This window comes from Bradyrhizobium sp. SMVTL-02, from assembly GCF_051853005.1.
Classification (GTDB): Bacteria; Pseudomonadota; Alphaproteobacteria; order Rhizobiales; family Xanthobacteraceae; genus Bradyrhizobium.
On record NZ_CP182469.1, the window covers coordinates 6,220,290 to 6,447,748 of the forward strand.

A 227,459-nucleotide genomic window follows, 5' to 3' on the forward strand; every position below is an offset into this window, starting at 1 on the left:
TAGCGCGCGCGGTGCGGATGTAGTCCTGGTTGATGACCTCGAGCATCGAGGAGCGCATGAAGCGCCCCCACATCGCGGTCTCGACCAGCGCCAGCACCATGGCCGGCGCAATCAGATGATGCAGCAGGTCGAGGAAGGAGCCGTCGCCGATGGTCTGCCGGTTGCCGGCCGGGAGCCAGCCGAGCTTCACCGAGAACACGTAGATGGTGACGAGGCCGAACCAGAAGGTCGGAATCGACAGCGCGATCATGGCGCCGACGGTGGCGAGCGTATCGAACACCGAGTAGCGGCGCAGCGCGCCAAGGATGCCGATCCAGCAGCCGAGCAGCACCGCGATGATGGTTGCCGTCGCCATCAGCTCCAGCGTCGCGCCGAGATGCGAGGAGATCACCGCCAGCACGGCCTCGCCGTCGCGATAGGACTTGCCCCAATCGCCTTTCAGCATGCGGCCGAACCAGTCGAGGTACTGGATCGGCAGCGGACGGTCGAGGCCAAGCTGCTTCGTGACGCGGTCGAGGTCCTCCTGCGTCATCTGGCCGGAGACGGCAAACTGCGAGAGCGGGCCGCCCGGTGCGAGATGCAGAATGGCAAAGCCGATCGCCGAAACGATCACGAGCAGCATGATCGCCTGCGCCAGGCGATTGGCGACATAGCGGGCCATCTCAGGCGATCCAGCCGGCCTGAGACATCAGGCCCAATACCATTCGCGCATGTTCCAGCTGTTGATCGACATGTTGATGTTGGGACGGAAGCCTTGCAGCCCCTCTTTGATGCCCTCGGCGATGAAGCTCTGGAACAGCGGCAGGATCGCAAGGTCGTTGCGGATGAGCTTTTGCAGCTCGCCATAGGTCGCCTTGCGCTGCGCCAGGTCGAATTGCTTGGCGCCTTCGGAGAGCAGCCGGTCGGCCTCCGCGTTCTGGTATTGATAGGTGTTGTAGCCGCGGCCGCCCTTGGCGGGAATGGCACCGGAGCCGAACCGCGGCGTCACGTCGGGGTCAGAGCCCAGCATGAAGTTCACGCCGACGATCACCGAATTGAACTTCGATTGCTGCCAGAAGTCGCCCCAGATCACGGCCGCCGGCATGTTGTTGACGCGCATCGTGGCGCCGATCGCCCGCCAGTCCTGGATCAGGAGTTGCTGGCACTGCTCGCGCACGGCACTGCCCGCGGTCGTCGAGTTGGTGAATTCGAGCTTGACGCCGCCCTTCTCGCGAATGCCGCTGGAGCCGCGCAACCAGCCGGCGGCGTCGAGCAGCGCGTTGGCCTTGGCAGGATCGTATTTGTGCTGCGGCAGCCCTTGCTGGAACGACCACGCCTGCTGCGGCACAAAACTCTCGGTCTGCGTCGGCAGGCCGTAATAGAGCGCATCGATGATCGCCTGCTTGTTGATGCCGAGATAGAGCGCCTCGCGCACGGCGCGATCGGCGAAGGGACCGAACTCCAAATTGGGCGCGATATGCTCCACCGAGGAGGTCGAGGAGACGAAGATCTTGCGGCCTTTGAGCGTCTTCGCCTCCTGCACGAAGTTCGGCAGGATGCCCGCAAGGCCCGTATAGTCGATCTGTCCGGTGCGGAACTGGGTGTAGAGCACGGTGAGATCGGGAATGTACTTGAAGACCACGCGTTCGACGTACGGCCCCTTGCCGTGATAGCCGGTGTGGGCATTCAACTGGATATGATCGCCGGGCACGCGCTCACCCCAGCGGAACGGGCCGGTCCCAACCGGCGCGTTGTGGAATGGCGAAGCGTTCGGATCGGACGCCTTCTCGAGGATGTGCTTGGGCACGATGAAGGTGAACGACGCCAGGATCGACATGTAGGGCGAATAGGGCGCTTCCATCCGCCAATGGATCTCGTCGGGCGCCACGACGGTGATGTCCTTGACCAGGCTATGGCCGACCCGGCTCCGCGCGCGGAAAGCGGGATTGTTGATCAGCTCGATGGAGAATTTGACGTCCTCCGCCGTGAACGGCGTGCCGTCGTGCCACTTCACGTCGCTGCGGAGCTTGATCTTCCAGGTCAGGCCGTCGGCCGACAGGCCGCCATTCTCGAGGGTCGGGACTTCGCGGGCGAGGTCGGGAACGAAATTGCCGTCGGGATCGATGTACCAGAGGGGCGAAAACACCTGCCACCAGATGCCCTGATCGACCTCGATGCCCGGCATCAAGGGATGGAAGACGGTCGGCTCTTGCGACAGCGCCGCGATCACCTGGCCGCGTGGTTTGTCCGGCGGGCTGGTCGGGCGCTCGGTCTGCGCGAAAGCGCTGCGTGCGAGACTCCATCCCGCCGCGGCACCGGCGCCCAGCTGGAAGAACTGACGGCGATTCGGAACACCGAGATGCACTGCCCCAACGCCGAACTTGCCGGTGTCGTCTGCCATGACCCACTCTCCTTGTCGCACGCGGCACCGTCTCCCGCGCCCCCGAGACCCCGGCAAGGGACAAGGAGTGGGCTTTAGTGCTTCTAAATTTTTCAATCAAAAGTTCATCATGACTAAATACAGCTGTCAATCACATTGCTAGGATGCGCGACCTTTTCACTGTGACTGAACCTCGGATCGATGCGATCGCGAGGTGAGACGATGCATGGGAGAGCGACATGGGCGGTCGCGGCGATACGAACGGCAGCAAGGACGCTCCGGCAGTGGAGGGCGACGACGCGGTCGACCAACGCCTCGGCGAGACCGTGCGGCTGCTGCGCCAGCGCGCCGGGCTCTCGATCCAGGACGTCGCCAATAAGACTGGCCTCTCCAACGGCATGATCAGCCAGCTCGAACGCGCGCGCGCCATGCCGTCGATCCGCACCCTGCGCCTGCTCAGCATCGCGCTCGACGTGCCGATCTCCTACTTCTTCGAGGCCAGCGATCCCGGCGACGTGCAGCGCTACATCGTGCGCAAGAACGCCAGGCGCCTGCTGCGGCTCACCGCCAGCGGCGTCGTCAAGGAAGCGCTCACCCCGGACGGCAAGGGCCAGCTCGAGCTCTACGAACTCACGCTCAATCCCGGGGCGTCCTCGGGCACCGACTTCCTGCAGCACACCGGGGAGAAGGCCGGCTACATCCTGTCGGGCAGCCTGCGGCTGTGGCTCGACAACCAGGCCCATCTGCTCGAGGTCGGCGACAGTTTCCGCTTCCCGAGCACCGTGCCGCACATGTTCGACAACCCGACCCATCAGGTGGCGCGCGCAATCTGGGTGACGACGCTGCTTCAAACCGATTCGCCGGCAGGTTGAGGCAGGCGCACTGTTCCCGGCGCCCCCGGGGGCGCAAATTGACCCTCGACGGAGAGTTGGGCAGTCTGTAGCTCACATGAGGCGGGGCTCGTTGACGACGCGGCGGGCGGTCCGCGGCTGACGTCTTTGGTGTGAGACATGAAACTCAGGGGGCTTCTGACACTCGCGATGGCCGTGCAGGTCGTCGTGACCGCCGCAGCCCTCCTCGCCTCCTATGCCGTGACCGGAAAAGCTAGCGGCTTCGGCACGCCCGAGATCATTGCCCTCTTCGCAAGTGCCTCCATTGCTGCGCTGATCGCGCGACTGTGCGTGCGTTCGATCGAGACGACGCAGCACACGCAGACTGCCGCAGCCCTGGCGGATCAGACCAAAGCCATCGCCGAGAGTGCGCAGATGACGCAAGCCATCATCAAGACTGCGCTCGACGCCTTCATCCAGACCGATGAGCGCGGCATCGTCCTGGAGTGGAGCTTTCAGGCCGAGGCCCTGACCGGTTGGTCGCGACAGGAAGCGCTCGGCGGGGACGTCGTCGACCTCCTCGTCGCCGAGCCGCTCCGCGACGGCTTCCGGCAACGCATGATGCGGTTGCTGCCCGAACTGGCGCATGCGCCGATCGGCATCCGCTTCGAGACGAGCCTGCTGCACAGGAACGGCGACGCGATCCTGATCGAGGCATCCAGCACGGCGCTGCGTCTCGGCGGACGCCAGATCATCAACACCTTCGTCAAGGACGTCACGCAGAAACGGGCCGCCGAGGAGCAGCTGATCCAGGCCCAGAAGATGGAGGCGGTCGGACAGCTCACCGGCGGCATCGCGCACGAATTCAACAACATGCTCACGGTGATCACCGGCACGATCGAGATCCTCGCCGATGCCGTGAAGGACAACCCGCCGCTTGCGACCATCACCAAGCTGATCAGCGAGGCCGCCGATCGCGGCGCCACGCTGACATCGAGCCTGTTGTCCTTTGCCCGAAAGCAGGCGCTCCAGCCGGCCGAGATCGACGTCAACGAGCTGCTCGAGGAGCTGTCCAAGCTGCTGCTGGCGACCTTCGACAAGAAGATCGAGATCGTGACGAAGCTGGACACCAATGTCTGGCTGGCTTTCGCCGATCGCGGTCAATTGAGCTCGGCGCTGCTCAACCTCGCCATCAACGCCCGCGACGCCATGCTGGGCGGCGGCAGGCTGACGCTGACGGCGCGCAACGTGGTGTTCGGCGTGCGCGAGGCCTTCGCGGTCGGCGCCGGCTATGCCGGCGACTATGTCCAGATCGAGATCGCCGACAACGGAACGGGCATTCCGCGGGCCATTCTCGAACGCATCTTCGATCCGTTCTTCTCGACCAAGGAGGTCGGCAAGGGCACGGGGCTTGGGCTCAGCATGGTGTTCGGCTTCGTCAAGCAGTCGGGCGGCGGCATCAAGGTCGCCTCCGAGGAAGGCCGCGGCACGACATTCACGATCTGCCTGCCGAAGGCCGAGACCAGCACGCTTCGCCCGGCCGGCTACGACGAGCGCAAGATCGTGGGAGGACACGAAACCATCCTCTGCGTCGAGGACGACCGCGACGTCCGCCACTACGTCACGGTGCAGCTCGAGAGCCTCGGCTACAAGGTCATCCCCGCCGCCAACGCCACCGAAGCGCTCGCCGTCGCCGCGGAGGGCAAGGCGTTCGACCTGCTGTTCACCGACATCGTGATGGCCGGCGGCATCAACGGGCGCGAGCTCGCCAAGCAGATGGTGGCCGCGCGGCCGTCGCTGAGGGTGCTGTTCACCTCGGGCTACGCCCATGACTCGCACACGCAGGCCCGCGCCACGATGGGCGCACCGCTGCTGACGAAGCCGTACCGGAGGGCCGAGCTCGCCCGCATGCTGCGCCGCTCGCTCGACACCGCCGTCGATTCCGCGGGCGACGCGATCCCGACGCCCTATTCGGTGCAGGCGGACGTCGAGGCCTTTTTGCGCCGGCAGGCGGCTGAAGACGGCGGCACCGCGCGATCGCGAAAGTAGCCGGGCCTAGCTCATCCTCCGCCGCAGCGTCGCCGACGGCGTCTCGCCGAATTTTTCGCGGTAGGCACCGGCCATGCGACCGAGGTGCGTGAAGCCGAGATCGAAGGCGATCTCAGTGATCGAGGTATCGGGCGCGGCTTGCGCGAGGCGCGCGTGCAGGCCGGCAAGGCGCATGTCGAGCAGCATTTGTGAGATCGACACGCCGAAGTGACGGCGGAAGCCGAGCTGGAGCGCGCGGATGCCGATGCCGGAGGCGCGGGCAAGCTGCACGAGGTCGAGCGGCTCGCGGGCATTGCCAGCAAGATGGTCGCGCGCGGCGCGAAGCGCGCGCGGCAGACGCTCGGCTTGGCCTGAGAACGTCCGGATCGCATCCGACAGGCCATGCCTCTGCCCGTTGAGGAGCCGATCGAGCAGCGCCTCGCGGCAGTCGGCCATCGCAACCGGCGACAGCCTGCCGGACGGCCCGAGACGCTCGGCAGTCAGCATCAGCTCGGCAAGACTGGCCTGCAGGCAGCGCCCGGACGGTGTGTCCAGGTCGATCGCAGCATCGAACTCGACCGCGCCAGCCGCCCTGCCCGACAGCGCCGCGGCGCGCTGCTCGACCAAACGACGGTCGAGCAACAGGATCGCCTGCGCGCACTCGCTCCATATCATCCGGGTCGGGATGGTCGGCGAGAGAAGCGACGCCGTCCGGCCCGGGCTGGCATCGAAGTCGCCCACGCCGGCACGAATGCGCGCCGAGCCCGTGAGCGGGACCTGCACCAGGAAGAAGCGTTCGAGGCAGCCGGGATCGATACTGACCGACCCGCCATAAGCGACGTAGTTGATGGAAAAGCCATCGAAGGCCGCGCAATTGTGCCGGGCGGAGAAGCCGGAGGCGAGCGGCCGCGACGGCGTGAGATCGTGCCGGCAGAAGATGCGCCCGATCTGCTCGGCCGCTTCATCCACATCGTCGGTGGTGACGCGGGCGAAATCCACAAGCCGTTCGGCTGCAGACGCCCTTGCGCTCATTTCCAGCACGGCTGCGGACATCGTCGACCACGCTTCGCGTCACGGAATTGCTTTAAGCCTATAATAGTTTCCCCAACGCGGAAAGGGCCGCCCGCACAATTGGCCTGCTGCATGGCAATAGCTGCCTCCGGATTCGTTTAGCGGATAGACAGGCGGCCCGTCGCTGGCCGAAGCTCCTCCCCGCCGGAATCCATGAGGAGCGAGCCATGACTGCACTCGAAAAGGGCATTACCGCCACCGGCACGGGCTATGGCGGCAAGAGCTGGAACATCCTTGGCCAGGTCTACTTCCCCAAGGCCGTCACCGATTCCACCTTCGCGTTCGAGACCAACAGTGATCCCGGCCAGTTCGTGCCGGTGCACATCCATCCCACCCAGGACGAGTTCATCCTGGTGCAGGAAGGCACACTCGACCTCAAGCTCGACGGGGTCTGGGTCAAGGCCCACGCCGGCGACATCGTGCGCATGCCGCGCGGCATCCCGCACGGCTATTTCAACAAGTCCGACAAGCCGTGCCGCGCGCTGTTCTGGGTGTCGCCGATGCAGAAGCTGGAGGCGCTGTTCAACCAGCTGCACAATCTGACCGATCCTGCCGAAGTCGTGCGCATCTCGGCGCTGCACGAGGTCGACTTCCTGCCGCCCGAGGCCAACGACTAGCCGTCGCGGCTTCGTCCACTTTCATCTGCTTGCAGGTCCTGCCGGCCGCGCCTTGCGGCCGAACGTGGCCGCGTGCGCGAAACACATCGAGCAATCCCATGATCAGTCCCAAGCATGTGTGCGTGATCGGCGCCGGCGTCTCAGGCCTTGCCGCCGCAAAGGCCTTCGCCGCCCGCGGCCACCGCGTCACCATCGTCGAGCGCAGCGGCGATCTCGGCGGCGTCTGGGAGCCGGCGCGCTCCTACCCTGAGGTGCAGACCCAGAGCCCGAAGGAACTCTACCGTTACACCGATCGCGCCATGCCGGACGCCTATCCGGAATGGCCGACCGGGCCGCAGGTCCACGCCTATCTCGTCGAGTATGCCAGGAGTTTTGGCCTCGACCGCATGCTTCGCCTCAACACCGAAGTCGCCGGCATGGGGCGCCGCGCCGACGGCCGACCGGGCTGGACCCTCACCCTGACGAGCCGGGACGGCACGACGAACGAAGATTTCGATTTCGTCGCGGTCTGCACCGGGCAATTCAACGAGCCGCGCGAGCTGCATTGTCCCGGCGAAGACGGCTTCCTGGCGCAGGGCGGACAGATCCTGCACTCGTCGAAATACGGCGACCCCACGCTGGCGAAAGGCCGCCGCGTCGTCGTGCTCGGCGGCTCGAAATCGGCGACCGACATCGCGGTGAACGCAGTGAGGTCAGGCGCGCGCGAGGTCACGATCGTGATGCGCGAGCCGGTCTGGCGCATCCCCTATTTCATCGGCGGGCTCGTGAACTTCAAACGCATCCTCTACATCCGCGCGCAGGAGGAGATGTTTCCGGGTTGGGGGGCGAGCGCGATGGCACGACTTGCGCATCGCATCGCCGCGCCGCTGGTCTGGGCCAATTGGCGCGGGCTGGAGAGCCTGCTCAAAGCACAGCTCAAGCTCAAGCAATGCAAGATGGTGCCGACGGAGCGGATCGAGGACGGCGTCAACTGCTCGGTGCCGATCGCAACGCCGGGCTTCTATCCGATGGTGGCCGACGGCTGCATCAAGGCGGTGTTCGGCACGTTCGACCATTACGAAGGCGACAGCATCGTGATGAGCGGCGGCGAGCGCGTCAGTGCCGATGTCGCGGTACTAGCGATCGGCTACAAGCTCGGCGTGCCGTTCCTGCCCGAGGCTTACAGGCAGAAGCTGGTCGATGCCGACGGCCAGTACCGGCTCTATCGCCTGATCGCCAACCCCGATTTGCCGGAGATGGGCTTCGTCGGCTTCAACTCCTCGTTCTGCACCGTGCTCTGCGCCGACCTCGCGGCCAACTGGCTGGTGCGCTACGCCGACGGCCAGCTCGCCAACCAGCCGACGGCGCAGGCGATGCGCCACAACATCGAGATGATGCTGCATTTCAAGCGCGTCGAGCGGCCGGCGGCAGGCGTCTATGGCGGCCTCTGCGTCGCGCCCTATCACTACCGCCATTTCGACGAGCTGATGGCCGATATCGGCGCGAAAGAGCAGAAGCGCGGCGGGCTCAAAGGACGCTTCCAGCCGCCGGACGCGGATGCCTATGCCAAGTTCCTGGCGACGGCGCCGGACTACCGGGCGGCGTGAGAGGAGAATTGCGGCGTCTCGTATCTGATGCTTACGATCTCCCTGGTCATCGAATCGACGGGAACCAGCCATGGGATCGAGACGACTTGCCGCCGCCGCCCTTGCGATGGTTGCCTGCTTCGTCGCGGCGCCCGCCGTTGCACAGAGCGGCGCACCGACGCCAAGGCAATCCGAGGCGCCCGCCGCCTATGACCGCGCGCTCGACGAGTTCAAGTCGATCCTCGCGGAGCGGCGGCGCCAGATCGAGGCGAAGGAGGCGCTGCCGAACCTGCCGGGTCAGGCGCTGTATCTCGCGCGCGTCGCCGTCATCAGCAGCTACAAGGACCTTACGGACGCCATGCCGTCGCGGATCGGCAAGCCTAACAAGTTCGAGATCCCCCCGGCCTATTTCGACGCCGCCATCGAGCCCCTGATCGACGAATATGCGCGGCTGTTCGACATCATGGAGGCGCCGCCTGCCAGCGCGCAGAACTCGGCGACGCCTTTCAAGGATGTCGTCGATCTTGCCGTTGCGATCGCGCGCGCCAAGGGGCTTGCGCCTGTTCACGCCGAAGCTGCGGGACGCATCAGCCTGGGACTGTTCTTTGCCGAGACCAATGGCAAGCAGAATGTCCGCAACGCGCGCTCGAACACCTATATGGGCAGCTTCCAGACTGGCCCCTCCGAGGACCGCAACGGCCGCAGGAAATGGGAAGCGATCAAGAGCGAGATCGCTACGATCGATCCCGAGCTGAACGCGCGTGACGACAAGGAAGAGGCGCGCGCCCGCGGCACCGATCACCGCTTCAATCACTGGACCAATGTGCGCGACGGCCTGATGAACGCACATGCGGACGTCTTCCGGGAGATCCCGGCAATCGTGAAGACGCTCCCCGACCCGATCGACCAGATGAAGCTGTTCGAGCTGATCCAGATCGTGCCGACTCCGACGAGGTCCGCGCTGAAGTCCGGCGACCTCCTGAACTATCGGGTGTCCAGCCCTATGGTCATGAAGCATTTGCGCAACAACAGCATTTTCGCCTTCGGACAGGCCGACCGGGCGAGAACCTCAGCCAGCTTCCGCGAGATCCTGGCGGCGATGTGGCTGTTCAATCGGAAGTTCGAGAAGGCGATGGCGAAATATGCGGAGATCAAGCCACGCTGAGGAACCCGGCCAGGCAAAAATGATCGCAGTCAAGTTGTTGCATCCAGCGCCCGATTGCATCTAGCTTTGCCGGACAAGAACAAATCCCAGGGGGAAACATGAGAACCACTTCTCGCATACGCGCGCGCCATGCCGCGTCAGCTCTGGTCGCAACGTCCCTGGCCAGCCTTGCCAGTTTCACCACTCATGCCGAGATCGTCGTCAGCGCCAATGACGGCAAGATGGTGCTGGAGAACGGCAGCGCCGTGGTGCGCAGGCAGCCACTGCCGGATACGGTCAGCGTCATCGACTTCACCGACGGCGCCCTGAAACTGCTGGGCGAGGTCCCCGCACCTGCCAGCGTCGTCGGCCCGCCGCCGAGCGTGGCGATCGCCCCGGATGGTTCGTTTGCGCTGGTGACGGGCGCGATGAAGATCGATCCGGCGGACCCCACCAAGACGGTGCCGGACGACAAGCTTTCGGTCATCGACCTGAAGTCCTCGCCGCCAAAAGTGCTCGCGACCCACCAGGCCGGCGCGGGCGCGGCCGGTGTCTCGATCAATCGCGCGGGCACGCTGGCGCTGGTTGCGAACCGCAGCGAGGGCACGGTCTCGGTCTTTGCGATCAGCGGCAACGCGCTGGCGCCGGCGGGGAAGATCCAGCTCGGTGACGCCAAGTCAGGACCGAGCCATGCCGTGTTCTCGCACGACGGCGCGACCGCGCTGGTCACGCGCGACGGGGACAACAAGATCTCGCTTCTGACCGTGGACGGCACCAAGGTGGAGTACGCCAGGCGCGACCTCTCCGCGGGCATTCGCCCCTACGACATCGATCTCACCGGTAGCGCCGCCGCCGTCGTCGGCAATGTCGGCGCCGGCAGCGGCGACAACGACACGATCAGCCTGATCGACATGACCGCAAAGCCGATCCGCGTCGTCTCGACTGTGACCGTCGGTCAGACACCCGAAGCGGTGAAGATGTCACCGGACGGCAGCCATGTCGCGGTGACCGTCATGAACGGCTCGAACAAGCCGCCCGCCGCGCCGTTCTTCAACGATTTCGGCCTGCTCAAGGTCTACCGGATCTCGGGCACTGACCTTACACCGGTGGCGGAGGCCAGGATCGGCCATTGGTGCCAGGGCATGGTGTGGTCGAAGGACTCCAGGCATGTCGTGGCGCAGTGCATGGTCGAGAACGAGCTGATCGCGTTCGCCTTCGACGGCAAGGCGCTGACCAGGACGTCGACGCTCAAGCTGCAGGTGAGCCCCGCGGGCATTCGCACCGCGGAGCCGTGAGGTTCGTGGGCGGCGCAGCCTCGCTGCGCCGGGTGCCCTATTCGGTGCGGATCGGCGAGTCCTTGAGGCCGTTGTTGTCATAGGCCTTGCGCAAGGTGCCGTTCGTCACCGCTTCGTTCATGAATTTGGACACGAAGGTCAGGGCCTGGTTGTGGCCGAGCGGAACGGCGACGGCCGTTACAGTCTTCTTGAAGGTCTCGTCGAGCACCCTCGTCCCCGGAATCTTTTGCGCCATCTTGTTGAGCTGGTCGCGCGACAGCGCGAAGGCGTCGATCTCGCCGCTCTTCAGCAGGCCGAAGATTTCATCATATGTCTGATAGCCGGTCACCGTCGCATTCCTCAGATGCGTGACGGCCCCGCGCATGGTGGTGGTGGCGTTGACGGCCGCGACCTTGATGCCAGGTTGGTCCAGCGTGGCGAAATTGGTGATGCTCGATCCCGGCCTGACGATGTAGGTGGCGTCCGCGACCTCGTAAATCGGGCCGAACAGCATCCTGGTCTCGCGCTCGGGATCCTTGGGCAGCCATGTGACGTCCCAGGTACCCTTGCCGGCCGCGTCGGTGATCTGTCCGGAATTCTGGTGCACGACATATTCCACGGGCACACCGAGCTGTGCAGCCATCTCCTTGCCGAGGTCGACCGGCACGCCGGCAAAGCCGGCTTCCGTCCTGGTCGACCAGAACGCGCCGCCTGCCGGGCTGATCGCGATCGCAACCCGGAGCTTGCCGGTCGGCGCGATCTCGTCCTTCAGGCCTTCGGCTAGCGCCGGCATGGCGACCGCCACTGCGAGAGCGAGACCGGCAAGCACCGCGTGGAGCATTGGGGGCATGTCATGTTCTCCTCACCTTTTCTCTTTTTCTTCTTTCAACTGCTCCGCCTCTGGCACGGCGTCTGACGCAATTCTGGTCGATCGTGCGCGCGGTGAAAAGCGGTTTGTGATGACGAACCTGCCAAGGGCCGCGGCGCGGGTTGCAGTGCAAGGTCCGTGACTGCCATGGCTATGGTGTTCCACGGCCGGGCGTTTATTGGTAGCCTCCGGCACCGACAGACAGAGATCGGGGGCCACCGAATGACCTCAGCGAATCCCGCATCGCTCGCCCATCGCAATGGCGCGTGGGGACATGTCGGACGGGCGCTCGCCGCCGCAAGCGCCGTGGTCGCGCTCGCCGGCTGCGAGGACAAGAACGCCTATGTCGCCCCGCCGCCGCCGAAGGTGGATGTGGCAACGCCGGTGCAGCGTCCGGTGACGCGTTATGTCGAGGCCACCGGCAACACCGCCCCGATCAAGAGCGTCGATCTGGTCGCGCGCGTGCAGGGTTTCCTGCAATCGATCGACTATCAGGACGGCAGCTTCGTCAAGCAGGGCACCCAGCTGTTCACGATCGAGCCGGAGACGTACAAGCTCAAGGTCGAGCAGGCGAAGGCCGCGGAGGTCGGCGCACAAGCCACGCTCAAGCAGGCCGAAGCCGATTACAAGCGGCAGGTCGAGCTCGTGCAGCGCCAGGCGGTCTCGCAGTCCACCCTGGACACGTCGACATCGACCCGCGACAACGCTCAGGCCAACCTCCAGCAGGCCCAGGTCAATACCAGGCTCGCCGAGGTCAATTACGGCTACACCAACGTGACCGCGCCGTTCGACGGCATCGTCAGCGCGCATCTGGTTTCGGTCGGCGAGCTCGTCGGCGTCTCCTCCCCGACCCAGCTCGCGACCATCGTCGCCATGGATCCGATCTGGGTGAACTTCACGGTCAACGAGCAGGACGTCCTTCGCATTCGCGCCGAAGCGATCCGCCGCGGGCTGACCGTCGCCGAACTCAAACAGTTGCCGGTCCAGGTGGGCCTCCAGACCGAGACCGGATATCCGCATGAAGGCCACCTCGACTACGTCTCGCCGACCCTGAACACATCGACGGGCACGCTCGCGGTGCGCGGCGTCATACCCAATGACAAGCGGGCGCTGCTGCCCGGCTATTTCGTCCGCGTCCGCGCGCCCTTCGACCAGGAGAAGAGCGCCCTGCTCGTGCCCGACACCGCGCTCGGCAGCGACCAAGGCGGCCGCTATCTCCTCGTCGTCAACAACGACAACGTCGTCGAGCAGCGCCAGGTGCAGATCGGGCCGACCGACAACGGCCTGCGCGTGATCGAGAGCGGGCTGAAGCCTGACGACCGCGTCGTGATCGCGGGCCTTCTGCGCGTGATCCCGGGCCAGAAGATCGACCCGCAGGTGACGAAGATCGAACAGTCCCAGGCCTCCACCAGGTAGGAGCCGCCGGCCATGATCTCAAAATTCTTCATCGAGCGGCCGGTCCTCTCGAACGTCATCGCGCTCTTGATGATCCTGATCGGCGGCGTCGCGCTGTTCAATCTTGCGATCGCGCAGTATCCCGACGTGGTGCCGCCCACGGTACAGGTCACCACGCGCTATCCCGGCGCCAGCGCCAAGACCGTGATCGACACGGTCGCCTTGCCGATCGAGCAACAGGTCAACGGCGTCGAGGACATGCTCTACATGCAGTCCTACAGCGGCTCCGACGGTACCTACACGCTGACCGTGACCTTCAAGATCGGCACCGACCTGAACTTCGCGCAGGTGCTGGTCCAGAACCGCGTCTCCAGCGCGTTGTCGCAGCTGCCGCAATCGGTGCAGAACCAGGGCGTCACCGTCCAGAAGAAATCGACCTCGATCCTGCTGTTCGTGACGCTGACCTCCCCGGATGCGAAGTACGACAGTCTCTACCTGAGCAACTACGCCACCATCAACATCCGCGACGAGCTCTCGCGCCTGCCCGGCGTCGGCAACGTCACTGTGTTCGGTGCCGGCCAGTATTCGATGCGGGTCTGGCTCGATCCGAACAAGCTGCAGGTCCGTGGCCTCGTGCCGCAGGACGTCATCAACGCAATCCAGCAGCAGAGTCAGCAGGTCTCCGCCGGCCAGGTCGGCGCGCCGCCGACGCCGCCGGGCCAGGCGTTCCAGTACACGCTCAACGTCAACGGACGGCTCGACGACGCCACCCAGTTCGAGAACATCATCGTCAAGACGGGGACCAGCGGCGACGTCACGCGGGTGCGCGACGTCGGCTGGGTCGAGCTCGGCGCGCAGACCTACAGCCAGATCTTCTCGCTCAACAAGCAGCCCGCCACCGGCATCGGCGTGTTCCAGTCGCCCGGCGCCAACGCGCTCCAGGTCGAGCAGGCGGTCGAGAAGAAGATGGCGGAGCTCGCCAAGCGCTTCCCGGAAGGCATCAAGTACGACACGCCGTTCGACACCACCAAATTCGTCGAGGCCTCGGTGCACGAGGTCTACATGACCCTGATCGAGGCCGGCCTCCTGGTGCTGGTCGTGATCCTCGTTTTCCTGCAGGACTGGCGCGCGATGCTGGTGCCTGCGACGACCGTGCCGGTCACCATCATCGGCGCCTTTGCCGCGATGGCAGCGCTCGGCTTCACCATCAACATGTCGACGCTGTTCGCGATCGTGCTCGCGATCGGCATCGTCGTCGACGATGCCATCGTCGTGGTGGAAGGCGCCGCGCACAACATCGAGCAGGGCATGAACGGCCACGACGCCGCGATCAGGGCGATGGACCAGCTGTTCGCGCCGATCGTCGGCATCACCCTGGTGCTGATCTCGGTGTTTTTGCCGGCCTCGTTCCTCGCCGGCCTGACCGGCCGCATCTATTCGCAGTTCGCGCTGGTGATCGCGGCGACCGCACTGCTGTCCGCCATCAACGCGGCGACCTTGAAGCCGACGCAATGCGCGCTGTGGCTGCGGCCGGCGGTGCCGCCGGAGCAGCGCAACTTCTTCTATCGCGGCTTCAACAACGTCTATAACCGGGTCGAGCGGGGCTATACGCGGCTGATCACCTTCCTGGTCAGGCACGCCACGGTGTCGGTCGCGGTCGCGCTGGTGCTGATCGGGATCGGCGGCTACGGCCTGTCGCGGGTGCCGACCGGCTTCCTGCCGATCGAGGACCAGGGCTACCTGATCGCCGCCATCCAGCTGCCCGACGGCGCCTCGCTGGAGCGGACCCAGAAGGTGCTCGACCGTGCCAGCGAGATCGTCAAGGACGCGCCGGGCGTGGCGCAGGTCATCACCATCGCCGGCATCTCCGCGCTCGACAGCAGCGCCAGCCTTGCCAATGCCGGCGTTGCCTACATCATCCTGAAGGACTGGGATGCGCGCAAAGGCCCCGGCGAGGATTTGCGCTCGCTGGTCTTTGGCCTCAACGACAAGCTCGCCGTGATCATGGAGGCGCGCACCATCGTGCTGCCGCCGCCGCCGATCCAGGGCATCGGCAACGCCGCCGGCTTCTCGATGCAGGTCGAGCTGCGCGACGGCAACAGCGATTTCGCCAAGCTGCAGGCGATCACCGGCGCGATGGTCAGTAACGGCCAGAGCCAGACCGCGCTGCAGCGCGTGCAGTCCTCGTTCCGTTCCTCGGTGCCGCAGTTCAACGTCGAGATCGACCGCATCAAGACCCAGACGCTGCACGTCACCACCGACCAGGTGTTCTCGGCGCTGTCGACCTATCTCGGCTCGTCCTATGTCAACCAGTTCAACAAGTTCGGCCGCGTGTTCCAGGTCTACACGCAGGCCGATCCCGCCTTCCGCGTCACCGAGCGCGACATCGCCAACATGCAGGTGCGCAACTCGAACGGCGACATGATTCCGATCGGCACCGTCGCCACGATCACGCCTGCGACGGGACCATCGCTGATCAGCCTCTACAATCTCTATCCCTCCTCGACCATCATCGGCCTGCCGGCGCAGGGCTACTCCTCCGGCCAGTCGCTGAAGCTGATGGAGGAGATCGCGGACAAGACGCTGCCGCCGGGCACCGGCTATGAGTGGACCGCGATGTCGTACCAGGAGAAGGCGGTGTCCAACCAGATCTACTGGGTGTTCGGGCTTGCCATGCTGCTGGTCTATCTCGTGCTCGCCGGCCAGTACGAGAGCTGGTACGCGCCGATCTCCGTGATCCTCGCCGTGCCGCTGTCGCTGATCGGGCCGATGCTGATCCTCAATGGCCTGAAGATCGACAACAACCTCTACTGCCAGATCGGCCTGATCCTGCTGATCGCGCTGTCGGCGAAGAACGCCATCCTGATCGTCGAGGTCGGGCTCGAGCTGCACGTCCGCGACGGCAAGCCGCTCCTGGAATCGGCGATCGAGGCGGCGCGCGCCCGCTTCCGCCCGATCCTGATGACGTCGTTCGCCTTCATCCTCGGCGTCGTGCCGCTGGTGCTCGCGACCGGCGCCGGCGCCAGCGCCCGCAAATCGATCGGCATCACGGTGTTCTCGGGCATGCTGGCATCGACCTGTCTCGCGGTGCTGTTCGTGCCGGCGTTCTTCGTGGTGGTGCAGCGCTTCGAGAACTGGCGCGCGGCGAAGAAGGCGCCGAAGCCGCAGGCCGCTGCCGAGGTGAAACCTTAGGCGCCGAGCATCCACATCGTCATTGCGGGCGCAGCGGTCGCGGTAGGGACGCTCATTGCTGGGCGCCCCCCGCACAGATCCGTACGTGCGGCTTTCCCGCATACGGCTCCCACCTCGGGTGAGTAGCGGTGAAGCGTGTTCGGGGCCAAGGATGGAGGATTTGTGGCTTGGGGAGCAAGTCGGAGGCAAGCCGCGCGACCCGCTGCCACGTGGTCCCGTCAATCTGGCTGCGGCGCCGAAGCATCCGCCTCCATTGTTCGGTGACGAAGTAGCGGAAGGCGCTGAGCGCTCGGCTGTTGGTCGGTACCGCGTGGTAGTTGAAGTACCCGGTAACGACCTGCCGCAGCCATTTGCCCTGTTCGAGCACCGACTGGTGCATACGCCGTCGCATTCCCTGCTTCACGGCTTGCAGTTTCGCCCGCATGCGGTCTTTGCGAGACTTGCGCCTGATCTGGAACTTGCCTTGCTTGGATCGGCTGCAGATGAAGGTGAAGCCGAGGAAGTTGAAGGTCTCCGGCTTGCCGAGCCCGCGCCGCCTGCGGTTGTCCTCCGCATGACGTCCGAACTCGATCAGCCGGGTTTTCTCAGGGTGCAGTGACAGCGCGAACTCCTGCAGCCGTTTGCGCAATTCTTCGAGGAAGTGCCGGGCCTCATTCTCATGCTCGAAGCCGACGATGAAGTCGTCAGCGTAGCGCACGATGATCATGTCACCCGCGGCCTCGCGCCGTCTGAAGCGTTCGGCCCACAGATCGAGGGCATAGTGCAGGTAGATGTTGGCAAGCAGCGGCGAGATCACCGCCCCTTGTGCCGTCCCCTGTTCGCTGACCCTGACCGTTCCTTCTTCGAGAACACCCGCCTTGAGCCATTTGCGGATCAGACGGATGATACGCTGGTCGCCGGTCCGATGTTCGACGAAGCGGATGAGCCATTCCTGGTCCACCATGTCGAAGAACGAGCGGATATCGGCGTCAACAATGAAGTTCACCCGCCGGCTCTCGATTCCGACCAGCAGCGCATCCATCGCATCGTGCGCGCTGCGCCCGGGCCGGAACCCATACGAGAACCCGAGGAAGTCCTCCTCGTAGATCGCGTTGAGCACCGTAGCGGTTGCCCGCTGAACGATCTTGTCCTCGAGGGACGCAATCGCCAGCGGTCGCTGCCGCCCATCCTGCTTCGGGATATGGACCCGCCGCGACGGCTGCGGCCGGTACGCTCCCCGGTGAACACGAGCATGCAGGTCCTCAAGATTGGCCTTGAGGTCTTGCTCGTAGTTCCGCCACATCATTCCGTCCACACCCGGCGCGGCATGCTTCTTCAGCGCGAAGAACTCCGCCTCGAGCAGTTCAGGCGTGATGTGGTGAAGCAGCGCAGTGAACCTCTCCTTCTTCCTTTCCCTTGCAGTTCGCCGTATGCGTTCCAACGCCTGTGTCACGCTTGTCCGGCTCGGCGTCCGGGGCGTGCTTTGCTGGTCCGCATTCCCCTTGGTCGCGGCCCTTCGCTCCACCAACTCCTCCGCGGATCGCTCCGCTTCGTTCGCAGGCTTCGACGCTACTACGGCCGCGTCCGACTTCCCGCATCCGTTCGTCATCGGCTTTGGCTCCTCGCCTTCCCGATGCGGACCTTGGGGGCATGTTGCCATCGGTCAGATGCGGGACCTCCCAGGTTCCGACGCGGTCCTTTGCTGCGTGATGGGGTCTTCGACCACGGCAGAGCGTCAGCGCCTCGCATAACGGCGCCGCACATGTTGCCTTCGACGTTGCTTACCGGCTCGGCCTCTGCGAGTTTCTGTCTTTCGCGGCTCAATAGCCCACCCCACAGCATCGTTGTGTACGCTTCGCAGCCGCCGTTGCCGACGGCCACGCAACACTCACTACCGGGCGCTCGCTACCGCTTACCCGGACCGGACTTCCACCGGTTGGACCACGCCAGCTTGCCTGGCGCACAAGCAATCCAGAATCCCCCCGCGGAAAGATCCTGGATTGCTTCGTCGCAAGGGGCTCCTCGCAAAGACGCCTGGAGAGAGTTGCGGAAGGGCCGCCACGTCCCCCGTCATTGCGAGCGCAGCGAAGCAATCCAGAATCCCCCCGCGGAAAGATCCTGGATTGCTTCGTCGCAAGGGCTCCTCGCAATGACGGGTGGAGAGAGTTGCGGAAGGGCCGCCACGTCCCCCGTCATTGCGAGCGCAGCGAAGCAATCCAGAATCCCCCCGCGGAAAGATCCTGGATTGCTTCGTCGCAAGGGCTCCTCGCAAAGACGCCTGGAGAGAGTTGCGGAAGGGCCGCCACGTCCCCCGTCATTGCGAGCGCAGCGAAGCAATCCAGAATGCCTCCGCGGAAAGATCCTGGATTGCTTCGTCGCAAGGGGCTCCTCGAAAAGACGCCTGGAGAGAGTTGCGGAAGGGCCGCCACGTCCCCCGTCATTGCGAGCGCAGCGAAGCAATCCAGAATCTCTCCGCGGAAAGATCCTGGATTGCTTCGTCGCAAGGGCTCCTCGCAAAGACGCCTGGAGAGAGTTGCGGAAGGGCCGCCACGTCCTCGGTCATTGCGAGCGCAGCGAAGCAATCCAGAATGCCTCCGCGGAAAGATCCTGGATTGCTTCGTCGCAAGGGCTCCTCGCAAAGACGCCTGGAGAGAGTTGCGGAAGGGCCGCCACGTCCCCCGTCATTGCGAGCGCAGCGAAGCAATCCAGAATCCCCCCGCGGAAAGATCCTGGATTGCTTCGTCGCAAGGGCTCCTCGCAAAGACGCCTGGAGAGAGTTGCGGAAGGGCCGCCACGTCCTCGGTCATTGCGAGCGCAGCGAAGCAATCCAGAATGCCCCCGCGGAAAGATTCTGGATTGCTTCGTCGCAAGGGCTCCTCGCAAAGACGCCTGGAGAGAGTTGCGGAAGGGCCGCCACGTCCCCCGTCATTGCGAGCGCAGCGAAGCAATCCAGAATCCCCCCGCGGAAAGATCCTGGATTGCTTCGTCGCAAGGGCTCCTCGCAAAGACGCCTGGAGAGAGTTGCGGAAGGGCCGCCACGTCCTCGGTCATTGCGAGCGCAGCGGTCGCGGTAGGGACGCTCATTGCTGGGCGCCCCCCGCACAGATCCGTACGTGCGGCTTTCCCGCATACGGCTCCCACCTCGGGTGAGTAGCGGTGAAGCGTGTTCGGGGCCAAGGATGGAGGATTTGTGGCTTGGGGAGCAAGTCGGAGGCAAGCCGCGCGACCCGCTGCCACGTGGTCCCGTCAATCTGGCTGCGGCGCCGAAGCATCCGCCTCCATTGTTCGGTGACGAAGTAGCGGAAGGCGCTGAGCGCTCGGCTGTTGGTCGGTACCGCGTGGTAGTTGAAGTACCCGGTAACGACCTGCCGCAGCCATTTGCCCTGTTCGAGCACCGACTGGTGCATACGCCGTCGCATTCCCTGCTTCACGGCTTGCAGTTTCGCCCGCATGCGGTCTTTGCGAGACTTGCGCCTGATCTGGAACTTGCCTTGCTTGGATCGGCTGCAGATGAAGGTGAAGCCGAGGAAGTTGAAGGTCTCCGGCTTGCCGAGCCCGCGCCGCCTGCGGTTGTCCTCCGCATGACGTCCGAACTCGATCAGCCGGGTTTTCTCAGGGTGCAGTGACAGCGCGAACTCCTGCAGCCGTTTGCGCAATTCTTCGAGGAAGTGCCGGGCCTCATTCTCATGCTCGAAGCCGACGATGAAGTCGTCAGCGTAGCGCACGATGATCATGTCACCCGCGGCCTCGCGCCGTCTGAAGCGTTCGGCCCACAGATCGAGGGCATAGTGCAGGTAGATGTTGGCAAGCAGCGGCGAGATCACCGCCCCTTGTGCCGTCCCCTGTTCGCTGACCCTGACCGTTCCTTCTTCGAGAACACCCGCCTTGAGCCATTTGCGGATCAGACGGATGATACGCTGGTCGCCGGTCCGATGTTCGACGAAGCGGATGAGCCATTCCTGGTCCACCATGTCGAAGAACGAGCGGATATCGGCGTCAACAATGAAGTTCACCCGCCGGCTCTCGATTCCGACCAGCAGCGCATCCATCGCATCGTGCGCGCTGCGCCCGGGCCGGAACCCATACGAGAACCCGAGGAAGTCCTCCTCGTAGATCGCGTTGAGCACCGTAGCGGTTGCCCGCTGAACGATCTTGTCCTCGAGGGACGCAATCGCCAGCGGTCGCTGCCGCCCATCCTGCTTCGGGATATGGACCCGCCGCGACGGCTGCGGCCGGTACGCTCCCCGGTGAACACGAGCATGCAGGTCCTCAAGATTGGCCTTGAGGTCTTGCTCGTAGTTCCGCCACATCATTCCGTCCACACCCGGCGCGGCATGCTTCTTCAGCGCGAAGAACTCCGCCTCGAGCAGTTCAGGCGTGATGTGGTGAAGCAGCGCAGTGAACCTCTCCTTCTTCCTTTCCCTTGCAGTTCGCCGTATGCGTTCCAACGCCTGTGTCACGCTTGTCCGGCTCGGCGTCCGGGGCGTGCTTTGCTGGTCCGCATTCCCCTTGGTCGCGGCCCTTCGCTCCACCAACTCCTCCGCGGATCGCTCCGCTTCGTTCGCAGGCTTCGACGCTACTACGGCCGCGTCCGACTTCCCGCATCCGTTCGTCATCGGCTTTGGCTCCTCGCCTTCCCGATGCGGACCTTGGGGGCATGTTGCCATCGGTCAGATGCGGGACCTCCCAGGTTCCGACGCGGTCCTTTGCTGCGTGATGGGGTCTTCGACCACGGCAGAGCGTCAGCGCCTCGCATAACGGCGCCGCACATGTTGCCTTCGACGTTGCTTACCGGCTCGGCCTCTGCGAGTTTCTGTCTTTCGCGGCTCAATAGCCCACCCCACAGCATCGTTGTGTACGCTTCGCAGCCGCCGTTGCCGACGGCCACGCAACACTCACTACCGGGCGCTCGCTACCGCTTACCCGGACCGGACTTCCACCGGTTGGACCACGCCAGCTTGCCTGGCGCACAAGCAATCCAGAATGCCTCCGCGGAAAGATCCTGGATTGCTTCGTCGCAAGGGGCTCCTCGCAAAGACGCCTGGAGAGAGTTGCGGAAGGGCCGCCACGTCCTCGGTCATTGCGAGCGCAGCGAAGCAATCCAGAATGCCTCCGCGGAAAGATCCTGGATTGCTTCGTCGCAAGGGCTCCTCGCAATGACGGGTGGAGAGAGTTGCGCAACTGCGCTCGCAGTGACGGTGTGGCGCGAGCCGCCTGCCTCACTTCCTCACGCCGCCTGCGGCGTCCGGATCTCGCGCGGCAGGATCAGCGCGGCGGCGATTGCGAGCAGGCAGAGTGCGGCGAAGGCGTGCAGCATGGTGACGAAGCCGCCCTGCTCGTAGAGCCAGGCGACGAGCCCGACGGACGCCCCGGCGGCGGTGAAGCCGACGAAATAGCGCACGGCATAGGCGCGCGAGCGCCACTCTTCCGTGGTGTATTTGCCGACCATGGCGTCGTTCACCGTGACCTGACCGAATGCGCCCATGACGATGCCGATCGAGACCAGGATCAGCGGCAGATTGTTCAGGCTGGCGGCGAGATAGAGGAACGGCGCCAGCATGAAGGACAGCGGCAGCGCCACGGTCTTCAGCGAGTAGCGGTCGAGCAGCCGGCCGATCGTGTACTGCGTCATCGCGCCGAACACGTAGACGCAGGCCGCGATGCCCCCGAGCAGCGCCGGGCTTTTGGTGAGATCGGCGAGACGTTCGGCAAACAGCTTCGGCAGCGCCACGGTGACGGCGTTGAAGGTCGTGGAGATCGCGATGACCACGATCAGCAGCGCCAGGATCACGCGCCACATGTCCTGTTTGGCCACCCGCGCCTGGGCCGCCGCCTGCTTCGAGCCCTTGCGGTCCTCGTGCACGACGCTCATCGCAAACGCGATGCCGACCAGGATCGTCACGACGCCCGGGATGATGAAGGCAAAGCGCCAGCCGAGATACTGGCCGATCACACCGGTCACCAGCGCCGAGGAGGCCACGCCGAGATTGCCCTAGACGCCGTTGATGCCCATCTCGCGGCCGAGCCTGTCGGCGTAGGACACGATCAACGGGATGGTAGATCGAGGCGAAGATGCCGATCGCGAGCAGCGCGGCGCCGAGCTCGACCTGTGTCTGGACGAAGCCGACCGAGATCATGGAGGCCCCGATGCCGACGAAGAAGATCAGCATCATGTGGCGGCGGCTCCAGCGGTCGCCGAGCCAGCCGGTGAGCAGCGAGCCGGCACCGAAGGCGATGAAGCCGGGCGTCGCGTAAGGCAGCAGCTCCGAATAGGCCATGCCGAGCGCCGGCCCCATGATGATCACGGCGGCGGCGAAGATCAGCATCGAATAATGGTCGATGAAATGGCCTGCATTGACGAAACCGATGACCCGGCTTGGGCTGTTCATTACGAATCCTCTCCTGCTCCGAAATGAGTTATATGTCGGACCCATGACGGGATGCTGCCAATGAATGTCTTGGAAACGCCAATCTCGGAAACGCCAATCCTGCGCGAGGTCCGGAGCAACCACCGCTCGCCCGCGGGCGTGCACCTGGTCGCCCGCGACTATCCCAAGGGCATGCGGATCGACCTGCACATGCATCGCGAGGCGCAGCTGATCTATGCGGCACGCGGCACCATGCAGGTGACGACACCCGGCGGACGCTGGCTGGTGCCGCCGGACCGCGCCGTCTGGGTGCCGGCCGGGATGGAGCATGCCATCGACCTGCTGGCCGACATCGAGATGCGCACGCTGTATTTCGACCTGTCCTGGCTCAAGCGCGAAAAGCGCTACGAGGGATTGACCAGGGAATTCGTGGTGCGGGTATCGCCGCTGCTCAACCAGGCCATCCTGGCGCTGTTCGACGCACGCAACACGGAAGAGCGCACCGAGCTGCTGGTCCGCCTGGTGATGCTGGAACTGCACCAGGCCGAGGATTCCGCGACCTTCGTGCCGCTGCCGCGCGAGCCGCGCTGCCGCCGCGCCGCGATGATCGTGCTCGACGATCCCACCGGCCTGCACGACATCGACACCCTGGCGCGCGAGGTCGGAACCTCCGCGCGCACGCTGTCCCGGTTGTTCTCGAGCGAGACGCAGCTGAGCTTCAAGAGCTGGTGCCAGCGCGCCAGGATTGCGGCGGCGATCCAGCGGATATCGACCGATGCGAGCGTAGCGGTGAAGCAGCTCGCTACCCAGCTCGGCTATGCCAGCGTGCCGGCATTCTCGGCGGCGTTCCGCCAGGTGACGGGGCGGACGCCGACGGAGTTTGCGGGGAAGGGGTGAGGTGGCCGTGCCCTCCCGAACCGTCATTGCGAGCGCCGCGAAGCAATCCAGAATTGTTTCCGAGGTGGCAGTCTGGATTGCTTCGTCGCAAGGGCTCCTCGCAATGACGGGGAAAGAGCGCTGGCATATTCCCAGGCGCCTTGGCCCGCGACGGACCTCGGCGTGGACGTTGCGCGAAATGCCGCCACATTCTCCGTCATTGCGGACGCAGCGAAGCAATCCAGAATCCTGCCGCGGCGACAGTCTGGATTGCTTCGCTGCGCTCGCAATGACGGTGTTTGAGGCAGCTTCCCCCTTCTCCAAATGTCACCGGATGCCCGCCCTCGCCGGGATGACAGCATTCTCCAAACGCACGGCCCAACTAAAGTTGCCAAATCCGCCTGCTTGATTGTGATCGGCTTTCGGCTAAATCCCGTGTAAGCTTCGCGCACCGCACAAACCGGATTCGAAAAGCCCAGATGGCCAACGCCTTCTTCTCCGACCTGCTCGCCACCATCTCCGAGCGTGGCCGCACGCTGCTTCGCCGCGGCGATGGTGCTGACACCAAACAGGATGCCGACGGGCTGATCGAGCTCTGCGGCGCGCTGCTGTCGGGCCGGGGCGAGGCCTCCGGCACGGCAATGGCACGCGAGGTGCTCGACCTCTACCGGGCTCTGGATGCGGCGGGACGCCGCGCCTTCTTCGAGGCACTGGTGCGCGATTTCGGGCCGGACCGGGAACGGCTGTCCGCGGCGATCGAGAAGTGGCGCGCCAAGCCGACGGACGAGGACGCCAGCTCGCTGCATTTCGCCTCGGAGCCGCGGCGGCAGGAGCTGATCCGCCGCCTCAACCGCGCGCCCGGCGGCACCGGCGATCTCGTCGCCATGCGCGCCGACCTGCTCGGCATGATGAACGGGCACACCGATCTCGCCGCGCTCGATCGCGACGTCTCGCATCTCCTCTCTTCGTGGTTCAACAGGGGGTTTCTCGTGCTGCGCAGGATCGACTGGTCGACCCCGGCCAACATCCTCGAAAAGATCATCCGTTACGAAGCCGTGCACGAGATCAGCGACTGGGACGATCTGCGCCGCCGCATCGATCCGGTGGACCGCCGCTGCTACGCCTTCTTCCATCCGGCGATGGTCGACGAGCCCTTGATCTTCGTCGAGGTGGCGCTGACCGAAACCATCCCCGGCGCGATCGCGCCGCTGCTTGCCGTCGATCGCCAGCACCTTCCCATCGAGAAGGCGCGCACCGCCGTATTCTACTCGATCTCCAACACCCAGCGCGGCCTTGGCGGCATCTCCTTCGGCAGCTTCCTGATCAAGCAGGTGGTGGAGGAGCTGCGCCGCGAGCTGCCGAAGCTCGACACCTTCGTGACGCTGTCGCCGGTGCCGGGCTTCATGCCATGGGTGAAGCAGGACAAGGACCTGCCGCTGTCGGACGAGGACCGCGAGGTGCTGAAGCGCCTCGACGATCCCAAATGGTTCGAGAGCCCCGAGACCACGACGCTGCTCCGCGGCGTGCTGGAGCCGCTCGCGGCCTATTATTTCCTGAAGGCGCGCACGCCGAAGGGCCGGCTGATCGATTCCGTCGCCCGCTTCCATCTCGGCAACGGCGCGCGTCTGGAGCGCATCAACTGGCTGGGCGACCTCTCGCCGAAGGGCGTGCGCGAGTCCGCCGGCGTGATGGTCAACTACCTCTACCGCCTCGACGACATCGAAAAGAACCACGAGGCCTACGCCAACGACGGCGAGGTGGTGGCCTCCAGCGCGGTGAAGAAGCTGCTCAAGGGCGAAGGACGGCGTCTGCTGGATATGCGGCTCTCGTAAGGGGCGGACGCTTGCCACGCCGTCATTGCGATGAGCCCTTGCGACGAAGCAATCCAGACTGCCGCCGCGGAGAGATCTGGATTGCTTCGCTGCGCTCGCAATGACGGCGTGCGGGGCGGCGGCTCGCGCAACCCAACGACCGCCCGCCGCGGGCTCGGACGACCACGGAACACTTCCGCTCTCTCCCCCGTCATTGCGAGGAGCCCTTGCGACGAGGCAATCCAGACTGCCGCCGCGGAAAGATTCTGGATTGCTTCGCTGCGCTCGCAATGACGGAGTTTGAGGCAACGGCTCGCGTAACCCAACGACCGCCCGCCGCAGGCTCGGATCCACGGATGACTTCCGCTCTCTCCACCGTCATTGCGAGGAGCCCTTGCGACGAGGCAATCCAGACTGCTTCCGCGGAAAGATTCTGGATTGCTTCGCTGCGCTCGCAATGACGGCGTGCGGGGCGGCGGCTCGCGAAACAACGACCGCCCGCCGCGGGCTCGGACGACCACGGATGACTTCCGCTCTCTCCCCCGTCATTGCGAGGAGCCCTTGCGACGAAGCAATCCAGACTGCCGCCGCAGAGAGATTCTGGATTGCTTCGCTGCGCTCGCAATGACGGCGTGCGGGGCGGCGGCTCGCGACTTGCTACTGCCGGTCAGATCAGCGTCTGGTACAAATCTTTCCAGTCGGGATTGAGGCTCTCGATCAGCGCGAGTTTCCTTGCCCGACTGCCGCCCTTGATTTGCTTCTCGCGCGCAATCGCATCGGGCATGGTGGCGTGCAACTCGTACCAGACGAGGAGCTTGCAGCCGTACTTCGACGAAAAGCCCTTGACCAATCCCTCGCGATGCTCGAACGCGCGGCGCGGCGGATTGGAGGTGACGCCCGTGTAGATCGTCCCATTGCGGCGATTGGCGAACATGTACACGCAGGGCTGCTTCATGATAGTACTCGGCTGAGAACTGCCATTATAATAGCACAGGAGATGATTGCGAGGTTCTTTGCTACTTCGTCATTGCGAGGAGCCCTTGCGACGAAGCAATCCAGACTGCCGCCGCGGAAAGATTCTGGATTGCTTCGCTGCGCTCGCAATGACGGAGTTTGAGGCAACGGCTCGCGAAACAACGACCGCCCGCGGCGGGCTCGGACGACCACGGAACACTTCCGCTCTCTCCCCGTCATTGCGAGGAGCCCTTGCGACGAGGCAATCCAGACTGCCGCCGCGGAAAGATTCTGGATTGCTTCGCTGCGCTCGCAATGACGGAGTTTGAGGCAACGGCTCGCGTAACCCAACGACCGCCCGCCGCAGGCTCGGATCCACGGATGACTTCCGCTCTCTCCACCGTCATTGCGAGGAGCCCTTGCGACGAGGCAATCCAGACTGCTTCCGCGGAAAGATTCTGGATTGCTTCGCTGCGCTCGCAATGACGGCGTGCGGGGCGGCGGCTCGCGAAACAACGACCGCCCGCCGCGGGCTCGGACGACCACGGATGACTTCCGCTCTCTCCACCGTCATTGCGAGGAGACAGATTGCGCTTCTCGCAATGACGAGGGGAGAGCGGCGCTCTGCTCGAACTATTTCTTGTCGCGAAAATACGGCTCGACCGGACCGTGCACCTTGATGGTCAGCGGGTTGCCGTAGCGGTCCTTGGCGTTGCCGGCGGTGACGCGGACCCAGCCTTCGCTGATGCAGTACTCCTCGACATTGGTCTTCTCGATGCCTTTGAAGCGGATGCCGACGTCGCGCGACAGGATGTCCGCGTTGTAGTAGGGGCTGTTCGGGTCGACCGACAGGCGGTCGGGAAATTCGTCGCTCATGATTGTCTCGCTCACAACAGTGTTTCGATTTGCTGCCGCAATCCTTCCGGCTTTGCGGTCGGCGCGTAGCGCGCGATCACCTTGCCGGCCCGGTCCACCAGGAATTTGGTGAAATTCCATTTGATGGAGGCGCCCAACAGGCCGGATTGCTGACGTTTCAGATACTCATACAACGGATGCGCCTTCGGCCCGTTGACGTCGATCTTCTCGAACAGGGGAAAAGTGACGTCGTAACGGGTCGAGCAGAATTCCCGGATCTCGCTCGCCTGCCCCGGCTCCTGCGCGCCGAACTGATTGCAGGGAAAGCCGAGCACGGAGAAGCCGCGCGGCGACAGATCGCGATAGAGATCCTCGAGGCCGCGATATTGCGGCGTGAAGCCGCATTTGCTCGCGGTGTTGACGATCAGGAGCACCTGTCCCTCGAATCGGCGCATGGGCACCTCCTCGCCCGCAAGCGAGTTGGCCTTGAAGTCGTAGATCACGGCCATCGCTTAAGCCACGGGGTCGATCGGCGACGGCGGCACGCCGCCGGCCTCGATCGCCTCGCCCGCGCGCAGGCAGAGGTCCTCGCGATAGCGACCGGAGACGATGTGCACGCCGACCGGCGCCTTGCCGACGAGGCCGGTGGAGACCACGAGGCCCGGCAGGCCCATGAAGGGAATCGCGATCTGCGGCAGCTGCGCTTCCCAGACGCGCTTGAAGGACGCCTCGTCCTTGCGGTCGAGATGATCGGGGAACGGCAATTCGCCGGAGACCGGCGTCAGCAGCACGGCGTATTTTTCGAAGAACAGCATCCAGTCGCGCGTCAGCGTGGCTCTTCGGGTCAGCGCCTTGGCGTAATTGGCCTGGTCCATCGGCGTCACCCTGCCGCGGTTGCCGCGCAGGCAGGCCAGCGCGCCGGGATCGCCCTCGCGCTCGGCCATCTCGAGCTGCGCCTCATAGCCGTCGCCGAGCCACAGCTTGATCTGCCACTCGACCGCTTCACGCATCGGCGGGGTGTCCCCGATCACGTCGACGGTCCAGCCCGCGCGCTCCAGGCGCTTGCCGGCATCGCTGACCGCCGCCTTCACCTCCGGTGTCGTGGCAAGGCCGTTCGGGTTGAGGCAAAGCGCAGCGCGTTTCGGCCGCGCCGGACCTTCGAGCGGCGCAGGGACATACCAGGGATCGCGGATGTCGCGGGCCGACATCGCTTCGAGCGAGATGCGCAGATCATTCACGGTGCGGGCCAGCGGGCCCGAGACCGCCATGATCTGAGGCCCGATCGGGCGCTCAGGCAGCGCCGGATTGAAGGCGGGAATGCGGCCCAGCGTCGGGCGCAGGCCGTGCACGCCGCAGGCATAGGCGGGATAGCGGATCGACCCGGCAATGTCGGTGCCATGGGCGATGTGGCCGATGCCGGCCGCGACCGCCGAGCCGGCGCCGCCGGAGGAGCCGCCCGGGGTCAGCGAGGCGTCGCGCGGGTTCTTGGTGTCGCCATGGACCAGGTTGGTGGTGAACCAGCGATAGGAGAAGGCCGGGCAGTTGGTGCGGCCGAGCAGGACGGCGCCGGCTTTGCGGAAATTGCCGACGACCGGATTGTCCTCGCGCGCGATCAGGTCGCGCTGCAGCTTGAGGCCGTTGGTGGTGGCAAAGCCCTCCTGGTCGACATTGGCCTTGATGGTGACGGGCACGCCGGCCAGCACACCGGGGTCCTCGCCCCTGGCAATGACGGCGTCGACGGCGTCAGCCTGCTTGAGCACGTCCTCCGGCCGGTGGTCGATCACGGCATTGAGGGCCGGGTTGACCGCGTCCAGGCGGTCGAGGCCGGCCTTGGCGGCCTCCCGGGCGGACACTTTTTTGGACCTGACGAGGGTGGCGAGGTCGGCGGCCGACAGGCGCCAGAGATCTTGCATGGCTTGCTCCGTATGACCCGCGTCTTTTAGCGCCGGGAACGCGGCAAAGCCATGCGGATTTCGCAGGGGCAAAGGGGGGTTGGTGCCGGATGGTGCCTCATTCGCCGCCATTGCGAGGAGCCTTTGCGACGAAAACAATCCAGACTGCCTCCGCGGAGGGATTCCGGATTGCTTCGCTACGCTCGCAATGACGGTGGAGAGAGTGGCGCGCTCCTTACCCGAGCATGGGCCTCTAATGCCGCGTCACCGACGGGTCCGGCATGTCCAGCAGCGCCTCGGTGAAGGGAAACTCCAGCACGATATCGCCGTCGGAATCGGTGACCTCGATGACCGCCTCCAGCAGCGCCGGCTGGGTTCCTTCCGATTTCAGGACCTCCAGGATCATCTGGCGGGCGACCTCCCAGGCGCGATCGGGATTGCGCAGGTCCTCGCCGTCAGGATCCACGATCAATTCGTCGCCGATACGGGTGTTGAAGAAATATCTGGGCATGCCTGATCCAATGGGGTCGCCTGTAGCCGATTGAAAGCCGTTCCATACTCACAACTGGGTTATCCCGACAGGGATCACGACCTATCGGCTATTTTGCGGATGTCATTCGCTCATCTTTACGGCCGCAATACGCTCTCTTTGCAACGCAACAATCCCGCCGGTCTACTACCTAGGTCGGGAAAATTTCACTGGCGAACTTTTCGGCCCGCATTAATTTATCTGCGGGCGGATACGTCCGAATTCGCGAAAATGGAGAGCCAAATGGCCTGGAAAGCCCCGAAGATCGTCGAAGTGCCCTGCGGCATGGAAATCAACATGTATGTGAGCGCCACCCGCAAGTAAGCGGATGGTGTGTACGCGTTCTGCGCAGGTGGTTCTTGCGGTCGAGCACTTTCGGTCACGACGCGTTGCCGGAAGGTAGATTTGGTGTCGGCCTGAGTTCCACCTCGCGACGTTGCCTCCAGGAGACGGATCATGCTTCGCGTCGTCGTCCTGGGCGCAGGGGCCGGCGGCGGAGTGCCGCAATGGAATTGCGGTTGCGAGGGCTGCCGCGCGGCCCGTGCGAATGGACAAGGGCTCCAACGAACCCAGGCCTCGGTTGCCTTCAGTGGCGACGGCGAGCACTGGTTCCTGATCAACGCCTCGCCCGATCTCCGCCAGCAATTGAACGCCACGCCGCAGCTGCATCCGAAGGCCGGCGCGCTGCGCCATACGCCGGTTGCGGGCGTGATCCTGACCAACGGCGAAGTCGATGCCGTGGCCGGCCTGCTGTCGATGCGCGAAGGCTCGCCCTTCACGGTCTATGCCCATGAGAAGGTGCTGGCGATCCTGAAGAGCAACAGTATCTTCAACGTGCTGAACGAGAAGAACGTCAAGCGCCAAGCGATCGGAATAGGCGAGCCGTTCGAGCCGCGGCTGCCTGACGGCGCCCGCACAGGGCTCGAGGTGCTGCCCTTCGCCGTGCCCGGCAAATCGGCCTGGTATCTCGAAGGCAAGGCCCATCCCGGCGGCGAGACCGGCGACGGCGATACGCTGGGGCTGAAGATCACCGACAAGGCCACCGGCAAGTGCTTCTACTTCATTGCCGCCTGCGCCGAGGTCACCGACGCGCTGAGGGCCGAGATCGATGGCGCCGCTCTGGTGTTCTTCGACGGCACGGTCTGGCAGGACGACGAGATGATCAAGGCCGGGCTCGGCCACAAGACCGGCAAGAGCATGGGCCATGTCGCGATGTCCGGCGCGGACGGTGCGATCGCGCGGCTCGCCGATCTCGATATCGACCGGAAGATATTTCTGCATATCAATAACTCGAACCCGGCGCTGCTGCCCGGCTCAAGCGAGCGAGAAGCGGTCGAACAGGCGGGCTGGCAGATACCTGGGGATGGAACGGAGATCGTGCTGTGAATGCCGCGTCAATAACTGGAATGACCGCGCTCTCGATCGGCAAGGACATCAGGCTCGCGAGCGCCGAGGAACTGGAGGCGATGCTGCGCCACATCGGAGCTACGCGCTATCACAGCCTGCATCCGTTCCATAAGCTGTTGCACGGCGGCAAGCTGAATAAGGGCCAGGTGCAGGCCTGGGCCCTCAACCGCTACTATTACCAGAGCACGATCCCGATCAAGGACGCGGTGGTGATCTCGCGCTTCCGCGACCGCGCCACGCGCGTGGAATGGCGCCACCGCATCGAGGACCATGACGGCGACGTCGGCTCCGAGGGCGGCATCGAGCGCTGGCTGAAGCTGACCGAAGGGCTCGGCCTCGACACCGCGTACGTGGAATCCACCGAAGGCATCCTGCCCGCGACGCGTTTCGCGGTGGAAGCCTACGTGCACTACTGCCGCGAAAAAAGCCCACTGGAGGCGATCGCCTCGTCGCTCACCGAGCTGTTCGCGCCGAACCTGCATGAAGAGCGCATCTCCGGCATGCTGGCGCATTACGACTTCGTCAATCCTGATATCATGAGCTACTTCAAGCGGCGGCTGACCCAGGCGCCGCGCGACGCCAATTTCGCGCTCGACTACGTCAAGGCGCACGCCACGACGCCGGAGCAGCGCGCGCTCGTGTGCAACGCGCTGATCTTCAAGACCAACGTGCTGTGGGTGCAGTTAGATGCGCTCCAGCACGCCTATGTCGAGGGCCACATTCCGCCGGGCGCGTTCGTGCCCGAAGCGAGCTGAGGGATTAGAGTTATGGCCGGGCCGCGAAACATCAGCGTCAGCGAGGCAAGCCGCCCGTTGCTGCCGCGGCATGCCAGGCTGAAATATGACGAGACGCGGAAGGTCTGGGTCATTCTCGCGCCCGAACGCGTGCTGGCGCCCGACGAGATCGCGGTCGAGGTCTTGCAGCTCTGCAATGGCGAGCGCAATGTCGGCGACGTCGCGGATCAACTGGCGGCGAAGTACGCCGCACCGCGCGAGGCGATCCTGGCCGACGTCATCGTCATGCTGCAGGATCTCGCCGACAAGGGCTTCCTCACCGAGGCCCGGGAGAAGACGTCATGAGCGACGTGCTCGGCAACATCCCGCCCGGGACCAGCGACGGCCTCGCCGTGCTGGAGAAGCAGCGCTCGACGGCGGAGACTTTCGGCATTCCGCTCGCCGTGCTGCTGGAGATCACCCATCGCTGCCCGCTGCAATGCCCCTACTGCTCCAACCCGGTCGAGCTCGACCGTTCGGGCAAGGAGCTGACCACGGAGGAATGGAAGAAGGTGCTGAGCGAGCTCGCCGAGATCGGCGTGCTGCAGGTGCATTTCTCCGGTGGCGAGCCCACCGCACGCAAGGACCTCGTCGAGCTGGTCAAGCATGCGAGCGACGCCGGCCTCTACACCAATCTCATCACCTCGGCCGTGTTGCTGACACGCGAGAAGCTCAGCGATCTCGCCGACGCCGGGCTCTGCCACGTCCAGATCTCTTTCCAGGGCGTCGAGGAAGGCCTCGCCGATCGTGTCGCCGGCTACAAGAACGGCCATCGCAAGAAGCTCGAGGTCGCGAAATGGACGCGCGAGCTCGACCTGCCGCTCACCGTGAACGCGGTGATGCATCGGCAGAACCTGCACCAGCTTCCCGAGATCATCCAGATGGCGCTGGATCTCGATGCCGACCGGCTCGAGGTCGCCAATGTGCAATATTACGGCTGGGCGCTGAAGAACCGCGCCGCCTTGATGCCGACCGTGGCGCAACTCGATGAGTGCACCCGCCTCGTCGAGGAAGCGCGCGAACGGCTGATGGGCCGGCTGACCATCGACTACGTCGTGCCCGACTATTACGCGCTGCGGCCGAAGAAATGCATGGGCGGCTGGGGCCGGCAGTTCTTCAACATCTCGCCCGCCGGCAAGGTGCTGCCGTGCCACGCCGCCGAGAGCATCACGGGGCTCGATTTCGAATCCGTCCGCTCCAACCATTCGATCGCCTGGATCTGGCAGAACTCGGACGCCTTCAACCGCTATCGCGGCACCGGCTGGATGAAGGAGCCGTGCAAGTCTTGCGAATTCCGCGAGATCGATTTCGGCGGCTGCCGCTGCCAGGCCTTCGCGCTGACCGGCGATGCCACCAACACCGATCCGGCCTGCGCGCTGTCGCCGCTGCACGAGACCATCTTCAAGCAGGCCGAGCGCGAGGCCGAGGGCGAGACCAACCGCTTCCTGTATCGCAACTTTGCCGGCGGCACCCTGGAATCCGAGAATGACGCCTGACGCCGACGCAGGCACAGCGGTCAGGCGTGCCGATCCCTTTGCGCCGCTGACCTCCGACATGCTCGACGTCGGCGGGGGCCATGAGCTCTATGTCGAGAGCATCGGCCGCGCGGACGGAATCCCTGCGGTCTATCTGCATGGCGGGCCCGGCAGCGGCTGCCAGCCCGATCATCGCCGGCTGTTCGACCCCGACCGGTTCTGCGCGGTGCTGTTCGACCAGCGCGGCTGCGGCCGCAGCCGTCCCAAGGGATCACGCGAGCACAACACCACGGCGCATCTGATTGCCGACATGGAGAAGATCCGCGAGAAGTTCGGCTTCGAGCGCTGGATGGTGGTCGGCGGCTCCTGGGGCGCGACGCTGGCGCTGGCGTATGCAGAAGCGCATCCCGAGCGCGTGTCGGGCATCGCGCTCCGTGCAACCTTCCTGGGCACGCGGGCCGAGGTCGTGACGGCCTTCACGACGCGCCTGTCGCAATTCTATCCCGCGCTTTACGAGGACTTTCTCAGCGTTCTGCCACCAGAGGAGCGGGACCAGCCGGTAGACGCCTGTTGGCGCCGCATCCTCGATGCCGACCCGGCCGTGCACGGCCCGGCGGCGAAGGCCTGGCACGACACCGAGCGCATCTTGTCCGAGCACAAGCCCGCGAGGACGCGGCTCGACCTCGCCTCGCTGAACGTCTGGCGCACATTGCCCGCGACACCGTTCATGGAAGCGCATTATTTCGTCAACGACGGCTTCATGACCGCAGAGCAGCTGCTGCAGAATGCGGGCAGGCTCGAAGGCATTCCCGGCATCATCGTCCAGGGCCGCTATGACCTGTTGTGCCCGCCTGAGACATCGCATGCCCTTGCGAAAGTCTGGCCCGGTTCCGAGATTCGGATCGTGGAAGAAGCCGGCCATTCGCTCTATGATGGCGGCGTGAGGGACGCGGTCATGAAGTCGATCGCGGATCTTGCTTCGAAGGCCGCGCGCTGAGGCGCGATAACAGGACAACAAGAACAATGCCGCTCGCCGGGAAAGGCATGCTGCTGACGTCGATGAACATCGACGCCGCCGATGAAGCCGAGCTCAATCGCTGGTACGATCGCGAGCATCTGGAAGAGCGGGTCGCGATCGAGGGTTTCCTGGAAGCGCGGCGCTATGTCGCGCATGCCGCCAATCCAAAGTATCTCTGCCTCTATTCGACAGCGACGCTCGACGTGCTCGACAGCCCCGACTACAAGGCGCGGCTCGCCAACCCGACCGACTGGTCGCGGCAGACCATGGCGCGTTTCAAGGACATGCTGCGCGTCGTGGCCCGCATCACAATCAGCAACGGCACCGGGCGCGGGGCGGCGCTCGGGGTGGTGCGGCTGCGGCCGACGCCCGAGAATGCCGCAGTATGGCGTGACGCACTGCAAGAAAGGCTGGCGCCGGAAAATCACGCCGGCATCATCTCGATGCATCTGCTCGAGAGCGAGCCGGAATTGTCGGGCGCAACGCCTGAGATTCCGGCCGTGCGCCACGAAGGTGCACGCGACTGGTTCGTCCTGATCGACGGCACGCATGTCGGTGCGGTCTCGGCAGTCATCGCCGAGCGCTTCACCGGTCCCGCAGCGGCGCCGTTCCTACTTCCCGTCTCGGTCGGCACCTACTGTCTGATGTGGGACCTCGCAAAGAGCGACATCGCGCGCTGAAGCAGCCATCTGCATCGCAACATATTGCACCGCACCCACACGTCGCGCGGCGCGTTAATGCTGTGCACGCGCAGCTCCCATGAAAGCAGGTCATCACCCAAATTTGCCGTTGTGCTTCGGACTGGTTCTAATAAGCTAACCCAATGACGTCATTCAGAAACCAGATCGACGCACAATAAGCGTCCGACAAGCTCAGAAGAGGCCGCCGGGTCTTTGAGCCTGCGCGGACAGGGTAGGAATGAAACCGACCGATATCGCGGCCCCCGACTACTTTCACAAAGTGGTCGATTGCCAGTGGGCCTGTCCTGCGCACACCCCGGTTCCCGAATACATCCGACTGATCGCACAAGGCCGCTACAGCGACGCCTACATGATCAATTGGAAATCGAACGTGTTTCCCGGAATTCTGGGACGCACCTGCGATCGTCCCTGCGAGCCGGCGTGCCGCCGCGGACGCGTAGAGGAAAATCCGGTGGCGATCTGCCGCCTCAAGCGCGTCGCTGCCGACTTCAAGGACGACATCAAGCAGCGTCTGCCGCGCCCCTCGCCGAAGAACGGCAAGCGTGTTGCCCTTGTAGGCGGCGGTCCGGCGTCGTTGACCGTTGCACGCGATCTCGCGCCGCTCGGCTACCATTGCACCGTGTTCGACGGCGATCCCGAAGCCGGCGGCATGATGCGCTCGCAGATCCCGAAATTCCGCCTGCCCAATTCTGTGATCGACGAGGAGACCGGCTACATCCTCAACCTTGGTGTCGACTTCAAGGGCGGCCATCGCATCGAAAGCATGAAGTCGCTGCTGGCAGAGAAATACGACGCGATCTTCGTCGGCTCCGGCGCGCCGCGCGGCCGCGAGCTCGAAATTCCCGGCCGGAAAGAGGCCGCCGCGAACATCCATATCGGCATCGAATGGCTGGCCAACGTGTCGTTCGGCCATGTCGACAAGATCGGAAAGCGCGTCATCGTGCTCGGCGGCGGCAACACCGCGATGGATTGCTGCCGAACCGCGCGCCGGCTCGGCGGCGAGAAAGTCACGGTGGTCGTGCGTTCCGGCTTCGACGAAATGAAGGCCTCGCCCTGGGAGAAGGAAGACGCGATCCACGAGGACATCCCGATCCTCAACTACATGGTGCCGGTGGCATTCAAGCATGTCGCCGGCAAGCTGATCGGCGTCACTTTCGAGCACGTCAAAGCCGAATACGACGCCAAAGGCCGCCGTAATCTGGTGCCTTCGGGCGATCCCGATCAGACCATTCCCTGCGACGACGTGCTGGTCGCGGTCGGCCAGGAGAATGCCTTCCCCTGGATCGAGCAGGATTGCGGCATCGAATTCGACAAATGGCACATGCCCAAGGTCGACCCGAGGACGTTCGCTTCGACCAATCCAAAGGTTTTCTTCGGCGGCGACGCCGCATTCGGGCCGAAGAACATCATCTGGGCGGTCGCACACGGCCATGACGCCGCGCTGTCGATCCACAAGATGCTCTCGGGCGAAGACATCACCGAACGTCCGCTGCCAGAGGTGCAAATCTCCTCGCAGAAGATGGGCATCCACGAATGGAGCTATGACAACGACATTTCCAACGACAAGCGCTTCAAGGTGCCACATCGCGACAAGGTCGTCGCGCTGAAGGACATCCGCGCCGAAGTCGAACTCGGCTACGACGTCAAGCTGGCGCTCGGCGAGGCGCATCGCTGCCTGAACTGCGACGTCCAGACGGTGTTCTCGACCTCGCTCTGCATCGAGTGCGATGCCTGCGCCGACATCTGCCCGATGGACTGCATCACCTTCACCAACAATGGTGAGGAAGACGATCTGCGCCAGCGCCTGAAAGCGCCCTCGCCGCACCCGGAGCAGGACCTCTACGTCTCCAGCGACCTCAAAACCGGGCGGGTGATGGTGAAGGACGAGGATGTCTGCCTGCATTGCGGGCTGTGCGCCGAGCGCTGTCCCACCGGAGCCTGGGACATGCAGAAATATTTCATCGATATGACTCACGCAGGTTCGACATGTCCGACAAAAAGCCGATCAGCAGCGTAAACGACTTCGTCGTCCGCTTCGCCAACGTCAACGGCTCGGGCTCGGCCAGCGCCAACGAGATGTTCGCGCGCGCCATCCTGCGCCACGGCGTGCCGGTGTCCCCGCGCAACATCTTCCCCTCCAACATCCAGGGCCTGCCGACCTGGTACGAGGTGCGGGTGACGGAAGCGGGTCATCTCGGCGCCCGCGGCGGCGTCGACCTGATGGTGGCGATGAATCCGCAGACCTGGGACAAGGACGTCGCCGGCATCGAGCCGGGCGGCTACCTGTTCTACGATTCCACCAAGCCGATGCCGTCGACGAAATTCCGCGACGACATCACCGTGATCGGCGTGCCGCTCACCGCGATCACCAACTCGACCTACACCGATCCGCGCCAGCGCCAGCTGTTCAAGAACATCATCTATCTGGGCAGCCTCTCGGCGCTGCTCGACATGGACCCGAAGCTGATCGAGCAGCTGATCGGCGAGCAGTACAAGGGCAAGGAGAAGCTGCTCTCCTCCAACGTCCACGCGCTGCATCTCGGCCGCGACTGGGCGCTGCAGAATCTGAAATGCCCGATCGGGCTCAGGGTGAAGAAGTCCGACAAGGTCGGCGACCGCATCTTCATCGAGGGCAACAGCGCCGCCGCGCTCGGCGCCGTCTATGGCGGCGCCACCGTGTGCGCCTGGTATCCGATCACACCGTCATCGTCGGTGGCGGAGGCCTTCACGGCCCACTGCAAGAAGTACCGGCACGATCCGGAGACCGGCAAGGCGAAATACGCGATCGTGCAGGGCGAGGACGAGCTGGCCTCGATCGGCATCGTCATCGGCGCCTCCTGGAACGGCGCCCGCGCCTTCACCGCGACCTCGGGCCCCGGCATCTCGCTGATGACGGAGTTCATCGGCCTCTCCTACTTCGCCGAGATTCCCGCGGTGATCATGAACATCCAGCGCGCCGGCCCCTCCACGGGCATGCCGACCCGCACCCAGCAATGCGACATCATCGCCTGCGCCTATGCTTCGCATGGCGACACCAAGCATGTGCTGCTGTTCCCGGAAGACCCGGCCGAAGCGTTCGAGTTCGCGGCGGCTTCCTTCGATCTCGCCGAGCGTCTCCAGACCACGATCTTCCTGATGCTCGACCTCGACATCGGCATGAATCATCGGCTCTGCCGGCCGCTGAAGTGGGATGACGCAAGGCAATACGACCGCGGCAAGATCATGACCGCGGAGATGCTCGAGGAAGGCCGCGACTTCGGCCGCTATCTCGACGTCGACGGCGACGGCATTCCCTATCGCACCTATCCCGGCACCCATCCGACCAAGGGCTCCTATTTCACCCGGGGCACCTCGCGCGACCGTTATGCGCGTTACTCGGAGGAAGGCACGGTGTACGCGGACAACATGCAGCGGCTGGTGCGCAAGTTCGAGACCGCGCAGGACCTGGTGCCGCGGCCGCTGCAGGCCAATGCGGAACGGCCGACCAAATATGGCGTGATCTATTTCGGTTCGACCTCGCCGGCGATGGACGAGGCGATCGGCCTACTGGAGGCGCGCGGGCATCAGCTCGATCGCCTGCGCATCCGCGCGTTCCCGTTCCATTCGAGCGTGGCGAGCTTCCTCGCCGAGCACGACTTCGTTTATGTCGTCGAGCAGAACCGCGACAGTCAGCTGCGCCAGCTCATCGTGAACGAGAATGGCATCGACCCCGTCCGGCTCGTTCCGATCGTGCATTACGACGGCACGCCGATCACCGCCCGTTTCATCGCAAAAGCCATTGGCGACCACCAGGATCACCTCAAGGTGACCCCCCTCCGCAAGGCCGTGTCATGATGGCAAACTGGATCCACATCGTCATTGCGAGCGCAGCGAAGCAATCCAGACTGCCTCCGTGGAAAGACTCTGGATTGCTTCGCTGCGCTCGCAATGACCGAGTGTGGTTGCGACAGCCCGGCCGCGTGCAAAGAGACGTCGGATTGCGGCAAGGGAGCAGAGAGAAACGGTCATGACCTACATCGCAAAGCCGAAATTCCATCACCCCGGCCTGAAGAAGAACACGCTCGGCTACACGCATCGCGACTACGAGGGCAAGATCTCGACGCTGTGCGCCGGCTGCGGCCACGATTCGATCACAGCCTCGATCATCGAGGCCTGCTACGAGCTCTCGATCGAGCCGCATCGGGTGGCAAAAATCTCCGGCATCGGCTGCTCGTCGAAGACGCCGGACTATTTCCTCGGCAATTCGCACGGCTTCAACTCCGTGCACGGCCGCATGCCCAGCGTGCTGACCGGCGCCAACCTCGCCAACCGCGACCTGATCTATCTCGGGGTCTCCGGCGACGGCGATTCCGCCTCGATCGGCTTCGGCCAGTTCGCGCATTCGATCCGGCGCGGCGTCAACATGACCTATATCGTCGAGAACAACGGCGTCTACGGCCTGACCAAGGGCCAGTTCTCGGCCACCGCCGACCGCGGCTCGAAGAGCAAGAAGGGCGTCACCAACACCGACAACGCCATCGACCTCGTCGCGATCGCGCTGCAACTCGGCGCAACCTTCGTGGCGCGCTCGTTCTCCGGCGACAAGGCCCAGCTGGTGCCGCTGATCGCGGCCGCGATCGGCCACAAGGGCGCGTCCTTCATCGACGTCATCAGCCCCTGCATCGCCTTCAACAACCACGCCGGCTCGACCAAGAGCTTCGACTATGTGCGAGAGCACAATGATGCCGTGAACCGGCTCGACGTGCTGGTCGGCCGCGATCCGATCGCGGTGGACTACGCGCCAGGCACGGTGCAAGTGGTCGAGCAGCATGACGGCAGCAAGATCGCGCTGCGCAAGATCGATGCCGACTACGATCCGCATGACCGGTTAGGGGCTCAGACCTTCCTCGCGAAGCACGCCGCCAAGGGCCAGATCGTCACCGGCCTGCTCTATGTCGACCCCGACGCCGATGACCTGCACGAGCACCTCAATACGGTCGAGACCCCGCTCAACACGCTGGAAGCGGACACCCTGTGCCCGGGCTCGGCGGTGCTGGACAAGATCAACGCCAGCCTGCGCTGATCAGTTACCAGCAACTGGGAGGAGAGAACCCCACCCGGCGCTTTGCGCCGACCTCCCCCGCAAGCGGGAGAGGTAAGGCGGAGCGCGTGGACGCCCTTCCCGACCCATCTCCGGTCCCACTTGACTTACCCATAACCCAACGGTTATGAATTAAACCCATAACCTTCGAGTTATGGATTCTCGATGTCCGCCGCCCACGACCTCCTGTTCAGGACTCTGGCCGATCCGACCCGGCGGGCGATCTTCGAGCGGCTGTGCCGAGAGGGCGAGCAGACGGTCGGGGCCCTGACGCTGCGATCCGGCGTTTCCCAGCCGGCGGTGTCGAAACATCTCGGCGCGCTGAAGCAGGCGGGCCTCGTGCGCGACCGCCATGAGGGACGCCAGACCCATTACAGCGCGCACCCCGGCGCGCTCGATCCGCTGGTCGACTGGACCAGCCAGATGACCGGCTTCTGGCAGAACCGGCTCGATGCACTCGATGATCTCCTGAAGAGGATGGACCAATGACCGAGACCAGATCCGTCGTCATCGAGCGCGAATTTGCCTTTCCGCCGGAGCGGCTGTGGCGCGCGCTGACGCAGCCGCACCTGATCGAGGAGTGGCTGATGAAGAACGACTTCAAGCCCAAGATCGGCCATCGCTTCAACCTGCGCGGCGAATGGGGCGGCGTGCTGGACTGCGAGGTGCTCACCATAGAGCCGCAGAAGACGCTCGCCTATACCTGGAATTTCTCGCACGAGGACGCGGCGTTCGACCTCAGAAGCGTCGTGACCTTCACGCTGACGCCGACCGGCGCGGGCACACATCTACGCGTCGAGCAGGCAGGCTTCAGGGCGACGCAGAAGCAGGCCTATGGCGGCGCGCATGCCGGCTGGAAGCAGTTCTTCAACAAGCTCGACGAGCTGCTGGCGCGGGCTGACTAGCTCGCCGGCGTCTTCCATAGATTTTCCAAAGGAGATCCCAATGAGCACGAACATGTGGATTCGGCAGATCCATCGCTGGCTGTCGATGGCATTCACGGTCGCAATCATCGCCAACGTCGTCGCCATGACGATCCAGGTGCAGGCCATAGGGATCGGCCTGCTCGCGCTCGTTCCGCTGCTCCCGCTGCTCGCGACCGGGCTCTATCTGTTCGCGCTGCCGTATCTTGGCCGCCGCGACGGCGCGCGGCAAGAGGCGTGATCATGAAGAAGGCCGTGACCGCAAAGAAGAGCGCGAATGACGCGAGCAGCGCGTCACCATCAAAACTGATCGACGGCAGGATCAGGGAGCTCGGCGACTGGCGCGGCGAGATGCTGGCGCGGGTCCGCGGCCTGATCAGGGAAGCGGACCCTGACGTCGCCGAGGAATGGAAATGGCGCGGCGTTCCCGTGTGGGAGCACGACGGCATCATCTGTACCGGTGAGACCTACAAGGACGTGGTGAAGCTGACTTTCGCCAAGGGCGCGGCGCTGGATGATCCCGGGCCTGTTCAATTCAAGCCTCGAGGGCAATGTGCGCCGCGCGATCGATATTCGCGAGGGCGAGAAGATCAACGAAAAGGCGTTGAAGGCGCTGATCCGGGCGGCGGTGGCGCTGAATGCGTCCAGGAAGAAGCCGGCCAAGGAGCGGCGGGCGTAGAGCAACCGTTATGCAGCTCGAATGCCTTCCTTCTCCTCTTGGAGAAGGTGGCGCGAAGCACCGGATGAGGGGTCTGCATCGGCACGGGAAAGTGCGGAGAGATTCCCCTCACTCCAGTGAGTTTGTATCTGCCGGCGTCGCTGCCCTCTCCCGCAAGGAGAGAGGGCACATCGACGCGCATCTCGCTGTATTGTTCCGCCGTCAGGCCACCGCCGCCGGGATCGGACGCGGGCTCACGACGTACTCGCGCAGGACCTTGTCGTTGGCATCGACTTCGATCAGCGCGACGTCATAGGTCCAGAGATCGGCCAGGTGCTGGAGCACGCGCTTGGTGTCGGTCTCGTTGAGCTGGGAGCCCTTGATGACGTGGTGATGCAGGATCAGGCGGCGGTCGCCGGAGAGATCGACGTCGACCACCTCGATATTGGCGTCGATGTAGCCGACATCATGCTGCCGGGCCAATTCCCGCCGGACGCGGCGGAAGCCGCGCTCGTCGTGGATGGCGTCGACGCGGATGCCGGCGCGCTCCTCGGGGTCGTCGTGGAGATGGAACATGCGGAAGTGCCGCATCAGCCTGGGGCTCAGGAACTGGCCGATGAAGCTCTCATCGCGGTAATTGGCCCAGACGTCCCGCAGCACGCCCATGACGTCGTTCTTGCCGGCGATGTCGGGAAACCACTCGCGGTCCTCGTCTTCCGGACTGGTGACGATGCGCTCGATGTCCTGCATCACGGCGAAGCCGAGCGCATAGGGGTTGAAGCCCGAGAAGCGCGGATCGTCGAATTCGGGCTGGAACACCACGTTGGTGTGCGAGCCCAGGAATTCGAGGAAGTTGCCGTCGCTGATGCGGCCCTGCTGATGCAGCTGGGTCATGATGCGATAGTGGACGTAGGTCGCCGTCCCCTCGTTCATCACCTTGGTCTGGCTCTGCGGATAGAAATATTGGGCGATGTGGCGGACGATGCGCAAGAGCTCGCGCTGCCAGGGCGCCAGGCGCGGCGCGCTCTTCTCCAGGAAATAGAGCAGGTTCTCCTGCGGCAGGCCGAGCAGCTTGCGGCGCCGCTCGATGCTGAGCGTCGAACGGCTCTTGCTCTTGCCGGCCGGCACGGTGCGCCAGAGATCGTTGAAGACCTCTTCCTCGTGCTGGCGCCTGCGCCCTGCCCGCTTCTCCTCGGCGCGCAGATCCAGCTTCTTCTTGCCGGGATAGCGGTCGATGCCGTGCGACATCAGCGCATGCGCGGCGTCGAGCGTGCGCTCGACCTCGGTGCGGCCGTAGCGCTCCTCGCATTGCATGACGTAGTTCTTGGCGAAATCGAGATAGTCCAGGATGCCTTCGGCATCGGTCCACTGCTTGAACAGGTAGTTGTTCTTGAAGAAGTGGTTGTGGCCGAATGCGGCGTGCGCGATCACCAGCGTCTGCATCGTCGCCGTGTTCTCCTCCATGAGATAGGAGATGCAGGGCGAGGAGTTGATCACGATCTCATAGGCAAGCCCCATCAGGCCCTTGCGGTAGGAGGCCTCGTGGAAGGCGAAATGCTTGCCGAAGGACCAGTGCTTGTAGAACAAGGGCATGCCGACCGACGAGTAGGCATCCAGCATCTGCTCGGCGGTGATGACCTCGATCTGGTTCGGATAGACGTCGAGCCCGAGATCCTTCAACGCCACCTCTTCGCAGGCATCGGTGATACGCTGCAAGGTGCGAAAATCCCAATCCGCGCCTTCGAACAAACGTTCCGTCATGGAGTGGCTTTCTCCTGAGCAGTTTCGCGGCGCTGGAACAGGTCGTGGAATACCGGGAAGATCTCGCTACGCTCGGAGACCTTGCGCATCGAGAGCGGTGCGCCGCTGTTGCGCAGGCGCTCGTAGAGAGTCCAGAGCGAGGAGTCGGACAGATCGAAGGCGCTGCCGCCGGATTCCCCGACCTCGAGGTAGGCGAAGAACTGGCAGACCGGCAGGATCTTGTCGGTCAGCAGGAGCCCAGTGAGCTCGCCGTCGGAATAGGAATTGTCGCCGTCGGAGGCCTGCGCGGCGTAGATGTTCCAGTCCGAGGGATTGAAACGCTCGCGCACGATCTCGTGCATCGCCTGCAGCGCGCTGGAGACCAGCGTGCCGCCCGAGGCCGGGCCGTAGAAGAAGGTCTGCTCGTCGACCTCCTCGGCGCGGTCGGTGTGGCGGATGAAGACGATCTCGACATGCTTGTAGCGGCGCTTCAGGAACACGTAGAGCAGCATGTAGAAGCGTTTTGCCAGATCCTTCATGTGCTCGGACATCGAGCCGGAGACGTCCATCAGGCAGAACATCACGGCCTGCGCGACCGGCTTCGGCACCGTCTCGAAGCGGCGGTAGCGGATGTCGAGCGGATCGATGAAGGGAATGCGCTTGGACCTCGCCTGCAGCTTTTCAAGCTCGGCGACCAGCTCAGCCCGCTCTTCCTCGTCCGTGCAGCCGGCAATCGCGGCTTCCAACTCGTCGATCTCCTCCTTCCGGGGGCGCTTGAGCGCGATACGCCGCGCAAGCGCGAGCTTCACCGTGCGGCTCACCGAGATGTTGGCGGGCGAGCCCGACGTGGTGTAGCCGGCGCGCTGGATGCCCTCGCTCTCGGTCTGAGCGATCTTGCGCTTGGCGAGATCCGGCAGTTCGAGGTCGTCGAGGAAGAGATCGACGAATTCGTCTCGGCTGAGCACGAAGCGGAAGGCGTCCTCGCTGTCGCCTTCGCCGGGACCGGAGTCCTTGGCGCCGCCCTGACCGGAGCGCTGCAGATAGTCGCCCTCGATGAACTTCTTGTTCCCGGGCAGCACCATATCCCGCGTTCCACCCTCACGGCGGAAACGCGGCTCATGCATCCCGTCGAGCGGGATCGTGACCTCACCCCCCTCCAGGACGTCCTTGATGTCGCGTTCCTGCGAGGTCTTCTTGACGGCGCCCTGCACCAGGGATTTGGCCCGACGCAAGAACCGCTGCCGGTTCTCAAGACTCTTGCCGCCTGGATTCAGGCGCCTGTCAATGATGTGAATGGCCACTTTCCATCCGCCTCAACCGGCCTGCTTCACGCGCATGTACCATTCGACGAGCCGGCGAACCTGACGCTCGGTGTAGCCGCGCTCCACCATGCGTGCCACGAATTCGCCGTGCTTCTTCTCCGTCTCGCCGTCCTTCTTCGACCCGAAGGAGATGACCGGAAGCAGATCCTCGACCTGGGAGAATATCCGCTTTTCGATCACGTCGCGAATCTTCTCGTAGGAGGTCCAGGTCGGATTCTTGCCGCCGTTCTGGGCCCGCGACCGTAACGAGAATTTGACGACCTCGTTGCGGAAGTCCTTGGGGTTGGCGATGCCCGCCGGCTTCTCGATTTTGGTCAGTTCCTGGTTCAAAAGCTCGCGATCCAGAAGCTGGCCCGTGTCGGGATCCTTGAAGTCCTGATCCTCGATCCAGGCGTCGGCGTAGTCGACGTAGCGGTCGAACAGGTTCTGGCCATAATCCGAGTAGGATTCGAGATAAGCCTTCTGGATCTCGTTACCGATGAACTCGGCGTAGCGCGGCGCCAGCTCGGCCTTGATGAATTCGAGGTAGCGCTTCTCGACTTCCTCGGGCAGTTGCTCCCTGCGGATCGACTGCTCCAGCGCGTACATAAGATGCACGGCGTCGGCGGCGACCTCCTGCGGATCGTGGTTGAAGGTCGCAGCCAGGATCTTGAAGGCAAAGCGCGTGGAGACGCCGTCCATGCCCTCGTCGACGCCGGCGGCATCGCGGTACTCCTGGACGCTGCGCGCCTTGGGATCGGATTCCTTCAGGCTTTCGCCGTCGTAAACCCGCATCTTGGCGAACACCGTGGAATTCTCGTGCTTGCGCAGGCGCGACATCACCGAGAACCGCGCCAGCGTCTCCAGCGTCGAGGGCGCGCACGGCGCGGACGCGAGTTCGGAGCCCTGGATCAGCTTCTCGTAGATCTTCTGCTCTTCGGTGACCCGCAGGCAGTAAGGCACCTTGATCACGCAGATGCGGTCGATGAAGGCTTCGTTGTTCTTGTTGGCCTTGAAGCTCGCCCACTCCGCCTCGTTGGAGTGCGCGAGGATCACGCCGGTGAACGGGATCGCGCCGATGTTCTCGGTGCCGATGTAGTTGCCCTCCTGCGTCGCGGTGAGCAGCGGGTGCAGCATCTTGATCGGCGCCTTGAACATCTCGACGAATTCAAGGATGCCCTGGTTGGCGCGATTGAGGCCGCCCGAATAGCTGTAGGCGTCGGGATCGTTCTGCGCGTAGGTCTCGAGCTTGCGGATGTCGACCTTGCCGACCAGCGACGAGATGTCCTGGTTGTTCTCGTCGCCCGGCTCGGTCTTGGAGACTGCGATCTGGCGCAGCCGCGACGGCTGGATCTTGGCGACGCGGAATTGCGAGATATCGCCGCCAAAGGCTTCCAGCCGCTTGTAGCACCATGGGCTCATCAGGCCAGTGAGACGCCGGCGCGGAATGCCGTATTTCTCTTCCAGCATCGGCCCGAGGTGATCGGGATCGAACAGGCTGAGCGGGCTTTCGAACACCGGCGAGAGTTCATCGCCGGCCTTGAGCACGTAGATCGGCTGCACTTCCATCAGCGACTTGAGCCGCTCGGCGAGCGAGGATTTGCCGCCGCCGACCGGACCGAGCAGATAGAGGATCTGCTTGCGCTCTTCGAGGCCCTGCGCCGCGTGCCGGAAGAAACCGACGATACGCTCGATGGTTTCTTCCATGCCGTAGAAGCCGGCGAAGGCCGGATAGGTGCGGATGGTGCGGTTCAAAAAAATACGGCCAAGGCGTGGGTCCTTGGCCGTGTCAATCGTCTGCGGATCGCCGATCGCTGCTAGCAGTCGCTCGGCCGCGTTTGCGTATTTCATGGGATCGCTTCGACACGATTCCAGATATTCCGCCATCGACATGTCGTGCTGGCTTCTCGCCTCGAACGACCGAGCGAAAGCGTTGAATAGAGAATCGTTGTACATGATCCCTCTCCGCGTGAGTTCCGCTACAAGCTGAAACGAAAGCAGTTGCCGGACCGTTCCTCAGGCCGTTTCGAATCAGCGTGAGCACATGACGATCATTGGACACCCGGGAGCCGACTGGACGCAACGCACAACGTAGGCAACCGGGTGAGTTACGAACAGGCACCTGCCTGTTATTTATGCGAATCTATGCATATCTTCGCTCATTTCCAGAAAATGTCACTCGGCCGCCACATCCGGGCCTTACCGGGGATCGGCTCATCCGGCGGTGCAACATAGCCGTCTGCCGGCGGCAGCTTTATGACGCCGGTACGGCCAAGCCTTGTGCACCCGAGCCTTGTGCACCCGAGCCTTGCGTGCCTTGATCGCGGTCTCGCCGCAATGCGGTGCATGCATCGCTGGCGGCATGGCACTCACGGCAAGCGCGCAGCAATGTCTCAAAATCGGTCGCCAGTCCCTCGGCGGAAATGGCGATTCGATGGTCCTGCGCGCCGCGCGATGTCGCCGGCCGCCTGCCGCGAACAGAGGAGAGCTGCCGCTGCAACGCCGGCGTCGGCGTCAGCCAGATCATCCTGCGCCCGCGGCGCTCCTCGGTCGAAATCTCCGCGATCGATTCCCACAGCAGAAATTCATTGCCGATGCGGAGATCGCGGATGCCGTAGGGGGTGACGATCACCACCGGGCCACGTTGGCCGGGGAGCCGCCAGATCAGCCAGCCGGTGATCAGGCCGAACACCGCAACGCCGGCATAACCGACCGTCGTGTCGTAGTCGCCGAGGCTGTCCCACCAGAAGGCAAGGCTGGTGCTGAACAGCATCATCGCAAAAGCCGCCGCGACCAGCAGTCGCAAGCGTGTGGTGCATCGGTTGATCTCGAGATCGTGGGGCGCATCGACGCGCACGGTCGGCGCGACCGATTGCGGGCTGTCGGAGACGGCGGGCGGAGGGCCGTCAGGATGTGCTTGCATGCCTTCCCCCAGCATGGCCATTCGCGACCGGGTCACCAGCCGGCGAACCGGAACCTGCTGACGACACGCTGTGCAGCGGCCGACAGCCGTTACGCAACGAGACCTCGGCCGCACCTTTGCCGGCCAACGACTTTTTACGCAACATAGCCACTGCCGCCGGGATCATCATGATCGCGACGGAGTTACACCGAGAGGTATGACGCTCAGATCCTTGATTGGTTCCCTCCCGGTTGCATGTAAGCTAGAGGATACCGCGTCAGGACCGGCGCGGAAACCCCTCGCCCGCAGGCTTGGAGATAAATAAGCATCATGAATCCCGTCAAAGAACTGGAAAAGCACGGACAGGCCGTCTGGCTGGACTTCCTGGCTCGCGGCTTCATCGCCAATGGCGACCTGAAGCGGCTGATCGACACCGATGGCGTCAAGGGCGTCACTTCGAATCCGTCGATCTTCGAGAAGGCGATCGGCAGTTCGGACGAATATGACGCCCCGATCGGCAAGGCGCTGAAGCGCGGCGACCGGACCGTGGCCGACCTGTTCGAGGCCGTCGCGGTCGAGGACATCCAGAATGCCGCCGACGTGCTGCGCCCGGTCTACGACCGCCTCAAGGGCGGCGACGGCTATGTCAGCCTGGAAGTGTCACCATATCTGGCGATGGACACGGCCGGCACCGTCACTGAAGCACGGCGGCTGTGGAAGGACGTCGGTCGCAAGAACCTGATGGTGAAGGTGCCGGCGACGACCGAGGGCCTGCCGGCGATCGAGACGCTGATCGGCGACGGCATCAGCATCAACATCACGCTGCTGTTCTCCAAGGCCGTCTATCTCGAGGTGGCGGAGGCCTATCTGTCGGGTCTGGAGAAATACGTCGCCGGCGGCGGCGATCCGTCGCACGTGGCCAGCGTGGCAAGCTTCTTCGTCAGCCGCATCGACTCCGTGGTCGACAAGCAGCTCGACGAGAAGATCGCGCGCGCCAACGATCCGTCCGAGAAGGAGCGGCTCGCCGCGCTGAAGGGCAAGGTCGCGATCGCCAACGCCAAGCTCGCCTATCAGGACTACAAGCGCCTGTTCTCGGGTCCGCGCTGGGAGAAGCTCGCCGCCAAGGGGGCAAAGCCGCAGCGCATGCTGTGGGCGTCGACCGGCACCAAGAACAAGGACTACAGCGACGTCCTTTATGTCGAGGAGCTGATCGGCCCCGACACCATCAACACCGTGCCGCCGGCAACGCTGGATGCGTTCCGCGATCACGGCAAGCCGCGCGACAGCCTGGAGGAGAATGTCGAGGACGCAAGGCGCGTGCTGGAGGAGCTGGAGCGTTCCGGCATCTCGCTGGATGCGATCACCGAGGAACTGGTCAGGGACGGCGTCAAGCTGTTCGCGGACGCGGCCGACAAGCTCTATGGCGCCGTCGCGCACAAGCGGGCCACCGTGCTCGGGCCGGCGCTCGACCGGCAGCAGCTTTCGCTCGGCGACGGCCTCGGCAAGGCCGTGGCCAAGAGCACCGAGGAATGGCGTGCCTCGGCCAAGATCCGCAGGCTCTGGCAGCGCGACAAATCGGTCTGGACCGGCACCGACGAGGACAAATGGCTCGGCTGGCTCGACAGCGCTTCCAAGGCCGACATCGCCGACTATGAAGATTATGCAGGCCGCGTGAAGGGCCAGAAATTCTCCGACGCCGTCGTGCTCGGCATGGGCGGATCGAGCCTCGGACCCGAGGTGCTGGCCGCGACGTTCGGGAAAAAGGTGGGCTTCCCCAAGCTGCATGTGCTCGACTCCACCGACCCCGCGCAGGTGCGGGCGATGGAAGACAAGATCGACATCGCCAACACGGTCTTCATCGTCTCCAGCAAGTCCGGCGGCACCACCGAGCCGAACGCGATGAAGGACTATTTCCACGAGCGCGTGGCGAAGGCGGTCGGGCCAAAGGTGAAGACCGGCCATCGCTTCATCGCGGTGACCGACCCCGGCTCGTCGCTGGAGAAGGCTGCCAAGCAGCTGAACTACGCACGCATCTTCCATGGCGAGCCCTCGATCGGCGGACGCTATTCGGTGCTGTCGCCGTTCGGGCTGGTGCCGGCGGCAACCGCCGGCATCGACCTCAAGACCTTCATCAAGCATGCGCTGTCCATGGCCCGCTCCTGCGGGCCGGACGTGCCGCCGTCCGAAAACCCGGGCACGCAGCTCGGCCTTGCCATGGGATTGGCCGCGCTCGAAGGCCGCGACAAGGTGACGATCCTGTCGTCGAAGAAGATCGCCGATTTCGGCGCCTGGGCCGAGCAGCTGATCGCGGAATCCACCGGCAAGGAGGGCAAGGGCCTGATCCCGATCGACGGCGAGCCGCTGGGCGATCCTTCGGTCTATGGCAACGATCGCTTCTTCATCGACATCCGCGTCGACGGCGAAGCAGACGCCGCACACGACTCCAAGCTTGCCGCGATCGAAGCGGCCGGCCATCCCGTGGTGCGCATCGTCATGAAGTCGATCGAGCACCTCGGCCAGGAGTTCTTCCGCTTCGAGATGGCCACGGCCGTGGCGGGCTCGATCCTCGGCATCAACCCGTTCGACCAGCCCGACGTGGAAGCCGCCAAGATCAAGACCCGCGAGCTCACCGCGTCGTTCGAGAAGACCGGCGCGCTGCCCGCGGAGCAGCCGGTGGTCAGCACGGACGAGGCCGATCTCTACACCGACGAGGCCAACGCCACCGCGCTGCGCGCCGCCGGCGCCAATGGCGACCTCACATCCTGGCTGAAGGCCCATCTGTCGCGCTCCAGCGAGGGCGACTATGTCGCCCTGCTCGGCTACATCGCGCGCGACAAGGCCACCATCGATGCCCTCCAGGCGATGCGGCTAGAGGTGCGCGAGAAGCGGCATGTCGCGACCTGTGCCGAGTTCGGACCGCGCTTCCTGCACTCGACAGGCCAGGCCTACAAGGGCGGTCCCGACAGCGGCGTGTTCCTCCAGATCACCGCCGACGACGCCAAGGACCTGGCCGTGCCGGGCCAGAAGGCGAGCTTCGGCGTGATCAAGGCGGCGCAGGCGCGCGGCGATTTCGACGTGCTTACCGAGCGTGGCCGGCGCGCGCTGCGTGTTCACCTGAAGGGCGGGCTCCAGAAGGGTCTCGCGACGCTCAATGCCGCGCTCAACGACGCACTGAATTAAGGGAATCTCTCACATGCAACTCGGCATGATCGGCCTCGGCCGGATGGGCGGCAACATCGTTCGCCGCCTGATGCGCCAGGGACATTCGACCGTGGTCTACGACAAGGACGCCAAGGCCGTCGCCGGCCTTGCCGCGGACGGCGCAGTCGGCTCGGCGACACTCGAGGAATTCATCTCGAAGCTGGAGCGGCCGCGCACGGCCTGGGTGATGCTGCCGGCAGGACACATCACCGAGACGACGATCGATACGATCGCAAAGGTGATGCAGGAAGGCGATGTCATCATCGACGGAGGCAACACCTTCTGGCAGGACGACGTTCGCCGCGGCAAGGCGCTGAAGGCGCGCGGCATTCACTATGTCGATGTCGGCACATCGGGCGGCGTCTGGGGTCTCGACCGCGGCTATTGCATGATGATCGGCGGCGAGAAGGCCGTGGTCGACCGGCTCGATCCGATCTTTGCCGCGCTCGCGCCCGGCGCCGGCGACATTCCGCGCACCGAAGGACGCGAGGGCCGCGATCCCCGCATCGAGCAGGGCTACATCCATGCCGGCCCCATCGGCGCCGGGCACTTCGTCAAGATGATCCACAACGGCATCGAATACGGCCTGATGCAGGCCTATGCCGAAGGTTTCGACATTCTCAAGAATGCCAACATCGAGGCGCTGCCGGCGGATCACCGCTACGATTTCGATCTCGCCGACATCGCCGAAGTGTGGCGGCGCGGCAGCGTGATTCCGTCCTGGCTGCTCGACCTCACCTCGACCGCGCTCGCCGACAGCCCGCAACTCGCGGAATATTCCGGCTTCGTGCAGGATTCCGGCGAAGGACGCTGGACCGTAAATGCCGCGATCGACGAGGCCGTGCCGGCCGAAGTCTTGACCGCCGCGCTCTACGCACGTTTCCGTTCCCGCAACGAACACACCTTTGCCGAAAAAATTCTGTCCGCGATGCGCGCGGGTTTCGGCGGCCACAAGGAGCCGAAGCAGCCGGGCGCTTCGAAACCAAAGTAACAAGTAGACAAGCGAAGGCCGACAATTCGTGACCAAAGATCCGCAAGCCAAGCGCAAGCCGGAAAATTGCGCCTTCGTCATCTTCGGTGTCACCGGCGACCTCACCCATCGTCTTGTGATGCCCTCGCTCTACAATCTGGCGGCCGAGCACCTGCTGCCGGAAAAATTCTGCGTCGTCGGCGTGGCGCGCAGGGGCCAGTCGGATGACGAGCTGCGCGACGGCCTGATGAAGGGACTGCGGCAATTCGCGACCCGTCCCGTGGACGACGACGTCGCCACGAGGCTGCTGGAATGCCTGACCTTCGTCGAGGCCGATCCGAAGGATCCGTCCTCCTTCGATCGCCTGCGCGAGCATCTGGATTCGCTGGAATGCGCGCAGGAGACCGGCGGCAACCGGCTGTTCTATCTGGCAACGCCGCCCGCCGCGTTCGCGCCGACCGCGCGCGAGCTCGGCCGCACCGGCATGATGAAGGAGAACGGCGCCTGGCGACGTCTCGTGATCGAAAAGCCGTTCGGCACCGATCTCGCCTCAGCCAAGGCTCTGAACGCCGAGCTGCTGAAGATCATGGACGAGCACCAGATCTACCGGATCGATCATTATCTCGGCAAGGAGACCGTGCAGAACATCCTGGTGCTGCGCTTTGCCAACGGCATGTTCGAGCCGATCTGGAATCGCAACCACATCGACCACATCCAGATCACGGTGGAGGAGAAGCTCGGCGTCGGCCATCGCGGCGGCTTCTACGACGCCACCGGCGCGCTGCGCGACATGGTGCCGAACCACCTGTTCCAGCTGATGTCGCTGGTTGCCATGGAGCCGCCCGCGCGGTTCGACGCACATTCGGTGCGCTCCGAGAAGGCCGACGTGCTGACCTCGATCCAGCAGCCGAGCCGGGAAGAGGCGCTGAGAAATTCGGTGCGTGCGCAATACCTCGCCGGCCGCATCGGTGACGACGAGATCACGGACTATCGCAAGACCGAGGACGTCAAGCCCGACAGCACCACCGAGACGTTTGTCGCGCTGAAGCTGATGATCGACAATTGGCGCTGGGCCGGCGTCCCCTTCTACTTGCGCACCGGCAAGGCGCTGGGTCACAAGCGCACCGAGGTTGCGATCAAGTTCAAGCAGGCGCCGCTGTCGATGTTTTCGGGTACGGACGTCGACCGCCTGTCGCAGAATTTCCTCACCATCGGCATCGCGCCGACCGAGACCATCGAGCTGCAGTTCAACGCCAAGATCCCGGGGCCGAGCATCACCATCGATGGCGTCGAGATGAAGTTCCGCTATGGCGACTATTTCCAGGCCGATCCCTCCACCGGCTACGAGACGCTGATCTACGACTGCATGATCGGCGACAACATCCTGTTCCAGCGCGCCGACGGCATCGAGGCCGGATGGCAGGCGGTGCAACCGTTCCTGGATGCCTGGAAGAGCGCGGGCAACAACGGCATCGAGACCTATGAAGCCGGCAGCGACGGCCCCGCCTGCGCCGACGAGCTGCTCCGGCGCGACGGGCGAAGCTGGCGGAAATTTTCGTGATTGCGGCCGGACAACCGAAGCTGATCGTCGCGGCCGATGCCGAGGCGCTGGCGCAGGCCGCGGCCGACCGGGTGATGGCGCGGATCGGCGCCAATCCCGGGCGTATCGCGATCTGCCTGACCGGCGGCTCGAGCCCGAAGAAGCTCTATCAATTGCTCGGCAGCGATTCCTGGCGTGGAAAAATCCCGTGGGACCGCGTGCACTGGTTCATCGGCGACGAGCGGTTCGTGCCTGAAAGCGATCCTCTCAACAACATGGCGGTGGCGCGGGCGGCATTTCTCGATCGCAATGCGCCTGCCGGCCATGTCCATCCGATCCCGACGGCGACCGGAGATCCGGATCGCAGCGCCGAGGCCTATGCACGCGAGCTGCAGGCCTTCTACGGCGCAGACCAACTCGATCCGGCGCGGCCGCTGTTCGACCTCGTCCTGATGGGCGCAGGCCCAGACGGCCACACCGCCTCGCTGTTTCCCGGCTATCCCGAGATCGAGGAGGTCAGGCGCTGGGTCATCGGCGTCCCCAAGGCCAATGTCGCGCCCTTCGTGCCGCGGGTCTCGCTCACCCTGCCCGCCCTGGCCTCCTGCCGCGAAATGCTGTTCGAGATTGCCGGGCACGACAAGCAGGCGATCTTGACGCGCCTCCTCAATGGCGAGAATCTGCCGGCCTTACGCGCGCGCTCGAATGGTGAGACCGTCTGGCTGGTCGACGGGGCCGCGCTTCCGGAGGAAATTCGTGGGCCGCGTTGAAGCACCTTGTGCGTTGATCGTGATGGGCGTGTCGGGTTCGGGCAAGAGCACGGTTGCAGGGGCACTCGGTGAGCGGCTCGGCTGGCGCTTCGAGGACGGCGACAGCTTCCATCCCGCCAGCAATGTCGAGAAAATGCGGGCCGGCCATCCCCTCACCGACGAGGACCGCTGGCCCTGGCTCAACGCCATCGCCGACGAGATCGAGCGGGTGTGCGGACGCGGCGAGCATGTCATCATCGCCTGCTCGGCGCTGAAGCACGCCTATCGTGACGTGCTGCTGCGCGGGCGCAGTGATGTCCGCTTCGTGTTCCTGAAGGGGACGAAAGAGCTGATCGCCCAGCGGCTCGCGCAGCGCAAGGGCCATTTCATGCCGCCCGGGCTGCTGACCAGCCAGTTCGACACGCTGGAGCCGCCGGAGCCAGGCGAGCACGTCATCACCGTGTCGATCGACGAGACCGTCGAGGCGATCGTGGACGGCGTCGTGCGGCAATTGAAACTAGGCGGGGCAATATCCAAGGTTCTGCCATGACTCCCATCTCACTCGTGGTCTCCGACGTCGACGGCACGCTGCTGACCAAGGACAAGACCCTGACCGAGCGTGCGCGGAGCACAGTGCACCGGCTGCACCAGGCCGGCATCGGCTTCACCATCACCTCCAGCCGGCCCGCGATCGGCATGCGCTTCCTGATCGAGCCGCTGGCGCTGTGGCTGCCGGTCGGCCCGTTCAACGGCTCCTCGATCGTCGATCCCGAGATGCGGCCGGTCGAGCAGCACCTGATTCCGCCGGCTGCGGCCGAGCGTTCCTTGAAGATCCTCCGCGACTACGGCGCCGACATCTGGCTGTTCACCACCGACGAATGGCTGATCGATAATCCAAACGGTCAATACGTCGCGCATGAGCGGCACACGATCCGCTCCGACCCGACCATCGTGACGGATTTCTCGCCGTATCTTGCGAGCGCCTGCAAGATCGTCGGCGCCAGCGCCGACGCGGCCAGGCTCGCCGCTTGCGAGAAGGCGATGCAGGAGGCGGTCGGCAGCGAGGCCACCGCGGTGCGCTCGCAGACCTACTATCTCGACGTCACGCCGCCCGGTTTCAACAAGGGCACGTTCGTCGAGTTTATGGCCAAGCGCCTGGGCATCTCGACCGACGCGGTCGCCACCATCGGCGACATGCAGAACGACCTCGCGATGTTCCGCGTCAGCGGCACCTCGATTGCCATGGGCAACGCCGCCGACGACGTCAAGGACGAGGCGACCCATGTCACCGGGAGCAACGAGCAGGACGGTTTTGCCGAGGCGATGGAGATGATCCTGAAGCGGAACGGGGTGGGTTAGGGCTTGATCGCCTCGCCTATCGCCTGCCGCCGGATGTCTACCTCTCCCCAGCGGGGAGAGGTGAAGAACCTGCCGCGCCGATCTACTGCGACCGCTGCATCGCCGGCTTCTCACTCTTCCGTCTTGCCGCCGACAGATTGTGCGCGGTGTTGATCAGCGCGATGTGGGTCAGCGCCTGCGGGAAGTTGCCGCTCTGGCGGCGGGCCGCGGAGTCGTATTCTTCGGCGAGGAGCCCGACATCGTTCGCGACCCCGACCACGCGATCGAACAATTCCTGCGCCTTGTCGAGATTGCCTGACAGCACATGGGCGTCAGCCAGCCACAGGCTGCACGCCAGGAACGCGCCCTCGAGCGGCGGCTGTCCTGCAGCCAGCTCGCGCGGATCGTGCCGCAGCACGAAACCGTCGCGCATCAAGCATGTCTCGACGGCGGCGATGGTGCCACGGATGCGCGGGTCCTCCGCCGGCAGAAAGCCGACCGCCGGCAGCAGCAGCACGCTGGCATCGAGCAGTTTCGAGCCGTAGGACTCGATGAAGGCGTTCTCCTCCGCGTCAAAACCGTTGTTGCAAACGTCGCGATGAATGGCTTCGCGCAACGCACGCCAATGCAGCAGCGGCGCCTTGAAGCCAAAGGTCTCGGCGCTCTTGATGCCGCGGTCGAAGGCGACCCAGGTCATCACCTTTGAGAACACGTAGTGCCGGGGCTGCCCACGCCGCTCCCAGATGCCGTGATCGGGCCGATCCCAGACCTCGGCGAGATGGTTGAGCACCGCGCATTCCAGCGCCCAGCTTTCCTCGTCGAGCTTCAGTCTCGCCATGCGCGACTGGTGGAAGGCGTCGATCAGTTCGCCGTAGACGTCGAGCTGGAGCTGCGCATGCGCGGCGTTGCCGACACGCACCGGCCGCGCGCCCTCGTAGCCGTCAAGCCAGCCCGCCTCCCATTCGAGCAGCCGGCGCTGGCCCCAGATGCCGTACATGATTTGCATGTTGGACGGCGAGCCGGCGGCCGCACGCAGCAGCCAATTGTGCCAGGCCGAGGCCTCCTCGGTGTAGCCCGAGTTCATCAGCGCCAGCAGCGTGAAGGTGGCATCGCGCAGCCAGCAGAAGCGGTAGTCCCAATTCCTGCTGCCGCCGAGCTTTTCCGGCAGCGAGGTGGTGGGCGCCGCGACGATGCCGCCGGTGGGGCCGAAGGTCAGCGCCTTCAGCGTGATCAGCGAGCGCAGGATGAGATCGTGGTAATCGCCGTCGCGGGTGTAACGGCGGCACCAGTCCTGCCAGAAATTCTCGGTCTCCTTGAGCGCGACCTCAGGATCGATCGGCCCGGGCGGCTCAAGATGCGAGGGGCCGTAGGTCATCACGAAGGGAATGGTCTCGCCTGCCCTCACCTCGAAGTCCGACACCGTGGTCAGATCCTCGCCGCGGGTCTCGACCGGCGTACGGAGCACCGTCATGTCTTGCCCTGCGACCGCCAGCAGGGCGTGGTCGATGCGCCGCACCCAGGGAATGTCCACGCCGAAACCGAAGCGGATGACGAGCTCCATCCGCATCTTCACGCTGCCGCTGATGCCGCGAACCAGACGCACGATGTCGGACGCCCTGCCGCGCGGCGGCATGAAGTCGATCAACGCGACGGTGCCGCTCTTCGTCTCAAAGCGAGTTTCAAGGATGAGGGTATTGCCGAGATAGCGGCGCGAGATCGCGGTGACGTCCTCGCTTGGCGCGATCAGCCAGCGGCCATTCCTGTGGTTGCCGAGGATCGCGGCAAAGCAGGCGTCGGAATCGAAGGCGGGCCAGCACAGCCAGTCGATCGAGCCGTTGCGCCCGACCAGCGCCGCGGTCTCGCAATCGCCGATCAGCGCATAGTCCTCGATCCTTTGCGTCAATGTCGTGCGAGCCTGAAAAATCCCCGCCCGATCAACCCCCGCCGGTCAGCGAACGTTCCCGCGTCGCCGCTCGCAAGGCCGTGAGATCGATCTTCGAGGCGATCCTGTCGAGCGCGACGGGAAGGCGCTGGCGCCAGTTCGGATGCTCGTCGATCGTGCCCGGAATGTTGGGCTGGTCGACCACGCCGAGCAGATCTTCCATGGACACCGCGAGCAGGCGCGAGGGCGTGCGCGACAGGAAGGCGAGCACCGAATAGAGGTCGTTGGCATTGATGCCGTTCTGCCGCAAGATCTCGTCGAGCCTGCCCAGCGCATCCCAGCGGGCCTGGTCGTTCTCCCCGGGATCGAGCCCGAGCGAGCGCTTCATCTTGAGGTCACCGAAGGAGCGCCAGCCCGCATAGGTCGACAAATCATGCGTGTTCAGCGCGACGAGCGCATTGGGCCGGTAATGCTCGACGTTGCGAAAGCGGCCGGTCTCGTCGCGCTCGAACATCATGACGAGATAGGACCAGATGCCGAAATCCTGCATGGTCTCGCGAAAGCCTTCCGGCACAGTGCCGAGGTCCTCACCGATCACGATGCATTTGTGGGCCGCGCTCTCGCGCACCACCGCGGCGAGCAGCGCCTCGAAGGGCATCTGCACGTAGGCGCCGTTGTCCGGCTTGAAGCCGCGCGGCACCAGATAGAGCCGCTTCAAGCCGAGCACGTGATCGAGCCTGATGGCGCCGGCATGGCGCATCGAGGCCGCCAGCATGTCGGCGAACGGCACGAAGGATTGCGCCTCCAGGCCGCCGGCGTTGAAGCCGGCAAGGCCCCAGTCCTGGCCGACAGTGTTGAGCACGTCGGGCGGCGCGCCGACCGCGAGGTGGCGGGAAATCGCGGTCTGCTCGTTCCAGGCATCGAAGCCGTTGGACTGCACGCCGACGGCGACGTCGAGATAGAGACCGACGCGCATGCCGAGCTGGCCGGCCAGCTCCTTGGCGGCATGCAACTGGCTGTCGGCCGTCCATTGCACGAATTCGACGAACTCGACCGCGCGCTTATCAGGCCCGTTGCGCAGCTCGGCGCATTTGGCTTCGTCCGGCCGTTGCCATTCGGTCGGCCATTCCCACCATGGCCGGTTGAAGCGATGGCGCAGCACCTCGAAACAGGCAAAGCGGGACAACAGCGGCGCGCGAGCGGCGCGGAAGGCATCAAAGTCCTTGCGGCGCGCCGCGCTCGCGCCGGTCACGAAGCTGTTGAAGGCCGCGCGCAAAGCCAGCCATTTCAGCGCCGCCATGTCGGCATAGGGCACGCGGTCGCCTTCGCGCAGCCGCGCGGCGGTCGCGGCCACATCGGGGACGAGATCGGCGGAAAATTCCGGGATCGCCTCGACGTCGATATAGAGCGGATTGAGAAACAGCCGGCTATTCGGCGAATAGGGGCTGCAATCGGCGGGCTGATCGTCGAACAACACGTGCAGCGGATTGAGGCCGACACCGTCGGCACCGAGTTGCTTGGCCAGCCGGAGGAGACCGGCGAGGTCGGTGAAATCGCCGATGCCCCAATTGCGGTCCGAGCGGACGCTGTAGAGCTGCACGGCGAGCAGCCAGCCGCGATCGAAATCGCCGCCGAAGGCGCGCTCGGGCGCCACGATCATCGGCACATCTTCGCTCACGCCTCCGGCATCGGTCAGCATCAGGCGGTGATAGCCGAGCGGCAGGGCGGCTGGCCAGGCAATGACCGGCTCGCGCGCTTCACCTTGCGCGATCACATTGCCGTTGCCGACGATCTTCCATTGCAAGGGCGGCGTCCCGGTTGCCGCTAGTTCAGTGCGCGGATGCCCCAGGGCGCGCACCACGACAGGCCCGCTGACGAAACGGTAGACCCGCTTCTCCGGCAGCGCGTCGAGGATGGATTTGAGCGCCTCGGGCGCGGTGACCCGCAGCTTGCCGAGGGCGTCGACGAATTCGGACTGAACGCCCTTGATCCGGGCTTGAGCTAAAAGATCCATACGGCACGCAGCTTGCAGGCCATGATTTGGCCGGGGGCAGGGATTTTAACGAGGTCACGGAAGAGGTTAGTCAGGGGTAACTCGCAAACTGCGCTTGCCGTTCCGCAGGGAACCAATGACACACAAGCGGCTTTCTATAGTGGTACCAAGCGTGGGTTCCCGACAAGGGAAACGGGCTCCTGCTTTCTTGTCAATGGCATCACCGTGAACAAGACAATTCAAACTGTCGAGAGTGCCGCAGCCGGCAGCGCTTTCCTCATTGAAGACGTCTATCCCCTGGTCGACGGCGGCCGCTTCGCCGTGAAGCGGATCGCGGGCGAGCGGGTCGAGGTCTGGGCCGACATCTACCGCGACGGCGACGCGGTGATCGCCGCTGCGCTGATCTGGCGCCGCGAGCAGGACCGCGAATGGCAGAGCGACCCTATGACCCATCACGGCAATGACCGCTGGTCCGGCGCGTTCACGCCCGCTGAGCCCGGCCAATATGTCTATGCGATCGAAGCCTGGACCGACGAGTTCGCGACCTGGTCGCACGCGATCGCGCGCAAGCGGCGTACAGGGGCCGATGTCAGCCTCGATGCGATCGAGGGGGCCGGCCTCCTGACCAAGGCGCATGTCGCGCGTCAGGACGCCGCAGCGATCATCATCAGGCGATGCGAAGACTACCTCCAGAGCGGCGACGTCACCCCGCTGCTGGCGGCCGAGCTTGGTGAAGCCATGGCCGAGAGCCAGTCGCGGCCCGACCTGACGCGCTCGCCGCTCTTCCCGCTGATCGTCGACCGCAACAAGGCACGCTTCGGCGCCTGGTACCAGATGATGCCGCGCAGCCAGAGCGAGGTCCCGGGCCAGCACGGCACACTGCGCGACTGCATTGCGCGCGTCCCCGATATCGCCGCCATGGGCTTTGACGTGCTCTACTTCACGCCGATCCACCCCGTTGGACGCACTCGCCGCAAGGGCCGTAACGACGCGCCGGTGGCGAGCGAGGGCGATCCCGGCTCGCCCTATGCGATCGGCACCGCCGAGGGCGGGCACGATGCGCTGCATCCCGAGCTCGGCACGATCGAGGACTTTCGCGCGCTGGTCGCCACATGCCTCGAGTACGGGCTCGAGCTCGCGCTCGACTTCGCAGTGCAGTGCTCGCCGGACCATCCCTGGCTGACGCAGCATCCGGAATGGTTCAAATGGCGGCCGGACCGCTCGGTGCGGACCGCGGACCGCCCCTATTCGGACATCGTCATCCCCGATTTCGGCTCCGTCGATCGCGCCGGGCTGTGGAACGCCTTTCGCGACGCCATGCTGTTCTGGATCGACCATGGTGTCACCATCTTCGCGATCGACAATCACGACACCGCACCGCTTCCGTTCTGGGAGTGGCTGATCGGCGACATCCGCCGCCGGCATCCCGAGGTGATCCTGTTCTCCAAGACATTTGCGCGGCCGAAGCTGATGAAGGGCCTCGCCAAGCTCGGCTTCGCGCAGTCCTTCAGCTATTTCCCCTGGCGCACGACGAAGGGAGAGTTGGAACAGTATCTCGGCGAGCTGACCGGTTATCCCGAGCGGGACCTCCATCGGGCGAACCTGTTCGTCAACACCGCAGACCTCTTGCCTTATCATCTGCAGAGTGGCGAGCCCTGGATGTTCAAATCGCGGCTCGCGCTGGCCGCGACGTTGTCGGGCAATTACGGCATCTACAGCGGATTCGAGCTGCTGGAGCACGAGGCGGTTCCCGGCCGCGAGGAATATCTCGATTCCGAAAAATACCGGATCAAGCAGCGCAACTGGGACGCGCCCGGCAACATCAAGCCGTCCATCGCAGCGCTCAACCGCATCCGCAACGACAATGCGGCACTCCAGCAGACGGAGAACTTGCGCTTCCTCAATATCGAGGACGGCGAGACGATCGCCTTCGCCAAGAAGGCGGCCGATTCAGCCAACACCGTCGTGGTCGTGATTGCGCTCTCGCGCCATGCGCGCGAATTCTGGCTGCCGCTCGGCGACGTCACCGTTGACGCCGGCGGAGAACGACACCATGTGACGGCACTCGAAAACCTCCTCACCGGCGAACAGTCGCGCATCATGTGGGGCGGGATCAGGTTGCGTATCGATCCCGACCGCGATCCGGCGCTTTTGTTCCGCTGCCTGGCGTAAGGGGTCACGCCATGAATGTTCTGTCTTCCGTCGACACCAAGAAGGCTGAGGCTGCCGAGGTCGTGGATGAGCTCTGGTACAAGGACGCGATCATCTACCAGCTCCACGTCAAGGCCTTTGCCGACAGCAACAATGACGGCATCGGCGACTTCGCCGGCCTGACCGAGAAGTTGCCCTATCTCCAGGAGCTCGGCGTCACCGCGTTGTGGCTGCTGCCGTTCTATCCCTCGCCTGGCCGCGACGACGGCTACGACATCGCCGACTACGGCGCGGTCAATCCCGATTTCGGGACGATGAAGGACTTCAAGCGCTTCATCCAGGAGGCGCAGAAGCGCGGTCTGCGGGTCATCACCGAGCTGGTCGTCAACCACACCTCCGATCAGCACAAATGGTTCAAGCGTGCGCGCCGCAGCCATCCGGGCTCGAGCGCCCGCAACTGGTATGTCTGGAGCGACACCGACCAGAAATACCAGGGCACCCGCATCATCTTCACCGACACCGAGAAGTCGAACTGGACCTGGGATCCGGAGGCCGGCGCCTTCTACTGGCACCGCTTCTTCTCGCATCAGCCCGACCTCAATTTCGACAATCCGCGCGTGGTCAGCGCCATCATCCAGGTGATGAAGCGCTGGCTCGACGCCGGCGTCGACGGCTTCCGGCTGGACGCAATTCCCTATCTCTGCGAGCGCGAGGGCACCTCGAACGAGAACCTTCCCGAGACGCATGCCATCATCAAGCGCCTGCGCCAGGAATTGGATGCGTACTCCAAGGGCAAGCTGCTGCTCGCCGAAGCCAATCAATGGCCGGAGGACGTGCAGGAATATTTCGGCCGCGGCGACGAATGCCACATGGCCTATCACTTCCCGCTGATGCCGCGCATCTACATGGCGATCGCGCAGGAGGACCGCTTCCCGATCACCGACATCCTGCGCCAGACGCCGGACATCCCGGCGAGCTGCCAATGGGCGCTGTTCCTGCGCAATCATGACGAGCTGACGCTGGAGATGGTCACCGACGTCGAGCGCGACTATCTCTGGACCACCTACGCCAACGATCCGCGCGCCCGCATCAATGTCGGCATCCGGCGGCGGCTCGCGCCGCTGATGGACAACGACCGCCGCAAGATCGAGCTGATGAACTCGCTGCTGCTGTCCTTCCCGGGCACGCCGATCATCTACTACGGCGACGAGATCGGGATGGGCGACAACATCTATCTCGGCGACCGCAACGGCGTGCGCACGCCGATGCAATGGAGCCCGGACCGCAACGGCGGCTTCTCGCGCTGCGACCCCGCCCGGCTCTACGCGCCGCTGATCATGGATCCCGTCTACGGCTATGAATCAGTGAACGTCGAGGCGCAGTCGCGCAGCCTGTCCTCGCTGCTCAGCGCCACCAAGCGGCTGATCTCGGTGCGCAAGTCGACGCTGGCCTTCGGCCGCGGCTCCATGACCTTCATCCGCCCGGCCAATCGCGCCGTGCTGGCCTATGTCCGGCAGTATCGCGACGAAGTCATCCTCTGCGTCGCCAATCTCTCGCGCGCCGCGCAGGCGACCGAGCTCGATCTGTCGCCCTGGAAGGACCGCATCCCGCAGGAGATGCTCGGCCGGACCCGATTCCCGGCGATCGGCGAATTGCCCTACATGATCACGCTGGGACCCTACGGTTTCTACTGGTTCCACCTCACCGAGCGCGACAAGTCCGAGCCGGTGACGCCGCGCGCGGTGCCGGAGTTCGAGACCCTGGTCGTGCCGGTCAATTCGAACTGGGTGTCGCTGGCACGCGAGCGCGGCGTGTTCGAGCGCGACGTGCTGCCGGGATTCTTGGCAAGGACACGCTGGTATCCGGAGCACAATCCCAAGCACATCCAGACAGCGCTGACCTCGGCCGTGCCTTTCAGCGATATCGGCGACAACAGGCCCTGGATCGCGTTCTTCGAGACCACGCGGGACGACGTCACGACGCGCTACGTGCTGCCGCTGCAGATCGAATGGGTACGCTTCGACCGCGAACGCTTCAACCCGAAGGCGCTCGCCGCCGTGCGCCAGGGTGCGCGCGAGGGCACGCTGCTCGACGTCGCGACCGAGCCGATCTTCATCGGCCTGTTCCTGCGGGGTCTGTCGCAAAACCTGGTGGTAGACGAGAACAATCTGCGGCTGGAGTTCAAGGCGACCAGCCGGTTCGCCGACTACACCATCAAGGAGCCTGAACGCATCCGCGCGATCGAGCAGTCCAACAGCACCGCGCTCGTGGACAACCAGTATGTCGTCAAGATCCATCGGCAGCTTGAAACCGGCACCAGTCCCGAGATCGAGATCGGCCACTACCTCACGGAAGTGGTCCGCTTCGCCAATACGCCGGCGTTGCTCGGCAGCGTCGAGCTGGTCGAGGGCGATCACCGCAGCGCGCTCGGCGTGCTGCATGCCTTTGTCGAGAACCAGGGCGACGGCTGGGCCGTGACCACCGGTTATCTCGATCGCTATATCGACGAACAGCGGCTCTTGTCCGCGGGCGAAAGGCCGCGCGAGACCCAGGAGCAGGCGCCCTACCTGCACTTCATCGCGCAGATCGGCCGGCGGCTCGCCGAGCTGCATGTCGCCCTGGCCGCGGCAAAGCCGGACAACCTCGCTCCAGAGCCGATCGGCTCCGAACACGCCAGGCGCTGGATCTCCGACCTCAAGGCGCGCGCCGAGCGGGTGTTCGAACGCCTTGCTGAGAGCCGCGACAGCCTGCGGGAGACGGACCGGCCGCTGATCGACCAGCTCGGCGCAGCGCGCGCGGCCCTGCCGGACCACCTCAATGCACTATTGCCTTCCGCCATCGGCGGGTTGAACATCCGTCATCATGGCGACTTCCGCCTGGGGCAAACTCTGATCGTGAAGGACGACATCTTCATCATCGACTTCGACGGCAATCCGCGCCGGCCGCTGGCCGACAAGCGGCGCAAGCTGCCGGCCGCACGCGACGTCGCCGGCCTGATCCGCTCGATTGATCTTTCGGTTAACGTCGCCCTCAACCGGGTGCTCGCGGGCGGCGGGACCGACGAACAGGACCGGCTTGCAGCCGCGCTCGGTGAATGGCGCGAACGCGCCACCGCGACGTTCCTGCACGCCTATCGCGAGGCCATGACCGACCGGCGGCTATGGCCGAAAGATCCGCGGGCAGCGCAAGGCCTGTTAAGGTTTTTCCTGCTTGATCAAGCGTTCGACGACGTAGAGTACGAACTGTCCCACCGGCCCGAGGGGCTCCATGCGCCGCTGACCGGACTGCTTCGCATTCTGTCCAGTGCCGGGAGCGAAGCCCATGCCTAAACTGCCAGCCGAAGCCTACGCGATCATCGAGGGCCGCCACTCCGACCCCTTCCACTATCTCGGGCTGCATCCCGAGGGCGGCAAGAGCGTGGTGCGCGCCTTCGTGCCCGAGGCCTCCAATGTCGAGGCGGTCGGCGAGCATGGCGAGGTCGCACCGCTCGACCGCGTTCATGACTCCGGCCTGTTCATCGGAGCTCTGCCCAACGGCTCGAAGCACTACCAGCTACGCGCGACATTCGGCAACAACGTCGTCGAATTCGAGGATGCCTACCGCTTCCCGCCGATCCTGACCGATTTCGACCTCTATCTGCTCGGCGAAGGCACCCACCAGCGCCTCTACGACAAGCTCGGGGCGCACCCGATGCGGCTCGACGGCGTCGACGGCATCGGCTTCGTCGTGCTGGCGCCAAATGCGCGGCGCGTATCCGTGGTCGGCGACTTCAACTTCTGGGACGGGCGGCGTCATCCGATGCGGGTGCGCGGCAGCGGGTATTGGGAGCTCTTCATCCCGCATGCGAAGATCGGCGATCATTACAAGTTCGAGATCATCGGCCCGCACGGCCATCTGCTCCCGCTGAAATCCGATCCGCTGGCCTTTGCAACCGAAGTACGGCCGAAGACGGCCTCGATCGTGTTCGACGAGGCGCATCTGCCGCGGCCGCGTCCTGCGCCCGACGGCATCAACGCACTGTCGGCGCCGATGTCGATCTACGAGGTCCATCTCGGCTCGTGGCGGCGCAAGGGCAACAATGAATGGCTCACCTATCGCGAGCTGGCCGAGCAGCTGCCGGCCTATGCCCGCGACATGGGATTCACGCATCTCGAATTCCTGCCGGTGAGCGAGCATCCGTTCGACGGCTCGTGGGGCTATCAGCCGACCGGGCTCTATGCGCCGACCAGCCGGTTCGGAAGCCCCGAGGATTTCGCCGCCCTCGTCGATGCCTGCCACCGCGAAGGCATCGGCGTGCTGCTCGACTGGGTGCCCGGCCATTTTCCCGACGATCCGCACGGGCTCGGCAGCTTTGACGGCACGGCGCTCTATGAGCACGCCAACCCGCTCCAGGGCCGCCACCTCGACTGGGGCACGCTGATCTACAATTACGGGCGCACCGAAGTGACGAACTTCCTGGTGTCGAACGCGCTGTTCTGGATGGAGCGCTACGGTATCGACGGCCTGCGCGTCGATGCGGTGGCCTCGATGCTCTATCTCGACTACAGCCGGCCTGCCGGGGCGTGGATTCCGAACCAGTATGGCGGCCGCGAGAACATCGAGGCGATCAACTTCCTGCGCCGTTTCAACACGGAGGTCTTTGCCCGCTTCCCGCAGGCGACCACGGCCGCGGAAGAATCCACCGCATGGCCGCAAGTCTCGCGTCCGGTCGAATTCGGCGGGCTCGGCTTCGGCTACAAGTGGAACATGGGCTGGATGCACGACACGCTGAACTACATCAGCAAGGATCCGATCTACCGCAAGCATCATCACGGCGAGATCCTGTTCGGCCTGCACTACGCGTTCTCGGAAAACTTCATCCTGCCGCTCTCGCACGACGAGGTCGTGCACGGCAAACGTTCGATCCTGGGGCGCATGCCCGGCGACGAATGGCAGCGCTTTGCGAATTTGCGGGCCTATTACAGCTTCATGTTCGGCCACCCCGGCAAGAAGCTGCTGTTCATGGGCGCCGAGATCGGGCAGAGCAGCGAATGGAATCACGACCAGTCGCTCGACTGGCACCTGCTCGAATACAAGGGCCATTCCGGCCTCCAGGCGCTGATCCGCGACCTCAACCGGCTCTACCGCGCGGTGCCGGCGCTGCATCAGATGGACTGCGACCAGGCCGGCTTCGAATGGCTGATCACGGACGATGCCAACCGCAACGTGTTCGCCTGGCTGCGCAAGGGCTTTGACGAGCACGCGCGGTGCCTCGTGATCGTCAACTTCTCCCCCAATGTCTACCCCAACTATCGCGTTCCCGTGCCCCTGGCCGGCAAGTGGAAAGAGGTGTTCAATTCCGACTCCGCCCATTACGGCGGCAGCAATGTCGGGAACATCGGCGAGGTCCAGACCGTTGACGGCAAGACGCCCGAGCTCCGCCTCACCATTCCGCCGCTCGCCGCGATCTTCCTCGTTCCGGAAAGCTGACATATGCGCCTGACCGCCGGATCGCCCGCACGCCTCGGCGCAAGCTGGGACGGACGTGGCACCAATTTTGCGCTGTTCTCCGCCAACGCGCAGAAGGTCGAGCTTTGCCTGTTCGACGCGCAAGGCCGCCGCGAGCTCGAGCGCGTCGAACTGCCTGAAAGGACCGAGGACGTCTGGCACGGCTATCTCAACGATGTCTCGCCCGGGCAGCTCTACGGCTACCGGGTGCACGGTCCCTACGAGCCCGAGCACGGCCACCGCTTCAACGCCAACAAGCTGCTGCTCGACCCCTATGCGAAGCGGCTCGCCGGACGGCTGGTCTGGAGCGATGCGCATTTCGCCTACCGCACCGGCTCGCCGCGCGAGGATCTGTCGTTCGACCGGCGCGACAATGCACGCGGCATGCCCAAGGCCGTCGTGGTCGACGAGACCTTCAACTGGGGCCGCCGCGAGATCCGGCCGAACATCCCCTGGGAGGACACCATCATCTACGAGGCCCACGTCAAGGGCCTGACGCAGAAGCGGGACGACGTGCCGCCGAACCTCCGCGGCACCTATGGCGGCCTGTCCTCGCCGGCGATGATCGAGCACCTGAAGAAGCTAGGCGTCACCACGATCGAGCTGCTGCCGATCCACAGCTTCGTCGACGATCGCATCCTGGTCGAAAAGAAACTCGCCAATTACTGGGGCTACAACACGCTGTCCTTCTTCGCGCCGGAGCCGCGCTACGCCCAGGACAATGCGCTCGATTCCTTCCGCACCACGGTCGCGCGCCTGCACGATGCCGGCATCGAGGTGATGCTCGACGTCGTCTACAACCACACCGCCGAAGGCAACCACCTCGGCCCGACGCTGTGCTATCGCGGCATCGACAATGCCTCCTATTACTGGCTCAACCGCGAGAACCCGCGCTACTATGACGACTTCACCGGCTGCGGCTCGTCCGTGAACCTCACCCATCCGCGCGTGCTGCAGATGGTGATGGACTCCCTGCGCTACTGGGTCGAGGTCTGCCATGTCGACGGCTTCCGCTTCGATCTCGCCACTACGCTCGCGCGCGGGCCGAACGGTTTTGATCGCGGCAGCTCGTTCTTGACTGCAGTTCGCCAGGATCCGGTGCTGGCGACCGTCAAGCTCGTCGCCGAACCCTGGGACCTGGGCCTCGGCGGCTACCAGGTCGGCGCATTCCCCTCGCAATGGTCGGAATGGAACGACCGCTATCGCAGCGCCATGCGCCGCTACTGGAGTGGCGAAGGCAGCCTGATCGGCGATATCTCCAGCCGCATGACGGCGTCCTCCGACCTGTTCAACCACGACGGACGGCGGCCGCGCGCCAGCATCAACCACATCACCGTGCATGACGGCTTCACGCTCGCCGACCTCTTCAGCTACAACGAGAAGCACAACGAAGCCAATGGCGAGGACAATCGCGACGGCTCCAACGACAACCACAGCAACAATTGCGGAGTCGAGGGCCCGACCGACGATCCGAAAATCCTGGAGCTGCGCCGGCAGCTTCGCAGGAACGTGCTGGCCTGCCTGATGTTGGCGCAGGGCGTCCCGCTGATCCTGGCGGGCGACGAGGTCGGCAATTCGCAGTCCGGCAACAACAACGCGTATTGCCAGGACAACGAGGTCGGCTGGGTCGGCTGGGACAATCTCGGCAAAGATGATGAGGACATGGTCGACTTCGTCTCAGGCCTCGCCGACATCCGCCGCCGCTTCTCGCAGCTTCGCAGCCATCGCTGGCTCGACGGCCGTCCCAAGGACGGTGTCTCCTACGGCGCACTTTGGCTGACGCCTGAAGGTAACGAGATGACGGAGAGCGACTGGACATTCCCGGATGGGCGGTTTCTCTCCTATGTGATGGGGCCGATGGAACCCGGCAGCGCCGCGATCTTTATCGTCCTGAACGCCGCCCCCGAAGAGATCGCATTCAAATTGCCCAAAATGTCCGAATACAAGAGCTGGCAGCAGATCCTGAACACGACCGATGCCAAGCTGAACACCATCGACTTCCCGTCCGGAAGCGACAGCAAGGCGCCGCCGCGCTCCGTGCTCGCCTTCGCGGGGGCGTCATGAGGCCATCCTTCGGGGCGCGGCCAACGAAAGACGGCGTGTCGTTCCGGTTGTGGGCGCCCGCTGCGCGCCGCGTCGATCTCCTGCTCGACCGCAGACACGCGATGCAGCGCCGCCAGGATGGCTGGTATGTGGCCGATATTGCCGGTCTCCCCGCTGGCAGCCCCTACAAATTCAGGATCGACGACGAGATCGACGTGCCCGATCCGGCCTCGGCCTTCCAGCCTGAAGACGTGTTCGGCCCGAGCGAGGTGATCGATCACGACGCCTTCGCCTGGCGCGCACAGGATTGGCGCGGCCGGCCCTGGGAAGAGACGGTACTTATCGAGACCCATGTCGGCACCTTCACGCGCGAAGGCACCTACCGCGCCATGATCGACAAGCTCGATCATCTCGCCGCGACCGGCATCACTGCGCTGGAATTGATGCCGCTGGCCGATTTCGCGGGACGCCGCGGCTGGGGTTATGACGGCGTGCTGTGGTATGCGCCCGACAGCGCCTATGGCCGTCCCGAAGATCTGAAGACGCTGATCGACGAGGCCCATCTGCGCGGGCTGATGGTGTTCCTCGACGTCGTCTACAATCATTTCGGCCCCGAGGGGAATTATCTCGGCCGCTATGCACCGAGCTTCTTCACCGATGCGCATACGCCCTGGGGCAGCACGATCGACTACCGCGTGCCGCAGGTGCGCGCCTTTGCGGTCGAGAACGCGCTGTCCTGGCTGACCGACTATCGCTTCGACGGACTGAGGCTCGATGCCGCCAACCACATCATGGCCGTCCCGGGCGAGCAATCGATGCTGCAGGACCTCAGCGTCGCCGCCGGCGAGCTCGCCAAGGCCACGGGCCGGCACATCCATCTCGTGCTGGAGAACGGCGACAACCGCGCCAGCCTGCTCGACGCCGCACAGGAGCCGCCGAACGGGAAATATCGGGGACAGTGGAACGACGATTATCACCACGTCTGGCACGTGATGCTGACCGGCGAGCTCGCCGGCTATTACGCCGACTACCAGACGCCGCGCATGGACCTCGCCCGCGCGCTGGCCTCGGGCTTCGTCTACCAGGGCGAGATCTCGGAGTTCTGGGGCAAGAAGCCACGCGGCGAGCCGAGCGGCCAGTTGCCGCCCGCAACCTTCGTCAACTTCCTGCAGAACCACGACCAGATCGGCAATCGCCCGCTGGGCGACCGGCTCGAGAGCCTGGCATCGCCGCAGCAGATCGAGGCGGCGCTCGCCGTGACCCTGCTCGCGCCGATGGTGCCGATGCTGTTTCAGGGCGAGGAATGGGGCTCGAGGGTCCCCTTCCCGTTCTTCTGCGATTTCCAGGGCGGATTGGCCGATGCCGTCCGCAAGGGCCGCAAGCAGGAATATGCCTGGGCCTATGAGAAATACGGCGACGAGGTGCCCGACCCGCTCGATCCGGCAACACTGCAATCGGCGGTGCTCGACTGGACCGGCCGCACGCCGGAGCAGAATGCGCGGCTCGCGTTGGTGCGTGACCTGCTCGCGCTCCGCCACAAGGAGATCGTACCGCGGCTGAAGGGCGCAAGCTTCGGTGATGCCGAGGCGGCCGACAATGGTCTGCTCAGCGCACATTGGCGCATGGGCGACGGCACGACGCTGCACCTCGCCGCCAATCTGTCGGACCACGAGATCACCCCCAATGCCAGCACGGGCACGCCGATCTGGGGCGGCGTGATCGGCGATCTCATTCCGCCCTGGTCGGTGGTCTGGCGCCTCGGAGGTTGACATGCCTCCCGCCATTCCCGTTGCGACCTACCGGCTTCAGCTCACCGCGGATTTCGGCTTCGACAAGGCCGCCGAAGTCATTCCGTACCTGAAGGCGCTCGGGATTACGCATCTCTATGCCTCGCCGGTGATGAAGGCGCGCAAGGGGTCGACCCATGGCTACGATACCGTTGACCATGGCCAGCTCAATCCGGAGCTCGGCGGCGAAGCCGGCTTTGCGCGACTGAGCGAAGCCCTGGCCAAGCACGATCTCGGCCTCATCATCGACTTCGTACCCAACCATGTCGGCGTGCACTTCGCCGACAATCCCTGGTGGCTCGACGTGCTCGAATGGGGCCAGGCCTCGCCGCACGCGGTCGCCTTCGATATCGACTGGGACCTCTTGCCCCATCGCGCCCGCGGCGGCGTGCTGCTGCCGATCCTCGGCTCCTCCTATGGCGAGGCGCTGGAGCACGGCGAGATCGAGCTGCGCTACGATGCCGATGAGGGCAGTCTTTCCGCCTGGTATTTCGAGCATCGCCTGCCGATTGCGCCGGAGCGTTATGGCGAAATCCTGCGCGTGATCGTGAAGGAGGCGGACGCCGCCGAGACAGACGCAGGCAAGCACCTGCTCGCGCTTGCGGCGCGCTACACGGGATTACGCCGCCCCAATCGCAAGGAGGCGCCGGGTTTCAAGTCGGAGCTCAAGGAGATCGCGGGCGCCGCCGACATCATCAATCGCGGTCTTGCCGCCTATCGTGCCGCCAAGGACCGTCCCGCGCAGACGCTGGCGCTGCACCATCTGCTCGAGCGCCAGCACTACAAGCTCGGACACTGGCGGCTTGCCTCCAGCGACATCAACTATCGCCGCTTCTTCGACGTCAACGGGCTCGCCGGCCTGCGAGTCGAGGACCCCGACACCTTCGCCGCAACGCATCGGCTGGTGAAGCAGCTGGTCGCCGACGGCAAATTGCAGGGCATCCGTCTCGATCACATCGACGGGCTGCGCGATCCCGCGCAATATTGCCAGCGGCTCCGCCGGCTGGTGCGCGATGCGCAGGGCAAGACAGAACCGTTCTATACTGTGATCGAAAAGATCCTCTGCGAGCACGAGCGTCTGCCGCATTTCGCCGGCGTCCAGGGCACCACCGGCTACGAGTGGATGAACGTCATCACGCAAGTGCTGGTCGACGCCAAGGGGCTGGAGGCGCTGGACGAGACGTGGCGGCAGATCAGCAACCGGCCGCCGCGCCTTGCGCCTTACGTCAAGGATGCCAAGCGGCGCGTGCTGGAGACGCTGCTGACCAGCGAGTTCACCGTGCTGACGCGCCTGCTCGCGCGCATCGCCAACGGACATTATTCGACGCGCGACTTCTCGGCCGACAGCCTGCGGCAGGCGCTCGAGCTCTATGTGCTGCATTTCCCGGTCTATCGCACCTATCTGACCACCGCCGGCGCGACCGCGCATGACCGCAAGCTGATCGACGACACCATCGCGCGCGCCCGCGCCGAATGGTTCGCCGCGGACGAAGGCATCTTCGACTTCCTGCGCGATGCCCTGACCATGGATCTGCTGAAGCCGGGCCGGCCCCCTCACAGCACCCCGCGGGTGCGCCGCTTCGCGCTCAAGGTGCAGCAGTTCACCGGGCCGATGATGGCGAAGTCGCTGGAGGACACCGCATTCTACCAGTTCCACCGCCTGCTGGCGCTGAACGAGGTCGGCGGCGATCCCGCGAGCACCGGCCTCACCGTTCCCGCCTTCCACGAGGCGATGCGGGCGCGGGCCAGGGAGTGGCCGCAAGGCATGACGGCGACCGCCACCCACGACACCAAGCGCGGCGAGGACGCCCGCGCCCGGATCGCGGCGCTGAGCGAAATTCCCGGCGAATGGACCAGCGCGGTATCGCGCTGGAAGGTGTTGAATGCGCCGCATCTTGCGCTCCACGGCCATCTGCGGGCGCCCTCGGCAACGTTCGAATACATGCTGTACCAGACCCTGCTCGGCGCATGGCCGCCGCGGGAACCGCCTGATGCAAGCTTCGTCGAGCGCATCCAGGCCTATGCGCTCAAGGCCGCGCGCGAGGGCAAGGAGGAGACGAGCTGGCTCAACCCGCACGAGGCCTATGAGAGCGGCATCAAGAGCTTCATCGGAAAGATCCTAGATCCCGCGCTGTCTGGCGAATTCCTGGAGGCATTGCAAGCGCTGGCGCACCGCGTCGCGCTGCTCGGCGCGCTGAACTCGCTGAGCCAGCTCACCCTCAAGGCGACGCTGCCGGGCGTGCCCGACTTCTACCAGGGCAGCGAATTCTGGGACCTGTCGCTGGTCGATCCCGACAATCGCCGCCCCGTGGATTTTTCCGCACGCCACGCCGCGCTGACGGTGCTCGACGCGCCGGACTGGACCGGACTGCTCAAGACCTGGCCGGACGGCCGGCTCAAGCTTGCCTGGACGCGGCACCTCTTCAAGCTACGCAACGAGCTCGCCGACGTTTTCGCACGAGGCGACTACCAGAAGCTGGAGGTGCGCGGCACGCACGCCGGGCACGTCATCGCCTTCGCCCGTCGCCGCGGCCGCGCCGCCGCGATCGTCGTGGTCGGACGCCAGTTTGCGCCGTTCACGCAAGCGGGCCGGGAATGGCCGGCAATCGAAAGGTTCGACGCGACGGTCGATATCACGGGCTATGCCGCGGCGGGACTTGCGGGCAATGCACTGCCGATCGCTCGGGCCTTCCGGGGTCTTCCGGCGGCTGTCATTCCGGCCCGTGCGGCAAGCGCCATCAGGCCTGCGCGGCAGCGCGTGAGCGCCTGAAACTCACTTTCCGTCGTCCTTGGTCAGCAGCAACTGCCCGCGCTTCCTGATCGTTGCCTGCGCCATCTCGGCAAAGCGCTGCAACAGCCACGGCAAGACCACCTGAACCTTGACGTGATCGTCGGCGACGTCGACCTGACCGGTCGCGATCTGCCCGAGCGCGCGGATGCGGAAATTCATGCTGTCGCCGCTCCAGCGCTCCTCCTCGACCTGCATCACGGGAAGGCTGGCGGCCGCGCGGCCAAGCCCGGCCTTGAGCCGGCGTACCGCCTCCTCGCGGCCGAGACGATGCGGAATGGAAACGACAAGCGGTGCTGACATGGTCCTGCCCCGTGCTGGTTGATCCTCACTTAGTGATGCCGGCTGCGACCATAAAGGTTCCATGCAACTTGCACGTCTCGCCCCGTTTCAAAACCGGAACTTTAAAACCTGCGGCAAGTTGCCCCCGCACACGGGACAGGTGCAAACGACCCTTTCCACAAGGGCTGGAGGAGACTCGCATGTCAATCGGCACGATCATTCTGATCATTCTGGTCATCGCCCTGCTCGGCGGCTTCAGCGGCATTGGCGGCGGCCCGTTCTACGGCACCGGCTACTACGGCGGCGGCGGCCTCGGGCTCGTCATCGTCATCCTGCTGATCCTGCTGCTGATGGGACGAATCTAGTTGCAGACGTCGTAGGGTGGGTTGGCAAGCGGTCGCGCGAAGCGCAGTCCGCGAGCGTAACCCACCCTATTTCTTCCCCGCCAGCTTCTTGATCGCGGCCTTGATCGACACCGCCGCATCGTCATAGCCCTCCCAGGCCTTGGACCGCCCTAACAAGCCAGGCACGGTCCGCAGCGTGTATTTCTTCGGATCGAGATCGCTCTTCACCTGCGCCCACGTCACGGGCATCGACACGGTCGCGCCGTCACGCGCGCGAGGCGACAGCGGCGCCACGGCCGTCGACATGCGGTCGTTGCGCAGATAGTCCAGAAAGATCTTCCCCTTGCGCAGCTTCTTCGACATGTTGAGCAGATAGCGTTCGGGATCGTCGTCGGCCATCCACTGGCAGATTCCTTGCGCAAACGCCTTGGCCTCCTTCCAGCTCACCTTGTCGCGCGCGCCGTACAGCAGCGGCACCACCACGTGCAGGCCCTTGCCCCCGGTGGTCTTGCAAAAGCTTTCCATACCGACATCGGCAAGCCGCTGCCGCATCTCCTTGGCCGCCTCGACGACCTCGGCAAAGTCCACATCCGGCGCCGGATCGAGATCGAACACCAGCCGCCCCGGCGTATCGTAGGCATAGGGCGCGCAATTCCAGGGATGCAGCTCGACGCCGCCGATCTGCGCCACCGCAGCGAGCCCCTCGATCCGATCGATCTGAAGATATGGCTTGCGGTCGCCGGAGACCCGCGCGAGCTCCAGAAGATTGGACGTTCCCTGCATGGCATGACGCTGGAAGAAGCATTCGCCCTTGATGCCGTCAGGGGCGCGGATCAGCGAGCATGGCCGCCCCTTGAGGTGCACGATCATCCATTCGCCGACCGCCTCGAGATAGCGTGCGAGGTCATGCTTGGTGACCGGGTTGCCATCGCCGTCATCAGGCCACAGCTCCTTGTCCGGTTTGGAGATGACGACGCCCATCACTTCGGCGGAGCCGGTGTCCCTGGATCGCTTCACGGTCTTCGCGGCGCGCTTCCTCGGCGAGGGTTCGGCGAGCGCGGTGTCGACGGGCGTCTCGGCCTCGACCTCGTCGGCGGGCTTGTCCTGCCGCAAGCCCTTGAACGCTGCCTGGCGGATGTTGCCGTCGGCGGTGAAGCCGGCGAATTCGATCTCGGCGACGAGTTCGGGCTTCAGCCAGTGCACGTCGCGCGTCTTCTTCGGCGCATTCTTGCCGCCAAAGGGACTCTCCTTGCTCTCCATCGCCTTCAGCGACGGCATGATGCGCTTGACCTTGTCGGCGCCAAAGCCGGTGCCGACCATGCCGACGAAGGCGAGATGATCGCCGCGATGCACGCCCGCCATCAGCGAGCGGAATTTGCCGTTGGTGGTCTTGTAGCCCCCGATCACCACCTCATGGCCGGCGCGGCATTTGGCCTTGGTCCAACTCTCGGTGCGGCCGGAGCGATAGGGCGCATCGAGCTTCTTCGACACCACGCCTTCCAGCTCAAGCTTGCAGGCAGATTGCAGCACGGCGTCGCCGCCGCTCTCGAAATGCTCGACATAGCGGATCTGCGCCGACTTGCGCTTGCGCGACTCCAGCAGCTCCTTGAGCCGCGCCTTGCGCTCGCCGAGCGGCAGCCGGCGGCAGTCCTGATTTTCCGCGAAGAGGAGGTCGAAGGCGAAGAAGATGAGGTCCTCGGTCTTGCCGTCGGACAGCGCAGCCTGGAGCGAGGAGAAGTTCGGCGCACCATTGTGATCGAGCGCGACGATCTCGCCGTCGATCATGACGTCCGGCAGCGAAGCCGCCTCCTTCGCGATCGCCGAGAACTTGTCGGTCCAGTCCAGCCCCTTCCGCGTCTTCAACGTGGCCTCGCCGTCCTCGACCCGGAGCTGCACGCGGTAACCATCGAACTTGATCTCGTGACACCAGCCCGCACCGGCCGGCGGCCGCTCGACCGACGTGCAGAGCTGCGGCGCGACGAAATCAGGCATCGCCGAGACCTTCCTGGCATTCGTCGCCGTCGTCGTCTTCCTTCCCGCCTTCCTGGCCTTCAACGCCGTGCGCGGCGCCGGCTGGACGGTCCTGCCTTTCGTCTCCTCGGTTCGATTGGACTGCCACACCGCGTCGGCCTTGCCTTTGGTGCCCTTCGCCAGCATGAACGGCTTTGGCGCGCGGCCCTTGCCCTCGGCGATCTGCTCCATCGCGCGGCCTGAGGCGACCGACTTGTCCTCCTCGAGAATGTCGTTGTCCGCACCCTCGCGGGCATATTCGTCGCGGTGCTTGATCAGGAGCCAGTTGGTGCGCTTTTCGCCGCCGCGGTTGCGCATGCGCACCAGGACCCAGCTGCCATGCAGCTTGTCGCCATGAAGGGTGAACTTGAGGTCGCCCTTTCGATAGCCGGCTTCCGGATTTTCCGCCTCCCAGGTGCCACGGTCCCACAGCATCACCGTGCCGCCGCCATACTGACCTTCCGGGATCGTGCCTTCGAAATCGCCATAATCGAGCGGGTGGTCCTCGACCTCGACCGCGAGGCGCTTGTCGCGCGGGTCGAGCGAGGGCCCTTTCGTCACGGCCCAGGACTTGAACACGCCGTCGAATTCGAGCCGGAGATCGTAGTGCAGGCGCGTCGCGTCATGCTTCTGGATCACGAAGCGGCGCTGTTGCGATGGCGCCACCGCGCTCTTGCCGGATGGCTCGGGCGTCTTCTCGAAGTCACGCTTCTGTCGGTAAGTGGAGAGTTTTTGCAGCACGACCGGTCCCGCTTCGCTTCTGGCTTTCGAGCCTATCACGACAAAAGCCCCACCCGGAACCAAAACCCCATCGCGAGGTTGGAGTTCCAAAACGTCTTGAAAACGTTGGAGAATGGAATGGCCCCCCGCGCCTATTGGAAGGGAACGCTGAAGCTGTCGCTGGTCAGTTGCCCCGTCGTGCTCTATCCCGCGACGACGGCCGCCGAGAAGACCCGGTTTCACATGATCAACCGCGAGACCGGCAATCGTCTCAAGCAACAGATGGTCGATGCCGAGACCGGCGACGTCGTCGAGAGCGATCAGAAGGGGCGCGGCTACGAGCTGCGCAAGGGCAAATATGTCGAGATCGAACCCGAGGAACTGGAGGCGGTGCAGATCGAGAGCAACCACACCATCGACATCGAGAGCTTTGTGCCGAGCGAGGAGATCGACCAGCGCTATCTCAACCATCCCTATTACATCGCGCCCGACGGCAAGGCCGCGGTCGACGCGTTCGCGGTGATCCGCGATGCCATGAAGGACCAGGATCGCGTGGCGCTGGCCAAGATCGTGCTCACCAACCGCGAGCACATCATCGCGATCAAGCCGCTCGGCAAGGGCCTGCTCGGCACCACGCTGCGATTTCCTTACGAGCTGCGCGACGAGGACCAGTTCTTCGACGACATCATGAGCCCGAAGATCACCAAGGACATGGTCGAGCTCGCCGGTCACATCCTGCACACCAAGGCCGCGCATTTCGATCCCGGCGAATTCAAGGACGAGTATGAGAACGCGCTGAAGGCGCTGGTGAAACGCAAGGCCAGCGGCAAGAAGATCGAATTGCCGGAGCCCGAGGAGCGTCCGAGCAACGTCGTCAGCCTGATGGATGCCTTGAAGCAGAGCCTGAAGGGGCGCGGCGGGAAAACGTCGGCGAAGTCGCATGCGCGCCGCGCGACGGGGCGGCCGCGCAGTGCGCGGAAGACGCACCGGGCAGCCGCGAGGCATCGGAAGGCGGGGTGATTTCCTGCGTCATTGCGAGCGCCGCGAAGCAAATCCAGGATCCTTCCACGGAGAGCCTCTGGATTGCTTCGCTGCGCTCGCAATGACGATGTGGGTACGACCTCCGGCCACAGCTCCAGTCGTGGGGACGAACGAGCCTAATCCCCCGCCTTCAGCCGGTAGCCGATCCCCGTCTCGGTCAGGACATATTGCGGACGCTCCGGATCGGCTTCGATCTTCTGCCGGAGCTGGCGGACATAGACGCGCAAATATTGCGCATCGGTCAGCTCGTCCCAGAGCTCCTTGAGCAGGAATCTGTGTGTCAGCACCTTGCCGGCGTGCTGCACCAGCACGCGCAGCAGGTCATATTCCTTCGGCGACAGCTTCACGTCGCGCTCGCCGACCTTGACGATGCGACGCACGAGATCGACCGAGAGGTCGCCGGTGCGGAACACCGGCCTCTCGCCCTGGACCTGGAGCTGGTGCCGCAGCGCGGCGCGCAGGCGCGCCAGCAGCTCGTCCATGCCGAACGGCTTGGTCAGGTAGTCGTCGGCGCCGAGATCGAGCGCCTGCACTTTGCCGGCCTGGTCGCCCCGGCTCGACAGCACCACGATCGGCACGGCCTCGTTGCGGGCCCGGATGGTGCGGAGCAGCTCATGGCCCTGGATGTCGGGCAGGCCGAGATCGAGAATGATCAGCGCTGGCCCTTCAGCGAGCTTCTCGAGCGCGGTCTTGCCGTTCGGTGCTTCCAGGATCTCATAGCCCTGCGTGGTCAGCCCCATCCGCAGCAATTTGCGGATCGGCGGCTCGTCGTCGATGACCAGGACCTTGATCGCGGCGGCACTCATGCGGCGGTATCCAATGCGTGGGTCTGCGCCGGAACCGGCAGACGGATAGTGAGGATCGCGCCGCTCCGGTCGTTGCGGTTGGCGGCCGAAATCGTGCCGCGCATGGCCTCGACGAAGCCGCGAGAGATCGCGAGCCCGAGGCCAGTGCCGGGACGGACATGGTCGCCCTTCTGCACCCGATAGAACTTGTCGAACACGCTTTCGAGCTCGTCAGGCGGAATGCCGTCACCTTCGTCGACAACCTCCAGCACTACCTGATCGCGCTCGCGCCGGCTCCGGATCGAGACGGTGGTGTCGGGCGACGAATATTTCGCCGCATTGTCGAGCAGGTTGAACAGCACCTGCTCGAACAGCACGGCGTCCAGCTGCAGCATCGGCAGATCGGCGGCCAGCACCAGCTCGACCTTGTGCGCGGTCAGGATCTTGCTGGCACGGCGCAGCGCGCTGCCGATGATCTCGCCGAGGTCGTGCAATGCGGTGTTGGGCACGATGGCGCCGGACTCGAGCTTGGTCATGTCGAGGAGGTTGGCAATGAAGCGGTTGAGCCGCTCGGACTCGTCGATCACGGTGGCGAGCAGATCGCGCTTCTCGGTGTCGGACAAGGCTCCGGCGAGATCGCGCATGGTCGAGGCCGCGCCCAGCACGGAGGCGAGCGGCGTTTTCAAATCATGCGAGATCGAGGTCAAGAGCGCCGAGCGCAGCCGCTCGGATTCGACGGTGCGCTTGACGCGATCCATGTCCTCGACCAGCAGCACGCGCTCGATCGCGAGCGCGCCCTGGTCCACCAGCGCGTCCAGCAGGCGGCGCTGGTCCGGCGTCAGCAGCGGGCCGGTGCGGTCGTTGTCGATGCCGATGACGCCGATCGGGCCGCGCCCGGTGCGCATCGGCAGGAACAACCGTTTTGCGCCGGGCAGCGTGTCCGAGCCGCGGCCGGCCGAGCGATCGTTGCTCCAGGCCCAGTTGGCGGCGGCGAGGTCGGCCTGGTCGAGCTGGTCCTCCGGCGGATAGCCGGATTTGACCGTGAGCAGGCCGTCCTCCGGCAGCAGCAGCACCACACGGACCTTCAGCATCAGCGCGATCTGGTAGGCGCTCGCCCACAACACGTCGTCGAGGGTGGCGGTACCGGCGAGCTTGCGGCTAAAGGCATAGAGCTGTTCGGTGGTCCTGATGCGGCCGATCGCGGTATCGGCTTGCGTGCGCACGCGTCCCGCGACGTTCGACACCACGAACGCAATCAGCATGAAGAAGAAGAACGCCGCAACATTGGTCGGATCGGTGATGGTGAACGTGTAGACCGGCGGCAGGAAGAAGAAGTTGTAGGCCAGCGACGCCGCGATGCTCGCCAGCAGCGACGGCCACAGCCCGTAGCGCACGGCAACGGCCACCACCGCGGTGAGGAACATCAGGTCGACGTTCTCGACGCCGAAATACGGCTTGATCAGCATCGCTGCCGCAAGGCCAAGCGTCGTGATCCCGAGCGCCTTGAGATAGGGACGTGCATCGAACGGCTCGGATCGCGCCGCGGTCTGCACCGCCGTCTTGGGCGCCTCTCCGGCGAGCTCATCGCCCGGAATGACGTGGACGCTGATATTGCCCGCGCGGCGCACCAGATCATGCACGACAGACCCGCGCGTCATCTCGAACCAGCGCGAGCGGGTTGACTTGCCGATCACGATCTGGGTGACATTGTTGGCTTGCGCGAAGTTGACGAGGTCGTCGGCGATGCGGCGGCCGACGGCTGGAATGGTCAGGGCTTCGCCGCCGAGCGATTCGGCGAGCCGCAGCGTATCGGCAAGGCGATCGCGCTCCTCGTCGGACAACTGCAGCGAGCGCCGGGTTTCGATCGAGATCGCGGTAAAAGGCGCATGCAGCCGATCAGCCAGCCGCCTGGTGTAGCGCACGAGGCCAGCCGCGCGTGGATCCTCGCTGACGCAGACGAGGATGCGCTCGCCGGCGGCCCAGGGGCCGGCGATCGCATTCGCCTGCATGTGGTTGAGCAGCTGCTCGTCGACCCGTTCGGCGGTCCGCCGCAACGCGAGCTCGCGCAGCGCGGTCAGATTGCCGGGCGAGAAATAATGCTCCAGAGCCCGCTCGGCCTGCTTGGGGACATAAACCTTGCCCTCCTTAAGACGCTGGATCAGATCGTCGGGCGTGAGGTCGATCAGCTCGATGGCGTCGGCGCGGTCGAAGATCGAGTCCGGCACGGTCTCACGCACACGGACATGGGTGATCTGGGCGACGACGTCGTTCAGGCTCTCGATGTGCTGGATGTTGACGGCGGTGTAGACGTCAATGCCGTGGGACAGCAGCTCCTCGACGTCGAGATAACGCTTGGGATGGCGGCTGCCCGCCGCATTGGTGTGCGCGAGCTCGTCGACCAGTGCGATTTGCGGCCGCCGCGCGATCACGGCATCGAGGTCCATCTCCTCGACGGTCTGGCCGCGGTAATCCAGCCGCTTGCGCGGGATCACTTCCAGCCCCCGCAGCAGCGCCTCGGTCTCGGCGCGGCCGTGGGTCTCGACGAAGCCGACCACCACATCGATGCCGGCCTTGTGCCTGGCGTGGGCGCTCTGCAGCATCTCGTAGGTCTTGCCGACGCCGGGCGCGGCGCCGACGAAGATCTTCAGCTTGCCGCTCGCGCCTTCCTCCCGGCGCGCAGCTTCCAGCAGCGCCTCGGGAGACGGACGTTGTTCGGGATCGCGGCGCTCTCGGACCATCACGGCAATATAATCATCCCGATGCCAAGAGCATAGACCGCTACTTCGCCGACGCGCGATCGAGCGCGAGGTTCAGCGCCAACACGTTAACGCGGGGTTCGCCGAGCAAGCCGAACAGACGGCCCTGAACGTTGTCAGACACGAGCTGCTTCACTGCATCCTCCGGCAGATTCCGCGCCTTCGCGACCCGCGGCACCTGGAATTGTGCCGCCTCCGGCGAAATATCCGGATCGAGGCCGCTGGCCGAGGTGGTGACCAGGTCGACCGGCACGGAAGCATTCGGATTTTCGCCCTTGAGCTTGTCCACATCCTCCTTCAGCCGGTCAGCCAGCGCCTTGCTGGTCGGGCCGAGGTTGGAGCCGCCCGAATTGGCGGCGTTGTAGGGCGATGAAACCGTCCTGGTCGAATCATTCGGGTCCGGCGCCAGCGTCGCCGAGGGACGGCCGTGGAAGTATTTGTCGTCCTTGAACTCCTGCCCGATCAGGGCGGAGCCGATCACCTTGCCGTCCTTCTGGATCAGGCTGCCTTGCGCCTGGGCGGGGAAGATCGCGCCGGCAATGCCGGTCATCGCGAGCGGATAGGCGAGGCCCGTGATGGCGGTGAGCACCAGCAGGAGGACGATGGCTGGACGGATTTCTCTGAGCATGTTGGGTCTCCAATTATTTCGTCATTGCGAGCGAAGCGGTCGCGGTAGGGACGCTCATTGCTGGGCGCCCCCCGCACAGATCCGTACGTGCGGCTTTCCCGCATACGGCTCCCACCTCGGGTGAGTAGCGGTGAAGCGTGTTCGGGGCCAAGGATGGAGGATTTGTGGCTTGGGGAGCAAGTCGGAGGCAAGCCGCGCGACCCGCTGCCACGTGGTCCCGTCAATCTGGCTGCGGCGCCGAAGCATCCGCCTCCATTGTTCGGTGACGAAGTAGCGGAAGGCGCTGAGCGCTCGGCTGTTGGTCGGTACCGCGTGGTAGTTGAAGTACCCGGTAACGACCTGCCGCAGCCATTTGCCCTGTTCGAGCACCGACTGGTGCATACGCCGTCGCATTCCCTGCTTCACGGCTTGCAGTTTCGCCCGCATGCGGTCTTTGCGAGACTTGCGCCTGATCTGGAACTTGCCTTGCTTGGATCGGCTGCAGATGAAGGTGAAGCCGAGGAAGTTGAAGGTCTCCGGCTTGCCGAGCCCGCGCCGCCTGCGGTTGTCCTCCGCATGACGTCCGAACTCGATCAGCCGGGTTTTCTCAGGGTGCAGTGACAGCGCGAACTCCTGCAGCCGTTTGCGCAATTCTTCGAGGAAGTGCCGGGCCTCATTCTCATGCTCGAAGCCGACGATGAAGTCGTCAGCGTAGCGCACGATGATCATGTCACCCGCGGCCTCGCGCCGTCTGAAGCGTTCGGCCCACAGATCGAGGGCATAGTGCAGGTAGATGTTGGCAAGCAGCGGCGAGATCACCGCCCCTTGTGCCGTCCCCTGTTCGCTGACCCTGACCGTTCCTTCTTCGAGAACACCCGCCTTGAGCCATTTGCGGATCAGACGGATGATACGCTGGTCGCCGGTCCGATGTTCGACGAAGCGGATGAGCCATTCCTGGTCCACCATGTCGAAGAACGAGCGGATATCGGCGTCAACAATGAAGTTCACCCGCCGGCTCTCGATTCCGACCAGCAGCGCATCCATCGCATCGTGCGCGCTGCGCCCGGGCCGGAACCCATACGAGAACCCGAGGAAGTCCTCCTCGTAGATCGCGTTGAGCACCGTAGCGGTTGCCCGCTGAACGATCTTGTCCTCAAGGGACGCAATCGCCAGCGGTCGCTGCCGCCCATCCTGCTTCGGGATATGGACCCGCCGCGACGGCTGCGGCCGGTACGCTCCCCGGTGAACACGAGCATGCAGGTCCTCAAGATTGGCCTTGAGGTCTTGCTCGTAGTCCCGCCACATCATTCCGTCCACACCCGGCGCGGCATGCTTCTTCAGCGCGAAGAACTCCGCCTCGAGCAGTTCAGGCGTGATGTGGTGAAGCAGCGCAGTGAACCTCTCCTTCTTCCTTTCCCTTGCAGTTCGCCGTATGCGTTCCAACGCCTGTGTCACGCTTGTCCGGCTCGGCGTCCGGGGCGTGCTTTGCTGGTCCGCATTCCCCTTGGTCGCGGCCCTTCGCTCCACCAACTCCTCCGCGGATCGCTCCGCTTCGTTCGCAGGCTTCGACGCTACTACGGCCGCCTCCGACTTCCCGCATCCGTTCGTCATCGGCTTTGGCTCCTCGCCTTCCCGATGCGGACCTTGGGGGCATGTTGCCATCGGTCAGATGCGGGACCTCCCAGGTTCCGACGCGGTCCTTTGCTGCGTGATGGGGTCTTCGACCACGGCAGAGCGTCAGCGCCTCGCATAACGGCGCCGCACATGTTGCCTTCGACGTTGCTTACCGGCTCGGCCTCTGCGAGTTTCTGTCTTTCGCGGCTCAATAGCCCACCCCACAGCATCGTTGTGTACGCTTCGCAGCCGCCGTTGCCGACGGCCACGCAACACTCACTACCGGGCGCTCGCTACCGCTTACCCGGACCGGACTTCCACCGGTTGGACCACGCCAGCTTGCCTGGCGCACAAGCAATCCAGGGTCTTTGACGCAGAGGCAGTCTGGATTGCTTCGTCGCTCCGCTCCTCGCAATGACGGGTTCAAGCCAGGTGCAAGGCGGTCACGACGAGATCGATCGCCTTGATGCCTATGAAGGGAATGACGATGCCGCCGAGGCCGTAGATCAAGAGGTTGCGGCGGAGCAGCGCGCCCGCGCCGACGGCGCGATAGGCGACGCCCTTCAGTGCGAGCGGGATCAGCGCGATGATGATGAGTGCGTTGAAGATGATCGCCGACAGGATGGCGCTCTGCGGGCTCGACAGGTTCATGACGTTGAGCACGTTGAGCTGCGGGTAGAACGCCAGGAACATCGCCGGAATGATCGCAAAGTACTTGGCGACGTCATTGGCGATCGAGAACGTGGTCAGCGCACCGCGCGTCATGAGGAGCTGCTTGCCGATCTCGACCACCTCGATCAGCTTGGTCGGGTTGGAGTCGAGATCGACCATGTTGCCAGCCTCGCGGGCGGCTTGCGTGCCGGTGTTCATGGCGACGCCGACATCGGCCTGGGCGAGCGCGGGGGCGTCATTGGTGCCGTCGCCGCACATCGCGACCAGCTTGCCCTTGGCCTGCTCGTCGCGGATCAGCTTGAGCTTGTCCTCAGGGGTGGCCTGCGCCAGGAAGTCGTCGACACCGGCCTCGGCCGCAATCGCGGCCGCCGTCATCGGGTTGTCGCCGGTGATCATGATGGTGCGGATGCCCATGCGGCGCAGCTCGGCGAAGCGCTCACGAATGCCGCCCTTGACGATGTCCTTGAGCTGGATGACGCCGAGCAGGCGGCCATCCTTGGCAACGGCAAGCGGCGTGCCGCCGGCCTTGGCGATCTCGTCGGAAATCGTCTGGATCTCCCGCGCGGTGTCCGAGTTTAGCGAAGGCTGAATGGCGCGAACGGCATTACCCGTTGCAACGGCCTGCGCTGCTCCGCCACCGATGTAGTTCAGGATTGCATCGACCGCGCCCTTGCGTACCGACGAACCGCCGGCATCGACGCCGCTCGTGCGGGTCTGCGCCGTGAACGGAACGAAGGTTGCGCCGAGCTCGGCCATGTCGCGGCCACGAATGCCGTATTTTTCCTTCGCCAGCACGACGATGGAGCGGCCTTCCGGGGTCTCGTCGGCGAGCGAGGCGAGCTGGGCGGCATCCGCCAGCTCCTGCTCGGTGACGCCGCGCACGGGACGGAACGCCGTCGCCTGCCGATTGCCGAGCGTGATGGTGCCGGTCTTGTCGAGCAGCAGCGTGTCGACGTCGCCGGCGGCTTCGACCGCGCGGCCCGACATCGCCAGCACGTTGAAGCGCACCAGGCGGTCCATGCCGGCGATGCCGATCGCCGACAGCAGCGCGCCGATGGTGGTCGGGATCAGCGTCACGAACAGCGCGACCAGCACGATCACCGAGATCGAGCCGCCGGCATAGGCCGCGTAGCTCGGAATGGTGACGGTGGCGAACACGAAGATGATGGTGAGGCCGGCGAGCAGGATGTTGAGTGCGATCTCGTTCGGCGTCTTCTGCCGCTCGGCGCCTTCGACCAGCTTGATCATGCGGTCGATGAAGGTCGAGCCTTGCGCCGCGGTGATGCGGACGCGGATCCAGTCGGACAGCACCTGCGTGCCGCCTGTCACGGCCGAGCGGTCGCCGCCGGATTCACGGATGACCGGCGCGGATTCACCGGTGATGGCGGCCTCGTTGACGGAGGCGACGCCCTCGATCACCTCGCCGTCGGAGGGAATGGTATCTCCAGCCTCGACCAGCACGACATCGCCGACCTTCAGGCTGGTGCCCGGGACCAGCTTGAAGCCCTGGCCGGCGCCGGTCAGGAGCTTGGCCTGGCTCTCGGTGCGCGTCTTGCGCAGCGATTCAGCCTGGGCCTTGCCGCGGCCTTCGGCCACCGCCTCAGCGAAATTGGCGAACAGCACCGTGAACCAGAGCCAGAGGATGATCTGGAAAGTGAAGCCGAGACCCACTCCACCCGTGACGAGGTCGCGCAGGAAGATCACGGTGGTGAGCGCGGCGACGATCTCGACCACGAACATCACGGGGTTCTTCACCATCAGCCGCGGGTCGAGCTTGGTGAAGGACGCGCGGATCGCGGGGAACACGATCCTGGGATCGAGCATCGCCGACATCGGAGCGCGTTTTTGCAGTTTCATCGTTTCCATGGAGGTCACTCCAAACAATCAGATTCAGAACACTTGGCCGGCGTTCATCGCGAGGTGCTCGACAATCGGGCCGAGCGCGAGCGCAGGGAAGAAGGTGAGGCCGCCGATGATCAGGATCACGCCGACGACGAGGCCCACGAACAGCCCGCCGGTGGTCGGGAACGTGCCGGCCGACGGCGGAATCGACTTCTTGGCCGCGAGCGAGCCCGCAATAGCCATCGCCGGAACGATCATGAAGAAGCGGCCGACGAACATCGCGGATGCGAGCGTGAGGTTGTAGAACAAGGTGTTGCCGGTGAGGCCTGCGAAAGCCGAGCCGTTGTTGCCGGTCGCCGAGGTGAAGGCGTAGAGCACCTCGGTGAAGCCGTGCGGGCCGGCATTCGCCATCGAGGCCACCGCCGCCGGATAGACCACGCCGACCGCGGTCCAGCCGAGATACATCAGCGGCAGCACCAGGATCGCGAGCATCGCCATCTTGACCTCGCGCGCCTCGATCTTCTTGCCGACATATTCCGGCGTGCGACCGACCATCAGGCCGGCGACGAAGATCGCGAGCACGACGAACAGCAGCATGCCGTAGAGACCGGCGCCGACGCCGCCGATGATGATCTCCCCGAGCTGCATGTTGATCAGCGGGATCATGCCGCCGAGCGCGGTGAAGCTGTCATGCATGGCGTTGACCGCACCGCAGGACGCCGCCGTCGTGATCACGGCGAACAGCGAGGACGCCACGATGCCGAAACGGACCTCCTTGCCTTCCATGTTGCCGCCGGTCAGGCCCAGAGCGTGGAGCGTCGAGGTGCCGTTCGCTTCCGCCCAATAGGTGACGGCGACGCCCGCGACGAACAGCACGCCCATCACGGCGAGGATGGCCCAGCCCTGGCGCTGGTTGCCGACCATGCGGCCGAACACGTTGGTGAGTGCGGCGCCGATCGTAAAGATCGACAACATCTGGATGAAATTCGACAGCGCGGTCGGGTTCTCGAAGGGATGCGCGGCGTTGGCGTTGAAGAAGCCGCCGCCATTGGTCCCTAACATCTTGATCGCAACCTGCGAGGCGACCGGGCCGACCGCGATGGTCTGCTTGGCGCCTTCGAGCGTTGTGGCTTCGACATAGTCGCCGAGTGTCTGCGGCATGCCTTGGGAGACCAGGAACAGCGTGTAGACCACGCAGATCGGCAGCAGTACGTAGAGCGTAGTGCGGGTGACGTCGACCCAGAAATTGCCGACCGTGCGCACCGAAGCGCGCGAGAAGCCGCGGATCAGGGCGACCGCGAGCGCGATGCCGGTCGCCGCCGACAGGAAGTTCTGATGCGTGAGCCCGACCATCTGCACGAGATAGGACAGCGTGCTTTCGCCGCCGTAGTTCTGCCAGTTGGTGTTGGTGATGAAGGAGATCGCGGTGTTGAAGGATAGGTCCTCCGCGACCGCGGACTGGCCGGCCGGGTTGAACGGCAGCATCGCCTGCAGGCGCATCAACCCGTAAATGATCAGAAAGCCGCCGACATGGAATAGCAGCATGGCGACCGTATAGGTCAGCCAGTGCTGCTCGCGCTTCTCGTCGACGCCCGAGATCCGGTAGACGCCGATCTCGATCGGACGCAGCACCGGCGACAGGAATGTCCGCTCGCCGTTGAAGACACGCGTCATGTAGCCGCCGAGCGGCTTTGTCAGCGCGATGATGATGGCACAGTATAGAATGATCTGGAGCCAACCGATCACAGTCATGGCATTAACCCTTCAGGCATTGTGTCCGGCGCAACAGCGGCAGGAGCAGCGCAAGCAGGCCGGCGACGAGCACGGCATCGGCCAGCAGCAATTCGAGAAGCAGCAGCACGGGTCAGAACCGCTCGGGCCGCAGCAGCGCGTAGGTGAGGTAGACAAGGAGGCCGAACGAGACGGCGCCGGCGAGCGCATAATCGAAGATCATGGTCCGCTCCGTCACAGCCGTTCGCAGGCGTAGGTGTAGCCGATCGCGAGCGCGAAGAAGACGAAGCCCAGCCCCAGCATCAAAATGTCCATCATGGCGAGTTCTCCTCGTTGCGCAACGATATCCGGCATAACTGCTTCTGGAGTCCGGCCGATCGCTCCGCGCCAATGCAATGCATGTCACCGGCCATCGACCGGAACTTTCACTGCGCTGAGGTGCCATCGCGCGCATAGGTTTTCGAGATGAGCCCTATGGCGACATTATAGGAATCCCATAAAGATCGGCCCCTCGAGACGGTGCATTTATGGAATCCCTATATCTCTCGCCCGATCCCCATCTCGTTTTCAAACACCCTTCCAGCCATCTTGGTGAGGCCGGCCGACTGACCGACGCCAACTCCAGGAGGCCTGACATGACCGCCGCTCTCCGTCACAACGATCCAGCATCGCTCAGCGCGCGCCTTCGTCACGCGCAGGCAATGACGCGGCCGTTGATGCTCGACATCATGCATGGCTGCCGGCGCTACCCCTCGCTCGGCCAGAGCGAGCGCACTGCGCGCGTCATGCGCCTGATCGATGCGGAGGCCTGGACCGACGCCGCATTGGCGCTGACAGCGCTCGAGCTGCCGCTGTGGCAGGTTCGCCGCATCGCCTATGACGAGGGCGAATGGCACTGCGCGCTCTCGCGGGAACGCGAATTGCCGGACTGGCTGGACGCGGCGGTCGAGGCGCACCATGCCGACCTCCCCCTCGCTTTGCTGTCGGCGTTCATCGAGGTGCAGGCGTTGGCCACGGAGAGATCGCGACCGAGCGTTCCCTCTGTGCGCCCTGCCCCGGATTTGCTCTACGAGCCGGTTGCCTGCGAGAACTTCAGCTAAGCCGGCCGGACAGGTTCGCGCCTTGCCGCAATCGTCGAACACATCGCAGGCTTTGAGCCCGGCGCGGGTGATCGCGCGCTTTGCCGTGCGCGTCGTCGTGCTCGGAGCCTTTGCAGCGTTCGGCAGCATCGGCTTCGTCCGCGGCCTCGCCACCCTGCTCTGGATGTCGATCATCCTCTGCGCCGCCGTCGCGGTTCTCAGGCGTGAGGAGCTGCTTGGTGCCGTCCTCAATCATTGGGACGAATGCGCGGCATTCGGCGCGCTGTTCGCGCTGGTTCAGCTTGTCGACGAACAGAGCTGAACGGGAAGCTTTATGAGCTTCCTATGAGATCGCCGCAGCGCCTCACTCGAAATCATATTCGCCTCAACAGATATTGATCGGACGGTTGCGGGCTCGCCGCCCGCCACCGCTGTCAATCGGAAGGAATACGTCAATGAAGCTCGTCGAACCTCTCTCGTGCAGCTCCCCCTCGACCATCGTCTTCGTCGGCCGCAACCGCCAGGGACAATGGGTCGCGCAGGAGCAGAACGGCCTCTATGGCGGCCTGTTCGTCAGCCGCGCCCAGGCCGTCAAATACGCGCTGTTCGAGAACGGGCAACATCCGGAGACCATCGTCGAGCTGCCGCGCGAGATCGAGCTCGACATGGGCAGGCGCCCCGACATCATCGTCTCGCAGCGCGCCGCCTGAGCCGGCGGCAACAGGCGAAAGACCATGTTCATCCCTCCCTCAGCCTGGTTCACCGGCTTCATTCCGGACCTGCCGACGCCGTTCGACGCGGCTGACGCGATCGATCTCAAGGCGTTCGCCGCGCTCTGCGAGCGCCAGGTCGCAGCCGGCGTGCCCGCAATCGTGGTTTGCGAGACCGCCGGGGAGGCGCCGACGCTCTCGCCCGCCGAGCAGGAGCTCGTCATCCGCACCGCGGTGGACGTCGCCCGCGGCCGCGTGCGGATCATCGCCGGCGCGGTGACGAATGCCACCGGCCACGCCATCGAGCTTGCGCGGCGCGCGGAAGCCGCCGGCGCCGACGCCGTCATGGCGGTGGTGCCCGCCTACAACAAGCCGATGCAGGAGGGCATGCTCGCGCATTTCCGCGCCATTGCCGGCGCGATCGGCCTGCCCGTGATCCTGCACGACGTTCCCTCGCGGACGCTGCGTCCGCTTGCCGACGAAACTCTTCTGCGGCTCGTCGAATTCCGCCAGTTCGTGGGCCTGTGCGACGCCAGCGCCGACATCGCCCGCCCGATGCGCTTGAGCCGGCTGCTGCCGGCCGGCTTCCGCCTGCTCTCCGGCGACGACGTCACCGCCTTCGGCACTATCGCGAGTGGTGGCGACGGCGCGATCTCGGAAGTCGCCAACATCGCCCCCGACCTCTGCCGCATGATCTTCTCGCAGGTCAGGCAAGGCCGCCTGCAATCGGCGCGTTACCTGCACAGGCGCCTCATGCCTCTCATCACCTGTCTCTGCAAGGATAGCCCTGCCGCGCTCAAGAGCGCCTTGAGTGTGCTGGGGCTGATGTCGCCGGCGACGAGGCTTCCAATCGTGCCGCTGGGCGCCGCCGCGCAGAGGGAGGTGGTGCGCGCCTTCGCTGCGATCGCCGAGGAGGAGCTGATCGACGGCGTCGGCGCCTGAACCCTCGCGCAGTCGTCGGATCTCGCATGCCGCCATCGGTCGAAGACCATCGCAGGCTGCTCTGCGCCTGGCAGCTCGCGGTGCTGCGCTTCGCCGTGACGCGAAGCGAGTCCGACCGGGGGAATGTTGCCGCGCTCGCCGCCGAGCTCGATCGTCTCGGCGGCCGGCGCAGCGGCGAGGACTCGCTGCACTTCTTCCGGCGTACGTCCCATCTCTGCGCGGCGATCTGCGGCCAGCGGCAGGACGCGGAAGTGACCCTGGACTGTTTCTGCAAGCAGATCGAGGAGCCGCGGCTGCAACTCGCCTTCGCCGCCGCCGTCGGGCTCGCGCGTTCGAAGCCGGCACGATCCAAGCCGCAACCGAGACGTGACCCGAACCTTTTCAGAGGACTGACGGCGCGGCCGCCCGCGCCCTTATGACTTTCCTATACCGCAGCTGTGGCAGTCACCTCGCAATCCTACGCAGCGATGGCCATCATACGAGACAGATCGGAGCGGCCGTCTCGCCGCGCCGGATAAGGACTGAGAAAATGTCGATCCTGACCCATGGCCTTGACCGCCCCTTCGGACCTGAACGCTCGGCGCGCATCTCCGAAGCGCGCAAGACTGAGCTCAGAGATTTCGCCCTCGGCGCACTGACGCTGCTCTCGATGGGGAGCGTGCTCACCGCGCTGATCGCGCTGAGAACCGCAATCTATGTCTGGCCCATGCACGGCTGAGCCGCGGGGAGGCCCCATGACCTTGCAAATGTGTGAAGAGGCCGCCATGGCCGCAATTGCCCTTCAGGCCTCGCGTCGCCGCCCCGACGCCAACATCGCGCTGGCCGAGGCAGCCAAGCGGCTCCTCGCGCGCATGATCACTGGGCATTCGACATGATCGAGCTCAAGATCGCCATCCTGGTTGCGTTGATGGGCGCATTGCTGCTTGGCATGCGCATCGGCGCGCCAGCTGCGTCGGACAAGTAGCGTGCAGTTCCTCAAGGGAAATCTCGAGCACGCGGTCACCACGACGATCTTGACCATGACGCTGAGCCTGGTCTGGGGCGCGATCCTGATGATCGTGATCACGCTCATGGCGCGCGGGCTCGGGGTATAACCCCCACCGTTTCGCTTCCGCCTCGATCAGCCCGCCAACCCGTCGCCGTGAAAGCAGCGCCTGCGTCAGGGACCAGGGATGCCATGCGAGCCGCGATCGACCGTGAATTGACCATGGCTGCCTATGAGGCAAGCAACGGAGGCGCGGTCGCGTGCCGGCCTGAGGCCGCCTATCCCGCGGAAAAAGGCCCGCCGATCTGGCGCAATTTCACGGAACCGTGTAGAGCGGTTTCATGAGCACAAGCAGCGTCAATGTCGTCGCCCACCCCCTGGTCCAGCACAAGCTCTCCCTGATGCGGGAGAAGGACCGCTCGACCAAGAGCTTTCGCGAGATCCTGAACGAGATCGGGATGCTGCTCGGCTACGAGGTGACGCGCGACCTTCCGCTGGAGCTGGTCGAGATCGAGACGCCGATCGCGGCGATGCGGGCGCCGAAGATCGCCGGCAAGAAGCTCACGCTGGCGCCGATCCTGCGCGCCGGCGTCGGCTTCCTCGACGGCATGCTGGCGCTGATGCCCTCGGCGCGCATCGCCCATATCGGGCTCTACCGCGACCCCGAGACCTTGCAGGCCGTGGAGTATTACTTCAAGGCGCCGCAGGACCTGTCCGACCGCACCGTGATCCTGATGGACCCGATGCTGGCAACCGGCAATTCGGCCTGCGCCGGCGCGTCCCTGCTCAAGGACCGCGGTGCCCGCGATATCCGCTTCGTGTGCCTGCTGGCCGCGCCCGAGGGCATCGCCCGGTTCCAGAGCGAGCATCCTGACGTGCCGGTCTGGACGGCCGCGATCGACGAGCGTCTCAACGACCACGGCTATATCGTGCCGGGGCTGGGCGATGCCGGCGACCGGATGTTCGGCACCAAGTAGACAGGCATCAAGTAGACAGGTTTGCCCGATCGGGTTACTCCGGTTGCCATGGGCGCCGACGACTCTTCGCTGCAATCGCTGGTCCGGATCGAGGCGGCCGCCGATCCCGCCTTCGTGTTCGACGGCCTGCCGGTCTCGCGCGCGGATTTCTCACAGAAGATCGAGCAGACCGCGGCCTGGCTGGCCGCGCAGGGCATCGGCAAGGGCGACGTCGTCGCGGTCTGGCTGGTCAACCGGATCGAGTGGATCGCGCTGCTGTTCGCGGCTGCCCGCCTCGGCGCCGTCGTCGCCGCCGTCAACACTCGCTACCGCAGCGCGGAAGTCGCGCATCTGCTCAAGGTGTCGGGCGCCAGACTGATGCTGGTCGAGGCCGCATTCCGGTCGATCGATTTTGCCGCCATTCTCGCTGATGTTGCCAAGGGCGAGGTGCCGGCGCTGCAAAGTCTGGCGGTGGTCGGCGCGGATGCGATGCCGGCGCACTGGCCCTGCGTGCGGTTCGATGCGTTCGAGAAGCCCTACCCGCCGGCTCCGCCGTCCGAGGATGACGTCGACCTGCCCGTACTGCTCTACACGACGTCGGGCACGACCAAGGGGCCGAAGCTCGTGGCGCATTCGCAGCGGACGCTCGCGAGCCACGCCGCCTCTGTCGCGACGGCGCTCGAGCTTTCGCCGCAGCGTCATTCGCTACTGGCGATGCTGCCGTTCTGCGGCACCTTCGGCATGACAAGCCTGCTCGGCTTCATTGCGGCGGGTGCGACAGTTCATGTGCTCGACGCTTTCGAGGCCGCGCCGGCCCTCAAAATCCTGAGTGAGCAGGAGATCACCCACTCGTTCGGCTCGGACGAGATGTTCCGGCGCATCCTCGCCCTCACCGATGCGCCGCGGCCGTTTCCGCATCTCCAGGTCTGCGGCTTCGCCGCGTTCCAGCCCGGCTGGCGCGAACTCGCCGCAGAGGCCGAGGCTCGCGGCCTGCCGCTGTGCGGCCTCTACGGCTCGAGCGAGGTGCAGGCGCTGTTCTCGATTGGCCGCGCCAGCGACGCCTTTGCCGACCGCATCGAGGGCGGCGGCTGGCCGATGTCTTCGCATGCCAAGGTCCGCGTCCGCGACACGGACACCGGCGAACTCGCGGCCCACGGCGTCTCCGGCGAGATCGAGATCAGCGCGCCCTCGCGTTTCCTCGGCTACTTCAACAACCCGGATGCGACACGCGATGCGATCACCGCCGACGGCTTCTTCCGGACCGGCGACATCGGCCGGCTGCGCGGCGACGGATCCTTCGTCTACGAGACCCGCGCCGGCGATGCGATGCGCCTCGGCGGCTTCCTGGTGGCGCCCGAGGAGATCGAGGACGAGCTCAAATCCTGTGCGGGCGTGGCCGACGCCCAGGTCGTCGCGGTCGACCTCGAGGGCCAGGCGCGCTGCGTCGCCTTCGTGATCCCGACAGCGGAGCCGCCAACGCATGAGACGCTGACCGCGCGTCTGCGCGAGCGGCTCGCGGGCTACAAGGTGCCGGCGCGGATCTATGTGGTGGACGCCTTCCCCGTCACCGACAGTGCCAACGGTGTAAAGATCCAGCGCGCCAGGCTTCGCGCCATGGCGATGGAGCGGATCGCCGCTGAATAGGCGCGCCTATTTGGCTTGGGCCACCAGAGTCGTTCAGTACGACTTCGCCAGCCCCAGCACCTTTTCCGCGATGAAGCTGAGCGCAAGCTGCGGGCTGACCGGCGCGATGCGCGGGATCAGCACCTCGCGCAAATAACGCTCGACGTGGAATTCCTTGGCGTAGCCGAAGCCGCCATGGGTCATCACCGCCTGCTCGCAGGCCGAGAAACCCGCTTCGCCCGCCAGATACTTCGCCGCATTGGCGGCGGCGCCGCAGGGCATGCCCTTATCGTATTGCCAGGCGGCCGACATCACCATCAGCCATGCCGCCTCGAGCTCGACCCAATTCACCGCGAGCGGATGCTGGATGCCCTGGTTCTTGCCGATCGGCCGATTGAACACGACGCGCGTCTTGGCGTATTCGGTCGCGCGCGACAGCGCGAGCTTGCCGAGACCGACCGCCTCGGCCGCGATGAGAATGCGCTCCGGATTCATGCCTTCGAGGATGTACTCGAAGCCTTTGCCCTCCTCGCCGATGCGATCTTCCATCGGGATTTCGAAGTCCTCGAAGAACAGCTCGTTGGAATCGACGATCTTGCGGCCCATCTTCTCGATCTCGTGGACCTTGATCCTGTTGCGGTCGAAATCGGTGTAGAACAGGCTGAGGCCGTGGGTGGGTGAGCGCACCTCCTCCAGCGGCGTGGTGCGCGCCAGCAGCAGGATCTTGTGCGCGACCTGCGCGGTCGAGATCCACACTTTCTGGCCATTGACGATGTAGCGGTCGTTCTTGGCGACCGCGCGGGTCTTGAGCTGCGTGGTGTTGAGGCCGGTGTTCGGCTCCGTGACCGCGAAGCACGCCTTCTCGCGGCCCTCGACCATCGGCGGCAGCATGCGCCTGCGCTGCTCCTCGGTGCCGAACACGACGACGGGGTTCAGTCCGAACACGTTGATGTGCACCGCGGAGGCACCGGACATGCCGGCACCCGACTCGGCGATGGTGCGCATCATGATCGCCGCTTCGGTGATGCCGAGCCCGGAGCCGCCATACTCTTCCGGCACGCAGATGCCGAGCCAGCCCGCATCCGCCAGCGCCTTGTGGAAGTCGTGCGGGAAGCCGCCGTCGTGGTCCTTCTTCAGCCAATAGGCGTCGGGAAAGCCTTCGCAGATCTTGGCGATGGCGTCGCGAATGGCTTCCTGCTGATCGGTGAGCGCGAAATCCATGGTCGTGATCTCCTCCTCGGGAGCCGCGACCGCGCCATCTCCCGTCTCTTTCCGCGTTCCCCACGCAAAAGCCGTGGCCGCTTGCTGCGCCCGGACGTGCCTTCGCGTTGCGTTCTTTAGCCCGAAAAACCGCATGCAGATACGTGAATTTGCCCGCGAAGTGTGTCTACCATGCATGGGGTCATGCGGCGCGACGTGCGAGCGCGCCGTTATTTCGCAGGGAGGAAACCGCGATGGCCGGACTTTATTTCGAGGACTTTTCCGTCGGCCAGGAGTTCAGGCATCCGCTGACCCGGACGGTCACGGAAATGGACAACACCATGTTCAGCCTGCTGACGCTCAACCCGCAGCCGCTGCACATCGATGCGCATTTCGCCGAAAAGACCGAGTTCGGCCAGCGCATTTTCAACAGCCTTTACACCCTCGGCATCATGATCGGCATGACGGTCTATGATACGACCTTGGGGACAACCGTCGCCAATCTCGGCATGACCGACGTGACCTTTCCGAAACCGGTCTTCCATGGCGACACCTTGCGGGCGACGACGAAAGTGCTTTCGGTGAGGGAATCCAAATCGCGCCCGAGGGCGGGCATCGTCGAGTTCGAGCACCACGCCCTGAACCAGAACGACGAGATCGTCGGAAAATGCCGCCGCATGGCGATGATGCACAGGAGGCCGGTCTGATGCGCTCGATGCTGTTCGTGCCGGGCGACTCCCCGCGCAAATTCGAGAAGGCGAGCGAAGGCAAGGCCGACGCACTGATCATCGACCTCGAGGACTCCGTCGTCACCGAGAAGAAGCCGGAGGCGCGCGGGCTGACGCTGGCGATGCTGAAGAGCCGTCCTGGTCCGCACCAGCTCTATGTCCGCGTCAACGCGCTCGACACCGGCATGACGCTGGCCGATCTCGCCGCGGTGATGCCGGGCAGGCCCGACGGCGTCGTGCTGCCGAAATCGCAAGGCGGTGACGACGTGTGGCAGGTCGCAACCTGGCTCGAAGCGCTCGAAGCGGCAGCCGGTATCACGATCGGCGCCACCCGCATCGTCTGCGTCGCGACGGAGACCGCGAGTTCGATCTTCGGGCTCGGCAGCTACAAGGGCTGCTCGCCTCGCCTCGCCGGCCTGATGTGGGGCGCAGAAGATCTCTCCGCCTCGCTCGGCGCCATCGAGAAGGCGAGCGGTGGCGTGTTCCACAGCCCCTATCGCCTCGCCCGCGATCTCTGCCTGATGGCGGCGGCTGCGGCCGAGGTTGCGCCGATCGACACGGTCTATACCGACATCGACAATCTCGCGGGCCTCGAAGCCGAGACGCGTGCGGCGCGGCGCGACGGTTTTTCGGCGAAGGCGCTGATCCATCCCAAGCATGTCGACGTGGTCAATGCGGCGTTCGCGCCGACGGACGCCGAACGCACATGGGCTGAGAAGGTCATCGCGGCGTTCGCGAGCAATCCCAATTCGGGCACGCTGCGGCTCGACGGCCAGATGATCGACAAGCCGCATCTTCGCGCCGCCAAGAAGATCCTCGGCGAGCCCTAGACCGGAACGCAAAGCCCGCCATGATCGTTCGCCAAGCTGCAAGCCGGGAGAGGTGAAGGCGGGCCTGGCCCTAATCGAACCCCTGAACGGGCGGCGGCGTGGTCTCGGCAGGCGCAGCAGGAGCCTCAGGAGCTGCTTGAACGGGCTGCACCACGGGCGCGGCTTGCACCGGCGAATTGCTGGCGGCTCGCGTCTGACCGCTGGCGTTCATCGCCTGGCGCGTGCGCGGCGGAGCGCCGGCTGCGCCATTGGCTTCGCGACGCGGCGGCTGCCGATGTCGTGCCGAGCGCGAATCTCTCGCGCCCCATGACCGGGCAATTGCAGGTCCGGCGGTGTAACCGACCAGCGCGCCGGCGACGGCGCCGATCGGCCCCAGCACCACGGCGCCTGACACGGCTCCGATTGCCGCAGCGCCGGCACGCTCCTGTGCGGCGGCGCCCGCAGGCACGCCAGCTAACAGAACGACGGCAGTGATCAGAGCTTTCTTCATCGGAGCGCCTCCCTCGAGGGGAGATCACTCTTACTCAAATATGGCCAGAGGACGTTTGTCCGTTGCCCAACACGGGGCAATCGCCGATGGAACTCCGGCAATTCGAGGGCCGCAGCCGAAGCGATCAGCGCAACCACGGCGCGACGCCGGCAGTGAGTTACCTCGCACAGCTTGTGGGGCCGCGGAGCTTCGCTCACGCCGTGAGGGCCGGGAGTAAGCCTCTCTCCACACGCGAGATCGTCGATAGACCTGTACCCCCTCATCCGGATCGCGCCGGAGGATGTTTCGCATCGCCGGGGGCGATCCGCCCTCTCCCCCATCCGGTTCGCTTTAGCTTCGGCGGACAAGCGCAGGGAGAGGTGAAGAAAGAGCCTCAGCGGCCGCGGCGCCCCGATTGAGCTTTCCTGGCGTGTATCGCGGAGGTGGTCAAAAATATCCGAAGCCCGACTGCGTCCAGCCATCGCGCGGCGGGTCCGACATTGCTTCGTTTTTGATCCATTTCATAAGTACGGCCTAGTCCGGCACCGGCCCGGTATGCTTTGATGTGTCGAGCAGGAACCGAGACGCAAGGGTGGCCTGATGTTCATACTCATTCGAAAGTACACCAAGGTTCGTTCGGTCGCGGATGCTGCCCGCCGCGCGAAGAGCGGCGTCGGTCAGATCCTGAGGGAGTCGCCCGGCTTCAAGTCATATTATGTGTTGGACGGGGGCGAAGGCGTTGGTGTCGCGGTGACCATATTTGAGGACCGCGAAAGCGCGAATGCGGCGAACGCCAAAGTGATGGGGTTCATTCAAGCAAGCTTGCATGACCTCGATCTTGGCGATCCAGAAATCATGGCCGGAGAAGTTTTGGTGAATATAGAGTCTGCTGCATAGATACGCGCATGGCTCCTTGTCAGCTCGCTGCGCAAGCGCCGCGATTTCGCCCGCGGCGCACCGATCGAGCTGTCGTGACTCCTGCGACAGGTGGTCGACGACGCGCCGCAATCCTCTTGACACGGAATTCCGGCTGCATATTTTTTCGCACCGAGAAGCTCTTTCTCGGCCTCAAAAATCGAAGGACTCAACGCGACCGTCTGGAGAGACGACGATGCTCGATGAGAATTTGGCCCGCATTCGTGCACACCGTAACAACATCCAGCGCTACCGGCGTCTCCTGAAGACCAGGCTGTCGGAGCTTGAGCGCCAGTTCATCGAAAGACGTGTCGCAGAAGAACGCAGCGCGCTCGATAGCCTGACCGCGGCGACCTTCCCGGTTTCCTTCGGCTGCGCGAATACGCCGGCCGAGATCAGGGCGGGGCAATGAACGGCTACCGGGAGCTGCTCATTCGGGGCAGCGAGAAGGTGATCGGTCACTACGAACTGCTCCTTGCAAGCGCCAGGACCGAGCACGAGCGCGAGTTCTACCGCCAGCGCATCGAGCGCGAGCGGCGATTGATCAGGGACTTGCAGGGCGAGTTGGACGACCGCGCGGCGTGAGCCGGAAAGCCACGCGGCCATAACCTTCGCAGGCGACTGAACCACCGATGTTTCGGCAGCCCCTGCGTGCGGTTTAGCGGACCAGGCGATTCGGGCCCGCAAGCGCACTGCTGGATTCACTCGCGGGCGCGATTCTCACGCTGACGCTGAGCGGCGCACCGTTGCGCAGGACCGAGAGCCTCACATCCTCGCCGACCCGGGCAAGACCAATCGTGTTGCGGAGCTGGGCGGCGGTGCGGATCGGGCGGTCGTCGGCTCCGGTGACGACATCGCCCTTGCGCAAGCCCGCCCTTTCTGCGGGCGAATCCGCGGCGACATCGGCGACGAGGGCGCCCTGGATCAACCCCTTGTTGACCGACGGATGCGGGTCCTTCAGCGAGATGCCGACACGGCCCCGCTCGACGCGGCCGCTCACGATGATCTGCTCCATCACCTTGCGCGCCATGTTGACCGGAATAGCAAAGCCGATGCCGACGTTCCCGCCAGCGGGCGAGATGATGGCCGAGTTGATGCCGATCAGCTCGCCGCGCAGGCTGACCAGCGCGCCGCCGGAATTGCCGGGATTGATCGCGGCATCCGTCTGGATGAAATCCTCATAACCCTGCTTGCCGATGCCGGTGCGGCCGAGCGCACTGACGAGGCCCGATGTCACGGTCTGGCCGAGGCCGAAGGGATTTCCGATCGCAAGCACGAAATCGCCGACTTCGAGCGCGTCGCTGTCGCCGAAGGGAAGCGCCCTGAGGCCGGCCGGGTTCTGGATCTGGAGCACGGCAACATCGGTCGGCGGATCACGCCCGACCACCTTGGCGGAAAACTGCCGGCCGTCCTTGGTCGTGATCTGAACGGCGGCGGTGCCTTCGACCACGTGATTGTTGGTCAGCACGTAGCCGCGCTGGGCATCGACAATCACGCCGGAGCCGGTCGCGTTGACCTCCTTCTCGATCTGCCGGGGAACGTCGAAGAATTCGCGGAAGAGCGGATCGCGATAGAGTGGATTGTCCTCACGCACGCGGCCGTGCACGGAGATGTTGACCACCGCCGGCGTCACCTGGCGCACCAGCGGCGCCAGGGTCGCCACCGAGCCGCCGGTCTTCAGATCGGGGATTTGGCCTGCGGCAGGCTGTGATGCCGGGAGGGTCAGCAGCAGCAGCGCCAGCAAGAGCAGACGCACAGCATTCATGTTCGTTACCTGCCGCTATGTCTTGGATGGGAAATCGGACAAGTCGGGGCTTCACTCTACGTCGCGTGCCGCGACGATCCGGCCCTGCAGGGCCAGGAACGGAACGGTGCAGGCCGCCGCGGCCTGACCGAGCAGCACGAGCCCCAAGACGGTCTGCGTGAACATCATGCACCTCGCCCCTCTGCGGCGGCCCAGGGCCGCCGCAGCCGCATCGGGACGCCGCCACCCCGCGGCGGGTCGTCATTGTCATTGTCGCCGTCGAGCTTGCGCAAGGAGGCCAAGATATCGGCGAGCCGAACCGTGTGGCTCATGCCGGGGATTTCGCGCAAGGCTGGATAAGACTCGACCGCGTACATGTCGGACGCCCAGGACGACAGAATAATCCGCTTCTCCGGCGCAGAGAGTTCTGTCGCATTCAGGACGTCGGCAGGCGAGTCGTAGTGGGCGGCGGGATGAAACAGTGGATCGAGAGTAACGGCATTGGCATTCACATTGGTCATTGATGGTACCTCCCCTCATGCTCCTTTCCAAGGGACGGGCTTGTTGACGATGAGACGGCGGCGGCATTCGCCGCCGTCGCGCTCGACGCTAATGGGTGTTGATCGCGATGCGCTTGACGCCCTCGCGCGCCTTTTCGGATTTCGGCAGCGACACCGTCAGCACGCCGTTGGCGAACGACGCCTCGGCCTTGTCCTCTTCAACGCCCTCCAGCGGGATCTGCCGCTCGAAGGCGCCGTAGTAGCGCTCGGTGAAGTACCTGCCTTCGCCGTTGCGCTCCGCCTTCTTCTCACCGCGGACGGTCAGGACGCCATTGGCGATCTCGACCTGCACGTCCTTCTCCGTCAGGCCGGGAAGCTCCGCCGAGACGGTCAGCGTCTTGTCGGTCTCGCTGAGCTCGACCTTCGGCCAGCCGAAACGGCCCTCCATCAGCGGCGACAGGCTGGTCCCGCCGAAGCCGCGGAAGACATCGTCGAACAGACGGTTCATCTCGCGGTGAAGCGTCAGGAACGGATCAAAATTCTCGCGCGCCGGCGCAAGATCCTGGTTTCTCGACCAGGGAATGAGATCACGAAAAGCCATGATTCCCTCCTACATGCATCGGGAGCGCGGCCCGCGCATCCGCGCGCCGCGTTCCGCATTGGATCGATCGAGCGCTCAGGCCGCTTTCTTCTGCTCGATCTGCGATGCCGCAGGAGCGCCGTTCGTGATTGCGATCCGGCGCGGCTTCATGGCTTCCGGGACCTCGCGGACCAGATCGATGATCAGCAGCCCGTCCTGGAACGAGGCCTGCTTCACCTGGACATAGTCGGCGAGATTGAACACGCGCCGGAACGGACGCGCGGCGATGCCCTGGTACAGATATTCATGCGCAGCAGTCTCGGGCTTCCGGCCCTCGATGGTGAGCGCGTTCTGCTCGGCCGTCACCGTGATGTCGCTGGCGCCGAAGCCCGCCACCGCAAGGCTGATGCGGTAGTGGTCCTCGCCGGAACGCTCGATGTTGTAGGGGGGATAGTTGTCCTCGGTCGCCTGGCGCAGCGTGCTGTCGACGAGGTCGGCCAGATGATCGAAGCCGATGGTGGAGCGCCACAGGGGCGCGAAGTCGAAACTGGTCCTCATAACCAAGTCCTCCAAAGAGCAAGATGGATACGAAGGAGCGCGGACAGGGTATCAGACAGATCCGACGACCAGTCCGGCGCCCGCGCCGGACCCGATCTGGCGCCCGGCACACCGCTCTCGCGGCGAAAAACGACTTAGAACAACCGATATCGATTTCAAGGGGGCGGCCCGAAAAAAAATTTCGCCGCGGGACGAGGCCGTCCGGTTCCGGCCCCCTAAGCTTTTGCCCGTGCTCGATCAAGGCCATCGACGGCCGGAACTTCGCCCAGGGCTGCGCCTGCTCGAACGCTGCCGCGATGCGGAAGATCGCGGGCTCGTCCAGCCATGGCGCGACGATGTGCAGGCCGATCGGCATGCCGTCGCGGTCGAAGCCGCATGGCAGCGTCGCGGCCGGAAGCCCGGCGAGATTGATCGGCCAGGTGAAGGGCGACCAGCCGAGATGCGCGGCCGTCGATTATGCCGACGCCGATCTGGCGCGCCTCGAAGGCAGTCACCGCGATATAAACGCGGCCAATGGATCAGACCGCTGCATTTGGTTTTGGCCGCGCGCATAAGAAGGTGTCAGGACGTGCATACAAGGCTGGCGTTTGGACGATGCGGCAACGTCCGCATCGTCAGCATGATCGGTGTCGCAGTGCTCGTCGCAGCGACAGGTCGCGCAGCGCGGGCGAGCGAAGCCGCGATCGCGCCGCCGCGCATGACGGCGATCGGCACGATCGACGCGCGCTTCCAGTCCTACAATGTCGAGATGGTGGAGGTGACGGGCGGGCGCTTCTGGAGACCTTACGCGCAAGGCGGAATGCAGCGCGATCGCTACAGCGACAGGCCTCCGATCGATCTCGCCACCCCTCGCCTGCGCAAGCTCGCGGCGGCGCTGTCGCCGGCCTATATCCGCATCAGCGGCACCTGGGCAAACGCGACCTATGTCGCGGACACCGAGACCGCGCCGTCCGCAGCGCCTCCTGGCTTCAACACCGCGCTCGGCCGCGCGCAATGGCGCGGCGTCGTCGATTTCGCCCGGGCGGCCGATGCGGAGATCGTGACGTCCTTTGCCGTCAGTCCCGGCAGCCGCGACACAAATGGCGTGTGGATGCCGGACCAGGCGCAGCGCCTCATCGATGCCACGCGCGCATTCGGCGGCCGCATCGCCGCCGCCGAGTTCATGAACGAGCCGACGCTGGCGAACAACGGCGCGCCGCCGGGATATGACGCGGACGCGTATGGCCGCGACTTCAGGATCTTCCGCGACTGGATGCGGCGTTCGTCCCCGGAGACGTTGATCCTCGGCCCAGGCTCCGTCGGCGATTCTCCGTCTCCGGCAATGGGCGGCATCCGCACGCGCGATCTGCTCGCAGCAATGGGACCAGGCCTCGATCGCTTCTCCTATCATCACTACAACACACTCTCGCCCCGCTGCGGCGTCCATGACGATCCGATGCAAGCGCTGTCGGACGGCTGGCTGGCCCGCACCGGTGCGGCACTCGCCATCTATCGCGCGGTGCGCGACGCGTTCGAGCCGGGCAAGCCGATCTGGCTGACGGAGACGGCGGATGCCGCCTGCGGCGGCAATCCTTGGGATGCGACCTTCCTCGACACTTTCCGCTATCTCGACCAGCTCGGCCGCCTGGCAAAAGCCGGCGTGCAGGTGGTGATGCACAACACGCTCGCGGCCAGCGACTACGGCCTGCTCGACGAGCGGTCGTTTCGTCCACGGCCCAACTATTGGGCCGCCCTGCTGTGGCGGCGCCTGATGGGCACGACCGTTCTCGAGGCAGCAACGACCTCGATGCCCGGCCTGCGCACCTATGCGCATTGTCACCCCGCGACAAAAGGCACAGTCACCGTGCTCCTCATCAACAATTCGCGAAACGCACCGCATGTCGTGACCTTGGCGGGCCCTGCCGAGCGCTACACGCTGCAAGCCGATCGCCTGCAAAGCGCGACCGTCCGGCTGAATGGCAAGCCCCTGCAATTGGCCGCCGACGACGATCTGCCGCGCCTCGTGGCGCGTAACGCGCCGGCAGGCCGGCTCCAGCTGCCGCCGGCCAGCATCACCTTCCTGGTGATGCCGGACGCCGCTGCCTGCGGCTGAAGCAACCCCCGCTATTTCAGGCCGTCGCGCGCCGTCTCCGGCGCCAGCAAGGTCGCGATGATCGTGATGATCGAGAGCGCGATGATGTAGACCGACACCGCCCAGTACGATCCGGCCCATGCCAGCAGCGCGGTTGCGATCAACGGCGAGAAGCCGCCGCTCAGCGCGGCCGCGACGTTGGCGCCGAGCGATGCGCCGCTGTAGCGTACCTGGGTGCGGAACAGTTCCGGCATGAAGGCGGCCTTCGGCCCGAACAGCAGCGCATGGGTCAGCGTCATCGTGACGACGAGCGCGAGCGTGATCAGCGCCGGCTCCCTGGTGTCGAGGAACCAGAACAGCGGAAACGCCAGCGCCACCGAGAACACGCCGCCGGCGAGGTACAGCGCCCTGCGGCCGAAGATGTCGGACAGCCAGCCGGCGAGCGGCAGCGTCGCGAACTCGACGATCGCGGCATAGACCACCGCGTTCAGGATCACCTGGCGCGGCAGGCCGAGTTTCGTGGTGGCATAAACCACCGTGAAGACGGTGAGGAGATAAGCAAGGCCCACCTCCGAGACCGTGATGCCGATCGCCAGCAGAAAGCTGCGCCAGTCGCGCCGCAGCACCTCCAGCACCGGCTGCGCCAGCACTTCCTTGCGCTCCACCACGTCCTTGAAGTGCGGCGTCTCCGCAAGCTTGAGCCGCACGATGAAGCCGACACCGACCAGCAGAATGCTGAGCCAGAACGGCACGCGCCAGCCCCAGCTCAGGAAGTCGGCCTCGGGTAGCTGCGTCATCAGCGCAAAGATGCCGGTGGAGGCGGCGACGCCGACGGGAAAGCCGATCTGCACCAGGCTGCCGTAGAAGCCGCGGCGGTTACCGGCATGCTCGATCACCATGACGACCGCCCCGCTCCATTCGCCGCCGAGCCCGATGCCCTGGACGAAGCGCAAGGCGATCAGCAGGATCGGCGCCCAGGCGCCGATCTGGCTGTAGCTCGGCAGGCAGCCGATCAGGAAGGTGCCGAGCCCCATCGCGATCATGGTTGCAACCAGCATGGTCTTGCGGCCGAGCCGGTCGCCGTAATGCCCGATGATCGCGCCGCCGATCGGCCGTGCCACGAAACCGACCGCATAGGTCGAGAACGCGACCAGCGTGCCGACGAACGGATCGAAGCTCGGAAAGAACAGCTTGTTGAAGACCAGCGCGGCGGCCGTGCCGTAGATCAGGAAATCGTACCACTCGATCGCGGTGCCGAGCGCGCTCGCCCACACCACATGCGCCGTCGTCGATCTCTCCGTCGCCGCGGAGACGCCCGTTGCTGCCGTCATGCCATGCCCCAAGATTCCAGGCGGCATCATGGCCAAGAAGGATGAGGCTTGCAACCTGCGGACGTGGAAGCTCTCACAGGACAACGACGCGAACTTCGCGCGCTGCTCTATCAACACCGTCATCGCGAGGAGCCCTTGCGACGAAGCAATCCAATCTGCCTCTGCGGAGAAAGTCTGGATTGCTTCGCTTCGCTCGCAATGACGGCGTTGAGGCAGTTGTTTGCGACTCTGCGCGACGGCGCCTCGGCGATCACGGAACTCGTCCATCTGGCCTCATTCGCTATTGACAAACTCGTTTGCTAATATCTAACTTATGTCCGAACAGCCCGCCGCACCTAGCGGCCCATAAAAGCGAGGGAACGACGATGAGAGGGTTTCTGGCCCGCGCCATGCTCGCGGCCATGACTTCGGCCGCCATGACCACAATTGCCGCCGCTCAAGTCTCCGACGATGCCGTGCGGATCGGCGTACTGACGGATCTGTCGAGCTGGGGCCGCGACAACAGCGGACCGGGATCGGTCGAGGCCGCGAAGATGGCGGTGGAGGAATTCGGACCGACGGTGCTCGGCAAGCCCATCGAGATCATCAGCGCCGATCACCAGATGAAGACCGATGTCGGCGTGCAGATCGTGCGAGGCTGGTTCGACAACGGCAAGGTCGACGCGGTCGTCGACATCCCCAATTCCGGCATCGCGATCGCCGTGCACAACATGGTGCGCGAGCGCAACAAGATCGCCCTGCTTTCCGGCCCCGGCGCGAGCTCGCTGACCGACGAGCTGTGCAGCCCGAACACCGTGCACTTCACGTACGATACCTATGCGCTGTCGAAGGTGACGGCTTCCGCCGTGATCAAGGAAGGCGGCAAGTCCTGGTACTTCATCACGGCGGACTACGCCTTCGGCCAGCAGCTCGAGAAGGACGCCACGCGCTTCATCAACGAGATGGGCGGCAACGTGCTCGGCGGCGTCAAGCATCCGACCAACACCGCCGACTTCTCCTCCTTCGCGCTGCAGGCCCAGAGCTCGAAATCCGACGTCGTTGCTTTCGCCAATGCCGGCCAGGACACCGACAACGCCATCAAGCAATCCGGCGAGTTCGGCCTCGTCCAGGGCGGCCAGAAGCTGGTGGGCCTGTTGATGTTCGACACCGACGTGCATGCGATCGGCCTCAAGGCCGCGCAGGGCACCTACATGACCACGGCCTCCTACTGGAACATGGACGAGGCGACGCGCGCCTGGTCGAAGAAGTTCTACGAGCGCACCAAGGTGATGCCGACCATGATCCAGACCGGCGTCTATGGCTCGGTGCTGCATTATCTGAAGGGCATCAAGGCGGCTGGCACCGACGATCCGGCCAAGGTGATGGCCAAGATGCGCGAGCTGCCGATCGAGGATATCTTCGTCCACGGCGGCAAGTTGCGCGAGGACGGCCGCGTCATTCGCGACATGTATCTGGCCAAGGTGAAGACGCCCGAGCAGTCGAAGGAGCCGTGGGATTATCTGGATATCGTCAAGACCGTGAAGGGCGAGGACGCCTTCCGCCCGGTCTCCGAGTCCAAATGTCCACTCCTGAAGAAGTGAGGTGAACGATGACGGGCAACGAGCACAGCACGATTGAGACCTACGAGTGCGACGTGCTCGTGGCCGGATCGGGTTGCTCCGGCATGTCGGCCGCGATCACCGCGCGCTATCGCGGCCTCGACGTCCTGATCGTCGAGAAGGAGCCGCGCTTCGGCGGCACCACCGCCCGCTCCGGCGGCTGGCTGTGGATTCCCGGCACCTCGCTGGCGAAGGCCTATGGCATCGAAGAAACGCCGGAGCAGGCGCGCACTTACTTGCGGCACGAGGCGGGCAACAACTACGACGCCGCGCGGGTCGACGCCTTCCTCAGCGCCGGCCCCGAGGCGGTGGATTTCTTCACCACCAGGACGGCACTGCGCTTCGACATGCCGCTGGTGTTCCCGGACTATCATGCCGAAGCGCCCGGCGGCGCGCAGGGCGGCCGCTCCATGGTGACGCGCCCGTTCGACGGCCGCGAGCTTGGCGAGCAGATCAAGACGCTCGGCATGCCCCTGCCCGAGCTCACCGTGTTCGGCATGATGCTCGGAAGCGGCAAGGAGATCATCCACTTCATGCGGGTGACGAAGTCGCTGACGTCGGCGGTTTACGTCGTCAAGCGCCTGTCGCGTCACTTGATGGACGTGCTGCGCTACGGCCGCGGCATGACCTTGACCAACGGCAATGCGCTGGCCGGGCGTCTCGCGAAGTCCGCGCTCGATCTCAAGATTCCGATGTGGCTGTCCTCGCCGGTTCGCGAGCTGACGGTCGAGAGCGGCACTGTCACCGGCGCCATCGTCTCGCGCGAAGGGCGCAATGTGCGCGTCCGCGCGCGACAAGGCGTCGTGCTCGCCTGCGGCGGATTCCCGCATGATGTCGAACGTCGCAGGAAGATGTTCCCGCACGCACCGACCGGCAACGAGCACTTTTCGCCGGGACCGACCGGCAACACCGGCGACGGCCTGCGCCTTGCGGAAAGCGCCGGCGGACGCATCGAGGATCGCCTGCCGAATGCGGCGGCGTGGGTGCCGGTGTCGCTGACCACGCGCAAGGACGGCTCGAAGGGCGTGATGCCGCACTTCATCGACCGCGCCAAGCCCGGCGTGATCGCGGTGATGCGCGACGGCAGGCGCTTTGCAAACGAGGGCAATTCCTATCACGACTTCGTCCAGGCCATGATCAAGGCCGCCAGGCCCGGCGAGGAGATCGCAGCGTATCTCGTTTGCGATCACCGGACGCTGCGCAAGTACGGCCTCGGCTGCGTGCCGCCCTTCCCGATGCCGCTGGGTCATCACCTCGGTACCGGCTACCTCTTGCGTGGCGACACGCTCGAGGCGCTGGCGGCGAAAGCCGGCATCGACGCAAAGGCATTCGTCGAGACGGTCAAGCAGTTCAACGCGACCGCGCCGCAGGGCCAGGACGCCGCCTTCGGCAAAGGTTCGAAAGCCTATAACCGCTACCAGGGCGATGCGCTGCATGGCCCGAACCCCTGCATCGCGCCGATCGAGAACGGCCCGTTCTACGCCATCAAGATGGTGGTCGGCGATCTCGGCACCTATGCCGGCATCGTCACCGACGAGAACGCGCGGGCGCTCGACGGCGAAGGCCGGGTGATTCCCGGGCTCTATGCCGCCGGCAACGACATGGCGAGCATCATGGGCGGCAATTATCCCGGTGCAGGCATCACGCTTGGGCCGGCGCTGACCTTCGGCTACATTGCGGGCCGTCATCTCGCCGACAGCGCCGCGAGGCGCAACGCGGCGTAAGCCAAGCGCATCGGAGGCGCATGAAGAGAGAAAGCCGCGGCATCCAGTCGATCGAGGTCGGCGGAGAATTGCTCCGCGCGCTTGCCCGCAGCGGCGAGCCGATGATGCTGCGCGATCTCGCGCGCGAGGCCGGCATGACGCCGGCCAAGGCGCATCCCTATCTCGCCAGCTTCTCCCGCATCGGCCTGATCGAGCAGGACGAGATCACCGGCCGCTACGAGATCGGCGCACTCGCGCTGGAGCTCGGCCTGATCAGCCTGCGCCGTCTCTCCGGCGTGCGTATCGCGGGACCGAAGATCGCTGGCCTCGCGAGCCAGATCGGCCACGCCGTGTCGCTCGCGGTGTGGGGCACGCATGGCCCGACCGTCGTGCAGCTCGAAGAGCCGGGCCAGCCCGTACACATCGTGATGCGTGCGGGCTCAGTGATGGCGCTGCTGGAGACCGCCACGGGGCGCGCCTTCGCGGCCTTCCTGCCCGAGAAGACCATCAATGCCGCACTCGAAAGCGGCCTTGACCGCCATGGCGTCGGCTACAATCCGAAGCGGGCGATAAAGGGCCCGAAGGTCGCCGACATGCTCGCCGAGGTCCGCAAGCACGGCCTCGCCCGTGCGCTCGGCGATCCCCTGCCCGGCGTCAACGCGTTCTCGGCGCCGGTGTTCGACCATTCCGGCCACGTCGCGCTGGTCATCACCGCGATGGGGCCGGAAGGCACTTTCGATGTGCGCTGGGACAGCCCGATCGCACATGCGCTGCGCGACTGCGCCGGCGGTATTTCGAAGCGGCTGGGCTACGGGATGACGGTCGCCGCGGAGTGAGTTCGCAGCCCAATACAAACACCGCTGTCATCCCCCGCGCAGGCGGGGCATCCAGTACGCCGCGGCGAATGTGGCGAGAGCGAGCTCTCCAACGCCTGCCGCTGGAATACTGTCGAATTCCGCTTCGGTAATCTCAAGGATGTCCCGGTTGCGAGCGACGCCGGCGTTGTTGACCCTGATGTCGAGCCGGCCGAATTCCCTCACCACGGTGCGGGCTCACCTGGGTGAGGGTCTGTCTCGGCGCATTTCATAGGCATCTTTGCACGCGGACGGAGGCCCCTCATCCGGCGCTTCGCGCCACCTTCTCCCACAAGGGGAGAGGAAGAAGAGAGCGTCAATTCGCCGCCGTTCGCGCCGCCGCCGGCATGTAGATCTGCGCGTAGCCTTCCTTGATCGCGGCGGTGATGCGGTCGAGGCGGCGGTCGATGTGCTTTTCCAGCACCGACACGCAGGTCTCCTCATTGCGCGCCTTCAGGCCCTCGACCACGGCGCGGTGCTCGGCCTGCGTGTTGGAGCGGTTGATGCGGTCCATGTCGATCCAGCGCACGAAGCGGATGCGGGCGTTGACGTTGCGCAGCACGCGCAGCATCTCGGCATTGTTCGACATGCCCATCAGCCGCTCGTGAAAGGTCTCGTCCAGCTCGACCAGCTCCACCGAGGTGCGCTCGCCGGGATCGGGGCCGGTGGCTTCGAGGAATTTCAGCAGCGCGTCGATGTCCTCGTCCCTGGCGCGCCTGATGGCGAGGCGGATTGCGGCGACCTCGATCGACTTGCGCAGCTCGTAGAGGTCGAAGATCTCGTGCGCGTCGAGCTCGCGGCAGAAGAAGCCCTTGCCCGGCGTGAAGCGCAGGAAACCTTCGGTGTTGAGGCGGTTGAGCGCCTCGCGCAGCGGCGTGCGGCTGACGCCGAGGCGCTTGGCCAGCTCGCCTTCGTTGAGCCGCTCGCCCGGCTTGAACTCGTAGCTCACGGCCATCGCCTTGAGCTGCTCATAGACGCGATCGACAATACTGTCGGAAGCCAGTTCCACGTTGCTCATCATCAGCTGCATTCATGCCCGAACACAGCTCAATATACCGGGGCGGCTTGGCCGATGGCAATGTAAACCACGGTCTGGCCGAGCTTGTTCAGAGCTTTGCGACCGCCGGAATCAGGCGAACACGCGCGGGCGCAGTCCAGCATGAAACCATGTGATCATGGAATAGATGTCGTAGACCGGCAAGCCGACCTCGGCCTGCAAGGCCGCCGCGTAAGGCGGCATGTTGGTGCATTCGAGCACGATGGCGCCGACGTCAGGGTTTTTCGCGACAAGCTCCTTGCCGGCCTCGACCACGTCGCGCTCGGCCTGCGCGACGTCCATGTCGTCCTTCTCGGCCTTGATCAGGACGCGGAAAAATTCCTTGCCGTGCTCGGTGCCAACCAGCGGCGTATCGAGCGGCACGCCGGCGCCCTCGAGATGGGCCGGCGTCAGGGTCGAGCCCGAGACCGTGACGAGGCCGACGCGTTTGCCGGGAGGCAGCGTCGCTTGCACCCACGGCACCTGCATCAGTGACGAGGTCGCGACGGGCACGCCGACGGCGGCGGCGATCTCCTTCTGGAACAGCGAGAGGAAGCCGCAATTGGTGGTGATGGCCTCCGCCCCCAGCCGCACCAGATCCTTCGCGGCATCGATGAAGTCGGGCAAGAGGCCGGCCGCGCCCTTCAGCACAACCTTCTCCGGCGAGGCGCCGCTCACGACGCGATAGAGCACCGGGAACGGCCAGGTCGTGCCATTGCCCATATCGCCGGGAATGCGGGGAAAGCGCGCCTCCAGCATCAAGATGCCGAGCGGCGCGCCGTAGATGGCCTTGCCGCCGCGGGCAATACGAGAAGGCGAGTTGGCAGGATAGGTCATGGGTGCGATCTCAGAGGAAACGATCAGGAGAGAACGGCGCGAGCGGGATTTCGGGCGGCTTGCCGCTCAGGAGCTGGGCGACGAGACGGCCGGTGCGGGCCGAGCCGACCAGGCCGACATGACCGTGGCCGAAGGCATAGACGATGTCGCGCGAGGCGCGCGCATGGCCGATGCAGGGAAGTCCATCAGGCATGCTCGGACGATGGCCGAACCAGGTCTTGATGCGCGAGGCCGGAATGTCCTTGGGCAGTTTCGGGAACATGCCGAGCAGGTGGTTGCGCAGGATCTCGGCGCGTTTCCAGTTCGGCGCGGCCTCTAGGCCGGCGATCTCGACCGTGCCGGCGGCGCGCAGGCCCTTGTTGGTCCAATTCACCACCATCTTGGCGTCGGACGCCATCATCGAGCTGCGCGGACCTGATTCCGGATTCTCGATCATGACGTGATAGCCGCGCTCGGTCTCGAGCGGCAGGGGATCGCCGACCGATGCGGTGAGCTGCTTCGATCTAGCACCAGCTGCGACCACAGCAGCATCGCAAGCGATCTCACCGGTTTCGGTGAGCACGGCCACGAGCTTGTTGCCGGACAGTTTTAGGCCGGTCGCCTTGGCTCGCACGTGCTTCGCCCCGTTCGCCAGCGCATGATTGGCGAGGGCCGCAACGTAAGCGCCGGGATCGCGGCAGCGGCCGGCCTCCTCCACCACGACACCAAAGGTGTAGCGCGGATGCAGCTCCGGCTCGCGCTGCCGAATCTCGTCGGCATTGAGTTCCAGCCACTCGGCGCCGACCTTCCTGCGCAGGCGCCAGCCGAGATCGCTGTCGAAATTGCCGCGCGACGGGAACACATGCATCACACCGTTGCGCTCGATCAACTCAGGCACGCCCGCTTCTTCCGCGAGCTTTCGATGCAGCAGCGGCGCGTCCTTGAGGAGATCGCGCAGCGCAAAGGCCGTCTTCTCCACGCGCGCCGCGGTCCAGCCCGAGAGCAGATACTTGATCAGCCACGGCAAGGCCTTAGGCAGATAAGACCAGCGGATCGCGAGCGGGCCGAGCGGGTCCATCAGATAGCCCGGCACCTTCTTCCAGACGCCGGGCTCGGCCGGCGGGATTACCGAATGCGAGGACAGCCAGCCGGCATTGCCATAGCTCGCCGCCTGTTCGCCGCCTGGCTCGCCCGGATCGATCAGCGTGACGCGATGCCCCTCCCGCAGCGCCTCGATGGCGCTGATCACGCCGACCGCGCCGGCTCCGATGATGGCGACGTGGCGGCCTTCGGGCATCGCTTACGCCTTCACCGCTGGCGTGAAATCCTTGCCGACCGAGATCGCGCGCGGATCGATGATGCAGTGGAGGATCGACGGCTTGCCCGAGGCCAGCGCGCGCTCGAAGGCCGGCGCGAACTCTTCGGTGCGCTCGACGCGCTCGCCATGGCCGCCGAACGCCTTGGCGTACATCGCAAAGTCCGGGTTCTTGAGCTGGGTGCCGACGACGCGGCCGGGATAGTCGCGCTCCTGGTGCATGCGGATGGTGCCGTATTGCGAATTGTCGACGACGATGACGACCAGCGGCGCGTCGTATTGCACGGCGGTCGCGAATTCCTGGCCGTTCATCAGGAAACAGCCGTCGCCGGCAAAGGCGACGACGACGCGATCCGGATATTGCCGCTTGGCCAGCACGCCTGCCGGCACGCCATAGCCCATCGAGCCCGAGGTCGGCGCGAGCTGCGACGCAAAGCTGTGGAAGCGGTGATGGCGATGGATCCAGCCGGCATAATTGCCGGCGCCGTTGCAGACGATGGCGTCCTTCGGCAGGCGGTCACGCAGCCAGGTCATGACCTGGCCATACTGGAACGTGCCCGGCAGCTCGCGCGCCTTGTCGGTCCAGGCGAGGTAATCGGCATGCGCCTTTGCTGCCTCGCCCTTCCAGGCAACGGCACCGGGAGGCTTGAGCGTCGCGACGGCGGCCGCGAAGGCGGCGGGCGTCGCCTGGATCGCCAGCGCCGGCTGATAGACCCGGCCGAGCTCTTCCGAGCCCGGATGGACATGGATCAGCTTCTGCTTCGGCGATGGAATGTCGAGCAGCGTGTAGGACGAGGACGGCATCTCCGACATGCGGCCGCCGATGAGCAGGATGACATCCGCATCGTCGACGCGCGCCTTGAGGCCCGGGCTCGGCCCGATGCCGAGATCGCCGGCATAGTGCGAATGATCGGCGTCGATCAGCGAGGCCCGGCGGAACGAGGTCGCGACCGGCAGATCGAAGCGTTCGGCAAAGCGCGCGATGCTCTTGGTGGCCTCGTCGGTCCAGCGCGAGCCGCCGAGGATGACGAGCGGCGCCTTGGCGCTCGCGAGCATCGCGCCGACGCGCTCGATGTCGGATGGTGCCGGCCAGCTCACCGCCGGCTCGATGCGCATCGCGTCGGCAACGGCAGCGGTCTCGGTCAGCATGTTCTCCGGCAGTGCGATCACGACGGGACCGGGACGGCCCTGCATGGCGACGCGGAAGGCGCGCGCGACCAGTTCCGGAATGCGGTCGGGACGATCGATCTCGACCGCCCATTTCGCCATGGAGCCGAACACCGCCTTGTAGTCGAGCTCCTGGAACGCCTCGCGCTCGCGCATGCCGGTGTCGACCTGGCCGACGAACAGGATCATCGGCGTCGAGTCCTGCATCGCGATGTGAACGCCGTGGCTGGCATTGGTGGCGCCGGGTCCGCGGGTGACGAAGCAGACGCCGGGCCGGCCCGTGAGCTTGCCATAGGCCTCCGCCATCATCGCCGCGCCGCCCTCGGCGCGGCAGATCACGACGTCGATCGGGCTGTCATGCAGCGCGTCGAGTGCCGCGAGATAGCTCTCGCCCGGCACGCAGGTGACGCGCTCGACGCCTTGGGCGACGAGCTGATCGATCAGGATCTGGCCCCCGGTGCGGGTGTTGCGAACGGTCATGACGGCTCCCTGCAGGCTTTGGCGATGCGCTTCAAGGCCTCGCGCAAGTTTTGTTCCGGGGTGGCGTAGGACAGGCGGACATAAGGTGCAAGGCCGATGCAAACAGTGCAGCCGGCATCGGCACGCATGTCAGCCGCGCGCGGCAATCGCGATCACCTCGATGCGATAGGCGGGATCGGCGAGCTCGACCTTGCCGCAGGCGCGCGTCGGTGCGTTGCCCGGCACGACCCAGGCGTCATGGACCGCGTTCATGGCGTCGAAATCGTCCATCGTCTTGAGCCAGACCTGCACGCTCAGCAGGCGCGACTTGTCGGTGCCGGCGCGCGCCAGCATGTCGTCGACCTTGGCCAGCGCTTCCTTTGTCTGCTGGGTGATGTCGGCGGTCTTGGTATCCGCGACCTGGCCTGCGAGGAAGACGAGATCGCCGAACACGGAAGCGCGGCTGCGGCGGGCGTTCTGGTCGATGCGGGTGATATCAGACATCGGGCTTCCTTCAAGTCTCAGGCGGAGTCTCGTTCACCTCTCCCGTAGGGAGAGTTCGGATAGCTGCGCGCCATAGCAATCCGACCTCTCCCCGCTGGGGGGAGGTGAACCTGCGTCGAACCTGGTGCATCGGTTTCATCTTCACTTGCCGGTGGCGATGATGCGGCGGCAGTGATCGAGCGCCGCGCCAATGAGGTTGTCGCTCGCCTCGGGCGTGCGGAACGCCGAATGCGCCGACAACGTCACGTTCGGAAGCTTTGTCAGCGGATGCCCGGCCGGCAGCGGCTCGATGGTGAAGACGTCGAGGCCGGCGTGGGCGATGTGGCCCGAGCGCAGCGCGTCCAGCATCGCGTCCTCGTCGACCACGGCGCCACGCGCGGTGTTGATCAAAATGCTGCCCTTGCGCATCTGCGCGATGCGCTCGCGCGACAGGAAGCCCCTGCTCTCGTCGTTGAGCAGGAGATGCAGCGAGACGACATGGCTCTCGGCGAGCAGCTTGTCCAGCGAAACGAACGCGACGCCGGGATGCGTCTTCGGCGTCCTGTTCCAGGCGATCACCTTCATGCCGCAGCCCGCCGCCATGCGTGCGGTTTCCGCGGCGATGCCGCCGAAGCCGATCAAGCCGAGCGTCTTGCCGGTGAGCTGCATCGCGTCACGGCGCAGCCAGTTGCCCTCGCGCATGCCGCGATCCATCTCGCCAAAATTTCGCGCGGAGGCCCACATCAGCGCGATCGCGCATTCGGCAACGGCCGTGTCGCCATAGCCCTTGATGGTGTGGACGGAGATGCCGCGCTGGCCAAGCTCCTCCGGATTCATGTAGCTGCGCGCGCCGGTGCCCAGGAAAACGACATGCTTCAGCGCCTTGCACGTTCCGGCGATCGGCGTCGGCACGGCCGTATGATCCACGATCATGATCTCGGCATCGCCGAGCAGGCCGGGCAGATCGTCGGGCTCGATGGAGGGATTGCGGTTGATGCTGACAGGCAGTTTCGCCGCGCCCAGCAACTTCTCGGTGACCGCGGCCAGCGTGTCGTTGGCGTCGACGAAAACAGCACGCACAGACTTTCTCCTCTCATCCCGGATCGCAGACCGGACCGCGGCCCGGCCGGTATCACCCAGTTTTCTCTCGCGGTGCCAACGCACCAGGCTCCGAACTGCCTCGTCGCTCCATCGCCGGCAAGGGCGCAATACCATATTGCATTACGATCTGAATACAGAAATAGTCCGCGAGCCGGAGCTGTTGATCATTCCCGAGGGGAGCACTGACCATGAACCGCAGGGACGCATTCACCACCGTCGCGCTGGCGGGCGCCGCCATGGCCGCAACCGTCTCGGCCAAGGCCGACACCGCGCCGACCTCCACGCTCGATCGCATCAGGAAGACCGGCGTGCTGCGGATCGCGGTCATTGCCGGTCAGGACCCCTACTTCCACAAGGACCTCGCGACCAATCAATGGTCGGGCGCCTGTATCGACATGGCGAACGACATCGCGGGCAAGCTCGGCGCCAAGCTCGAGCCGCTGGAATCGACCTGGGGCAACCAGATCCTGGATCTGCAGGCGGACAAGATCGACCTGGCCTTTGCCGTGAACCCGACGCCCGAGCGTTCGCTCGTCATCGACTTCTCCACCCCGATCCTGGTGCACTCCTTCACGGTGATCACCAAGAAGGGCTTTGCCAAGCCTGCGACCTGGGCCGAGCTCAACAAGCCCGAGGTCAAGATTGCGGTCGACATCGGCTCGACGCACGAGACGATCGCGCGCCGCTACTGCCCGAAGGCGGACATCCTCGGCTTCAAGACCCGCGACGAGGCGATCCTCGCGGTCTCGACGGGCCGCGCCGACTGCAATGTCTCGTTGGCGGTGCTATCCATCTTCACGCTGAAGAAGAATCCGACGCTTGGCGAGCTCGCGATCCCGCGGCCGCTGCTGACGCTGCCGACCAATCTCGGCATCCGCGCCGAATCCGATCGCCGCTACAAGGATTTCCTCAGTGCCTGGGCCGATTACAACCGGTCGATGGGCCAGACCCGCGAATGGCTGCTGAAGGCCTATGAAACCGTCGGGCTCAGCGCCGACGACATTCCGGGCGAAGTGCAGTTCTGACGCGACCCGCATTCAGGGGTTGCGCGGGTTCTCGCCGAGCCGGCGCCAGCGAGAATAATCGTGCGCGCCGTCCCATCTATGGACCGGCCAATAGCATACAGTGCAACGAAAGATCCCCTTCGCCGCCACGAGGACCTGCACCGCCTCGTAGGCGGCATTGCAGGCCTCGCAGGTGAACGCCACCATGATCCTGGAGCGTACCGCCGTCCGACGCACGACCTCCGGGTGGCTTTGCGTTTCTGGCGCAGGCGAGGCCCGTTCTTCTCTCGACGCGTGGTGCTTGAGCGCCCGGTCTATCTTCATCTTGACGCGGCGCGCTCCCAGCAGCCCCAGAATCGCCTGCACCCTGCCCGACAAGTTGCGATTGCCGATCGCGAAACAGTAGTCCCAGAGCCCGGAATTCGCGGCCTCGGTGATCTCGAAATTAACTGACCGATGAATGCCGGCGTGCCGAGCGGGCCGCTTACCAGCCATGACCTAGCTTGTCCGGGCGTCCGCCGTAGCGGCGATCGGCCGCTCCGCCTCTCCGGCCAATGTGCCGGGGTGTTGATCCGGCTGCGTCAGCTGAAATTCGTTCCGATGCGCAATCATGTCCCCCCATTGACTCACCCTCGTGCGTCCAGTTTGGAAACGTCCATCGTCGGTTCGAAATGCAAAATTGCCGTGGCCGCAAAACAATCAGCTAGACGAATGCTTCCGTCACGTCTTGTGGTTCTGGGCCACTCAATTGCGAGTTGAGGTCACACTGTCCGTCTCAGACACATCGGTCTTGACATAGGTCAAGCTACGACCCGTGCAGCTCCCGAGGTTTGCCGAGACCACAACTCGGTGCCGAATGAGAACCGCCAAACACCCGTCGAGCGCCTTGCCATTGATCCCAACCTCGACCGGAGGGATAGCTCGCCTCGCATGCGCCAGACTTCGCGATGCGAGGATCGACCTGGCTCCGATCCTCTCGGCGGCAGGCCTGTTGATAGAGGACATCGAGAATCCCAAGCGCCGCATCGACGCGAGCGCGCAAATCAAGCTCCTTGAACTCGCCGCGAAGGAACTGCAGGACGACAGCTTCGGATTTCACCTGGCTCAAGGCTTCGAGCTGGGGGAGATTGGGCTGCTGTACTACGTCATGGCCTCATCAGAGCGACTCGTCGACGCACTACGCACTGGCGAACGCTACTGCGCGATCAACAACGAAGGAGTACGGCTGCGGACGTCCCTGGAGCAGGGATTCGCGATCGGTTTCGAGCATGTCAACATCGCTCGACGAGCGGATCGACACCACACGGAATTCTGGCTCGTTGCGCTTGTCCGTATCTGCCGCGCATTGACCGGCGCCAGGCTCGCGCCAAGGCAGATCAAATTGACGCACCACAGACACGAAACTCCTTCGGATGTCCGATCCCAGTTGGGATGCGGCATCACATTTTCGGCCGACAGGGACGAGGTGCTGTTTGCCGCGCAGATCGGCGCGTTACCCCTCTTAGGAGCTGATCCTCACCTCAACAAGCTGCTGCTTCGATATGCCGATGAAGCCTTGGCCAACCGGCCCTCGAGGCGGGGCAACTTACGGTCTCGCGTCGAGGATCAGATCGCACAATTGCTCCCGCACGGAAAGGCCAACGCTGCGGAGGTCGCGCGCCGTCTCGGCATGAGCCGGAGAACGCTCGCTCGGGCGCTATCGTCCGAAGGCGTGGGCTTCTCGAACATTCTCGAAGAGTTTCGAGATGCAATTGCCCGCCGTTATCTCCGAGAAGCGGAATTGCCAATTTCCGAGATCGCATGGTTGTTGGGCTACAGCGAGGTCAGTTCCTTCACACACGCTTTCGTTCGTTGGACCGGTGTCAGCCCAAGGATGTATCGCGATTCGAACGGTACTCGCATATACGCCGGCACAAGGCCTCAAAACCCTGGCACAGACTAGCAAGACCCGGCGGATCGTATTCCGCTAGACCTGCGCCATGCCTTCAAAGCTCCTGGCCAAGCTCACATCTCGCTGTTCCGAAGCCTGGGACGCGGCTTTCGGCCCCATGACCGGGCTCGACTGGTTTTTCCTGTTTTGCGTTGCCTGGCTCGCCAGTCTTTTGGCGTCGCTGGCCTGGGTCCTGTTCGCGACCTGAGCCTCACCCCATTGCGACCAGGGCGTCGCCGAGTTCGCCTCGACAGACGTCGAGGTTGCGCCAATTGCGGACAGCCTGATCGCGGTACAGTGAACCAGCAGGTTGATTTATCTCAAGACTGCATTCGGAACGCGAGCTAGCTTATCTTTGCAAGGCAGCGATACGTCCGGGCAATCGGGAGATAGAGCATGTACCGGCACATTCTCATTCCGACAGATGGGTCTCAGCTAGCGGAGCGCGGGGTGGCGCACGGATTGGCGCTGGCGAAATCCCTTGGAGCCACCGTATCCTTCATCTTCGTCGTGGAAGCCTTTTCCGAAGTGTCGGGCCGCTTCCTCGAAGCAGTCGCAACATATGCCGAATTGCGCAAGGACCAGGCCGCGAGCGTATTGGAGGGGGCGGCAAATGCAGCCAGAACGGCCGGCGTTTCCTGCGAGACGATCCAAACGGAGAGCGGGCAACCCCATCAGGCCATCATCGCAGCAGCCACGGACAAGGGCTGCGATCTCATCGTGATGTCATCGCATGGGCGCAGCGGACTTGCCGCGCTGATCATCGGGAGCGTGACGAACAAGGTGCTGACGCATGCAAAGACGCCCGTCCTGGTCTGTCCATGAATGCGAGGACCCTGTTGAAGTCAAACCATCACACCGGAAGACGGCGACAGGGTCGTCGAGAAAGGGAGCCGCCAAATGTACACCCGGACTCTCCTGAGCACGGACGGCTCGGACGTCGCGAGAACCGGCATTAAGCATGGGATTGCTTTGGCAAAGGCGTTGATGGCCAAGGTGACGGTCATCGCCGGGACGGAATCACTGCCAATTGACTACGGGAGCGGCCACGCCTCGGGATGGATACCGCCGCAGCAGGAAATCGATGGCTTCGATGGGGCCTGCAAGGAACGTGCGGGCAAAGTCCTCGAACTGCGACTTGATTGTCATGGGCTCCCCATGAGATATCCAGCTGTGTCCCGACCATCCTTCCGCTGGACCGCCGAAACCGCTGGCGATCGAGAATGCGAGCGAGCGCGTGATCCTTACTGCGGCCTTGCAGGAAAGCTCAGGCCCATGGCGATGGCGGACTGAGCTTCGGCGACATCTGAGCTGAAGTCGGCATCAGGGCTGCGAGACTCTATCACCACTTCCTAGTACGTTTGTGCAATACGTGGATTGACCGTCGGGACGGACCAAATTTGCCTTCACCCTCAAGGCGATCCATGGAAACTGGCGGGACAAACAGCAATGCTCGAGCGCATGCCGCCCCCATCGAAGCGCATCAACGATCCCGAGCGCACCAAGCGCGACATCCTCGAAGTGGCGATGGCCGAATTCGCCTCGGAAGGCTATTCCGGCGCCCGCGTCGATGCGATCGCGGCGCGGACGCGCACGTCCAAGCGCATGATCTATTACTATTTCGGCGGCAAGGAGCAGCTCTACCTCGCGGTGCTGGAGGAGGCCTATCGCAGCATCCGCGCGCTGGAGGACCAGCTCGACATCGAAAGCTGCGACGCCCGCGAGGGCCTGCGCCGGCTGATCGAGGCGACATTCGACCACGACGAGCGCAACCCGAACTTCATCCGCCTCGTCTCAATCGAGAACATCCACCATGGCAAGCACCTGAAGCAGAACCTGCAGCTGCGCCAGCTCAACGCCAGCGTGATTGCGACCCTTGACGGCATCCTCGAGCGCGGCCGCACGGAAGGCGTCTTCCGCGACGACGTCGACGCGATCGACCTGCACCTTGCCATCTCCTCCTACTGCTTCTTCCGCGTCGCCAACCGCCATACGTTTGGGGCGCTGTTCGATCGTGACCTCAGCGAGCCCAGGGTGCTGGCGAAGAGCCGGACGCAGATCGTGGAGATGATCCTGGCGTGGCTGGGGGCGAGGAAATAACGGCTTTCGCCGGGGTGACGGTGGGAGACATTTGCACGCAACTGCCTCAACATCGTCATTGCGAGCGAAGCGAAGGAATCCAGAGTCTTTCCGCGGAGACAGTCTGGATTGCTTCGCTACGCTCGCAATGACGGAGGACGGGGCGCCCCCTCATCCAGCCTTCTTCTGCCGCGTGCCCGCCAGCAGCACCAGCATGAAGGACGCCGCCGTCATCAGCGTCGAGATCGCGGCAATCGTCGGATCGATCTCGTCGCGGAGCGCGGTGAACATGCGCTTGGTCAGCGGCTGATACTGGCCGCCGGAGATGAACAGTGCGACGATGGTTTCGTCCATCGCCGAGATGAAGGCGAAGATGCCGCCGGCAACCACGCTGGATTTGATCTGTGGCAGCGTCACCGCGAAGAAGCTGCGCAGGCGGTTCATGCCGAGGCTGCGCGCCACCATCTCCTGCGCGGGATCGAAGCTCTGCAGGCCCGCCAGCACGGAGATGACGACATAGGGCAGGCCCAGCATCACGTTCGCCAGCACGAGGCCGGGCATGGTCGCGACCAGGCCGACCCTGGCATAGACGAAGAAGATGCCGACCGCGGTGATGATGATCGGCACCACCAGCGGCAGCAGCAGCGCCATGTGGATCAGCCGCATGATCCGCAGCTTCGACTGGCTGATCGCGTAGGCAGCGGCCACGCCGAACGGTGTCGCGATCACCACGGTGAGGAGCGCGACCGTCAGCGTCACCCGCGTCGCCTGCATCCAGGCGGGGTTGGCGAAATATTGCTGGTACCAGCGCAGCGAGAAGGACGGCGGCGGGAAGGTCAGGAAGCGCGCGCTGGAGAACGAGATCGGTGCGATGATCAGAACGGGAAGGATCAGATAGACCAGCACCAGCGCGCTGATCGCGTAGAGGGCCATTCGGGCGGGCGAGGCGCGCATCATTTCTGCCCCAGCACACGATCGAGCGAGATGAAGCGGCTGACGACGAAGAAGATCGCGAGCACGCCGAGGAGCAGCACCACGGCAACCGCGCTCGCCGCGCCGAACTGGTTGTAGAGCTCGACATTGCGACTCACCAGCATCGACACCATCACCGTGCGTCCGCCCCCGAGCAACTCCGGCGTGATGTAGAAGCCGAGGCAGAGCACGAACACCATGGTGCAGCCGGCGAGCACGCCCGGCAGCGACAGCGGGAGGAACACGCGCATGAAGGTCAGTGACGGGCTCGCGCCCAGGCTGGCTCCGGCCTGCATCAGATCGTTCGGGATCTTCTGCATGGTGGCATAGAGCGGCAGGACCATGAACGGCAGCAGGATGTGCACGGTCGCGACCACCGTGCCGAAGGTGTTGTGGACCAGTGCGAGCGGCTCGCTGATGACGTCGAGATAGCGCAGGAATTGGTTGATCACGCCGGTGCGCTGCAGCAGCGCGAGCCAGGCATAGGCGCGCACCAGCACGCTGGTCCAGAACGGCAGCACCACCAGCGACAGGATCAGGATGCTCCATCCCTTCGGCACCGAATTGGCGAGATAGGCCACGGGATAGCCGAGCAGCAACGCGATCACCGTGACCGCGAGGCTGATCTCGAAGGTCAGCGCAAAGCTGCGCCAGTAGACGTCTTCGGTGAAGACGCGGCGATAGTTCTCCAGCGTGAAGCCGTCGTGGTAGATCGACTGCCAGGCGAGCCAGCCGACCGGCAGCACGACCAGGGCCAGAATCACCAGCAGCGCCGGCGACACCAGTGCCAGCATCAGGCCGTGCTCGCGGCGCTGATGCTTCTGGGAAGGATCTGGCACGGATGTCGTCAACGCTGACCTCGCCTTACTTCTGCATGAACGATGCCCAGCGCTTCTCGGCGGCTTCGCCAGCCGGCGAGGACCACCAGGCGTAGGACATCAGCGCCTGCTTCGCCGCATTGGCCGGCTCGCTCGGCAGCTGCGCGGCGCGCTCGGGCTTGATCACGCCCGTCTCGAACGCCTTGGGGTTGCCCGGACCGTAGTCGATGTGCAGCGGCAGATTGGCCTGGTGCACGGGATCGACGGCCTCGTTGAGGAATTTCACCGCCGTTTCCAGGTTCGGCGCGCCCTTGAGGATGCAGAGCGAGGTGCTCTGCAAAATGCCCTCGTTATAGGTGAAGGCGACCTTGGCGCCTTCCTTCGCGACGGCGCTGACGCGACCGTTCCAGGCCATCTCCATGTCGACCTCGCCGTCGTTGAGCAGCTGCGCCGATTGCGCGCCCGAGGTCCACCACACCGTGATGTGCGGCTTGATCTCCTCCAGCTTCTTGAACGCGCGATCGACGTCGAGCGGGTAGAGCCTGTCGGGTGCGACGCCGTCCGCCATCAGCGCCGCCTCGAGCGTCGCGAACGGATGATTGCGCAGCGCGCGGCGGCCGGGGAATTTCTTGACGTCCCAGAAATCGGCCCAGCTGTTCGGCGCGTCCTTCGGGAAGGTCTTCTGGCTGTAGGACAGCACGCTGGAATAGAACTCGTAGGACACCGAGTATGGGCTGCGATAAGCCTCCGGCATCGCCGCGCCGTTGGGTATCTTCGAAAAGTCGAGCTTCTCGATCAGCCCCTGCTCGCCGCCGCGCAGGCAGTTGCCGGTCGGGGTGTCGACGACATCCCAGATCGGCTTGCCGCTGCCGACCTGGGTCTTGATCGCGGGCCAGGCGTCGGGAATGGAGTCCTGGTTGATGGTGATGCCGAGCTTCTTGGCGGAGGGATCGAGGATCGCCACCGTCTGCGCCTGCTGATAGGCCCCGCCCTGCGAGACGAAGGTGATCTGCTCGGCGGCATCGGCCGCACTGGTCGGTCCGATTGCGCCCAGCAGCGCGCAGCCCAATCCAAAGCTTCGTTTCAACGTCATCCTCACCTCCTCCAAATGATCTCACTGACCGATCGCATCGAGAAACTGGTACCAGCCGGCGACCATGCGCACGGCGGGCTCGCGCAGCGGATAGAACGGAATGGCCTTCATCGGCCGTGCATCGAGCAGGCCCAGGTCGGGCGTCTCGCCGCGCACGAAGGCGGCGAGATAACGGCCCATCAGGCTCGACATCGCGACGCCGGCGCCGTTGTAGCCGACCGAGAACAGCGTGCGATCGTCGAGCCGGCCGATATGCGGCACCGAATCCAGCGTCATCGCCACGAGGCCCGACCATTTGTATGCGAGCGGGACGTCGGCGAGATCGGGGAAGATGCCGACCATCGCCTCGCTCAAGGCATCGAACGCGGCTTGCGAATCCTGCTTGCCGAAGGCGCCGCGGCCGCCGAAGATCACGCGGTTGTCGACCATGCGGAACCAGCGCATCATGCGCTTGGTCTCGGTGTAAGTGCGCCCCGTCGGCATCAGCTTCCCCGCGAGATTGCGCGGCAGCCGCTCCGTCGCGATGATGGCGCTGCGGAACGGGATCAGCGTGCGCTGCAGACGTGCGGTGGCGCCGGTCAGATCCGAATAGCTGTTGGTGGCGATGATCGCCTGCCTGGCGCGCACCGCCCCTCGCGGCGTCTCGGCGACGACGCCGTCCTTGTCGCGCCGAAGCGTGACGACCGGCGACTGCTGGAAGATGGCGACGCCGCGGCGCGCCACACCGTCGGCGAGGCCGCGCAGATAGTTCAGCGGATGGATGCCGCCCGAGCCGGGATTGAGCACGCCGCCGACGAAGATGTCGGAGCCGGTCTCCTCGCGCACGCCGTTTTTGTCGAGGATGCGGACTTCGGCAGAGCCCATCTCGCGCGTCATCCAGTTGGCTTCGTCGATCGCGGCCCTCAGCGTCGTCTCGTTGTGGGCAGCCTTGACCTGGCCGGTACGCGTGAGGTTCGCGCTGGTGATGCCGAATTCGGAGACGAGCTCCTCGACCATGTCGGTCGATTCATGCGCGATCTCGTACATGCGCCGCGCCATGGCGCGGCCATGCGCGGCGTCGATCTCGCGGAACGAGAGGCGGAATTTTGCGGTGATCACGCCGCCATTGCGCCCGCTCGCGCCCCAGCCGGGGTGGTTGGCCTCGAGCACGACGGGGCTGAGCCCGCTCTTGGCGATGTGGTGCGCGGCGGAGAGGCCCGTATAGCCCGCGCCGATGATCACCACATCGGCCTGTTGCTCGTTCGACAGCACGGGATAGTCGCGCGCCGGCGCCGCCGTGGCTTCCCACAGCGAATTGACCGACGGCAGCGCGCTCCAGTCCCGTGTCATGCCACAGCTCTCCGTTATGCCGCCGGACCGATCGCAGCGTCCGCGAGCGCCTTCAGCGTCGGGAAATGGAAGTCCGGCTTGGTCAGCGTCTCCACCGCCGGCGTGCCGCCAAAGCCGGCCATGCCCTGGCGCCGCTCGATCCAGCACACTTGGTAACCGAGCTTCCGCGCGATCCCGATGTCGTGATACTGGCTCTGCGCGACGTGCAGGATGTCGGACTGCTTGTAGCCGAAGGCGGACTGGCGGCCCTTGTTGTAGGCGAAGAACTCCGGATTGGGTTTCGCAACGCCGGTATCGTCGGCGCAGACGGTGTCGTCGAAGGGATTGCCGAGCGCATGCGCGTAGCACGACAGCGCGACCCGGTCGGCATTGGTCATCGCCACCAGGCGGAACTTCGTGCGCAGGCGCTTGAGCGCCTCGACGGAATCGGCGAACGGCCCCCAGCGCAGCACGGCGAGCTGGAACACGTCGCATGAGGCGTCATCGGCCGGCAGCCCGAGCTCTTGCGCGAGGTGGCGGTAAACGTAAAACATCACCTCGCTCGAGCGCTCGTGATGCTTGTCGCGGCCACGCTTGTAGGATTCGAAGATCTTGTCGTCGCTGAGCTCGGCCGGCGTCTTGCCGGAGATCTTGCGCACCGCGGACAGCACGCCGGTCTCGAAATCGATCAAGGTACCGACGACGTCGAAGGTGAGGACCTTGAAATTGCTGAACGCGGCTTGGGTCGACATTTTGGCTTCTCTCGGGTTGGATGAGGCTGAAGTTCAGTCCCCCACCCTGGGGACGACAATGGTGTCCTCGGGGTGGAGCGTGACGGTGAGGCTGCCGCCGAGCGGCGGAATGCGGGTGTAGGCCTGGTGGTAGCTCGGCTGGCGCAGGCTGAGCGCGATGCCGTCGGCGAGCGCGAGGAATATGCGCAGGCTCTCGCCCTGGTAGACGATGTCGGTGACCGTCCCGGTCAGCCGGTTGCAGGCGGCGTCCTGCGCGCCGTCGTCGATCAAGAGCTTCTCGCTGTGTACGGCCAGCATCAGGGCATCGCCGTCGGGGATGGCGCGGGCGCTGCGCAGCAAGGCATTGCCGAGCGCGACGCTGGACCCGTCGACGCGGCGGACCGGCAGCATCGTGGCTTCGCCGATGAAGCTGGCGACGAAGGAATCGGCGGGATGATCGTGCAGCCGCGCCGGCTCGTCGATCTGGACCAGCCGGCCGTCCTTCATGACGGCGACGCGGTCGCTCATGGTCAGCGCCTCGCGCTGGTCGTGAGTGACGTAGATGATGGTGGCGCCGATGCGCTTGTGCAGCGCGCGCAGCTCGATCTGCATGGATTCGCGCAGCTGCTTGTCGAGCGCGGAGAGCGGCTCGTCCATCAGGATCAGCCGCGGCTCGAAGATCATCGCGCGTGCGAGCGCGACGCGCTGGCGCTGGCCGCCGGAAAGCTGCGCGATGCCGCGCTCCTCGTAGCCGGCAAGGCCGACCATGCTGAGCGCCGCGCGCACCTTGTCCGGCCAGGAGGATTTCGGCAGGCGGCGCGCACGCAGGGGAAAGGCGACGTTCTCGCCGACGCTCATATGCGGAAACAGCGCGTAGTTCTGGAACACCACGCCGATGTCGCGCTTGTGCGGCGGCATGTAAGTGACGTCGCGGCCGCCGAAGAGAATGGTGCCCGACGTCGGCAGGATGAAGCCGCCGAGGATGCCGAGCAGCGTGGTCTTGCCGGAGCCGGAGGGGCCGAGCAGCGAGACGAATTCACCGGCGCCGACATTGAGCGAAACGTTGTCGAGGGCGCGAACGGCGCCATAGGCCTTACTGGCGGACTTGATCTCGACGCTTTCCGCTCGCTTGTCCAACGACCGACCTCGCCATGTCCCTGCGCTGGGGTGCCTCGCTGCACGCCATAAGCCTGCTTTATAGACAGGGGTTTGGAGCACTCGCGGCCGAAGCGTGCGCTGCACCAAATCTCCGCTCGAAGGCCCTGTCTTTCGGCTGTCATCCCAATGACACCAGACTTGCGAAAACTCGGCAATTGCCAAATTCTCACCGCGCACATAACATGACGTTATGCCTGAGCTTCGCCGCATGCTGCCGTCCAGCAACGCCCTGTTCGTCTTCGACGCAGCAGCGCGCAATGGCAGCTTCACGGCGGCGGCCGCGGAATTGAACGTGACGCAGCCGGCGGTGAGCCGGATGCTCGGCCAGTTCGAGGAGCATCTCGGGGTTCGCCTGTTCGACCGCAAGGCGGGCCGCGCGGTGCTCACCGAGGAAGGCGAACTCTTGTATCGCCGCGTCCTCGAAGGCTTCCGCAGCATCGAGAGCGGGCTCGTCGAGATCGAGCGGCGACGCAAGGGCACCGAGACGGTGACGTTGTCGGTCTCCTCCGCCTTCACCACGCATTGGCTGATGCCGCGCATCGACAAGCTGCAGAAGCAGTTCCCGCAGGTCGATCTGCGCTTCCAGCTCATCTCAGGCGCGCTGCGCGGGCCGGTGGAGAATGTCGATCTCGGCATGCGCTTCCGCGATCGCGACGAGCCCTCGTCCGGCGGCACGCTGATCATGAAGGAAGTGATGCTGCCGATGTGCAGCCCCGGCTATCTCGGCGAGAGCGATCCCGCCGAGGGCAACACCATCATCCGCCTCGCCGAGACGCCGGGCGACTGGGCCGCCGATTACGCCTCGCTGCTCACCGGGCGCTGCGGCGCGGCCAAGGCGCTCAGCTTCACCGACTATGCCGTCGTGGTGCAGGCCGCGCTGCTCGGCCAGGGCATCGCGCTCGGCTGGCTGACGGTCGCCTCGCACTGGCTGCTGACCGGCGCGCTGGTGCCGGCCTCCGACACGCTCACCACCACCCGCCGCGTCTGCGAATTCCTGCCGCCGCGTAGCCGCCCGATGCGCCCGATCGCCGCCGAGATCCGCGACTGGATCATCGCGCAGATGAAGAGCGAGATCGCCGCCATCGACCGGCTCTATCCGAAGCTCGGCGCGATGGAGGCGTGTTACTAGGCAGGCGGTGTCGAGGTGAGGCGCCTCTCTCCACGTCATTGCGAGCGCAGCGAAGCAATCCAGAGTCTTTCCGCGGAGGGATTCTGGATTGCTTCGCTGCGCTCGCAGTGACGATGTGGATGGGGCTTTCGTATAGCAGGCTCACTCGCGGAGAGTCCCCCTCACCCGGAATTTGCTCCGCAAATTCCGGCCCCTCCCCGCAGGCGGGGAGAGGCGAAGAGCCTCACCGATGCTCGATCGCGCGGATTGCGCCGCGCAGCTCCGCGAGGCCGCGCAGGCGGCCGATCGCGGTGTAGCCGGGATTGGTGCGCTTGGTCGCGGCGAGATCGTCGAGCATGCGGTGGCCGTGGTCGGGCCGGAACACGATTCGCCTGTCCGGCGAGCGCCGCGCGTTCTCCTTCAAGAGCGCCTTGAGCACCGCGATCATGTCGACGTCGCCGTCGAGATGGTCGGACTCGTAGAACGACAAGCCGTCCGCCTCGCGCTTGGTCGCGCGCAGATGGGCGAAGGCGATGCGCGGCCCGAAGCGTTCGGCCATTTCGGGCAGGTTGTTCTCCGCGCGCACGCCGAGCGAGCCCGTACACAGGCAGATGCCGTTCGCCTTCGACGGCACGGCGTCGAACAGCGCCTGATAGTCTTCGGCGCTGGACGCGACGCGCGGCAGGCCAAACAACGGCCGCGGCGGATCGTCGGGATGCAAGGTCAGGGAGACGCCAAGCTGCTCGGCGACCGGCGCGACACGCGCGAGGAATTCCGCGAGATGCTGCCTCAGGATTTTTGGCGTGATGTCGCGATAGGTCTCCAGCCTGTCGCGGAATTGCGGGATCGTCATCGGTTCCGTCGTCGAGCCCGGCAGCGCGCTGGCGATGACCATGACGAGGTAGTCGATGTCGGCCTGGCTCATCTGGTCGAACAGTTTTTTCGCGCGTGCCTGCTGCTGGGGCGAATACTCCTGCACCGCCGCCGGACGCTTGAGGATATGCAGCTCGAAGGCGGCAAAGCGATCCTGGTCGAAGCGCATGGCGCGGGCGCCGTTCGGCAGCTCCCATTCGAGGTCGGTGCGGCACCAGTCGACCACCGGCATGAAGTTGTAGCAGATGATCTTGATGCCGGAAGCGGCCACCGCCTCCAGGCTCGCGATCCACGCCTCGATCGACTTGGTCGCCTTAGCCCCGAGACGCTTGACGTCGTCAGGGATTGGAATCGATTCCACCACCGACCAGGTCAGCTTTGAGCGGCCAGGCTGGCCGTGCTCGATGAAGTTCTTGCGCTCCTCCACCGCCTTGCGCGTCCAGGCCTCCCCGATCGGCACCTGATGCAGCGCCGAGACGATATCGCTCGCCCCGGCCTGCCTGACGTCATCCAGCGAGACCGGATCATCGGGCCCGTACCAGCGCCATCCCTCGAGCATCATGAGACTCTCCTAAAGCGTTTTCGAGCGAAGCGGGTACCGGTCGCGTGAAGAAAACGCGTCAAAACAAAAAGTCAGTTCGCGGTCAGCACCACCTTGACGCTCTGCGAGCGGTCGAGCGCCAGCCGCAGCGCGTCCGGCGCGGCCGACAGCGGCCGCTCGGCGGTCACGAGCGACAGCACGTCGACGCTGCCGGCGGAAATCAGTTCCACCGCGGTCATGAACTCGAAGCCGAAGCGGAACGATCCGCGCAGGTCGATTTCCTTGGCCATCACGGCGTTCGACGGCGTCGGAATCTGGCCGCCCGGCAGATTGCCGATCTGCACCACGACGCCGCCGCGCCTGACGATGCCGATCGCGCTGGCAAGGCCCGCAGCCGTGCCCGAAACCTCGAAGGCGACGTCATAGGGGCGTGCAGCGGCCTGCGGCTTCAGGCCCTCCTCGCCGGCTGCGACGTTCTCGACATGCGAGGCGCCGAGCTTGGTCGCAAAAGTCAGGGGCGCCGGCGCGATGTCGGCGACCGTGACGTCGGCCATGCCGGCGCGGTGCGCGGCGAGCATGGTCAGAAGCCCGATCGGGCCGGCACCAAAGATGATGCCGCGCTTGCCTTCGATGTTGCCGGCGCGCGCAACCGCGTGCAGGCAGACCGCGAGCGGCTCGGCGAGCGCCGCGGCCTGGTAGGAGACGTGATCCGGGATCTTGACGCACTGCGCCGGGACCGCATCGAAGTAATTGGCGAAGCCGCCCTGCATGTGCGGCGTCTTCGACGCCGAGCCCATGAAATAGATGTTCTCGCACAGGTTCGGCCGGCCCTCGCGGCAGGCGACGCAATGGCCGCACCAGCGCGACGGGTTGACCGCAACGCGGTCGCCTACCTTCAGGTTGGCGGCGGCGCCGGAGATCTCCACCACCTCGCCGGAGATCTCATGTCCCAGCACCAGCGGCGACTTCACCACGAAGTCGCCCGTGCGCGCATGGCGGAAATAGTGCATGTCGGAGCCGCAGATGCCGCCGGCGCCGAAGCGGATACGCACCATGCCGGAGGCGAGCTTCTCGAGCGGATACTCGATCATGCGCAGGTCTTCGGGGCCGAACAGGGTTGCGGCGAAAGCAGTCGAGGTCATTTGGAGAGTCCCATGTATTTAGGCAGCCAGAGGGTCAGTTCGGGAATGTAGGTGATCGCGATCAACGCGAGCATCAGCGGCACCAGCCAGGGCAGGATCGCGACCGTCGTGCGCTCGACCGAGAGTTTTGCGACGCGGGCGAGCACGAACAGCACCATGCCGAGCGGCGGATGCAACAGGCCGATCATCAGATTCAGCGTCATGATCAGGCCGAAGTGGATCGGATCGATGCCGAGCTTGAGCACGATCGGCAGCAGGATCGGCACCAGGATGGTGATCGCCGCCGTGGTGTCGATGAAGCAGCCGACGAACAGGATCAGCACGTTGGCGAGCGCCAAAAACACCCATTTGTTGTGGGTGATGCTGAGCATCCAGTCCGACAGCATCTGGGCGGCCTGCGACACCGTCAGCAGCCAGGCGAAGATCGAGGCTGCGGTGACGATGAACAGCACCGAGGCCGTGGTCTCGATGGTGTCGAAGGTCGCCTTCGCCACCGTCTTCAGCGTCATGGTGCGGTAACGGATGAGGCCCAGGAACAGCGACCAGATCACGGCTGCGACGGCCGCTTCCGTCGGCGTGAACCAGCCGAGCGTCATGCCGCCGATCAGGATCACGGGCGCCATCAGCGCCATCACCGCCGAGAAGTCGAAATACCAGTCGATCAGGAGCAGCGTGCCGAGGCCGATGACGACCGCCATGTTCACCGACATGCCGGCAACCACCATCAGCCAGATCGCGAGCGGGAAAGCGAGCACGATGGCGATCTCGAGCCCGGCCGAGCCGAGCTGCGGCCAGGAGAACGGCGTGTCGCTGCCCCACTTGTTCTTGTGAGCGAAATAGGTGACGGTCGCCATCATCAGCAGCGTCATGACGATGCCGGGAATGACGCCGCCCAGGAACAGCGCGCCGATCGAGACATTGGCCATCATGCCGTAGATCACGAAGGGCAGAGACGGCGGAATGATCGGCCCGAGCGTTGCCGACGCGGCGGTGACGCCAACCGAGAATTCGGTGGAGTAGCCGTGATCCTTCATCGCCTTGATCTCGATGGTGCCGAGACCGGCAGCGTCCGCGATCGCGGTGCCCGACATGCCGGAAAAGATTACCGAGCCGATGATGTTGACGTGGCCTAGACCGCCGCGCATCCAGCCGACCAGCGCGACCGCGAACTTGTAGATGCGGCCGGTCACGCCGGCGATGTTCATGAGGTTGCCGGCCAGGATGAAGAAGGGCACGGCGAGCAGCGGAAAGCTCTCGACGCCGGCGATCATGCGCTGGGCCAGCGTGACGTCAGGGGTCACGCCGCTGACCAGGATGTAGAGCAGCGACGACGCGGCCATGGCTATCGCCACGGGAACGCCGAGCAGCATCAGGACGAGGAAGCCTCCAAGCAACAGCAACATGGCATTACCCTTCAAAACCGTCGTAGGCGCCGGGACGCTCAAGGATCGAATAACCCTGGCGCAGATGCTGCAACGCGACCTGCACCGAGCGCACGAACATCAGCACGAAGCCGGCCAGCACGGCGTAATAGACGTAGTCCTTGGGAAGATTGATCGTGGTCATCGATTCATCACCGATGATCTGGATGTAGACCCAGACCAGCTTGATGGCGTAGCCGAAGAAGGCGATCCGGATCAGATCGATGATCGTCGACAGCACACGCGCCACGAGGCGGGGCAGATAGCGGTAGACGAGATCGACCTGGATATGGCGGGACAGCCGCACGCACATCGAGGCGCCGATGAACACCACGCCGATCAGGCAGTAGGTCGCGATCTCCTCGGTCCAGGCATAGCTGTCGTTGAGCACGTAGCGGGTGAAGAACTGGAGGAAGACGGCAAGCGCCATCACCCAGAAGATCGCCAGCGCCACCCAGTCGTCGAAAGCGTAGACGCCGAGATCGACCTTGGGCGTCGCCTCCTCCTCGAAGGTATGCGCGATCTCGTCCGCGGTGATCTGCCGGTGTATTTCGGCGGTCGACATGGCTGTGCTCCTCAAACCTCGCTCACGTGGTTCGTCAGCGTCGAACCCGGAATGACGTCTTTGTTCCACCAACTCCGCTCCTCATTCTGAGGAGCTTGCGAAGCAAGCAACTCGAAGGATGGCCCCGGGCGAGATCGGGGCCTTCATGGTTCGAGACGCGCGTTCCGCGCCCGGCTTGCTTATTTCACGTCCTGGATCCGCTCCCAGTCAGCCTTGCGGTAACCGAACGTCTCGAACGGAACGTTCTTCAGAACGATGTCGCGGAACTCGTTCTTGTCGACCTCGGTCACGGTCAGGCCCTTCTCCTTGAAGAAGGCGACCAGCTTGGCCTCGTTCTGCTTGATCTCGGCGGTCGCCTTGGCAGCGGCCTCCTGCGCGACCTCGGTGAAGATCTTCTTGTCTTCGTCGGAGAGCTTCTTCCAGAGCGCGCCCGCGACCACCGTGTTGAGGTGGTCGACGATGTGGCCGGTCAGCACGATGTGCTTCTGCACCTCGTAGAACTTCTTGGCCTCGATCGTGGTCAGCGGGTTCTCCTGGGCCTCGACGGTGCCGTTCTGGAGTGCGAGATAGACTTCAGCGAAGGCGATCGGGGCAGTGTTGGCGCCGCAGGCGCGCGGCATCGCGAGGTAGGCCGGAACGTCGGGCACGCGCATCTTCAGGCCCTTGAGGTCGGCGCAGCTCTTGATCGGCTTGTTCGACGAGGTCTGGCGCACGCCGTAATAGGTCACCGCGACGATGTGGTGGCCGCTCTTGTCCTCATAACCCTTGGCGAGCTCCTTGAAGATGTCGCTCTTGGTGTAGGCGAGGAGATGGTCCGAGTCGCGGAAGGTGTAGGGATAGTAGGTCACGCCGATCGGCGCAAAGCTCTTGGCCGCGAAGCTCGAGCCGGAGATGATGATGTCGACCGAGCCGAGCGAGAGGCCCTGGTTGATGTCGGCTTCCTTGCCGAGCTGCGAGGCCGGATAGACGTCGACCGTGTAGCGTCCGTTGGTGCGCTTGCCGATCTCCTGCGCGGCCCAGACCGAAGCGGTGTGGAACGGCTCCGAGGTCTCGTAGACATGGGCCCATTTGAGCTTGGTCTGCGCCAGGCCGGCATGGGTCGTGGCAAGCATCGCCGCGGCGGACACCGCGAGCATCATCGTCATCTTCTTCAACACTGACTTTTCCTCCATCGTTCAAGTCTGCTTCGTGTTCGCCCGCTCCTTAGGCGGATGCGGGCCGCCCAATTTCATCGCCGTCGCCCGCTGCCGCTTTTGGCGCGTTCCTTGGCCTGCTTCTTCGGTGGCCGCTCTGGCTTTGCCGGCGCCGTCCGACTGCGGGCCGGCGATCCGGCCGCGGTCTCGGCGCCAAAGTTCTGCGCAAAGCGCTCCTGCGAGCGCACCAGATGCTTTCGCATGGCCTCGCGGGCGGCGTCGGGATTGTGTGCCGCAATCGCATCGCGCACGGCGCGATGCTCGTCGAGCGCGGTGCGCCACGTGCCGGGGCTCTCGAAATAATGCGCGAGGTGCGCGAAATAGGGATTGAGACGCTGGTCGTACAGCTCACCGACCACGCGCACCAGCACGGCATTGCCGAGGCTTCCGGCGATCGCGACGTGGAACGCGCGGTCGTGGACCATCGAGGCCTCGCCGGGATGCTCGACATTCTCCATCGCGACAAGCGACGCATCGATGCGGGCGACATCGTCCTTCGTCGCGACGCGCGCGGCCTGTTCGGCGATGGCACTTTCCAGGAATTCGCGGGCGCGCAGCAGCTCGAACGGACCCTCGATGACGGCGGCAGCCGGCGCGGGCGCGGCGTCCGCAGCTTCGATCACATAGATGCCGGACCCGACGCGGATGCGGACGCGGCCTTCGACCTCGAGCGCGATCAGCGCTTCGCGCACCGTCGGCCGCGATACCTTGAGCTGCTCGGCGAGCTCGCGCTCGGTCGGCAGGCGGCTGCCGACCGCGTACTCGCCGCTGTCGATCAGGCTTCGCAATTGATCGGCGACCTGGCGATAAAGCCGTCTCGCCTCCACAGCTTCCAGCGGCACGCTGGTCCTCCCGGAAGGGTCGCGCGAGGTCGTCGTAACCCGCTGCCCGCCAATTTTGGAAAATTGGTCTTACCAATTGACCGGAGCATTGACCGAGGACTGGCACCATGTCAAGCAGCGGCAAAGCAAAGGGAGACGTCCATGCGCCTTGGCAGCGCCAATCTCGACCGCTTGCCGCCGGCCATCCGCCGCCCGGCCTATGACCGCTCGCGCGTTACGCCGGGTGTCGTGCATCTCGGCCTCGGCGCCTTTCACCGCGCGCATCAGGCCATCCTCATCGACGATTGCATTGCTGGCGGCAGCATGTCCTGGGGTATCGTCGGCGCCAGCCTGCGCAGCCCGGATACGCGCGACGCCCTCGCCCCGCAGGATCATCTCTATACGGCTGCCGTACGCGCCGCCGAAGGCACCGAGCACCGCGTCGTCGGCGCCCTGCTCGACAGCGTCGTCGCGCGCGAGAAGCCGGCTGCGCTGGTCGAGCGGATGGCCGATCCCGCCATCCGCATCGTCTCGCTCACGGTCACCGAGAAGGGCTATTGCCACACGCCGCAGACCGGCGATCTCGACGAGCGGCATCCCGATGTCGTGCACGACCTCAACAATTTTGACGCGCCGCGCTCGGCACCCGGCTTCATCGTGGCTGCGCTGGCGCGCCGGCGCGCACAGGGCCTAGCGCCTTTCACAGTGCTGTGCTGCGACAACCTCGCCGCCAACGGCCACACCGTGCAGCGGATCGTAGCGCAGTTCGCCGCGCTTCGCTCCAAGGATCTCGGCAAGTGGATCGCGGACAACGCCGCCTTCCCTTCGACCATGGTCGACCGCATCGTGCCGGAGACAACGGATGCCGACCGCGATGCGGTGTCATCCGCGCTCGGCATGCGCGACGCCTGGCCCGTGATGACCGAGCCGTTCACGCAATGGGTGGTCGAGGATCGCTTCACCGCGGGCCGGCCCGACCTCGCCGCTGCCGGGGTCGAACTCGTCACCGACGTCAAGCCGTTCGAGCTGATGAAGCTGCGGCTGCTCAACGCCAGCCATTCGGCGCTGGCCTATCTCGGCTATCTCGGCGGCTACGAGACTATCGCCGACACGATGCGGGATCCGCACTTCGCGCGCCTCGCCGCGCGCGTGATGGAGGAGGCCGCGGTGACGCTGACGATGCCAGCAGGAACGGACCTCGCCGCCTATCGCGCCTCGCTGCTCAAGCGCTTCGCCAACCCGGCGCTGTACCATCGAACCTGGCAGATCGCGATGGACGGCTCGCAAAAGCTGCCGCAGCGCCTGCTCGGCGCGATGCACGATCGTCTCGCGAGGGGCCTGCCGATCGCAACCCACGCGCTCGCGGTCGCCGGCTGGATGCGCTACGTCACCGCAACCGACGAGCACGGCCGCGCCATCGACGTGCGTGATCCCCTCGCCGCCGAGTTCGCGGGCCTCGCGCGCGATGCTGGTCCCGTGGCCGAACGGCTCGCGCCGGCCCTGCTCGGAGTCAAGAAGGTGTTCGGACCCTTGGGTAACGAGCCGCGCCTGCGTGAGGCCGTCACAGCCGCGCTCGGCCGTCTCTATCAGGATGGCGCGCGGCGGGCGGTGGAGACACTCCTTTCCGCCTGATCACAAAGCAGGCAGCGGCCTCCTCAATGCTGCACTGCGGTCAAAATCGAGTGCAAAATCAAACGCAAGTCGCGCTTGATTTTTACCTGTCATTGCCGCACCCGAGAGGCATGGCAAAGGACAGCAAGGTCATCGCCGCGAACGCGGCCTTCTATGCCGCCTTCTCCACCGGTGACGTCGCCGGCATGGAGCGGATGTGGGCGGACGACGACGGCATTTCCTGCATCCATCCCGGCTGGCCGGCCATCATCGGCCGTGCCACGGTGATCGGAAGCTGGCGCGACATCCTGCGAAACCCGCAGCGGCCGCAGATCGCCTGCGCCGAACCGCAGGCCATCATCGACGGCGACAGCGCCCGCGTGCTCTGCATCGAGATCGTCGACGGCACTGCCTTGGCGGCTGCGAACCATTTCCGACGCGTCGGCGACGGCTGGCGCCTGGTGCATCACCAGTCGAGCCCGATCGCCCAGATTGTCGAGCAGGCTGAGGACGATAGAACGAGCCGCCGCGTCCACTGAACGGGGCGAACACGCAAGCGTGATCTACTGTGCATGGGGTTGTTTTCCGACTTTCTTGTTGGCGGCATCCAAGCCCGGACAGATCGTCCAGCACGACCCGCGTCTCGGCCAGCGTGCCGTCGACATCGAAGATCAGCGCGGCCGCGCGCCGGATCAGAGCCGTGGGCGCCAGAGCGACCGCATCTGCCGGCATGATCGACGCCTCCCTTGACGATGACGTCTGACCATCGCCTGCACTGGAGGCCGGGACAAATCGCAATATCTTTTGCCGGACTCAGAAATCTCTTATGAGCGACTGGCGCGCATCTGGCGCGACGGGAACTCCGGACCTGCACGGGAGACGCATGCGGCTCTTCATCCTCGGCCTCGGCTACAGTGCCCGGCATTTCGTCCGCAAGTTCGGCGGGGCCTTCGCGCACGTCGCCGGCACCGTGCGCGATCCGGGAGCGCGAAACGACCTGCCGGATATCGAGGTGCACGCCTTTTCCGGCAGCCGTCCAGCTGACGCGACGCTCGAACGGATCAGCGACGCCGATGTCCTCCTGGTATCGATCCCGCCCGGCAGTGGCGGCGATCCCGCGCTGGCGGCCTTCGCAGACGTGCTGGCGGAGCGCCACCGCAAGATCATCTATCTCTCGACCATCGGCGTGTATGGCGATCACGCAGGCAGCTGGGTGGACGAGAGCACGCCGCCCCAGGCCGCCTTCGAGCGCACGCGCCTGCGGCTCGCGGCCGAGCAGGCCTGGACCAATGGCGGGTCCGGCCATGTCGTGATCCTGCGGCTTGCCGGCATCTACGGTCCCGGCCGCAACGCGCTGGTGACGCTGCGAACCGGCACGGCGCGGCGGATCATCAAGCCGGGGCAGGTCTTCAACCGCATCCATGTCGACGACATCGCGAGCACGATCATGGCCGCCATCCAGCACGGGCGCGGCGGCACCTTCAACGTCTGCGACGACGAGCCCGCGCCGCCGCAGGACGTGATCGCCTATGCCGCGCAGCTCATGGGCGTTGCGCCGCCGCCGGAAGAGTCGTTCGAGATTGCCGAGATGTCGCCGATGGCGCGCAGCTTCTATGCCAGCAGCGCCCGCGTCTCCAATGCGAAATTGAAGCACGAACTCGGCGTCACGCTGGCTTATCCGAGCTATCGCCAGGCCCTGGATGCGCTGTGGCGCGCAGGCGAAGGCCGATAGGTTCCGCTACGCCCGGCGCCTCCCTGACATGCCCTGCCCGCGCTTGACTTCGCTCCAGCGCGGTCGTGATCTAGGGCTTGAGCGAGCCATTCGCATAACGCGCTCGCCTGGGAGGATCAAATGAACAAGACGATCACCATGATCGCGGCGGCGGCTGCCGCGATCACGCTCGGTGCCGCGCACGCCGCACCGCTGCCCGAAGCCAATCCCGATGACGCCGGTTTCTCGAAGCAGGGTCTTGCGCGGCTCGACAGCTTCTTCGCGCGCGAGATCGCCGCCAAGCGCGTCCCCGGCGCGGTGGTCGCGATCGCGCGGGACGGCAAGCTCGTGCACTACAAGGCCTACGGCATGCTCGATCCCGACAAAGGCACGCCGATGCCGGTCGATGCGATCTTCGCACTCGCTTCGATGACCAAGCCGATGGCAGCGGTCGCCGCCCTGACACTGATGGAGAAGGGGCAGCTACCGCTCCAGGCCAAGCTGTCCGATTACTATCCCGGCTTTGCCGACATGAAGGTCGGCGTGCCCCAGAGCGACGGCTCGCTCAAGCTCGAGCCGCAGGCCTCGCCGATCTTCATCCACGATCTCTACCGGCACACGTCCGGATTGATGTATGGCGGCCGGCCGGACTCATCGAGCCCGGTGGCGCGGCAATATCCTGACGGCGTCGCGCCGGCGATCGAGGGCGACACCCAGGCCTTCATCGACCGCATGACGAAACTGCCGCTGGCGCATCAACCCTCGACCGAGTTCGAATACGGCTTTTCGATCGACGTGCTCGGCGCCGTCGTCGAGAAGGTGAGCGAGCAGAAGCTCGGCGACTATCTCGCCACCAACGTCTGGCAGCCGCTCGGCATGAAGGACGCGACCTTCTACCCGACCGACGCGCAACGCCCTCGTCTCGCCCGCCCGTTCGCCAACGATCCGCTGACCGGCAAGCCGCAGGCCATCAAGCTGCTCGACACGCCGACGAAGTTTGATTGCGGCGGCGCCTGCTCGTTCGCGACCATCGGCGATTACGTCCGCTTCGGGCAGATGCTGCTCAACGGCGGCGAGCTCGAGGGACAGCGCATCCTCGGTCCGAAGACCGTCCATCACATGACGAGCAATCATCTCGGCCCCGAGATCAAGAACAACGTGGCGAATGTCGAGCCGCATCGCGGTGGATTCGGCTTCGGCCTCTCGGTCGCGGTCCGCACCAGCGAGGGCCTGTCGTCGGTGCCCGGCAATCCCGGCGAGTTCACCTGGAATGGCGCCTACGGGACGCAGTTCTTCTGCGATCCGAAGGAGCGTCTCGTCGTCGTCGTGGGCACGGCGGCGCCTGGCGAGCTCCGGAAATATTATCGCGAGCAGGTCCAGGACATCGTCTATGGCGCGCTGGTGAAGTGACCGCGCCTCGGTCAGGAAGGGCGGCCGCTCGGGCCGCCCTTGTAAAGTGCAGCGTCAGGCGGGCAATTTGCGGGCGACTCGCTTGATCATCGTCGTTGCGAGCGCAGCGAAGCAAGGCCGGAGTCTGTCCGCGGCGGGATTCTGGATTGCTTCGCTACGCTCGCAATGACGGAGCATGCGGCAGCAGCGTCGCTCGTTCGGCTCGCGTTTCGAATCGCAGACATGCCTTCGCATCCTCGCGGCTGATTTCACCCGAGCTTTGCTTGATCGTTCCGCCCTCTCGATCCAAGAGCAACTGTGCTGGAAGTAGCCCGGTGACCGGCCGGCCTCAAGGCTGGCGCTGGCGCGCCCCCGCCTGCGGCGGCTGACGGCCTTGCCCCCGTCCGCTCACCGGTCTTTTGGCTTTGCAAGCGCTCGGTCGAGGACCGAGCGCGGTGGGCACGCTCGCTCAGCTCAGCGCGTAGCGGCCAGGATCCCATTTTTGGCGTCGTGCGATCATGGTGTTGAGGATGCTGATCAGCTTGCGCATGCAGGCGATGATGGCAACCTTCGGCTCTTTTCCCTTGGCAATCAGGCGCTGATAGTAGGCCTTCAGGACGGGATTGTTGAGCGTGGGCTGCGCCAACACAGGGCATGTAGATGGCGTTACGGACCCAGCGGCGGCGGTAAAGCGGAATGTTTTTGACGCAGCAGATTGACAGCGGGCAACACAGGCCCGGTGCCGTAGCCCGGATGGAGCGGAAGCGAACTCCGGGACGGCCGTTCGGCGAGACGACTTTCCCGGATGATACTGCGCTTCATCCGGGCTACGGGGCTTCGCTGCCCCAGCCTCAAATCATCGGCCTCACACAACAAAAAACACCCGGCGGTTTCCCGCCGGGTGCTCTCCTGGATCTTTCGACAGATTTTACCAGTTGCGCTGAGCGCGGAGGATCATGGCGATCGAGTCCTGATCCTTCAGCTGGTAGGTCGCGGTCGGCTTGGCAGTCACGACGTTCGGAGAGAAGGTCACCGTACCGTCGTACTTCTGGTCGAGGTGGGTCCAGGACACGTCAGCCGAGAACGTCAGGTTCTTGACCGGGGTCCAGCGGGTGACGAGACCGAGCTGACCGATCGCGAAGTCCGGGTTGCACGAGGTGACGCCAGCCAGGCCGCCGAACACGCCGCCAGCACCACCGGCGCCGCAGATCGTGGTCTTGGCCAGCGTGCCGAACTGGGCCTGAGCGTAGGCACCGTAGATCGCGGTGTTCCAGTAGGGATCCCAGTTGTGCGTGTAGGCGCCACGGAAGCCCCAGGTCTTGACGGTTTCCTGCGAGCTGCCGGTCACGTACACCGTGTCCGGAGCGTTGGCGAAGCCGACGCTGCCATAAGCACCAGCAAGACCCGAGCTGCCGTACAGCGCGTAGCTGCTGCCCGACAGGTTCTGGAAGTTGTAGCGGGTCGCACCGTCGGTGTAGACGCCCTGGATGTTGATCGTGTCACCCGCGCCGGTCGGGATGTTCTTGATCGACAGAGCGAGCTGAACCGCCCAGCCCCACTTGTCGTCGGGGTGGCCGGTGACTTCGGTCGCGCCGTAGTAGCCGACGTGGTTGTCATGCGCAGCGACCGACGCCTGGAACAGGCCCCAGGCCTGGTCGACACGGACCTGACCGACGAGGTTCGGCGAACGCGAGCCGCCGAGAGCGTTGGTGCCGTACGAGCCACCGGCGATGCCAGCGACGGACGCGCCGGTCATGTTGAGGTTGCCGGCCTGATAGTACTGGGTCGCATCCTCAGCCGAGAACGAGGCCGTCACGCCCTGGCCGAAATCGGCCGTGTAGGTGAACTGGGTGACGCCGGTCACGGTGCCGCTGCCGCCGACGAGGTTGTCGGTGATGTTGCCGGGATAGTTGGTCCAGGGCGCGTCGAACTGCGACACGGCCTTACCCATCGTGAAGCCGGCGAACTGGATGAAGGCGTAGTACACGCCGAGCCCACCACCCCCGGTGTTGCCGTCGGTGCCGTTCACCGCGCCAGAGCCGTTCGAACCGACGAGGCCGGTGCCCGCAGCGTTGAGACCGAGCGTACCGCTGTACTGGGTCCCACCCGTTGCCGAACCGGTGGGCGTATAGTTGCCGGTCGTCCAGGTGAACACGCCGTCGAAGAAGGTGCGGACCACGCCGTACTCGGTCGCGGTGCGCGTGTCGATGTTCAGGTCTTCACGAGCGCGGAAGGTGTAGTAGTTCATCAGGCGGTTGCGAGCACCCGCAGTACCGCCCTGGTTCGGATTGAAGTCCGAGTTAGTGTTCAGGTTTGCGTCGGCGCGCAGGTAACCACCGAGCTTGATGCAGGTGTCGGTGCCCGGGATGTAGTAGAAGCCGGCGCCGTAGAGCGAGCAGATCTTCACGTATTCGACCGCCTTGGCCTTCACGGGAAGATCGGCTGCGAACGCACCGGAGACGGCCATCAGGCCGGCTGCCGAGCCGAGAAAGAGCGTCTTCGTCAACTTCATTAGATAAACCTCCAGGTCGGTTCAGGGGGCTCGGCTCCTCGATGGAGGCCGCTTGACCCTCTCAATTTCCGTTCAATTCAGGTCGGCACTGACGTTCCGGACTGCAACGACAGCGAGGTGCCCCCCTCCGTCGTGGATTCACATATAGTTTATAAAAACAATGGCCTCAATTCATTGATTTGCTGAAGCGCAACTTCGGAAAAGGCTGTTGCCTGCGCGCAACAGGAGACAAATGCCGCAAGCCAACCGATTGAAACCAAAGAAAAAGCCCTCAGGGGGCATCCCGAGGGCTTTCTTGGAGGTCTCACATCGCTGGTCATTGACATTGGGTCAAGAGCAGCAAATTCTGAGTAGGTAGAGGCGTAACTTAATCAATTGCTTTCTGCAAGCATTAAATGACGACACGTTTTTCCAAATGAAGCGATCTGTGCGAGACGGCCTGCCAATATCCCGGTAAAAGGCTGATCAGAGCCAAAACAAAAATGGCCAACGGGGGAAGCCACATGATCGAGAAGAAGCTCGACCGGGCGATTACGGACTTCATCTGGAATATCGTTGAAATCCACTCGCAGCTCGAGGACATCCACAGCAGCTGGGCTGGACTGCTCGGTATTACCGAGCCGCAATGGCTGATCCTGATGGCTATCACCGAGCTGGACGAGGGACGAGGCGTCGCCGGAATCGACATTGCGAACAAGCTGCGGATCCACCCCGCCTTCGTAACCAACCAGACCAAGAGTCTCGAGAAGGGTGGCTTCCTGTCGCGACGGCCGGCGGCCGACGACGCCCGCTTCGTTCTGATGTCGCTGACTGAAAAGGCGACAACGGACATCGAAAAACTGTCCAAGCGGAAGCTCGCCCTGAACTCGACCATGTTCAACGACCTCGACGAGAAGACCCTCGCCGATCTGAATGCCGCGCTCGGGACCATTGCCAAGAATGCCCGGCTCGCTGCACGGCTGCTGGCCATCGACGTTTCATGATCCTCGGCCCTTGGCGACGCGGCCAAAGCGCGACGGGAAGAGAGAACGACTTCCAGGTCCGTCCAGCGTTGTCTCGGGATGACTGCGCCGCGCTCGTCGCGAGAACGGCGCGGCGTCCCGTCGAGGATCCTGTGCTAGAGATAGGTTACGGGGTCGAGGCGACGGACAGCTCCAAGCCTGGCGTCGAGCCACTCGAAAATGAAGTCGTCTACCGCGATGAAATTCTCGACCTCGCCCTGAGGATATGGGATGAGGTTCGGCACGACGACCGAGCAGTCGGCTCCGGCCTGGCGATAGCCGGCTTGCAGTTCGAGAGCCTCCTGTTCGCGCACCATCGAGCGGCTCCCGACCACCATGAGAAGCGGGCAGTCCATTCGGCGCGACGACGGCAACGGACACATCGAGGCTACGCCCTCGACGCCTGTGATCCAGTCAACCGATGCTTGGCGCGTAATCGACCGCAAAAGACCGCCGTCACACACGGCGGCGGCGACCCTGCAATCCGAAAGCACGAGGCGCGAGGCATGGCTGGCGCCCGCGCCTTCGCCGTAGATCCCGATCCGCTGCGCGTCGACATCCGGGCGCGCCTCCAGATAGTCCAGCCAGCATTGGAGGATATGCTCCTGTCTGAGCGGAGGACGAGCAGGCGAACTGCCGGGATCGATCAGCAGAAGAGACATGTTCCGGCGCAGCGACGCGGGCAAAAGCCTGCTCATCATCGAGGCCAGGGTGATGTCCTCGTCGGCGATGCAGATGACCGCGGGCGCGGAAGGCCCGTGACGGAGCGCCGGCAGGAAGAAGCCGGTCAACGTCCCCTGACCGTAGCCGTCGGTTTCGACGCGCTCTATCGCTTGAGCCGCATCGTCCGCGAAGCTTCGCAGGCTGAAACCGACCCTCTCGGCGAAGTCGGTACTCGCGAGATCGTCCGGACAAGACAAGCTTCGCGCGACCTCGAACGCCATCAGCGCGCACATCCACGCCTCGTGCGCAATCCGGCCGGCACCATCTGCGCGCGCGGATTCGGCGGAGCTCCGATAGTCTTCCGCGAGCCTCAACCAGTCTGAGACCCACAGATGCCTGTGCGCCTCACGCGCAAGCTCCGCGACAGACAGACTTTCAAAAAATTCAGACGCGCGCTTTCGCAAGCGTACCAGGCTTCCACCGGCGCCATCGCTGGCGCCGTGAGGCCAATGATCACCTTCCATTTTTTTCCCCGAACGGCGCGTCAGCGATTGGCCAGGTTTGCCGGCTGCGCTCTCAGCGCAACGCCGTGCACGCCTGCTCGATGCCATCCCAGGCGTACCTGGTCGCATGCATCGCGCTTGCGTCTGCTGAGGCCGTCCGTCTCGTCGATCTGTCTCGCGGCGATCTCGACTCCGCGCAGGGACGAGACACCGTGCCCCGCGAAGGATCGGGGCTTTGCTGCAGCGAGACCCCATCCGATTTTCGTTTCGTCTTCGCTTCGTGCGGGCGGGGGCACTTGGCCAAGCGGTGTGCAGCCCCCATCGGCCGGTCTCAACACAAGTTGCACGCCGGCTCCAACTCAATCGTCACGTCTCAGCTCCGTTGCTGATCTACAGTTACGGCCCCGCGCCATTTTGCCATTTTTTCGGTCTCGCGTTTGCAGTTTTTTGTTGCGGCTGACGACTAAAATTTGGCTCCCATTTGCTCACAGAAGAGGCATGACTGGTATCGACCTTTCATGAAGGTCTTATGGGCGCATCCGCCGCGCTGCCAATCACCGCAGCAATGACGGTGCGGGCCGCTTCATCGACGAGACGACCACCCCGCCCCGCACGTTTGCGCACCGCGCGACGGGCGCACGATCGCCTCTCCCCGACGAGCCGGATGCATTCGGGATTTCGGGACATAACGGGACATAATTTGACTTGGGCAACGAACCGGATCTGCAGAGCCCTGGCCGGATGGGATTCGTCGCATTTCGGTCGTCAGGGCACGACCCGCCGCCCCCGACCTTCCGCATCTTGTATGCATTATCCCAGTTGCCATTGCCGGCCGGTTCGCTTTACATGCCGACCAATCGCTCCTCGGACCAAAGCCAGGGCGCAAAAATCACACGACATCTCCAAGGGACGAAACATGGCGCGTAACATTCTGATTCTCGGGGCTTCCTACGGCTCCCTGCTGGGCACGAAGCTGCTGATGGCGGGGCACAATGTGACCCTGGTCTGCCGCGCCAAGACCGCAGAGCTCATCAATCGCGACGGTACCGAGGTGCGCATCAAACTGCGCGACGAGGCGGTGCACCGGGCGATCTTCTCGCGCCACCTGCCCGGCAAGCTCGACGCCGTGACGCCGGCCAACGTCGACCTCTCGCGTTACGATCTGGTTGGGCTGGCGATGAAGGAGCCGCAATACACCAACCACACGGTGCGCGTCCTGATGGTCAAGATCGCGGCGGCGAAGCTGCCATGCCTGTCGATCATGAACATGCCGCCGCTGCCCTATCTGAAGCGGATTCCGGCGCTCGCCGACATGGACCTCGAGGAGGCCTACACCAATGCGCAGGTGTGGGAACGGTTCGAGCCGGGGCTGGTGACGCTGTGCTCGCCCGACCCGCAAGCGTTCCGCCCGCCGGAGGAAGCCGCGAACGTGCTTCACGTCGGCCTGCCCACCAACTTCAAGGCCTCGGTGTTCGCCGACGAGAAGCACAACAAGCTGCTGCGCGAGTTGGAGGCCGACATCGACGGGGTGACGCTCGACGGCCACGAGGTGCCGGTGAAGCTGAAGGTGTTCGATTCGCTGTTCGTGCCTCTGGCGAAATGGTCGATGCTGCTCACCGGCAATTACCGCTGCATCACCCCGAACGAGCCGCAATCGATCCGCGACGCCGTGCATGGCGACCTCGCACGCTCGCAGACGATCTACGACCATGTCGATGCCCTCGCCCGCCGCCTCGGCGCCGATCCGCAGGACCAGGTGCCGTTCGCGAAATACGCCAAGGCCGCCGAAAGCCTGCTCAAGCCGTCGTCGGCCGCGCGCGCGGTCGCAAGCGGCGCGCCCTTCATCGAGCGCGTCGATCTCCTGGTGAAGCTGATCTCGCATCAGCTAGGCGTGCCCAATGCCGAGATCGACCGCACGGTCGACACCGTCGATCAGAAGCTGAACGAGAAGATCGTGCAGGGCGGATCGGGCGCACAGTAAACGCGCCGCGTCCGTCGCACGCGCCGAGGTCGGCCTGATCCGTGTCATTTCACGCGGGAGACGCGGTTCGCGCAGCACCGACCCGTCGCATCCCCTCAATCGCGCAAAAGAGCTTACGGTTCCCGGTGCCGCGCCAACGCAACGAAGGCATCGCGCGGCCCTGATCACGCGATCGTGTCGCCGCGCGCGTCCCGTCATCTTGCTTCGCACATGGGCGTCAGCAACATAGTTTTTCAAATCAGCTTTCCGGCATTGGTTTGCACGACCTGCGTTGGGTATCCACACAAGAACAGAAGATGTCATGGACCAGGCGATGCTGAGCGTCGTCCGCGCGGTGGAGGCGGGCGCGACGACGATGAAGGGCGTGATCGATGCCACCGGGCTCTCCCGTCTCAAGATCGAACGTGCGCTGACCGCGCTGGAGAAACAGAAGCTGCTGGTCCGCGATGGCCAGGGCTTTCGCGCGACCGGCCTGCCCAAGAGCGCCGCTCCCACGCGGCAATGCGGATCGTGCAATGCCTGCTGCGACATCCTCGAAGTGGCCGGGGTCGACAAGCCGGTCAACCAGCTCTGCCGGCATTGGCAGGCCGGCACGGGATGCACGATCTACGAACGCCGTCCGCAGATGTGCCGGTCATTCGTCTGCGCCTGGCTGCAGGGCCATCTCGACGACGACTGGTTTCCGGCGAAGTCGGGCATCGTGGTGCATTTCAGTCAGGACGCCGTCAACGTCACGGTCGATGACGATTGTCCCGACCGCTGGCGCGAGGAGCCGTATTTCAGCAAGCTCGCCGAATGGTCGCTGAACGGGATCAGGCGGATCGGAAATCGCGGCTACGCGACCCTTGTCGTCTCCGGCGCCGAGAGGTTCCTGCTGCTCGGACGCACCGTCGTGCCCGAGCCGACATTGTTCGGCACGGCCTTCCTGCCGCTCACGGCCGACACCTTCCGGTTCTGGCGGGCGAGGTCGCCCGAGCATCTGCAGCGGCTGCACGCGCGCATCGCCGAGATCGAGCGGATCCGGCAGGAATTCGGCTCCTGCGCGATTCCGGAGAACGAGGACGACGATCCGCAGGCGCCCTACCGGCCCGCACTTCTGCGGCTGTCGAATCACGCCTGAACGACGCCGTGGGCAACGCGGCCTGATTTGCGCTGCAGCGCTCGACGCGCCGCGGCGGGATTGATAAGCCCCTGTCCGCAGATGATGGGGACTTGAGTCGGGGACATGACGGTTGCGATCGAGATGGGGCAGACCACGGCAGGCGCCGCGGCGGCCATGGACCTCGAGGAACTGCTGGCGACCCGTCTCCTGGTGCAGGGCAATTCGGGCTCCGGCAAGTCGCATCTGCTGCGGCGCCTGCTGGAGCAGAGCGCGCCCTGGGTGCAGCAGGCCATCATCGATCCCGAAGGCGATTTCGTCACGATGGCCGAACGCTTCGGCCATCTCGTGATCGACGCCGAGGACCACACCGAGCGCGGCCTCCAGGTTGCCGGCGAACGTGCGCGGCTGCATCGCGTCTCCACCGTGCTCAATCTCGAGGGGCTGGATGCCGAGAACCAGATGCGGCGCGCCGCAGCCTTTCTCGGCGGCATGTTCGATGTCGACCGCGACCATTGGTACCCGATGCTGGTGGTGGTGGACGAGGCGCAGCTGTTTGCTCCCGCCGTTGCCGGGGAGGTTTCGGATGAAGCGCGAAAACTCTCGCTCGGCGCGATGACCAATTTGATGTGCCGCGGCCGCAAGCGCGGGCTCGCCGGCATCATCGCGACCCAGCGCCTCGCCAAGCTCGCCAAGAACGTTGCGGCGGAAGCGTCTAATTTCTTGATGGGCCGCACCTTCCTCGACATCGACATGGCGCGCGCCGCCGATCTGCTCGGCATGGAGCGGCGGCAGGCGGAAGCCTTTCGCGATCTCGAGCGCGGCCAGTTCATGGCGCTGGGACCGGCGCTGTCGCGCCGTCCGCTGCGTCTGAACATCGGACCGACCGCGACCTCCCCGCGCAATTCCACGCCGCGGCTGATGCCGCTGCCGGAGGCCACACTTGAAGACGCCCGCGCGGTTATCCTGGCCGCGCCGCCGCCCGATGCCGGCCGGCCGCAGCGCCGTGCGGCGCCGGATCTGCTCGAGCAGCTCCGCGCCGCGAAAGCCGCAGCCGTGCCGGAAGCCCGCACGGAGCCGATCGAGGTGCCCGTCAGCGCCGAAGAGCTCGGCGAGCGGCGCGAGCGTGTCGATCGCACGCTGAGAGCCGTGCTCGCCGAGCCCGATGCCGGCTTCCGCGCCATCGGCGTGCTCTATCAGGAATTCGTGGTCCGCTGCCGCATCGAGGGCCTAGGGGCGGCGGTGCCCGATCTCAACGAATTCCGCCGCATGCTGACGCATGCGCGCGCCGGCGTCGGCACGGATCTCACTGAAGACGACGCCTGGCAGGACGTGTCGCTGCGCGCCTCGATCCTGCCGGACGACATGCAGGGTGTATTCATGATGATCGCGCGCGCCGCCAAGGAGGGCTGGCCCTGCCCCGGCGATGCCGCGATCGCGCGCGCCTATGGCTCGCATTCGCTGCGCCGGGCGCAGCGCCTGCTCAGCTACATGGAGGAGCAAGGGCTGATCGTCTGCCAGCTCGACGGCGGCGGACGCAGGATCGTGACGCTGGTGGAGCTCGCCTGGGCGACGGCGCCGGGCGATCCCCATGCCGACGGGCTGCCGGCCGGGCCGGCGCAGAAAGCGGCGTCGGCCTGATTGTTGCCACGAATGAGATGCGCTCCCTCTCCCGCGTGCGGGACAGGGTGAGACCGCTACGCCGCCTCGGAGCCGCCGAGATAGGCGTCGCGGATGCGCGGATCGTCCTTCAGCGCGCGGGCCGGACCTGACAGCACGATCTTGCCGGTCTGCAGCACATAGGCCTCGTGCGCGATCTCCAGCGCGAGGCTGGCGTTCTGCTCGACCATGAAGACCGACACGCCCTCCTGGTTGATGGCGCGGATGAGCTCCAGCACGCGATCGACATAGAGCGGCGACAGGCCCATGGTCGGCTCGTCCATCACGATCATCCTGGGACGGCTCATCAGCGCGCGCGCCATCGCCACCATCTGCTGCTCGCCGCCGGAGAGGGAGCCCGCGCGCTGCGACAGCCGCTGGCCGAGCTTGGGGAACAACGTGAGCATCCTGTCGAGATCCTGCGCCACCGCGTCGCGGTCGTTGCGCACGAAGGCGCCCATCAAAATGTTCTCGCGGACGCTCATGTCCGCGAACAGCCGCCGCGCCTCCGGCACCGAGGCGACGCCGCGGCGGACGATCTGCGGCGTCGTCAGCCCGATCAGCGAAGCGCCGTCGAACGTCACCTCGCCCGAGCGCGGCTTCACCAGTCCCAGAATGATCTTCATCGTCGTCGACTTGCCGCTGGCATTGCCGCCGAGCAGGCAGACGATGTGGCCTCGCGCGACCGTGATCGACAGGTCGAAATGCACCTGCGCCTGTCCGTAGAAGGTGTTGACGTTGGATAGCGCCAGCAGCGGTTCGGGTACGCTCGTCATGCCGCGCTCTCCTGCTCCGCCGTCCCGGACAGCCCGTGGCCGAGATAGGCCTCGATCACCTTGGGATCGTTCCGCACCTCTTCGCCCGGCCCTTCCGCGATCTTCTTGCCCTCGTCCATGACGATGACGCGGTCGGACAGGCGCATCACCATCTCCAACTTGTGCTCGATCAGGAGGATGGTCAGCCCTTCGGCTTTCAATTCGGCGACGAGCGCCTGCATCTCCGCGGTCTCGGTCGGGTTCATGCCGGCGGTCGGCTCGTCGAGCAGCAAGAGGCGCGGCTTCAGCGCGAGCGCGCGGGCGATCTCGACGCGGCGACGGTTCGCGTAGGAAAGGCTATAGGCCGGCTGATCGATGCGCGGCAGCAACCGTTCGCCAAAGCGCGCGAGGATGGCCTTCACCTCCTCGCGCAGCCGCTCCTCCTCCGCCTTAACGCTCGCGGGACGCAGCAGCGCGAGGCCCAGTTCGAGCAGCGGACCGATCACCGGCACGGCCGGCTTCACCGCGCGCAAGCGCGTATGCGCGCCGATCAGGACGTTGTCCATGACGCTGAGATTGCCGAAGACGCGGCCGAGCTGGAAGGTGCGCGCGATGCCTTCGGCGGCGAGACGCTCCGGCGAGAGACCTGTGATGTCTTGGCCTTCGAAGCGCACGGTGCCGGCGTCGGGCCGGTCGAGCCCGGTCACGAGGTTGAACAGCGTGGTCTTGCCGGCGCCGTTCGGGCCGATGATGCTGATCAGTTCGCCCTTGGCGAGATCGAGATCGATGGCATCGACGGCGGTGAGACCGCCGAAGCGGCGCGTCAGCCCGCGCAGGGACAGCATGGGATTGTACTGCTCCGCCATCAGAGCGTCCCCAGCAGGCCCTGCGGCCTGAACCGCACCAGCAACAGCAGCACGATGCCGTAGATCAGGATGCGATACTCCGCCGCGATCCGGAACACCTCGGGCAGGCCGACCAGCGCCACCGCCCCGACGATCGCACCGACCACGTTGCCGAGGCCGCCGAGGATGACGACCGTCAGCGCCAGGATCGATTGCTGCGTGTTGAAGGTCTCGTGGTTGATGTAGGAATAGAGATGCGCGGCGATGCCGCCACTGACGCCGGCCGCAAAGCCGCCGAAGACGAAGGCGAGCGATTTGTAGCGGTTGAGGCTGAGGCCGTAGGCGCGCGCGGCGATGTCATCGTCGCGGATCGCACGAAAGCTGCGGCCGAGATGCGACGTGAGCAGGCGTCCTTGCAGCAGCGCCAGCACGACCATCACCGCAAAACTGAACCAGTAGATCGAGGACGGGCTGATCAGGTCGTAGCCGAACAGCGACAGCGGCGGGATGCCGGAGACGCCGATCGGACCGCGCGTGACGCTCTCCCAGTTCAGGATCACCAGCGAGACGATCTCGCCGATGGCCAGGGTCGCGATCGAGACATAGTGCCCGCGCAGGCGGAAGGACGGCGAGATCAAGAGCGTGCCGAGCGCCGCGCTCGTCAGGCCGCCGGCGATGATGGCCAGGCTGACCGGGACATTGAGAGTTAGCGACAGCAGCGCGGAAGTGTAAGCGCCGATCGCAAGCAATGCGGCGTGCCCGAGCGAGACCTGTCCCATCGTGCCTGCAACCAGCGTCAGGCTGAGCGCGAGCATGCCGAGCAGCCAGGCGTTGATCAGCGTCTGGAGCACGTAGAACGACACCGGGAAGAACGGCAGGACGGCAAAGCCGGCGGCGGCGACAGCCAAGGTCCAGCGCGGAATGCGCACGGGGCGGCTCGGCGCGATGAAGGTGCCGGTGAGCGGCTCGGGCGGCGCCTGCCGCGCGCTGGCGAACAATCCGTTCGGCCGCAGCACGAGCACGACGACCAGCAGCAGGAACGCGAACAGATTGCGGTAGCTGGTGCCGAACACGGCGACGCCGTAGCTCTCGACCAGGCCCAGCAGCAGGCTGCCGATCACCGCCCCCGGCACGTTGCCGGCACCGCCGACGACCTCGGCGACGACACCCTTCAGGGTCGCCTGCAGGCTCATCGCGGTGTCGATCTGGTTGTAGTACATGCCGACCAGCATGCCGGAGACGCCGCCGAGCGCAGCCGCAATGCCGAACACCGCCTGATTGACGCGGTTGACGTCGACGCCCATCTGCATCGCGGCGTCGCGGTCCTGCGAGGCCGCGCGCACCGCCCAGCCGAGCTTGCTGTAGCGCAGGAACACGAACAGCAGGAGCGCGCTGGTGAGGCCGACGCCGGCGATCAGCAGATCGAGCGGACCAATGGTGCCGCCGCCGAGCTGGAAGCGCACGTCCGGCAGCTGGCTCGGCAGCGCGCGCGGATTGGGCGAGAAGGTCAGCATCACCAGCTGATCGAGCACGAAGCTGATGCCGATGGTCGCGAGCAGCGGCGCGATGCGCACCGAGTTCTGCAGCGGACGCAGCCCGAACCGCTCGATGATCAGTCCGACCACCGCCGCGGCCGCCGCCACCACGATGATGGTGAGCGGCAGCGGAGTATGCAGCTGCACCACCGCGACCCAGCCGATATAGGCGCCGACCAGATAGATCGAGCCTTGCGCGAAGTTGATCAGGCGGCTGACGCCGAAGATCAGCGCGAGCCCGACCGCAACGAGAGCGTAGACATTGCCGACGATCAGCCCGTTGATCGTGTAGTCGAGCCAGGAAGACACGCGATGGTCCCACTCAAGAGGAAGCGGCCGGAGCCCGAAAGCGCGATGAGACCATCGCGCTTTAGTTTGTTTTTACGCATGATCTTTCCGGATAACCGCTTCGCACTTTTCCGGATCATGCTTTGGCCCGGCCATCAGGTCAGGTCGGCTTGCCGTCCCAGAGCGTGAACTGGCCCTTGCGCACGACCAGCTCGGCGTTCATGGCACCCTTGACGCGGCGGGTCGCGACGTCGAACGTCGCGGTGCCGAAGATGACGCTCGGAACGTCCTTGACCTTGGTGAAGGCGTCGCGGATCGCCTTGCGGTCGGTGCCGCCGATCTTCACCACGGCGGCCGCCATGTTCATGGCGTCGTAGGCGTAGGCGTTGAAAGCGTCAGGTTCGATCCCGTTGTACTTCCTCTTGAAGCCGGTGATGAATTTCTGCACCTCTGGCCGCGGGTCTTCCGGGAAATAGCGCGTGCCGACATGCACGTCCTCGACCGCCTCGCCGCCAAGCTCCAGGAATTTCGGCGAGTAGACCGAGCTGGCCGCGCAGATCACCTGCTTCAGGCCGACTTGTCGCGCCTGCCGCGCGATCAACGCGCCGTCGGAATAATAGGAGATCAGGATCAGCCCATCCGGATTGGCGTCGCGCACGCGCACCAGTGTGGAGCGGAAGTCGCGCTCTTCGGCAATGTAGCCTTCAGTGACCGCGATCTCGGCGCCATATTCCTTGGCGGCGTTGACGAAATAGTCGCGGCTGGTCCGGCCCCAATCGGTGTTGAGATGCAGCACAGCGAGCTTCTTCAGGCCAAGGCGCCTCACCGCATAGGACGCCAGCAGCGGCTGCTCGTCGGCCTGACTGACCGAGGTGCTCCACATGAAGTCCCCGCCCTTGGTGAAGTCAGGATGCGAATTGGTGAAGCCGAACTGCACGAGGCCGGCACGCTGGTAGATCGGCGATGCCGCCATCGAGGCGGGACTGGAGAAATCGCCGAGCTCCATGACGATGCGGGGATCGGACACGAACTTCTGCGCGATCGCCACCGACTGGCGCGGGTCGCTCTGGCTGTCCTCGAACTGGTAGGCCAGCTTGCGCCCGTTGATGCCGCCGGCAGCCGTGATCTCGTCGAGCGCGAGGTCAAAGCCCTGCTTCCACTGCGTGCCATATTGCGCATTCGGTCCCGTCAGGGGCCCGCTGACGCCGAGCAGGATCGGCTCGGAAGATTGCGCAAACGCGCTACGCGAGAAGGCCGCGCCCGCCATCATGGCGGCGAGCGAGCCCTTGACCAGGGTACGACGATCGATGTTGCTCATGCACGGCTCCATCCACTTCAGTTGTTAACTTCAGTTGTTACAAGCAGCAATTTCTATGCCGGTTCCCTATTTCGAGGGTTCACCGAGCGACAGCATCAGCCGGTTCGCCCAGTTGAAGAACGAGGCGCCATTGATGACGTCGACGATCTCGGCATCGTCGAGACCGGCGCGGCGCAGTTCCGCGATATTGTCAGGGCCAAAGGCGATCGGCGTCTCGGCCAGTGCCACCGAGGCCTTCACCACGGCATTCCAGCGCTCGCCGAGATCGGCACCAACGCCTTCGTCGAGCAGGCGCTGCACGTCGTCGCGGCGCTTGGAATAGGTGCTGGCAAAGCGGGCATGAACGGAGGCGCAATAGATGCAGCCGTTGTAGCGCGAGGTCGCAGCCGCTGCGAGCTCGCGCTCGGCGCGGGGCAGGCCGTCGGCAACGTTGTAGAAGATGTCCTTGTCGGTCTTGGTACGGGCCTCCAGCACTTCGGGGTCGCGTACCAGCAGACGGAAATACTCCGACTTGGCGCGGGCGCGATCGACGAGACCGGCGAAATGCCGCTCCGTCAGCTCGGCTTCGGGCAGCGGGTCGATCCACGACACCCAGCCGAGCTCGTCCTGGGTGAAAACGACCGGCGGATTGACGGTGCTCATGATTGCTGCCTCCTACGCGCTTGCCGCTGCGAGCGTGCGCAAGCCGCTGACGACGCGCACCTGGAACGACAGGAACGCAACGAGCTGCGACAACGTGACGATGCCGGTCTCCGACCAGCCGGCGGCCAGCAGCGCCTTCATGTCGGCGGATGTGGCATCGCGCGGGCGGAAGACCAGGAGATGCGCATGCTCGAACGCCGTAACCAGCCGGGCACCGAGCTGCGGTTTACGTTCCGCGCTGACGCGATAGATCAAGCCGGCCTTGTTCTCGACCGACAACGGTCCGGCCGGAAAGGCGCCATAGGGACCGGAGGTCTTGCCACGCCCGATCTCGATCTGGATCGGCTCGACCAGCCCCGCGCCATCCGCATTCGCTGCAAGCTTGTCGCGATAGAAGGCGGCGACGGGGGACTCGCCGTGGAGCCCTGTCACGAAGGCTGCGACCGCGGCGCGTTCGGCACGCGAAAAATCCCCGGCGTCGATCGGCTCGAACAGCGAGAGATAGCTCTTCTGCGCGTTCTCGCGCGCCTGCAGGCGACGCGCGCGGATGGCATCCAGAGCCGATCCCGGCTCAATGCCGGCGAGCGTGTCGATGATGTCGTTCGTGCTCATCAGTCAGCCTTATCCAATTCCGTCGAGCCGGGGCTAGCCCGCCAACGCCACGTCGGGTGCGGCGGTCCTGACCCAACCCAGCGCGGGCGCGACCTTCTCCGCGACCAGCTCGATCGAGCGCAGCACGTAGGGATGCGGCGCGTCGACCGAATGCACCTGGAAGACCAGATCGGTCACCCGCTCCAGCGTGGCATCGGTGCGGAGCGAGGCGATCACCTCGTCGGCAGCGCCGACATGGGTGTCGAACGCCGCGATCATCTCCTCCAGCGTCTCGCCCGGCGGAAGGTGACCGCCCTTCATGAATTGCGGCAGAGCGCGGCGCAGTCCGATATCGGCAAGCCGCATCGCCTCGCGATGATCGTCGGCGACGAAGACGCTGCGCGAGGCCATGATGCGCGGCTCGCGGCCCGGCGGCAGCGCTTCGAGATAGGCGTCGATGATCGGGTTCTGGATCTCGGCGAGCGTCGCCTTCGGCGCGTCCTTGGATCGCGGCTGGGTGCGCGACAGCAGGAGGCCATCGCCGGCCTTGCCGGCGCGGGCGCCGCCGGCGACGGAGAATGTCGCCTGCCAGATCCGCTTGTCCAGTTGCGGCCGCTGCGGATAGAGCGTGTCGCCGCCGTCGAGCGGCTTTCCGGTCAGTGCCTTGCGGACGATGCCCAGATTGCGCGCAAAAATCTCGTTGCGCTGGGCGCCGTCGAGGCCGAAGGCGGCGAAGGCCGACGGGTTGCCGCCGGTGCCGACGCCAAGCTCGAAGCGGCCGTTGCACAGGAGATCGAGCACCGCAGCGTCCTCCGCCACCCTCACCGCACTCTCCAACGGCAACGTGACGATGCCGGTGCCGAGGCGGATGCGCGAGGTTCGGGCTGCGACATAGCCGAGGAAGGTGAAGGGCGACGGCAGACCGCCCTCGCGCTCGTGGAAATGATGCTGCGCGATCCACGCGGAATCGAGCCCGGCCTTCTCGGCGCGCACGATCTGCTCGGCCGCGAAGCGATAGCGGTCCGCCGCCGGCGCCTCGTCGAGCAGTCGCGTGAAGAAGCCCAGGCGTTTCAGGTTTGCAAAGCGTTTCATACGATCCCTGTCGGGCGAGGATTGCCACGCCCCCGATGATGTCGGTTGCCGCAGTTCCAGACAAGCGGGCATTGCGCAGGGCTCATACGCACGGCTGCCCCTCGGATCGCCCTTGCACCGGACTCCGGGGGGGCAGACTGCCTACCAGCTCGGCAGCACCGCGCCCTTGAACTTGGTGAGGACGAACTCCTTCACCTCGGGCGTGTGATAGCTGTCGACGAGGATCTTGACCCAGGGCTTGTCCTTGTCGGCGGCGCGAACCGCGATCAGGTTGACATAGGGCCCCTTCGGGTCCTCGCGCAGGATCGGGTCCTTGACCGGATCGAGGCCTGCCTGGGTTGCATAGTTGGTGTTGATCGCGGCTGCGTCGACGTCGTCGAGTGCGCGCGGAGCCTGCGCCGCATCGACCTCGATGAACTTCAGCTTCTTGGGATTCTCGGTGATGTCGAGCACGGTCGGCTTGAAGCCGGTGCCGTCCTTCAGCTTGATCACGCCCTTGTCGCGGAGCAGCAGCAGCACGCGGCCGCCATTGGTCGGATCGTTCGGGATCGAGACCTTGCCGCCTTCGGGGATATCGGCGAAGGACTTGTGCTTCTTCGAATAGACGCCGATCGGGAAGTTCACGGTGAGGCCGACGGCCTCGATCTTGTAGCCGCGGTCGGCCTTCTGGTTGTCGAGGTAAGGCTGGTTCTGGAACGAATTGGCCTGGATCTCGCCGGCATCGAGCGCGGCGTTCGGCACCACGTAATCGGAGAACTCGAGCAGCTGGATGTCGAGGCCCTGCTTGGCGGCGATCGGCTTCACGGCTTCGAGGATCTGCGCATGCGGCCCCGGCGTCACGCCGATCTTGATGGTCTCGGCTGCGGCTGCGGCGGACCATGCGGCAAGCACGGCCGAAAGGATCAGCGGAAGGCGAAACGACATCTTGGTCTCCATCACTCAACGACAGTCATTGGAGCCGTATTCGCTTCTCCGCGGCGCGAAATCAATGAAAAGGAAATCCATATTGGCACGGCACGGCGAAGAACACCTTCTCCATTCGGCGCAAAATAGGAAACGAATTCACGGCCCACAACGGCACCTCCCGCCAGCCTGAGGCGGATCACGGCGGGACAGCGCACCGATGTTCGCCGATGCGATACTCTCATTCGCCGAAGAGGTCTCGCGCTGGCTGGCTGAGCCGAAGGCGGCGGTGGAACTGCTGACCAACGTGCTGCTGATGTCGGTGCTGGCCATCGGCGTCACCAGCATCAGGTGAACGGCCTCTATTCGGATCGCCAAGTCGATGGCGATAGCATGATCAGCGCGCAAATCGCCGCATAGGCGAGCAGCGAGATCGTGATCATGGCGGCGAGTCCCGCCATGCCGGCACCAAAGCCTGCCACCGCGATCCAGCCGCCGCCGGCCGCGATCAGGATACGCACGACCGAGGACGCGAGCGGGCCCATGGCTCGACCGGTGCCCTGGACTGCGAAGGACGTCACGAAGCCGAAGCCGAGCGCGGCATAGGCGGGCGCGACGATGCGAAGATACGTCATGCCCTCGCTCACCACCTCGGCTTCGTGGCTGAAGAGGTGCAGCCAGGCGGTCGGGACGATCGCGACCAGGAGGCCGATCGTGCCCGTCATGGCCATGCCGACGACGCCGCTAATCCAGCCGATTTTCCGCGCCCGCGCCAGCTGCCCGGCCCCCATGTTGACGCCGACCATGGTCAGCGTCGCCGTGCTGATACCGAACAGCAGCGGGATCATGATGTAGTCGAGCCGCGAGGCAATGCCATAACCGGCAAGCGCAGAAGTGCCGAACAGGCCGACCGCGCCGGTGACGAGGATAACGGTGAGATTGGTCAGCACGGCATTGAGCGCGGTCGGAATGCCGACCTTCAGCATGTCACCGAAGATTCTTGCACGCAACGGTACGACGTGGAGTTTCAGGCCGGTCGCTCCCGACGCCATGTAGCGCAGCAGGAACAGCATAGCCGCGCCGTAATAAAGACCGAAGGCGACGCCGGCGCCGCCAATGCCGAGCCGCGGAATCGGCCCGAAGCCGAAGATCAGCGCTGGCGAGACCGGAATGGTCACGATCGCGCCGACCAGCGTCACCAGCGCCGGCACCCTGACATTGCCGGAGCCGCGCAGCGCCGCCGCCTGGAGGTTGACGATCCACACCGGGATGGCGCCGGCGAACAGATAATTGGAATAGGTGGTGGCGGCAGCGAGCGCACCGTCCGTGCCGCCGAGGGCGTGATAAAGATGTGGCCCCCCGAAGGTCACGCCCAACGTGAACACGCCGCCCGCGATGATCGCGAGCAGCACGGCATGAAACAGCGCCGCCTCCGCGTCGTCGCGGCGGCCGGCGCCGACCGCGCGGGCGACGGAGGATGCAACGCCGGAGCCGAACCCGCCATTCGACATCATGGTCATCAGCATGAAGATGGGGAACACGAGCGCGGCGCCCGCCAGCGCGTCGGTGCCGAGGAAGCCGACATAGTACGCCTCCGCGATGTTCACCGCGGTCTGCGCCACCAGGACCGTGACGGTCGGCGCGGCGAGACGGAGCAACGTCGGAGGAATGGGCGCGGTGAGCAATGCCGCGCGCCTCTGCTCGGCCACGCTCGGGGTCGCTACCGCCGCCTGGCGAAGCGGCGCTGCAGCGCGGGCCACGAACTTCGGAGCGGACAAGGGCCGCGCGGCGGCATCCTCGACTGACATGGGCGCGATCCCTTTTTATCTCTCGGACCGCCGGTCGGCCGCCCATTGCATTATGACCATAATGTATTATTATGATCGTAATGCAATGAGGCCCTGCCTCACGATTTCGTGGCCGGCGCGAAAGGCCACAAGGAGGCGCGATGGCGCGTTACGACAAGGGACACAGGAACGCGACGCGGCGACATATTATTGACGTCGCATCGGCACAGTTCCGCGAGAGCGGCATCGCCGCGGTCGGGCTTGCCGGCATCATGTCGGCGGCCGGCCTCACCAACGGCGCCTTCTACACGCACTTCGAATCCAAGGAGGATCTGGTGCGCGCGGTGCTGCTGGATGCGCTGGAACGGCGCGAGCAACGGCACAAGGACAATCTCGCGAACGGGATCACGCTCGCCACCACGATCCGCGACTACCTCTCGCCGCGCCATCGCGACCGCGCGGCGACCGGCTGCCCGACCGCGGCGCTCGTATCCGAGATCGCGCGGCACCCGAAGACGACACGCGAGGCCTTCACCGCGAAGATGTCCGACATCATCGCGCTGATGGCCGAGCAAATGCCGGACGGACCGGCCACGGAGCGGCGCCGCAAGGCCATCGTGGCCTATGCGACCATGGTCGGCGCGCTGCAATTGTCGCGCGCCGTGAACGACAGGCGATTGTCGGACGAGATTCTGGAGAACGCGGTCGAGGCCGCGCTCACGCTTGCGAATGGGCCTTGATGCACGCGCAATCGACGGTCTCGGACGCCATGTGTGGTCATTTGCGGGCCGCGGCAACGAATCTGGCGCCGGAGCAACGCTACGAAACTTGATGCGTTTGCACGGAGCGGGTTAGCGTTGCCTCGCAGCCCTAGAACTTCCCCAAGCTCCTCTAGATCGCCCTGGACCGCCGCCTGAACGTTTCAGCCGGCGGTCCAGTCCATCCGCCGCGCAACATCCGCTAAACGATGCCGCTCCGCCGAAGTGCTTCAATGGCAGCTGCGTCGTAGCCGAGCTCGGCGAGGACGCGATCGGTATGTTCGCCGAGCGTGGGCGGGCGCGCCGCGATCTCTCCCGGCGTTTCCGACAGCCGCACGGCGGCACGCATCACCGGCGCAGGTTTCGGCAAGCCGGGATAGTCGACGTCCTGCATGAAACCGGCGGCACGGATGTGCGGATGATCCAGCGCCTGTTGCGGGCTCAGCACGGGCCCGGAGGGAATCATCGCCTTGCCCAGCGTGTCGACGGCTTCCTGCATGGTGCGCTCGGCGCACCAGCGCGCCATTCGTTCGCTGATGACGGCGCCATTGTTGCCGCGGCTGATGTCGTCGGCAAAGCGCGGGCTCGTTCAACCACAGCTCCTCCTCGCCCATCAGCTTCGCCCAACGCTTGAACAGCGGATGTCCCGTGACCTGGCACAGCACCCAGCCGTCCCTGGTGCGGTAGATGTCGGCGGGCGCTGCGGTCTGACCGAGATTTCCGGTCGGCACGCGGTTGACGTTGATGACGGCCTGCTCGATCAGCGTGGCATTGGTAAAGGACAGCGCGGTGGCCAGCAGCGCGCCCTCGACGATCTGCCCGCGGCCGGACTTTCCGCGCTCGATCAGCGCGGCAAGCGTCCCGAACGCGCAGTGCAGCGCGGTTCCGAAATCGACCCAGTTCACCGCGGCCCGGTAAGGCGGATCGCCGGCGCCGGTCATGTACACCGAGCCCGACATGACCTGACCGACGCCGTCGAAGCCGACGCGATCGGACCACGGTCCCGGCCCACCAAACGCCGTTGCGGTCGTCAGGATGATGTCCCGCTTGATCGCGCGAAGCGAGTCGTAGTCGAGCTTCATCGCGCGCAGGGTCTGCGGCGGCAGATTGGCGACGACGACGTCGGCGGTCGCGATCAGACGGCGCATCACCTCCTGCCCTTCCGATTTCATCGGATCGAGCGTGATGCACTTCTTGTTGCGGTTGATCTGAAGAAACAGCGCGCCTTCGCCGCCCTCACCGACCGGCGCGACGAAGCGGTCCTCGCTGCCGTCGCGCTTCTCCACGCGAATGACCTCGGCGCCGAACTCGGCCAGCAGGGTCGCGCAATACGGTCCCGCGATATAGCGCCCGAAATCGAGGACGCGCACGCCTTCCAGAACTCCCCCCATCAATCCCTTCCTTGATGTCTTTTGCCCAGATTACAGGGACTGGTCGCCGCGGCAAGGTGGCGAAGGCGTGATGGCCGCCCTCGATATGCGATCGCCGAATCGTTTCGGCTGACGGAAATTGTGCTCTACTATGGCCCGCCCGTCCCCTCACCCAGAGCACACAGCCATGCCGCAACAATTCGATCGATCCGCAGAAGATCTCGGCAACGCGATTCATTTCGAGCACGTCAACATCCAGGTCCCGGACCAGCGCCTGGCGACACTATTCTACGTCACGGGACTGGGGCTCACCCGCGATCCCTATCTGATGGTGTCCGACACCAACATGTGGATCAACGCCGGACGGAGCCAGTTCCACCTGCCGAGCGGCAGGCCGCAGGTGCTGCGCGGCCATACCGGGCTCGTCATCGAAGGACGCGAGGCACTGCTGGCGCGACTGGCATCGGTCGCGAAGAAGCTCGAAGGCACGGCCTTCACCTTCGCCGAGCACAACGACCATGTCGAGGCCGTGTGCCCGTGGGGCAACCGCATGCGCGTTTACGAGCCGGACGCGGTGCGCTTCGGCCGTATCACGCTCGGCATCCCCTATGTCGAGTTCGACGTGCCGATCGGAACGGCGCCTGCGATCAGCACCTTCTATCCGGAGGTGATGGGCATGCCCGCCAGCTTGCGCAATGGCGACGGCGCGGTTGCGGCGGTGAAGACCGGGCGCGACCAGCACCTCTTGTTTCGCGAGACCGACCGGCCGCCGGGCGACTATGACGGGCACCACGTGCAGATGTACATCACCGATTTCTCCGGCCCCTACCGCAAGCTGCTCGCGCGCAATCTGATCTCGCGCGAGGACAACCAGTATCAATATCGCTTCTGCGACATCGTCGACCTCGACAGCGGCAAGCCGCTGTTCACGGTCGAGCACGAGGTGCGCAGCGCGACCCATCCGATGTTCATGCGGCCGATGGTCAATCGCAACCCTGCGGTCAACAACCGCAATTACGCGTACGGGCACGACCAGACGTCGTGGGCAATGGGGCCGGATCAGTACGACTGATACGGAGCGGCCTTACGCTTCGCGGTATTCCAGCAGGATCAGCCCGACCAGGATGAAGGCGACCGGCCAGATCCAGGCCGCCGCACGGCTGACTCGTCCCTCGAGTCGGAGCTCGAGCCAGCGCGCCCAGCCGGCGCCGACGCCGCACAGCGCAAGGGGGGTGTGGCTCATCTCGATGAGCAACTGGTCCTTGATGTTGGCGATCGCATGGGAGTGCGTGAGCAGCAGTGCGCCGCCGAGCGCCGTGGTCAGGGGAAACACCAGGGCCGCCGGCCCGGCCTTGCTGCCGCGCAAGCGCACGCGCCATTCGAACAGGCCGAACACGGCGATCAGCAGCACGAAGATGCGATGCTGCGCCACCTCGGGATCGCGCAGCGACTCGAAGAAGCCGGCTGGGCCGAGCGGCCAGGCCTGCTCGTCGGCGCGGAAGAACAGGAAGGCGGCCATCGCGAGAAAGAGCAGCGGCCAGTGCCGCGCCCAGCGGCCCCAGCGGAAATGCTCGATGAGCGCCAGGAGACCGATCAACACCACGAAGACGCCGGCCCAGTGGTGATTGTACTCCGACCAGGCGATATCCTCTGCGTTGCGCGGCAGGATCGTGCCCTCGCCGGGAACGTAGGCCGCCTGTGCGTTGGCGCGCCCGGCATCAGCAAGCGTGATCCTGGCCTGGAGCTGCGCGACGGTGAGCTTGTCGTAGTCCGGGCTGGCCAGGCGCGGTGGCCATTGCGGCGTGGCGCGCTCGACGATCTCATGCCAGGCGAGGCGATCGTGCGGAAGATCCACGCCGGGCGGCAATGAGGTGAGCGACGCGGCGGCAAGCAGCACGGTGAGTCCGATGCCGATCTCGACCTCGGCGAAACGCTTCAGGCGGAAGATCGGCGTCGTGGGGTCGCGGCGCAGCCGCTCGACGAGGAAGTAGTTGCCCGCGCCAAGCATCAGCAGCATCAGGAGCAGGCCGAGCTTGGCCAGGGTCATGACGCCATAGGCTGTGCCGTAGATCGCAGCAACCGAGCCGATATAGTTCGCCGCCATGACGAGGCCGCCGCAGACGATCGCCGCGACCGCGGCCATCGACATCAACGAATAGCGGCGCGCGATCAGGCGCCAGTCGCCGGCATCCTTGCAGCCGTTCAGCGCGATCAGGAAATAAGGCAGACCGCCGATCCAGACCGCCGCCCCCGCCATGTGGCCGGCGTCGGACAGCAGCAGCGGCCAGCGCACTTCCGGCCGGCTCGCCGCATGCGTGAGCCGGGTCTGCATCGCCAGCGCCAGCATCGACAAGGCAACAAGCGCGGCCGACCGCAGCCGGTGCGCCGGACCGTTGGCCAGGATTGCCATGCCCAATGCGCAGGTCGCGATGACGAGGTCGGCGCGGCCGAAATCGGCACCGACGGCCTCGCTCCAGGGCACCTGGAGCGTCCCGACCAGCGCAGCCGCGTTGAGCGCGAGGGACGCGACGGTGAGGAACGCCCATGCAAAGGCGCTGAACCGCAGGAACGTGCGGCATCTCTCCTCGATCATGAGGCCATAGACCGAGAGCTTCGGCTGCAGCGGCCCCCACAGCAACAACTGAAAGGCAAGCCCGCCAAGCGTGAACGATTGGGCGATCAGGATCAGGCCCCGCAGGACAACCGACAGATAGCCGAAGATGTCGAGGAGCAGGTACACGTCAGTGGATGGTGAACGGAATGTCGCCGCGGGTGATGTGACCGTCGACGCTGAGCACCTGCCAGCGCAGGTGCCATGCCCCGGCCGGCAGCAGCGTCGCATCGGCATTGAGCTCGTCGGCGGGCGCATCGGGCGCCGGCGTCAGGGCGCGCGCCGCACCGTCCGGAGCCAGCAGCGTCAGTTTGGAGCGTGCGCGATCGATCCGGCTGTTGAAGTGCAGGCGGATCGCGACGGTGTCGCCGGATATTGTCGCGCCTGATACCGGCGAGGACGAGACGATGATCGCGTGGGCCCGGGATGCGTTCGGATGAGCAGAAAACCACAGGGCGGATAGAACGAACGCGATTCGGAAGAACGCGCGCATGATGCTCTCTCGCTGTCGACAGCCGTCTGTTTCACCTGCCCTCTTGGCGGGTGATCTGTACCGGAGGCTATGTTGGCGCGAGTTGGCTGTTCGCAAGGGCGCCGGGAATTTTGATCTGGCCACGGATCGCGGAAAGCCGCCGATTGTTGCCGCAACGACACACTGAGGTGCGATCACCCCGGCGCGGCATCCCTGCTCAGCTCGCCAGGATCGACCATGCGCCGCCGGTCGTTGGGAGCCAAGCGGTGATAGAGCACGACCGAGAGCAGCCATGCGATCACGAACAACGTGATTACGGCAAAGCCGACATTGGCGAGCGAGTCGTTGAGGGTCTCAACCAGCGACCACGGCCCGTCCGAGAGGCCGAGCCGATCCGCGATCAGGCCGAGCGCCTCGATGCCGCCGATCAGCAGCGCGACCGCGACGGAGGCGCCGGTGATGGTGAGGTTGTACCAGAGCTTGCGATAGGGATCGACGAAGGCCCAGCGATAGGCGCTCACCATCAGCGCGGAGTCCGCCGTGTCGACCAGCGCCATGCCGGCGGCAAACAGCGCGGGAAAGACCAGCACCTGTGCAAGCGATACGCCGCGCGCGGCTTCGGTGGCGGAGATGCCGAGCAGGCCGATCTCGGTCGCAGTATCGAAGCCGAGCCCGAACAGCAGGCCGAGCGGATACATGTGCCAGGTTCTTGTGACGAGGCGGAACATCGGGCGAAGCAATCGCGCCGTGAAGCCGCGGGCGGCGAGCATCGCCTCGAGCTGCGCGGCGTCATGGATGCCCCGCTCGCGCACCTCGCGCAGGGTCCGCCACAAGCCGGCGAAGATGGCGAGATTGATGGCCGCGATCACTAGCAGGAAGAGCGCCGACACCGAGGTGCCGATCAGGCCGCCGATCTGCTTGAGCAGGCTGTCGCCGCCGAGGCTCACGACGCCGAGCGCGAGCAGCATGGTCGCGACCAGGACCACGGTGGAATGGCCGAGCGCGAAATAGAGACCGGCCCGGCGCGGCGTATCGCCCGCCTGCATCAGCTTGCGCACGACATTGTCGATCGCGGCGATGTGGTCGGCATCGACGGCATGGCGCAGGCCGAACACCCAGGCCAGCAGCGCGGTCGCCATCACGGCCGGCCGGTCGCCGAACGCTGCGAAGGCGAAGGCCCATGCGGCGAGGTTGGCGGCGATCAGCCCACCGAACAGCACGCCGGGCTCGAACGCCCGCCTAGCGACATCACCTGACCGAACCACGCCACCTCCAGTATGATGTTTATACATATCCGTCATACTGGCCGGCAAGAGCCGGGCCATGTTCGTGCGACGCAGCCGGTCACCCCGGAACGCGCACCTCACGTGGGGGTTCGTCATTTCGCCGCAGGGGATGGCTTTGACTCCACGACATCAGACGTCCCAGGCTAGAGTGCACGTAACTTGCATGCCGGTAACGACTTTCTGTGTGAAGGTGGAGGTCATCTGATGAACGAAAACGACATCCGGGGTCTGATCGCGGAGGTGAAGCAAGGCACACTGTCGCGTCGCTCGTTCATCCGGACCATGGCTGCGGTCGGCATCGCAGCGCCGGTCGCAAGCCAGATCCTGCTCTGGAACGACGTGGCGATGGCGGATGCTACGCTCGAATACAAGCCGACCAAGGCCGGCGGCGGCGGCGCGCTCAAGATCCTGCTCTGGCAGGCGCCCACCCTGCTCAATCCTCATTTCGCGCTCGGCACCAAGGACCAGATCGCCTCGCGCATCTTTTTCGAGCCGCTCGCCGGCTGGGACAAGGACGGCAATCTCGTCCCCTGCCTTGCCGCAGAGGTTCCGACCAAGGCGAACGGCGGCCTTGCGGCCGACGGCATGAGCGTGATCTGGAAGCTGAAGCAGGGCGTCAGATGGCATGACGGCAAGCCCTTCACAGCCGACGACGTCATCTTCACCTGGCAATACGCAGCCGATCTCGCAACCGCCGCCTACACCACGGGCTCCTACAAGGACATCAAGGTCGAGAAGATCGACGACCACGCCGTCAAGGTGATCTTCAGGGCGCCGACGCCGTTCTGGGCCGACCCGTTCGTCGGCGGCCAGGTCGGCCAGATCCTGCCGAAGCATCATTTCGGCGATTATATCGGCGCAAAATCACGCGAGGCTCCCGGCAATCTGAAGCCGGTCGGCACCGGCCCATACAAATTCGTCGAGTTCAAGCCGGGCGATTTGATCCGCGCCGAACGCAATCCCGACTATCACATCAAGAACCAGCCGCATTTCGACACGCTCGAGGTCAAGGGCGGCGGCGATGCGGTCTCTGCGGCGCGCGCCGTGCTGCAGACCGGCGAATACGACTTCGCCTGGAACATGCAGGTGGAGGAGGAGGTCCTCAAGCGCATGGAGGCGGGCGGCAAAGGCAAGCTCGACATCACGCCTTCCGGCAACGTCGAGTTCATCATCCTCAACACGACGGACCCCTGGACGGAGGTCGACGGCGAACGTTCGAGCGTCAAGACCAAGCACCCGACGCTGTCCGATCCCGCCGTTCGCCGCGCGATCAATCTCCTGATCGACCGCGATTCGATCCAAAAGTTCATCTACGGGCGCGCCGCCCTCGCAACCGCGAGTTTCGTCAACGCGCCCAAGCAGTTCAAGTCCCCCAAGCTGAAATACGAGTTCGACATCGACAAGGCAAACAAGATCCTCGACGAGGCGGGCTGGACCAGGGGTGCGGATGGCATCCGCGAGAAGGAGGGCAAGAAGCTCAAATACGTGTTCCAGACCTCGACCAATGGCCCGCGGCAGAAGACGCAGGCCATCATCAAGCAGGCCTGCCAGAAGGCCGGCATCGAGATCGAGGTCAAGGCGGTCACCGCATCGGTGTTCTTCTCCTCTGATGTCGGCAACCCCGACACCTATTCGAAATTCTACGCCGACATGGAGATGTACAACACGACGCAGCCGCAGCCCGATCCGGAGCGCTTGCTGAACCAGTGCGTTTCCTGGGAGATCGCCACCAAGGACAACAAATGGCTCGGCCGCAACAATTCGCGCTATTCCGATCCGGAAGCCGACAAGGCCTACAAGGCCGCGCAGAACGAGCTCGACCCGGTCAAACGCGCCGCGCTGCTGATGAAGGTCGACGAAATCTTCTGCGAGGCCCACGTGTTCCTGCCGCTGCTCTCGCGCCACGTCGTCAACGCCGGGGTCAACAGCCTGATGACCGACATCTCGGGCTGGGACACCATCACGTGGAATCTGGCGAGCTGGTATCGGAGTTCGTAGCTCGCGAAGGATCTGGAATGCCTCGAGCCGCGGCCCGCATTTCCCGCTCGGCGGTATCGACGGCATCGCGAAACGCATCCAGCCATTTGCGTCCGCCGGCGTGAACATGACGACGCGCGCACACCGGAGGCGCGGCGGGCCACGCTAACACAACAGGCGGCCTGGCAAGCTCGACCGGCCGCTCAGAGGACGCGTATCGACGGCGGGCGCCGTCGATCGAACGCCGCCCGTCATGTCGTGCGGACCGCGTCTTACTGCGAGCGATCCGACGTCCAGCCCTTGTACTCGGCGACGTTATCCCTGGTCACGAGCTTGGACGGCAGGAGTTCGACGGTGGAGGCCGGCTTCTGGCCATTGAGAATGCCGACACCAATCTGCACGGCCCGCCGCGCCATGAAGAATGGGTCCTGCGAAGCCGAGGCCTGGATCTGCGGCGATTGCGGATCTTTCAGCGCGGCCTCGATATCGGGCGCGCCGTCCACCGCGGTGATGACGATGCCCGTGCGGTTCTGCTGACGCGCAGCAAGGTCGGTGCCGATCGCCTGCGGATCGTTGATGGCGAAGATGGCGTCGATCTTGGGGAAGCGGGTCAGATAACCCTGCGCGACGGTGAGGCCGCCCTCGCGCGAGCCCTTGCCGTCCTGGTCACTGGACAGCACCTTGATGCGGGGATTCTTCGAGAAGACGTTCTTGCAGCCGACGACGCGGTCGATCACGGCGGAGACCTGCGGTCCGTTCTCGATGATGACGTCGCCTTTGCCGCCCAGCTTGTCGACGATGTACTGGCAGGAGATCTCGCCGGCCTGCACGTTGTTCGTGGTCACGGTGGCATCGGCGCCTTCGGCCGCGGTGTCGACGGCGACGACGACGATACCAGCCGCCTGCGCCTTCTTGATCGCGGGCCCGATCGCCTTGGGATCGCCGGGGTTCAAGAGGATCAGGTCGACGCCGGCGGCGATGAAATTGTCGATCTGGGTGACCTGCTTGCCAAGGTCGTATTCGAAGCCGACCGCCGTGATCTTCACATTGGGATTGGTCTTCTTCGCCTCGAACTCGGCGCCCTTCGACAGCGCGACGAAGAACGGGTTGCCCATCGATCCCAGCGAGACGCCGATCGACTTGAGCTCCTTGGCGAAGGACGGCGCGGTGGTGAGGGCGAGCGCCATCGCGGCGCCGGCGAACGTGATCGTCTTCAACATGGACTTCCTCCCTGGTCGGTCTTCGTCCCCGGCGCGGCAGACCAGTTGCCGCAACGGAATCTCGCATCAAGGCATCGTCCCTCGGGTGCGCACCGAACCTTCAGGTTCTGGCAGAGCCCTGCAACCGGTACCGGTCCAGCGCCACGGCGCCGATGATCACCAGGCCCTTGATCACATATTGCCAGATGTCGGAGACACCGATGAGGATGAGCCCGTTCGACAGCACGGCAATGATCAGCGCGCCGACCAGCGTGCCCCAGATCGAGCCGATGCCGCCGACGAAGGAGGTGCCGCCGAGGATCACGGCGGTGATCGCATCGAGCTCATAGGACTGACCGAGCTGCAGGCCATTGGCCGCATAGAGCCGCGCCGCCTGCATGGCGCCGCCGAGCCCGGCGAAAAGGCCGGAGACACCGTAGACGAAGATCAGCACCGCCCAGACCTTGATGCCGGCGAGCCGCGCCGCGCTCTCGTTGCCGCCCACCGCGTAGATGTGCACGCCGAGCACGGTCCGGCGCAGCACCAGCCACGAGACGAGGATGACGAGCAGGGCGATCACCGAGAGCCACGGGATCGACGCGACGCCGGGAACGAGCGTCAGCGAGCCGTTGCCGATGAAGGCATAGGGAATGGAGGGATTGAACACGGTGGTGTCGGCGCCGAGCAGTCGCGCCAGGCCGCGCACGGCGGTGAGCGAGCCGAGCGTGACGATGAAGGGCGGCAGTCGGAGCAGGGCAATCAGCGCGCCATTGACGATACCGAAGCCGAGGCCCGTGAGCAGCGCAGCCGGCAGCCACAGCAACCCGAGTTCCGGCATCTTGGAGAGTGTCAACCCGGCCATCGCGGAGGCCGCCAGGATCGAGCCGACCGACAGGTCGATGCCGCCGGTGAGGATGACGAAGGTCATGCCTGCGGCTAGCACCGTGTTCACCGCGGCCTGCTGCAGCACGATGCCGAGATTTTGTCCGGTGAAGAAGCGGCCCTCGGACAGCACGTGGAAGCCGATGCAGAGGATCAGCAGCACCGGCAGCATGCCGAGTGCGCTGATCAGCATCCGCATCCGCTGGCGCCTTGTCTCTGCGGCGGCGCCGTTGGTCGTCGTCGGGGCGGGCTTGGCCTCCGAAGCCGCATTGTCAGGCATCGAGATGCTCCATCCCCGTGGCAAGCGCCATGATGTCTTCCTGGTTCAACGGCGCCGTCGCGGTTCGCCTGACCTCGCCGGCGATGTGCCCGCTACGCATGACCACGACGCGGTCGCAGATGCCGATGGTCTCGGGCAGATCGGACGAGATGACGAGAATCGCGGTGCCGGCCTTGGCGAGATTGTCGATGATCGAATAGATTTCGGACTTGGCACCGACGTCGACGCCGCGCGTGGGCTCGTCGAGGATCAGCACCTTCGGGGCAATGGCAAGCAGCCGCGACAGCAGCACCTTCTGCTGGTTGCCGCCGGACAGGCCTCCGGCGGGAACGCCGACATTGGCGGCGCGGATGCTGAGGCCTGCGAAGGCCCGGTCGGCGCGCTCACGCGCCTTGTCGCGATCCAGCACCCAGCCGAGCTTCGCATCGCGTCCGAGTACGGCGAGATTGATGTTGTCGAGGCACGACATGTCGAGAAACAGGCCAAGCGCCTTCCTGTCCTCGGTCAGATAGGCGATCCCGGCATCGAGCGCCTCGCCCGGCGTGCGGATCTCGACCGGGCCTCCCTCCAGCTCGAGCCGGCCGGAGGTTTTCGACGCCGCGCCGATGATGAGATGCGCAAGCTCGGTGCGGCCGGCGCCGATCAGGCCGGCAAGCCCGACCACCTCGCCCGCATGCACGGTGAGCGAGCAACCCTTGACGCGCTGGCCGTCGGCCATGTCGATCGCGGCGAGCACGGGATGTCCCCGTCCCGCCTCCGGATCGTGATCCTTCTTGTAGAACGAGGAGACGTCACGCCCGACCATCAGGCGGACGATGGTGTCGGCGCGGATCTCAGGCTTGTCGAGCGAGCCGACCAGCCGGCCGTCGCGCAGCACGGTGACACGGTCGCCAAGCGCGTAGACCTCGTCCATGCGGTGCGAGATGTAGATGATGGCAAGCCCCTCGGCGCGTAGCTGGCGGATCAGCGCGAACAGCCGCTCGCTTTCGGCAGCCGACAACGAGGTGGTCGGCTCATCCATGATCAGGATTTTTGATCGGGCGTGCAGCGCCCGGGCGATCTCGACCAGCTGCCGCTGGCCCATGGACAGGTGCGCCACCAGCGTCGACGGCAGGAAGTCCGCTCCCAGCCGCTTCAGGATCGGCCCGACGCCGTCACGCATCTCGCCGCGGGCCAGCAAGCCTGCGCGCGACATCTCCCGTCCCAAATAGATGTTCTCGGCAACACTGAGATTGGGCGCCAGCGACAGTTCCTGATAGATGATGGAGATGCCGGCGGTGCGACCGCCGAGCGGACCTTCGATCCGAACCGGGTTTCCTTCGATGCGGATCTCGCCGCCGGGATCGGGCCGGTAGGCGCCGGACAGGATCTTCATCAGCGTCGACTTGCCGGCGCCGTTCTCCCCCATCAGGGCATGAATTTCGCCGGCATAGACGGTGAGATCGACGGCACGCAGCGCCTTGATCCCGAAGAAGGTCTTTGACACCCCGCGCATCTCGAGGATCGGATCGTTCATCGTGCCTCCCGGCGCACAATGCGTTTCCTTCCCGCGTCTCGATTATTGTCCGCGCGGTTCACGCATTAAACAAAAGGCCGCAAGCCAGGGCAATACCGAACAGACGGGAATGCAGCTTTAAGGCGAAACTAATGGCGCGGCCGATACAGTTCACGCCAGGCCGGAAGCCGCTCGGCATAGGCATCGACCAGTCCAGCGTCGGGTTCAAACGTCTCCACGCGCCGAGGCCGCGTGCACACGGCCGCGATCGCCTCACCCGTGACAGCAAGCCGCCCCAATCTTGCCGCACCGAACGCCGCGCCGGTCTCGCCTCCGGCGAAACGATGGCTCGGAATATTCAATACATTGGCCAGCACCGCAAGCCAGAATGAAGACCTTGAACCGCCGCCAATGACATCGGCTTCCGCAATCGGAATGCCGGCATCCGCGAGCGCGTCGCGGCAATCGGCGAGCGCGAACGCAACACCCTCGAGCACCGCCTGCACGATCGCACCGCGATCGGTGCCGTGGCTCAAACCGTCGAGCATGCCGCGTATGGCGGGATCATCGTGGGGCGTCCGCTCGCCCGCGAGATACGGCAGGAAGCTCACCGGCGACGGCGCCAGCGGGCGAGCTCCAAGCGGCGCCAGCAACTCGGCCTCGGTGACGCCGAACAGTCGCGCGGCCCAGGCGAGGCAGGAGGCGGCCGAGAGGATCGCGCCGGCCTGAATCCACATGCCGGGAACGGCGTGACAGAACGTGTGCACGACGCGATCGGGATTGGCGGCTATTCTGTTGGTCGGCGCCAGCAAGGCACCCGAGGTGCCCAGCGACACGAATGCGGTTCCCGGCTCGATCGCGCCGATGCCGACGGCGCCGGCCGGATTGTCGCCGGCCCCGCCCGCGATGATCGGCGGTCTGGCCATGCCCCAACGCCGCGCGAGTTCGCTGCGCAGCGTCGTTGCCGGCGCGCATCCTTCGACCAGACGCGGCATGTGATCGCGCGACAGACCGGTCGCCGCCAGGGCCGCGTCCGACCAGTCCCGGCGCGCGGCGTCGAGCCACAGCGATCCCGATGCGTCCGAGACATCTTCGATGGCCTCGCCTGACAGCACCAGGCGCAAATAGGCTTTTGGCAGCAGGACGAGTTTCGTCGCCGCAAAGATGTCAGGCTCGTGCGTCGCGATCCAGAGCAGTTTTGGCGCGGTGAATCCAGCCATCGCCTTGTTGCCAGTCGTCGCGCGCAGGGCGGGCCAGCGCTGCTCCAGGATACGGCACTCGGCGGCAGAGCGGCCGTCGTTCCAGAGGATGCAGGGCCGCAAGGGTCTCGAGCTCGCATCGAGCAGAGTGGCGCCATGCATCTGGCCGGACAGTCCGATGCCTACGACCGCCGCCAGCTCTTTTCCATGCGACGCCTTGAGGGCGTCCAGCGTGGCAAAGGTCGCATCGATCCACTGCGCGGGGTCCTGCTCGGAATAGCCCGATTGCGGCGAGGCGCTCGCGAGCGGCCGACTCTCGCTTGCAATCACACGCTGGGCATCGTCGACGAGAACGGTCTTGACCGCCGAGGTGCCGAGATCGACTCCGACATACATGAATGCGCCCCGCTCACTTGGCCGCGTCGATCCATATCCCCGGCTCCGAATGCTCGCGGATGTGGGTGACGAGGAAATCGGAAAAGACCCTGATCTTGGCGGGCAGCCGAACGCGGTTCTGGTAGGCGATGTTCATGGTGAGCAGCGGCAGCTCCCAGCCCCTCAGGACGGGCACCAGCCGGCCGGCCGCGATGTCGCTCTGCACAATGTAGAGCGGCTGGATCAGGATGCCGAGCCCCGCGCGCGCCGCGCCGCAGATGATCTGGCCGTCATTGCTGTCGAGCGTGGGCGCGATCCGGACGGTCTGCGTCGTGTTGCCCTTGCTTAGCCGCAGCGAATAGGGATCGTTGGCAAGGTTGTAGATCAGCATGTTGTGGCGGGCGAGATCGGCAGGGTGCTCCGGCAGGCCGTGCTTCTCCAGATATGAGGGGGCAGCCGCGAGAACACGGTGCATCTGGCCGATGCGGCGCACGACGATGTTGGAATCCGGCTCGTGCTCGCGCGTGCGGATCGCGACGTCGATGCCGGCTTCGATGAAGTCCAGATAGCGGTTCGCACTGATGATCTGCACGCCGAGATCAGGATAGAGCGCGCGGAAGGCGGGCAGCATCGGCGCGAGATAGATCATCGCGAAGGAGAGCGAGCTCGTCACGCGCAGCATGCCCTTCGGCGACAAGGCGCGATCGGAGACGGCGTCTTCTGCCTCGGCGAGCTCGTTCAGCAGCGTGCTGCAGCGCTGCAAAAGCTCCTGCCCTGCCTCGGTCAGCCATTGTCGGCGCGTGTTGCGCTCGATCAGCCGCACCGCAAGGCGCTCCTCCAGCGCACTGAGATGGCGGCTGGCGGCCGCATTCGACATCCGCAGCATTTCGGCGGCCTTGGACAGGCTGCCGAGCTCGGCTGTTTTGGAGAAGACTTCGAGTTGGAGCAGCCGGTCCATTTTTTCGAAAACAGGAAAAGAGACTTACAAATTTTAACCTTTATTTCCGATTTCTGCAAGGCAAAATGGCCTCAACAAAGCACAATGCAGGCGAGGAAATCAGGAAATGTCGGGCCCGATCAGGCACATCGTGATGTGGCGGCTGCGCGGGGAGACCCCAGAGGAGCGGTCCGCCGCCCGGATCAAGGTCAAGTCCCTGTTCGAGGGCCTCAAGGGCCGGATCGACGGCCTCACCCATATCGAGGTCGGCATGGACGTCAGCGCTGTCGACTACGCCTGCGACGTGGTTCTGTTCTCCGAGTTCACCGACCAGGCGGCGCTCAGCGCCTATGCCAATCACCCTGAACATTTGCGCGTGCGCGAGGCGCTTGGCGACTTGCGGATCGGACGTTTCCAGGTCGATTATCCCATCAAAGAGACCGGCGCATGATCGGTTCGTTCACCTTTGAAAACCTGCCGTGCCGCGTCGTGTTCGGCAGCGGAACGCTGGCCAGCGCCAAGGCCGAGGTCGAGCGGCTCGGCGGCAAGCGTGCGCTGGTGCTGACGACGCCGCAGCAGGAGGCTCAAGGCAAGAGCCTGGGGGCGGCGCTCGGCCCGCTCTACGCCGGCATCTTTCCCGGCGCCACCATGCATACCCCGGTCGAGGTCACGGAGCGCGCGCTCGCCGCGATGAAGGCGTGCGAGGCCGACTGTGTCGTCTCGCTCGGCGGCGGCTCGACCACCGGTCTCGGCAAGGCGCTCGCGCTGCGCACCGGCATCAACCAGCTCTGCATTCCCACCACCTATGCCGGCTCGGAGATGACGCCGATCGTCGGCCAGACCGAGAACGGCCTGAAGACCACGGTGCGCGACGCGGCGATCCTGCCGGAGACCGTGATCTATGATGTCGACCTCACCCTGACCCTGCCGGCAAGCCTGGCTGCGACATCGGGCATCAATGCGATCGCGCATGCCGTGGAGGCGCTTTACGCGCGCGATTTCAATCCCGTGACGTCGCTGATGGCGGAAGAAGGCATCCGCGCGCTGGCGCGTGCCCTGCCCGCCATCGCCGCCAAAAGCGACGACCGCGAGGCCCGCACCGAGGCGCTCTATGGCGCCTGGCTGTGCGGCGTCTGCCTCGGCACCGTCGGCATGGCGCTGCATCACAAGCTCTGCCATACGCTCGGCGGCACTTTTGATCTGCCGCACGCCGAGACGCACACGATCGTGCTGCCGCATGCGCTGGCCTACAACGCGCCGGCTGTCCCCGATGCGATGTCGCGTATCTCCCGCGCAACCGGTGCGGCCGATGCTTCGCAAGGACTTTATGATCTCGCCAGGCGGCTGGGTGCAAAGCTGGCGCTGCGCGATGTCGGCATGCCCGAAAGCGGCATCGACAAGGCGGCCGATCTTGCCGTCACCGACGCCTACTGGAATCCGCGCCCGCTGGAGCGCGACGCCATCCGAGACCTGATCGCACGCGCCTGGGCCGGCCAGCCGCCGGGCGCGGTCAAAACAGCGGCTTGAAACGATGCGGCGCACGCTGATCAGATCGGCCACCGTCATCAGCATGGATGACGCGATCGGCGACCTCGGCACCGGCGACGTGCTGGTCGAGGGCAGCCGCATCGCCGGCTTGGGGCCATCGATCGACGTTGCGGCCGACACCGAGATCGTCGACGGCAGGGGCCGCATCGTCATCCCCGGCCTGATCAATGCGCATATGCACACCTGGCAGACCGGCTTGCGCGGCTTTGCCGCGAACTGGACGCTGCTGGAATATTTCCGCCGCATGCATGCCGGGCTCGCGACGGCGTTCCGGCCCGACGACATCCATATCGCGACGCTGGTCGGCGCATTGAACCAGATCAACCACGGCGTCACCACGCTGGTCGACTGGTGTCACAACAATCCGACGCCTGCACACACTGACGCCGCCGTCCGCGGCCTGATCGAGAGCGGCATCCGCGCTGCGTTCTTCCATGGCTCGCCCAAACCGGAGCCGAAGCCGGGTGAGCCGCATTTCTCGGAAGTGCCGCATCCGCGCCGCGAGGTCGAGCGGCTTTTGGCTGGCCCCCTCGCCGACCGCGAGGGCCTCGTCACGCTCGGGCTCGCCATTCTCGGCCCGCATTATTCGACCCTCGACGTCGCCATGCACGATTTCCGCCTGGCGCGGGAACTCAACCTGATTGCATCGATGCATCAGGGCGGCGGTCCGGCCAAGACGCCGGGCGGCTGGGAGAAGCTGATCGAGGCCGGCCTCGTCGGCCCCGGCATCAACATCGTGCATGGCAATGACCTGCCTGACGATCTGCTCGATCGTCTCATCGATCTCGGCGTGTCCTTCTCGGTGACGCCCGAGAACGAGATGATCCAGGGCCACGGCTTTCCGATCACCGGGCGCCTCTTGGAGCGTGGGGTGCGACCGACCATCGGCATTGACCTCGAATCCGTGCTGGCCGGCGACCTTTTCTCCGCCGCCCGCGTTGCGCTGTCGATGCAGCGAGCGCTCGACAATGCGGAGGCGCGCAAAGTGAGCGGCACCATTCCGGCGACGACCACGATCCCCGTGCGCGAGGCGCTGCGCTGGATCACGACCGAAGGCGCCCGCATGCTCGGCCGCGAGCATCAAATTGGTTCGCTGACGCCGGGCAAGCTCGCCGACCTCGTCATCATCAACGCCTCCGATCTCGATCTCTGTCCGGTGCACGATCCCGTCGCGACCGTGGTGATGCAGACGAGTCTCGCCAATATCGAGTCCGTCATGATCGGCGGCGCCTGGAAGAAACGGAACGGCCGGCTGCTCGTCGAGGGGCTGGAGGCGAAGAAGGAACTGCTGGCGCAATCCGGCCAGCGACTCGTTCAGGACATCGAACGACAGGGACGCGCCGCCTGAAGGCCAACGGACAAAAACAAATGACAGATGCTTCGAAGACTGTTGCTTTCATCGGGATCGGCAAGATGGGTCTGCCGATGTCCTTGCTCATTGCCAAGGCCGGCTACGCCGTCACCGCGTTCGACCAGAGCCCCACGCGCATCACCGAGGCACGCACGCAAGGCATTGCGATCGCAACCTCGCCCACTGATGCCGTGAGCGGCAAGGCCGCCGTCATCACCTCTCTGCCCGACGACGCCGCGCTGCGCGGCGCATTGCTCGGCCCCACAGGCCTTATTGCGGCGATGGCTGCTGGATCTGTCTTGATCGAAACCAGCACCGTGAGCGTCGAGGCCTCGACCGAAGTTGCGGCCGCCGCGCAGGCGCGCGGCGTTGCCTATCTTCGCTCGCCGGTCTCCGGCAATGCCAGCATCGTTCATACCGGCGCGCTGACCTGCTTCGTCTCGGGGCCGAAGGACGCCTTCGAAAGCGCAAGGCCGCTAATCGCCGCCTTCACCCGCGCCCAGACCTATCTCGGCCCCGCCGAGGAAGCGCGCTACGCAAAGCTCTCGGTCAACCTGATGATCGCGGTGTCGGCAGCGATGATGGCGGAGTGCCTGGCGCTCGCGCGCAAGGGCGGCATTGCCTGGGAGGACATCCTGAAGGTGCTCGACGACAGCGCGGTTGCCTCGCCGATGGTGAAGTACAAGACCGCGCCGCTGCGCACCCGCGATTTCGAGTCGACCTTTTCCTGCAAGCAGATGGCCAAGGACCTCGACCTGATCCTGGGTGCCGGCCACGCGGTCGGCGTGCCGCTGCAGCTCGCCGCACAGGTGCGCGAGACCTATGGCGCGCTGGTCGCGCAGGGCGACGGCGACACCGACTTCATCGCCACCGTCAAGCATCTGGAACGGTTGTCGGGCCTCGGCGAGCCGAAGCCGTGATCAACGGAGACACTCATGCGTAACTTCAACGAGAACACGATCACGGACGCGGTGCTGGAGCGGATCGCGGGCGCGACCGATCCACGCATCAAGCAGGTCAGCGAGGCGCTGGTTCGGCACTTGCACGCCTTCGTCCGCGAAGTGCGCCCGACCCAGAAGGAATGGGAATATGGCATCGACTTCCTGACCCGCACCGGGCACATGTGCGACGACAAGCGCCAGGAGTTCATCCTGCTGTCCGACACGCTCGGCGTCTCCATGCTGGTCGACGCGATCAACCATCCGGTGCCGGAGGGCGCGACCGAGACGACCGTGCTCGGCCCGTTCTTCGTCCAGGCCGCGCCGGAGAAGGATAGCGGCGCCGATATCTCCGGTCCGATGGAAGGCGATCCGATGCTGGTCACCGGCTCGGTCTCGAGCGTCGACGGCAAGCCGCTCGTGGGCGCGACCGTCGATGTCTGGCATTCCGACGACCACGGCTATTACGACGTGCAGCAGCTCGACGACATTGGCGATCTAGCGATGCGCGCGCGCTTCCACACCGACGCCAACGGCCGCTTCCATTTCTGGTCGATCAAGCCGGCCGCCTACCCGATCCCGCATGACGGGCCGGTCGGCGAGATGCTGGAGGCGCAGGGCCGCCACCCGTGGCGGCCGGCGCATGTGCATTTCCTGATCTCGGCGCCCGGCTTCGAGCAGCTCGTCACGCACGTGTTCGTTGCCGGCGATCAGTATCTCGATAGTGACGTGGTGTTCGGGGTCAAGGACAGCCTGGTCCGCGAATTCGTCCGTCAGCCGGCCGGCCGTGCGCCGGATGGTCGCATGGTGGACAGTGACTATTTTCATCTCAACTATGATTTCGGCTTGAAGCAGGTTGCGAGCGCCGCGAGAGCCGCCTAAGCCGAACGACAACGCAGCGGACCGGCAAGAGTTCGCGATCGGGGCAGACAGGGAGCAAGGATGGGACCGCGGGTCAGCACGAGCATATTGGCCGATCGCCTTACCGGCATGATCGGCCCGCGCGCAAGCGTTGCGCGCGGCGTGCTCGATCAGCATGGGCAGAGCGAGTCGCATTATCGGACCTTGCCGCCCGACATCGTCGTCTTCCCTGAAACCACGCAGGAGGTCGCCGAGATCGTGAAGCTGTGTGCAAGCGCGGGCATGCCGATCGTCCCGTTCGGCGCCGGAACCTCGCTCGAAGGTAATGCGGCCGCGATCGAAGGCGGCGTCTGCTTCGACTTCGCGCGCATGAACAAGGTGCTCAGCGTGCACGACAGCGACATGGACGTCGTCGTGCAGCCCGGCATCACCCGCAAGCAACTCAATGCCGAGCTGCGCAATACCGGCCTGTTCTTCCCGATCGATCCCGGCGCCGACGCCTCGATTGGCGGCATGACGTCGACCAGGGCCTCCGGCACCATGGCCGTGCGCTACGGCACCATGAAGGACAATGTCATGGCGCTGGAGGTGGTGCTGGCGGACGGCCGCGTGATCCGAACCGCGAAGCGCGCACGGAAGTCGGCCGCCGGTTATGACCTGACACGCCTGTTCGTCGGTGCGGAAGGCACGCTCGGTGTCATCACCGAGATCACGCTGAAGGTGCATCCCGTGCCGCAGGCGATCTCGGCCGCGGTTTGCAGCTTCGACACGCTGCACGATGCCGTCGACACCGCGATCTCCGTGATCCAGTCCGCGATCCCGGTGGCTCGCGTCGAGCTGCTCGACGACGTCATGATGCGCGGCATCAACGCCTACGCCAGGCTTGGCTACCGCGAGGCACCCACTCTGTTCTTTGAGTTCCATGGCTCGGAAACCTCCGTCGCAGAGCAGGCCGAGGCCGCGCAGGCGATGGCCGCCGATCATGGCGGCCATGGCTTTGCCTGGGCGAAGGCACAGGAAGACCGCAGCCGGCTCTGGCACGCCCGCGACAACACGCTCTATGCCGGCCTCGGCCTGCGGCCCGGCGCGCGCGCCGTCATCACCGACGTCTGCGTGCCGATCTCGCGGCTCGCGGAATGCCTGACCGAGACGCGGCGCGATGCGGACGAGCACGGCTTCACCGCGCCGATCGTGGGTCATGTCGGTGACGGCAACTTTCATATGCTGATCCTGATCGACCCGGCAAAGCCCGAGGAGGCGGACGGCGCCAAGATGCTTCAGGCCCGCATGGTCGCCCGTGCCATCGCCATGGACGGCACCTGCACCGGCGAGCACGGCATCGGGCTCGGCAAGATCGATTATCTCACCGATGAGCTCGGCGAGGCCGTGGACGTGATGCGATCGATCAAGACGGCGCTCGATCCGAACGGCCTCATGAATCCGGGAAAGATCTTTGCTGGCGGAGCCAAGACATGAGTGAGATGGCATGAGCGACGCGCTCCCGATCGAGGTCACCTCGCCCACCCCGCTGCTGGAGCTGCGCGGCATCAGCAAGGAGTTTCCCGGCGTCAAGGCGCTGGATGACGTGTCCTTTGCCGTCTACCCCGGCGAAGTCCACATGCTGCTGGGTGAGAACGGCGCCGGCAAGTCGAGCCTGATGAAAGTGCTGTGCGGCGCCTATCGCTCCGATGCCGGGGAGTTCTATCACAACGGCGAGAAGGTCGCGATCTCATCCACCGCCGATGCGCAGAAGCTCGGCATTGCCGTGATCTTCCAGGAATTCTCGTTGGTCCCCTACCTCGACATCGCCCAGAACATCTTCCTCGGCCGCGAGCCGAAGGGCCGCATCCCCGGCACCATCGACCGCCGCAAAATATTGGCCGATGCGAAGCGCGTGCTCGACACGATCGGCTTCGACATCGATCCCTCCACCACCGTCGAAAAGTTAGGGGTAGCGCAGCAGCAGATGGTCGAGATCGCGAAGGCCATCAGCCAGAACGCCCGCATCCTCGTCATGGACGAGCCGACCGCCGCGCTGTCCGACCGCGAGACCGAGCTGCTGTTCGCACTGATAGCGCGGCTGAAGGCCGATGGGGTCTCCATCGTCTACATCTCGCACCGGATGGCCGAGGTGTTCGCGCTCGGCGACCGCATCACCGTGCTGCGCGATGGCCGCCGCATCGACGGCGTCCGGCCCGCCGACGTCACGCCGGACCAGCTCGTGCGCATGATGGTCGGCCGCAATGTCGACATGACCTATCCGCGCAACTTTGCCGACAAGCCAGGCGAGCTGCTGCTGGAGGTCAAGGGCCTCTCCGCTCCCACCGGCATCTCGGACATCAACATCGAGGTGCGCCGTGGCGAGATCGTCGGCCTGTGCGGCCTGGTCGGCTCGGGCCGCAGCGAGGTCGCGCGCGCCATCTTCGGCGCCGATCCCGTGACCTCGGGCGAGATCATCTTCGACGGCAAGAGCATTTCCGGCGAGCCGGATCTCGCCGCCCGCCGCGGTATCGCGCTGATCCCGGAGAGCCGCAAGAGCGAAGGCCTCGCGCTGCTCCGGTCGGTTGGCGATAATCTGGTCGTATCCGCACTCAAGAAGCTTTTTCCGAGCGGCCTGTTCGATCAGCGCACTGCACAACGCACCTCCGATGGCTTGATCCGTCAGCTCCGCATCGCAACGCCGAGCGCGCGACAGACCGTCGGCCTGCTCTCGGGCGGCAACCAGCAGAAGGTTGTGATCGGAAAATGGCTGGCAGCCGGCTCAAAACTCTTCATTTTCGACGAGCCGACACGGGGCATCGACATCGGTGCCAAGTCCGAGATTTTTGCGCTGATCGACCGGTTGGTCGCGGAAGGCGCGGCGGCACTGATGATCTCGTCCGAGCAGGTCGAGATCTGCCATGTCTGCGACCGCGCCTATGTGATGCGCGAGGGCCGCATCGCCGGGCACCTGACACGCAACGAATTGACCGAGGAGAACATCGTGCGACTGGGGATGCATCATGCGTGAAGCCGCGGTCGTTTCACAACCCAATCCACTGCAGCGCATTCCCGGCGTTGCCATCGTGCTGGTGCTGCTGATTGCGCTGTTCAGCGCCATCGCGCCCGGTTTCCTGTCGGTCGCCAACCTCTCCAACGTGCTGGTGCAGTCGACCATCCTGACCATGCTCGCGCTGCCGATGACCCTGATCATCATGACCGAAGGTCTCGATTTGTCGATGGGCGCGGTGCTGACGCTGACCTCGCTCTGCGTTGCCATCGTCTCGCTCGCGACCAAGTCGATGCTGCTCGGCCTTGGCGCCGGCCTCCTCGTCGGCGCCGCGTTCGGCGTCGCCAACGGCTGGCTCGTTGCGATTCTCGGCATCCCGCCCTTCGTCGCGACGCTCGGCACGCTCGGCATGGCGCAGGGCCTGTCGCTGATCGTCAGCGACGGCCAGAGCGTGGTCGGCATTCCCCACAGCGTGCGCGACATCTATTCGGCGACGCTGCTCGGCGTGCCCGTGCCGATCGTGATGGCGCTCGTGACTTATGCGGCGTTCCACGGCCTGCTCTATCACACCCGCTTCGGCACCTACATTTTCGCACTCGGGGGTAACCGCGAGGCGCTGCGCTACGCCGGTCTCTCGCCGAACCGGCTGCTGATCGCGGTCTATGCGCTCGGCGGCGCCATGGCCGGCATCGCCGGCCTGCTGATGACTGCGCGAATGAATTCCGGCCATCCGACCGCCGGCCTTGGCCTGGAATTCGATGCCATCGCCGCCGTTGCGGTCGGCGGCACCTCGTTCGAGCGCGGCAATGGCTGGCTGCTCGGCACGCTTCTCGGCGTTCTCTCCGTCGGCGTGCTGCGCAACGGGCTGAACCTGATCTCGCTGCCGTCCTCGGTGCAGGTCGCAAGCGTCGGCGTCCTCGTCATCGTTGCCCTGTTCCTCGACGGTCTCAGGAGCCGCGCATGACCGACATCAGCAAAGAGGCGATGATGCCGCCCCGCTCGTTCCTGTCGCAGGATGCGATCCAGCTGTTCTATCGCCTGCTCGCGGCGCTCTTGATCTGTGCGGTGCTCGCCGTGCTCAGCGATTCCTTCCTCAGCCTCGGCAACATCCTCAATGTGCTGAGGCAGGCGAGCCTGACCTTCTTCATCGCCTCCGGCCTGACGCTGGTGGTGCTGACTGCCGGCCTCGATCTCTCCGTCGGCGCCAACGTCGCGCTGTCGGCCTGCATCGCCGGCACCGTGATCCACAAGACCGGCTCGCCGGCACTCGGCATCCTCACCGGGCTCGCCTGCGGCGGCATCGTCGGACTTCTCAACGGCATCATGGTCACCGCGCTGCGCATCCCCTCCTTCATCGCCACCTATGGCATGCTCTGGGTGCTGAACGGCCTCACCTACTGGTACATGGCGGGCGAGACCCTGCACGGTTTCCCCACAGGCTTCCGCCAGATCGGAAGCGGCTATCTGTTCGGCCTGCCGATCCCGGTCTATCTGCTGCTGGTGTTCCTCGGGATCGGGACGCTGTTCGCGCAACGGACGATCTGGGGCCAGGAGATCTATGCGATCGGCGCCAATCCGGTTGCGGCCCGTCTCTCCGGCATTCCGGTCGCGCGCCGCCTGCTGCTGGTCTACGCGGTCTCCGGCACCATGGCGGGGCTCGCCTCGATCATCTTCCTGTCGCGGCTCAATTCGGCCGAGGCCGACATCGGCGAAAGCCTGACGCTGCCCGCGATCGCGGCCGTGCTGATCGGCGGCACCTCGCTGTTCGGCGGCGTCGGTACCGTGTTCGGCACCTTCATCGGCGCGCTGATCCTGACGCTGGTGCTCAACGGCATGAACCTCTTGTCGGTCAGCGCCAATTGGCAACCGCTGGTGACAGGCATCATCGTCATTCTCGCGGTCTGGCTCGACATGAAGACCCGCCGCCGCGCACAATGAGTTCTTGAAATCCAACAAGCAAAATCAGGGATGGAGGCAATATGAAATCGAGACTGGACTATCTGGCGCCGCTGCTGATGGCGGCTGCATTCACCACCGAGGTGCGCGCTGACGGCGAAACCATCGCGGTCTTCACGAAGAACCAGACCAACCCGTTCTTCCAGACGGTGCGGGTCGGCGCCGACAACATGGCGAAGTCGCTGAATGCGAAGACGCTGCAATACATTCCGACGAAGCCGGACTCGATTCCCGAGCAGCTCAGCCAGATCGAGGACGTCGTGGTGAAGAAGCCGAGCGCGATCGTGTTCACGCCGGTCGACTACAAGGCGATGGTGCCCGGCGTCGAGAAGATCAACGAGGCCAAGATCCCGGTCGTCAACATCACCGACCGCTCCGCCGGCGGGAAATTCCTCTCCTTCGTCGGCGCCGACGATTACAGCCTCGGGCTCGAGACTGCGCGCTTCCTACTGAAGACGCTCGGCGGCAAGGGCAACATCGTCATCATCGAGGGCGTCAAGGGCTCGCTGACCAATGTCGATCGCGTACGCGGGTTCAACGACGCGCTGAAGGAAGCTCCCGGCGCCAAGCTGCTGGCTTCGCAGCCCGGCAACTATCAGCGGCTCCAGGCACTTCAGGTGATGGAGAACCTGATGCAGTCGAATTCGCAGATCGACGGCGTGTTAGCGGCAAATGACGCCATGGCGATCGGCGCGATCGAGGCGCTCGACGGCGCCAACCGCAAGGCACAGGTGATCGGCATCAACGGCACCAAGGAGGCGATCGACGCGATCAAGTCCGGCAAGCTGCTCGCCAGCGGCGACTACAACGGATTTGCTCAAGGCTGCCTCGGCACCATGATGGCCGTGCGCGCCTTGCGCAATCAACCCGTCATCGGTGAGCTCGTGCTGAAGCCGACCGTCATCACCAAGGACAATTTTGGGCCGTTCGACGTCCCGCTGGAGCAGCGGACCTGCCCGACCTTCGAGGAAGCCGGCAAGCTCGGCGCCAAGTAGATCAACAGGTCACGACAAATCCGGACGGCCGCCCCTCGCGGCCGTTCCAAGAGCCAAAGCAAGAAGATGGAGACACCATGCTGTTCGCCATTCACGCCCTCGACCGCACCGGCGCGTTGCAAACCCGGCTCGCCAATTACGAGGCCCACAAGGCCTTCCTGAGCGATACCTCGCGTTTCGGCATCAAGATCGTGATGTCGGGGCCACTCGTCTCCGACGACGGCGCGACCATGATCGGCAGCCTGTTCCTGGTCGAGGCCCCCACGCGTGCGGAAGTCCAGGCCTTTAACCGCGCCGATCCCTTCGCAGCCGCCGGCATCTGGGAGACGGTCACGATCAGCGGGTTCCTCCGGCGACAAGGATAGACTGCCAGCTGTGCCATGGATGAACGGACGCGGGCCCGGGCTGGCGGTCCGCATCCCCTTGCACGATCCGCGGCCTTTGTCCGTGGCCCGAGGTCCTGTATAATGCGCGCGAGGAGGATCCCGATGAAGGCTTTCATCCTTGCCTGTATTGCGACGATCGTCATCGCGATGGCTGGAGTTGCCGTGCTCGACAGCGTACAGCTCCCCGTTGCAGAGGCCTTCTCGACGACGGGCGTCCGGCTGTAAAGCGCGATGAGATTTGGATGAATCGTCGTCGTGCTTTGGGTCATGATCTTTCCGGAAGAGCGCTTCGCACTTTTCCGGATCATGCTTCAGGCAATACTCCCATCAGCTCTATTCGGCTGCGGACGCAGCATGGCGAGGCTGCGGCTGAGAATCGTTCGGGCCGGTCCGTCCCAACTCCTGGTCGAGCCACAGGCTATGGTGCTCGCGCGCCCAGTTGACGTCCACCTCGCCTGACCCCATCGCCTCGAAGGCACCTTCCATCCCGATCGTGCCGATGTAGATGTGGGCGAGCATCGCGGCGATGAACAGCACGGCCACGACGGAGTGAACGATCTGGGCCATCTGCATGCCCTCGATCCCCGTCAGGTAGAACGGGAACATCAGCACGTAGCCCGTTGCCGCCACGAGGCCCCCGCCGATCACGACGATCCAGTAGATCCCCTTTTGACCCGCGTTGAAACGGCGAGCCGGCGGATGATCGTGACCGATCAGGCCGCCTCCGCGCTTGATCCACTCGAGATCGAGCTTGCTTGGGATGTTGCCGGCGATCCACATCAGAAAGATCAGCACGACGCCAATCGTGAAGGGAAAGCTCAGGTAATTGTGCGCGAATTTCGCCCATTGCGACCATTCCGAGAAGGCCTCAAATCCAATCAGCGGAAGCAGCAGCGGCCGGCCGAACGTGACGTTCAATCCCGAGATCGCCAGGATGACGAAGCAGGTCGCGGTCATCCAGTGCACGAAACGCTCGAAGGTGTTGAACCGCACGATGGTGCGGCCGGATCGCCCGCTTTCGAGTCGGACCATGCCGCGCGTCAAATAGAAGATGACCAGCACCGCCAGCATGCCGAGTATAGCGACGCCGCCGATCCACCGCAGCGCAACGTTGCGGAATTCACGCCATTCGCGGCCGGCAGGTTGCATCAGCACGCCGGAGCGCTGGTCGGGGATGCTGACGCGTCCCTGGATCCGGTCCATCTCCTGCAGCAACTTCTGCTCATTGACGGAGCTCGCCGTCGGATTGATCTGCTGGGCCGGCGACGCTACCGGAGCTGCCATGACCAACAGAAGCAACGCCCACGCGCCGATGGCTGGTCGAATGAACCTTGCAAATGAGGACATCTGCTCCTCCCGGCATTGTGTCCCGGCGCGCGGCGCCTTCAGGATTCGATTGTCTCGCGATAGGCAGTCTTCCAGCCCCATGCGCCCGAGCCATAGCCGCGCTTCAACACGCGCTCCTTGTAGATCTGGGCGATGATCTCGCCGTCGCCGGCAAGCAGCGACTTGGTCGAGCACATCTCGGCACACAGCGGCAGCTTGCCCTCGGCGAGGCGGTTCGCGCCGTATTTTTCGTATTCCTCCTTGCTGCCGTCGGCCTCGGGACCGCCGGCGCAGTAGGTACATTTGTCCATTTTTCCGCGCGAGCCGAAATTGCCTACCTTCGGATATTGCGGCGCGCCGAACGGACAAGCGTAGAAGCAATAACCGCAGCCGATGCAGAGATCCTTGGAGTGCAGGACCACGCCATCGGCGGTGGTATAGAAACAGTTCACCGGGCACACTGCCGCGCACGGCGCATCCGTGCAGTGCATGCAGGCCATCGAGACCGATCGTTCGCCCGGCTTGCCATCGGCGATGGTGACGACCCTGCGGCGGTTGATGCCCCAGGGGACCTCGTGCTCGTTCTTGCACGCCGTGACGCAGGCGTTGCACTCGATGCAACGGTCGGCGTCGCAGAGAAACTTCATACGTGCCATCGTCGTTGCTCCTTATGCCGCCGCGATCTGGCAGAGAGTGACCTTGGTTTCCTGCATGTTCGTCGCGGGATCGTATCCGTAGGTGGTGATCGTGTTCGCGCTTTCGCCGAGCACGATCGGGTCGGTGCCTTTCGGGTAGTTGCCGCGGAGGTCCTTGCCCCCTAGCCAGCCGCCGAAGTGGAAGGGCATCCAGGCAACTCCCTTGCCGACGCGCTCGGTGACGAGCGCCTTCATCCTTGCCCGGGAATTGCTCTCGGCGCCCGTGACCCAGACCCAGCCGCCATCCTTGACACCGCGCTCGGCGGCGTCGGCAGGGTTGATCTCGATGAACATGTCCTGCTGCAATTCGGCGAGCCACGGGTTGGTCCGGGTCTCCTCGCCGCCGCCCTCATATTCCACCAGGCGGCCGGACGACAGGATGAGCGGGAACTGCTTTGCGATTCCCTTCTCGACCGCCGCCTTCTGTACGGAGAAGCCGATATTGGGCATCCGGAATTGCTTGGCATCGGGCAGCGTCGGGTATTTGGCAACGAGATCGACGCGCGGCGTGTAGATCGGCTCGCGGTGAACCGGGATGGGATCGGGCAGGCCGAACGCATGCATGCGCGCCTTGCCGTTGCCATAGGGAACGCAGCCATGCGCCAGCGCGACGCGCTGGATGCCGCCCGACAGGTCGAGCGCCCACGACACCGCGTCAGGCGTGGCGGGGTTGACCTTGTTGATCACGGCCATTTCCGCTTCGGTCAGCTCGGAGTCCCAGCCGAGCTTCTTCAGGCTCGCGAGCGTGAATTCCGGATAGCCGTCCTGGATGCCCGACCCCAGCGAGTACGAGCCATCCGCGAGCAGGCTCACCTTGCGCGTCGTGCCGTCCGGCAACTTTTCCTCGCGCTCGATGCCGAACCGCGGCCGGAACGTGCCGCCACCATCCATCACGTGCAGATTGGTATTGTAGAGCAGCGGCGTGCCGGGATGCTTGACCTCCGGCGATCCCCAGCACGGCCAGGGCAGGCCGTAATAGTCGCCGCCGACCTCGGGATCGTCCTTCGGCGCGCGCATCGTCAGCATGTCGAACTTGGCCTGGTTCTTCATGTGCGCCTTGAGGCGCTCGGGCGATTGCCCGCAATATCCGGTCGACCAGCTGCCGCGGTTCATCTCGCGCAGCACATCCTCTGCTTCAGGGAGATTATTCTCGACCTTGATCTTCTTGAACATCTGGTCAGCGACGCCGAGCTTCTTCGCCATCAGATAGATGATTTCGAGATCATCCTTCGACTCGAAGATCGGCTTCACGATCTGCTCGCCCCACTGCAGCGAGCGATTGGAGGCGACGCGCGAGCCCTTGCACTCGAATTGCGTGGCGACCGGCAGAATGTAGACGCCATCCTTGCGCCCCGCTTCGACCGCCAGCGAGGCCCAGGTCGTCGGATGCGGGTCGGCGATGACGAGCAGTTCGAGCGCCTTCAGGCCATTGAGGGATTCGGGGATACGGGTGATGCTGTTGGAGGCGTGTCCCTGCACGAACACCGCCCTGACATTGTCCTTCTGCGCGAGCTGATCCTTCGGCAGCGTTGCCGCTTCGAACCAGCGGGTCAGCGGGATGCCCGGCGTTTCCATGATCTGCTTGGAATCGAAGCGCGACTTCAGGAAGTCATAGTCGACTTCCCATACCCGCGACCAATGCTTCCAAGCGCCCTCGGCGAGGCCGTAGTAGAACGGCAGCGTTACGATATCGAGCCCGACGTCGGTCGCGCCCTGCACGTTGTCGTGGCCGCGGAAGATGTTGGCTCCCTTGCCCTGTCCGCCGACATTGCCGGTCATCAGCAGCAGGATGCAGCTGGCGCGCACGTTGGCGGTGCCGACGGTCTTCTGGGTCTGGCCCATGGCCCAGATCAGCGTCGCCGGCTTCTCGGTGGCGAACATCTTGGCGACGCGCTTGAGCTGCTCGCCGGGAATGCCGGTGACGCGCTCGACTTCTTCCGGAGTCCACTTCTCGACCTCCTTCTTGAGGTCGTCGAATCCGTAGACCCGCTGCCGGATGAACTCCTGGTCCTCCCAGCCGTTCTGGAGGATGTGCCACATCATGCCGTAGAGTATGGGGATGTCGGTGCCCGGCCGCATCCGCACATATTCGGTCGCGTGCGCGGCGGTGCGCGTCAGGCGCGGGTCGATGACGATGAAGTTGGCCTTTTGCAGCTCCTTTCCCTCGAGCAGGTGCTGCAGCGACACCGGATGCGCCTCCGCCGGATTGCCGCCCAAGATCATCTGCGTCTTCGCATTGCGGATGTCATTGTAGCTGTTGGTCATCGCGCCGTAGCCCCAGGTGTTGGCGACGCCGGTGACGGTGGTCGAATGGCAGATGCGGGCCTGGTGATCGGTGTTGTTGGTTCCCCAGAATGCGCCGAGCTTGCGGAACAGGTAGGCGCCTTCATTGGTCATCTTGGCCGAGCCAAGCCAGTAGACGGCATCGGGGCCCGACTTCTCGCGCACATCCTGAAGCTTGTCTCCGATCTCGTTGATCGCGGTATCCCAGGATACGCGGGTCCACTGACCACCCACCAGCTTCATCGGATAGCGCAGCCGCCGCTCGCTGTGCACGAGCTCGCGCACGGAGGCGCCCTTGGCGCAGTGCGAGCCGCGATTGATCGGCGAATCCCAACTCGGCTCCTGGCCGATCCATACCCCGTTCAAGACCTCGGCGGTGACAGTGCACCCGACCGAGCAATGCGTGCAGATGCTCTTGCGCACGGTCGCACCTGCGGTGAGCGGACCGGCCGTCGCTGCTTCCGCTTTGCGCACGCCGCCGACCTGCAGCGTGCCGAGCGCGGCGAGCGCGCCGCCGGCAACACCGGATTTGCGCAAGAAGCTGCGGCGGTCGAGGCCGCCCGCCTGCCCCGCGAGGGACTCGGCAACGGAGCCATGGCGCAGGGAATGCTGGTTTGTTCGCTTGATCAGCACGGTCAACCTCCCTTGGCCGGATAACGATTGACGCGATAGAACGCCTTCACGTGATCGGTTTCCTTGTAGCGCGCCTTGCGCTTTTCATCGTTGGTTTCGCTATCGGCCTGCGCGGACCCGACCAGCGGTGTCGCAAGCGTCGCGCCGGCGCCCACCGTGCCGACGCCGACCTTGCGCAGGAAGGCGCGGCGCCCGACTGTGGTTTTCCTGTCTTCACTCATCGCATCTCTCCTGGACCTGCAGGTGCAGATCAGTTGGCGAACGTGAATGCTTCCGTCTCGATCTCGACAAAGGCGCGGCCGAGCGCGCCGACCGCACGATAGAAGATGGCGCTCTCCGCATGCTCGATGTCGGCAAACAGCCTCCCCATCCACGGCACGATGTGCTTCTCGAAGAAGTCGCGCTGCGAGTCGGACGTCGCCGCGAAGCGGCCTCCCGCGAGCCCTGCCATGATCTCGCACAGGATGGCCGCGTGATCCTCCGGCTCCGGATTGTTCGCGACGCGCTCGATCCCAAGCGCAGCGAGATCGGCGCGCAGGCGCGACAGCGGCCGCTCGTTGAGGAATCCAGTCAAGTAGTAGGAGGCGTAGGGCAAGAGCTCGCCGCGGCCGAGGCCTGTGAACAGATCAAAATATTCGCGTTCGACCTTTGCGGCGACGGCATTGTCGGCGGCTGCCGCCAGCGCGGCATGTGCGCGCCCGAGCGGCGTCGCATCACCAGTCAATGCGGACAGTTGAGCGAGCAACTTTCCTGACGGTGCTGCGGACAAGAGGGTAGCGAGCAGCAGATATTCCTGCGCACGCGCCGCATCAACGGGATCGATCGGAACTTCGGACAAAAGCGGCTCCGTGTACAGATCAGGCCGCAGATCATTGCGCGATACGCCAGTGGCCGCTTCGACCGCGATCACCCGTTGTGCGGGCACCTTGGTCCAGTTCGAAACGGAGGGTTGGCTGACGCCGATTTTGCGCGCAAGCCCGGCAACGCCGCCAGCGGCGCAAATGGCTCGTTCCAGGCCATCATCATCACCCACATGGACCTCCCATCCAAGTCCCAGGTGCTGATTTTTCTTTTCCTACAAAGCGCTAGGCCAAGCGTAGTCCCGGCGGAACCGAGGGTCAATCGCCTCCCATAGTCTCTTTCGTCGAGTAGACCTAGCTAGGCAGTGCGCCGCCATGGGTGCGGCGGGGGATCGACGGCTGTTCGCTTCCAGTGCTCTCGGCAACCGTTCGTTGCGTTGCAGCAGAAGCGTCCGCGGGCTCGATACGCGCTTCGTCTTCGGCGACGATCTCGACACTTGATCTCTCGACCTCGCGCGGTTCCGGCGACGAATCCGCGACGTCAACCAGCGCCTCGGCCGACTTGCTGATGCCGCCGATGATTCTCTCCACGAACGCAGCCAGTTCTGCTTCCGAACAATCCAGCGGCCCAAAGCCCGGCATTGCGGAGGGATCGTTGAAGTCCCATGCGTTTTCGGCAAGTCCCACGAAGTCGCGTATGGCGGGATCAGCGCTCCAGGCGCGGCGAAGCGCCGCACGTGTCAGGTCCTGCGGTATCCCTTCGCGCAAGAACGCCTTGATATCGGTCGCTGATGTGATCGAGTCGATCGAAGGCAGGCTCGAGAGGTCGAACTCCACCTCTTCGTCTTTCGCAGCGCGCGGCGGGGCCGACCGGGCCTTGTCATTCATTGCCGGATGCGGTTGCGCAGCGCTCGCGTTTGCCTCCTGCTTGAGCCTGGACCAGCGCGCCAGGAACTTGTCCTCGCTCATTTCTGTCCGCCTTCATGCTGCCGGCGCGCGAGCGCCTCCGGATCGGCCTGCCGCCGCTGGCGTTTGAAGAACTCCCGTTCGACGTGGTGCTCGGCAACGAAGCTTTCAATGTGCTCGCGCAGCACCTCCGGCATTGGAACGGCCTCGACCAGATTGTCAGCGGCCTCGGTGAACGCTTCGCCTTCGGCAGGATCGGCGGTGACGGCAGCCACCGAATAGGGCCAGGCGCCTTCGGCAGGCGACAACACTGTCCAGATGCTCGGACTCCCTGACGCGAGGTTATCGCGATAGCGCGCGGTCTCGGAACTGTAGAGATCGACCATCGCGCTGCCGGCATAAAACAGTGTCCCGCCTCCCTCTTCACGGAGCACCGTCCAGGACCTTGTCTCCGGCTCGTCCGGCAGCACGGCGACAGCGCGCCAGACAAAGTCCGTCCACGGCGAGGCCGCCTTGTGCCGCTCGACCACGACGCCGACGGGAATGCGCACGAGCGGCAGCGCAGCCGGTCTCATGTCGCCATCTCCAGATGTTTGATCGGCAACCCCGTCAGCAAATTCTGCGGCTTCATCCGGAGCTTCCGATCGGAGTTCATCGACAGAATGAGATAGATCGGCTCGCCCTGAATCTCGTCCGCGGCCGCACTCTTGTCCGCAAACGTCAGGCGGAACAATGATAGCACACGGCTGGCGCTGCGGTCATCGAGTTGCTCCCCGTGCCAGAGACGGTCACCCAGCCTGGTCGCATCGGCGTCGAGCCCGACATACCAGGTGAGCCGCGCATCACGCAATTCGCGCAGCGGCTCAATCTCGACGTCGAGCCCGAGCAGATGGGATATCCAGCACGTCATCGCCTGCGCCAGCGCCCTCGGCCCGCGCTCCCCCGCGGTGAGATCGAACGCCATGTCGAAATCGTCGCTTCGGTGCCAATAGTCGTCGGCATTGTCCGTGCTGAGGACGTCGAGCTGGGCATCGGTCGCTGCCCCCAGCATTGACATCAGCGACAGCACCGGGGTCGGGCTCTGCGCGCCGACAACCTCTTCGTCTCCGAGCAGCAGGACCTGCTCATGCGGCAGGATACGCTGCGGGCGGAAGAACAGCTCGGCGGCGCGCAGCACGAAAGGATCGTCGCAGCCATCGAGCGCATTGCGCAGGATCACATGCACGAGTTGATTGACGAACAGCGGCGGCAGATCATTGGACCGCGACCGGACGGCTGCAACATAGGCGGCCTCGAGCGTCGGATGCCGCACCAGGAGATCGCGAAAGGCGAGCACGAACCGCCAGTTCTCACGGGCATCCGCGTCGACAATTGCTGCAACCTCGTCGGCGTCGACCGGCCGGCGGGGGGCGGCGAGCAGCGTCCGGTGCAGCCGCCGCTCGACCGGGCATGCTTCGTCCGGCGGAATCAGCTCGGGACGGGCAAAATAGGCCTTCAGGAACTCGTCGGTGACGCAAAGCCCGCCGCTCTCATTGCGATCGAGCAGATGGTGGCCGCACGCGATCCAGAAATCGTTCATCGGTGCTGCGGCTCCCGGCTCATATCGGCAAGCCTGATATTGCTGTCGGGTTCGACATCCTCCTCGACTTCCATGAACGAGAACGCCTTGCTGTGCCCCTGCCCTTGCCGCAGCTGCAGCCTGCGGAACGATTCGCGGACCTCGCCGTCGCTCACCGAGCGGTGGACGGCAATGAGCGAACTGATCGGATGCATGCAGAGCGACTGCACAAAGGCAACCTCCTCTTCGGCAGCCATCCGCGCGCTTGCCGAATCCGGCGCGCCGAAACGATCGATGAGTTGGCCGGCAAGGAGCTCGATCAGCGCCCGGCAATCGCTCTCGGTTGCCGGCACAATCTGCGCCAGCGTCGACCAGCCCCAGGATTGCACCCCGAGGAAGCCGCTGCGAAACGCCGCGCGCGTCTTGCCGGTCAGCGTCGCGGGATCCTGGTCGCAGAAGCGGAACACGCCTGAGACGGCCCATTCGCCGGGCTCTGCCGCCGCATCGAAGACGAAGGTATCGGAGGGATCGAGCGCGATGGTGCGCAGCAGTTTCATAGCCGCGGCCCCCCGAGTTTGGGATCGAGCCAGCAGGGGCTGGCGAGCGCCTTGACGAGCTCGCTCCGCTCGACCCTGTCGGTTCCGACGCCGCGCGTGAGGAGATCTCCGTTCTCGTCGATCTCTAGGACAGTCCGCCGCTCACGGGGAACCCGGCTGAGATAATCGCGTGCGACACTATCAAAGCCATCGACCTGCCAACTATCGATCACCCGCATCAGGTGCCGTGCAAAACTCTCGGTCACCTCCGCGGCTCCGGCTTCGCCAAACCCCTCCTCATCCAGCGCGGACGCGAGCGGATGAATACCGGGCCCTTGGTCGCCCATTGCGACGGTCCGGATCATGGCGCCGAACACCAGCCATGCCGGGGCCTCGTCCTCGCGCACGGGCGACGGCCATCCCATCCGCGCACCGCCGACCAGCCCGCCATCGATATCGACGGCGTCGGGCCAGCCGATCGCGACGGTCTTGTTCGGCGGCGCGTAGGCGCGAAGGGCATCGGTGAGCGCGACCATGCCGGCGTAGAAGGCGCGCCGAGCGGTTCTCAACTGTTCGCCCGGCTCGAGCACCACGGCGAATTCGGCAAGATCAAACCGCCCGACATACACCAGCGTGCCAGCACCGCTCTTGGGTGCAATGCGGCAAGCGTGGGCAAAGGCGTCTCCGCTCTCACGCAAGCGGACGAGCGTGAAAGGCGGCGGCAGCTGGACCGGCTCCGCCAGGGAGACGTGGCTGGTTGGGGTCGACCGCAAGGCCGTCCTCCACTTTCCTTTTCTTCCCAATAGTGAATATCTATACGAGGTGCAGAAATGGCGCGAGTCCGCAAGTCGGCGCCGCACTGGCGGAGGGATTGACCTGGAGCAGCCAGCGAAAACCGTCCTGATCTGCTCGTGTGAAGACACGATGCGCCTTGACGTGGCCACGATCCGGCGCGGATGCTCCAACTGCGAGATCAGGAACTATCGTCATCTCTGCGGCGCGGAGCTCGAGCATTTCCGCAACGCGGCAAAAGCCGAAGGGCCGCTGACGGTCGCCTGCACGCAGCAGGCTGCGCAGTTCACCGCTGAGGCAGGCGAACGCCCCGGCGGAATCAGCTTCGTCAACATCCGCGAGACGGCCGGCTGGTCTCGCGACGGCGCGAATGCCGGCGCGAAGATGGCGGCGCTGCTTGCGGCGGCCGAGATTCCCGCACCGGATTATCCGCTGCTCACATTATCGGGTGACGGCATCATCCTGATCTATGGGCGGGACGAGGCTGCGATCGAAGCCGGGCGGCTGCTCGCCGACCATCTCGATGTCACGGTCATGCTCAAGCAGCCGGCAGACGTGACGCCGCCTGCCGCGGCGGTGTTCCCGATCGTGAAGGGCACGGTCCGCAACGCGCGGGGCCATTTTGGCGCCTTCGAGCTCACGATCGATGACTACGCGCAGCCGCGCCCGTCTTCGCGCGACCGCTTCGTGTTCGAAAACCCGCGCAGCGGGGCGACCTCGCGCTGCGATCTCGTGCTCGACCTCTCCGGCGATCCACCGCTATTCCCTGCGCCCGACCTGCGGGACGGCTATCTCCGTGCGGATCCGCGCGATCCCGCGGCCGTGCTGCGCGCCGTGCTGACCGCTCGCGATCTCGTCGGGAGTTTCGACAAGCCGAGATATGTCGACTTCACACCCAGCCTGTGCGCGCATTCGCGCTCGAAGCTGACCGGATGCCATCGCTGCCTCGATCTCTGCCCGACCGGCGCGATCACGCCGAACGGCGACCATGTCGCCGTCAACGCAGATGTCTGCGCAGGTTGCGGGCAATGCGCGGCCGCCTGCCCGACGGGGGCAGCGTCCTACGCACTGCCACCCGCCGACACCCAGTTGCAGATCCTTCGCGCCATGTTGCTCGCCTATCGCGAGGCCGGCGGCGCGGATCCGAACCTGCTGCTGCACGACAGCGGCCACGGTACGCCGCTGATCGATGCGCTCGCCCGTCATGGCGACGGATTGCCGGCCAACGTGCTTCCCCTCGCCCTCAACGAGCTGACGCAGGTCGGCCTGGAGGCCCTCGTCGGCGCATTCGCGTATGGCGCGGCGGCCGTGCGGTTCCTGGTGCGCGCCAAGCCGCGACACGACATCACCGGGTTGTTGCAGACGATCGCCATGGCCGAGACGATTCTTGACGGTCTCGGATTCGACGGTGGCCGCGTGGCCACGATCGAAACAGACGATCCCGACATTCTGGCTGAACGACTCACAGAGGTTGGTCCCCTCGCCGGGCTCGCCACTCCAGCAACCTTCCGGACGGTCGGCAAGCGCGGCGATCTGCTTCGCTTTGGCCTCAGTGAATTGCATCGCCTCGCGCCCAGGCCGGTCGACGTGATCGCCTTGCCCGAGGGCGCGCCGATCGGCGCGGTCACGGTTGACACGAGCGGTTGCACGCTGTGCCTGTCCTGCGTTTCGGCCTGCCCCACCGGCGCGCTTCGCGCCGATCCCGAGCGTCCCGTCCTGAAATTCGTCGAGGACGCCTGCGTGCAGTGCGGCCTGTGCCAGAGCACGTGCCCCGAGAAAGTCATCACGCTCACCCCGCAGATCGACTTCCGGGCGAGGCGCGCGCCGGCGCGGGTGATCAAGGAGGAAGAACCGGCCCTGTGCGTTCGCTGCGGCACGCCTTTCGGCGTCAGGAGCACGATCGATCGGATCGCGACAAAGCTCGAGGGACGGCACTGGATGTATCCCAGCGGGGACCGCCGGACCGAGGCCTTGCGGATGTGCGCTGATTGTCGCGTCATCGTCATGAGCGAACAGCAGTTCGATCCGATCCAGGATGTTCCGAAGCGCCCGCCGCCACGGACGACAGACGACTATCTGCGCCAACGCGAGAACAAGGACTAGAAGCATGGCTCGTTTCATGATGGGTAGAAGATCAAGTGGCTGTCTCGCCGGCTCAAGGAGCATCCCAGCACCGACGTCGCCCGCATGCTCAATGAGAAGCCGGAGCTGACAAATATTCCCGTGGAGCAATGGCCGGGGTATTAGAGCGTTGCTGCCAGCTATTTCGACGTCGCCCGAGCCAGAAAGTCCGTGAGCGCGCGGCGATCCTCGGCCGAACCGATGTGCTGCTCCGGCATCTTGGTGCCGGGCGTGTAGGCGTTCGGCCCGATCTCGAACAGTTTTGAGACGGTCTCCGGCGTCCAGACGATATCCATGGCTTTGAGCGCGTCGGAGAAGCGATAACCCGGCAGCGAGGCGATCTTCCGGCCGAACAGCCCCGCAAGCGTCGGCCCGGCACGCTGGACCTCGGTTTCCGACAAGGTATGGCAGGCCACGCAAGCCCTGAAGATTTCGGCGCCGTGATCGCCGGAATAGGCCGCGAGCGGATCCGCCGGCGTGCCCAGCACGTCCGACCCGATCACAGCGCCGGTCAGCGCGTTCCAACGTCTGATCTTGCCGTCACTCCCGCCAGTCAGGAGCGTCGCGCCATCGGGCAAGAACGCAACCGACCAGACCGGCGCGGCGAGCCCAGCGAGCGTGCGCATCACGGTGCGCGCCTTGCGATCAATGATCGCGACGGTGCCGTCGATTGCCCCCGTGGCTAGCAAGGCGCCGTCTCGCGAGATCGCCAGGGCCACGACCGGCCTGGCGGCGACCATGACCTCGCCTGTCTCACGGCCGTCGGCGGTCATCATGCGCAACTTGCCATCTGCCGCGCCGGTGACGATTTCGCCATCAGGCGAGATGGCAACGACGTTCAACGGTGCCGGCATCACGATGGTCTCGGGGCTGCCGTCCGGCAGCGGCCAGAGCCGCACCGTCAGGTCGTAGCCAACGCTCACCAGCGATCGTCCATCCGGGGCAAAGGCCACGCCGTTCACAGCTTGCGAGTGGCCATGCAGCACGCGCGTCACGCCGTCGGGGAGCGATGAGATCCGCACGGTGTGGTCCCATGAGGCTGATGCGAGCTTCGATGCATCGGGAGACACTGCGAGCCCGACAATGGGTCCCGCATGCCCCTCGACAACCCGGTCCGGCTGCGGCCGGCCCGGCGTCCAGATCGCAATGTGGCCGTCCACACCGGCCGTCGCCATGCGTCCGTCTCCGAGGAAGGCAGTCGCGTTCACCGCGCCCGAATGGAAGCGAAGGACCTGCTCGGCGGACTCGGTGGCGAGGGACCATCGGATGGCTGCCGTGTCGAAGCTGCCCGACAGTACGGTCTTGCCATCGACAGAAACGGCGAGCGCGCGGACAGGCCCGCCGTGCCCCGCCAGTTGCGCCTGCGCGGGCCGCAGCGGGAGAAGCAGCGATGCCGTCAGAAGGACGGTGGCAAGACGCGGGCGCCTCGACATTGGCCTTTTGGACAAAACGCCCCCCTTTGATCCAGCTCAACGAGCGCAGCTCTATCCGGTTCCAGGTGCGACAAGCGGCGCCTTGAATGGCAACCAGCGTGGTCGCAGTCTCCCCAGTGGCGCCTCATGGACCGAGGCCGGCTATGCAGCTTCGCCCGAAAGCCTATCTGCAATTCATCTCGCGGTTGTGGCACTTTCGCGCGCTGCCGCCGCGAAACCGCGATCCCGGTAGGCAGGGCGCATCGCCCCTGCTCATCTACATCGCCGTCGTGTTGGCGCTGCTCCTGGCTATCCTACAAGCCGACGTCCACCGGCTTACATCCCTGGCGTTGCCCGGCGATCCCAACGGGATCAACCCGGTTTTCCTCAGTCCTTGAGACCACGCGTGCAGCAATTGCGGGGCACGCGCTACTCGATCAGCCGCACGGCGGGCTGTTCGAGGACATGCGAGCCGCGCAGGACGTCCAGCTCGATCAGACGCGAGAGCAGGATTGTCTCTACGGCTGCGTTCCCCCTGGAAACACAAGAGATCGATCTGCGAAGTCTTGAACCGGAAGCCCGCCCTGTTGCGCCTGCCTTTGCATCTCTTGCACCGAAGGCATCCTTGCCCCCGATGTGCTATTCAACGGTAACGGATGCAATCGCGGCATGTTCGACGCGGCGACGACAGCTGTCAGCGCGGCCAAGGCAGAGATCATCAGGAGCTTCATGCGAACCTCTGTTGCTTCGAGGAGAGTCGAAGCCCTGACTAGTCCAGGACGCGAGATCGCGGTGTGAGATCGCTCACATCTCTCGTTCTCTTGATCGTCGCTGGAGCGGCCTGCGCCCCGCTCGCCAGACGCAGTGCTGCATTCTCGCGGCTGCTTTCACCCGAGTCTTGCTCGATCGCTCCACCCTCGAAGCCGAGAGCAACTGTGGCGAAGTAAGCCTACCGGCTGTGGGCCATCAAGCAGCAGAGCGAGTAAGCCGTGCCGTCGAAGGATCAGCGCGATACTCGCTTGCGACGTGTTTGTTTGCGGCTGAGCCGTTTGGCATTGGCCGCGACCTTCCTTCGGTATTGCGCAACAATCTTGTCTCCGGATGCGCCAGCCATCAGGCTTTTACCGGCCTTCGCCGCCGCAAAGATTTTTTCACCCACCATCAGTTGGGCTTCACGTTGAGCGGCCTCGCCGCCGCGCATCAGCTTCGCGATCCGCAGGCCGATCACGCGGTTGCTTTCCAGCCCGAGCATTATCCAATTCCACATGCGGCGATATCCCTAACAAGCAATAGCCTCGGCTCATGAACGACCCCGGCGTGCGCGGGGTCCAATCAAAGCGGGTGGCTTATCACGACGGCATCGCTGCGGATCGTTCTGCCAGCAACGCGCGTCCCTACGAGCTAAAGGGTTCCTTCACCTTGCTTTAGGGAACACCCGAACTGGTAATAGCTCGGCCCCATTTCGCGCTAAAGATCAGACCGCCGCTGCTGGGGGCCAAACGGAGATGTCCGATGGGTGTGGCAGGCTTACGTTTCGCGCAGCTGAAACGATCGTCCCGTGTTCGAGCGGCCGTCGTCGGCCTGCTCCAAGAGTTACCGTTTGTCTGCCCGGTGGTCGTCGCAATCGGCTCGATGATCATGATCGTGATCAAACTCTGCAAGGATTTGCCGCAGTAACGCGGGCGGAGCTCGAGATGAAATGAACCGAGATTGCGCGCCTGCGAGTGCGGCGAGTTGGTCTGGGGCGATTGACGCCACCATCGCCCGTGCGCATCGCCAAAAGCAGCTTGAGGCTCTAGCCGAAGAATTCGCTTTTAGGCCGGAAAGAACGGGCGGCGACAAACGAGAGAGCGGGCGGCGAGAGCCTTTAGCGGAGCGCCGTCCGCGCTCGATCGATCTCGTCAGTACCGATAGCCATAAGGATACTGACCTGGGCAGACGTAGTTGCCGTAAGTGTCGTATGTGCAGTTGTTGTAACCGCCGTAATAGCCATAAGCCCCGGCCGCGGCCGCCCCTACCGCTGCTGCGCCCAAGCCATAGGCCGCGCCCCTGTACGCGCCCCGATACGCAGCATTGCGGTACACTCCTCGGGCGACTGCTGTACGCGCCACCGGCCGACCCGGTATGGGCCGATAGCCGTAACCCCGTCCAGCAACGCCGTAACGGCCTCCCGCAACCCGGTATCCTCCGCCTCGTACATGAGCGACACGCGCGCCACCGCCATGGAAACCTCCGGCGCGCATGCCGCCCCCATGGAAGCCTCCGCCACCGCGGAACCCACCACCGCCGCCGCGTCGGGCATATGCATCATCTGGGACGAGACTGACGGCTATCAGAGTGAGCGCTGCAAGAGCAGCGACAACATATCGAAGCATGGCGTTCCTCCGTTGCTTGAGGTGCCGTGGAGCGTTGCACCAATGCCAAGCGCTTACAGGTCGGCACCTGGAGAGAGCCTTCGCCTCGCGTCACAATCAGTTTTGACCTAGATCAAAGTCGATGATCCCTCGATTATTGATCCCGCGTGCTCCCGACGGGAACCGGGGGCATTTGCTCGTAGGCATCCGCGAGGAAATGGTCGAAGCTCTCGATGCGAATAAGGCCAAGGCGGGGGTATTCCAGTGACGATCTAGAGTGCGACGGCCAGCGTTCCAGCGAATATCAGCATGTGTAGTCAACTGCGCCCGCGCTTGCACATACCGAACCCAGCGAGCAGGAGCAGGGAGCAGACCAAGGCCGAAAAGCATGAACAAGATGATCTGCGGGGGATGTTTTTCGGCCGCGCCCGCTCGCAGGCGCGCGACCTCGAAGAGGCTATCCAGCGCCGGAAGCGACAACGCGCATGCGGGACGGCAGGCAGCGGCACGGCAACTTGCCAGAGCCAAATCGCGGGCGCGCGCTCGTGGGCCAGCCTGATGCGGCCACTCGGCGAGGAGCCACCATGGATCGGTCCCGCCAACTGCATCATCTGGAACAAGCCGAACGTGACGTGTTGCGCGGCGAACAGAACGTCTTCGAGCAAGAGCAGCGTATCGAGGAACTTGAAGATCACAGGCCTGACGCGAGCTTGGCCCGCGCAGTCTTGGAGACGCGCCTCAGCACTCAAGCGCAATTTGTCGCGCACCGCGATCTGATCCTTCAGGAACTAAATCAGACCTGAACGAATGGCTATAAGCCCGGGGCATTCTGGCCTCACCATTGGCAGCGATCTTGATGATTGCCCTTATGGACGCAGCAGCGGCGGAGGTCCATGAGGCCCCGTCGGTAGGCCCGTCACTTCTCCGCCAGCTTGATTGTCGAGACAGGCCATTTGCCGGATGCCCGGCTATGGAAAGACGCAAACCATGCGCCTCGTCCAAGTGTAATTCCTCAACGGTCCCCGCCTTGCCGTCCGTGAGCACGACTGCCTTGCCGATCAATTCCGCCTCGGCTTTGTGATATTCCCGCAGGATGGCGGCGGCATGCGCTTTAGCTCGGGGCATCTGCCTGAGGCCTCGTCCTACAGCGACGGTCCAGATTGCAAAACTGGTCAGATTGGTCCGCGTTCCGAATCAGCAACTGAGCCACCGGCGCCCACGGCAACGCGGCACTTCGGCTACCCCCGGGGGATTACAAGGCAGTCGCGCGCCCCTCATCGGAAATAGGGCCTAGTAGGGCCCCGGCGAGTTTCCGGAGGGCCGGTCCGCCAGTTCGCCGCAGTTTTCCCGGCCCGTCGACACAGCCGGAAACTTACAGACGAGACGAACCTGTCAGCGCCGTTCGTCCGCACGAGGCCTTGGGCTCACGGAAGCAATCCGCCCTGCCCTTAGGCTTTCGCGCCCGACGCTGCCCTAGCCCGGCTCGCGAAAATGACGATCATGATCGCCCCTCAAGGATGAGCCGGGATGGGCGAGACATACGACAATCCGAATTCCGGTAAGGTGGAATATTTTTGCGGAGAGGGGTTGACGGGCTAAGAGGCTGTTTTGCCCGACGGGCGGTCCTTGCTTAAGTCGAAGCCTCAGAGGCAAAACAACGGTGATAGCTCTATCGCGCCATCATCTTATCCACGGTGTGACGCAGGCCACAGCAGAATCAAGCGCCTGCCCCTACAAAGACCAAGCATGGCCGCAAACAAGGTAACGGCGGTACGCACCGGCTGCGGAGGCGATCAACAGCTTAAGGACTTTTCGAAGCCGCAAGGGTGAAGAACCCGGCGGCTCTTTTCTTTCTCGCCAGGGAAGCGACAAAGCAAAGCCGACATGCGGCCTGCGGCCGATCCGGGTACCGGCTGGACTCGGGGGCTTCGCTCCGTCAGGCTCCCGAGCCCTTCCTCTCCTCGCGTTCCACCTCGATTTCCCGCTCAGCTTCGAGCCAGAAGTCCAGGTCACGATCGGTCGGTCGACCGGCCTGCTCCCAGAGCTCGTACGCACGCGCGCGGACCTCGCTGCGCCGCATCATGCGAAAAAGCTTTCGCTTCAGTTCTTCCGCGAAGCTTCTGAAGCGCTGTCCCGTGGTCTCGTCCTTCACGAGCGCGGCCGCTCGCGTTGCGAATTCGATCTGGCGCTCGATCTTCTGCTGCTCGTCCACTGCAAACACTGCCGTAGGAACAGGTTGTTCAGAACCCGTGCTGTTCAGACACACAAATCGTTTCAGCCGAATTCTGTTCCCTGGGATGCAGTTCGCAGGAGGATGGGCGAAGCGAAACTCGAGCTTCGGCAACGGAGCAGCATGGCAGCGGCGGGCGCCGCCTAGTGCCACGTCGTATCGGCTTCGACGATCACCACCCTCGTTTCGGGATCTTCGGTCGTGTTGCAGGTGCAAGGCATCCCCTCGCCGCAGCGGCAGCCGCCGAGCTTTTCGCTCCAGACCCGGAGCGGATGGTTTTCGCAGACCCATCCCAGACCCTGGCAGAATGGGCAGGTCTTGTCAGTCACAGCGTATCCGGCGTCCGCTGCGTATTGGACTTGTCCTCGTTGCGCAACTCCTGCTCGGCCGCGTGCCAAAACTCTTCTTCGCGGCCTTCGGGCTTACCGGCCTGCTTCCACAAGCGGTGCGCGCGTTCCCTGATCTCTTGCTGCGTCGGCTCGGACAATTGCATCTCCTTGTGAAGCACGGCCCGCCCTGGGGGGTATGGGGACTTGGAGGCGGGCCGTGCGGGCCAGCGATCGGCGGCGACCCTGGCCTGCGGATTCAAGCGTCGACGGTTCGCAAGAGTTCCTAGCCGGACCTACCGACCCGGCGCGCCTTGGGCCCGACGCGCTGCCCCTCGCGACCCATTCCCCTCGCGAGCGCGACGACGTCGAGCCCGCAACGGACCCGTCGCGATCAAGGATCTCGGCAACCTGAAGACGAACGCCGCCGGCCGTGTCGTTCCGATCCACCTCTCCCGTGGAATTGGGGCTGCTGGATCGGATGCAGGACCTGATGGACCCGCAGGAGGAGCGGCTCTTCCCCCTGGGACGCCTATACCCGCGGGCTGCCACTCGGACGGCGCAGCGATGCGCGTCCCTCATTTCTTGAAGCAACTCGCGTCCGGCAAACCGGAACGTAGTGGTGCCCCAGTCAGGTCGAGCGCGTCGGATGGGACTGGTCTGCCCAGAAGATAGCCCTGAACGAAATCCACCCCCTGATTGCGCAAAAACTGGAGCTGCTCCATCGTCTCAACGCCCTCCGCGGTTACCTGCACATTGAGCCCCCTGGCCAATGTCATAATCGATGCGACGACTGCCCTGCTCGCGGGCTTGCTCGGCAGCTCGCTCGTGAACGATCGATCCACCTTCAGTTTGTCGAATGGAAATGCCACGACGGAACCGAGCGACGCATAGCCAACGCCGAAGTCATCCAGTGCAAAGGATACTCCGATGTTCTTGAGTTGGCGGAACAAGAGAAGATTCTCTTCTTCGTCCTGCAGCAGCATTGATTCCGTCACTTCGAGCTCAAGCCGATGCGGCGGCAGCCCCGTTTTCATCAGCACGCCGATGATCAAGTCGAAGAGAAATCCTCCTCGGAACTGAGCCGGAGACAAATTGACCGCCACCTTGATCTCTCCGGGCCACGATACGGCATCCGAGCAGGCCCTTTCCAGGGTCCATCGCCCCAACGCCTCCATGAGCCCGGTTTCTTCTGCGACTCCGATGAACTCATCTGGATAAAGCAAGCCTCGAGAGGAATGGCGCCAACGCACCAACGCTTCCGCACTGCGCGGCCGCAGGGATCCTGCCTCGCAGATGGTCTGATAGTGTAACTCGAACTCACCACGCGCAACCGAAGCACGTAGCTCATTGACGAGCTGATTGCGGTCTTGCGCGCGGCTGCGCATTTCATCTTCAAAGACATGATATCCGCTCCGACCCTCCGATTTGACCCGATAGAGAGCCAAATCGGCTTTGTAGAGGAGTTCTGGAGCCGTAAGACCGTGCAACGGTGCAATCGATATTCCGATGCTAACGCCGACCGTCGCCTGCTGCGACTCTATCGCGAACGGTATGGCGATCGTTTGCAGGAGATCGACCGAGAGCGCTTGGGTCTCCTCACGCTCATCTCCCGCACTGATCTGCACGATCGCGAATTCGTCCCCGCCCAGACGTGCGATCAGGGCAGTCTCCGGAACAACCGAGATCAGACGTCCACTTAGCTGCTTGAGCAATGCATCTCCGGCGGCATGTCCAAGCGTGTCATTCACATGCTTGAAACCATCGAGATCAAGCAGGTAAACGACAAGGGTCTGCTGCTTTGCCTGCGTTTGGGAAAGCCATTCCGAAAGACTCTCCAGCAGAGCTGCCCGGTTCAGAAGACCAGTCAGCGCATCGTGGCGGGCTGCGTGACAGAGCTGCGCCTCGGCCTTCTTTCGCGCGGTAATATCGACCCGAATGGCCATGTAGGCGACCGGCTTCCCTTCCGGGCCAAGCTGGGGCGTTATCACGGTGTCGACCCAGTAGAGCTCCCCGCTTTTCGCCCTGTTGCAAAGCTCGCCCCGCCATACGCCTCCTCGGGCCAGGCAACGGTACATCTGTCGAAAAATATCCTGCGAATGGACCCCCGATTTCAGGAGGCGATGGTTGTTTCCAACCAGCTCCTCCCGGGTGTACCCGCTGATGTCGCAAAATCGATCGTTGGCGTAAGTAATCGTTCCGCGAATATCGGTGATCGCGACGATGACGGCCTGATCGATTGCGTACTGCTTCTCGATCAGCTCCTGCCTTGCTTCCTCGGCCCGGACCTCAGCAAGGCGAAGCTCCGTGACATCCCGGTGTCGTTCGACGAAGCCACCGCCGGACATGGGATGCATGTCGAGCTCGACGAACGACCCATCCTGCAATTCATACGTGGTCTGGAACTCTTCGCCTCGCCGTATCGCCGACAGGTAATGGGACAACTGGCCATTCGCATTCGCCCCGACTACTCGGGCATGGCGGCCCTTGAGAACATCCTCCACCGGGCGGCCCGGCGAAACCTCGGAAGATGCCAGCGAATAGAGGCTGCGGTGCTGTTCATTCCCTATCACCAGCCTTGATTGATCGTCGAAGACACACAGGCCATGAGCGCTGCTTTCGATCGCCGTATGCAGCAGGTGCTTCCAGTTCACCTCAACCCTTCGCTGACGATCGGTTTCGCCGCTCGCAGGCTGACGAGATCGGCACGTATCGCATGAAGCGGGAAACCCGTTATTCATGTCAACATTCGCGATCTCGAATTCGATCGTTGGTTCGATCATCGTGTCGCCAAGCCTTGATGACATGCTAGGCCGCCCGGATGTCGGCAAAGAATGCCTCCACTTCCGAGCGAAGAGCCGCAGCCTGAATGGACAGCTCTTCGGACGCGCTCAGAAGCTTTTCCGCCGTCTGCCGGGTTTCGGCGGCGACCTGGCTCACGCCGGTGATGTTGCTTGATACCTCGTGCGTGCCCTGGGCTGCTTGCTGGACGTTGCGCGCGATCTCGGCGGTAGCCACGCCCTGCTCTTCGACGGCCGCCGCTATGACGGTGGCGATCTCGCTGACCGACCCGATCGTTCGGCCGATGTCCTGGATGGCCCCGACCGACTCCTTCGTAGCCGCCTGAATCGAGAGGATCTGCTCACTGATTTCACCAGTGGCCTTCGCAGTCTGCTCCGCCAGGGCTTTGACCTCGGAGGCTACGACGGCGAAGCCTCGGCCGGCCTCGCCCGCCCGCGCCGCTTCGATCGTGGCATTGAGGGCGAGCAGATTGGTCTGCCCCGCAATGGTGCTGATCAGTTCCACCACATCGCCAATTCGCTGGGCCGCTTTCGCAAGGCTCTGGACCGTGTCGCCGGACCGGGCCGACTGCTCCACCGCGGTCTGGACGATCTTCGTCGATTCGGACACCTGGCGGCCGATCTCCCGAATTGAGGAGGTAAGTTGCTCGGTCGATGCGGCAACCGCCTGCACATTCGTCGACGCTTCTTCCGAGGCAGCGGCCACCGCGCTGGACTGCTGGGTCGACTGGGACGAACTCACGGCCAGCGCATTGGCTGCGCCCTGAAGACTGCCAGCCGAACCACCGATCGTATCCACCACCGTCTTCATCCGGGCATCAAAGCTTCGAATGGCAGCGCGGATCGTCTCCTGACGCTTTTCCCGCTCGGCAAGCATTGCCTCCTGGTAGACCGAGATGGCGATCTCCATGTCGAGCATCACGGCGCAATTCACGGCGCTCAAGACCTCACTGAGATGCCTTGGCCTCCAGCGGTAGCGTCGAACAGCAAGAGCGACGAGCTCATTCAGGACAAAGTTGTATCCGCCGATGTACCAACGCGGCTCCAAGCCGATCTTGTTGTGGACCATGCCGATGGCACGGACCCCCTTCAAGTATTCATCGTCGAACCGCCCATTGAACAATCGCGCCCAATGGGTACCCTGGGCCGTTTTCAATCGGGGAATATCATTCCCGATCAGCGCGGCAAGCTGAGGCTCGCTCGTGACATGCCGGTAGAAGCCGTCCAGAATATGCGCGACGGCAGGTTCGGCGATCGCCCAGAACTCCCGCAACAGTTCCCCGCTGCGGGATGTAATTCCCATGAACCGCATTCTGGCCATGCGGTGCTGATCGGAATTGGTGCATGCAGGCAAGTCCGTCATTTGCTATGCCCTTTCAAAAAACTGATTGTGAGAAACGTGACTGGGAATCCGGTATCAAGCGGCTAATCAACGAGCCCAGTCGGAGCTGCTTGAAAGCGTAAGCGCCCTATCGATGCCCCGTATTCTTCAAGCGTGCGGAGCTGAATGCGCCTGTCGATTCCGAGATACCGATTGATTTGTGTCATCATGCCCGCACGCCTTGCCCGAAGCCCGACATGCAGAACAATAATGCCGACCCTGCTAACCTTCTGTTAGGCAAAATTGGCCCGTGCGGTTGGCCTTATGCGGCCATTGCGATTGGCGATGCACGATGTCGCGACCATGGAAAGCCAGAATTGCGGGATGCAGCGTTGGCGCTTCGAATATCCGACCAATTTTGCTGGATCAGTGCAGGTGAGGTGCCAATTTAGCGAGGACGCACGCCAGGCTTGCCTGCCTCTGGAAACAGGAATTCGACACCCGCTCTTGCAAGCGCCGATTCGATCAGGCGAAGCACCGGATCGTTCTGCAACGGGGCGCCGTCCAATTCCTCGAGGCGACGAATGGTCGAACGCGTGGTGCCGGCAGCCTGCGCAAGATCCATCACCGACCATCGCAAGAGCCCGCGTGCGGCCCTGATTTGCGCCCCGGTGATGCGGTGGGCACCAGAACGCGATGTATTGCGGTCGAGATCAACACTGATACCGAGCCACTCCTTGATATTTCCTCCATCATCGAGCACCGGCTGTCCGGTCGATCGCTTCCATTTGAAACTGCCATCGGGCTGAATGATACGGTGCACGACATCGTAGCCACGCTTTTCCCGGCTTGCCTCGTCGCGAACTCGGATCATCTTCTCCTGGTCATCCGGATGAATGAGCTGCAGCCAACCCGATTGCGACGCAACGGCCTGGCTGCCATGGTCGCAGTTGACGAACTCGTGGATTCGACCGTCCGATTTGGCGATCCATACCACTGCTCCGGCTGCCTTGATCAGGGCACGGTACCGCTCATCGGCAATCCGCAGCTGGTTGAGCTGGTCCTCGCGAGCCGTGATATCCGTGCAGATGCCGATGGCCTTCTCTGCGGCCCCTTCCGGATCGACGAAGATGATGATCTGGCAATAGATCCAGGCGATGTTACCGCCGCGGCGTATCACGCGAAATCTTCGTTTGATGGTCGACGCCTTCTGGATGACGCGCTCGACCTCGCCCTGCGCACTGCGATCATCCGGGTGGGTCACTTGGAGAATGGCCGCAAAGGATGGTGTTACCATTCCCGGCTCGATACCCAGAAGATCATAATACCCGCGCGACCACCTCATCGCGTTCGCACGCAGATCCCAGCACCACAGGCCGCACCGCAGTTCACGCTCGATAACGCCGAAGCTTTCTTCGGTACCCTCCTTCAAGAGGTCCAACATTTTTTTGCTCTTGATGATCCAAAGACCTAACAGTTAGCGAAGTTAGGAATGTTGTCCAGCCTTATGCCAGCCTGGTCTGACTTGCGTTGAATGGCGGTGACATCGATCGAGATCGATATGGCGGAAGCCACCGCTCGCCGACAGATCAGTGGCGATGACCAGCATGCATCTTCCGAGCATGGGCAAATGATGCGTTCGCCTCGCTGCTGGGGCTACGAAAGCAGCTACCGCCGCGTCCAGCGATGGCTGAAACGCACTGATCGATAGTCTCGAATGCGCAGCTGCGCACCCCCGAGTCATAGTCTAGTCGGCAGAACGCGTATTCCTGTGTCGCGTTCAGCTCGGCAGGGATTAGAATCGCCGCGACTGTTGACGCTGCGACAATGGCGGCGAGGCCGAAAGTTCTGTCCATACTTGTTCCGTAATCCGATCGGTGCTGGGATGCACGGCACCCTCAGCGAGAGTGCCTCATATCTAGGCTTGCTCGCAGGGCTAGTCGCAGACCAGATACCTGCGATGGCGGCTGTAAACGTAACGGCAATCACCGCTCGTGTCGTAGCTCGAGCGCGCCCCGCCGTAGGCGTAGCCGGTGTAGGTGCCGGCTGCGTAGGCGCCGGCATAGGCCGCCGCGCGCGCTCCATAGCCATAGCCATAGCCATAGCCGTGCTCACCGCCGTAGCGATTGCCGGCTCCACCGATATTGACCGCCGTGGTCCGCGCGGCGCCCACTACAGCCGGCCCGCCACCGGCACCTCGCGTTGCGAGATCAACGCGGGGCCCGGCTGCTGGACCGAGGCGAGGGCCGGGACCGGCGACAGGGGCGGCGGGACCGGGAGCCGCGATCGCGGGGGGACCTGCTGGAGCCATCGGCGGAGGGCCGGCGGGCGCCATCGGAGGCGGCGGCGGAAATTGCGCAAATGCAATGGACGGAGCGAGCGAACTCGCCGCGACCGTCACCGTGACAGCAAAGGCTGATAGCGTCTTCGAGAGCATCGTCGTCTCCGTTCTAGATTTGGGGCTCGAGCACACGCTGCGGGGCATGGCGAGCGGGCCCGTGTTCGGCGGGCGCATCGTTCGCAACGGCTTCGACCTCATGTGAAGGTGCTTCATCCGCATGATCCGGACGGATCCGGAACCACGCCACATACAGCGCCGGCAGGAACAGCAGCGTCAGCAGCGTGCCGACGATGATGCCGCCCATCATGGCATAGGCCATCGGGCCCCAGAAAATCTCGCGCGCGATTGGAATGAGCGCGAGGCTTGCCGCGGCCGCCGTAAGCAGGATCGGCCGCATGCGATTCTCGGTCGCTTCCACGACGGCATCCCAAGCCGGCCTGCCCTCCTTCTTGAGATCCTCGATCTGCACGATCAGGATCACGGAGTTTCGGACCAGGATGCCGATGAGGGCGAGCACGCCGAGGATTGCGACGAAGCCCAGCGGCGCACCGCTCGGCAGCATGGCCACGACGACGCCGATCAACGCGAGCGGCGCGACTGCGAATACCAGGAACAGGCGCGAAAAGCTCTGCAGCTGCACCATCAGCACGGTCGCCATGACGAACAGCATCAATGGCACGACCGCGATGATCGGCCCCTGGCTCTTGGCGCTTTCTTCCACTGAGCCGCCGATCTTGAGCGCGTAGCCCGCGGGCAGCTGCTTTGCAAACTCCGCTACTTTCGGCGCGAGCTGGTCGACGACCGTCTTCGGCTGAACGTCGCTGACGACGGCGGCCTTCAGCGTGATCGTCGGAATCCGCGCGCGCCGCCAGATCGTGGGCTGCTCCAGCTCGTAGCGCAGATTGGCGACGGCCCCGAGCGGGACCGATTGGCCGCCAAGCCCGGTCATCTGCAAGTCGCGTAGCGTGTCGATCGAGGCGCGTTCCGGCGCAGTCGCTCGTCCCGTGACATTGACCAGATAGATGCTGTCACGCACCTGCGTGATCGGCGAGCCCTGGAGCACCGAGTTCAGGGTGGTGGCGATGTCTTCCGAGGTGACGCCGAGCTGGCGCGCCTTGTCCTGGAGCACGTCGACCTTGACGACGCGCGCGGGCTCCATCCAGTCGAAAACCACGTTGCCGAGGTCAGGACTGCTGCGAATGACGCCTGCAAGCTTCTGCGACAGTGCGCGGACCTCGGCGACGTCGGGGCCGCTCAGGCGGTATTGTACCGGACGTCCCACGGGAGGGCCGACCTCGAGCAGCTTGACGTAGGTGTCGGTGCCCGGAAAGGTCTTCCTCAAATAGTCCTCGAACTGCGACTTGACCTTGTCGCGCGCGGCGATGCCGCCTTTGGTCACGATCACCTGCTGGCCGAACCAGGTGTTGGCGGTCTGCAGATCAAACGAGAGCACGAAGCGGGGCGCACCGGTGCCGACATAGGTGGACCAGTGCTCGACCGAACTATTGCCCTGCAACTGATCGCGCTCGAAGCGAGCCATCTGCGCGTTGGTCTCGGTGATCGAAGCGTTCTGCGGCAGGTTCCAGTCGATGACGAGCTCGGCACGGTCGGACGAGGGGAAAAACTGCTGTTGCACGAACTGCAGGCCGAACAACGCGAGAAGGAAGGCGCCGGCCGTCACCGCGACGGTGCTCCAGCGGTGATGCATGCAGAACAGCAGCAGGCGCGCGAAGATCTGCGCCAGGCGCCCCTTCTGCTCGTGATGTCCCTTCATTCTGGCCGGCAGGATGGTGACACCGAGAAGCGGCGTGAACAACACGGCCACGATCCATGAGACGATCAGAGATACCGCGATCACCACGAACAAGGTGAAGGTGAACTCGCCGGCGTTGCTGCTGTTGAGCCCGATCGGGATGAAGCCGGCCACGGTGACAAGCGTTCCGGTCAGCATCGGAAATGCGGTCGACGTATAGACGTGGGTTGCCGCCTTTTCGAGAGGATCGCCGATCTCGAGCCGCGCCACCATCATTTCGACCGCGATCATGGCGTCGTCGACCAGCAGGCCAAGCGCGATGATCAGGGCCCCCAGCGAAATGCGCTGCAGCGAGATGCCGCAATAGGCCATCACGACGAAGGTGATCGCGAGCACGAGCGGAATGGCGATGGCGACCACGAGCCCCGCCCGCAAGCCCAGGCTCAGGAAGCTGATGCCGAGCACGATGATCACGGCCTCGAACAGCGCTTCGGTGAAACCCGAAACGGCATGCTCGACCACGACCGGCTGGTCGGCCACGAGGTGCACGCCGACGCCGATCGGCAGGTCGGCGATGATCCTGGTCATCTCCTCCTTCAGCGCCTCGCCGAACTGGAGCAGGTTGGCACCGGATTTCATGCCGATCGCGAGCGCAATGGCGGGCTGACCGTTGTATCTGAACAGCGTCGACGGCGGATCGGCGTAGCCACGCGTGATGGTCGCAACATCGGTCAGCGGGAAGAAGCGGTCGTTGATGCGGAGATTGACCCCTTTGAGGCTCGCCTCGGAGGCGAACTGACCATTCACGCGGACGCTGATCCGCTCCGGCCCCTCCTGGAACACGCCGGAGGGCGCAACCGCGTTCTGCCCTTGCAGCGAATTCATGATGGCGTGGATATCGAGGCCGAGCGCTGCGATCTTGCGGGTAGAAAATTCGAGATAAATCACCTCGTCCTGCGCGCCGAGAATGTCGACCTTGCCGACATCGGGCACGGTCAACACCTTGGCCCGGATGTCCTCGACCTGGTCGCGGAGCTGTCGCTGGCTCAAGCCGTCGCTGGTGAAGGCATAGACGTTGCCGAAGACGTCACCGAAACGGTCGTTGAAACCGGGGCCGATCACGCCTTGCGGGAAATCGCCCCTGATGTCTGCGATCATGTTGCGAACGCGCACCCAGGTCGGCTTGACGTCGGCCGCCTTGGTCGAATCGCGCAAGTAGACGAAGACGGTGGTCTGACCCGCAACCGTCACGCTCTTGGTGTAGTCGAGCGATTCCAGCTCCTCCAGCTTCTTCTCGATCCGGTCGGTGACCTGGCGCGTCATCTCCTCGGGCGAGGCGCCCGGCCACTGCGCCTGGATCACCATGGTCTTGATGGTGAAGTCAGGATCCTCCTGCCGTCCCAGCTGGAGATAGGCAAACAGGCCGGCCGCCATGAAGGCGATCATGAAATACCAGACGAGGGAACGATGGCCGAGCGCCCAGTCGGAGAGGTTGAACGACTTCATGGCTCTTGATCCTGTTCGAAGCGGACGTGCTGTCCCGGTTTGAGGCTGTGAATTCCGGCGGTGACGACGCGGGTGCCTGCGGCAAGCCCGCCGGTGACGCGGATGCCCGCCTGCTCGGCGACACCATCGATCTTCTGCAGCGAGACGGTGCCGGCGGACTGATCGACCACCCAGACGAAATCGGCGCCATCCCTGGCGAGCACCGCCGATGCGGGCAGGCGCAAGACCTTGCTCTCATCCTTGCCGAGCTTTGCCGTGACGGTCGCGCCGAGACGGAAGCTTTCGGGCGGGTTATCGAGCGCAATCCGGACGCGTCGCAGCCGTGTCACCGGATCGGCTTGCGGCGCGATTTCGCGAATTCTGCCCTCGACCTGAACGGCGGGGAGGAGCTGCAGGCTGACGCTGAACGGTAGACCGACTTCGAGCGGCACAGGCAGGTCCTCCCCGATATCGACGACCGCCTCGCGAATGTCCGGGCGCGCGACCGTCACCACGGTTTGACCGGGCGAGACCACCTGGCCGACTTCCGCGCCGACGGCGGTGACGACGCCGCCGAAGTCGGCCTTGATCTGGGCATAGCCGAGCTGCTCGATCGCCTTGGTCAAATTCGCCTGCTCCTGTGCAACGCTTGCTTCGGCGCCGGCGCGGGCCTGTTCGGCATTATCCAGCGTCTGCCTGGTGGTCGCATCGCTGGTGATGAGCGTGCGCTGCCGCTCCTCCGTGGCCTTGGCCTTCTCGAGTTGCGCCTCGGCCTTAGCAAGCTGGGCTTTGGCCGCGCGAACGGCGAGATCGAGTGCGGTGGGATCAATCGTCCCGATGATTTGTCCTTCGCTGACGATGTCGCCAACGTAGACCGGACGCGAAGTCAGCCGTCCGAGTACGCGAAAGCCAAGGTTGGTTTTATAGCGCGGCTCGACGACGCCCACGGCAATCGTGCTGTCACCGCTATTCGGCTTGGCCACCATTGAGAGCACGGGGCGCACGGGCTCCGGCGCGTTCGTCTCCTGCTGGCAGCCGGTGAGCAACGGGGCCGCCGCGAGCGTGCCGGCGATCAGCATGACCTGTCGCTTCATGATTGACCTCCCTCCTCAGTGACCGACTGACCGACGCTCAGAAGCTTGCCGCCGTCGACGACGACGCGCTCGCCGGGCTCGAGGCCTGCCTTGATCAGCACCTGACCGGCCTCATAGGCGCCGACCGTGACGGGCTTCAGCGACGCTGTCTGCGTTTTCGTGTCTACGGTCCAGACGGCAGGCCTGCTACCCACGGCCATCAGCGCGCTCCAGGGCAGGGTGATCTCCTTTTGAGCTTTCGCCTTCACCGTTCCCGAGACGGCGCTGCCCAGCGTCAACGCAGCCGGCGGGTTCTCGATGGACACTTTGACGCGGATCGTGGAGCTCTTCGCGTCGATCGCCGGTGAAATCTCTCTCACCTCTCCCGTCGCTGCCACGCCGGGATCGGAGACGAGCGCCAGCGTCACGCAGCGGCTGTCGGTCTGGCCAAGGAAGACGGATTCGTAGACCTCGAAGACGGCATCGCGCTCCCCGTCCTGAGCAAGCGAGAACACGGGTTGTGCAGCCGGAACGACCTGCCCGACCTCGAGATTTCGTGCGGTAATGACGCCGTCCGCTTCAGCGCGCAGGACGGTATATCCGAGCGCATCGCGCGAGGTGCCCAGTTGCGCCTGGGCCGCCTCCAGCACACCCTCTGCGGTTCGCAGACCTTCCTGGGCCTGGTCGTAAACGGTCCGGGTGGTGAAGCCGCTTGCGATCAGCGCTTTCTGCCGCTCGAACGTAGCCTTCGCCACCCGCAGCTGGGCTTCGGCGGAGGCCACTGCCGCGGTCGCGGCATCGACATCAGCCTGTTGCTCGGCCGGATCGAGCCGGGCGAGGACGTCGCCCTTGTTGACGTGAGCACCAACGTCCACGGTGCGAGCGATCACACGTCCGCTGACGCGGAACGAAAGGTCGGCACGGAAGCGCGCCTGAACCTCTCCAGTCAACGTGATGGCGGCTTGCCGGTCGCGCGGCTGCACGATCGTGGTCCGGACCAGCGTTGCCCGTGGGGTCGTCTGCGCCGCGTGATCGTTGCAACCCGTCAACGCAATGCTGACGAGCACGGTCGCTGCGGCGAGGGCCTTCCCCACATGTGGCGTCCGAACGGGGGTCAAGAATTGGCTCGTCATGGCGCGTCCGTATGGTGGGAAGGTGACAACAGCCCGCCAAGCGCGTCGGCGAATTGGCGGGGGACGACCATTTGGCCTCCTTGCTGGCGCAGTCGTCCCGCAAAGGGATCGGTCTCAACGGTGGGCCCGCGTTGACCGGTTGCTGCGCTTGCCGTGAGCACCGCGTCGTTTGAAGCGGTGGCCCGAATGCGGCGCGGAGCCTTTATCTGGCGCCTTGCGATCGCCCAGTTTGCGCCGCGTTCGCGTTCGGTCAGCGGGAACGAGAGGACAATCGAGGTGAATTCGGGGCCGAAACCCTGCTCAACACGGCCGCCGAGCGCCCGCGCGATATCCCTGGCAATTCGCAATTCGCGGTCGGAAGTCTCCCGCGCGGGACGCGAGCCGTTGTCCAGGATCACGCAGTTCACCAGCGCACCGGTACGCGTCAGCTTGACCCTGATCTGCCCTGCCCGTGCGTCGAAACAAGCGTGCCTTGTCGCGTGCATCACGAGCTCATGGACGATCAGCCCCAGATGCCAGCAGCGCTGCGGCTGAAGCGCGAGGGACTGGGTCGCGAATGCCAGCTGAACCTTCATCCGGTCCAGGACCGCCCGGCGCATGCCACAGCCCAGTTTGCGAATGTAGGTCGCGGCCTGGATCAGCGTTTCACCGGCGGGCATGGCCAACGCACGATGCACATCGGCGTAGCCATGCAGCAGCTCGACGACATCGCTGAGCGCGCACTTGGCTTCCGTCCCCTCGACCCGGATGGCGGCGGCGGAGACCAGGTCGATGGCGAAGGCAACACCGTTGGTGACCCTATGATGCAGCTCGCGCAACAGCGCGCCTTCCTGCAAACCGGGCCGGTCCGGGTTCAAAACAGTCACGACATTCTCCTATTCGACGCGAACGATCGGGGCGAACGCCCCACCTTTGCGACCCCGATTTTTCGGGAGCACTCGCCAAGCCTGCGAAGCGCGGACTTGATGCTTTAATAAACTATACCGTATATTTTTCTTTTTCTTGCCTTTCTTCACCCGCCGTGTCAAGTCGGAAAGCAATGCGCACAGACTCGTGAATTCGGAGGTCCGAAATGAAGAAGACGAAACGTGGCAGACCGCCCAAGGATCTTGCCGGCGACGCGCAGGCGCGAATCCTCGACGCCGCCCAGCAGCTGTTTCTGGAGAAGGGCTATCGCAGCGCCAGCATCGACGACATTTCCGAACTCGCGCCGGCGAGCAAGCCGACGATCTATGCCCACTTCCCCGGCAAGGAAGCGCTGTTCGCGGCGGTGGTGGCCCGCACCATCGGTGGGCTGACGAACTTCGAGGGCTTCTCGCCGGAAGGGCGCACCATCGAAGACAAGCTGATGAGCCTCGGCACCGCCATCGTCGAGAGGGTTGTGGCGGAATCATTGGGTATGGTGCGCGCGACCATTGCGGAATCGCAGCGCTTTCCTGAACTGAGCCGGAACGTTCACGACGCTGCCCGCGATCGCTCCCTGGCCGCGGTGTCCCAGCTGCTGGACGACGCCACGCAGAAGCTCGCGCGCACCCCGCGGGGCCCTTTCAGCGCCAAGCGAAGCCGTGCTACCGCGCAGATCTTTCTCGACCTGATTCTCCTACCGATGCTGTTTCGGTCGCTGGTCGGTGAAACTCAGAAGGACCTGAAGAAGGAGCTTCCGGGATTCGTGCGCGAGCGCGTCGGCTTCTTCCTGGCAGCCTGCGAGACGGACTGGTCGTACTAGCTGTCTTCTTTAGGAAGGCCAGCTTGGAAGCATTCGCATCAGCCGGCGGCCTTGAGCTGCACGCGAGCTGTCATCCCGGCCGGCTGCAGGAATGGCGTGAGACGCAAGGCGCCCTTACAAAATCCCAACATCTCGTCGAAGCTTGGCCGCAGCGTCGCTGCCCCGACCCGCGATGGATTGAGATGAACATCCATGGCTTCCAGCAGGCAGCAGGTCAGCGCCATCGGACTGCCGCCCTGCAGTTCGCCGCGTGCTTGCCCGGTGCCGATGATCGGTCGCACCAGCCCTCGGATCCTGTCGTCGTAGGTGAGAACGACCGTCCAGTTCTGCCGAACAGCGAGGGTTAGCAGGTCTTGCAATCGTCGATGTTTCGCGGGTCGAGCTTCATTGCAGTCGGCAATTGCCTTCAGGATTGCGGCCAGGCGCCGCAGCACTGGCCCACTGCCGCGGGCGGCTTCAGTCGCCGCACTGACGGCCTCCTCGAGCACCTCCTGCACCACAGCCTCCTCGATCGCCCGCCTAGAGGGAAAGAACCGATAGACGTTGGCTGAGGACATCGACACGTGCCGCGCAATATCTGCGACGGTGGTCTTGTTGTGTCCCATCTCGCCATAGAGATGGATGGCAGCCTGCACGATCCCGCGGCGGGTGCTGCTCGTTCGATCTTCAATCTGCCTGCGCATAACGTCTCTCACTGCGCTGGAATGTTCATCAGCTCGCGGCGGCAGGCCTCTCCGAACTCGCGCAAGGGATCCATTTCCTCGATGAATTTGGGGAGATCGACGAACGTGCGATTTGGCGACAGATACGTTTCGATGATCAGGTGCCCGGCTCTCTCGGCAGCCTGAACGACCTCGTTGCTCGACAAGATCCGCATGCGTCCGACCAGCGTATAGAGGCTGACCAGTTGCGGGATTTCGGCCTGATCATTGACCAGGGCCTCGGCATAGAGCCGTGATGCCTCCTCGATGAAACTATGGTACAATTGTTCGCGCTTCGAGAACGAGCGGGCATGATGAAGCTCGCGACGCCTTCGGCGACCGCTAAACCATCCACTGACGATGGTCGAGAGCGCGCCGAATGCAGAGCCGCCGAAGGCAGCCAGGGCCGGGATATAGACCGTGCTCATAAGATCGCTCCTGTCTCCTGTCGCAGTGCGGATGTGGCTCAAGGCAGCGCCTCGTCACATCACGCCGCGACTTCGCTCGTTATCTGCCCCGGACTGATCCGGTGGACGCCTGCTCGAACACCGCTTTGCAGCCTTCGCTCAGATCCGATTTCCTGAGCCGCAGGCAGGCTTCGACTCCGGATGGATCGGGAATGTAGGCACTGCACAGGCGAAAGGCGTCTGGCGTGCAAGCCGCTCGCTGCTCGGGTGTGCCCCGGTTCTCCTGGGCAAAAGCTGTTGCGCTGCCAAGCGCGACTACGGCCGCTGCGAACAACGCCGGCATCAATCTCTTCATGTGATATCCCTTCTCTGCTCGAGGCTTCTGGTCGAACCTGGCGGAGCCTCGCCGCCTTGATCCTGCACACGCGCTTGTGACGCACCCGTCTTGACTTCGGTCGCGGCGCGTGATTTATATGAACTATACGGTGTATTTTATTAAGGAGACGCGGAATGTCAACCTTGCTGTTCGCGTTGATGCGCGAAAATCCGTTGCCCGGCCTCGCCGCCGCATCGCTGAACGTCATTGTCGCGTTGTGCCTCGTGGCACTGAGCGTGCTGCTTGGCATCACGGTCGGGATGATCGCGTGGGCTCATACGCTTGCCGGGCGCCAGCCCGGCACCGTTCGGCTGGAGCGGAGGACGGTTGCATGACACCGGCCCTGCTGATCGCCCGTGACTGCATCATCTACTGGGTCAACGTCTGGATCGCGCCGGTCGAATGCGTGTTCGACGCGATCGAGTCCGAACTCGCGCGCAGAGGCATTGCGCCTGATGAAATCGACCGCCTCACGCAGACGGTGTGAGGGTGGACTGGAAACCGAGATGCTGAACTTCATCGAAGTCTTTGACGGGATGGAAGTTGACGCGACCAGCGGCGAGGTGGTGTGGACTGGTGTGACCGGAACACGGACAGCGCTCCAGCGTGACGGACTCATGATCGATCCGAAGGCCGCAGCCTATTGTCCAACCGAATGGCTCGACGAGCGTGGCTATCTCGACGCCGAACGTGCGCGCCGGCATCCGCGCCCGTGGAGTATCTGACGATGTGGCAGAGTGATGCCGTTGTCGGGAGCCGCGTGCCGTGAGCCGACGATCCGTCATGTCAATGCACGCGAGCCGATCGAACGACACCGCCCTTCCCTTGCGCGGCTATTTTCTGTCGGTCGGCGCCGCCCTGCTCTGCTTGCTTTGGGCCACCGCTTGGGTGCTTCCGGCCCGACTGCCAAGCCGCTTCGCGGAGCCGGATCCTGCGCGGCCTGCGATCCGCATCCACTCCGACGTGAAGGGGCCGGAGCGCGTCGTGATCGATACCAACCAGCCCCTGCCCACGCTCTCCGACAAGGAGATCGTCGTGGCTCACACGCCCGTCGCAAGCGATTAACCAATCAGACCGAGATTGATCCGATGTCGAAGCAGCATTTGTTTGCCCTGATCATGTGGTCCGCCACGCTCGCCGCGACCGCCGCCGTCGCTGACGTACAAAAATCTGCAGATGCAGACAGCCGAAGCGCGAGCGCGCAAAGCCAGGCCGAAGAGGCCGCTATCCAACGCGTGCTCTCCGAATTCCGCACCATACGCGTCCCGCTCAGCCGGGCGATGGCGATCGCGGAGCGCCTGCATGACGGTTCCAAGACCACCGACATCAGCTTCGAGATCGACGGCCCGCCCGTCCACCGCGTTCGCACGATCCGGAATGAGCACGTGTGGGAGAACGCCATCGACGCAAACACCGGAAGCATCACGGGCAGAGAGATGACGTCCTCGCTGAAGGAGCTCGATCGGGAAGACCTCGCCAACATCGTCGCCTTGAAATGGATCAAGCCGGAATTGTCGGATGCCGTGCAGGTCGCCGAGAAAGCGGCGGCCGGCAGCGCGCTGGCCGGTGGGCTGATCCGACAGGACGGCAAACTCAACTTCGTGATCGTGGTCGCCTCCGGGGACCATTTGAAAGAGGTGCTGCTCGAGCCTCCCAAGGTCGGAAAGCAAGACACGAGTCGCCACTAACACGAGCATGTTCATCAGCACTCAAAGAGCACACACGCCATGAACTTCCAGCCCCGATCACAACTCTCATCCGCACAACGGCAGCTTCCTTTCGACTGCATCGCGCTGCTGTTGCAGGGCGGGGGTGCGCTTGGCGCGTACCAGGCGGGCGTGTACGAAGCCCTGGCCGAAGCCAGCATTCATCCCGACTGGGTTGCTGGCATCTCGATCGGAGCTATCAATGCCGCGATCATTGCCGGGAACGCGCCCGAGTCCCGTGTCGACCGCCTCCGCGATTTCTGGACCCAGGTCACCTCGACGGCACCCTGGCATTGGTCCGGCAATCCCTTTCTGGATTGGGCGCGGAGCGACAATACGCGTAACCTCATCAACCAGATGAGCGCCGGTCTTGCGGCCACCTGTGGCGCCACCGGTTTCTTCTCCGCCCGTCCCGTCCTGCCCTGGCTACAGCCAGGCGGAGCCAGCGATGCGACCAGCATCTATGACACCCGCGCGCTCAAGGCCACGCTGGAGCGCCTGGTTGACTTCGATCGTCTTAACGCCGGGCTGACGCGCTTCAGCGCCGGCGCGGTCAACGTCCGAACCGGTAATTTCGTCTATTTCGAGAACACGACTCATACGATCCGGCCCGAGCACATCATGGCGAGCGGCGCGCTGCCGCCGGGCTTTCCGGCGGTGGAGATCGAGGGCGAGCACTATTGGGACGGCGGTCTCGTTTCCAATACGCCGCTGCAATGGGTGATCGAATCGGATGCTCCGCAGGACATACTCGCATTCCAGGTCGACCTCTGGAGCGCCCGCGGTCAACTTCCCCGCAACATGGCTGAGGTCGTCACGCGGCACAAGGAAATCCAGTATTCGAGCCGCACGCGCGCCAGCACCGACCAGTTCAAGCATGTGCAGCGCCTGCGGCGCGCACTAACGGATCTGCTGGGGAGGCTGCCCGACGATCTCAGCCAGCATGAGACCGTGAAACTGCTCAGCACGGCGGTCTCGCGGAACGTCTACAACATCGTCCACCTGATCTACCGCGCGCGCAATCACGAGGGGCACTCCAAGGACTACGAGTTCTCGCGCCTGTCGATGCAGGACCACTGGCAAGCCGGCTATCACGACGCACTGCGCACTCTGCGCCATCCCGAGGTGCTCGCTCGGCCTTCGAGCCCCGACGGGGTCTTCACCTTCGATCTCGAACACGACGGCCGCGAGTAGTCCAACCTCATCGCCTGGAGATAGCGCAAATGCGCGAGACTGATGTGAAACAACGTGCCTTCGCCATGCCGCTGACCAGCCCGGCCTACCCGCCCGGGCCATACCGGTTCGTCGATCGCGAATACCTGATCATCACCTATCGGACCGATCCGACAAGGCTCCGGGCAGTGGTTCCAGGTCCGCTCGAGGTCGACGAGCGGGAAGCTCTCGTCAAATACGAGTTCATCCGCATGCCCGATTCCAACGGCTTTGGCGACTACACGGAAAGCGGACAGGTCATCCCCGTCTCCTTCCGTGGACGAAAGGGCGGCTACACACATTGCATGTTCCTCAACGACGAAGGACCCATTGCGGGTGGACGCGAGCTGTGGGGATTTCCGAAGAAGCTCGCCCAACCGACCCTGCGAACCGAGATCGACACGCTGATCGGCACGCTGGATTACGGCCCGCTCCGGGTCGCCACGGGGACAATGGGCTACAAGCACCGCGAGGCCGATCTGGCGAAGGTCAAGGCTGCGCTTAACGAGCCGAACTTCCTGCTCAAGATCATCCCGCACGTCGACGGCAGCCCACGCATTTGCGAGCTCGTTCAATATCATCTCGAGGACATCGTGCTGAAGGGTGCATGGACCGGACCGGCGGCGCTGGCGCTGACGCCACACGCCTTGGCGCCGGTCGCCGAACTGCCGGTGCTGGAGATCGTCTCAGCCGTCCACATCCGCGCCGACCTCACGCTCGGCCTTGGGACGGTGGTGCACGACTATCTGCAACAGCCGGCTCGCGGCACCATACGAACCGGCGAGAGAGCTCTGGTCTTCTAAGTCAAAATGCGCAGCGCGCAACTCGGCTCTGATTGTTATGTTACAAGGAAAGTGTGCGAGATGGGAATGCTGAACGGTAAGACGGCTGTCGTCACCGGCTCGACCAGCGGCATTGGTCTCGCCTGCGTGCAGGCCTTCGCCAAGGCGGGCGCTAACGTCTTGATGAATGGCATGGGCGCGCCCGCAGACATCGAGAATGAACGCGCTGCGATCGAGCGCGCTTTCGGGGTTAGGGCGATCTACTCGCCCGCGGACATGACGAAGCCGACCGAGGTCGCCGAGCTCATCGCTCTTGGCCAAAGGACCTTCGGTAGCGTTGACATTCTGGTCAACAACGCCGGCATCCAACACGTCTCGCCGATCGAGGACTTCCCTGCCGAGACGTGGGATGCGATCATCGCGATCAACTTGTCCGCCGCCTTCCATGCCATCCGCGCGGCGGTACCAGGCATGAAGACGCGCGGCTGGGGCCGCATCATCACCACGGCCTCGGCGCATTCCTTGGTCGCCTCGCCTTTCAAGTCGGCCTATGTCGCTGCCAAGCACGGCATCGCGGGCCTCACCAAGACGGTGGCGCTGGAGCTCGCCCGCTCGAAGATCACCTGCAATTGCATCAGCCCCGGCTACGTCTGGACGCCGCTCGTCGAGAAGCAAATTCCGAACACGATGGCGGCTCGTCGCATGCGGAGGGACGAGGTCATCAACGACGTCCTGCTCGCCGCGCAGCCGACCAAGGAATTCGTCACCGTCGAGCAGGTTGCTTCGCTCGCGCTGTTCCTCTGCAGCGACGCCGCCGCTCAGATCACGGGCGCCAACCTCTCGATGGATGGCGGCTGGACGGCAGCGTAGCCCGTTTCAATTCCCGGAGCCTTATCATGACTTCTCTCAAAGAGGCCGCGCGATGCGAGACCAGCCGCCCATTGCAGCTCGATCTCGCGGAACACAACAGCCTGGCCAACGCCCTGCGTAGACGCGAGGAGACCTTCAATGCGGATGTGATGCCCAGCAATGCCGAGCTGATCGCTCCGAGCGACTTCTATGCAACGATCGCTTTCGGACCATCGCGCGGTCGGACGCAGACGACCGAGGGGCAAATGGCAAGACTGTTTCCCTATCCCGCAGCCTGACAGCCGCGACATCAGACGACGAGGCGGTTGACCCAAGTCAATACGAGCTAAGCCGAGTTCGAAGAATATCGAATTCGGACAGCCAACGGGAGACGGTCATGTCGGAGCAGAGCAGCATGCATTTTTACCTCAATTGGGCCAAGGAGCGCATCAACGAAATGGATGCCGCTCTCGCCTCGTTCGAGGTCAAGGCCGGCGAGGCCAAGGCCGAATCGAAGGTCAAAGCCGAGCAGATCATCGCCGATCTGGCGAAGCGCCGCGACGAATTCAAGGCGCAGCTCAAGACACAAGCCGAAGCCGGCGAAGCGGCCTGGGCACGCAACAGGACGGAACTCGAGAAGCAGTGGAACGGCTTCGAAGCGCAGATGAAGACCTATTTCGAAAGCGCGGGCAGGCAGATCGAGCAGCAACAAGCGACGTTCAAGGACATCGCCGCCGCACAGGCAAAGGCTTGGCGCGAGGCGGCCGACAAGTTCCGTGAGGCGGCCGGAAAGGTCGCCGCAACACATACCGGAGATTTCGATGCCGCCCTCAAGCAGATGAAATCCGATGCATCCGAGGCGGAAGCGCGCCTGCAGAAGCTTAAGCAGGCCGGCACCGAGTCGTGGTCCGTGCTGAGCGCAGCACTCGCTGAATCCCGCAAGGCGTTCGATCAGGCCAATCAGGCCGCCTGGAATGCGCTTAGAGGTTCTGGCGGGAAGAGCTGACAGTTTCTGACAAGCCCCGCTGACGCCACGATTTTTTGCGGTCTCCAGCTACAAAGGCGACAAAGTCTGGTACGACCGCTGCAACTTCTCCGGCCGCTGGGTCCATTGCGTGCTGATCAACTACCCGGCAGCCGAAGAGCGCGACTGGGACCATGTCGTGACGCGCATCAGCCTTTCCCTGCACGGCAGGTGATCTGACCGACTGCGGGCGAGCGCGCTTTTCAGAGTGCGCTCAGATCCTCAGGCACTTCGCCGAACTTACGTCGTCGGCGAGGACGAACGGCAGCGCGACGACGCCCGCCGACTTTCGGCCTCGCGCAAAGCGCGTTTTCGCGCTTCTTTCGCCGGCACACGGGCACGCGAGCGCGCGACCTGGAGCGGCTGGAAAGTCTCGCCACCAAGATCAGAGGCAAGCTCGATGAGCTTCGCGCCGTGACACTACGCGAGGAGATCAGCAGGCCTGCTTTTGAGCTCTGGCAAATGGCGGGCCGCCCGTAAGGTCGCAACGGCGAATTCCGGTTGCGGGCAGAAGCTGAGCACGTAGGTAGAGCCGGGCTTAACATCAAGTTGGACGGGGCGCGAGACGTACAGAATCAAGGAGAGAGGCTCTCGCGCAGTCGGCGGAGCTGAGACCGGAGCCGCTCGCAGCCCAATTCCTTTTCGAACTTGGTGATTGCCTCAAGCGTAGGCTCAGCACGCATGCTCAGCAGACGCGCCATGTCGCGGCTACAAGTGTCTTCGGAACGAACAGACTCGTTCTGCGCCTGCTGTTTCGGAACCGTTTCCGCCGCCGGATTTCCGCCAGAAGGCAGAGCGGTACCGCCAACAAAGCTTTCGAACAGGCGCTGCACTTGCGGCCGCAGTCGAGTGCACGCGACCTCGCGCTGGAAGTTGATGATCTCTTCCGGCGCGGGGTTGGCGCGAAGACGCGCCAGCCTCGCTTCGTCGCGGACACAGGGGTCCACGGTCTGGGGCGCCGCCTGCGCCGGAAGCGGCGGCCTTGGAACCGTTGCGTTCACGGTTGGCGGTACCGGCGCTGGACTGACTACGGCCGGGTTCGACGGGCTGGGCACCGAAGCTGACGGGGGCGCCGGGGCGGCCACGACGGGTAGCGCCGGCGCAACTCTTGTTGTATCCGGCACCAAGGAGATGGTTGCGCCGCCGAGGGAGCCATAAATGAACGGCTCCTGCCGTCCACCAGTCATGGCGATAACTGCGTCGCGGACACGGCCAAGCGTGATCCGGATGTCGACGCCGGGCTCGGCAAGGTGTCTAAGTAGCGCGATTGCATAGGGACTGTTAACGCCGTCGCCGTCATAGGAAATCGAGCCGGCCTTCGCGGCGTAGGCGACCAGCGTATCGGCCCCAACGTCATCAAGCTTCGCCAGCCCGCCCCTGGCCGGTGTGCGGCCTGCCGAGCGCAGCTTGGCTGCAAAGGGGTTGTCGCGGCAGGCGTCGAGGAGGATCAAGCGCAGGCGGCGTACCGGTTGTAGCGCCCAGATGATGCGGTCGAGCGAGATAGCTTCATCATCGACGTCGTAGTCGCGGCTCAACCGAGCATCCACCGGTACGAGATAGTTAGTGCCGCTGATCTCAATGCCGTGGCCGGCGTAATAGACCACCGCTATATCCGCGTTCTCTGCCGTGATGAGAAACTCCCGCACGGTGCGCTTGAACTCGACGACACCAAGATCGTTGCGCGAAATGACGACTTCGAAGCCGATCGATCTGAATAGTGCCGCGATTGCCGAAGAGTCGTTGATGGTATTGGACAGCGTAGATGCGTTCTTATAGGCAGAGTTTCCGACAACGAGCGCGACCCGACGCTCCGCGGCTGCCGCATCGGCGAACAACGCGCCGACGACAAGGCAGAGGGAGTAGATCAAGAGTTGGCGCAGTTTCATCGCGGCATCAATATCCGTAACTCCGCCAGGAGCGATGGCGGTACTTCGAGCGCTTTCTCGGCGGCTGACCACTCTCCGTCACGGTGACGTTGATGACGTCGGAGAACACCGCCGGGTCCTGTGGTACGTGGGCGAAGTCGGCGAACAGCAGGCGCAGCTTGTGTTGGCCCACCGGCAGCGTGATCTTCGCTTCGGTCTGGCCGGCGCCGAAGTGCAGGTGGTTGAAGTCGTTCGGGATCGGCTGGTCGAGCGGAGGCAACTCCGCATCGACAAGTAAATGATGATGCCCGGTGTTGGGCTTATCGTAGCCCGCCGGTGCGACGCCCATATTCAACAGGCCGAAACGGATGACTGGGTTCGGAGAAATGTAAGAGCCGTTCTTCGGATAGATGAAATAAACCTTGGCGTCCTTCGGGGCGGGGCGACGTCCGCTGGCCGCGGGTTGCACCGCCGCAGGAGTGGCTTGAGCTACCGCGGGAGCGGTCTGGTCAGTGACCTTGACCTTAATCCTCTCGGAGGTCACCGGCGGGGAATGCGGAACGTGATTCTTGTCGCCGAACACAAGCTGCAAGGTGTGCTCGCCGGGCGTCAGCGAAATCTCTGCCTCGGTTTGTCCCGCGCCGAAATGCAGGTGCTGGAAGTCGTTTGGAATCTCGGAATTTAGCGGCGGCGTTGGCGAGTCGATTATCAAATGATGATGACCGCTATTGGCGCGGTCCGAACCTGCCGGCGCGACGCCCATGCCACGCAGGCCGAAATGCAGAGTAGTCTTGGTTGGCAGCGTATCGCCGTCTTTCAATCCGATGAAATAGACGGCTGCTCCCGCTGGCGACTGCGTCGGCCCGCCAGTCTGCGCCTGTGCCTGCACCACGTGGAAATGCATCAAACCAGCAAGAAATGGAACCAGAACCAATGTCAGCAATCGTTGCATCATCGGCAATCTTCCCAATACATGGATCCACAATTTGGACCGCAATAGCCGCAAGAATCTGAAATAATTGCAAGCATCACAGACGATCCCCATCCGCCTAGAACGAAGGGGAATGAAACGATATTCCTTTGCCGCCCAATGTAAACCGAAATCCGACGGCGCGAGCGTCGCCTTGCCGGTTGCGGCCGAATGAAGCATGCTATGTCACATTTGAATGTGACGTGTTCATACTTCCGATCGTTCGAGCCGACCGGAGATCACGATATGAAATCCGCCGTTTTGTCTGCCTTTTTCCTCATGGCACTCGTCGATTTTGCGAGCACTGCAGCCAGCGCGCAGCGAGGGCTCAGCAACGGCCCATCTGCCGACCCGCCATCCGCGTCATCCGACACCAGGGTAGCTGACCAAAGCGCCAGTCCGGATCCGGGTGAGCTATTTCGCGATTGCAACAATTGTCCCGAGCTTGTGGTCGTGCCGCCGGGGGACTTCGTGATGGGGTCGAATGACACGCCCTACGAGAAGCCCGAGCATACGGTCAGCATTCGCAAGCCCTTCGCCATTGGCCGGCGCGAGGTGACGTTCGCAGAATGGGATCAGTGCGCCGACATTGGCGCGTGCAGGGTGCGTCCCGAGGACCACGGCTGGGGGCGTGGCGACCGCCCGGTGATCAATGTCAGTTGGGAGGATGCCAAGCTGTTTGTCGCCTGGCTGTCGCAAAGGACCGGACAAAAATATCGTCTGCCCAGCGAAGCGGAGTGGGAATACGCCGCGCGGGCGGGAACCCGAACGCCGTTCTGGTGGGGCAAGGACGTCGGCGACCGTCATGCGCAGTGCGAGGGCTGCGGCAGTCCGATCAAGCAACAGGTCGTGCCCGCGGGCTCGTTCCGGCCAAATGGCTTTGGGCTCTACGACACCTCAGGTAATGCTGCGGAATGGGTCGAGGATTGCTGGAACGATTCCTATCGCAATGCGCCGAAGGATGCGTCGCCGTGGACGTCGGGCGACTGCCGCCTGCGGGTGCTGCGCGGGGGCAACTTCCTCAGCAGGGCCAGCGACGTCAGATCGTCGGCGAGGTTTCGCTACGACGTTGACGTTCGCTATTACGCCAATGGCTTTCGTATCGTGCGGGAGTTACCGTGATCATGCCGCGCGCGGGAATGATGCGCACGATCGTTGCAGCGCTTCTCGTGTTGACTGCCGTTACTCCGACCGCTTGGGCGCAATCCTACCCAGCGAGTGGTAAAATCGGCTATCTCCAGGAGTGGGAGATCACGGGAAGCTTGGCGAAAGCGGCAATGCGCCCCGCAGTGGAATATTCGGGGACGCTCACGCTGCGGCACATAGGCCTGTGTAGCATCAATGGTGTCGAGCAGAAACAGGCGCGCATGCAGCTGAAAGTTTCGTCCCTGCGCCTGGAAGGCACGTTGATCATGGACGACGATGAATGCCGCATCGTCGCTTCTGGATCATCAGGCTCGGGGCTGCTGACCTGCCGCAGCGGACAAGACATTCCGATCAATCTCCTGATCGGGAAAGCCGTCGAGACCGAGACGTCTGAGCGCGTCGGCCGCGGTCCCTAAACAAGTCGCAAGACGATTGTCCGTGAGAAAGATCATTGTCGACTATGCATTGAGTCCTGATCGCGTGTGCTGATCACACGCGACTTTGGAGCGCCGCGATCCGTTGTTCAGTTTGGCCTTTCAGCAGTTGCATTCATGTCCACTCTTTCGACGGCGGCGGAGAAGTACGCGCGGTACAGCTCTGAACGATTGCGTGCACGTCACGGTTTTTGAAGCGCGAGTTCC

The 227,459-nt window shown here is 64.6% G+C and carries 204 protein-coding genes and 4 pseudogenes (1 of these 208 only partly in view); 104 read left to right on the top strand and 104 right to left on the bottom strand.

Going from position 1 to position 227,459, the window contains the following annotated elements:
• Nucleotides 1–661 carry the 5' portion of an ABC transporter permease gene (locus ACNJYB_RS29755; protein ID WP_439370121.1) on the bottom strand. The gene continues 290 nt to the left of window position 1, outside the view, so only the first 661 of its 951 coding nucleotides appear in the window; it begins with the start codon at nt 659–661; the stop codon falls past the left edge of the window.
• Nucleotides 662–688: 27 nt separating this feature from the next.
• Nucleotides 689–2,380, bottom strand: a complete 1,692-nt coding sequence (locus tag ACNJYB_RS29760; protein ID WP_439370122.1) for a peptide ABC transporter substrate-binding protein — start codon at nt 2,378–2,380, stop codon at nt 689–691.
• Nucleotides 2,381–2,598: 218 nt separating this feature from the next.
• Here ACNJYB_RS29760 and ACNJYB_RS29765 point away from each other — a divergent pair, with 218 nt between their 5' ends.
• On the top strand, nt 2,599–3,231 hold the full coding sequence (locus ACNJYB_RS29765; RefSeq protein ID WP_439370123.1) for a cupin domain-containing protein: 633 nt from the start codon (nt 2,599–2,601) through the stop codon (nt 3,229–3,231).
• 138 nt (nt 3,232–3,369) lie between these two features.
• Nucleotides 3,370–5,238, top strand: coding sequence for an ATP-binding protein (locus ACNJYB_RS29770; protein WP_439370124.1), 1,869 nt, complete (start codon nt 3,370–3,372; stop codon nt 5,236–5,238).
• A gap of 6 nt (nt 5,239–5,244) precedes the next feature.
• Here ACNJYB_RS29770 and ACNJYB_RS29775 read toward each other — a convergent pair whose 3' ends face one another.
• Nucleotides 5,245–6,270: an AraC family transcriptional regulator gene (locus ACNJYB_RS29775; protein WP_439370125.1), complete on the bottom strand. Its 1,026-nt coding sequence runs from the start codon at nt 6,268–6,270 to the stop codon at nt 5,245–5,247.
• A gap of 185 nt (nt 6,271–6,455) precedes the next feature.
• On the opposite strand from ACNJYB_RS29775, the gene ACNJYB_RS29780 reads away from it, so the two are divergent.
• From ACNJYB_RS29780 to ACNJYB_RS29795, 4 genes are all read left to right on the top strand, one after another.
• Nucleotides 6,456–6,905 carry a cupin domain-containing protein gene (locus tag ACNJYB_RS29780; RefSeq protein WP_439370126.1) on the top strand — a complete coding sequence of 150 codons (450 nt, stop codon included), beginning with the start codon at nt 6,456–6,458 and terminating at the stop codon, nt 6,903–6,905.
• 98 nt (nt 6,906–7,003) lie between these two features.
• Entirely contained in the window at nt 7,004–8,491 is a 1,488-nt protein-coding gene (locus ACNJYB_RS29785; protein WP_439370127.1) for a flavin-containing monooxygenase, read from the top strand.
• A 70-nt stretch (nt 8,492–8,561) separates the two neighbouring features.
• Nucleotides 8,562–9,635, top strand: coding sequence for a hypothetical protein (locus ACNJYB_RS29790; RefSeq protein ID WP_439370128.1), 1,074 nt, complete (start codon nt 8,562–8,564; stop codon nt 9,633–9,635).
• A 98-nt stretch (nt 9,636–9,733) separates the two neighbouring features.
• On the top strand, nt 9,734–10,909 hold the full coding sequence (locus tag ACNJYB_RS29795; RefSeq protein WP_439370129.1) for a YncE family protein: 1,176 nt from the start codon (nt 9,734–9,736) through the stop codon (nt 10,907–10,909).
• A 37-nt stretch (nt 10,910–10,946) separates the two neighbouring features.
• Here ACNJYB_RS29795 and ACNJYB_RS29800 read toward each other — a convergent pair whose 3' ends face one another.
• Nucleotides 10,947–11,738: an ABC transporter substrate-binding protein gene (locus tag ACNJYB_RS29800; RefSeq protein WP_439370130.1), complete on the bottom strand. Its 792-nt coding sequence runs from the start codon at nt 11,736–11,738 to the stop codon at nt 10,947–10,949.
• Nucleotides 11,739–11,978: 240 nt separating this feature from the next.
• On the opposite strand from ACNJYB_RS29800, the gene ACNJYB_RS29805 reads away from it, so the two are divergent.
• Nucleotides 11,979–13,172 (top strand): efflux RND transporter periplasmic adaptor subunit, encoded by a 1,194-nt coding sequence (locus ACNJYB_RS29805; RefSeq protein ID WP_439370131.1) that lies wholly within the window; start codon nt 11,979–11,981, stop codon nt 13,170–13,172.
• 12 nt (nt 13,173–13,184) lie between these two features.
• The gene (locus ACNJYB_RS29810) at nt 13,185–16,343 is read left to right on the top strand and encodes an efflux RND transporter permease subunit (protein WP_439370132.1); all 3,159 of its coding nucleotides are present in this window, start codon (nt 13,185–13,187) and stop codon (nt 16,341–16,343) included.
• A gap of 52 nt (nt 16,344–16,395) precedes the next feature.
• Here the strand turns inward: ACNJYB_RS29810 and ltrA (ACNJYB_RS29815) are convergent, their stop codons facing one another.
• From ltrA (ACNJYB_RS29815) to ACNJYB_RS29825, 3 genes and pseudogenes are all read right to left on the bottom strand, one after another.
• The gene (gene ltrA / locus ACNJYB_RS29815; protein WP_439368749.1) at nt 16,396–17,775 is read right to left on the bottom strand and encodes a group II intron reverse transcriptase/maturase; all 1,380 of its coding nucleotides are present in this window, start codon (nt 17,773–17,775) and stop codon (nt 16,396–16,398) included.
• A 1,627-nt stretch (nt 17,776–19,402) separates the two neighbouring features.
• Nucleotides 19,403–20,782 (bottom strand): group II intron reverse transcriptase/maturase, encoded by a 1,380-nt coding sequence (gene ltrA / locus ACNJYB_RS29820; protein WP_439368749.1) that lies wholly within the window; start codon nt 20,780–20,782, stop codon nt 19,403–19,405.
• A gap of 767 nt (nt 20,783–21,549) precedes the next feature.
• Nucleotides 21,550–22,711 (bottom strand): annotated as a pseudogene (locus ACNJYB_RS29825) (MFS transporter).
• Nucleotides 22,712–22,762: 51 nt separating this feature from the next.
• Between ACNJYB_RS29825 and ACNJYB_RS29830 the strand changes: the two are divergent.
• Nucleotides 22,763–23,587, top strand: coding sequence for an AraC family transcriptional regulator (locus tag ACNJYB_RS29830; protein ID WP_439370133.1), 825 nt, complete (start codon nt 22,763–22,765; stop codon nt 23,585–23,587).
• Nucleotides 23,588–24,045: 458 nt separating this feature from the next.
• The gene (locus ACNJYB_RS29835; RefSeq protein ID WP_439370134.1) at nt 24,046–25,398 is read left to right on the top strand and encodes a malonyl-CoA decarboxylase; all 1,353 of its coding nucleotides are present in this window, start codon (nt 24,046–24,048) and stop codon (nt 25,396–25,398) included.
• Nucleotides 25,399–26,044: 646 nt separating this feature from the next.
• Here ACNJYB_RS29835 and ACNJYB_RS29840 read toward each other — a convergent pair.
• From ACNJYB_RS29840 to ACNJYB_RS29860, 5 genes are all read right to left on the bottom strand, one after another.
• Nucleotides 26,045–26,332, bottom strand: a complete 288-nt coding sequence (locus ACNJYB_RS29840) for a GIY-YIG nuclease family protein (RefSeq protein WP_439370135.1) — start codon at nt 26,330–26,332, stop codon at nt 26,045–26,047.
• A gap of 632 nt (nt 26,333–26,964) precedes the next feature.
• On the bottom strand, nt 26,965–27,207 hold the full coding sequence (locus ACNJYB_RS29845; RefSeq protein WP_164937929.1) for a DUF3297 family protein: 243 nt from the start codon (nt 27,205–27,207) through the stop codon (nt 26,965–26,967).
• Nucleotides 27,208–27,218: 11 nt separating this feature from the next.
• Entirely contained in the window at nt 27,219–27,695 is a 477-nt protein-coding gene (locus tag ACNJYB_RS29850) for a glutathione peroxidase (RefSeq protein ID WP_439370136.1), read from the bottom strand.
• Between the two features lie 3 nt (nt 27,696–27,698).
• A complete protein-coding gene (locus ACNJYB_RS29855; RefSeq protein WP_439370137.1) occupies nt 27,699–29,099 on the bottom strand; it encodes an amidase family protein in 1,401 nt (466 codons plus the stop codon).
• Nucleotides 29,100–29,331: 232 nt separating this feature from the next.
• Nucleotides 29,332–29,589: a DUF6894 family protein gene (locus tag ACNJYB_RS29860; protein WP_439370138.1), complete on the bottom strand. Its 258-nt coding sequence runs from the start codon at nt 29,587–29,589 to the stop codon at nt 29,332–29,334.
• A 261-nt stretch (nt 29,590–29,850) separates the two neighbouring features.
• On the opposite strand from ACNJYB_RS29860, the gene pqqA reads away from it, so the two are divergent.
• The 14 genes and pseudogenes from pqqA to ACNJYB_RS29930 all read left to right on the top strand — a co-directional run bounded on the left by pqqA (nt 29,851) and on the right by ACNJYB_RS29930 (nt 41,663).
• A complete protein-coding gene (pqqA, locus tag ACNJYB_RS29865; RefSeq protein ID WP_007595659.1) occupies nt 29,851–29,931 on the top strand; it encodes a pyrroloquinoline quinone precursor peptide PqqA in 81 nt (26 codons plus the stop codon).
• Between the two features lie 132 nt (nt 29,932–30,063).
• Nucleotides 30,064–30,993: a pyrroloquinoline quinone biosynthesis protein PqqB gene (gene pqqB, locus ACNJYB_RS29870; protein ID WP_439370139.1), complete on the top strand. Its 930-nt coding sequence runs from the start codon at nt 30,064–30,066 to the stop codon at nt 30,991–30,993.
• Between the two features lie 20 nt (nt 30,994–31,013).
• A complete protein-coding gene (gene pqqC / locus ACNJYB_RS29875) occupies nt 31,014–31,769 on the top strand; it encodes a pyrroloquinoline-quinone synthase PqqC (protein ID WP_439370140.1) in 756 nt (251 codons plus the stop codon).
• Nucleotides 31,770–31,781: 12 nt separating this feature from the next.
• On the top strand, nt 31,782–32,093 hold the full coding sequence (pqqD, locus tag ACNJYB_RS29880; protein WP_439370141.1) for a pyrroloquinoline quinone biosynthesis peptide chaperone PqqD: 312 nt from the start codon (nt 31,782–31,784) through the stop codon (nt 32,091–32,093).
• Complete coding sequence (pqqE, locus tag ACNJYB_RS29885) at nt 32,090–33,283, top strand: pyrroloquinoline quinone biosynthesis protein PqqE (protein ID WP_439370142.1); 1,194 nt, start codon at nt 32,090–32,092, stop codon at nt 33,281–33,283. Before pqqD ends, pqqE begins: the two co-directional genes overlap by 4 nt.
• Complete coding sequence (gene pip / locus ACNJYB_RS29890; RefSeq protein ID WP_439370143.1) at nt 33,273–34,259, top strand: prolyl aminopeptidase; 987 nt, start codon at nt 33,273–33,275, stop codon at nt 34,257–34,259. The genes pqqE and pip overlap by 11 nt, the downstream gene beginning before the upstream one ends.
• A gap of 26 nt (nt 34,260–34,285) precedes the next feature.
• Nucleotides 34,286–34,960 carry a hypothetical protein gene (locus ACNJYB_RS29895; protein WP_439370144.1) on the top strand — a complete coding sequence of 225 codons (675 nt, stop codon included), beginning with the start codon at nt 34,286–34,288 and terminating at the stop codon, nt 34,958–34,960.
• Nucleotides 34,961–35,198: 238 nt separating this feature from the next.
• Complete coding sequence (locus ACNJYB_RS29900; RefSeq protein WP_439370145.1) at nt 35,199–36,998, top strand: FAD-dependent oxidoreductase; 1,800 nt, start codon at nt 35,199–35,201, stop codon at nt 36,996–36,998.
• Nucleotides 36,968–38,815, top strand: coding sequence for a 2-oxoacid:acceptor oxidoreductase subunit alpha (locus tag ACNJYB_RS29905; protein ID WP_439370146.1), 1,848 nt, complete (start codon nt 36,968–36,970; stop codon nt 38,813–38,815). Before ACNJYB_RS29900 ends, ACNJYB_RS29905 begins: the two co-directional genes overlap by 31 nt.
• 172 nt (nt 38,816–38,987) lie before the next feature.
• Nucleotides 38,988–40,043 (top strand): 2-oxoacid:ferredoxin oxidoreductase subunit beta, encoded by a 1,056-nt coding sequence (locus ACNJYB_RS29910; protein ID WP_439370147.1) that lies wholly within the window; start codon nt 38,988–38,990, stop codon nt 40,041–40,043.
• 183 nt (nt 40,044–40,226) lie between these two features.
• Nucleotides 40,227–40,550, top strand: coding sequence for an ArsR/SmtB family transcription factor (locus ACNJYB_RS29915; RefSeq protein ID WP_439370148.1), 324 nt, complete (start codon nt 40,227–40,229; stop codon nt 40,548–40,550).
• Nucleotides 40,547–40,966 carry an SRPBCC family protein gene (locus ACNJYB_RS29920; protein WP_439370149.1) on the top strand — a complete coding sequence of 140 codons (420 nt, stop codon included), beginning with the start codon at nt 40,547–40,549 and terminating at the stop codon, nt 40,964–40,966. The genes ACNJYB_RS29915 and ACNJYB_RS29920 overlap by 4 nt, the downstream gene beginning before the upstream one ends.
• 40 nt (nt 40,967–41,006) lie before the next feature.
• A complete protein-coding gene (locus ACNJYB_RS29925; RefSeq protein WP_439370150.1) occupies nt 41,007–41,225 on the top strand; it encodes a hypothetical protein in 219 nt (72 codons plus the stop codon).
• Between the two features lie 2 nt (nt 41,226–41,227).
• A pseudogene (locus ACNJYB_RS29930) lies at nt 41,228–41,663 on the top strand (DUF1801 domain-containing protein).
• A gap of 201 nt (nt 41,664–41,864) precedes the next feature.
• On the opposite strand, the gene ACNJYB_RS29935 reads toward ACNJYB_RS29930, so the two are convergent.
• The 4 genes from ACNJYB_RS29935 to ACNJYB_RS29950 all read right to left on the bottom strand — a co-directional run bounded on the left by ACNJYB_RS29935 (nt 41,865) and on the right by ACNJYB_RS29950 (nt 47,627).
• Nucleotides 41,865–43,403 (bottom strand): SpoVR family protein, encoded by a 1,539-nt coding sequence (locus tag ACNJYB_RS29935; RefSeq protein ID WP_439370151.1) that lies wholly within the window; start codon nt 43,401–43,403, stop codon nt 41,865–41,867.
• Entirely contained in the window at nt 43,400–44,677 is a 1,278-nt protein-coding gene (locus ACNJYB_RS29940) for a YeaH/YhbH family protein (protein ID WP_439375677.1), read from the bottom strand. The genes ACNJYB_RS29935 and ACNJYB_RS29940 overlap by 4 nt, the downstream gene beginning before the upstream one ends.
• Nucleotides 44,678–44,695: 18 nt before the next feature.
• Nucleotides 44,696–46,639: a PrkA family serine protein kinase gene (locus ACNJYB_RS29945; protein ID WP_080134158.1), complete on the bottom strand. Its 1,944-nt coding sequence runs from the start codon at nt 46,637–46,639 to the stop codon at nt 44,696–44,698.
• A gap of 298 nt (nt 46,640–46,937) precedes the next feature.
• Nucleotides 46,938–47,627, bottom strand: coding sequence for an STM3941 family protein (locus ACNJYB_RS29950; RefSeq protein ID WP_439370152.1), 690 nt, complete (start codon nt 47,625–47,627; stop codon nt 46,938–46,940).
• Nucleotides 47,628–47,915: 288 nt separating this feature from the next.
• On the opposite strand from ACNJYB_RS29950, the gene ACNJYB_RS29955 reads away from it, so the two are divergent.
• From ACNJYB_RS29955 to ACNJYB_RS29980, 6 genes are read left to right on the top strand one after another with little or no spacing between them, the layout of a single operon-like run.
• The gene (locus ACNJYB_RS29955; protein ID WP_439370153.1) at nt 47,916–50,765 is read left to right on the top strand and encodes a bifunctional transaldolase/phosoglucose isomerase; all 2,850 of its coding nucleotides are present in this window, start codon (nt 47,916–47,918) and stop codon (nt 50,763–50,765) included.
• 13 nt (nt 50,766–50,778) lie between these two features.
• Nucleotides 50,779–51,777, top strand: coding sequence for a phosphogluconate dehydrogenase (NAD(+)-dependent, decarboxylating) (gene gnd / locus ACNJYB_RS29960; RefSeq protein WP_439370154.1), 999 nt, complete (start codon nt 50,779–50,781; stop codon nt 51,775–51,777).
• A 28-nt stretch (nt 51,778–51,805) separates the two neighbouring features.
• Entirely contained in the window at nt 51,806–53,317 is a 1,512-nt protein-coding gene (zwf, locus tag ACNJYB_RS29965; protein WP_439370155.1) for a glucose-6-phosphate dehydrogenase, read from the top strand.
• A complete protein-coding gene (pgl, locus tag ACNJYB_RS29970; RefSeq protein WP_439370156.1) occupies nt 53,314–54,063 on the top strand; it encodes a 6-phosphogluconolactonase in 750 nt (249 codons plus the stop codon). The genes zwf and pgl overlap by 4 nt, the downstream gene beginning before the upstream one ends.
• 22 nt (nt 54,064–54,085) lie before the next feature.
• On the top strand, nt 54,086–54,592 hold the full coding sequence (locus ACNJYB_RS29975) for a gluconokinase (protein ID WP_439375678.1): 507 nt from the start codon (nt 54,086–54,088) through the stop codon (nt 54,590–54,592).
• The gene (locus tag ACNJYB_RS29980; protein ID WP_439370157.1) at nt 54,589–55,401 is read left to right on the top strand and encodes an HAD family hydrolase; all 813 of its coding nucleotides are present in this window, start codon (nt 54,589–54,591) and stop codon (nt 55,399–55,401) included. The genes ACNJYB_RS29975 and ACNJYB_RS29980 overlap by 4 nt, the downstream gene beginning before the upstream one ends.
• An 82-nt stretch (nt 55,402–55,483) precedes the next feature.
• On the opposite strand, the gene ACNJYB_RS29985 is transcribed toward ACNJYB_RS29980, so the two are convergent.
• Both ACNJYB_RS29985 and malQ read right to left on the bottom strand, forming a co-directional pair.
• Nucleotides 55,484–57,283, bottom strand: a complete 1,800-nt coding sequence (locus ACNJYB_RS29985; RefSeq protein WP_439370158.1) for a glycoside hydrolase family 15 protein — start codon at nt 57,281–57,283, stop codon at nt 55,484–55,486.
• 31 nt (nt 57,284–57,314) lie between these two features.
• Nucleotides 57,315–59,276, bottom strand: a complete 1,962-nt coding sequence (malQ, locus tag ACNJYB_RS29990; RefSeq protein ID WP_439370159.1) for a 4-alpha-glucanotransferase — start codon at nt 59,274–59,276, stop codon at nt 57,315–57,317.
• Between the two features lie 204 nt (nt 59,277–59,480).
• Between malQ and ACNJYB_RS29995 the strand changes: the two genes are divergently transcribed.
• Genes ACNJYB_RS29995 through treY form a run of 6 tightly spaced genes read left to right on the top strand, consistent with a single transcriptional unit; the run spans nt 59,481 to nt 73,493 of the window.
• Nucleotides 59,481–61,427, top strand: coding sequence for a maltotransferase domain-containing protein (locus ACNJYB_RS29995; RefSeq protein ID WP_439370160.1), 1,947 nt, complete (start codon nt 59,481–59,483; stop codon nt 61,425–61,427).
• Between the two features lie 11 nt (nt 61,428–61,438).
• Nucleotides 61,439–64,735, top strand: a complete 3,297-nt coding sequence (gene treS, locus ACNJYB_RS30000) for a maltose alpha-D-glucosyltransferase (RefSeq protein WP_439370161.1) — start codon at nt 61,439–61,441, stop codon at nt 64,733–64,735.
• The gene (gene glgB, locus ACNJYB_RS30005) at nt 64,728–66,875 is read left to right on the top strand and encodes a 1,4-alpha-glucan branching protein GlgB (RefSeq protein ID WP_439370162.1); all 2,148 of its coding nucleotides are present in this window, start codon (nt 64,728–64,730) and stop codon (nt 66,873–66,875) included. The genes treS and glgB overlap by 8 nt, the downstream gene beginning before the upstream one ends.
• Before the next feature lie 3 nt (nt 66,876–66,878).
• The gene (gene glgX, locus ACNJYB_RS30010) at nt 66,879–68,957 is read left to right on the top strand and encodes a glycogen debranching protein GlgX (RefSeq protein WP_439370163.1); all 2,079 of its coding nucleotides are present in this window, start codon (nt 66,879–66,881) and stop codon (nt 68,955–68,957) included.
• Nucleotides 68,954–70,705, top strand: coding sequence for a malto-oligosyltrehalose trehalohydrolase (gene treZ / locus ACNJYB_RS30015; RefSeq protein WP_439370164.1), 1,752 nt, complete (start codon nt 68,954–68,956; stop codon nt 70,703–70,705). The genes glgX and treZ overlap by 4 nt, the downstream gene beginning before the upstream one ends.
• Nucleotide 70,706: 1 nt before the next feature.
• Nucleotides 70,707–73,493 carry a malto-oligosyltrehalose synthase gene (gene treY, locus ACNJYB_RS30020; RefSeq protein ID WP_439370165.1) on the top strand — a complete coding sequence of 929 codons (2,787 nt, stop codon included), beginning with the start codon at nt 70,707–70,709 and terminating at the stop codon, nt 73,491–73,493.
• A gap of 3 nt (nt 73,494–73,496) precedes the next feature.
• Here treY and ACNJYB_RS30025 read toward each other — a convergent pair whose 3' ends face one another.
• Nucleotides 73,497–73,814: a polyhydroxyalkanoic acid system family protein gene (locus ACNJYB_RS30025; protein ID WP_439370166.1), complete on the bottom strand. Its 318-nt coding sequence runs from the start codon at nt 73,812–73,814 to the stop codon at nt 73,497–73,499.
• A 179-nt stretch (nt 73,815–73,993) separates the two neighbouring features.
• Between ACNJYB_RS30025 and ACNJYB_RS30030 the strand changes: the two genes are divergently transcribed.
• Entirely contained in the window at nt 73,994–74,158 is a 165-nt protein-coding gene (locus tag ACNJYB_RS30030; protein ID WP_018318514.1) for a DUF3309 family protein, read from the top strand.
• 66 nt (nt 74,159–74,224) lie between these two features.
• Here ACNJYB_RS30030 and ligD read toward each other — a convergent pair whose 3' ends face one another.
• Nucleotides 74,225–76,888: a DNA ligase D gene (ligD, locus tag ACNJYB_RS30035; RefSeq protein ID WP_439370167.1), complete on the bottom strand. Its 2,664-nt coding sequence runs from the start codon at nt 76,886–76,888 to the stop codon at nt 74,225–74,227.
• A gap of 117 nt (nt 76,889–77,005) precedes the next feature.
• On the opposite strand from ligD, the gene ACNJYB_RS30040 reads away from it, so the two are divergent.
• The gene (locus tag ACNJYB_RS30040) at nt 77,006–77,887 is read left to right on the top strand and encodes a Ku protein (RefSeq protein ID WP_439370168.1); all 882 of its coding nucleotides are present in this window, start codon (nt 77,006–77,008) and stop codon (nt 77,885–77,887) included.
• A gap of 137 nt (nt 77,888–78,024) precedes the next feature.
• Here the strand turns inward: ACNJYB_RS30040 and ACNJYB_RS30045 are convergent, their stop codons facing one another.
• The 7 genes from ACNJYB_RS30045 to ACNJYB_RS30075 form a co-directional block, all read right to left on the bottom strand.
• Entirely contained in the window at nt 78,025–78,714 is a 690-nt protein-coding gene (locus ACNJYB_RS30045) for a response regulator (RefSeq protein WP_439370169.1), read from the bottom strand.
• On the bottom strand, nt 78,711–81,431 hold the full coding sequence (locus ACNJYB_RS30050) for a DUF4118 domain-containing protein (RefSeq protein WP_439375679.1): 2,721 nt from the start codon (nt 81,429–81,431) through the stop codon (nt 78,711–78,713). Before ACNJYB_RS30050 ends, ACNJYB_RS30045 begins: the two co-directional genes overlap by 4 nt.
• Before the next feature lie 40 nt (nt 81,432–81,471).
• Complete coding sequence (locus ACNJYB_RS30055) at nt 81,472–82,077, bottom strand: K(+)-transporting ATPase subunit C (protein ID WP_439370170.1); 606 nt, start codon at nt 82,075–82,077, stop codon at nt 81,472–81,474.
• 54 nt (nt 82,078–82,131) lie between these two features.
• Entirely contained in the window at nt 82,132–83,511 is a 1,380-nt protein-coding gene (gene ltrA, locus ACNJYB_RS30060; RefSeq protein WP_439368145.1) for a group II intron reverse transcriptase/maturase, read from the bottom strand.
• Between the two features lie 582 nt (nt 83,512–84,093).
• Nucleotides 84,094–86,208, bottom strand: coding sequence for a potassium-transporting ATPase subunit KdpB (gene kdpB, locus ACNJYB_RS30065; RefSeq protein WP_439370171.1), 2,115 nt, complete (start codon nt 86,206–86,208; stop codon nt 84,094–84,096).
• Nucleotides 86,209–86,232: 24 nt separating this feature from the next.
• Nucleotides 86,233–87,936: a potassium-transporting ATPase subunit KdpA gene (kdpA, locus tag ACNJYB_RS30070; protein WP_439370172.1), complete on the bottom strand. Its 1,704-nt coding sequence runs from the start codon at nt 87,934–87,936 to the stop codon at nt 86,233–86,235.
• Nucleotides 87,937–88,048: 112 nt separating this feature from the next.
• Nucleotides 88,049–88,138, bottom strand: coding sequence for a K(+)-transporting ATPase subunit F (locus tag ACNJYB_RS30075; RefSeq protein WP_018641117.1), 90 nt, complete (start codon nt 88,136–88,138; stop codon nt 88,049–88,051).
• A 412-nt stretch (nt 88,139–88,550) separates the two neighbouring features.
• Between ACNJYB_RS30075 and ACNJYB_RS30080 the strand changes: the two genes are divergently transcribed.
• The 9 genes from ACNJYB_RS30080 to ACNJYB_RS30120 all read left to right on the top strand — a co-directional run bounded on the left by ACNJYB_RS30080 (nt 88,551) and on the right by ACNJYB_RS30120 (nt 94,231).
• On the top strand, nt 88,551–89,015 hold the full coding sequence (locus ACNJYB_RS30080; RefSeq protein ID WP_439370173.1) for a hypothetical protein: 465 nt from the start codon (nt 88,551–88,553) through the stop codon (nt 89,013–89,015).
• Nucleotides 89,016–89,037: 22 nt separating this feature from the next.
• Complete coding sequence (locus ACNJYB_RS30085) at nt 89,038–89,316, top strand: hypothetical protein (RefSeq protein WP_439370174.1); 279 nt, start codon at nt 89,038–89,040, stop codon at nt 89,314–89,316.
• 133 nt (nt 89,317–89,449) lie between these two features.
• Nucleotides 89,450–89,704 (top strand): hypothetical protein, encoded by a 255-nt coding sequence (locus ACNJYB_RS30090; RefSeq protein ID WP_439370175.1) that lies wholly within the window; start codon nt 89,450–89,452, stop codon nt 89,702–89,704.
• Between the two features lie 24 nt (nt 89,705–89,728).
• Nucleotides 89,729–90,646: a 4-hydroxy-tetrahydrodipicolinate synthase gene (gene dapA, locus ACNJYB_RS30095; RefSeq protein ID WP_439370176.1), complete on the top strand. Its 918-nt coding sequence runs from the start codon at nt 89,729–89,731 to the stop codon at nt 90,644–90,646.
• A gap of 26 nt (nt 90,647–90,672) precedes the next feature.
• The gene (locus ACNJYB_RS30100) at nt 90,673–91,065 is read left to right on the top strand and encodes a hypothetical protein (RefSeq protein WP_439370177.1); all 393 of its coding nucleotides are present in this window, start codon (nt 90,673–90,675) and stop codon (nt 91,063–91,065) included.
• A 110-nt stretch (nt 91,066–91,175) separates the two neighbouring features.
• The gene (locus ACNJYB_RS30105) at nt 91,176–91,364 is read left to right on the top strand and encodes a hypothetical protein (RefSeq protein WP_439370178.1); all 189 of its coding nucleotides are present in this window, start codon (nt 91,176–91,178) and stop codon (nt 91,362–91,364) included.
• Between the two features lie 247 nt (nt 91,365–91,611).
• Complete coding sequence (locus tag ACNJYB_RS30110; RefSeq protein WP_439370179.1) at nt 91,612–91,740, top strand: hypothetical protein; 129 nt, start codon at nt 91,612–91,614, stop codon at nt 91,738–91,740.
• A 232-nt stretch (nt 91,741–91,972) separates the two neighbouring features.
• Entirely contained in the window at nt 91,973–92,608 is a 636-nt protein-coding gene (upp, locus tag ACNJYB_RS30115; protein ID WP_080134128.1) for a uracil phosphoribosyltransferase, read from the top strand.
• Nucleotides 92,609–92,656: 48 nt separating this feature from the next.
• The gene (locus ACNJYB_RS30120; protein WP_439370180.1) at nt 92,657–94,231 is read left to right on the top strand and encodes an AMP-binding protein; all 1,575 of its coding nucleotides are present in this window, start codon (nt 92,657–92,659) and stop codon (nt 94,229–94,231) included.
• 33 nt (nt 94,232–94,264) lie between these two features.
• On the opposite strand, the gene ACNJYB_RS30125 is transcribed toward ACNJYB_RS30120, so the two are convergent.
• Nucleotides 94,265–95,431, bottom strand: coding sequence for an acyl-CoA dehydrogenase family protein (locus tag ACNJYB_RS30125; RefSeq protein ID WP_060735112.1), 1,167 nt, complete (start codon nt 95,429–95,431; stop codon nt 94,265–94,267).
• Between the two features lie 233 nt (nt 95,432–95,664).
• Between ACNJYB_RS30125 and ACNJYB_RS30130 the strand changes: the two genes are divergently transcribed.
• Together ACNJYB_RS30130 and ACNJYB_RS30135 are read left to right on the top strand one after the other, a co-directional pair.
• Nucleotides 95,665–96,117: a MaoC family dehydratase gene (locus tag ACNJYB_RS30130; RefSeq protein ID WP_439370181.1), complete on the top strand. Its 453-nt coding sequence runs from the start codon at nt 95,665–95,667 to the stop codon at nt 96,115–96,117.
• Complete coding sequence (locus tag ACNJYB_RS30135; protein WP_439370182.1) at nt 96,117–96,968, top strand: HpcH/HpaI aldolase/citrate lyase family protein; 852 nt, start codon at nt 96,117–96,119, stop codon at nt 96,966–96,968. Before ACNJYB_RS30130 ends, ACNJYB_RS30135 begins: the two co-directional genes overlap by 1 nt.
• Before the next feature lie 70 nt (nt 96,969–97,038).
• Here ACNJYB_RS30135 and ACNJYB_RS30140 read toward each other — a convergent pair whose 3' ends face one another.
• Nucleotides 97,039–97,458, bottom strand: a complete 420-nt coding sequence (locus tag ACNJYB_RS30140) for a hypothetical protein (RefSeq protein WP_439370183.1) — start codon at nt 97,456–97,458, stop codon at nt 97,039–97,041.
• 579 nt (nt 97,459–98,037) lie between these two features.
• Here ACNJYB_RS30140 and ACNJYB_RS30145 point away from each other — a divergent pair.
• From ACNJYB_RS30145 to ACNJYB_RS30155, 3 genes are all read left to right on the top strand, one after another.
• Nucleotides 98,038–98,334 (top strand): hypothetical protein, encoded by a 297-nt coding sequence (locus ACNJYB_RS30145; RefSeq protein ID WP_439370184.1) that lies wholly within the window; start codon nt 98,038–98,040, stop codon nt 98,332–98,334.
• A 214-nt stretch (nt 98,335–98,548) separates the two neighbouring features.
• Nucleotides 98,549–98,764: a hypothetical protein gene (locus ACNJYB_RS30150; protein ID WP_439370185.1), complete on the top strand. Its 216-nt coding sequence runs from the start codon at nt 98,549–98,551 to the stop codon at nt 98,762–98,764.
• Nucleotides 98,761–98,937 carry a hypothetical protein gene (locus tag ACNJYB_RS30155; RefSeq protein ID WP_439370186.1) on the top strand — a complete coding sequence of 59 codons (177 nt, stop codon included), beginning with the start codon at nt 98,761–98,763 and terminating at the stop codon, nt 98,935–98,937. The genes ACNJYB_RS30150 and ACNJYB_RS30155 overlap by 4 nt, the downstream gene beginning before the upstream one ends.
• Before the next feature lie 73 nt (nt 98,938–99,010).
• On the opposite strand, the gene ACNJYB_RS30160 is transcribed toward ACNJYB_RS30155, so the two are convergent.
• From ACNJYB_RS30160 to ACNJYB_RS30180, 5 genes and pseudogenes are all read right to left on the bottom strand, one after another.
• A complete protein-coding gene (locus tag ACNJYB_RS30160) occupies nt 99,011–100,117 on the bottom strand; it encodes a trypsin-like peptidase domain-containing protein (RefSeq protein ID WP_439370187.1) in 1,107 nt (368 codons plus the stop codon).
• A gap of 164 nt (nt 100,118–100,281) precedes the next feature.
• Nucleotides 100,282–100,617, bottom strand: coding sequence for a hypothetical protein (locus ACNJYB_RS30165; protein WP_439370188.1), 336 nt, complete (start codon nt 100,615–100,617; stop codon nt 100,282–100,284).
• 88 nt (nt 100,618–100,705) lie between these two features.
• Nucleotides 100,706–101,197, bottom strand: a complete 492-nt coding sequence (locus ACNJYB_RS30170; protein WP_439370189.1) for an Hsp20/alpha crystallin family protein — start codon at nt 101,195–101,197, stop codon at nt 100,706–100,708.
• Between the two features lie 75 nt (nt 101,198–101,272).
• Nucleotides 101,273–101,734, bottom strand: coding sequence for an Hsp20 family protein (locus ACNJYB_RS30175; protein WP_439370190.1), 462 nt, complete (start codon nt 101,732–101,734; stop codon nt 101,273–101,275).
• Between the two features lie 367 nt (nt 101,735–102,101).
• Nucleotides 102,102–102,146, bottom strand: a pseudogene (locus ACNJYB_RS30180) (hypothetical protein); the annotation flags it as partial.
• Nucleotides 102,147–102,302: 156 nt separating this feature from the next.
• On the opposite strand from ACNJYB_RS30180, the gene ACNJYB_RS30185 reads away from it, so the two are divergent.
• Entirely contained in the window at nt 102,303–103,826 is a 1,524-nt protein-coding gene (locus tag ACNJYB_RS30185) for a hypothetical protein (protein WP_439370191.1), read from the top strand.
• Between the two features lie 11 nt (nt 103,827–103,837).
• Here the strand turns inward: ACNJYB_RS30185 and ACNJYB_RS30190 are convergent, their stop codons facing one another.
• Entirely contained in the window at nt 103,838–105,136 is a 1,299-nt protein-coding gene (locus ACNJYB_RS30190) for an MFS transporter (protein ID WP_439370192.1), read from the bottom strand.
• A gap of 365 nt (nt 105,137–105,501) precedes the next feature.
• On the opposite strand from ACNJYB_RS30190, the gene ACNJYB_RS30195 reads away from it, so the two are divergent.
• From ACNJYB_RS30195 to ACNJYB_RS30205, 3 genes are read left to right on the top strand one after another with little or no spacing between them, the layout of a single operon-like run.
• On the top strand, nt 105,502–106,716 hold the full coding sequence (locus ACNJYB_RS30195) for an ABC transporter substrate-binding protein (RefSeq protein ID WP_439370193.1): 1,215 nt from the start codon (nt 105,502–105,504) through the stop codon (nt 106,714–106,716).
• Between the two features lie 8 nt (nt 106,717–106,724).
• Complete coding sequence (locus tag ACNJYB_RS30200) at nt 106,725–108,458, top strand: FAD-dependent oxidoreductase (RefSeq protein ID WP_439370194.1); 1,734 nt, start codon at nt 106,725–106,727, stop codon at nt 108,456–108,458.
• A 20-nt stretch (nt 108,459–108,478) separates the two neighbouring features.
• Nucleotides 108,479–109,273, top strand: coding sequence for an IclR family transcriptional regulator (locus tag ACNJYB_RS30205; protein WP_439370195.1), 795 nt, complete (start codon nt 108,479–108,481; stop codon nt 109,271–109,273).
• 334 nt (nt 109,274–109,607) lie between these two features.
• On the opposite strand, the gene ACNJYB_RS30210 is transcribed toward ACNJYB_RS30205, so the two are convergent.
• The 6 genes from ACNJYB_RS30210 to ACNJYB_RS30235 form a co-directional block, all read right to left on the bottom strand.
• The gene (locus ACNJYB_RS30210; protein WP_439370196.1) at nt 109,608–110,312 is read right to left on the bottom strand and encodes a GntR family transcriptional regulator; all 705 of its coding nucleotides are present in this window, start codon (nt 110,310–110,312) and stop codon (nt 109,608–109,610) included.
• A 108-nt stretch (nt 110,313–110,420) separates the two neighbouring features.
• Nucleotides 110,421–111,164, bottom strand: a complete 744-nt coding sequence (locus ACNJYB_RS30215; RefSeq protein WP_439370197.1) for an aspartate/glutamate racemase family protein — start codon at nt 111,162–111,164, stop codon at nt 110,421–110,423.
• A 10-nt stretch (nt 111,165–111,174) separates the two neighbouring features.
• Nucleotides 111,175–112,440 (bottom strand): NAD(P)/FAD-dependent oxidoreductase, encoded by a 1,266-nt coding sequence (locus ACNJYB_RS30220; RefSeq protein ID WP_439370198.1) that lies wholly within the window; start codon nt 112,438–112,440, stop codon nt 111,175–111,177.
• Between the two features lie 3 nt (nt 112,441–112,443).
• Complete coding sequence (locus ACNJYB_RS30225) at nt 112,444–114,105, bottom strand: thiamine pyrophosphate-binding protein (protein WP_439370199.1); 1,662 nt, start codon at nt 114,103–114,105, stop codon at nt 112,444–112,446.
• Nucleotides 114,106–114,234: 129 nt separating this feature from the next.
• Nucleotides 114,235–114,588, bottom strand: a complete 354-nt coding sequence (locus ACNJYB_RS30230; protein ID WP_439370200.1) for a RidA family protein — start codon at nt 114,586–114,588, stop codon at nt 114,235–114,237.
• Between the two features lie 141 nt (nt 114,589–114,729).
• Entirely contained in the window at nt 114,730–115,647 is a 918-nt protein-coding gene (locus ACNJYB_RS30235) for an NAD(P)-dependent oxidoreductase (RefSeq protein ID WP_439370201.1), read from the bottom strand.
• A gap of 209 nt (nt 115,648–115,856) precedes the next feature.
• Between ACNJYB_RS30235 and ACNJYB_RS30240 the strand changes: the two genes are divergently transcribed.
• Nucleotides 115,857–116,693, top strand: a complete 837-nt coding sequence (locus ACNJYB_RS30240; RefSeq protein WP_439370202.1) for a transporter substrate-binding domain-containing protein — start codon at nt 115,857–115,859, stop codon at nt 116,691–116,693.
• 12 nt (nt 116,694–116,705) lie between these two features.
• Here ACNJYB_RS30240 and ACNJYB_RS30245 read toward each other — a convergent pair whose 3' ends face one another.
• Nucleotides 116,706–117,167: a hypothetical protein gene (locus ACNJYB_RS30245; RefSeq protein WP_439370203.1), complete on the bottom strand. Its 462-nt coding sequence runs from the start codon at nt 117,165–117,167 to the stop codon at nt 116,706–116,708.
• A 361-nt stretch (nt 117,168–117,528) separates the two neighbouring features.
• On the opposite strand from ACNJYB_RS30245, the gene ACNJYB_RS30250 reads away from it, so the two are divergent.
• The 5 genes from ACNJYB_RS30250 (at nt 117,529) to ACNJYB_RS30270 (ending at nt 120,702) form a co-directional block, all read left to right on the top strand.
• Nucleotides 117,529–118,614 carry an AraC family transcriptional regulator gene (locus ACNJYB_RS30250; RefSeq protein WP_439370204.1) on the top strand — a complete coding sequence of 362 codons (1,086 nt, stop codon included), beginning with the start codon at nt 117,529–117,531 and terminating at the stop codon, nt 118,612–118,614.
• A gap of 37 nt (nt 118,615–118,651) precedes the next feature.
• Nucleotides 118,652–118,810 carry a hypothetical protein gene (locus ACNJYB_RS30255; protein ID WP_439370205.1) on the top strand — a complete coding sequence of 53 codons (159 nt, stop codon included), beginning with the start codon at nt 118,652–118,654 and terminating at the stop codon, nt 118,808–118,810.
• Nucleotides 118,811–118,998: 188 nt separating this feature from the next.
• Nucleotides 118,999–119,427: a universal stress protein gene (locus ACNJYB_RS30260; protein ID WP_439370206.1), complete on the top strand. Its 429-nt coding sequence runs from the start codon at nt 118,999–119,001 to the stop codon at nt 119,425–119,427.
• Nucleotides 119,428–119,502: 75 nt separating this feature from the next.
• Entirely contained in the window at nt 119,503–119,895 is a 393-nt protein-coding gene (locus tag ACNJYB_RS30265; RefSeq protein ID WP_439370207.1) for a hypothetical protein, read from the top strand.
• Between the two features lie 156 nt (nt 119,896–120,051).
• The gene (locus ACNJYB_RS30270) at nt 120,052–120,702 is read left to right on the top strand and encodes a TetR family transcriptional regulator (RefSeq protein ID WP_439370208.1); all 651 of its coding nucleotides are present in this window, start codon (nt 120,052–120,054) and stop codon (nt 120,700–120,702) included.
• A gap of 150 nt (nt 120,703–120,852) precedes the next feature.
• On the opposite strand, the gene ACNJYB_RS30275 is transcribed toward ACNJYB_RS30270, so the two are convergent.
• The 6 genes from ACNJYB_RS30275 to ACNJYB_RS30300 form a co-directional block, all read right to left on the bottom strand.
• Nucleotides 120,853–121,638: an ABC transporter permease gene (locus ACNJYB_RS30275; RefSeq protein WP_439370209.1), complete on the bottom strand. Its 786-nt coding sequence runs from the start codon at nt 121,636–121,638 to the stop codon at nt 120,853–120,855.
• A complete protein-coding gene (locus ACNJYB_RS30280) occupies nt 121,635–122,447 on the bottom strand; it encodes an ABC transporter permease (protein ID WP_439375680.1) in 813 nt (270 codons plus the stop codon). Before ACNJYB_RS30280 ends, ACNJYB_RS30275 begins: the two co-directional genes overlap by 4 nt.
• A gap of 70 nt (nt 122,448–122,517) precedes the next feature.
• Entirely contained in the window at nt 122,518–123,564 is a 1,047-nt protein-coding gene (locus ACNJYB_RS30285) for an ABC transporter substrate-binding protein (protein ID WP_439370210.1), read from the bottom strand.
• A gap of 21 nt (nt 123,565–123,585) precedes the next feature.
• On the bottom strand, nt 123,586–124,893 hold the full coding sequence (locus ACNJYB_RS30290) for an NAD(P)/FAD-dependent oxidoreductase (RefSeq protein ID WP_439370211.1): 1,308 nt from the start codon (nt 124,891–124,893) through the stop codon (nt 123,586–123,588).
• A gap of 14 nt (nt 124,894–124,907) precedes the next feature.
• A complete protein-coding gene (locus tag ACNJYB_RS30295; RefSeq protein ID WP_439370212.1) occupies nt 124,908–125,624 on the bottom strand; it encodes an HAD family hydrolase in 717 nt (238 codons plus the stop codon).
• 33 nt (nt 125,625–125,657) lie between these two features.
• Nucleotides 125,658–126,740 carry an ABC transporter ATP-binding protein gene (locus tag ACNJYB_RS30300; RefSeq protein ID WP_439370213.1) on the bottom strand — a complete coding sequence of 361 codons (1,083 nt, stop codon included), beginning with the start codon at nt 126,738–126,740 and terminating at the stop codon, nt 125,658–125,660.
• A 211-nt stretch (nt 126,741–126,951) separates the two neighbouring features.
• On the opposite strand from ACNJYB_RS30300, the gene ACNJYB_RS30305 reads away from it, so the two are divergent.
• Nucleotides 126,952–127,890: a LysR family transcriptional regulator gene (locus ACNJYB_RS30305; RefSeq protein ID WP_439370214.1), complete on the top strand. Its 939-nt coding sequence runs from the start codon at nt 126,952–126,954 to the stop codon at nt 127,888–127,890.
• Between the two features lie 223 nt (nt 127,891–128,113).
• Here ACNJYB_RS30305 and uxuA read toward each other — a convergent pair whose 3' ends face one another.
• The 6 genes from uxuA to ACNJYB_RS30335 all read right to left on the bottom strand — a co-directional run bounded on the left by uxuA (nt 128,114) and on the right by ACNJYB_RS30335 (nt 134,446).
• Nucleotides 128,114–129,304, bottom strand: coding sequence for a mannonate dehydratase (gene uxuA, locus ACNJYB_RS30310; protein ID WP_439370215.1), 1,191 nt, complete (start codon nt 129,302–129,304; stop codon nt 128,114–128,116).
• A gap of 71 nt (nt 129,305–129,375) precedes the next feature.
• Entirely contained in the window at nt 129,376–130,425 is a 1,050-nt protein-coding gene (locus tag ACNJYB_RS30315) for an L-idonate 5-dehydrogenase (protein WP_439370216.1), read from the bottom strand.
• On the bottom strand, nt 130,422–131,828 hold the full coding sequence (locus ACNJYB_RS30320; RefSeq protein WP_439370217.1) for a TRAP transporter large permease: 1,407 nt from the start codon (nt 131,826–131,828) through the stop codon (nt 130,422–130,424). The genes ACNJYB_RS30315 and ACNJYB_RS30320 overlap by 4 nt, the downstream gene beginning before the upstream one ends.
• Nucleotides 131,829–131,832: 4 nt before the next feature.
• On the bottom strand, nt 131,833–132,411 hold the full coding sequence (locus ACNJYB_RS30325) for a TRAP transporter small permease (protein WP_439370218.1): 579 nt from the start codon (nt 132,409–132,411) through the stop codon (nt 131,833–131,835).
• A gap of 179 nt (nt 132,412–132,590) precedes the next feature.
• A complete protein-coding gene (locus ACNJYB_RS30330; RefSeq protein ID WP_439375681.1) occupies nt 132,591–133,550 on the bottom strand; it encodes a sialic acid TRAP transporter substrate-binding protein SiaP in 960 nt (319 codons plus the stop codon).
• Nucleotides 133,551–133,639: 89 nt separating this feature from the next.
• Nucleotides 133,640–134,446 carry a FadR/GntR family transcriptional regulator gene (locus tag ACNJYB_RS30335; RefSeq protein ID WP_439370219.1) on the bottom strand — a complete coding sequence of 269 codons (807 nt, stop codon included), beginning with the start codon at nt 134,444–134,446 and terminating at the stop codon, nt 133,640–133,642.
• Nucleotides 134,447–134,587: 141 nt separating this feature from the next.
• On the opposite strand from ACNJYB_RS30335, the gene ACNJYB_RS30340 reads away from it, so the two are divergent.
• From ACNJYB_RS30340 to ACNJYB_RS30355, 4 genes are all read left to right on the top strand, one after another.
• Nucleotides 134,588–136,057: a mannitol dehydrogenase family protein gene (locus tag ACNJYB_RS30340; RefSeq protein WP_439370220.1), complete on the top strand. Its 1,470-nt coding sequence runs from the start codon at nt 134,588–134,590 to the stop codon at nt 136,055–136,057.
• A gap of 110 nt (nt 136,058–136,167) precedes the next feature.
• A complete protein-coding gene (locus ACNJYB_RS30345) occupies nt 136,168–136,575 on the top strand; it encodes a nuclear transport factor 2 family protein (protein ID WP_439370221.1) in 408 nt (135 codons plus the stop codon).
• A gap of 344 nt (nt 136,576–136,919) precedes the next feature.
• The gene (locus ACNJYB_RS30350) at nt 136,920–137,768 is read left to right on the top strand and encodes an SDR family oxidoreductase (RefSeq protein ID WP_439370222.1); all 849 of its coding nucleotides are present in this window, start codon (nt 136,920–136,922) and stop codon (nt 137,766–137,768) included.
• Between the two features lie 120 nt (nt 137,769–137,888).
• A complete protein-coding gene (locus ACNJYB_RS30355; RefSeq protein WP_439370223.1) occupies nt 137,889–139,157 on the top strand; it encodes a serine hydrolase domain-containing protein in 1,269 nt (422 codons plus the stop codon).
• Between the two features lie 448 nt (nt 139,158–139,605).
• Here ACNJYB_RS30355 and ACNJYB_RS30360 read toward each other — a convergent pair whose 3' ends face one another.
• Entirely contained in the window at nt 139,606–139,782 is a 177-nt protein-coding gene (locus ACNJYB_RS30360) for a hypothetical protein (RefSeq protein WP_439370224.1), read from the bottom strand.
• A 282-nt stretch (nt 139,783–140,064) separates the two neighbouring features.
• Nucleotides 140,065–141,648 carry a porin gene (locus ACNJYB_RS30365; RefSeq protein ID WP_439370225.1) on the bottom strand — a complete coding sequence of 528 codons (1,584 nt, stop codon included), beginning with the start codon at nt 141,646–141,648 and terminating at the stop codon, nt 140,065–140,067.
• A 503-nt stretch (nt 141,649–142,151) separates the two neighbouring features.
• Here ACNJYB_RS30365 and ACNJYB_RS30370 point away from each other — a divergent pair.
• Nucleotides 142,152–142,631 carry a MarR family winged helix-turn-helix transcriptional regulator gene (locus ACNJYB_RS30370; protein WP_439370226.1) on the top strand — a complete coding sequence of 160 codons (480 nt, stop codon included), beginning with the start codon at nt 142,152–142,154 and terminating at the stop codon, nt 142,629–142,631.
• A 134-nt stretch (nt 142,632–142,765) separates the two neighbouring features.
• Here ACNJYB_RS30370 and ACNJYB_RS30375 read toward each other — a convergent pair whose 3' ends face one another.
• Nucleotides 142,766–143,836: an alpha/beta hydrolase gene (locus tag ACNJYB_RS30375; protein WP_439370227.1), complete on the bottom strand. Its 1,071-nt coding sequence runs from the start codon at nt 143,834–143,836 to the stop codon at nt 142,766–142,768.
• Nucleotides 143,837–144,731: 895 nt separating this feature from the next.
• Between ACNJYB_RS30375 and ACNJYB_RS30380 the strand changes: the two genes are divergently transcribed.
• The 3 genes from ACNJYB_RS30380 (at nt 144,732) to ACNJYB_RS30390 (ending at nt 148,536) form a co-directional block, all read left to right on the top strand.
• On the top strand, nt 144,732–145,796 hold the full coding sequence (locus ACNJYB_RS30380) for a ketopantoate reductase family protein (protein WP_439370228.1): 1,065 nt from the start codon (nt 144,732–144,734) through the stop codon (nt 145,794–145,796).
• A 301-nt stretch (nt 145,797–146,097) separates the two neighbouring features.
• Nucleotides 146,098–146,916, top strand: coding sequence for a YkgJ family cysteine cluster protein (locus ACNJYB_RS30385; protein ID WP_439370229.1), 819 nt, complete (start codon nt 146,098–146,100; stop codon nt 146,914–146,916).
• Nucleotides 146,917–147,021: 105 nt separating this feature from the next.
• Complete coding sequence (locus ACNJYB_RS30390; RefSeq protein WP_439370230.1) at nt 147,022–148,536, top strand: helicase HerA domain-containing protein; 1,515 nt, start codon at nt 147,022–147,024, stop codon at nt 148,534–148,536.
• A 56-nt stretch (nt 148,537–148,592) separates the two neighbouring features.
• Here ACNJYB_RS30390 and ACNJYB_RS30395 read toward each other — a convergent pair whose 3' ends face one another.
• From ACNJYB_RS30395 to ACNJYB_RS30430, 8 genes are all read right to left on the bottom strand, one after another.
• Nucleotides 148,593–149,330: an ABC transporter ATP-binding protein gene (locus tag ACNJYB_RS30395; RefSeq protein WP_439370231.1), complete on the bottom strand. Its 738-nt coding sequence runs from the start codon at nt 149,328–149,330 to the stop codon at nt 148,593–148,595.
• Complete coding sequence (locus tag ACNJYB_RS30400) at nt 149,327–150,175, bottom strand: ABC transporter ATP-binding protein (RefSeq protein WP_439370232.1); 849 nt, start codon at nt 150,173–150,175, stop codon at nt 149,327–149,329. The genes ACNJYB_RS30395 and ACNJYB_RS30400 overlap by 4 nt, the downstream gene beginning before the upstream one ends.
• Entirely contained in the window at nt 150,175–151,998 is a 1,824-nt protein-coding gene (locus ACNJYB_RS30405; protein ID WP_439370233.1) for an ABC transporter permease, read from the bottom strand. The genes ACNJYB_RS30400 and ACNJYB_RS30405 overlap by 1 nt, the downstream gene beginning before the upstream one ends.
• Before the next feature lie 139 nt (nt 151,999–152,137).
• Nucleotides 152,138–153,295 carry an ABC transporter substrate-binding protein gene (locus tag ACNJYB_RS30410; RefSeq protein ID WP_439370234.1) on the bottom strand — a complete coding sequence of 386 codons (1,158 nt, stop codon included), beginning with the start codon at nt 153,293–153,295 and terminating at the stop codon, nt 152,138–152,140.
• Nucleotides 153,296–153,361: 66 nt separating this feature from the next.
• Complete coding sequence (locus ACNJYB_RS30415) at nt 153,362–153,937, bottom strand: alkylhydroperoxidase domain protein (protein WP_122401784.1); 576 nt, start codon at nt 153,935–153,937, stop codon at nt 153,362–153,364.
• A 12-nt stretch (nt 153,938–153,949) separates the two neighbouring features.
• Nucleotides 153,950–154,549 (bottom strand): CMD domain protein, encoded by a 600-nt coding sequence (locus ACNJYB_RS30420; protein ID WP_439370235.1) that lies wholly within the window; start codon nt 154,547–154,549, stop codon nt 153,950–153,952.
• Nucleotides 154,550–154,582: 33 nt separating this feature from the next.
• Nucleotides 154,583–155,620: a putative FMN-dependent luciferase-like monooxygenase gene (locus ACNJYB_RS30425; RefSeq protein ID WP_439370236.1), complete on the bottom strand. Its 1,038-nt coding sequence runs from the start codon at nt 155,618–155,620 to the stop codon at nt 154,583–154,585.
• A gap of 141 nt (nt 155,621–155,761) precedes the next feature.
• Complete coding sequence (locus ACNJYB_RS30430) at nt 155,762–156,556, bottom strand: MetQ/NlpA family ABC transporter substrate-binding protein (protein WP_439375682.1); 795 nt, start codon at nt 156,554–156,556, stop codon at nt 155,762–155,764.
• Nucleotides 156,557–156,743: 187 nt separating this feature from the next.
• Here ACNJYB_RS30430 and ACNJYB_RS30435 point away from each other — a divergent pair, with 187 nt between their 5' ends.
• Complete coding sequence (locus ACNJYB_RS30435) at nt 156,744–156,878, top strand: hypothetical protein (RefSeq protein WP_439370237.1); 135 nt, start codon at nt 156,744–156,746, stop codon at nt 156,876–156,878.
• Nucleotides 156,879–156,885: 7 nt separating this feature from the next.
• On the opposite strand, the gene ACNJYB_RS30440 is transcribed toward ACNJYB_RS30435, so the two are convergent.
• Nucleotides 156,886–158,331 carry an MATE family efflux transporter gene (locus tag ACNJYB_RS30440; protein WP_439370238.1) on the bottom strand — a complete coding sequence of 482 codons (1,446 nt, stop codon included), beginning with the start codon at nt 158,329–158,331 and terminating at the stop codon, nt 156,886–156,888.
• A 140-nt stretch (nt 158,332–158,471) separates the two neighbouring features.
• On the opposite strand from ACNJYB_RS30440, the gene ACNJYB_RS30445 reads away from it, so the two are divergent.
• Nucleotides 158,472–159,050 (top strand): TetR family transcriptional regulator, encoded by a 579-nt coding sequence (locus ACNJYB_RS30445; RefSeq protein ID WP_439370239.1) that lies wholly within the window; start codon nt 158,472–158,474, stop codon nt 159,048–159,050.
• A gap of 220 nt (nt 159,051–159,270) precedes the next feature.
• Here the strand turns inward: ACNJYB_RS30445 and ACNJYB_RS30450 are convergent.
• Nucleotides 159,271–160,459: pseudogene (locus ACNJYB_RS30450) on the bottom strand (CaiB/BaiF CoA transferase family protein).
• 166 nt (nt 160,460–160,625) lie between these two features.
• Between ACNJYB_RS30450 and ACNJYB_RS30455 the strand changes: the two are divergent.
• The gene (locus ACNJYB_RS30455; RefSeq protein WP_439370240.1) at nt 160,626–161,510 is read left to right on the top strand and encodes a VOC family protein; all 885 of its coding nucleotides are present in this window, start codon (nt 160,626–160,628) and stop codon (nt 161,508–161,510) included.
• 12 nt (nt 161,511–161,522) lie between these two features.
• Here ACNJYB_RS30455 and ACNJYB_RS30460 read toward each other — a convergent pair whose 3' ends face one another.
• The 3 genes from ACNJYB_RS30460 to ACNJYB_RS30470 all read right to left on the bottom strand — a co-directional run bounded on the left by ACNJYB_RS30460 (nt 161,523) and on the right by ACNJYB_RS30470 (nt 164,813).
• Nucleotides 161,523–163,178 (bottom strand): copper resistance D family protein, encoded by a 1,656-nt coding sequence (locus ACNJYB_RS30460; protein WP_439370241.1) that lies wholly within the window; start codon nt 163,176–163,178, stop codon nt 161,523–161,525.
• 1 nt (nt 163,179) lies between these two features.
• Complete coding sequence (locus tag ACNJYB_RS30465) at nt 163,180–163,542, bottom strand: copper resistance CopC family protein (RefSeq protein ID WP_439370242.1); 363 nt, start codon at nt 163,540–163,542, stop codon at nt 163,180–163,182.
• 173 nt (nt 163,543–163,715) lie between these two features.
• The gene (locus ACNJYB_RS30470) at nt 163,716–164,813 is read right to left on the bottom strand and encodes a HoxN/HupN/NixA family nickel/cobalt transporter (protein ID WP_439370243.1); all 1,098 of its coding nucleotides are present in this window, start codon (nt 164,811–164,813) and stop codon (nt 163,716–163,718) included.
• Nucleotides 164,814–165,011: 198 nt separating this feature from the next.
• Here ACNJYB_RS30470 and ACNJYB_RS30475 point away from each other — a divergent pair, with 198 nt between their 5' ends.
• Nucleotides 165,012–166,805, top strand: coding sequence for a peptide ABC transporter substrate-binding protein (locus ACNJYB_RS30475; protein WP_439370244.1), 1,794 nt, complete (start codon nt 165,012–165,014; stop codon nt 166,803–166,805).
• Nucleotides 166,806–167,056: 251 nt separating this feature from the next.
• Here the strand turns inward: ACNJYB_RS30475 and ACNJYB_RS30480 are convergent, their stop codons facing one another.
• From ACNJYB_RS30480 to ACNJYB_RS30500, 5 genes are all read right to left on the bottom strand, one after another.
• Nucleotides 167,057–168,004, bottom strand: coding sequence for an ABC transporter substrate-binding protein (locus ACNJYB_RS30480; protein ID WP_439370245.1), 948 nt, complete (start codon nt 168,002–168,004; stop codon nt 167,057–167,059).
• Nucleotides 168,005–168,104: 100 nt separating this feature from the next.
• Complete coding sequence (locus ACNJYB_RS30485; protein ID WP_439370246.1) at nt 168,105–169,145, bottom strand: ABC transporter permease subunit; 1,041 nt, start codon at nt 169,143–169,145, stop codon at nt 168,105–168,107.
• Nucleotides 169,138–170,661: a sugar ABC transporter ATP-binding protein gene (locus ACNJYB_RS30490; RefSeq protein ID WP_439370247.1), complete on the bottom strand. Its 1,524-nt coding sequence runs from the start codon at nt 170,659–170,661 to the stop codon at nt 169,138–169,140. Before ACNJYB_RS30490 ends, ACNJYB_RS30485 begins: the two co-directional genes overlap by 8 nt.
• A 128-nt stretch (nt 170,662–170,789) precedes the next feature.
• Nucleotides 170,790–172,235: a xylulokinase gene (gene xylB, locus ACNJYB_RS30495; protein WP_439370248.1), complete on the bottom strand. Its 1,446-nt coding sequence runs from the start codon at nt 172,233–172,235 to the stop codon at nt 170,790–170,792.
• A gap of 13 nt (nt 172,236–172,248) precedes the next feature.
• Entirely contained in the window at nt 172,249–173,172 is a 924-nt protein-coding gene (locus ACNJYB_RS30500; RefSeq protein ID WP_439370249.1) for a LysR family transcriptional regulator, read from the bottom strand.
• Nucleotides 173,173–173,278: 106 nt separating this feature from the next.
• Here ACNJYB_RS30500 and ACNJYB_RS30505 point away from each other — a divergent pair, with 106 nt between their 5' ends.
• From ACNJYB_RS30505 to ACNJYB_RS30560, 12 genes are all read left to right on the top strand, one after another.
• Nucleotides 173,279–173,602, top strand: a complete 324-nt coding sequence (locus tag ACNJYB_RS30505) for a Dabb family protein (RefSeq protein WP_439370250.1) — start codon at nt 173,279–173,281, stop codon at nt 173,600–173,602.
• Nucleotides 173,599–174,678, top strand: coding sequence for a maleylacetate reductase (locus ACNJYB_RS30510; protein WP_439370251.1), 1,080 nt, complete (start codon nt 173,599–173,601; stop codon nt 174,676–174,678). The genes ACNJYB_RS30505 and ACNJYB_RS30510 overlap by 4 nt, the downstream gene beginning before the upstream one ends.
• A 4-nt stretch (nt 174,679–174,682) precedes the next feature.
• The gene (locus tag ACNJYB_RS30515) at nt 174,683–176,047 is read left to right on the top strand and encodes an amidohydrolase family protein (protein ID WP_439370252.1); all 1,365 of its coding nucleotides are present in this window, start codon (nt 174,683–174,685) and stop codon (nt 176,045–176,047) included.
• Between the two features lie 20 nt (nt 176,048–176,067).
• Nucleotides 176,068–176,970: an NAD(P)-dependent oxidoreductase gene (locus ACNJYB_RS30520; RefSeq protein WP_439370253.1), complete on the top strand. Its 903-nt coding sequence runs from the start codon at nt 176,068–176,070 to the stop codon at nt 176,968–176,970.
• A 15-nt stretch (nt 176,971–176,985) separates the two neighbouring features.
• Nucleotides 176,986–177,870, top strand: a complete 885-nt coding sequence (locus tag ACNJYB_RS30525) for an intradiol ring-cleavage dioxygenase (RefSeq protein WP_439370254.1) — start codon at nt 176,986–176,988, stop codon at nt 177,868–177,870.
• 60 nt (nt 177,871–177,930) lie between these two features.
• Nucleotides 177,931–179,325 carry an FAD-linked oxidase C-terminal domain-containing protein gene (locus ACNJYB_RS30530; protein ID WP_439370255.1) on the top strand — a complete coding sequence of 465 codons (1,395 nt, stop codon included), beginning with the start codon at nt 177,931–177,933 and terminating at the stop codon, nt 179,323–179,325.
• Nucleotides 179,326–179,335: 10 nt separating this feature from the next.
• The gene (locus ACNJYB_RS30535) at nt 179,336–180,859 is read left to right on the top strand and encodes a sugar ABC transporter ATP-binding protein (protein ID WP_439370256.1); all 1,524 of its coding nucleotides are present in this window, start codon (nt 179,336–179,338) and stop codon (nt 180,857–180,859) included.
• Nucleotides 180,852–181,802: an ABC transporter permease gene (locus ACNJYB_RS30540; protein WP_439370257.1), complete on the top strand. Its 951-nt coding sequence runs from the start codon at nt 180,852–180,854 to the stop codon at nt 181,800–181,802. Before ACNJYB_RS30535 ends, ACNJYB_RS30540 begins: the two co-directional genes overlap by 8 nt.
• Complete coding sequence (locus ACNJYB_RS30545; RefSeq protein WP_439370258.1) at nt 181,799–182,776, top strand: ABC transporter permease; 978 nt, start codon at nt 181,799–181,801, stop codon at nt 182,774–182,776. Before ACNJYB_RS30540 ends, ACNJYB_RS30545 begins: the two co-directional genes overlap by 4 nt.
• Before the next feature lie 41 nt (nt 182,777–182,817).
• Nucleotides 182,818–183,789 (top strand): sugar ABC transporter substrate-binding protein, encoded by a 972-nt coding sequence (locus ACNJYB_RS30550; RefSeq protein ID WP_439370259.1) that lies wholly within the window; start codon nt 182,818–182,820, stop codon nt 183,787–183,789.
• 77 nt (nt 183,790–183,866) lie between these two features.
• Nucleotides 183,867–184,154 carry a YciI family protein gene (locus ACNJYB_RS30555; protein ID WP_439370260.1) on the top strand — a complete coding sequence of 96 codons (288 nt, stop codon included), beginning with the start codon at nt 183,867–183,869 and terminating at the stop codon, nt 184,152–184,154.
• Nucleotides 184,155–184,277: 123 nt separating this feature from the next.
• On the top strand, nt 184,278–184,400 hold the full coding sequence (locus tag ACNJYB_RS30560; RefSeq protein WP_439370261.1) for a hypothetical protein: 123 nt from the start codon (nt 184,278–184,280) through the stop codon (nt 184,398–184,400).
• Nucleotides 184,401–184,508: 108 nt separating this feature from the next.
• On the opposite strand, the gene ACNJYB_RS30565 is transcribed toward ACNJYB_RS30560, so the two are convergent.
• The 10 genes from ACNJYB_RS30565 to ACNJYB_RS30610 all read right to left on the bottom strand — a co-directional run bounded on the left by ACNJYB_RS30565 (nt 184,509) and on the right by ACNJYB_RS30610 (nt 193,685).
• On the bottom strand, nt 184,509–185,522 hold the full coding sequence (locus ACNJYB_RS30565) for a formate dehydrogenase subunit gamma (RefSeq protein WP_439370262.1): 1,014 nt from the start codon (nt 185,520–185,522) through the stop codon (nt 184,509–184,511).
• A 38-nt stretch (nt 185,523–185,560) separates the two neighbouring features.
• Nucleotides 185,561–186,157: a formate dehydrogenase FDH3 subunit beta gene (gene fdh3B / locus ACNJYB_RS30570; protein ID WP_011088224.1), complete on the bottom strand. Its 597-nt coding sequence runs from the start codon at nt 186,155–186,157 to the stop codon at nt 185,561–185,563.
• Nucleotides 186,158–186,169: 12 nt separating this feature from the next.
• Complete coding sequence (locus ACNJYB_RS30575; protein ID WP_439370263.1) at nt 186,170–189,112, bottom strand: formate dehydrogenase subunit alpha; 2,943 nt, start codon at nt 189,110–189,112, stop codon at nt 186,170–186,172.
• 2 nt (nt 189,113–189,114) lie between these two features.
• Nucleotides 189,115–189,333 (bottom strand): twin-arginine translocation signal domain-containing protein, encoded by a 219-nt coding sequence (locus ACNJYB_RS30580; protein ID WP_183244631.1) that lies wholly within the window; start codon nt 189,331–189,333, stop codon nt 189,115–189,117.
• Between the two features lie 29 nt (nt 189,334–189,362).
• Nucleotides 189,363–190,145, bottom strand: a complete 783-nt coding sequence (locus ACNJYB_RS30585; RefSeq protein WP_439370264.1) for a molecular chaperone TorD family protein — start codon at nt 190,143–190,145, stop codon at nt 189,363–189,365.
• A gap of 121 nt (nt 190,146–190,266) precedes the next feature.
• Nucleotides 190,267–190,881, bottom strand: a complete 615-nt coding sequence (locus ACNJYB_RS30590; RefSeq protein WP_439370265.1) for a DUF3306 domain-containing protein — start codon at nt 190,879–190,881, stop codon at nt 190,267–190,269.
• Nucleotides 190,878–191,393 (bottom strand): DUF3305 domain-containing protein, encoded by a 516-nt coding sequence (locus ACNJYB_RS30595; protein ID WP_439370266.1) that lies wholly within the window; start codon nt 191,391–191,393, stop codon nt 190,878–190,880. Before ACNJYB_RS30595 ends, ACNJYB_RS30590 begins: the two co-directional genes overlap by 4 nt.
• Nucleotides 191,390–192,397 carry a DUF6352 family protein gene (locus tag ACNJYB_RS30600; RefSeq protein ID WP_439370267.1) on the bottom strand — a complete coding sequence of 336 codons (1,008 nt, stop codon included), beginning with the start codon at nt 192,395–192,397 and terminating at the stop codon, nt 191,390–191,392. The genes ACNJYB_RS30595 and ACNJYB_RS30600 overlap by 4 nt, the downstream gene beginning before the upstream one ends.
• Complete coding sequence (locus ACNJYB_RS30605; RefSeq protein ID WP_439370268.1) at nt 192,394–192,933, bottom strand: DUF6505 family protein; 540 nt, start codon at nt 192,931–192,933, stop codon at nt 192,394–192,396. Before ACNJYB_RS30605 ends, ACNJYB_RS30600 begins: the two co-directional genes overlap by 4 nt.
• Nucleotides 192,930–193,685 carry a biotin/lipoate--protein ligase family protein gene (locus tag ACNJYB_RS30610; RefSeq protein WP_439370269.1) on the bottom strand — a complete coding sequence of 252 codons (756 nt, stop codon included), beginning with the start codon at nt 193,683–193,685 and terminating at the stop codon, nt 192,930–192,932. The genes ACNJYB_RS30605 and ACNJYB_RS30610 overlap by 4 nt, the downstream gene beginning before the upstream one ends.
• 151 nt (nt 193,686–193,836) lie before the next feature.
• Between ACNJYB_RS30610 and ACNJYB_RS30615 the strand changes: the two genes are divergently transcribed.
• Nucleotides 193,837–195,807, top strand: coding sequence for a 4Fe-4S binding protein (locus ACNJYB_RS30615; protein WP_439370270.1), 1,971 nt, complete (start codon nt 193,837–193,839; stop codon nt 195,805–195,807).
• 158 nt (nt 195,808–195,965) lie between these two features.
• On the opposite strand, the gene ACNJYB_RS30620 is transcribed toward ACNJYB_RS30615, so the two are convergent.
• Nucleotides 195,966–197,258 (bottom strand): c-type cytochrome, encoded by a 1,293-nt coding sequence (locus ACNJYB_RS30620; RefSeq protein WP_439370271.1) that lies wholly within the window; start codon nt 197,256–197,258, stop codon nt 195,966–195,968.
• A 143-nt stretch (nt 197,259–197,401) separates the two neighbouring features.
• Here ACNJYB_RS30620 and ACNJYB_RS30625 point away from each other — a divergent pair, with 143 nt between their 5' ends.
• Entirely contained in the window at nt 197,402–197,635 is a 234-nt protein-coding gene (locus tag ACNJYB_RS30625; RefSeq protein ID WP_439370272.1) for a hypothetical protein, read from the top strand.
• Nucleotides 197,636–198,240: 605 nt separating this feature from the next.
• Here ACNJYB_RS30625 and ACNJYB_RS30630 read toward each other — a convergent pair.
• Nucleotides 198,241–198,489: a hypothetical protein gene (locus ACNJYB_RS30630; RefSeq protein ID WP_439370273.1), complete on the bottom strand. Its 249-nt coding sequence runs from the start codon at nt 198,487–198,489 to the stop codon at nt 198,241–198,243.
• Nucleotides 198,490–198,749: 260 nt separating this feature from the next.
• Between ACNJYB_RS30630 and ACNJYB_RS30635 the strand changes: the two genes are divergently transcribed.
• Both ACNJYB_RS30635 and ACNJYB_RS30640 read left to right on the top strand, forming a co-directional pair.
• Nucleotides 198,750–198,914 (top strand): hypothetical protein, encoded by a 165-nt coding sequence (locus tag ACNJYB_RS30635; RefSeq protein ID WP_439370274.1) that lies wholly within the window; start codon nt 198,750–198,752, stop codon nt 198,912–198,914.
• 1,261 nt (nt 198,915–200,175) lie between these two features.
• Nucleotides 200,176–200,394, top strand: a complete 219-nt coding sequence (locus tag ACNJYB_RS30640) for a hypothetical protein (protein ID WP_439370275.1) — start codon at nt 200,176–200,178, stop codon at nt 200,392–200,394.
• Between the two features lie 1,133 nt (nt 200,395–201,527).
• On the opposite strand, the gene ACNJYB_RS30645 is transcribed toward ACNJYB_RS30640, so the two are convergent.
• From ACNJYB_RS30645 to ACNJYB_RS30700, 12 genes are all read right to left on the bottom strand, one after another.
• Entirely contained in the window at nt 201,528–201,935 is a 408-nt protein-coding gene (locus tag ACNJYB_RS30645) for a DUF2934 domain-containing protein (RefSeq protein WP_439370276.1), read from the bottom strand.
• Between the two features lie 29 nt (nt 201,936–201,964).
• Entirely contained in the window at nt 201,965–202,150 is a 186-nt protein-coding gene (locus ACNJYB_RS30650; protein ID WP_283024385.1) for a hypothetical protein, read from the bottom strand.
• Nucleotides 202,147–202,308: a DUF2934 domain-containing protein gene (locus tag ACNJYB_RS30655; protein WP_439370277.1), complete on the bottom strand. Its 162-nt coding sequence runs from the start codon at nt 202,306–202,308 to the stop codon at nt 202,147–202,149. The genes ACNJYB_RS30650 and ACNJYB_RS30655 overlap by 4 nt, the downstream gene beginning before the upstream one ends.
• A 417-nt stretch (nt 202,309–202,725) precedes the next feature.
• A complete protein-coding gene (locus tag ACNJYB_RS30660) occupies nt 202,726–204,954 on the bottom strand; it encodes an EAL domain-containing protein (protein WP_439370278.1) in 2,229 nt (742 codons plus the stop codon).
• Nucleotide 204,955: 1 nt separating this feature from the next.
• Nucleotides 204,956–206,311, bottom strand: a complete 1,356-nt coding sequence (locus ACNJYB_RS30665) for a protoglobin domain-containing protein (RefSeq protein WP_439370279.1) — start codon at nt 206,309–206,311, stop codon at nt 204,956–204,958.
• 406 nt (nt 206,312–206,717) lie between these two features.
• Nucleotides 206,718–207,713: a PAS domain-containing protein gene (locus ACNJYB_RS30670; RefSeq protein WP_439370280.1), complete on the bottom strand. Its 996-nt coding sequence runs from the start codon at nt 207,711–207,713 to the stop codon at nt 206,718–206,720.
• Between the two features lie 145 nt (nt 207,714–207,858).
• A complete protein-coding gene (locus tag ACNJYB_RS30675) occupies nt 207,859–208,125 on the bottom strand; it encodes a DUF3551 domain-containing protein (RefSeq protein ID WP_439370281.1) in 267 nt (88 codons plus the stop codon).
• A gap of 80 nt (nt 208,126–208,205) precedes the next feature.
• A complete protein-coding gene (locus ACNJYB_RS30680) occupies nt 208,206–208,706 on the bottom strand; it encodes a hypothetical protein (RefSeq protein ID WP_439370282.1) in 501 nt (166 codons plus the stop codon).
• Nucleotides 208,707–208,719: 13 nt separating this feature from the next.
• Nucleotides 208,720–211,869 (bottom strand): efflux RND transporter permease subunit, encoded by a 3,150-nt coding sequence (locus ACNJYB_RS30685; protein WP_439370283.1) that lies wholly within the window; start codon nt 211,867–211,869, stop codon nt 208,720–208,722.
• The gene (locus ACNJYB_RS30690; protein ID WP_439370284.1) at nt 211,866–212,942 is read right to left on the bottom strand and encodes an efflux RND transporter periplasmic adaptor subunit; all 1,077 of its coding nucleotides are present in this window, start codon (nt 212,940–212,942) and stop codon (nt 211,866–211,868) included. The genes ACNJYB_RS30685 and ACNJYB_RS30690 overlap by 4 nt, the downstream gene beginning before the upstream one ends.
• A complete protein-coding gene (locus ACNJYB_RS30695) occupies nt 212,939–214,054 on the bottom strand; it encodes an efflux RND transporter periplasmic adaptor subunit (protein ID WP_439370285.1) in 1,116 nt (371 codons plus the stop codon). The genes ACNJYB_RS30690 and ACNJYB_RS30695 overlap by 4 nt, the downstream gene beginning before the upstream one ends.
• Nucleotides 214,051–214,920, bottom strand: a complete 870-nt coding sequence (locus ACNJYB_RS30700; RefSeq protein WP_439370286.1) for a histidine kinase dimerization/phosphoacceptor domain -containing protein — start codon at nt 214,918–214,920, stop codon at nt 214,051–214,053. Before ACNJYB_RS30700 ends, ACNJYB_RS30695 begins: the two co-directional genes overlap by 4 nt.
• 206 nt (nt 214,921–215,126) lie before the next feature.
• On the opposite strand from ACNJYB_RS30700, the gene ACNJYB_RS30705 reads away from it, so the two are divergent.
• Complete coding sequence (locus ACNJYB_RS30705) at nt 215,127–215,780, top strand: TetR/AcrR family transcriptional regulator (protein WP_439370287.1); 654 nt, start codon at nt 215,127–215,129, stop codon at nt 215,778–215,780.
• Nucleotides 215,781–215,818: 38 nt separating this feature from the next.
• Here the strand turns inward: ACNJYB_RS30705 and ACNJYB_RS30710 are convergent, their stop codons facing one another.
• From ACNJYB_RS30710 to ACNJYB_RS30720, 3 genes are read right to left on the bottom strand one after another with little or no spacing between them, the layout of a single operon-like run.
• The gene (locus ACNJYB_RS30710; protein WP_439370288.1) at nt 215,819–216,463 is read right to left on the bottom strand and encodes a TetR/AcrR family transcriptional regulator; all 645 of its coding nucleotides are present in this window, start codon (nt 216,461–216,463) and stop codon (nt 215,819–215,821) included.
• 8 nt (nt 216,464–216,471) lie between these two features.
• Entirely contained in the window at nt 216,472–216,951 is a 480-nt protein-coding gene (locus tag ACNJYB_RS30715; protein ID WP_439370289.1) for a hypothetical protein, read from the bottom strand.
• Between the two features lie 37 nt (nt 216,952–216,988).
• Nucleotides 216,989–217,243, bottom strand: coding sequence for a hypothetical protein (locus ACNJYB_RS30720; protein ID WP_439370290.1), 255 nt, complete (start codon nt 217,241–217,243; stop codon nt 216,989–216,991).
• A gap of 155 nt (nt 217,244–217,398) precedes the next feature.
• Here ACNJYB_RS30720 and ACNJYB_RS30725 point away from each other — a divergent pair, with 155 nt between their 5' ends.
• From ACNJYB_RS30725 to ACNJYB_RS30770, 10 genes are all read left to right on the top strand, one after another.
• The gene (locus tag ACNJYB_RS30725; RefSeq protein WP_439370291.1) at nt 217,399–217,599 is read left to right on the top strand and encodes a hypothetical protein; all 201 of its coding nucleotides are present in this window, start codon (nt 217,399–217,401) and stop codon (nt 217,597–217,599) included.
• A complete protein-coding gene (locus ACNJYB_RS30730) occupies nt 217,596–217,751 on the top strand; it encodes a hypothetical protein (protein WP_439370292.1) in 156 nt (51 codons plus the stop codon). Before ACNJYB_RS30725 ends, ACNJYB_RS30730 begins: the two co-directional genes overlap by 4 nt.
• 19 nt (nt 217,752–217,770) lie before the next feature.
• A complete protein-coding gene (locus ACNJYB_RS30735) occupies nt 217,771–217,989 on the top strand; it encodes a hypothetical protein (RefSeq protein WP_439370293.1) in 219 nt (72 codons plus the stop codon).
• A gap of 58 nt (nt 217,990–218,047) precedes the next feature.
• The gene (locus ACNJYB_RS30740) at nt 218,048–218,329 is read left to right on the top strand and encodes a hypothetical protein (protein WP_439370294.1); all 282 of its coding nucleotides are present in this window, start codon (nt 218,048–218,050) and stop codon (nt 218,327–218,329) included.
• 23 nt (nt 218,330–218,352) lie between these two features.
• A complete protein-coding gene (locus ACNJYB_RS30745; RefSeq protein ID WP_439370295.1) occupies nt 218,353–218,952 on the top strand; it encodes a PepSY domain-containing protein in 600 nt (199 codons plus the stop codon).
• 39 nt (nt 218,953–218,991) lie between these two features.
• Nucleotides 218,992–220,164: a DUF3734 domain-containing protein gene (locus tag ACNJYB_RS30750; RefSeq protein WP_439370296.1), complete on the top strand. Its 1,173-nt coding sequence runs from the start codon at nt 218,992–218,994 to the stop codon at nt 220,162–220,164.
• Nucleotides 220,165–220,193: 29 nt separating this feature from the next.
• Nucleotides 220,194–220,985, top strand: coding sequence for an acetoacetate decarboxylase (locus ACNJYB_RS30755; protein ID WP_439370297.1), 792 nt, complete (start codon nt 220,194–220,196; stop codon nt 220,983–220,985).
• 60 nt (nt 220,986–221,045) lie between these two features.
• The gene (locus ACNJYB_RS30760) at nt 221,046–221,834 is read left to right on the top strand and encodes a 3-hydroxybutyrate dehydrogenase (protein WP_439370298.1); all 789 of its coding nucleotides are present in this window, start codon (nt 221,046–221,048) and stop codon (nt 221,832–221,834) included.
• Nucleotides 221,835–221,860: 26 nt separating this feature from the next.
• Nucleotides 221,861–222,112: a hypothetical protein gene (locus ACNJYB_RS30765; protein ID WP_439370299.1), complete on the top strand. Its 252-nt coding sequence runs from the start codon at nt 221,861–221,863 to the stop codon at nt 222,110–222,112.
• A gap of 98 nt (nt 222,113–222,210) precedes the next feature.
• On the top strand, nt 222,211–222,819 hold the full coding sequence (locus ACNJYB_RS30770) for a hypothetical protein (protein WP_439370300.1): 609 nt from the start codon (nt 222,211–222,213) through the stop codon (nt 222,817–222,819).
• 593 nt (nt 222,820–223,412) lie between these two features.
• Here ACNJYB_RS30770 and ACNJYB_RS30775 read toward each other — a convergent pair.
• Nucleotides 223,413–224,723 carry a caspase family protein gene (locus ACNJYB_RS30775; protein WP_439370301.1) on the bottom strand — a complete coding sequence of 437 codons (1,311 nt, stop codon included), beginning with the start codon at nt 224,721–224,723 and terminating at the stop codon, nt 223,413–223,415.
• Nucleotides 224,724–224,730: 7 nt separating this feature from the next.
• Nucleotides 224,731–225,852, bottom strand: coding sequence for a DUF4399 domain-containing protein (locus ACNJYB_RS30780; RefSeq protein ID WP_439370302.1), 1,122 nt, complete (start codon nt 225,850–225,852; stop codon nt 224,731–224,733).
• Nucleotides 225,853–225,918: 66 nt separating this feature from the next.
• Between ACNJYB_RS30780 and ACNJYB_RS30785 the strand changes: the two genes are divergently transcribed.
• Together ACNJYB_RS30785 and ACNJYB_RS30790 are read left to right on the top strand one after the other, a co-directional pair.
• Nucleotides 225,919–226,794 (top strand): formylglycine-generating enzyme family protein, encoded by an 876-nt coding sequence (locus ACNJYB_RS30785; protein ID WP_439370303.1) that lies wholly within the window; start codon nt 225,919–225,921, stop codon nt 226,792–226,794.
• On the top strand, nt 226,791–227,234 hold the full coding sequence (locus ACNJYB_RS30790) for a hypothetical protein (RefSeq protein WP_439370304.1): 444 nt from the start codon (nt 226,791–226,793) through the stop codon (nt 227,232–227,234). The genes ACNJYB_RS30785 and ACNJYB_RS30790 overlap by 4 nt, the downstream gene beginning before the upstream one ends.
• Nucleotides 227,235–227,459: the final 225 nt, after the last annotated feature.

What these genes read in the sequence shown, in the direction of transcription:
- ACNJYB_RS29760 (WP_439370122.1), bottom strand. Translation starts at nt 2,380, where the DNA reads ATGGCAGACGACACCGGCAAGTTCGGCGTTGGGGCAGTGCATCTCGGT.
- ACNJYB_RS29765 (WP_439370123.1), top strand. Translation starts at nt 2,599, where the DNA reads ATGGGCGGTCGCGGCGATACGAACGGCAGCAAGGACGCTCCGGCAGTG.
- ACNJYB_RS29770 (WP_439370124.1), top strand. Translation starts at nt 3,370, where the DNA reads ATGAAACTCAGGGGGCTTCTGACACTCGCGATGGCCGTGCAGGTCGTC.
- ACNJYB_RS29775 (WP_439370125.1), bottom strand. Translation starts at nt 6,270, where the DNA reads ATGTCCGCAGCCGTGCTGGAAATGAGCGCAAGGGCGTCTGCAGCCGAA.
- ACNJYB_RS29780 (WP_439370126.1), top strand. Translation starts at nt 6,456, where the DNA reads ATGACTGCACTCGAAAAGGGCATTACCGCCACCGGCACGGGCTATGGC.
- ACNJYB_RS29785 (WP_439370127.1), top strand. Translation starts at nt 7,004, where the DNA reads ATGATCAGTCCCAAGCATGTGTGCGTGATCGGCGCCGGCGTCTCAGGC.
- ACNJYB_RS29790 (WP_439370128.1), top strand. Translation starts at nt 8,562, where the DNA reads ATGGGATCGAGACGACTTGCCGCCGCCGCCCTTGCGATGGTTGCCTGC.
- ACNJYB_RS29795 (WP_439370129.1), top strand. Translation starts at nt 9,734, where the DNA reads ATGAGAACCACTTCTCGCATACGCGCGCGCCATGCCGCGTCAGCTCTG.
- ACNJYB_RS29800 (WP_439370130.1), bottom strand. Translation starts at nt 11,738, where the DNA reads ATGCCCCCAATGCTCCACGCGGTGCTTGCCGGTCTCGCTCTCGCAGTG.
- ACNJYB_RS29805 (WP_439370131.1), top strand. Translation starts at nt 11,979, where the DNA reads ATGACCTCAGCGAATCCCGCATCGCTCGCCCATCGCAATGGCGCGTGG.
- ACNJYB_RS29810 (WP_439370132.1), top strand. Translation starts at nt 13,185, where the DNA reads ATGATCTCAAAATTCTTCATCGAGCGGCCGGTCCTCTCGAACGTCATC.
- ACNJYB_RS29830 (WP_439370133.1), top strand. Translation starts at nt 22,763, where the DNA reads ATGCTGCCAATGAATGTCTTGGAAACGCCAATCTCGGAAACGCCAATC.
- ACNJYB_RS29835 (WP_439370134.1), top strand. Translation starts at nt 24,046, where the DNA reads ATGGCCAACGCCTTCTTCTCCGACCTGCTCGCCACCATCTCCGAGCGT.
- ACNJYB_RS29840 (WP_439370135.1), bottom strand. Translation starts at nt 26,332, where the DNA reads ATGAAGCAGCCCTGCGTGTACATGTTCGCCAATCGCCGCAATGGGACG.
- ACNJYB_RS29845 (WP_164937929.1), bottom strand. Translation starts at nt 27,207, where the DNA reads ATGAGCGACGAATTTCCCGACCGCCTGTCGGTCGACCCGAACAGCCCC.
- ACNJYB_RS29850 (WP_439370136.1), bottom strand. Translation starts at nt 27,695, where the DNA reads ATGGCCGTGATCTACGACTTCAAGGCCAACTCGCTTGCGGGCGAGGAG.
- ACNJYB_RS29855 (WP_439370137.1), bottom strand. Translation starts at nt 29,099, where the DNA reads ATGCAAGATCTCTGGCGCCTGTCGGCCGCCGACCTCGCCACCCTCGTC.
- ACNJYB_RS29860 (WP_439370138.1), bottom strand. Translation starts at nt 29,589, where the DNA reads ATGCCCAGATATTTCTTCAACACCCGTATCGGCGACGAATTGATCGTG.
- pqqA (WP_007595659.1), top strand. Translation starts at nt 29,851, where the DNA reads ATGGCCTGGAAAGCCCCGAAGATCGTCGAAGTGCCCTGCGGCATGGAA.
- pqqB (WP_439370139.1), top strand. Translation starts at nt 30,064, where the DNA reads ATGCTTCGCGTCGTCGTCCTGGGCGCAGGGGCCGGCGGCGGAGTGCCG.
- pqqC (WP_439370140.1), top strand. Translation starts at nt 31,014, where the DNA reads ATGACCGCGCTCTCGATCGGCAAGGACATCAGGCTCGCGAGCGCCGAG.
- pqqD (WP_439370141.1), top strand. Translation starts at nt 31,782, where the DNA reads ATGGCCGGGCCGCGAAACATCAGCGTCAGCGAGGCAAGCCGCCCGTTG.
- pqqE (WP_439370142.1), top strand. Translation starts at nt 32,090, where the DNA reads ATGAGCGACGTGCTCGGCAACATCCCGCCCGGGACCAGCGACGGCCTC.
- pip (WP_439370143.1), top strand. Translation starts at nt 33,273, where the DNA reads ATGACGCCTGACGCCGACGCAGGCACAGCGGTCAGGCGTGCCGATCCC.
- ACNJYB_RS29895 (WP_439370144.1), top strand. Translation starts at nt 34,286, where the DNA reads ATGCCGCTCGCCGGGAAAGGCATGCTGCTGACGTCGATGAACATCGAC.
- ACNJYB_RS29900 (WP_439370145.1), top strand. Translation starts at nt 35,199, where the DNA reads ATGAAACCGACCGATATCGCGGCCCCCGACTACTTTCACAAAGTGGTC.
- ACNJYB_RS29905 (WP_439370146.1), top strand. Translation starts at nt 36,968, where the DNA reads ATGTCCGACAAAAAGCCGATCAGCAGCGTAAACGACTTCGTCGTCCGC.
- ACNJYB_RS29910 (WP_439370147.1), top strand. Translation starts at nt 38,988, where the DNA reads ATGACCTACATCGCAAAGCCGAAATTCCATCACCCCGGCCTGAAGAAG.
- ACNJYB_RS29915 (WP_439370148.1), top strand. Translation starts at nt 40,227, where the DNA reads ATGTCCGCCGCCCACGACCTCCTGTTCAGGACTCTGGCCGATCCGACC.
- ACNJYB_RS29920 (WP_439370149.1), top strand. Translation starts at nt 40,547, where the DNA reads ATGACCGAGACCAGATCCGTCGTCATCGAGCGCGAATTTGCCTTTCCG.
- ACNJYB_RS29925 (WP_439370150.1), top strand. Translation starts at nt 41,007, where the DNA reads ATGAGCACGAACATGTGGATTCGGCAGATCCATCGCTGGCTGTCGATG.
- ACNJYB_RS29935 (WP_439370151.1), bottom strand. Translation starts at nt 43,403, where the DNA reads ATGACGGAACGTTTGTTCGAAGGCGCGGATTGGGATTTTCGCACCTTG.
- ACNJYB_RS29945 (WP_080134158.1), bottom strand. Translation starts at nt 46,639, where the DNA reads ATGTACAACGATTCTCTATTCAACGCTTTCGCTCGGTCGTTCGAGGCG.
- ACNJYB_RS29950 (WP_439370152.1), bottom strand. Translation starts at nt 47,627, where the DNA reads ATGGCCATGCTGGGGGAAGGCATGCAAGCACATCCTGACGGCCCTCCG.
- ACNJYB_RS29955 (WP_439370153.1), top strand. Translation starts at nt 47,916, where the DNA reads ATGAATCCCGTCAAAGAACTGGAAAAGCACGGACAGGCCGTCTGGCTG.
- gnd (WP_439370154.1), top strand. Translation starts at nt 50,779, where the DNA reads ATGCAACTCGGCATGATCGGCCTCGGCCGGATGGGCGGCAACATCGTT.
- ACNJYB_RS29975 (WP_439375678.1), top strand. Translation starts at nt 54,086, where the DNA reads ATGGGCGTGTCGGGTTCGGGCAAGAGCACGGTTGCAGGGGCACTCGGT.
- ACNJYB_RS29980 (WP_439370157.1), top strand. Translation starts at nt 54,589, where the DNA reads ATGACTCCCATCTCACTCGTGGTCTCCGACGTCGACGGCACGCTGCTG.
- malQ (WP_439370159.1), bottom strand. Translation starts at nt 59,276, where the DNA reads ATGGATCTTTTAGCTCAAGCCCGGATCAAGGGCGTTCAGTCCGAATTC.
- treS (WP_439370161.1), top strand. Translation starts at nt 61,439, where the DNA reads ATGAATGTTCTGTCTTCCGTCGACACCAAGAAGGCTGAGGCTGCCGAG.
- glgB (WP_439370162.1), top strand. Translation starts at nt 64,728, where the DNA reads ATGCCTAAACTGCCAGCCGAAGCCTACGCGATCATCGAGGGCCGCCAC.
- glgX (WP_439370163.1), top strand. Translation starts at nt 66,879, where the DNA reads ATGCGCCTGACCGCCGGATCGCCCGCACGCCTCGGCGCAAGCTGGGAC.
- treZ (WP_439370164.1), top strand. Translation starts at nt 68,954, where the DNA reads ATGAGGCCATCCTTCGGGGCGCGGCCAACGAAAGACGGCGTGTCGTTC.
- treY (WP_439370165.1), top strand. Translation starts at nt 70,707, where the DNA reads ATGCCTCCCGCCATTCCCGTTGCGACCTACCGGCTTCAGCTCACCGCG.
- ACNJYB_RS30025 (WP_439370166.1), bottom strand. Translation starts at nt 73,814, where the DNA reads ATGTCAGCACCGCTTGTCGTTTCCATTCCGCATCGTCTCGGCCGCGAG.
- ACNJYB_RS30030 (WP_018318514.1), top strand. Translation starts at nt 73,994, where the DNA reads ATGTCAATCGGCACGATCATTCTGATCATTCTGGTCATCGCCCTGCTC.
- ACNJYB_RS30040 (WP_439370168.1), top strand. Translation starts at nt 77,006, where the DNA reads ATGGCCCCCCGCGCCTATTGGAAGGGAACGCTGAAGCTGTCGCTGGTC.
- ACNJYB_RS30045 (WP_439370169.1), bottom strand. Translation starts at nt 78,714, where the DNA reads ATGAGTGCCGCCGCGATCAAGGTCCTGGTCATCGACGACGAGCCGCCG.
- ACNJYB_RS30050 (WP_439375679.1), bottom strand. Translation starts at nt 81,431, where the DNA reads ATGGTCCGAGAGCGCCGCGATCCCGAACAACGTCCGTCTCCCGAGGCG.
- ACNJYB_RS30055 (WP_439370170.1), bottom strand. Translation starts at nt 82,077, where the DNA reads ATGCTCAGAGAAATCCGTCCAGCCATCGTCCTCCTGCTGGTGCTCACC.
- kdpB (WP_439370171.1), bottom strand. Translation starts at nt 86,208, where the DNA reads ATGGAAACGATGAAACTGCAAAAACGCGCTCCGATGTCGGCGATGCTC.
- kdpA (WP_439370172.1), bottom strand. Translation starts at nt 87,936, where the DNA reads ATGACTGTGATCGGTTGGCTCCAGATCATTCTATACTGTGCCATCATC.
- ACNJYB_RS30075 (WP_018641117.1), bottom strand. Translation starts at nt 88,138, where the DNA reads ATGATCTTCGATTATGCGCTCGCCGGCGCCGTCTCGTTCGGCCTCCTT.
- ACNJYB_RS30080 (WP_439370173.1), top strand. Translation starts at nt 88,551, where the DNA reads ATGACCGCCGCTCTCCGTCACAACGATCCAGCATCGCTCAGCGCGCGC.
- ACNJYB_RS30090 (WP_439370175.1), top strand. Translation starts at nt 89,450, where the DNA reads ATGAAGCTCGTCGAACCTCTCTCGTGCAGCTCCCCCTCGACCATCGTC.
- dapA (WP_439370176.1), top strand. Translation starts at nt 89,729, where the DNA reads ATGTTCATCCCTCCCTCAGCCTGGTTCACCGGCTTCATTCCGGACCTG.
- ACNJYB_RS30100 (WP_439370177.1), top strand. Translation starts at nt 90,673, where the DNA reads ATGCCGCCATCGGTCGAAGACCATCGCAGGCTGCTCTGCGCCTGGCAG.
- ACNJYB_RS30105 (WP_439370178.1), top strand. Translation starts at nt 91,176, where the DNA reads ATGTCGATCCTGACCCATGGCCTTGACCGCCCCTTCGGACCTGAACGC.
- upp (WP_080134128.1), top strand. Translation starts at nt 91,973, where the DNA reads ATGAGCACAAGCAGCGTCAATGTCGTCGCCCACCCCCTGGTCCAGCAC.
- ACNJYB_RS30120 (WP_439370180.1), top strand. Translation starts at nt 92,657, where the DNA reads ATGGGCGCCGACGACTCTTCGCTGCAATCGCTGGTCCGGATCGAGGCG.
- ACNJYB_RS30125 (WP_060735112.1), bottom strand. Translation starts at nt 95,431, where the DNA reads ATGGATTTCGCGCTCACCGATCAGCAGGAAGCCATTCGCGACGCCATC.
- ACNJYB_RS30130 (WP_439370181.1), top strand. Translation starts at nt 95,665, where the DNA reads ATGGCCGGACTTTATTTCGAGGACTTTTCCGTCGGCCAGGAGTTCAGG.
- ACNJYB_RS30135 (WP_439370182.1), top strand. Translation starts at nt 96,117, where the DNA reads ATGCGCTCGATGCTGTTCGTGCCGGGCGACTCCCCGCGCAAATTCGAG.
- ACNJYB_RS30140 (WP_439370183.1), bottom strand. Translation starts at nt 97,458, where the DNA reads ATGAAGAAAGCTCTGATCACTGCCGTCGTTCTGTTAGCTGGCGTGCCT.
- ACNJYB_RS30145 (WP_439370184.1), top strand. Translation starts at nt 98,038, where the DNA reads ATGTTCATACTCATTCGAAAGTACACCAAGGTTCGTTCGGTCGCGGAT.
- ACNJYB_RS30150 (WP_439370185.1), top strand. Translation starts at nt 98,549, where the DNA reads ATGCTCGATGAGAATTTGGCCCGCATTCGTGCACACCGTAACAACATC.
- ACNJYB_RS30155 (WP_439370186.1), top strand. Translation starts at nt 98,761, where the DNA reads ATGAACGGCTACCGGGAGCTGCTCATTCGGGGCAGCGAGAAGGTGATC.
- ACNJYB_RS30160 (WP_439370187.1), bottom strand. Translation starts at nt 100,117, where the DNA reads ATGAATGCTGTGCGTCTGCTCTTGCTGGCGCTGCTGCTGCTGACCCTC.
- ACNJYB_RS30165 (WP_439370188.1), bottom strand. Translation starts at nt 100,617, where the DNA reads ATGACCAATGTGAATGCCAATGCCGTTACTCTCGATCCACTGTTTCAT.
- ACNJYB_RS30170 (WP_439370189.1), bottom strand. Translation starts at nt 101,197, where the DNA reads ATGGCTTTTCGTGATCTCATTCCCTGGTCGAGAAACCAGGATCTTGCG.
- ACNJYB_RS30175 (WP_439370190.1), bottom strand. Translation starts at nt 101,734, where the DNA reads ATGAGGACCAGTTTCGACTTCGCGCCCCTGTGGCGCTCCACCATCGGC.
- ACNJYB_RS30190 (WP_439370192.1), bottom strand. Translation starts at nt 105,136, where the DNA reads ATGACGGCAGCAACGGGCGTCTCCGCGGCGACGGAGAGATCGACGACG.
- ACNJYB_RS30195 (WP_439370193.1), top strand. Translation starts at nt 105,502, where the DNA reads ATGAGAGGGTTTCTGGCCCGCGCCATGCTCGCGGCCATGACTTCGGCC.
- ACNJYB_RS30200 (WP_439370194.1), top strand. Translation starts at nt 106,725, where the DNA reads ATGACGGGCAACGAGCACAGCACGATTGAGACCTACGAGTGCGACGTG.
- ACNJYB_RS30205 (WP_439370195.1), top strand. Translation starts at nt 108,479, where the DNA reads ATGAAGAGAGAAAGCCGCGGCATCCAGTCGATCGAGGTCGGCGGAGAA.
- ACNJYB_RS30210 (WP_439370196.1), bottom strand. Translation starts at nt 110,312, where the DNA reads ATGATGAGCAACGTGGAACTGGCTTCCGACAGTATTGTCGATCGCGTC.
- ACNJYB_RS30215 (WP_439370197.1), bottom strand. Translation starts at nt 111,164, where the DNA reads ATGACCTATCCTGCCAACTCGCCTTCTCGTATTGCCCGCGGCGGCAAG.
- ACNJYB_RS30220 (WP_439370198.1), bottom strand. Translation starts at nt 112,440, where the DNA reads ATGCCCGAAGGCCGCCACGTCGCCATCATCGGAGCCGGCGCGGTCGGC.
- ACNJYB_RS30225 (WP_439370199.1), bottom strand. Translation starts at nt 114,105, where the DNA reads ATGACCGTTCGCAACACCCGCACCGGGGGCCAGATCCTGATCGATCAG.
- ACNJYB_RS30230 (WP_439370200.1), bottom strand. Translation starts at nt 114,588, where the DNA reads ATGTCTGATATCACCCGCATCGACCAGAACGCCCGCCGCAGCCGCGCT.
- ACNJYB_RS30240 (WP_439370202.1), top strand. Translation starts at nt 115,857, where the DNA reads ATGAACCGCAGGGACGCATTCACCACCGTCGCGCTGGCGGGCGCCGCC.
- ACNJYB_RS30245 (WP_439370203.1), bottom strand. Translation starts at nt 117,167, where the DNA reads ATGGCTGGTAAGCGGCCCGCTCGGCACGCCGGCATTCATCGGTCAGTT.
- ACNJYB_RS30250 (WP_439370204.1), top strand. Translation starts at nt 117,529, where the DNA reads ATGAGAACCGCCAAACACCCGTCGAGCGCCTTGCCATTGATCCCAACC.
- ACNJYB_RS30255 (WP_439370205.1), top strand. Translation starts at nt 118,652, where the DNA reads ATGCCTTCAAAGCTCCTGGCCAAGCTCACATCTCGCTGTTCCGAAGCC.
- ACNJYB_RS30260 (WP_439370206.1), top strand. Translation starts at nt 118,999, where the DNA reads ATGTACCGGCACATTCTCATTCCGACAGATGGGTCTCAGCTAGCGGAG.
- ACNJYB_RS30265 (WP_439370207.1), top strand. Translation starts at nt 119,503, where the DNA reads ATGTACACCCGGACTCTCCTGAGCACGGACGGCTCGGACGTCGCGAGA.
- ACNJYB_RS30270 (WP_439370208.1), top strand. Translation starts at nt 120,052, where the DNA reads ATGCTCGAGCGCATGCCGCCCCCATCGAAGCGCATCAACGATCCCGAG.
- ACNJYB_RS30275 (WP_439370209.1), bottom strand. Translation starts at nt 121,638, where the DNA reads ATGATGCGCGCCTCGCCCGCCCGAATGGCCCTCTACGCGATCAGCGCG.
- ACNJYB_RS30280 (WP_439375680.1), bottom strand. Translation starts at nt 122,447, where the DNA reads ATGCTGGCACTGGTGTCGCCGGCGCTGCTGGTGATTCTGGCCCTGGTC.
- ACNJYB_RS30285 (WP_439370210.1), bottom strand. Translation starts at nt 123,564, where the DNA reads ATGACGTTGAAACGAAGCTTTGGATTGGGCTGCGCGCTGCTGGGCGCA.
- ACNJYB_RS30290 (WP_439370211.1), bottom strand. Translation starts at nt 124,893, where the DNA reads ATGACACGGGACTGGAGCGCGCTGCCGTCGGTCAATTCGCTGTGGGAA.
- ACNJYB_RS30295 (WP_439370212.1), bottom strand. Translation starts at nt 125,624, where the DNA reads ATGTCGACCCAAGCCGCGTTCAGCAATTTCAAGGTCCTCACCTTCGAC.
- ACNJYB_RS30305 (WP_439370214.1), top strand. Translation starts at nt 126,952, where the DNA reads ATGCCTGAGCTTCGCCGCATGCTGCCGTCCAGCAACGCCCTGTTCGTC.
- uxuA (WP_439370215.1), bottom strand. Translation starts at nt 129,304, where the DNA reads ATGATGCTCGAGGGATGGCGCTGGTACGGGCCCGATGATCCGGTCTCG.
- ACNJYB_RS30315 (WP_439370216.1), bottom strand. Translation starts at nt 130,425, where the DNA reads ATGACCTCGACTGCTTTCGCCGCAACCCTGTTCGGCCCCGAAGACCTG.
- ACNJYB_RS30320 (WP_439370217.1), bottom strand. Translation starts at nt 131,828, where the DNA reads ATGTTGCTGTTGCTTGGAGGCTTCCTCGTCCTGATGCTGCTCGGCGTT.
- ACNJYB_RS30325 (WP_439370218.1), bottom strand. Translation starts at nt 132,411, where the DNA reads ATGTCGACCGCCGAAATACACCGGCAGATCACCGCGGACGAGATCGCG.
- ACNJYB_RS30330 (WP_439375681.1), bottom strand. Translation starts at nt 133,550, where the DNA reads ATGATGCTCGCGGTGTCCGCCGCGGCGATGCTTGCCACGACCCATGCC.
- ACNJYB_RS30340 (WP_439370220.1), top strand. Translation starts at nt 134,588, where the DNA reads ATGCGCCTTGGCAGCGCCAATCTCGACCGCTTGCCGCCGGCCATCCGC.
- ACNJYB_RS30345 (WP_439370221.1), top strand. Translation starts at nt 136,168, where the DNA reads ATGGCAAAGGACAGCAAGGTCATCGCCGCGAACGCGGCCTTCTATGCC.
- ACNJYB_RS30350 (WP_439370222.1), top strand. Translation starts at nt 136,920, where the DNA reads ATGCGGCTCTTCATCCTCGGCCTCGGCTACAGTGCCCGGCATTTCGTC.
- ACNJYB_RS30355 (WP_439370223.1), top strand. Translation starts at nt 137,889, where the DNA reads ATGAACAAGACGATCACCATGATCGCGGCGGCGGCTGCCGCGATCACG.
- ACNJYB_RS30365 (WP_439370225.1), bottom strand. Translation starts at nt 141,648, where the DNA reads ATGAAGTTGACGAAGACGCTCTTTCTCGGCTCGGCAGCCGGCCTGATG.
- ACNJYB_RS30370 (WP_439370226.1), top strand. Translation starts at nt 142,152, where the DNA reads ATGATCGAGAAGAAGCTCGACCGGGCGATTACGGACTTCATCTGGAAT.
- ACNJYB_RS30375 (WP_439370227.1), bottom strand. Translation starts at nt 143,836, where the DNA reads ATGGAAGGTGATCATTGGCCTCACGGCGCCAGCGATGGCGCCGGTGGA.
- ACNJYB_RS30380 (WP_439370228.1), top strand. Translation starts at nt 144,732, where the DNA reads ATGGCGCGTAACATTCTGATTCTCGGGGCTTCCTACGGCTCCCTGCTG.
- ACNJYB_RS30385 (WP_439370229.1), top strand. Translation starts at nt 146,098, where the DNA reads ATGGACCAGGCGATGCTGAGCGTCGTCCGCGCGGTGGAGGCGGGCGCG.
- ACNJYB_RS30390 (WP_439370230.1), top strand. Translation starts at nt 147,022, where the DNA reads ATGACGGTTGCGATCGAGATGGGGCAGACCACGGCAGGCGCCGCGGCG.
- ACNJYB_RS30395 (WP_439370231.1), bottom strand. Translation starts at nt 149,330, where the DNA reads ATGACGAGCGTACCCGAACCGCTGCTGGCGCTATCCAACGTCAACACC.
- ACNJYB_RS30400 (WP_439370232.1), bottom strand. Translation starts at nt 150,175, where the DNA reads ATGGCGGAGCAGTACAATCCCATGCTGTCCCTGCGCGGGCTGACGCGC.
- ACNJYB_RS30410 (WP_439370234.1), bottom strand. Translation starts at nt 153,295, where the DNA reads ATGAGCAACATCGATCGTCGTACCCTGGTCAAGGGCTCGCTCGCCGCC.
- ACNJYB_RS30415 (WP_122401784.1), bottom strand. Translation starts at nt 153,937, where the DNA reads ATGAGCACCGTCAATCCGCCGGTCGTTTTCACCCAGGACGAGCTCGGC.
- ACNJYB_RS30420 (WP_439370235.1), bottom strand. Translation starts at nt 154,549, where the DNA reads ATGAGCACGAACGACATCATCGACACGCTCGCCGGCATTGAGCCGGGA.
- ACNJYB_RS30425 (WP_439370236.1), bottom strand. Translation starts at nt 155,620, where the DNA reads ATGAAACGCTTTGCAAACCTGAAACGCCTGGGCTTCTTCACGCGACTG.
- ACNJYB_RS30430 (WP_439375682.1), bottom strand. Translation starts at nt 156,556, where the DNA reads ATGGAGACCAAGATGTCGTTTCGCCTTCCGCTGATCCTTTCGGCCGTG.
- ACNJYB_RS30435 (WP_439370237.1), top strand. Translation starts at nt 156,744, where the DNA reads ATGTTCGCCGATGCGATACTCTCATTCGCCGAAGAGGTCTCGCGCTGG.
- ACNJYB_RS30440 (WP_439370238.1), bottom strand. Translation starts at nt 158,331, where the DNA reads ATGTCAGTCGAGGATGCCGCCGCGCGGCCCTTGTCCGCTCCGAAGTTC.
- ACNJYB_RS30445 (WP_439370239.1), top strand. Translation starts at nt 158,472, where the DNA reads ATGGCGCGTTACGACAAGGGACACAGGAACGCGACGCGGCGACATATT.
- ACNJYB_RS30455 (WP_439370240.1), top strand. Translation starts at nt 160,626, where the DNA reads ATGCCGCAACAATTCGATCGATCCGCAGAAGATCTCGGCAACGCGATT.
- ACNJYB_RS30465 (WP_439370242.1), bottom strand. Translation starts at nt 163,542, where the DNA reads ATGCGCGCGTTCTTCCGAATCGCGTTCGTTCTATCCGCCCTGTGGTTT.
- ACNJYB_RS30470 (WP_439370243.1), bottom strand. Translation starts at nt 164,813, where the DNA reads ATGTATAAACATCATACTGGAGGTGGCGTGGTTCGGTCAGGTGATGTC.
- ACNJYB_RS30475 (WP_439370244.1), top strand. Translation starts at nt 165,012, where the DNA reads ATGAACGAAAACGACATCCGGGGTCTGATCGCGGAGGTGAAGCAAGGC.
- ACNJYB_RS30480 (WP_439370245.1), bottom strand. Translation starts at nt 168,004, where the DNA reads ATGTTGAAGACGATCACGTTCGCCGGCGCCGCGATGGCGCTCGCCCTC.
- ACNJYB_RS30485 (WP_439370246.1), bottom strand. Translation starts at nt 169,145, where the DNA reads ATGCCTGACAATGCGGCTTCGGAGGCCAAGCCCGCCCCGACGACGACC.
- ACNJYB_RS30490 (WP_439370247.1), bottom strand. Translation starts at nt 170,661, where the DNA reads ATGAACGATCCGATCCTCGAGATGCGCGGGGTGTCAAAGACCTTCTTC.
- xylB (WP_439370248.1), bottom strand. Translation starts at nt 172,235, where the DNA reads ATGTATGTCGGAGTCGATCTCGGCACCTCGGCGGTCAAGACCGTTCTC.
- ACNJYB_RS30500 (WP_439370249.1), bottom strand. Translation starts at nt 173,172, where the DNA reads ATGGACCGGCTGCTCCAACTCGAAGTCTTCTCCAAAACAGCCGAGCTC.
- ACNJYB_RS30505 (WP_439370250.1), top strand. Translation starts at nt 173,279, where the DNA reads ATGTCGGGCCCGATCAGGCACATCGTGATGTGGCGGCTGCGCGGGGAG.
- ACNJYB_RS30510 (WP_439370251.1), top strand. Translation starts at nt 173,599, where the DNA reads ATGATCGGTTCGTTCACCTTTGAAAACCTGCCGTGCCGCGTCGTGTTC.
- ACNJYB_RS30515 (WP_439370252.1), top strand. Translation starts at nt 174,683, where the DNA reads ATGCGGCGCACGCTGATCAGATCGGCCACCGTCATCAGCATGGATGAC.
- ACNJYB_RS30520 (WP_439370253.1), top strand. Translation starts at nt 176,068, where the DNA reads ATGACAGATGCTTCGAAGACTGTTGCTTTCATCGGGATCGGCAAGATG.
- ACNJYB_RS30525 (WP_439370254.1), top strand. Translation starts at nt 176,986, where the DNA reads ATGCGTAACTTCAACGAGAACACGATCACGGACGCGGTGCTGGAGCGG.
- ACNJYB_RS30530 (WP_439370255.1), top strand. Translation starts at nt 177,931, where the DNA reads ATGGGACCGCGGGTCAGCACGAGCATATTGGCCGATCGCCTTACCGGC.
- ACNJYB_RS30535 (WP_439370256.1), top strand. Translation starts at nt 179,336, where the DNA reads ATGAGCGACGCGCTCCCGATCGAGGTCACCTCGCCCACCCCGCTGCTG.
- ACNJYB_RS30540 (WP_439370257.1), top strand. Translation starts at nt 180,852, where the DNA reads ATGCGTGAAGCCGCGGTCGTTTCACAACCCAATCCACTGCAGCGCATT.
- ACNJYB_RS30545 (WP_439370258.1), top strand. Translation starts at nt 181,799, where the DNA reads ATGACCGACATCAGCAAAGAGGCGATGATGCCGCCCCGCTCGTTCCTG.
- ACNJYB_RS30550 (WP_439370259.1), top strand. Translation starts at nt 182,818, where the DNA reads ATGAAATCGAGACTGGACTATCTGGCGCCGCTGCTGATGGCGGCTGCA.
- ACNJYB_RS30555 (WP_439370260.1), top strand. Translation starts at nt 183,867, where the DNA reads ATGCTGTTCGCCATTCACGCCCTCGACCGCACCGGCGCGTTGCAAACC.
- ACNJYB_RS30560 (WP_439370261.1), top strand. Translation starts at nt 184,278, where the DNA reads ATGAAGGCTTTCATCCTTGCCTGTATTGCGACGATCGTCATCGCGATG.
- ACNJYB_RS30565 (WP_439370262.1), bottom strand. Translation starts at nt 185,522, where the DNA reads ATGTCCTCATTTGCAAGGTTCATTCGACCAGCCATCGGCGCGTGGGCG.
- fdh3B (WP_011088224.1), bottom strand. Translation starts at nt 186,157, where the DNA reads ATGGCACGTATGAAGTTTCTCTGCGACGCCGACCGTTGCATCGAGTGC.
- ACNJYB_RS30580 (WP_183244631.1), bottom strand. Translation starts at nt 189,333, where the DNA reads ATGAGTGAAGACAGGAAAACCACAGTCGGGCGCCGCGCCTTCCTGCGC.
- ACNJYB_RS30590 (WP_439370265.1), bottom strand. Translation starts at nt 190,881, where the DNA reads ATGAGCGAGGACAAGTTCCTGGCGCGCTGGTCCAGGCTCAAGCAGGAG.
- ACNJYB_RS30595 (WP_439370266.1), bottom strand. Translation starts at nt 191,393, where the DNA reads ATGAGACCGGCTGCGCTGCCGCTCGTGCGCATTCCCGTCGGCGTCGTG.
- ACNJYB_RS30600 (WP_439370267.1), bottom strand. Translation starts at nt 192,397, where the DNA reads ATGAACGATTTCTGGATCGCGTGCGGCCACCATCTGCTCGATCGCAAT.
- ACNJYB_RS30605 (WP_439370268.1), bottom strand. Translation starts at nt 192,933, where the DNA reads ATGAAACTGCTGCGCACCATCGCGCTCGATCCCTCCGATACCTTCGTC.
- ACNJYB_RS30615 (WP_439370270.1), top strand. Translation starts at nt 193,837, where the DNA reads ATGCGCCTTGACGTGGCCACGATCCGGCGCGGATGCTCCAACTGCGAG.
- ACNJYB_RS30620 (WP_439370271.1), bottom strand. Translation starts at nt 197,258, where the DNA reads ATGTCGAGGCGCCCGCGTCTTGCCACCGTCCTTCTGACGGCATCGCTG.
- ACNJYB_RS30625 (WP_439370272.1), top strand. Translation starts at nt 197,402, where the DNA reads ATGCAGCTTCGCCCGAAAGCCTATCTGCAATTCATCTCGCGGTTGTGG.
- ACNJYB_RS30630 (WP_439370273.1), bottom strand. Translation starts at nt 198,489, where the DNA reads ATGCTCGGGCTGGAAAGCAACCGCGTGATCGGCCTGCGGATCGCGAAG.
- ACNJYB_RS30635 (WP_439370274.1), top strand. Translation starts at nt 198,750, where the DNA reads ATGGGTGTGGCAGGCTTACGTTTCGCGCAGCTGAAACGATCGTCCCGT.
- ACNJYB_RS30640 (WP_439370275.1), top strand. Translation starts at nt 200,176, where the DNA reads ATGGATCGGTCCCGCCAACTGCATCATCTGGAACAAGCCGAACGTGAC.
- ACNJYB_RS30660 (WP_439370278.1), bottom strand. Translation starts at nt 204,954, where the DNA reads ATGTCATCAAGGCTTGGCGACACGATGATCGAACCAACGATCGAATTC.
- ACNJYB_RS30665 (WP_439370279.1), bottom strand. Translation starts at nt 206,311, where the DNA reads ATGACGGACTTGCCTGCATGCACCAATTCCGATCAGCACCGCATGGCC.
- ACNJYB_RS30670 (WP_439370280.1), bottom strand. Translation starts at nt 207,713, where the DNA reads ATGTTGGACCTCTTGAAGGAGGGTACCGAAGAAAGCTTCGGCGTTATC.
- ACNJYB_RS30675 (WP_439370281.1), bottom strand. Translation starts at nt 208,125, where the DNA reads ATGGACAGAACTTTCGGCCTCGCCGCCATTGTCGCAGCGTCAACAGTC.
- ACNJYB_RS30680 (WP_439370282.1), bottom strand. Translation starts at nt 208,706, where the DNA reads ATGCTCTCGAAGACGCTATCAGCCTTTGCTGTCACGGTGACGGTCGCG.
- ACNJYB_RS30685 (WP_439370283.1), bottom strand. Translation starts at nt 211,869, where the DNA reads ATGAAGTCGTTCAACCTCTCCGACTGGGCGCTCGGCCATCGTTCCCTC.
- ACNJYB_RS30690 (WP_439370284.1), bottom strand. Translation starts at nt 212,942, where the DNA reads ATGAAGCGACAGGTCATGCTGATCGCCGGCACGCTCGCGGCGGCCCCG.
- ACNJYB_RS30695 (WP_439370285.1), bottom strand. Translation starts at nt 214,054, where the DNA reads ATGACGAGCCAATTCTTGACCCCCGTTCGGACGCCACATGTGGGGAAG.
- ACNJYB_RS30705 (WP_439370287.1), top strand. Translation starts at nt 215,127, where the DNA reads ATGAAGAAGACGAAACGTGGCAGACCGCCCAAGGATCTTGCCGGCGAC.
- ACNJYB_RS30710 (WP_439370288.1), bottom strand. Translation starts at nt 216,463, where the DNA reads ATGCGCAGGCAGATTGAAGATCGAACGAGCAGCACCCGCCGCGGGATC.
- ACNJYB_RS30720 (WP_439370290.1), bottom strand. Translation starts at nt 217,243, where the DNA reads ATGAAGAGATTGATGCCGGCGTTGTTCGCAGCGGCCGTAGTCGCGCTT.
- ACNJYB_RS30725 (WP_439370291.1), top strand. Translation starts at nt 217,399, where the DNA reads ATGTCAACCTTGCTGTTCGCGTTGATGCGCGAAAATCCGTTGCCCGGC.
- ACNJYB_RS30730 (WP_439370292.1), top strand. Translation starts at nt 217,596, where the DNA reads ATGACACCGGCCCTGCTGATCGCCCGTGACTGCATCATCTACTGGGTC.
- ACNJYB_RS30735 (WP_439370293.1), top strand. Translation starts at nt 217,771, where the DNA reads ATGCTGAACTTCATCGAAGTCTTTGACGGGATGGAAGTTGACGCGACC.
- ACNJYB_RS30740 (WP_439370294.1), top strand. Translation starts at nt 218,048, where the DNA reads ATGTCAATGCACGCGAGCCGATCGAACGACACCGCCCTTCCCTTGCGC.
- ACNJYB_RS30745 (WP_439370295.1), top strand. Translation starts at nt 218,353, where the DNA reads ATGTCGAAGCAGCATTTGTTTGCCCTGATCATGTGGTCCGCCACGCTC.
- ACNJYB_RS30750 (WP_439370296.1), top strand. Translation starts at nt 218,992, where the DNA reads ATGAACTTCCAGCCCCGATCACAACTCTCATCCGCACAACGGCAGCTT.
- ACNJYB_RS30755 (WP_439370297.1), top strand. Translation starts at nt 220,194, where the DNA reads ATGCGCGAGACTGATGTGAAACAACGTGCCTTCGCCATGCCGCTGACC.
- ACNJYB_RS30760 (WP_439370298.1), top strand. Translation starts at nt 221,046, where the DNA reads ATGGGAATGCTGAACGGTAAGACGGCTGTCGTCACCGGCTCGACCAGC.
- ACNJYB_RS30765 (WP_439370299.1), top strand. Translation starts at nt 221,861, where the DNA reads ATGACTTCTCTCAAAGAGGCCGCGCGATGCGAGACCAGCCGCCCATTG.
- ACNJYB_RS30770 (WP_439370300.1), top strand. Translation starts at nt 222,211, where the DNA reads ATGTCGGAGCAGAGCAGCATGCATTTTTACCTCAATTGGGCCAAGGAG.
- ACNJYB_RS30775 (WP_439370301.1), bottom strand. Translation starts at nt 224,723, where the DNA reads ATGAAACTGCGCCAACTCTTGATCTACTCCCTCTGCCTTGTCGTCGGC.
- ACNJYB_RS30780 (WP_439370302.1), bottom strand. Translation starts at nt 225,852, where the DNA reads ATGCTTCATTCGGCCGCAACCGGCAAGGCGACGCTCGCGCCGTCGGAT.
- ACNJYB_RS30785 (WP_439370303.1), top strand. Translation starts at nt 225,919, where the DNA reads ATGAAATCCGCCGTTTTGTCTGCCTTTTTCCTCATGGCACTCGTCGAT.